The sequence below is a fragment of the Nesterenkonia sp. K-15-9-6 genome (genome assembly GCF_052656005.1).
On sequence record NZ_JBQYEY010000004.1, the window covers coordinates 1 to 227,438 of the forward strand.

At 69.4% G+C, this 227,438-nt stretch carries 200 protein-coding genes, 3 tRNA genes and 1 pseudogene; 139 read left to right on the forward strand and 65 right to left on the reverse strand.

Annotated elements, in window-relative coordinates:
- Positions 1–186: 186 nt before the first annotated feature.
- Complete coding sequence (locus tag SD455_RS03410) at positions 187–1,647, reverse strand: glutamyl-tRNA reductase (protein ID WP_445507248.1); 1,461 nt, start codon at positions 1,645–1,647, stop codon at positions 187–189.
- 91 nt (positions 1,648–1,738) lie between these two features.
- Here SD455_RS03410 and hemE point away from each other — a divergent pair, with 91 nt between their 5' ends.
- The 10 genes from hemE (at position 1,739) to hemL (ending at position 12,965) form a co-directional block, all read left to right on the forward strand.
- Positions 1,739–2,908, forward strand: a complete 1,170-nt coding sequence (hemE, locus tag SD455_RS03415; protein WP_445507360.1) for a uroporphyrinogen decarboxylase — start codon at positions 1,739–1,741, stop codon at positions 2,906–2,908.
- A complete protein-coding gene (locus tag SD455_RS03420; protein ID WP_070158364.1) occupies positions 2,905–4,329 on the forward strand; it encodes an FAD-dependent oxidoreductase in 1,425 nt (474 codons plus the stop codon). The genes hemE and SD455_RS03420 overlap by 4 nt, the downstream gene beginning before the upstream one ends.
- A gap of 130 nt (positions 4,330–4,459) precedes the next feature.
- Complete coding sequence (hemQ, locus tag SD455_RS03425) at positions 4,460–5,203, forward strand: hydrogen peroxide-dependent heme synthase (protein ID WP_070158363.1); 744 nt, start codon at positions 4,460–4,462, stop codon at positions 5,201–5,203.
- Between the two features lies 1 nt (position 5,204).
- On the forward strand, positions 5,205–6,347 hold the full coding sequence (locus tag SD455_RS03430; protein ID WP_070158362.1) for a ferrochelatase: 1,143 nt from the start codon (positions 5,205–5,207) through the stop codon (positions 6,345–6,347).
- Between the two features lie 122 nt (positions 6,348–6,469).
- Positions 6,470–7,480, forward strand: a complete 1,011-nt coding sequence (gene hemC / locus SD455_RS03435) for a hydroxymethylbilane synthase (RefSeq protein WP_445507249.1) — start codon at positions 6,470–6,472, stop codon at positions 7,478–7,480.
- A gap of 98 nt (positions 7,481–7,578) precedes the next feature.
- Complete coding sequence (locus SD455_RS03440) at positions 7,579–8,292, forward strand: ABC transporter ATP-binding protein (RefSeq protein WP_344682343.1); 714 nt, start codon at positions 7,579–7,581, stop codon at positions 8,290–8,292.
- Entirely contained in the window at positions 8,289–9,593 is a 1,305-nt protein-coding gene (locus SD455_RS03445; protein ID WP_445507250.1) for an FtsX-like permease family protein, read from the forward strand. The genes SD455_RS03440 and SD455_RS03445 overlap by 4 nt, the downstream gene beginning before the upstream one ends.
- Before the next feature lie 105 nt (positions 9,594–9,698).
- Positions 9,699–10,442, forward strand: coding sequence for a uroporphyrinogen-III synthase (locus SD455_RS03450; protein WP_070159351.1), 744 nt, complete (start codon positions 9,699–9,701; stop codon positions 10,440–10,442).
- A gap of 183 nt (positions 10,443–10,625) precedes the next feature.
- On the forward strand, positions 10,626–11,609 hold the full coding sequence (hemB, locus tag SD455_RS03455) for a porphobilinogen synthase (RefSeq protein WP_445507251.1): 984 nt from the start codon (positions 10,626–10,628) through the stop codon (positions 11,607–11,609).
- Positions 11,610–11,639: 30 nt separating this feature from the next.
- A complete protein-coding gene (gene hemL, locus SD455_RS03460; RefSeq protein ID WP_442935357.1) occupies positions 11,640–12,965 on the forward strand; it encodes a glutamate-1-semialdehyde 2,1-aminomutase in 1,326 nt (441 codons plus the stop codon).
- Positions 12,966–13,066: 101 nt separating this feature from the next.
- Here the strand turns inward: hemL and betC are convergent, their stop codons facing one another.
- The gene (gene betC / locus SD455_RS03465; RefSeq protein ID WP_445507252.1) at positions 13,067–14,671 is read right to left on the reverse strand and encodes a choline-sulfatase; all 1,605 of its coding nucleotides are present in this window, start codon (positions 14,669–14,671) and stop codon (positions 13,067–13,069) included.
- Positions 14,672–14,769: 98 nt separating this feature from the next.
- Here betC and SD455_RS03470 point away from each other — a divergent pair, with 98 nt between their 5' ends.
- Positions 14,770–15,738: a formylglycine-generating enzyme family protein gene (locus SD455_RS03470; protein WP_445507253.1), complete on the forward strand. Its 969-nt coding sequence runs from the start codon at positions 14,770–14,772 to the stop codon at positions 15,736–15,738.
- Between the two features lie 42 nt (positions 15,739–15,780).
- On the opposite strand, the gene SD455_RS03475 is transcribed toward SD455_RS03470, so the two are convergent.
- The gene (locus tag SD455_RS03475; RefSeq protein WP_070159354.1) at positions 15,781–16,239 is read right to left on the reverse strand and encodes a hypothetical protein; all 459 of its coding nucleotides are present in this window, start codon (positions 16,237–16,239) and stop codon (positions 15,781–15,783) included.
- Between the two features lie 12 nt (positions 16,240–16,251).
- Positions 16,252–16,995, reverse strand: a complete 744-nt coding sequence (locus tag SD455_RS03480) for a 3'-5' exonuclease (RefSeq protein WP_445507254.1) — start codon at positions 16,993–16,995, stop codon at positions 16,252–16,254.
- A gap of 163 nt (positions 16,996–17,158) precedes the next feature.
- On the opposite strand from SD455_RS03480, the gene SD455_RS03485 reads away from it, so the two are divergent.
- The 5 genes from SD455_RS03485 to SD455_RS03505 all read left to right on the forward strand — a co-directional run bounded on the left by SD455_RS03485 (position 17,159) and on the right by SD455_RS03505 (position 27,219).
- Positions 17,159–17,845, forward strand: a complete 687-nt coding sequence (locus tag SD455_RS03485) for a DUF6318 family protein (protein WP_445507255.1) — start codon at positions 17,159–17,161, stop codon at positions 17,843–17,845.
- 422 nt (positions 17,846–18,267) lie between these two features.
- On the forward strand, positions 18,268–18,978 hold the full coding sequence (locus SD455_RS03490) for a hypothetical protein (RefSeq protein WP_445507256.1): 711 nt from the start codon (positions 18,268–18,270) through the stop codon (positions 18,976–18,978).
- A 69-nt stretch (positions 18,979–19,047) separates the two neighbouring features.
- Complete coding sequence (locus tag SD455_RS03495; RefSeq protein ID WP_445507257.1) at positions 19,048–22,527, forward strand: ATP-dependent helicase; 3,480 nt, start codon at positions 19,048–19,050, stop codon at positions 22,525–22,527.
- 29 nt (positions 22,528–22,556) lie between these two features.
- A complete protein-coding gene (locus SD455_RS03500; RefSeq protein ID WP_070159363.1) occupies positions 22,557–26,213 on the forward strand; it encodes an ATP-dependent DNA helicase in 3,657 nt (1,218 codons plus the stop codon).
- Between the two features lie 64 nt (positions 26,214–26,277).
- On the forward strand, positions 26,278–27,219 hold the full coding sequence (locus SD455_RS03505; RefSeq protein ID WP_070159365.1) for an HNH endonuclease: 942 nt from the start codon (positions 26,278–26,280) through the stop codon (positions 27,217–27,219).
- A gap of 20 nt (positions 27,220–27,239) precedes the next feature.
- Here SD455_RS03505 and SD455_RS03510 read toward each other — a convergent pair whose 3' ends face one another.
- Complete coding sequence (locus SD455_RS03510; RefSeq protein ID WP_445507258.1) at positions 27,240–27,926, reverse strand: TenA family protein; 687 nt, start codon at positions 27,924–27,926, stop codon at positions 27,240–27,242.
- A gap of 99 nt (positions 27,927–28,025) precedes the next feature.
- Between SD455_RS03510 and SD455_RS03515 the strand changes: the two genes are divergently transcribed.
- Positions 28,026–28,880 carry an Fpg/Nei family DNA glycosylase gene (locus tag SD455_RS03515; RefSeq protein WP_445507259.1) on the forward strand — a complete coding sequence of 285 codons (855 nt, stop codon included), beginning with the start codon at positions 28,026–28,028 and terminating at the stop codon, positions 28,878–28,880.
- Positions 28,881–28,886: 6 nt separating this feature from the next.
- Here the strand turns inward: SD455_RS03515 and SD455_RS03520 are convergent, their stop codons facing one another.
- Positions 28,887–30,143: an MFS transporter gene (locus SD455_RS03520; protein ID WP_445507260.1), complete on the reverse strand. Its 1,257-nt coding sequence runs from the start codon at positions 30,141–30,143 to the stop codon at positions 28,887–28,889.
- Positions 30,144–30,385: 242 nt separating this feature from the next.
- Positions 30,386–32,224, reverse strand: a complete 1,839-nt coding sequence (locus SD455_RS03525; RefSeq protein WP_445507261.1) for a phosphotransferase — start codon at positions 32,222–32,224, stop codon at positions 30,386–30,388.
- A gap of 105 nt (positions 32,225–32,329) precedes the next feature.
- Here SD455_RS03525 and nudC point away from each other — a divergent pair, with 105 nt between their 5' ends.
- Both nudC and SD455_RS03535 read left to right on the forward strand, forming a co-directional pair.
- The gene (gene nudC, locus SD455_RS03530; protein WP_445507262.1) at positions 32,330–33,469 is read left to right on the forward strand and encodes an NAD(+) diphosphatase; all 1,140 of its coding nucleotides are present in this window, start codon (positions 32,330–32,332) and stop codon (positions 33,467–33,469) included.
- The gene (locus SD455_RS03535; protein WP_445507263.1) at positions 33,466–35,652 is read left to right on the forward strand and encodes an ATP-dependent DNA helicase UvrD2; all 2,187 of its coding nucleotides are present in this window, start codon (positions 33,466–33,468) and stop codon (positions 35,650–35,652) included. Before nudC ends, SD455_RS03535 begins: the two co-directional genes overlap by 4 nt.
- 101 nt (positions 35,653–35,753) lie before the next feature.
- On the opposite strand, the gene SD455_RS03540 is transcribed toward SD455_RS03535, so the two are convergent.
- Positions 35,754–36,326 carry a M48 metallopeptidase family protein gene (locus SD455_RS03540; protein ID WP_445507264.1) on the reverse strand — a complete coding sequence of 191 codons (573 nt, stop codon included), beginning with the start codon at positions 36,324–36,326 and terminating at the stop codon, positions 35,754–35,756.
- A gap of 218 nt (positions 36,327–36,544) precedes the next feature.
- Between SD455_RS03540 and SD455_RS03545 the strand changes: the two genes are divergently transcribed.
- A complete protein-coding gene (locus SD455_RS03545) occupies positions 36,545–37,666 on the forward strand; it encodes a hypothetical protein (protein WP_445507265.1) in 1,122 nt (373 codons plus the stop codon).
- On the opposite strand, the gene SD455_RS03550 is transcribed toward SD455_RS03545, so the two are convergent.
- Positions 37,555–39,153 carry a zinc-dependent metalloprotease gene (locus tag SD455_RS03550; RefSeq protein WP_445507266.1) on the reverse strand — a complete coding sequence of 533 codons (1,599 nt, stop codon included), beginning with the start codon at positions 39,151–39,153 and terminating at the stop codon, positions 37,555–37,557. The two genes, SD455_RS03545 and SD455_RS03550, sit on opposite strands and share 112 nt — an antisense overlap.
- 260 nt (positions 39,154–39,413) lie before the next feature.
- Between SD455_RS03550 and SD455_RS03555 the strand changes: the two genes are divergently transcribed.
- Together SD455_RS03555 and SD455_RS03560 are read left to right on the forward strand one after the other, a co-directional pair.
- The gene (locus tag SD455_RS03555; protein ID WP_445507267.1) at positions 39,414–40,628 is read left to right on the forward strand and encodes a YlbL family protein; all 1,215 of its coding nucleotides are present in this window, start codon (positions 39,414–39,416) and stop codon (positions 40,626–40,628) included.
- 155 nt (positions 40,629–40,783) lie between these two features.
- Entirely contained in the window at positions 40,784–43,897 is a 3,114-nt protein-coding gene (locus tag SD455_RS03560; protein ID WP_445507268.1) for a UPF0182 family membrane protein, read from the forward strand.
- Between the two features lie 291 nt (positions 43,898–44,188).
- Here SD455_RS03560 and SD455_RS03565 read toward each other — a convergent pair whose 3' ends face one another.
- Entirely contained in the window at positions 44,189–44,629 is a 441-nt protein-coding gene (locus SD455_RS03565) for a DUF2231 domain-containing protein (protein WP_445507269.1), read from the reverse strand.
- A gap of 147 nt (positions 44,630–44,776) precedes the next feature.
- Here SD455_RS03565 and SD455_RS03570 point away from each other — a divergent pair.
- Positions 44,777–44,850, forward strand: a tRNA-Met gene (locus tag SD455_RS03570).
- 159 nt (positions 44,851–45,009) lie between these two features.
- Here SD455_RS03570 and SD455_RS03575 read toward each other — a convergent pair.
- The 6 genes from SD455_RS03575 to SD455_RS03600 all read right to left on the reverse strand — a co-directional run bounded on the left by SD455_RS03575 (position 45,010) and on the right by SD455_RS03600 (position 51,157).
- Complete coding sequence (locus tag SD455_RS03575) at positions 45,010–45,567, reverse strand: GNAT family N-acetyltransferase (RefSeq protein WP_445507270.1); 558 nt, start codon at positions 45,565–45,567, stop codon at positions 45,010–45,012.
- Between the two features lie 22 nt (positions 45,568–45,589).
- Positions 45,590–46,888, reverse strand: coding sequence for a variant leucine-rich repeat-containing protein (locus tag SD455_RS03580; protein WP_445507271.1), 1,299 nt, complete (start codon positions 46,886–46,888; stop codon positions 45,590–45,592).
- A gap of 85 nt (positions 46,889–46,973) precedes the next feature.
- Positions 46,974–47,561, reverse strand: coding sequence for a pyridoxal 5'-phosphate synthase glutaminase subunit PdxT (gene pdxT / locus SD455_RS03585; protein ID WP_311023540.1), 588 nt, complete (start codon positions 47,559–47,561; stop codon positions 46,974–46,976).
- A complete protein-coding gene (pdxS, locus tag SD455_RS03590; protein ID WP_445507272.1) occupies positions 47,558–48,472 on the reverse strand; it encodes a pyridoxal 5'-phosphate synthase lyase subunit PdxS in 915 nt (304 codons plus the stop codon). The genes pdxT and pdxS overlap by 4 nt, the downstream gene beginning before the upstream one ends.
- A gap of 172 nt (positions 48,473–48,644) precedes the next feature.
- The gene (locus tag SD455_RS03595; RefSeq protein ID WP_070159131.1) at positions 48,645–49,481 is read right to left on the reverse strand and encodes a PspA/IM30 family protein; all 837 of its coding nucleotides are present in this window, start codon (positions 49,479–49,481) and stop codon (positions 48,645–48,647) included.
- 89 nt (positions 49,482–49,570) lie between these two features.
- Complete coding sequence (locus SD455_RS03600; protein WP_445507273.1) at positions 49,571–51,157, reverse strand: hypothetical protein; 1,587 nt, start codon at positions 51,155–51,157, stop codon at positions 49,571–49,573.
- 1,048 nt (positions 51,158–52,205) lie between these two features.
- On the opposite strand from SD455_RS03600, the gene SD455_RS03605 reads away from it, so the two are divergent.
- Both SD455_RS03605 and SD455_RS03610 read left to right on the forward strand, forming a co-directional pair.
- The gene (locus SD455_RS03605) at positions 52,206–53,387 is read left to right on the forward strand and encodes a S1C family serine protease (protein ID WP_344682633.1); all 1,182 of its coding nucleotides are present in this window, start codon (positions 52,206–52,208) and stop codon (positions 53,385–53,387) included.
- Between the two features lie 7 nt (positions 53,388–53,394).
- Positions 53,395–54,219, forward strand: a complete 825-nt coding sequence (locus SD455_RS03610; protein WP_344682635.1) for a PIG-L deacetylase family protein — start codon at positions 53,395–53,397, stop codon at positions 54,217–54,219.
- Positions 54,220–54,280: 61 nt separating this feature from the next.
- On the opposite strand, the gene rraA is transcribed toward SD455_RS03610, so the two are convergent.
- The 4 genes from rraA to SD455_RS03630 all read right to left on the reverse strand — a co-directional run bounded on the left by rraA (position 54,281) and on the right by SD455_RS03630 (position 58,108).
- Positions 54,281–54,751 carry a ribonuclease E activity regulator RraA gene (gene rraA, locus SD455_RS03615; protein ID WP_070158831.1) on the reverse strand — a complete coding sequence of 157 codons (471 nt, stop codon included), beginning with the start codon at positions 54,749–54,751 and terminating at the stop codon, positions 54,281–54,283.
- A 19-nt stretch (positions 54,752–54,770) separates the two neighbouring features.
- On the reverse strand, positions 54,771–56,438 hold the full coding sequence (locus tag SD455_RS03620) for an RskA family anti-sigma factor (RefSeq protein WP_139827590.1): 1,668 nt from the start codon (positions 56,436–56,438) through the stop codon (positions 54,771–54,773).
- Between the two features lie 102 nt (positions 56,439–56,540).
- Entirely contained in the window at positions 56,541–57,014 is a 474-nt protein-coding gene (locus tag SD455_RS03625; RefSeq protein WP_237089938.1) for a tRNA (cytidine(34)-2'-O)-methyltransferase, read from the reverse strand.
- Positions 57,015–57,058: 44 nt separating this feature from the next.
- On the reverse strand, positions 57,059–58,108 hold the full coding sequence (locus SD455_RS03630; RefSeq protein ID WP_070158828.1) for a J domain-containing protein: 1,050 nt from the start codon (positions 58,106–58,108) through the stop codon (positions 57,059–57,061).
- Positions 58,109–58,236: 128 nt separating this feature from the next.
- On the opposite strand from SD455_RS03630, the gene SD455_RS03635 reads away from it, so the two are divergent.
- Complete coding sequence (locus SD455_RS03635; RefSeq protein ID WP_311023552.1) at positions 58,237–59,460, forward strand: cysteine desulfurase family protein; 1,224 nt, start codon at positions 58,237–58,239, stop codon at positions 59,458–59,460.
- Here SD455_RS03635 and SD455_RS03640 read toward each other — a convergent pair.
- The 9 genes from SD455_RS03640 to SD455_RS03680 all read right to left on the reverse strand — a co-directional run bounded on the left by SD455_RS03640 (position 59,417) and on the right by SD455_RS03680 (position 68,802).
- A complete protein-coding gene (locus SD455_RS03640; protein WP_070159218.1) occupies positions 59,417–59,935 on the reverse strand; it encodes a mycothiol transferase in 519 nt (172 codons plus the stop codon). The two genes, SD455_RS03635 and SD455_RS03640, sit on opposite strands and share 44 nt — an antisense overlap.
- A gap of 33 nt (positions 59,936–59,968) precedes the next feature.
- On the reverse strand, positions 59,969–61,081 hold the full coding sequence (locus SD455_RS03645; RefSeq protein ID WP_445507274.1) for a hypothetical protein: 1,113 nt from the start codon (positions 61,079–61,081) through the stop codon (positions 59,969–59,971).
- Positions 61,078–61,461 carry a chorismate mutase gene (locus tag SD455_RS03650; RefSeq protein WP_445507275.1) on the reverse strand — a complete coding sequence of 128 codons (384 nt, stop codon included), beginning with the start codon at positions 61,459–61,461 and terminating at the stop codon, positions 61,078–61,080. The genes SD455_RS03645 and SD455_RS03650 overlap by 4 nt, the downstream gene beginning before the upstream one ends.
- A gap of 70 nt (positions 61,462–61,531) precedes the next feature.
- Positions 61,532–62,719, reverse strand: a complete 1,188-nt coding sequence (gene mnmA, locus SD455_RS03655; protein ID WP_311023558.1) for a tRNA 2-thiouridine(34) synthase MnmA — start codon at positions 62,717–62,719, stop codon at positions 61,532–61,534.
- A gap of 93 nt (positions 62,720–62,812) precedes the next feature.
- On the reverse strand, positions 62,813–64,120 hold the full coding sequence (locus SD455_RS03660) for a DUF58 domain-containing protein (protein ID WP_070159223.1): 1,308 nt from the start codon (positions 64,118–64,120) through the stop codon (positions 62,813–62,815).
- 55 nt (positions 64,121–64,175) lie between these two features.
- The gene (locus tag SD455_RS03665) at positions 64,176–65,126 is read right to left on the reverse strand and encodes an AAA family ATPase (RefSeq protein ID WP_311024416.1); all 951 of its coding nucleotides are present in this window, start codon (positions 65,124–65,126) and stop codon (positions 64,176–64,178) included.
- Positions 65,127–65,236: 110 nt separating this feature from the next.
- Entirely contained in the window at positions 65,237–66,643 is a 1,407-nt protein-coding gene (locus SD455_RS03670) for a DUF4350 domain-containing protein (RefSeq protein WP_445507276.1), read from the reverse strand.
- On the reverse strand, positions 66,640–67,350 hold the full coding sequence (locus tag SD455_RS03675; protein WP_445507277.1) for a DUF4129 domain-containing protein: 711 nt from the start codon (positions 67,348–67,350) through the stop codon (positions 66,640–66,642). The genes SD455_RS03670 and SD455_RS03675 overlap by 4 nt, the downstream gene beginning before the upstream one ends.
- A gap of 9 nt (positions 67,351–67,359) precedes the next feature.
- Positions 67,360–68,802 carry a hypothetical protein gene (locus SD455_RS03680; RefSeq protein WP_445507278.1) on the reverse strand — a complete coding sequence of 481 codons (1,443 nt, stop codon included), beginning with the start codon at positions 68,800–68,802 and terminating at the stop codon, positions 67,360–67,362.
- Between the two features lie 169 nt (positions 68,803–68,971).
- On the opposite strand from SD455_RS03680, the gene mtrA reads away from it, so the two are divergent.
- From mtrA to secA, 6 genes are all read left to right on the forward strand, one after another.
- A complete protein-coding gene (mtrA, locus tag SD455_RS03685; protein ID WP_070159230.1) occupies positions 68,972–69,661 on the forward strand; it encodes an MtrAB system response regulator MtrA in 690 nt (229 codons plus the stop codon).
- Positions 69,662–69,730: 69 nt separating this feature from the next.
- Complete coding sequence (gene mtrB / locus SD455_RS03690) at positions 69,731–71,494, forward strand: MtrAB system histidine kinase MtrB (RefSeq protein ID WP_311023566.1); 1,764 nt, start codon at positions 69,731–69,733, stop codon at positions 71,492–71,494.
- A 2-nt stretch (positions 71,495–71,496) separates the two neighbouring features.
- Positions 71,497–73,209, forward strand: coding sequence for an LpqB family beta-propeller domain-containing protein (locus SD455_RS03695; protein WP_445507279.1), 1,713 nt, complete (start codon positions 71,497–71,499; stop codon positions 73,207–73,209).
- A gap of 171 nt (positions 73,210–73,380) precedes the next feature.
- On the forward strand, positions 73,381–74,289 hold the full coding sequence (locus tag SD455_RS03700) for a ComF family protein (protein WP_445507280.1): 909 nt from the start codon (positions 73,381–73,383) through the stop codon (positions 74,287–74,289).
- Positions 74,290–74,389: 100 nt separating this feature from the next.
- On the forward strand, positions 74,390–75,115 hold the full coding sequence (gene hpf / locus SD455_RS03705) for a ribosome hibernation-promoting factor, HPF/YfiA family (protein WP_070159321.1): 726 nt from the start codon (positions 74,390–74,392) through the stop codon (positions 75,113–75,115).
- Positions 75,116–75,388: 273 nt separating this feature from the next.
- The gene (gene secA, locus SD455_RS03710; RefSeq protein WP_445507281.1) at positions 75,389–78,061 is read left to right on the forward strand and encodes a preprotein translocase subunit SecA; all 2,673 of its coding nucleotides are present in this window, start codon (positions 75,389–75,391) and stop codon (positions 78,059–78,061) included.
- A gap of 16 nt (positions 78,062–78,077) precedes the next feature.
- Here the strand turns inward: secA and SD455_RS03715 are convergent, their stop codons facing one another.
- Both SD455_RS03715 and SD455_RS03720 read right to left on the reverse strand, forming a co-directional pair.
- On the reverse strand, positions 78,078–78,767 hold the full coding sequence (locus tag SD455_RS03715) for an Rv3235 family protein (RefSeq protein ID WP_445507282.1): 690 nt from the start codon (positions 78,765–78,767) through the stop codon (positions 78,078–78,080).
- A gap of 117 nt (positions 78,768–78,884) precedes the next feature.
- Complete coding sequence (locus SD455_RS03720) at positions 78,885–79,838, reverse strand: LysM peptidoglycan-binding domain-containing protein (protein ID WP_445507283.1); 954 nt, start codon at positions 79,836–79,838, stop codon at positions 78,885–78,887.
- 332 nt (positions 79,839–80,170) lie between these two features.
- Between SD455_RS03720 and SD455_RS03725 the strand changes: the two genes are divergently transcribed.
- The gene (locus SD455_RS03725) at positions 80,171–80,734 is read left to right on the forward strand and encodes a hypothetical protein (RefSeq protein WP_070159243.1); all 564 of its coding nucleotides are present in this window, start codon (positions 80,171–80,173) and stop codon (positions 80,732–80,734) included.
- 1 nt (position 80,735) lies between these two features.
- On the opposite strand, the gene SD455_RS03730 is transcribed toward SD455_RS03725, so the two are convergent.
- Positions 80,736–80,972 carry a helix-turn-helix domain-containing protein gene (locus SD455_RS03730; RefSeq protein ID WP_070159245.1) on the reverse strand — a complete coding sequence of 79 codons (237 nt, stop codon included), beginning with the start codon at positions 80,970–80,972 and terminating at the stop codon, positions 80,736–80,738.
- Positions 80,973–81,217: 245 nt separating this feature from the next.
- On the opposite strand from SD455_RS03730, the gene SD455_RS03735 reads away from it, so the two are divergent.
- From SD455_RS03735 to SD455_RS03750, 4 genes are all read left to right on the forward strand, one after another.
- On the forward strand, positions 81,218–81,988 hold the full coding sequence (locus SD455_RS03735; RefSeq protein WP_445507284.1) for a hypothetical protein: 771 nt from the start codon (positions 81,218–81,220) through the stop codon (positions 81,986–81,988).
- Positions 81,985–83,652, forward strand: a complete 1,668-nt coding sequence (locus tag SD455_RS03740; RefSeq protein ID WP_445507285.1) for an AAA family ATPase — start codon at positions 81,985–81,987, stop codon at positions 83,650–83,652. The genes SD455_RS03735 and SD455_RS03740 overlap by 4 nt, the downstream gene beginning before the upstream one ends.
- A 75-nt stretch (positions 83,653–83,727) precedes the next feature.
- Positions 83,728–88,545, forward strand: coding sequence for an NAD-glutamate dehydrogenase (locus tag SD455_RS03745; protein ID WP_445507286.1), 4,818 nt, complete (start codon positions 83,728–83,730; stop codon positions 88,543–88,545).
- Positions 88,546–88,548: 3 nt separating this feature from the next.
- Positions 88,549–90,081: a sensor histidine kinase gene (locus SD455_RS03750; RefSeq protein WP_070159250.1), complete on the forward strand. Its 1,533-nt coding sequence runs from the start codon at positions 88,549–88,551 to the stop codon at positions 90,079–90,081.
- Positions 90,082–90,220: 139 nt separating this feature from the next.
- Here SD455_RS03750 and SD455_RS03755 read toward each other — a convergent pair whose 3' ends face one another.
- Positions 90,221–90,469: a WhiB family transcriptional regulator gene (locus SD455_RS03755; protein ID WP_070159252.1), complete on the reverse strand. Its 249-nt coding sequence runs from the start codon at positions 90,467–90,469 to the stop codon at positions 90,221–90,223.
- 566 nt (positions 90,470–91,035) lie between these two features.
- Between SD455_RS03755 and SD455_RS03760 the strand changes: the two genes are divergently transcribed.
- Positions 91,036–91,491, forward strand: coding sequence for a hypothetical protein (locus SD455_RS03760; RefSeq protein WP_085437163.1), 456 nt, complete (start codon positions 91,036–91,038; stop codon positions 91,489–91,491).
- A gap of 52 nt (positions 91,492–91,543) precedes the next feature.
- Here the strand turns inward: SD455_RS03760 and SD455_RS03765 are convergent, their stop codons facing one another.
- A complete protein-coding gene (locus SD455_RS03765) occupies positions 91,544–91,951 on the reverse strand; it encodes a DUF1844 domain-containing protein (protein WP_083277377.1) in 408 nt (135 codons plus the stop codon).
- 188 nt (positions 91,952–92,139) lie between these two features.
- Between SD455_RS03765 and infC the strand changes: the two genes are divergently transcribed.
- The 5 genes from infC (at position 92,140) to SD455_RS03790 (ending at position 95,278) form a co-directional block, all read left to right on the forward strand.
- Entirely contained in the window at positions 92,140–92,784 is a 645-nt protein-coding gene (gene infC, locus SD455_RS03770) for a translation initiation factor IF-3 (protein ID WP_237089946.1), read from the forward strand.
- A gap of 353 nt (positions 92,785–93,137) precedes the next feature.
- On the forward strand, positions 93,138–93,332 hold the full coding sequence (gene rpmI, locus SD455_RS03775; RefSeq protein WP_070159257.1) for a 50S ribosomal protein L35: 195 nt from the start codon (positions 93,138–93,140) through the stop codon (positions 93,330–93,332).
- A 116-nt stretch (positions 93,333–93,448) separates the two neighbouring features.
- Positions 93,449–93,832 (forward strand): 50S ribosomal protein L20, encoded by a 384-nt coding sequence (gene rplT, locus SD455_RS03780; protein WP_070159259.1) that lies wholly within the window; start codon positions 93,449–93,451, stop codon positions 93,830–93,832.
- A gap of 142 nt (positions 93,833–93,974) precedes the next feature.
- Positions 93,975–94,961: a TrmH family RNA methyltransferase gene (locus SD455_RS03785; protein WP_445507287.1), complete on the forward strand. Its 987-nt coding sequence runs from the start codon at positions 93,975–93,977 to the stop codon at positions 94,959–94,961.
- On the forward strand, positions 94,958–95,278 hold the full coding sequence (locus tag SD455_RS03790; protein ID WP_070159262.1) for an RNHCP domain-containing protein: 321 nt from the start codon (positions 94,958–94,960) through the stop codon (positions 95,276–95,278). Before SD455_RS03785 ends, SD455_RS03790 begins: the two co-directional genes overlap by 4 nt.
- 131 nt (positions 95,279–95,409) lie before the next feature.
- Here SD455_RS03790 and thpD read toward each other — a convergent pair whose 3' ends face one another.
- On the reverse strand, positions 95,410–96,309 hold the full coding sequence (gene thpD, locus SD455_RS03795; RefSeq protein WP_445507288.1) for an ectoine hydroxylase: 900 nt from the start codon (positions 96,307–96,309) through the stop codon (positions 95,410–95,412).
- A gap of 157 nt (positions 96,310–96,466) precedes the next feature.
- Between thpD and SD455_RS03800 the strand changes: the two genes are divergently transcribed.
- Complete coding sequence (locus tag SD455_RS03800; RefSeq protein WP_445507289.1) at positions 96,467–97,654, forward strand: amidohydrolase; 1,188 nt, start codon at positions 96,467–96,469, stop codon at positions 97,652–97,654.
- 70 nt (positions 97,655–97,724) lie between these two features.
- On the opposite strand, the gene SD455_RS03805 is transcribed toward SD455_RS03800, so the two are convergent.
- Both SD455_RS03805 and SD455_RS03810 read right to left on the reverse strand, forming a co-directional pair.
- Positions 97,725–99,293: a PTS ascorbate transporter subunit IIC gene (locus SD455_RS03805; protein WP_445507290.1), complete on the reverse strand. Its 1,569-nt coding sequence runs from the start codon at positions 99,291–99,293 to the stop codon at positions 97,725–97,727.
- Positions 99,294–99,305: 12 nt separating this feature from the next.
- Positions 99,306–100,097, reverse strand: a complete 792-nt coding sequence (locus SD455_RS03810; RefSeq protein WP_445507291.1) for a PTS sugar transporter subunit IIA — start codon at positions 100,095–100,097, stop codon at positions 99,306–99,308.
- A gap of 57 nt (positions 100,098–100,154) precedes the next feature.
- Here SD455_RS03810 and SD455_RS03815 point away from each other — a divergent pair, with 57 nt between their 5' ends.
- The gene (locus SD455_RS03815; protein ID WP_083277390.1) at positions 100,155–100,472 is read left to right on the forward strand and encodes an acylphosphatase; all 318 of its coding nucleotides are present in this window, start codon (positions 100,155–100,157) and stop codon (positions 100,470–100,472) included.
- A gap of 68 nt (positions 100,473–100,540) precedes the next feature.
- Here the strand turns inward: SD455_RS03815 and SD455_RS03820 are convergent, their stop codons facing one another.
- The gene (locus SD455_RS03820) at positions 100,541–102,676 is read right to left on the reverse strand and encodes an alpha/beta fold hydrolase (protein WP_445507292.1); all 2,136 of its coding nucleotides are present in this window, start codon (positions 102,674–102,676) and stop codon (positions 100,541–100,543) included.
- A gap of 178 nt (positions 102,677–102,854) precedes the next feature.
- Here SD455_RS03820 and SD455_RS03825 point away from each other — a divergent pair, with 178 nt between their 5' ends.
- Together SD455_RS03825 and SD455_RS03830 are read left to right on the forward strand one after the other, a co-directional pair.
- Positions 102,855–103,655 carry a hypothetical protein gene (locus SD455_RS03825; RefSeq protein ID WP_311023595.1) on the forward strand — a complete coding sequence of 267 codons (801 nt, stop codon included), beginning with the start codon at positions 102,855–102,857 and terminating at the stop codon, positions 103,653–103,655.
- A gap of 225 nt (positions 103,656–103,880) precedes the next feature.
- On the forward strand, positions 103,881–104,420 hold the full coding sequence (locus SD455_RS03830; protein WP_201791070.1) for a DNA-3-methyladenine glycosylase I: 540 nt from the start codon (positions 103,881–103,883) through the stop codon (positions 104,418–104,420).
- A gap of 58 nt (positions 104,421–104,478) precedes the next feature.
- On the opposite strand, the gene SD455_RS03835 is transcribed toward SD455_RS03830, so the two are convergent.
- Together SD455_RS03835 and SD455_RS03840 are read right to left on the reverse strand one after the other, a co-directional pair.
- Positions 104,479–105,399, reverse strand: a complete 921-nt coding sequence (locus SD455_RS03835) for a cation diffusion facilitator family transporter (RefSeq protein ID WP_070159272.1) — start codon at positions 105,397–105,399, stop codon at positions 104,479–104,481.
- A 148-nt stretch (positions 105,400–105,547) separates the two neighbouring features.
- Positions 105,548–106,087, reverse strand: coding sequence for a hypothetical protein (locus SD455_RS03840; protein WP_139827596.1), 540 nt, complete (start codon positions 106,085–106,087; stop codon positions 105,548–105,550).
- A gap of 170 nt (positions 106,088–106,257) precedes the next feature.
- Between SD455_RS03840 and SD455_RS03845 the strand changes: the two genes are divergently transcribed.
- The 24 genes from SD455_RS03845 to SD455_RS03960 all read left to right on the forward strand — a co-directional run bounded on the left by SD455_RS03845 (position 106,258) and on the right by SD455_RS03960 (position 137,072).
- Positions 106,258–107,106 (forward strand): superoxide dismutase family protein, encoded by an 849-nt coding sequence (locus SD455_RS03845; protein ID WP_445507293.1) that lies wholly within the window; start codon positions 106,258–106,260, stop codon positions 107,104–107,106.
- 467 nt (positions 107,107–107,573) lie between these two features.
- Positions 107,574–110,525, forward strand: coding sequence for a DUF4040 family protein (locus tag SD455_RS03850; protein WP_311023601.1), 2,952 nt, complete (start codon positions 107,574–107,576; stop codon positions 110,523–110,525).
- The gene (locus SD455_RS03855; protein ID WP_311023603.1) at positions 110,522–111,055 is read left to right on the forward strand and encodes a sodium:proton antiporter; all 534 of its coding nucleotides are present in this window, start codon (positions 110,522–110,524) and stop codon (positions 111,053–111,055) included. Before SD455_RS03850 ends, SD455_RS03855 begins: the two co-directional genes overlap by 4 nt.
- On the forward strand, positions 111,052–112,656 hold the full coding sequence (locus SD455_RS03860) for a monovalent cation/H+ antiporter subunit D family protein (RefSeq protein ID WP_445507294.1): 1,605 nt from the start codon (positions 111,052–111,054) through the stop codon (positions 112,654–112,656). Before SD455_RS03855 ends, SD455_RS03860 begins: the two co-directional genes overlap by 4 nt.
- Positions 112,653–113,093: a Na+/H+ antiporter subunit E gene (locus tag SD455_RS03865; RefSeq protein WP_445507295.1), complete on the forward strand. Its 441-nt coding sequence runs from the start codon at positions 112,653–112,655 to the stop codon at positions 113,091–113,093. The genes SD455_RS03860 and SD455_RS03865 overlap by 4 nt, the downstream gene beginning before the upstream one ends.
- Positions 113,090–113,356 carry a monovalent cation/H+ antiporter complex subunit F gene (locus SD455_RS03870; RefSeq protein WP_445507296.1) on the forward strand — a complete coding sequence of 89 codons (267 nt, stop codon included), beginning with the start codon at positions 113,090–113,092 and terminating at the stop codon, positions 113,354–113,356. The genes SD455_RS03865 and SD455_RS03870 overlap by 4 nt, the downstream gene beginning before the upstream one ends.
- The gene (locus SD455_RS03875) at positions 113,356–113,721 is read left to right on the forward strand and encodes a cation:proton antiporter (protein WP_311023608.1); all 366 of its coding nucleotides are present in this window, start codon (positions 113,356–113,358) and stop codon (positions 113,719–113,721) included. Before SD455_RS03870 ends, SD455_RS03875 begins: the two co-directional genes overlap by 1 nt.
- A gap of 76 nt (positions 113,722–113,797) precedes the next feature.
- Positions 113,798–115,036, forward strand: a complete 1,239-nt coding sequence (locus SD455_RS03880; protein WP_445507297.1) for a YihY/virulence factor BrkB family protein — start codon at positions 113,798–113,800, stop codon at positions 115,034–115,036.
- A 238-nt stretch (positions 115,037–115,274) separates the two neighbouring features.
- On the forward strand, positions 115,275–116,882 hold the full coding sequence (locus tag SD455_RS03885; protein WP_311023611.1) for a peptide ABC transporter substrate-binding protein: 1,608 nt from the start codon (positions 115,275–115,277) through the stop codon (positions 116,880–116,882).
- 208 nt (positions 116,883–117,090) lie between these two features.
- Complete coding sequence (locus SD455_RS03890) at positions 117,091–118,755, forward strand: peptide ABC transporter substrate-binding protein (protein WP_445507298.1); 1,665 nt, start codon at positions 117,091–117,093, stop codon at positions 118,753–118,755.
- 25 nt (positions 118,756–118,780) lie between these two features.
- A complete protein-coding gene (locus SD455_RS03895) occupies positions 118,781–120,367 on the forward strand; it encodes a peptide ABC transporter substrate-binding protein (RefSeq protein ID WP_445507299.1) in 1,587 nt (528 codons plus the stop codon).
- A 111-nt stretch (positions 120,368–120,478) separates the two neighbouring features.
- On the forward strand, positions 120,479–121,405 hold the full coding sequence (locus SD455_RS03900) for an ABC transporter permease (RefSeq protein WP_445507300.1): 927 nt from the start codon (positions 120,479–120,481) through the stop codon (positions 121,403–121,405).
- Positions 121,398–122,333 carry an ABC transporter permease gene (locus SD455_RS03905; RefSeq protein WP_311023617.1) on the forward strand — a complete coding sequence of 312 codons (936 nt, stop codon included), beginning with the start codon at positions 121,398–121,400 and terminating at the stop codon, positions 122,331–122,333. Before SD455_RS03900 ends, SD455_RS03905 begins: the two co-directional genes overlap by 8 nt.
- A gap of 17 nt (positions 122,334–122,350) precedes the next feature.
- On the forward strand, positions 122,351–123,397 hold the full coding sequence (locus SD455_RS03910) for an ABC transporter ATP-binding protein (protein WP_445507301.1): 1,047 nt from the start codon (positions 122,351–122,353) through the stop codon (positions 123,395–123,397).
- Positions 123,384–124,439 carry an ABC transporter ATP-binding protein gene (locus SD455_RS03915; protein ID WP_070159288.1) on the forward strand — a complete coding sequence of 352 codons (1,056 nt, stop codon included), beginning with the start codon at positions 123,384–123,386 and terminating at the stop codon, positions 124,437–124,439. Before SD455_RS03910 ends, SD455_RS03915 begins: the two co-directional genes overlap by 14 nt.
- A gap of 564 nt (positions 124,440–125,003) precedes the next feature.
- Positions 125,004–126,839 (forward strand): ABC transporter substrate-binding protein, encoded by a 1,836-nt coding sequence (locus tag SD455_RS03920; RefSeq protein WP_445507302.1) that lies wholly within the window; start codon positions 125,004–125,006, stop codon positions 126,837–126,839.
- Positions 126,840–126,970: 131 nt separating this feature from the next.
- Positions 126,971–128,494: an ABC transporter permease subunit gene (locus tag SD455_RS03925; protein WP_445507303.1), complete on the forward strand. Its 1,524-nt coding sequence runs from the start codon at positions 126,971–126,973 to the stop codon at positions 128,492–128,494.
- Positions 128,491–129,699, forward strand: a complete 1,209-nt coding sequence (locus SD455_RS03930; RefSeq protein WP_445507304.1) for an ABC transporter permease — start codon at positions 128,491–128,493, stop codon at positions 129,697–129,699. Before SD455_RS03925 ends, SD455_RS03930 begins: the two co-directional genes overlap by 4 nt.
- Positions 129,696–131,369, forward strand: coding sequence for an ABC transporter ATP-binding protein (locus SD455_RS03935; RefSeq protein ID WP_445507305.1), 1,674 nt, complete (start codon positions 129,696–129,698; stop codon positions 131,367–131,369). The genes SD455_RS03930 and SD455_RS03935 overlap by 4 nt, the downstream gene beginning before the upstream one ends.
- A gap of 221 nt (positions 131,370–131,590) precedes the next feature.
- Entirely contained in the window at positions 131,591–133,537 is a 1,947-nt protein-coding gene (gene typA, locus SD455_RS03940) for a translational GTPase TypA (protein ID WP_445507306.1), read from the forward strand.
- Positions 133,534–134,079, forward strand: a complete 546-nt coding sequence (locus SD455_RS03945; RefSeq protein WP_445507307.1) for a hypothetical protein — start codon at positions 133,534–133,536, stop codon at positions 134,077–134,079. The genes typA and SD455_RS03945 overlap by 4 nt, the downstream gene beginning before the upstream one ends.
- A 165-nt stretch (positions 134,080–134,244) precedes the next feature.
- Positions 134,245–134,565 (forward strand): ferredoxin, encoded by a 321-nt coding sequence (fdxA, locus tag SD455_RS03950; RefSeq protein WP_445507308.1) that lies wholly within the window; start codon positions 134,245–134,247, stop codon positions 134,563–134,565.
- Positions 134,566–134,574: 9 nt separating this feature from the next.
- Positions 134,575–135,672: a succinyldiaminopimelate transaminase gene (gene dapC, locus SD455_RS03955; RefSeq protein WP_445507309.1), complete on the forward strand. Its 1,098-nt coding sequence runs from the start codon at positions 134,575–134,577 to the stop codon at positions 135,670–135,672.
- A gap of 116 nt (positions 135,673–135,788) precedes the next feature.
- Positions 135,789–137,072, forward strand: a complete 1,284-nt coding sequence (locus SD455_RS03960; RefSeq protein ID WP_445507310.1) for a citrate synthase — start codon at positions 135,789–135,791, stop codon at positions 137,070–137,072.
- Between the two features lie 222 nt (positions 137,073–137,294).
- On the opposite strand, the gene SD455_RS03965 is transcribed toward SD455_RS03960, so the two are convergent.
- A complete protein-coding gene (locus tag SD455_RS03965; RefSeq protein WP_445507311.1) occupies positions 137,295–138,446 on the reverse strand; it encodes a hypothetical protein in 1,152 nt (383 codons plus the stop codon).
- A gap of 113 nt (positions 138,447–138,559) precedes the next feature.
- Complete coding sequence (dapD, locus tag SD455_RS03970; RefSeq protein WP_445507312.1) at positions 138,560–139,531, reverse strand: 2,3,4,5-tetrahydropyridine-2,6-dicarboxylate N-succinyltransferase; 972 nt, start codon at positions 139,529–139,531, stop codon at positions 138,560–138,562.
- Between the two features lie 30 nt (positions 139,532–139,561).
- On the opposite strand from dapD, the gene dapE reads away from it, so the two are divergent.
- From dapE to SD455_RS04010, 8 genes are all read left to right on the forward strand, one after another.
- On the forward strand, positions 139,562–140,833 hold the full coding sequence (gene dapE, locus SD455_RS03975; protein WP_445507313.1) for a succinyl-diaminopimelate desuccinylase: 1,272 nt from the start codon (positions 139,562–139,564) through the stop codon (positions 140,831–140,833).
- Between the two features lie 251 nt (positions 140,834–141,084).
- A complete protein-coding gene (locus tag SD455_RS03980) occupies positions 141,085–142,092 on the forward strand; it encodes a TAXI family TRAP transporter solute-binding subunit (protein ID WP_445507314.1) in 1,008 nt (335 codons plus the stop codon).
- On the forward strand, positions 142,089–144,191 hold the full coding sequence (locus tag SD455_RS03985; protein ID WP_445507315.1) for a TRAP transporter permease: 2,103 nt from the start codon (positions 142,089–142,091) through the stop codon (positions 144,189–144,191). The genes SD455_RS03980 and SD455_RS03985 overlap by 4 nt, the downstream gene beginning before the upstream one ends.
- Before the next feature lie 43 nt (positions 144,192–144,234).
- Positions 144,235–144,951: an SDR family oxidoreductase gene (locus tag SD455_RS03990; protein ID WP_445507316.1), complete on the forward strand. Its 717-nt coding sequence runs from the start codon at positions 144,235–144,237 to the stop codon at positions 144,949–144,951.
- Positions 144,948–145,409 carry a GNAT family acetyltransferase gene (locus tag SD455_RS03995; protein WP_083277386.1) on the forward strand — a complete coding sequence of 154 codons (462 nt, stop codon included), beginning with the start codon at positions 144,948–144,950 and terminating at the stop codon, positions 145,407–145,409. The genes SD455_RS03990 and SD455_RS03995 overlap by 4 nt, the downstream gene beginning before the upstream one ends.
- 66 nt (positions 145,410–145,475) lie before the next feature.
- Positions 145,476–146,603 (forward strand): FAD-dependent oxidoreductase, encoded by a 1,128-nt coding sequence (locus SD455_RS04000; protein WP_445507317.1) that lies wholly within the window; start codon positions 145,476–145,478, stop codon positions 146,601–146,603.
- Between the two features lie 62 nt (positions 146,604–146,665).
- Positions 146,666–146,887: a hypothetical protein gene (locus tag SD455_RS04005; RefSeq protein WP_170922570.1), complete on the forward strand. Its 222-nt coding sequence runs from the start codon at positions 146,666–146,668 to the stop codon at positions 146,885–146,887.
- 3 nt (positions 146,888–146,890) lie between these two features.
- Complete coding sequence (locus SD455_RS04010; RefSeq protein WP_445507318.1) at positions 146,891–147,334, forward strand: peptidoglycan recognition protein family protein; 444 nt, start codon at positions 146,891–146,893, stop codon at positions 147,332–147,334.
- 127 nt (positions 147,335–147,461) lie between these two features.
- Here SD455_RS04010 and SD455_RS04015 read toward each other — a convergent pair.
- Positions 147,462–147,533 (reverse strand) — tRNA-Asn (locus SD455_RS04015).
- Positions 147,534–147,775: 242 nt separating this feature from the next.
- Here SD455_RS04015 and SD455_RS04020 point away from each other — a divergent pair.
- From SD455_RS04020 to SD455_RS04040, 5 genes are all read left to right on the forward strand, one after another.
- Positions 147,776–148,294 carry an NUDIX hydrolase gene (locus SD455_RS04020; RefSeq protein ID WP_336581890.1) on the forward strand — a complete coding sequence of 173 codons (519 nt, stop codon included), beginning with the start codon at positions 147,776–147,778 and terminating at the stop codon, positions 148,292–148,294.
- Positions 148,291–148,851 (forward strand): LOG family protein, encoded by a 561-nt coding sequence (locus SD455_RS04025; protein WP_445507319.1) that lies wholly within the window; start codon positions 148,291–148,293, stop codon positions 148,849–148,851. Before SD455_RS04020 ends, SD455_RS04025 begins: the two co-directional genes overlap by 4 nt.
- Positions 148,852–148,856: 5 nt before the next feature.
- Complete coding sequence (locus tag SD455_RS04030; protein WP_445507320.1) at positions 148,857–149,357, forward strand: GNAT family N-acetyltransferase; 501 nt, start codon at positions 148,857–148,859, stop codon at positions 149,355–149,357.
- Between the two features lie 129 nt (positions 149,358–149,486).
- Positions 149,487–150,362 carry a formyltetrahydrofolate deformylase gene (purU, locus tag SD455_RS04035; protein WP_445507321.1) on the forward strand — a complete coding sequence of 292 codons (876 nt, stop codon included), beginning with the start codon at positions 149,487–149,489 and terminating at the stop codon, positions 150,360–150,362.
- Positions 150,363–150,481: 119 nt separating this feature from the next.
- Entirely contained in the window at positions 150,482–151,381 is a 900-nt protein-coding gene (locus SD455_RS04040; protein WP_445507322.1) for a siderophore-interacting protein, read from the forward strand.
- A gap of 24 nt (positions 151,382–151,405) precedes the next feature.
- On the opposite strand, the gene SD455_RS04045 is transcribed toward SD455_RS04040, so the two are convergent.
- On the reverse strand, positions 151,406–151,852 hold the full coding sequence (locus tag SD455_RS04045; protein ID WP_085437175.1) for a TM2 domain-containing protein: 447 nt from the start codon (positions 151,850–151,852) through the stop codon (positions 151,406–151,408).
- Positions 151,853–152,020: 168 nt separating this feature from the next.
- Here SD455_RS04045 and SD455_RS04050 point away from each other — a divergent pair, with 168 nt between their 5' ends.
- The 4 genes from SD455_RS04050 (at position 152,021) to SD455_RS04065 (ending at position 155,087) form a co-directional block, all read left to right on the forward strand.
- Entirely contained in the window at positions 152,021–152,887 is an 867-nt protein-coding gene (locus SD455_RS04050) for a phage holin family protein (protein WP_311023648.1), read from the forward strand.
- A 140-nt stretch (positions 152,888–153,027) separates the two neighbouring features.
- Positions 153,028–153,681: a CDP-alcohol phosphatidyltransferase family protein gene (locus tag SD455_RS04055; RefSeq protein ID WP_311023649.1), complete on the forward strand. Its 654-nt coding sequence runs from the start codon at positions 153,028–153,030 to the stop codon at positions 153,679–153,681.
- A gap of 26 nt (positions 153,682–153,707) precedes the next feature.
- On the forward strand, positions 153,708–154,958 hold the full coding sequence (locus SD455_RS04060) for a glycosyltransferase (protein WP_311023650.1): 1,251 nt from the start codon (positions 153,708–153,710) through the stop codon (positions 154,956–154,958).
- A 52-nt stretch (positions 154,959–155,010) separates the two neighbouring features.
- A tRNA-Ile gene (locus tag SD455_RS04065) sits at positions 155,011–155,087 on the forward strand.
- Here the strand turns inward: SD455_RS04065 and SD455_RS04070 are convergent.
- The 4 genes from SD455_RS04070 to SD455_RS04085 are packed head-to-tail and all read right to left on the reverse strand — an operon-like array spanning position 155,044 to position 158,463.
- Positions 155,044–155,916: a methyltransferase domain-containing protein gene (locus SD455_RS04070; protein ID WP_396954331.1), complete on the reverse strand. Its 873-nt coding sequence runs from the start codon at positions 155,914–155,916 to the stop codon at positions 155,044–155,046. The two genes, SD455_RS04065 and SD455_RS04070, sit on opposite strands and share 44 nt — an antisense overlap.
- Positions 155,859–156,968 (reverse strand): glycosyltransferase family 4 protein, encoded by a 1,110-nt coding sequence (locus SD455_RS04075; protein ID WP_445507323.1) that lies wholly within the window; start codon positions 156,966–156,968, stop codon positions 155,859–155,861. The genes SD455_RS04070 and SD455_RS04075 overlap by 58 nt, the downstream gene beginning before the upstream one ends.
- Complete coding sequence (locus SD455_RS04080; RefSeq protein ID WP_311023655.1) at positions 156,965–157,375, reverse strand: 6-pyruvoyl trahydropterin synthase family protein; 411 nt, start codon at positions 157,373–157,375, stop codon at positions 156,965–156,967. Before SD455_RS04080 ends, SD455_RS04075 begins: the two co-directional genes overlap by 4 nt.
- Positions 157,376–157,431: 56 nt before the next feature.
- Entirely contained in the window at positions 157,432–158,463 is a 1,032-nt protein-coding gene (locus SD455_RS04085; RefSeq protein ID WP_311023656.1) for a zinc-dependent alcohol dehydrogenase, read from the reverse strand.
- Positions 158,464–158,559: 96 nt separating this feature from the next.
- On the opposite strand from SD455_RS04085, the gene SD455_RS04090 reads away from it, so the two are divergent.
- Both SD455_RS04090 and SD455_RS04095 read left to right on the forward strand, forming a co-directional pair.
- Positions 158,560–159,372, forward strand: coding sequence for a CDP-alcohol phosphatidyltransferase family protein (locus SD455_RS04090; RefSeq protein WP_139827680.1), 813 nt, complete (start codon positions 158,560–158,562; stop codon positions 159,370–159,372).
- Positions 159,373–159,408: 36 nt separating this feature from the next.
- The gene (locus tag SD455_RS04095) at positions 159,409–160,533 is read left to right on the forward strand and encodes a glycosyltransferase (RefSeq protein WP_445507324.1); all 1,125 of its coding nucleotides are present in this window, start codon (positions 159,409–159,411) and stop codon (positions 160,531–160,533) included.
- A 55-nt stretch (positions 160,534–160,588) separates the two neighbouring features.
- On the opposite strand, the gene SD455_RS04100 is transcribed toward SD455_RS04095, so the two are convergent.
- On the reverse strand, positions 160,589–161,353 hold the full coding sequence (locus SD455_RS04100) for a M23 family metallopeptidase (RefSeq protein ID WP_311023662.1): 765 nt from the start codon (positions 161,351–161,353) through the stop codon (positions 160,589–160,591).
- 508 nt (positions 161,354–161,861) lie between these two features.
- Here SD455_RS04100 and rpsB point away from each other — a divergent pair.
- From rpsB to SD455_RS04130, 6 genes are all read left to right on the forward strand, one after another.
- Positions 161,862–162,716: a 30S ribosomal protein S2 gene (gene rpsB, locus SD455_RS04105; RefSeq protein WP_070161981.1), complete on the forward strand. Its 855-nt coding sequence runs from the start codon at positions 161,862–161,864 to the stop codon at positions 162,714–162,716.
- Positions 162,717–162,858: 142 nt separating this feature from the next.
- Positions 162,859–163,701, forward strand: a complete 843-nt coding sequence (gene tsf / locus SD455_RS04110) for a translation elongation factor Ts (protein WP_070161983.1) — start codon at positions 162,859–162,861, stop codon at positions 163,699–163,701.
- 315 nt (positions 163,702–164,016) lie between these two features.
- On the forward strand, positions 164,017–164,784 hold the full coding sequence (pyrH, locus tag SD455_RS04115; protein ID WP_070161985.1) for a UMP kinase: 768 nt from the start codon (positions 164,017–164,019) through the stop codon (positions 164,782–164,784).
- 126 nt (positions 164,785–164,910) lie between these two features.
- On the forward strand, positions 164,911–165,468 hold the full coding sequence (gene frr, locus SD455_RS04120; RefSeq protein ID WP_311023665.1) for a ribosome recycling factor: 558 nt from the start codon (positions 164,911–164,913) through the stop codon (positions 165,466–165,468).
- A 5-nt stretch (positions 165,469–165,473) separates the two neighbouring features.
- Complete coding sequence (locus SD455_RS04125) at positions 165,474–166,358, forward strand: phosphatidate cytidylyltransferase (protein ID WP_445507325.1); 885 nt, start codon at positions 165,474–165,476, stop codon at positions 166,356–166,358.
- A 4-nt stretch (positions 166,359–166,362) separates the two neighbouring features.
- Positions 166,363–166,923 (forward strand): DivIVA domain-containing protein, encoded by a 561-nt coding sequence (locus SD455_RS04130; protein WP_445507326.1) that lies wholly within the window; start codon positions 166,363–166,365, stop codon positions 166,921–166,923.
- Here the strand turns inward: SD455_RS04130 and SD455_RS04135 are convergent.
- The gene (locus SD455_RS04135) at positions 166,912–167,538 is read right to left on the reverse strand and encodes a TetR/AcrR family transcriptional regulator (RefSeq protein ID WP_070161989.1); all 627 of its coding nucleotides are present in this window, start codon (positions 167,536–167,538) and stop codon (positions 166,912–166,914) included. The genes SD455_RS04130 and SD455_RS04135 overlap by 12 nt on opposite strands.
- 77 nt (positions 167,539–167,615) lie before the next feature.
- On the opposite strand from SD455_RS04135, the gene SD455_RS04140 reads away from it, so the two are divergent.
- Positions 167,616–168,017, forward strand: coding sequence for a VOC family protein (locus SD455_RS04140; protein WP_070161991.1), 402 nt, complete (start codon positions 167,616–167,618; stop codon positions 168,015–168,017).
- Positions 168,018–168,130: 113 nt separating this feature from the next.
- On the opposite strand, the gene SD455_RS04145 is transcribed toward SD455_RS04140, so the two are convergent.
- Both SD455_RS04145 and SD455_RS04150 read right to left on the reverse strand, forming a co-directional pair.
- Complete coding sequence (locus tag SD455_RS04145; protein ID WP_445507327.1) at positions 168,131–169,795, reverse strand: solute symporter family protein; 1,665 nt, start codon at positions 169,793–169,795, stop codon at positions 168,131–168,133.
- The gene (locus SD455_RS04150) at positions 169,792–170,235 is read right to left on the reverse strand and encodes a DUF485 domain-containing protein (protein WP_445507328.1); all 444 of its coding nucleotides are present in this window, start codon (positions 170,233–170,235) and stop codon (positions 169,792–169,794) included. Before SD455_RS04150 ends, SD455_RS04145 begins: the two co-directional genes overlap by 4 nt.
- A 265-nt stretch (positions 170,236–170,500) precedes the next feature.
- Here SD455_RS04150 and SD455_RS04155 point away from each other — a divergent pair, with 265 nt between their 5' ends.
- From SD455_RS04155 to SD455_RS04170, 4 genes are read left to right on the forward strand one after another with little or no spacing between them, the layout of a single operon-like run.
- Positions 170,501–171,367 (forward strand): sensor histidine kinase, encoded by an 867-nt coding sequence (locus tag SD455_RS04155; RefSeq protein WP_396954317.1) that lies wholly within the window; start codon positions 170,501–170,503, stop codon positions 171,365–171,367.
- A complete protein-coding gene (locus SD455_RS04160) occupies positions 171,364–172,197 on the forward strand; it encodes a LytR/AlgR family response regulator transcription factor (protein WP_445507329.1) in 834 nt (277 codons plus the stop codon). Before SD455_RS04155 ends, SD455_RS04160 begins: the two co-directional genes overlap by 4 nt.
- Positions 172,194–172,637 (forward strand): hypothetical protein, encoded by a 444-nt coding sequence (locus SD455_RS04165; protein WP_070161995.1) that lies wholly within the window; start codon positions 172,194–172,196, stop codon positions 172,635–172,637. The genes SD455_RS04160 and SD455_RS04165 overlap by 4 nt, the downstream gene beginning before the upstream one ends.
- Positions 172,634–174,220, forward strand: coding sequence for a sodium/solute symporter (locus SD455_RS04170; protein WP_445507330.1), 1,587 nt, complete (start codon positions 172,634–172,636; stop codon positions 174,218–174,220). Before SD455_RS04165 ends, SD455_RS04170 begins: the two co-directional genes overlap by 4 nt.
- Positions 174,221–174,246: 26 nt before the next feature.
- On the opposite strand, the gene SD455_RS04175 is transcribed toward SD455_RS04170, so the two are convergent.
- From SD455_RS04175 to SD455_RS04185, 3 genes are read right to left on the reverse strand one after another with little or no spacing between them, the layout of a single operon-like run.
- Positions 174,247–174,804, reverse strand: coding sequence for a dihydrofolate reductase family protein (locus SD455_RS04175; protein ID WP_445507331.1), 558 nt, complete (start codon positions 174,802–174,804; stop codon positions 174,247–174,249).
- Positions 174,801–175,166 (reverse strand): hypothetical protein, encoded by a 366-nt coding sequence (locus SD455_RS04180; protein WP_344682244.1) that lies wholly within the window; start codon positions 175,164–175,166, stop codon positions 174,801–174,803. Before SD455_RS04180 ends, SD455_RS04175 begins: the two co-directional genes overlap by 4 nt.
- Positions 175,163–175,771 (reverse strand): dihydrofolate reductase family protein, encoded by a 609-nt coding sequence (locus tag SD455_RS04185; protein ID WP_070158979.1) that lies wholly within the window; start codon positions 175,769–175,771, stop codon positions 175,163–175,165. The genes SD455_RS04180 and SD455_RS04185 overlap by 4 nt, the downstream gene beginning before the upstream one ends.
- Positions 175,772–175,887: 116 nt before the next feature.
- On the opposite strand from SD455_RS04185, the gene SD455_RS04190 reads away from it, so the two are divergent.
- Positions 175,888–176,436, forward strand: coding sequence for a winged helix-turn-helix transcriptional regulator (locus SD455_RS04190; RefSeq protein ID WP_445507332.1), 549 nt, complete (start codon positions 175,888–175,890; stop codon positions 176,434–176,436).
- Positions 176,437–176,440: 4 nt separating this feature from the next.
- Here the strand turns inward: SD455_RS04190 and SD455_RS04195 are convergent, their stop codons facing one another.
- From SD455_RS04195 to SD455_RS04205, 3 genes are all read right to left on the reverse strand, one after another.
- A complete protein-coding gene (locus SD455_RS04195; protein WP_445507333.1) occupies positions 176,441–176,872 on the reverse strand; it encodes a hypothetical protein in 432 nt (143 codons plus the stop codon).
- Positions 176,869–177,063 carry a hypothetical protein gene (locus tag SD455_RS04200; protein WP_445507334.1) on the reverse strand — a complete coding sequence of 65 codons (195 nt, stop codon included), beginning with the start codon at positions 177,061–177,063 and terminating at the stop codon, positions 176,869–176,871. Before SD455_RS04200 ends, SD455_RS04195 begins: the two co-directional genes overlap by 4 nt.
- 183 nt (positions 177,064–177,246) lie before the next feature.
- A complete protein-coding gene (locus SD455_RS04205; RefSeq protein ID WP_445507335.1) occupies positions 177,247–178,233 on the reverse strand; it encodes a Gfo/Idh/MocA family protein in 987 nt (328 codons plus the stop codon).
- Between the two features lie 208 nt (positions 178,234–178,441).
- Between SD455_RS04205 and SD455_RS04210 the strand changes: the two genes are divergently transcribed.
- Positions 178,442–179,716, forward strand: a complete 1,275-nt coding sequence (locus SD455_RS04210) for an MFS transporter (RefSeq protein ID WP_445507336.1) — start codon at positions 178,442–178,444, stop codon at positions 179,714–179,716.
- A gap of 46 nt (positions 179,717–179,762) precedes the next feature.
- Here the strand turns inward: SD455_RS04210 and SD455_RS04215 are convergent, their stop codons facing one another.
- Positions 179,763–180,233: a GNAT family N-acetyltransferase gene (locus SD455_RS04215; RefSeq protein ID WP_070160057.1), complete on the reverse strand. Its 471-nt coding sequence runs from the start codon at positions 180,231–180,233 to the stop codon at positions 179,763–179,765.
- 172 nt (positions 180,234–180,405) lie between these two features.
- Here SD455_RS04215 and dxr point away from each other — a divergent pair, with 172 nt between their 5' ends.
- Together dxr and SD455_RS04225 are read left to right on the forward strand one after the other, a co-directional pair.
- Entirely contained in the window at positions 180,406–181,767 is a 1,362-nt protein-coding gene (gene dxr / locus SD455_RS04220; RefSeq protein WP_445507337.1) for a 1-deoxy-D-xylulose-5-phosphate reductoisomerase, read from the forward strand.
- Entirely contained in the window at positions 181,764–183,293 is a 1,530-nt protein-coding gene (locus SD455_RS04225) for a M50 family metallopeptidase (RefSeq protein WP_445507338.1), read from the forward strand. Before dxr ends, SD455_RS04225 begins: the two co-directional genes overlap by 4 nt.
- 55 nt (positions 183,294–183,348) lie before the next feature.
- On the opposite strand, the gene SD455_RS04230 is transcribed toward SD455_RS04225, so the two are convergent.
- On the reverse strand, positions 183,349–184,548 hold the full coding sequence (locus tag SD455_RS04230; protein WP_311023693.1) for an ROK family transcriptional regulator: 1,200 nt from the start codon (positions 184,546–184,548) through the stop codon (positions 183,349–183,351).
- Positions 184,549–184,754: 206 nt separating this feature from the next.
- Between SD455_RS04230 and SD455_RS04235 the strand changes: the two genes are divergently transcribed.
- The 29 genes and pseudogenes from SD455_RS04235 (at position 184,755) to SD455_RS04375 (ending at position 215,951) form a co-directional block, all read left to right on the forward strand.
- Entirely contained in the window at positions 184,755–185,495 is a 741-nt protein-coding gene (locus SD455_RS04235) for a sugar phosphate isomerase/epimerase family protein (RefSeq protein ID WP_445507339.1), read from the forward strand.
- Between the two features lie 50 nt (positions 185,496–185,545).
- A complete protein-coding gene (locus tag SD455_RS04240; protein ID WP_445507340.1) occupies positions 185,546–186,697 on the forward strand; it encodes a Gfo/Idh/MocA family protein in 1,152 nt (383 codons plus the stop codon).
- Positions 186,698–186,821: 124 nt separating this feature from the next.
- On the forward strand, positions 186,822–188,129 hold the full coding sequence (locus SD455_RS04245; RefSeq protein ID WP_070160090.1) for an ABC transporter substrate-binding protein: 1,308 nt from the start codon (positions 186,822–186,824) through the stop codon (positions 188,127–188,129).
- A gap of 12 nt (positions 188,130–188,141) precedes the next feature.
- Complete coding sequence (locus SD455_RS04250) at positions 188,142–189,209, forward strand: carbohydrate ABC transporter permease (protein WP_311023697.1); 1,068 nt, start codon at positions 188,142–188,144, stop codon at positions 189,207–189,209.
- Positions 189,202–190,041: a carbohydrate ABC transporter permease gene (locus SD455_RS04255; RefSeq protein ID WP_070160069.1), complete on the forward strand. Its 840-nt coding sequence runs from the start codon at positions 189,202–189,204 to the stop codon at positions 190,039–190,041. The genes SD455_RS04250 and SD455_RS04255 overlap by 8 nt, the downstream gene beginning before the upstream one ends.
- Before the next feature lie 74 nt (positions 190,042–190,115).
- Positions 190,116–190,466, forward strand: a pseudogene (locus SD455_RS04260) (Gfo/Idh/MocA family protein); the annotation flags it as partial.
- On the forward strand, positions 190,464–191,246 hold the full coding sequence (locus tag SD455_RS04265) for a Gfo/Idh/MocA family protein (protein ID WP_445507361.1): 783 nt from the start codon (positions 190,464–190,466) through the stop codon (positions 191,244–191,246). The pseudogene SD455_RS04260 and the gene SD455_RS04265, both read left to right, overlap by 3 nt.
- Positions 191,247–191,311: 65 nt before the next feature.
- Positions 191,312–192,331 (forward strand): sugar phosphate isomerase/epimerase family protein, encoded by a 1,020-nt coding sequence (locus tag SD455_RS04270; RefSeq protein ID WP_070160071.1) that lies wholly within the window; start codon positions 191,312–191,314, stop codon positions 192,329–192,331.
- Between the two features lie 193 nt (positions 192,332–192,524).
- Positions 192,525–193,694, forward strand: a complete 1,170-nt coding sequence (ispG, locus tag SD455_RS04275; RefSeq protein WP_070160073.1) for a flavodoxin-dependent (E)-4-hydroxy-3-methylbut-2-enyl-diphosphate synthase — start codon at positions 192,525–192,527, stop codon at positions 193,692–193,694.
- Positions 193,648–194,622, forward strand: a complete 975-nt coding sequence (locus SD455_RS04280; RefSeq protein ID WP_445507341.1) for a GNAT family N-acetyltransferase — start codon at positions 193,648–193,650, stop codon at positions 194,620–194,622. Before ispG ends, SD455_RS04280 begins: the two co-directional genes overlap by 47 nt.
- A gap of 66 nt (positions 194,623–194,688) precedes the next feature.
- The gene (locus SD455_RS04285) at positions 194,689–195,759 is read left to right on the forward strand and encodes a LacI family DNA-binding transcriptional regulator (RefSeq protein WP_311023701.1); all 1,071 of its coding nucleotides are present in this window, start codon (positions 194,689–194,691) and stop codon (positions 195,757–195,759) included.
- 217 nt (positions 195,760–195,976) lie between these two features.
- Positions 195,977–197,308 (forward strand): extracellular solute-binding protein, encoded by a 1,332-nt coding sequence (locus tag SD455_RS04290; RefSeq protein WP_311023702.1) that lies wholly within the window; start codon positions 195,977–195,979, stop codon positions 197,306–197,308.
- Positions 197,305–198,273, forward strand: a complete 969-nt coding sequence (locus tag SD455_RS04295; RefSeq protein ID WP_237090036.1) for a carbohydrate ABC transporter permease — start codon at positions 197,305–197,307, stop codon at positions 198,271–198,273. The genes SD455_RS04290 and SD455_RS04295 overlap by 4 nt, the downstream gene beginning before the upstream one ends.
- On the forward strand, positions 198,270–199,160 hold the full coding sequence (locus SD455_RS04300) for a carbohydrate ABC transporter permease (RefSeq protein WP_070160079.1): 891 nt from the start codon (positions 198,270–198,272) through the stop codon (positions 199,158–199,160). Before SD455_RS04295 ends, SD455_RS04300 begins: the two co-directional genes overlap by 4 nt.
- A 93-nt stretch (positions 199,161–199,253) precedes the next feature.
- Positions 199,254–200,804 carry an arabinosylfuranosidase ArfA gene (arfA, locus tag SD455_RS04305; protein WP_311023704.1) on the forward strand — a complete coding sequence of 517 codons (1,551 nt, stop codon included), beginning with the start codon at positions 199,254–199,256 and terminating at the stop codon, positions 200,802–200,804.
- Positions 200,805–200,984: 180 nt separating this feature from the next.
- Positions 200,985–201,989, forward strand: coding sequence for a hypothetical protein (locus SD455_RS04310; protein ID WP_445507342.1), 1,005 nt, complete (start codon positions 200,985–200,987; stop codon positions 201,987–201,989).
- 84 nt (positions 201,990–202,073) lie between these two features.
- The gene (locus SD455_RS04315; protein WP_445507343.1) at positions 202,074–203,879 is read left to right on the forward strand and encodes a proline--tRNA ligase; all 1,806 of its coding nucleotides are present in this window, start codon (positions 202,074–202,076) and stop codon (positions 203,877–203,879) included.
- 12 nt (positions 203,880–203,891) lie between these two features.
- Positions 203,892–204,695: a TSUP family transporter gene (locus SD455_RS04320; protein ID WP_445507344.1), complete on the forward strand. Its 804-nt coding sequence runs from the start codon at positions 203,892–203,894 to the stop codon at positions 204,693–204,695.
- 258 nt (positions 204,696–204,953) lie between these two features.
- Positions 204,954–206,024, forward strand: coding sequence for a hypothetical protein (locus tag SD455_RS04325; RefSeq protein WP_445507345.1), 1,071 nt, complete (start codon positions 204,954–204,956; stop codon positions 206,022–206,024).
- Positions 206,025–206,204: 180 nt separating this feature from the next.
- Positions 206,205–206,747 (forward strand): ribosome maturation factor RimP, encoded by a 543-nt coding sequence (gene rimP / locus SD455_RS04330; RefSeq protein ID WP_445507346.1) that lies wholly within the window; start codon positions 206,205–206,207, stop codon positions 206,745–206,747.
- A gap of 104 nt (positions 206,748–206,851) precedes the next feature.
- Complete coding sequence (gene nusA, locus SD455_RS04335) at positions 206,852–207,856, forward strand: transcription termination factor NusA (protein ID WP_070160088.1); 1,005 nt, start codon at positions 206,852–206,854, stop codon at positions 207,854–207,856.
- 190 nt (positions 207,857–208,046) lie between these two features.
- Positions 208,047–208,316 (forward strand): YlxR family protein, encoded by a 270-nt coding sequence (locus tag SD455_RS04340; protein ID WP_237090035.1) that lies wholly within the window; start codon positions 208,047–208,049, stop codon positions 208,314–208,316.
- Between the two features lie 202 nt (positions 208,317–208,518).
- The gene (gene infB, locus SD455_RS04345; RefSeq protein WP_311023715.1) at positions 208,519–211,404 is read left to right on the forward strand and encodes a translation initiation factor IF-2; all 2,886 of its coding nucleotides are present in this window, start codon (positions 208,519–208,521) and stop codon (positions 211,402–211,404) included.
- Positions 211,405–211,529: 125 nt separating this feature from the next.
- Positions 211,530–212,018, forward strand: coding sequence for a 30S ribosome-binding factor RbfA (rbfA, locus tag SD455_RS04350; protein WP_445507347.1), 489 nt, complete (start codon positions 211,530–211,532; stop codon positions 212,016–212,018).
- A 15-nt stretch (positions 212,019–212,033) separates the two neighbouring features.
- Complete coding sequence (truB, locus tag SD455_RS04355) at positions 212,034–213,023, forward strand: tRNA pseudouridine(55) synthase TruB (RefSeq protein ID WP_445507348.1); 990 nt, start codon at positions 212,034–212,036, stop codon at positions 213,021–213,023.
- A 67-nt stretch (positions 213,024–213,090) separates the two neighbouring features.
- Entirely contained in the window at positions 213,091–213,474 is a 384-nt protein-coding gene (locus SD455_RS04360) for a hypothetical protein (RefSeq protein ID WP_445507349.1), read from the forward strand.
- 13 nt (positions 213,475–213,487) lie between these two features.
- Complete coding sequence (locus SD455_RS04365) at positions 213,488–213,991, forward strand: hypothetical protein (protein WP_445507350.1); 504 nt, start codon at positions 213,488–213,490, stop codon at positions 213,989–213,991.
- A gap of 64 nt (positions 213,992–214,055) precedes the next feature.
- Entirely contained in the window at positions 214,056–215,048 is a 993-nt protein-coding gene (locus SD455_RS04370; RefSeq protein ID WP_445507351.1) for a bifunctional riboflavin kinase/FAD synthetase, read from the forward strand.
- Positions 215,049–215,198: 150 nt separating this feature from the next.
- Complete coding sequence (locus SD455_RS04375) at positions 215,199–215,951, forward strand: class I SAM-dependent methyltransferase (RefSeq protein ID WP_445507352.1); 753 nt, start codon at positions 215,199–215,201, stop codon at positions 215,949–215,951.
- A 33-nt stretch (positions 215,952–215,984) separates the two neighbouring features.
- Here the strand turns inward: SD455_RS04375 and SD455_RS04380 are convergent, their stop codons facing one another.
- Positions 215,985–216,542: a hypothetical protein gene (locus tag SD455_RS04380; protein WP_445507353.1), complete on the reverse strand. Its 558-nt coding sequence runs from the start codon at positions 216,540–216,542 to the stop codon at positions 215,985–215,987.
- Between the two features lie 96 nt (positions 216,543–216,638).
- Positions 216,639–216,836 carry a hypothetical protein gene (locus SD455_RS04385; protein WP_311023727.1) on the reverse strand — a complete coding sequence of 66 codons (198 nt, stop codon included), beginning with the start codon at positions 216,834–216,836 and terminating at the stop codon, positions 216,639–216,641.
- Between the two features lie 288 nt (positions 216,837–217,124).
- Here SD455_RS04385 and rpsO point away from each other — a divergent pair, with 288 nt between their 5' ends.
- From rpsO to SD455_RS04405, 4 genes are all read left to right on the forward strand, one after another.
- Positions 217,125–217,394 carry a 30S ribosomal protein S15 gene (gene rpsO / locus SD455_RS04390; protein WP_179542370.1) on the forward strand — a complete coding sequence of 90 codons (270 nt, stop codon included), beginning with the start codon at positions 217,125–217,127 and terminating at the stop codon, positions 217,392–217,394.
- A gap of 301 nt (positions 217,395–217,695) precedes the next feature.
- Positions 217,696–219,954 (forward strand): polyribonucleotide nucleotidyltransferase, encoded by a 2,259-nt coding sequence (locus SD455_RS04395; RefSeq protein WP_445507354.1) that lies wholly within the window; start codon positions 217,696–217,698, stop codon positions 219,952–219,954.
- 242 nt (positions 219,955–220,196) lie between these two features.
- Positions 220,197–221,468, forward strand: coding sequence for a glutaminase (locus SD455_RS04400; protein WP_445507355.1), 1,272 nt, complete (start codon positions 220,197–220,199; stop codon positions 221,466–221,468).
- A 160-nt stretch (positions 221,469–221,628) separates the two neighbouring features.
- Positions 221,629–222,735 (forward strand): TM2 domain-containing protein, encoded by a 1,107-nt coding sequence (locus SD455_RS04405; RefSeq protein ID WP_445507356.1) that lies wholly within the window; start codon positions 221,629–221,631, stop codon positions 222,733–222,735.
- Positions 222,736–222,865: 130 nt separating this feature from the next.
- On the opposite strand, the gene SD455_RS04410 is transcribed toward SD455_RS04405, so the two are convergent.
- Together SD455_RS04410 and SD455_RS04415 are read right to left on the reverse strand one after the other, a co-directional pair.
- Positions 222,866–223,813: a restriction endonuclease gene (locus SD455_RS04410; RefSeq protein ID WP_445507362.1), complete on the reverse strand. Its 948-nt coding sequence runs from the start codon at positions 223,811–223,813 to the stop codon at positions 222,866–222,868.
- Positions 223,814–223,866: 53 nt separating this feature from the next.
- Positions 223,867–224,499, reverse strand: coding sequence for an NUDIX domain-containing protein (locus tag SD455_RS04415; RefSeq protein ID WP_445507357.1), 633 nt, complete (start codon positions 224,497–224,499; stop codon positions 223,867–223,869).
- 83 nt (positions 224,500–224,582) lie between these two features.
- Here SD455_RS04415 and SD455_RS04420 point away from each other — a divergent pair, with 83 nt between their 5' ends.
- On the forward strand, positions 224,583–225,800 hold the full coding sequence (locus SD455_RS04420) for an MFS transporter (protein WP_445507358.1): 1,218 nt from the start codon (positions 224,583–224,585) through the stop codon (positions 225,798–225,800).
- A 43-nt stretch (positions 225,801–225,843) separates the two neighbouring features.
- Here the strand turns inward: SD455_RS04420 and SD455_RS04425 are convergent, their stop codons facing one another.
- Complete coding sequence (locus SD455_RS04425; RefSeq protein WP_445507359.1) at positions 225,844–227,349, reverse strand: FAD-dependent oxidoreductase; 1,506 nt, start codon at positions 227,347–227,349, stop codon at positions 225,844–225,846.
- Positions 227,350–227,438: the final 89 nt, after the last annotated feature.

Below are 227,438 nucleotides of genomic sequence, written 5' to 3' on the forward strand. Positions count from 1 at the left end.
GACGGGACGCCGGGCCAGGGTGGCCCCGGTGGCCTGGTCGACGATCACCGAACCGTTGAGCCCGGCGAGGATCAGGTAGTACCCACAACTCCAGACCAACTCACGAGAGGGAGAGGGCGAGCGGACAGGAGGGCGAGCGGACAGGACGGCGAGAAGGCGACAGGGGCGGGCTCCAGGGAGCCGTGGTCAGGACGCCTGGGCCTGGGTCAGCCGCTGCGCGACCTCCAGGCGCTCCACGGCGAACTCGCCGGGGCGGTGATGGGGGCAGAAGCCGCCGTCGGGGACCTTCTGCAGGTGGGCGGCCATCTGGGCCAGCTCCGCCGGGGTGAACTCCTCGGCGCGACGGCGCTTGGCGGGCTGCTCCCGCTCGGGCCGCTCCCGCGGCTCGACCTCCAGCCCGAAGATGTCCTGCAGGGCCTGCACGTAGTCCTCGGTCCGGCCCTCGGCCGCCAGCTCCCGGGCACGGACGGTGGGGGTGTGGAGCAGCTTGCGCACGATCCGCCGCACCGCGAACTCGACCTCCTCGGCCGCGGCGGTGCAGCCATGCTGCTTCCGGACCTTCTCCATCTCCGCGTCCAGGACGGACTGGGTGTGGCGGCGCAGGGCCACGATGGCGTCGTCTGCGCTGCGTTGCTGCCGCTCGGTCAGGTACTCCTGGACGGCGGCGTCCACCACCTCGCGAGCCTGCTCCAGCGAGTCCTCGGTCTCCGCCGGGGCGGCCATCTTCACCGACTCCAGAGTGATGAGCTCGACGCCGGGCAGGTCGGCGACCTCAGGGGTGAAGTCATGGGACAGGGCCAGGTCGATGACGGTGAGGTCCTTCTCCCGGCCCTCGGGTCCCATGCCGGCCAGCGTCCGGATCTCCTGGGCGGTGATCTGCCGGTTCCCGCCGGAGCAGCCGATGATCACATCCGCCGCGGAGAAGGCCTCGGAGAGCTCCTCCATCTTCAGTGCCCGGGCTGCGGCGCCGCGCTCGGCCACGAACTGCTCGGCGCGGCCGGATCCGGAGAACACGGCGATGTCGCGCACGCCGCGCTCCTGCAGCTGGGCCAGGGAGGTCCCGGCGTAGGCGCCGGTGCCGATCAGCACCACGGAGGCGTCGCGGTAGAACGCGGCACCATCGCCGCGCATGTCCCCGGCGATGTCCAGGGACACCGAGACGATGGACCGGCCGCGGGAGCCCAGCGCGGTGCGCGCTCCCACGTCCTTGGCCGTCCGGGTGGCCGTCTCGAACAGGCGGGTGAGGTTCCCGGAGACGGTCCCGGCGTTCTGCGCGTCGGCCAGAGACTTGCGGACCTGGCCGGCGACCTCGCGTTCGCCGATGACGGCCGAGTCCAGCCCGGCGCCGACCTGGAAGAGGTGGCTGACGGCGTCGTCCTCCACCAGCGTGCGGAAGGTGGAGGCGATGGTGTCACGGTCCACGCCGGAGGTCTCGGCGACGGCGTCGATGAGCTCCTCACGACTGGCTTCCAGAGCGGCCGGATCGTCCGAGGAGGCCTCGGCGTAGATCTCCAGACGGTTGCAGGTCGCCAGCGTCACGGCAGGCACATCGACAGAACCGGCCACATCGGCCGCTCCTGAGCTGAGGATGCCGACGGTCTCGAGATCGAGGTCGGCGTGGGTAGCCACGAGGGAGAACAGAGTCACGACAGGCTCAATTCTACAACCCGTCGTAGAAAGAGGCAGAATTGGGGGCATGGCTTCTGAAACATTCTCCGGCATGGCCGCCTCCTCGCCGATGACCGCGCCCGTGCGGACCTCCGCGGTCCGCCGCGCTCAGGCGCAGGCTCAGGCCGGCGACGTCCTGCCCGCCGACCACCCGCTGACCGGCGGCGTCACCGCGGAATCCCCGCTGCTGGTGGAGTATCGCGGCGGACGCGACGCCGCCGGAGACCCCGCGCGGCCTGGCCGCCGCCCCGTGTGGTTCATGCGTCAGGCCGGCCGCTCGCTGCCGGAGTACCGCGCCCTGCGGGAAGGCACCTCCATGCTGGACGCCTGCCTGGACCCGGAGATGGCGGCAGAGATCACACTGCAGCCGGTGCGTCGCCACGACGTCGACGCGGCGATCTTCTTCTCCGACATCGTCATTCCGCTGCGCCTGGCCGGCATCGACGTGGAGATCGTGCCCAACGTGGGCCCGGTGCTGGCCCACCCGGTGCGCACCCGCGCCGATGTGGAGGCCCTCCCGCAGCTTGACGACGACGCCTTCGCGCCCATCACCGAGGCGGTGGCCCGGACCGTGGAGCAGCTGGGCTCCACTCCGCTGATCGGCTTCGCCGGAGCACCGTTCACGCTGGCCGCCTACATGGTGGAGGGGCGGCCCTCCCGGGATCACCTGGGCCCGCGCACCATGATGCACGCCGACCCCGAGACCTGGGACGCCCTGGCCTCCTGGGCCGCCGACGTCTCCGGCCGTTTCATGCGCGCCCAGCTGATGGCCGGGGCCTCCGCCGCGCAGCTCTTCGACTCCTGGGCCGGTTCTCTGGGCCGGGACGACTACGCCGCCCACGTGCAGAAGCACTCCGCCGCCGCGTTCTCCCACGTCGCCGGACTGGGCGCCCCGCTGATCCACTTCGGCACCGGCACCGGCGAGATCCTGGACCTGATGAAGGAGGCCGGGGCGGACGTCGTGGGCATCGACTATCGGGTGAACCTGGCCGAGGCCACGCGCCGCCTGGGTGCGCAGACCCCGCTGCAGGGCAACATCGACCCGGCGCTGCTGACCGCCGACTGGGACGTCCTCGAGGCCCATGTGCGCGACGTCGTCGCCGCCGGCTCGGGTGCGGCCGGGCATGTGCTCAACCTGGGCCACGGAGTGCCGCCGAGCACGGACCCGGAGGTCCTGACCCGCGTGGTCTCGCTGATCCATTCGATCTCTCCGGCGGAGATCGAGCCGACGCGCGCATGAGCCGCTCCGTCGCCGTCGTCGGGGGAGGGATCGCCGGCCTGGTGGTCGCCTGGGATCTGCTCCGCGGCGGCTGGCAGGTGACGCTGTTGGAGGCGGAGCCGCGTCTGGGCGGAGCCATCGGCACCCACCGGCTGGGTGGGATCGAGGTCGACGCCGGCGCGGAGGCCTTCGCCACGCGTTCGCCCGCCGTGCCGCGGCTCGTCGAAGAGCTCGGCCTGGGTGAGCAGGTCATCGCGCCGACGCCGGACGGTGCCTGGCTGCAGCTGCCGGATCTGGCCGCGCCGCTGCCTGCCACGGGGATCCTGGGCATCCCGGCCGACCCGTTGGCCGACGACGTGGTGCGCATCCTCGGGTGTGAGGCCGCGGAACGCGCCTCCGCCGATCTCACGGAGCCCGTGGAGGCATGGCGGCACCGGGAGGACATCACCGTCGGTGAGCTGGTCCTCGACCGGATGGGGCCCGAGGTGCTGGAGCGGCTGGTCACCCCCATCGTCTCCGGGGTCCATTCGGCCCGTCCGGAGGAGCTCGACGTCGGCAACGCGGCGCCCGGGCTGGTCGAGGCGATGCTGCGGGAGGGGTCCCTGGCCCGCGGGGTGGCCGCGGTGCGTGCGCAGGCACCGCCGGGGTCTGCGGTGAATTCGCTGCACGGCGGGATGGCCACGCTCATCCGGGCGCTGGAGCAGCAGCTGCGAGCCGGTGGGGCGGACATCCGCCTGCGGGAGCCTGTCACCGCGCTCGCCGGGCTGCGCGCCGCCCATGATCATGTGGTCCTCGCCGTGGACGCTCCGGCCGCCGCACGCCTGGTGGAGCCTGTTCTGGGCCCGATCGCAGCCGAGGACGCCGACGCCGACGTGCCGGGCGGCTCTGGATCCGGATCCGGATTCGGAGCCGGAACGCCGGAGCCTCGCGGCCGCGGCGTCGCCCTGGTCTCGATGCTCCTGGACGCCCCGGAGCTGGACGGGCGCCCGCGGGGCACCGGCATGCTGGTGGCCCCGGGCGTCGACGGCGTCGGGGCGAAGGCGATGACGCATGTCTCGGCGAAATGGCCGTGGGTGGCGGAGGCGCTGGGCGCCGGCCGGCATCTGGTGCGCCTGTCCTACGGACGGGTGACCGACGCCCCCGGCTCCGGAGCGCTGGGGATGCACTCGAGCGACGCGGAGCTGCTGGCTGCCGCCAGGTCCGACGTCGGCACGCTGTGCGGAATCGGTGGACTCGGGGATCGGGTCGCGGAGGCTGATGTGGTGCGCTGGGAGAAGGCGCTGCCGCAGGCCACGGCCGGGCATGCCCGGCGCATTCGGGGGATGCGCGGCGAGCTGGCCGGCTCCGCGGTGAGCGTGGTGGGCAGCTGGTTCTCTGGGACCGGTCTGGCCCGGGTGGTGCCGGATGCGCGCGCGACCGCCGCTGAGATTCTCGCCACATGAGACTCGCCACATGAGACCGGGTCCGTCTGTCACGGACCACAGATTTTCTACATAATGTAGAAGAACGATCGCGCGCCGTGTCAGGCCCTCCCGATAGGGTTGGGGCGGCGCCGAGAAGCAGGAGGAGAGCATGAGCTACGGCCGCAACGCGCAGAGGACCCCGGAAGAGGTCAACAGCTCGGGCAAGGACTGGTACACCCTGTACACGGTCTTCGCCCGCACGGACAGCTCGGCGGAGGCCGTCCGCGGCCCGCAGGCCGGCACCGAACAGATCGCCCCGCGGGCCCGGGAGTTCGACGACGCCGTCGCCGCCCTGGCCGAGGACGAGGTCGTCCTGCGCGGCGTGTACGACGTCTCCGGGATGCGTGCCGACGCCGATGTGATGACGTGGTTGACCGCCCACTCCGCCGAGGCCCTGCAGGCGGCGCTGCGCCGTCTGCACCGCACCGGGCTGCTGGGCTCCTCCCGCATCGTGTTCTCGGCGATGGGCGTGCACCGCACCGCGGAGTTCGCCCGCAGCCACGTGCCGGCCTTCACCCTCGGCGTGGAGGCCGAGGACTGGCTGGTCGTCTACCCCTTCAACCGGTCCTACGACTGGTACCTCATGGACCCGAAGAAGCGCGGCACCATGCTGCGCGAGCACGGCATGCTGGGCCAAGAGTTCCCCTCCGTGCTGGCCAACACCACCAGCGCCTTCGCCCTGAACGACTGGGAGTGGCTGCTCGGCCTGGAGTCGCCGCACCTGACCGACCTCGTGGACATGATGCGTCGTCTGCGCGAGTCGGAGACCCGATACCACGTCCGGGACGAGACTCCGTTCTACACCGGACGCCGCCTGAAGAGCACTGACGAGATTGCTGAGGTTCTCATCTGACATGACCACCGCACCTGAGAGCATCCCCCAGGCCCCCGCCGAGGGCGAGCGCGCCGTCTACGACGCCGTCCTGCTGGCCAGCTTCGGCGGTCCGGAGGGTCAGGACGACGTCATCCCGTTCCTGCGCAACGTCACCGCCGGCCGCGGGATCCCGGACGAGCGCCTCGAGGAGGTCGCCACCCACTACCGCGCCAACGGCGGCGTGAGCCCGATCAACGAGCAGAACCGCCAGCTCAAGAGCGCGCTGGAGGAGGAGCTCGCTGAGCGCGGGATCGACGTCCCGATGTACTGGGGCAACCGCAACTGGGACCCCTACTTCACCGACACCTTCCGCCAGATGCACGACGCGGGCCACCGTCGCGTGCTGGTGCTGGTGACCTCCGCCTACGCCGGGTACTCCAGCAACGACCAGTACCTGGAGGACTTCGAGCGGACGCTGAAGGACACCGGGCTGGAGGGCGAGCTGACCCTGGTGAAGGTCCGTCAGTTCTTCTATGACAAGGCCTTCACTCATCCCAACGCCGAGTTCCTGGCTGCCGGCGTCAAGGACGTCCGGGCCCAGCTGGAGGCGGGTGGGAAGCCCGAGGGCCGCATCAAGGTCCTCTTCGTGACCCACTCGATCCCCACGGCGGTGGCGGAACGGCAGGGTCCGGCCCGGATCAAGGAGATCTTCGGCACCGACGTCTACACCGCCCAGCACCAGGCCCTGGCCGACCACCTCATGGACTCCGTGGAGGAGGCCGCCGGGCTGGACCACCAGGTGGTGTTCCAGTCCCGGTCCGGCGACCCGCGCACTCCGTGGCTGGAGCCGGACATCAATGACCAGATCGAGGAGGACGCGGAGTCCTACGCCGGTGTGGTGGTGATGCCCTTCGGGTTCATCTCCGACCACATGGAGGTGATCTGGGACCTCGACACCGAGGCCAAGGAGACCGCCGAGGAGCACGGCCTGGCCTTCCACCGGGCGCCGACCACCGGTGTGCACCCGGCGTTCGTCTCCGGTCTGGTGGACATCCTGGGGGAGTACATGCTCGACGCCGAGGGCCGTCCGCTGGCCGCCGGCGAGCAGACCGTGCCCGGTGACTGGAGCGACCTCACCGGCGACGGCGGCTGGGGCACCCCGCTGGAGGAGCCCTCGGCCTGAGAGGATGGTCCCGGCACCACGCCGTGGCCGCTGCCGGAACAGGCAGCACCGATCCGCCGCGGAGGGCCTCCGCTCCACCGGGAGCGGAGGCCCTCGCCGCATGATCCGCAGGAGGACGAGTGATGGAACAGTTCCGCGTCGGCACCCGAGGCAGTCGGCTGGCGATGACCCAGACCACCACGGTGGCCCAGGCGCTGAGCGACTCCTCCGGGCTGGGCCATGAGCTCATCACGGTGCGCACCGACGGGGACATCCTGACCGGTCCGCTGGCCCAGATGGGCGGCACCGGCGTCTTCGCCTCCGCGCTGCGCCAGGCCCTGTTCGACCGCACCTGTGACGTGGCCGTCCATTCGCTGAAGGACCTTCCGGCCAAGGACCTCGACGGGCTGAGCATCGCCGCCGTGCCCGTGCGGGAGGACGTTCGTGACGCGCTCTGCTCCGCCGGGGACGCGCCGCTGAGCGCGCTGCCCGACGGGGCGAAGGTCGGCACCGGCTCCCCGCGCCGTGCCGCCCAGCTGCTGGCAGCCCGCCCCGACCTGCAGATCGTGGACATCCGCGGCAACGTCGGCACCCGGCTGGCGCGGGTGCGGGGCCGGGAGGAGGCCGGGGAGGTCTCCACCCAGGCGCCTGACGCCGCCCGGGGTGACCTGGACGCCGTCGTGCTCGCCGGCGCCGGCCTGCGCCGGCTCGGGTTGGAGCACCACATCTCCGAGCTGCTGGACCCGGGGGTCATGCTGCCGGCCCCCGGCCAGGGGGCGCTCGCCGTGGAGGTCCGCGCCGAGGACGCCGTCGGCCAGGCGCCGTTGGCCATGGCGCTGCAGGCCTACGACGACGCCGCCGCCCGCCTGGAGACCACCGCCGAGCGGGCGCTGCTGGCCCGGCTCAACGCCGGATGCTCCGCACCGATCGGCGGGCTCGCCCGCTTCTCCGAGGACACCGACGGGCCCGCCGTGCTGCAGCTGCGCGCCGTGGTGTGCGCACCCGACGGCTCGGCCGTGCAGCGGGCCCAGGCCGAGCTGCCCCTCGCCGCGGCCGGGGGGTCGGTGCCGCGGGCCGTGGAGCTCGGCACGCAGGTGGCCGAGCAGCTGATCGCCGAGGACACCGGGCTGCTCGCCCATGTGATCGACACCTGAGCCCCTCCGGAGGGCGGAGCGGCTCATCCTGCAGGATGAGCCCAGGTTCCACCTCTGCTCCGATGTGCCGGGGCGGCCCGTCGGCGGATGCTGGAGGCATGATCACTTCCGCTCCGCCTGTGCTGCAGGCCCACTCGCTGTCCAAGACCTATGACTCCGCCCAGGCGCTGGTCGACGCCGGGCTGACCGTCCGCCCTTCGGAGTCGGTGGCCATCATGGGCCCGTCCGGGTCCGGCAAGACCACCCTGATGCATGTGCTCTCCGGCATCCTGCCTGCGGACACCGGCGAGGTGCAGTTCAGCCCCGCGGCGGGACAGGCCCCTCTGAGGATGTCCACCATGGACGCCGAGCAGCGTGCCCGGCTGCGCCGGGAGCACATCGGCTTCGTGTTCCAGGAGGGGCTGCTGCTTCCCGAGCTGACCGCCCTCGAGAACGTCGCCGTCGCGCTCATGGTCTCGGGCACGCCGCGGGCCGCGGCCGAGCAGCGGGCGGCCGGCTGGCTCGCCGCCCTGGGCCTGGCCGGATTCGAGCAGCGCCGCCCCGGGCAGCTCTCAGGCGGACAGGCCCAGCGGGTGGCCATCGCCCGGGCCCAGGTCAACGAGCCGGCCGTGGTGTTCGCCGACGAGCCCACCGGTGCGCTGGACTCCGCGACCTCCGAGTCGGTGCTCGACGCCCTGCTGAGCTCCACCGTCTCGCGGGGAGCCCCGCTGGTCATGGTCACCCATGACGAGTCCGTGGCCGCCCGCTGTTCGCGGCTGATCCGCCTGCAGGACGGCCGCGTGGTCCACGACTCCGCGGAGGTGGCCGCATGAACCGCCTGTTCCTGTCTCGGCTGTTCAGCCAGCGGGAGGTCTGGACGCTGCCGGTGGCGGCCTTCTCGATCACCAGCGGCATCGCCTACATGGTGGTGGGCGGGGCGGCCTGGTTCTTCCGGATCGAGGGGGAGCTGGCCGGCCTCTACATGGTGCTGGCCGCCGTCGCGCTGGTGCTGCTGACGGTGCCCATGGTGCTCCTCATGGCGTCCTCGGCGCGGCTGATGGCCCGCCGTCGGGACGAACGGCTCTCCAGCCTGCGGCTGCTCGGAGCCTCCGGCCGTCAGCTGCGCGGTCTGGCGCTGGCCGAGTCCGCGGTGCTGGCGGTCGCCGGCGTCGTCGGTGGGGCCGTCCTGTACCTGGCGCTGATGCCGCTGGTCGGGCTGCTGCCCTTCGCCGGCGAACGCATGGGGGTGGACGGGCTGTGGATGGGCCCGCTCATGCTGGTGGGCACCGCGGCCGTGCTGGTGCTGGTGGCGGTGGCCAGTGCGGCGGTCGGGATGCGACGCATCGAGATCACGCCTCTGGGCGTGCGCACCCGCACCCTCCCGGCACGCGTCCACTGGGTACGCCTGCTCGTCGCCGGTGCGGGTTTCGTGATAGCCCAGACGCTGGCTCAGGTGTTGGGCGTGGGGTCCATGGCCGTGGTGCTGACCATGGTGCTGGCGGCGATCGCGGTGCCGTTGGTGGCGATCCACCTGCTGGGGCCGTGGGTGCTGAAGATCGTCACCGGCTGGCAGCTCCGCCGGGCGGGGACGGCGGAACGGCTCATCGCCGCGCGCAGCGTGCTGGAGTCGCCGCAGCAGATGTGGCAGCAGGTCGGCGGCGTCGCGATCACCACCTATGTGGGGGTGATCGCCGGCGCCGGGATGGGCCTGGCCTCCCTCGGGGCGAGCGGCTCGGTGGACCCCACGGACCTGATGCTGCTGGGTGATGTCCAGCGCGGCGTGCTGCTGACGCTGGCGGTGTCGTTCGTGATGACAGCCTGCGCGGTGGGCATCAGCCAGACCGCCCAGGTGCTGGACCGGCGGGACCTGTACTCTTCGCTGGCCAAGATGGGCTTCGAACTGCCCCAGCTGGCGGCCATCCGCCGGCTGGCGGTGATGCGCTCGCTGCTGGCGGTGGTGCTCATCGCCGTGCTGGCCGCGGCGACGACGGCGCTGCCGCTGGTGGGTGCTGCGGTGCTGCTGGCTCCGGCCTCAGCCGCCACCGTGGCCGGGGTGCTGGTGCTCGGTGTGCTGGTGGTGCTGCTCGGCGTGCTCGCCAGCCGACCCACGCTTCGTCGGGTCATCGCCGTCTGAGGAGACGGCCTCGGACTGAGCGGGCCGCTGCGGACTGGGCCGTCCTGGACCGATGCCACTAGGCTCGGAGAGGCCCTGTCCGCCGACCACTTCTCAGGAGTCGCTGTGCGCATCGTCCTCACCCGCTGGCCCCATCAGGCCGGGCAGCTGGAGGCCGGGCTGCGCGAGGTCGGGGTCGACGTCGGGTTCCTCCCGGTGACCGAGCAGCGGCTGCCGCAGGACCTTGGGGAGCTGCAGGCCGCCGTCGCCGACCTGGCCGCGGGGCGTGTCGACTGGCTGCTGCTGACATCACGCACCACCGTCTGGGCTCTGCAGCAGGCGGGCTGGGACGGCACTGTGCCGTCGGGGACCAGGATCGGGGTGACCGGGTCTGGCACCGCCCAGGCTCTGCCCCGCGGATCCGAAGACGTGTGGATGCCGCACCGCGAGGCCAGCGCTGCGGGAATCCTCACCTGCCTCCCGGACGCTGAGCCCGGAGAGCGGGTGCTGCTGCCGCAGTCGGCGCAGGCCCGGCCGCAGCTGGTGGAGGGGCTGAGAGCCTCCGGTCGTGACGTCACCCAGGTGACGGCCTATGAGACGGTCAGCAGGGTGACGGACGGGGGTCTCCCGCCGTCGCAGGACCCCGGGGCCCTGGGGCCGGGAGATCTCACCGACGCCGACGTCGTGCTGGTCACCAGTTCGTCCGCGGCCCGGGCGTGGTCGCAGCTGAAGCTCGCCGACGGCGTGAGGCCACGGCTGCTGGCGATCGGGCGGCCGACCGCCGTCACGCTGGCTGAGCTGGGGCTCCCGGCACGCACCTTGGACGGGGTGTCGGCCGGCGCGGTGATGCGCGCGCTGCGGCGAGGGTGAGGGGCGTGCCGTCGTCGGGATGGGGCCCGGGCGCTGTGCGCGAACACTCAGGGCAGCTGACGGCAGCGCTCCGGCCGCTTCACTAGAATGGGCGGGGATGTCGCTGGCAGTGCCGCCGCATGTGCCGGGTGTCCCTCGGACCAGTCCGCCGTGTCCTGTCCACCAGACCCCAGGAGTTCCTGCGTGAGTTTCCCCGCCCGCCGCCCGCGTCGCCTGCGCCGCACCCCTGCACTCCGCCGCCTGGTGGCCGAGACCCGGCTGCACCCGGCCGATCTGATCCTTCCGGTGTTCGTCCGCGAGGGGCTCACCGAGCCCAGCCCGATCAGCTCCATGCCCGGGGTGGTGCAGCACACCGAGGCCACGCTGCTCGAGGCCGCCGATGAGGCGCGTGAGCTGGGCCTGGGCGGGATCATGCTCTTCGGAATCCCCGCCGTCCGTGACGCCTCCGGCACGGCATCCCTGGACCCGGAGGGCATCCTGAACCGCAGCATCCGGGCGGTGAAGGAGCGTGTGGGGGAGGAGCTGCCGGTGATGAGCGACCTCTGCCTGGACGAGTTCACCGACCACGGCCACTGCGGGGTGCTCACCGCCGACGGGGCGGTCGACAATGACGCCACGCTGGAGATCTACGCGCAGATGGGTGTGGCCCAGGCCGAGGCCGGCGCCGACGTCGTCGCGCCCTCCGGCATGATGGACGGCCAGGTGGCGGTGATTCGCCAGGCGTTGGACGACGCCGGCCACCAGGACGTGCCGATCCTCGCCTATTCGGCCAAGTACGCCTCGGCCTTCTACGGTCCCTTCCGGGAGGCGGTGGACTCCCAGCTTTCCGGGGACCGACGCACCTACCAGATGGACGCGCCCAACCGGACAGAGGCGCTGCGCGAGGCGGAGCTGGACATCACCGAGGGTGCGGACATGATCATGGTCAAGCCCGCCACCGCCTACCTGGACATCCTGGCCGACGTCGCCGAGATCAGCGACGTGCCCGTGGCGGCCTATCAGGTCAGCGGTGAGTACGCGATGATCGAGGCAGCCGCCGCCCGGGGGTGGATCGACCGCCGGGCCGTGATCCTGGAGTCCATCACCGCCATCCGCCGCGCCGGCGCCACGAACGTGCTGACCTATCACGCCGCCGAGATCGCCGGCTGGCTGCGCGAGAATTCCTGACCTGTAGACCCTGTGATGCGAGAGGACTCCGTGACGAACCCCCAGACCAACCAGCAGCTCTTCGACTCCGCCCGCGACCTGATGCCCGGCGGGGTGAACTCCCCGGTGCGGGCCTTCGGCTCGGTCGGAGGGACCCCGGCGTTCATGGTCTCCGCCGAGGGGCCCTACCTCACCGACGCCGAGGGCACGCAGTACGTGGACCTCGTCGGCTCCTGGGGGCCGGCGCTGCTGGGGCACAAGCCCCCGCAGGTCATCGAGGCCGTGCACGCCGCCGTCGACGCCGGCCTGGGCTTCGGCACCTCCCATCCCGCCGAGACGCGACTGGCCGAGCTGGTGCGCTCCCGGGTTCAGGATGAGGCCGGGCGCGGCGCGGAGATGATCCGCATGGTCTCCACCGGCACGGAAGCCACGATGACGGCCATCCGCCTGGCCCGAGGCGCCACCGGACGGAACCTGGTGATCAAGTTCGCCGGCTGCTACCACGGGCATTCGGACGGGCTGCTGGCCGCCGCCGGCTCAGGCGTGGCCACCCTGGGGCTGCCCGGCTCGGCCGGGGTGACCGAGGCGCAGGCCTCCGAGACCATCGTGATCGAGTACAACGACCGCGCCGCCCTGGAGCAGGTCTTCGCCGAGCGGGGCGACGACGTCGCCGCCGTCATCACCGAGGCCACCCCGGCGAACATGGGCGTGGTGCCCCCGGGGGAGGGCTTCAACGCCTTCATCCGGGAGATCACCTCCCGGCACGGTGCGCTGATGATCTTCGACGAGGTCATGACCGGCTTCCGCATCACCGAGGCCGGGTACTGGGGCGCCTCCGGCCGGGTGGAGGGCTGGCTCCCGGACCTGTTCACGTTCGGGAAGGTCATCGGCGGGGGGCTTCCCACCGCCGCGGTGGCCGGACGGCGCGAGATCATGGAGCACCTGGCGCCCACCGGGCCCGTCTACCACGCGGGCACGCTCTCCGGAAACCCGGTGGCGATGGCCGCCGGTGTGGCCACCCTCGAGCACGCCACCGCGGAGGTGTACCAGCACATCGACCGGCAGGCCGACGTCGTGGCCTCCGCCTTGGGAGAGGCGCTGGACGCCGCCGGGGTGGACCACTCCATCCAGAAGGTCGGCTCCCTGTTCTCCGTGGCCTTCGGCACCTCGGCCGCCGGAGTGAGCAACTACGCGCAGGCGCAGGCTCAGGAGGCCTTCCGCTACGGGCCGTTCTTCCACGCCATGCTGGAGGCCGGGGTGTACCTGCCGCCCAGCGTGTTCGAGGCCTGGTTCCTCTCCGCCGCCCACGACGACGCCGCCGTCCAGCGGATCCTCGACGCCCTGCCGAAGGCGGCCGAGGCTGCCGCAGCCGCATAGACAGATCGAGTGGCCACGAATCACCGGATCTCCGGGGTGACACGCCGTGTCAGAGCCCCAGATGCCGTGATTCGTGGCCACTCGTTGTTCTGCGGGCTGCGTCAGCCCGCCGACTGGCGGATGGTGCCGTACTTCAGGGCGGACCAGAAGTCCCCGCGCACGTAGCGCTGCTCCGGGTCCGGGTCGAAGTCGAAGCTGCGCGCCTGGCCCTTGCTCAGCGCCTCGGCCACCAGACGACGCCGGCGCTGGCTGGCCCGGACCTGGTCTTCGAGCGTGGCGAGGTCGTAGCGGGTGTCCAGCTCACCGCGCAGGGCGGTGACGACGTCGGCGTAGGCCGGGTCGTCGGCCACATTGCGCAGCTCGTCAGGATCGGCCTGCAGGTCGAACAGCTGATCCGGGTCGCCGGGGCAGGTGATGAACTTGTGCGGCCCACGGACGATGGTCAGCTGCGGGCGCACGGTGCCTTCGGCGAGATACTCGATGACGACGTCCCGGCTGTCCGGGTCGAGCTTTCCGGCGGCCTCCTTCTGGGCGATCTCCAGCATGGAGTCCCCGCGGGTCTCTGCCGCGGGGGCCTGCCCCAGCTGCAGCAGCGTGGGCATCAGGTCCAGCAGAGAGACCGGGGTCCGGTACCGGCCCTTCTGCACCAGGTGCTCCGGTCCGTGGATGATCATCGGGACTCGTGCGGACTGCTCGTAGGGGGACATCTTGTACCAGAGGCCCTTCTCACCGAGCATGTCGCCGTGGTCGGAGGTGACGATGATGACCGTGTTGTCCATCAGCCCCAGCTTCTCCAGCTGCGCCCGGATGCGCCCCACGTGGTCGTCGATGTAGCTGACGGCCGCGTAGTAGGCGTGACGGGCCCGCCGCACCTCGTCGATGCCGGGGTCCCGGAGGTCGAAGCCGCTCATCGCCCGCAGCCGGTGGCTGTGCGGGTCGGAGGCCGGGTCCGGGACCTCCGGATGGGCGGGGTCCGGGATGTCTCCGTCGCCGAACCGGTCCCAGTGCTCCTGGGGCGGCTCGTAGGGGTCATGCGGGTGGATGAAGCTGGACACCATCAGGAACGGCCGAGCCTGCTCTCCGTGGGCTTCGGCCCACTGGCGGGCCCGGACCCGGTCGTTGAGATGGCGCAGCGTGCGGAAGGCCACCTCGTCGTCGAAGTCCTGCTGGACCGAGGCTTCTGAGACCCCGGCGTCGAAGACGGCCTCGGCGTCGTGGTACCACTGCAGCTTCTGGTCGAAGGGCAGGTCCCAGTCCGGGACCATGTCCAGGTCCGCTGGGTAGACGTCGGTGGTGAGCCGCTCCTCGAATCCGTGGTGCTGGTCGGCGCCGATGAAGTGCATCCGGCCCACCAGGGCGGTGTGGTAGCCGGCGTTGCGCAGGTGGTGCGCGAAGGTCGGCTCGGAGGAGGCGAAGTCATCGCCGTTGTCGAAGCAGCCCAGCTCGGAGGGCATGGTGCCGGTCATCATCGAGGCACGGGACGGCGCACACAGCGGAGTGTTGCAGTAGGCCCGGTCAAAGATCGCGCCCTCGGCGGCCAACGCGTCGATGTGCGGCGTCTTGGCTGCCTCGTCGCCGTAGGCGCCCAGGGCCTGGGCGGCCATCTGGTCGGCCTGGATGACCACGATGTTCGGAGGGGAGACGGTAGCTCCGTCAGCAGGGGGAGACACGGTTCCGTCGTGGTGGGAGACGTGCTCTTCAGTCATCCTGCATCCCTCCTTCTGGGTCTGCGCGTGAGTGTGGACGCCCGTGGAGGCACGGGCCGTGGCCAGCGTACATGTTCGCGATGGTTAAGGTGGTGGGGATGGCTTCGACAGATGATGCACCCACCTGCTGCGCCGCCTCCCGTGGGGCGTCCGGTCCTGCTTCTCCCGCGGCTTCTGATGTCTTATCCGACGACGGCGGTGCGGTGGGCTCTGCCGTCCCAGGCCCCGGCAGAGCTGAGCTGAAGGCACTGGCCGCCGCGGCTCCGAGCGAGCTGGCCCTGGTGGGGCTCGACGGCGGGGCCTTCCGGATGGGCAGTGAGGATGCGCTGGCCTACCCGCAGGACGGGGAGGGACCGGTGCGGTCGGTGGAGGTGGAGCCCTTCGCGATCTCGGCGACCACAGTCACGGTGGCGGAGTTCGCGGTGTTTGTGCTGGCCACCGGGCACGTCACCGATGCCGAGCGGTGCGGAGACTCCCTGGTGTTCGCCGGGAAGCTGGCGCCCCAGGCGGCTGAACGGCTGCCTCGGGTGGCGGAGGCTCCCTGGTGGTGTCAGGTGCCGGGGGCGACGTGGTTCGCGCCGGAGGGTCCGGGGTCCTCGGTGCGCGGCCGAGAGGATCACCCGGTGACTCATGTCTCGCAGCGGGATGCGGTGGCCTATGTGGACTGGTTGGGCGCTCGTCTGCCGTCGGAGCAGGAGTGGGAGTTCGCCGCCCGCGGGGGTCTGGATCAGCAGCCCTACCCGTGGGGCGCGATGCGCGACCCAGACGGTGTGCGGCGGATGAACATCTTCCCGGGCACCTTCCCGGATGAGCCGGGCGGCCCGGTGGGGACGGTTCCGGTACGGTCCTTCGAGCCGAACGGCTACGGACTGTTCAACGTGATCGGCAATGTGTGGGAGTGGACGGCGAGCAGGTGGTCTGGGGACTCGGACGAGCCAGTGATGCGGGGTGGGTCGTACATGTGCCACGAGTCCTACTGCCGGCGGTACCGGACCTCGGCCCGCAGCTCCGCGACGGCGGACACGTCCTTGGGGCATGCCGGGTTCCGGGTGGCGTTGAGTCGGTGATCTCGGGGCCGGAGCGGGGTCTGGGGCGTCGGGATGATGAGGTCAGGTGAGTTCGGAGTGTTTCTGGGGGTCGTGGGAGATCACGGACTGCAGCGGTGCGACGGCGAGTGTGGCGATGGCCAGGCAGGCGAGGGCGTAGCCGACGTGGCTGTTGAGGGAGTCGCGCAGATGCGGAAGCACCCACATGAGCACGGCCATGAGGGCGGCCGTAAGGGCCATCATCGGCATCGCGGCGCCGGTGAGGCGCGTGGCGCCGTGGGAGCGCATCCAGTAGTGGATGGACCCGATCACGGCACCACCGAAGAGGACGGTGTTCAGGAGAAACAGGATCCAGTAGCCGGTTGAGCGGTCTTCGGAGAGAACCGGCAGGGACCCGTGGCCGAAGAAGAAGGCGGTTGCGGAGACTGTCAGCAGAAACGCGGCCCAGCCGTCATGGGGCGCCCCGAGCGCGGGCTTCTCCGGGGAGGCGTCCTGAATCTGTGCTGTCTGTGAATCAGCCATGGAACCACCTCATCACATGGGCCAACTCGGGTCTACGACGGCGTCCGGGCGGGTCTTGCGGAAGTACTCCTGCAGGGACGCGGCCTGTTCGGCCTTCCAGCCGATCTGCAGCTGATGAAGGTCCGCTGCGGGGATCTGGATCTGCGGGTATCGAGCGGCCAGGGCGTTGCCGACCTCGACGGCGGCCCAGGCGTCCGGGGCGGCCGAGTGGGCGTCGTCGAGCTCCACCTGATAGTGCGTGGAGAGGTGCCCCAGCGTGCGCTTGCCGCGCCGGAACTGATCGACCTGCTTGTCGATGACCAGCGGGTCGATGACCGGGATGGCGGTGGGGAAACCGACGCCGTGGCGCTGAGCCTCCTGGGCCAGGACGGTGAGGTCATAGGGGGCGTTGAAGATGACTACCGGTGTGCCCGAGGCGAACTCCTGGGAGAGCGCGTAGACGATCTGGGGGATCGCTTCGGCCGCCAGTTGGCCCTCGGCTTGTGCCCGTTCGGTGGTGATGCCGTGGATGGCGGTGGTCTCGGCCGGGATCTCCACACCCGGGTTCACCAGCCACTCCTGCACTCGGACGGAGGAGGCGGGCGCGGTCAGGCCGGGGGAGACTTCGTCGTGAGGTTCGAAGATCACCACGGCGGCAGAGACGATCCGGGCGACCCGGGGGTCACGAGAGGTCGTCTCCAGGTCGAAGCCGACCCGGCGGCCCAGGTGCCAGGAGTCGCCGTTGGCGGGGAGGTCGAAGAGCATCGGGTTGTCCACACCTCCACACTATCTCGGGGGTGTGACACGGCTGGTCGCGGCGTGCCGCGATCCGAGGACGACACTTCTGAGTTCTCCACAGGCCAGGACATGAGGGCCCACGCGATGGCCGGTGTCGCTAGGGTGTGATGGTGGCAGAACTGAACGACTCATGGAGAGTGACGTGAACGGAGCAGGACGAAAGGTCGCGCAGAGGCGAGTGGGGCCGCTGAGCATGGCAGTGGTATGCGGGATGCTGCTGACGGGGTGCGGGCCGTCTGATGAACCTGAGGGGCCGGAATCCACGGCCTCGACGGAAACCGATCAGGTGGATGAGGGCAGCGAGAGCGGCGAGGTGACGGAGGAGGCTGCGGAGGCTGAGCCGGAGCCGGAACCGGAGCCGGTGCCGGCGTCCTCGGAGGGCCCGGCGGAGAACTGGCCCGAGCCTGAGGTTCCCGATGAGGTGTATCAGGAGACCGGGGACGGGGCGATCGCCATGTTGGAGCACTGGGTCGAGACTCGCAACTACTTGCAGCTCACCGGAGATGACGAGCCCATGTGGGAAATCTCATCTGAAGACTGCGAGCACTGTCAGAACGTGACGGAGCGGATGACCGGGGTCTACTCGAGTGGAGACAACTGGTACGAGAGCGAAGGATCGTCCATTGACAGGGCCTTCGCAACCAACGTCGTCGATTCCCGCGCTTACGTCGCATTCGAGTTTTACGAGGGGATCTTTGTCGCTTACAAGGATGGCGACGAGCTGGGTGAAGGTGGCGGCACGACCTTCGAGGTTGCTGAAGCCGCCCTCGACTTCATTGACGGACGCTGGGAGCTCCAGGAAGTTAACGTCGAACCTTCGGACGATTAAAAGTGCATGGCTGGCGGGAGCAGCACTTCAGGAGTCAGATGATCACGCGAAGGCTATTTTCGGGAACGTTGATCTTCATGGTGGCAACCGGCATGCTGTGGGGCGTTGCTCATGCCTCAGCATCGCCACCGGGGGCTGAGGAGTTCTTCGGCGATGCCTCCGAGGACACTTTCGAAATCCGCGGAGTCCGGGACGTGAATCCGGATGACTCTGGAGATGCGGCGCCTGACGGCGACGGAAACGAATCCGGCACCCCGGAAGACACCAATTCGGACGGCGGGCTATCGCCTGTGCGTGATCCGGCAGCGGCTGATGAGCAAACGGAACTAGACGTCAACGCGTACTGTGCGAACGAGGTAGGAGCAGCCCTGGAAGACTGCCGTGAGGTACTGAGCCGCCTGTGTTACAACCAAGGTCAAAATGTGGGGTCTGTCGAGGACGATCAGGGCAATGCGGGCCTCCGGTGTGTGACCACTGGCGGGATCATCGGTGATGACGACGAGGAGGATGACGTCGTCGACCTTCTCGCCCAGTTACCGGGTGCCGTGGAGGAGGAGTTCTCGACTCTGCAGATCGACGGCGGCTCGGTGTCCTTCGAAGAGTCGCTGCTGGGTTTCGGCTATCTCAATCGACACACGCACATGTTCGCGGACGTGGAGGAACAGATCGTCGAGACGGAGCTGCTGGGCTTCGACGTGGAGATCCGCGCGATCCCTGAGAGCTTCCAGTGGGACTACGGCGACGGGAACCAGCGCACCACCTATCAGCCAGGCGAGCCGCTGCCGGAGTACTGGGCGGGTGAACCGGTGGACAAGACGGATGCTGAGACGCCGACCAGCCATGTGTACACCGAGACTGGGGTCTTCGACGTCACTCTGACCACGACGTTCTCCGGCCAGTACCGCGTCGACGGCGGAGAGTGGGTCGTGATCCCGGGGGCCTCGGACGTCGCCTCGTCGCCGGGGGAGGCCGACATCTGGCGCCAGTCCAGCCGCAATGTCTCGGGTCCTTGCCGAAGCCAGGAGGAGTGGGGCTGCAACGGGCCGGTGGAGCTGGAGCCAGGTGATCGGCCCCCGAAGATCTTCGAGGATCAGTATGACGAGCACGGCAACTGGATCGGCGAGCATTCCTGATTCCGGGAATCACCTGGCTCTGCTCCCCCTGAACCAGGCATGTCACACCCCTCTGATTGAATGAGTGGCATGGAGTTCGATGCGTCCCAAGGTCAGGTCCTCGCCGCAGTCGCCGAGCCCGGACACGGCCCCGTCCTGGTTCATGGGGGCCCTGGCAGCGGCAAGTCGACGTTGACCGCTGAACTGGCCCTGCGGCATCTGGAAGCCGGCCTGGACTCGCACCGGCTCCTCGTGCTCTCGCCGACTCGGGCGTCCTCGGCGGCGCTGCGGGACGAGATCGAGACCTCCTGGGCGCGCCGCGACACCACCGGTCGGGGCGGGTCGCTCTCGGAGCAGCCGTCGCGCTCCTTCGCCTCTTACGCCTTCTGGCTCCTCGGCGAGGCGCGACGCCGGGAGATCCTCTCTTTCCGAGCCCGGCAGCCACGCCTGCTCTCCGGTGCTGAGCAGGACAGCATCATCCGCGAGCTGCTCGCGCCGGACCCCACCACGGGACTGGTCGCCGTTCACTGGCCCTCCGCGCTCCGTGAAGCGGCGGGCACCGACGGATTCCGCAAGGAGATCCGTGAACTCTTCGACCGCGCCGCCGAGTACGGGGTCTCCCCGGGCCAGCTGCGGGCGCTCGCAGACGCCTGCGGCCGCCCTGAATGGCGGGCCGCTGCGGACCTCTATGAGAGCTACCGCGAGGACCTCGACGCCGGTTCCAACGCTGACGCATTCGACCCCGCCGGGCTGATCAACGAGGCCTGCAACCTGCTGGAGGAGAATCCGGAGTTCCTCGACGATGAACGGCTCCGGCTGCAACGGGTGGTCGTCGACGACGTCCACGAGGCGACCCCCAGCGTGTTCCGTCTGCTGCGACTCATCGGAGCAGGCCAGGACGTGATCGCCTTCGCCACCCCAGAGACTGCGGTGCAGGGGTTCCGCGGCGCTCGCCCCGACAAGCTGCGCAGCTGGACGATCGCCCCGCAGCGCCTCACCGCTGAAGCGGCAGAACGCAGCGGCATGACGCTCAACCCGGAGACGGACCTGGAGATCGACGGCGTCGTGCGGCGCAGCGTCTCCGGAGCGATGACCCCAGACCCGCACGGCGGACTCCCCGGCGCAGCCCCCTCAGTGATGGTGCTGCGGGGGAATCACCGCATCGCCCCCGAGGTGGGCCGCGCCTACGCGCGAGCAGTCCGTCGCCTCGCTCCCATCGGCCCCCAGGAGCCCCGCCAGCCGTGGCTGAAGCTCCTGGGCGACGGCGCCGACACTGCGCCGCACGCCGCACCCGGCTCCTGCGCCGTGGAGATCGTGCCCCAGGACTACCTGGCCGAGCAGTTCGTCCTCCAGGAGGTCCTGGACCGTCACCACCGGACCGGTGTGCCGTTCGACGAGATCGCGGTCATCGCGCGCAATGGGGCCATGCTGCAGCGCCTCGTGCGCATGTTCCAGGCCCAGGGAGTCCCCGTCCGGCAGTCCATGAGCGATGTGGTCCTCAACCAGGAGCCGGCCGTCCATCCCTTGCTGCGGATCCTCGACGTCGTCGCCGATCCCGAGGCGCAGCCCGTCGAGCTGCCAGAGGCGCTCACCCTGCTGACCAGCCGCTACGGAGAAGCCGACTCCATGACCCTGCGCAGCCTGCGCCAGGTGCTGCGACAGCAGGAACGACGCAGTGCCATCGGCGAGCCGCGCAGCTCGGACGAGCTGCTGTGTGCGGCCATCAACACCCCAGAGGACCCGGTCGTCGCCGCAGTGCAGGCGCAGGAACGTTACCGCCACCTGACTCGGGGCGCCGTGCGCATCGCCGCCATGATCCAGTCCGGGCGAGCGGCCTTCGGTGCTTCCGTCGGGCCCGAAGAGCTGCTGTGGGCGATCTGGGACGCGGCCGGGGTCAGCGCCCACTGGGCTGGTGTCTCCCGCAAGCCGACCGCCGAAGGGAGGGTCGCGGATCAGGACCTGGACGCTGTCATGGCGCTGTTCCAGGCCGCTGAACGCTTCGCGGACCAGAACCCGGGAGCAACGCCTCAGGCGTTCGTGGACCACATGGAGCGCCTCGAGCTGCCCATGGACACTCTGGCGAAGACCTCCGCCGGGGATCAGGCGGTGGAGGTCCTCACCCCGGCCAGTGCGGCCGGCCGCGAATTCGACACGGTCATCCTCACCGGACTCCAGGAGGGGGCCTGGCCCAACCTCAACCCCCGCGGTCAGCTTCTCGGCGGGGGCCAGCTCGTCGACGTCGTCGAAGGCCGCACGGACACCTCTGCACAGTCTCCGCTGGTGAAACGCATGTCCGTGCTGCAGGACGAGTACCGGCTCTTCGCCTCCGCCGTCTCCCGCGCCAAGCGCCGGCTCTTCGCCGTCGCCGTTCACGGGCAGGAGGAGAGCCCTTCGATGCTGCTGGACCTGGTGGTCCCCCCGAATGAGCGCACGGCCCGCGGATCGGCCATCCCACGGCCCATCACCGCCCCGCGGCTCATCGCGGAGCTCCGCCGCCACCTGGAGCACAGCTTCCAGCGCGAGCTCGACGGCGCCACCGCCTCACGGGCGGATGAGCAGGAACGTGAGGCCGCCGCCCGGGCGCTCGCCCGGCTGGCGCACGACGGGCTCACCGGAGCCCACCCGGACCAGTGGTGGGGGCTCCCTGAACTCAGCACCGAGGATCCGCTGCTCGGCCCCGAGGACGTCGTGCGGGTCTCACCCTCCAGCGTGCAGACCGCCGTGGAGTCCCCGCTGCAGTGGTTCACCAGTGCCGCCGGGGGAGTGGAGGCCACCGATTTCAGCCGCATGCTCGGCTCTCTCATCCACGAGATCGCCGAACATCACCCGACCGAGACGGAAGTGGACGTGCTGCTCAAGGAGCTCGAGCAACGGTGGCACAGCCTCGGCCGGGACGAGGGTTGGGAGGCTGAGAGGGACCGCCGTCGGGCCGAGACCATGATCGGCAAGCTCGCCCAGTACTTCCGCGCCGCCCAGCAGGAGGGCCGCGAGGTCGAAGCCCGCGAGCTGCAGGTCGAGGCCACCCTCGAGGTACCCGTGCCCGAGGTCCAGCACACTGACGAGGACGGTGCCGTGACTCCGGAGGCTCGGCCTGACCTGACCCGTACGGTCCAGATCCGCGGGGTGATCGACCGAGTCGAGCGGACCGCCGACGGGAAACTGTTCGTCATCGATCTCAAGACCGGGCGCGGCAAGCCCACCAAGGATGACATCGTCACCCACGCCCAGCTCGGGGCCTACCAGTTGCTGGTCTCCCTGGGAGCGGTGGATCAGGCCCTGACCAGCGCGGCAGGAGAGGACCAGGGCTCCGGCACAGCACGGCCCGAGCGACCTTCCGGCAGCCTGGGTGCGGCACTGCTGCACGTGGGGACCGGGGTCAAGAAGATCGATCTCCAGGGCCAGACGGCATTGGGGGAGGGAGACAGCTGGCCCTTGGAGCAGGTCACCCTGGCGGCTCAGGTGATGTCCGGGGCCCGGTACGACGCCTTCCATGCCTCCCAAGGACGGGGCTGCCGGATCGGCGCCCTCTGCCCGCTCTGCACTGACGCGAAGCAGGTGACCCAGCCATGAATTCGTCCTCTCTCGCCACAGGAGATACCGTGCCCGACGCAGACTCCGCTGCCCGTGTGGCCACCGTCCGCCACAGCGCCCGGGACATCGCCGATGCCCTCCAGCGGGACACCCCGCCGGAGAAGCGTCTCTATCCCACTCCGGAGCAGCAGGACGTCATCGAAGCCGGCCTTGATCCGATGCTCGTGGTCGCCGGCGCCGGCTCGGGGAAGACCGCCACGATGGCGGACCGGGTCGTGTGGCTGGTCGCCAACGGCCTCGTTCGGCCCGATCAGATCCTCGGAGTCACCTTCACCAAGAAGGCCGCCGGTGAGCTCAAGGAGCGTATCACCGGGCGGCTGCGTCAGCTCATCGAAGCGGACCTGATCGCCCCCGAGGACATCGTCCCTCCGGAGCTTGTCGACGACGCCCGGACCCAGTCGATCTCGGAGCTGCTGACCCCGGCGGTGTCCACCTACCACTCCTACGCCAACACCCTGGTAGGAGAGTACGGGCTGCACATCGGCCTGGAGCCGGAGACCCAGCTGATCGGGGAGGCCAAGGCCTGGCAGATGGTGCACCGCATCGCCAGCAGCTACGAGCGGGCCCAGGTGCTCGTGGACGCGGAGCAGTCTGCGGGGAACCTCGCCGGCCAGGTCATGCAGCTCGCCTCGGACTGTGCGGAGCATCTGCGCACCCCCGACGACGTCGAGGCTCACCTGGATGTGGAGCTCGCCCGCTACGACGGGTGGGTCGCCGATGGGGCCTCACCGAAGAAGGAACAGATCGCTCTCGCCCAGTCGCTGCGTGTGCGCCGCGAAATGGCAGAGCTGGTGCGTCGCTTCCAGGAGGCCAAGCGTCACGAGGGCTTCATGGACTTCGGGGACCTGCTGCGCTTCGCCGCGCAGATCGCCATGGACGTGCCCAGCGCGGGAGCCGCCGAGCGCGAGAAGTACAAGGTGGTGCTGCTCGACGAGTTCCAGGACACCTCCTTCGCCCAGCTGGCGCTGTTCTCCCACCTGTACGGCGCCGGGATCGACGGGCGCGGAGAATCCGGCGGCGTGGGGCACGCGGTGACCGCTGTGGGGGATCCGAACCAGTCGATCTACGGCTTCCGCGGCGCCTCAGCCGGGCAGCTCTTCGACTTCCCCCAGGCCTTCCCTGCTGTGGATCCGGCCACTGGGGACCGCCGAGCCGCCGATCTGAAGCAGCTGACCGTCGCCTGGCGCAACGGCCGCACCATCCTTGAGGTCGCCAATCGGATCGTGGAGCCCTTTCGCCCGGACTCGGCCGATTCCCTGGGCAAGCCCTGGCGGCAGCACAATGCGCATCTGCGTGCCCGGCTGAAGCCTCTGAGCTCCCCGGACGGCGCGGGGGACGGCACGGTCCGCGTCGGCTGGTTCAGCTCCGAGGCGGAGGAGTCCCAGGCCATCGCCGCCCAGCTGGCTGACACCCTTGACGTGCTGCCTGGTGCGGACCGTCCCAGCTGCGCGGTGCTCTCCCGGACCCGCGCCCAGCTGGAGACGGTGGCGGAGCACCTGCGGGCCGCCGGCATCGAGTACGAGCTGGTGGGGCTCTCCGGGCTGCTCAGGACCCCGGAGGTGGCCGAAGTGCTGGCCTATCTCCGGGTGGTGGCGGACCCCGGCCGTTCTGATGCGCTGATCCGGATCCTGGCCGGAGCTAGGTACCGTATCGGGCCCAAGGACCTGGTCCAGCTGCAGCGTGCGGCCCGTGACCTGGAAGGTCTGCGTCTGCGAACCGATGCCGACCAGGAGACCGCCGACGGTGCGGATGCGGAGGACCGGTACGAGTCCACTGCACTGGAGATGGACGAGCGCTCGTCCCTGGTGGAAGCCCTGGAGCGTCTCCAGGACGACCCGCAGCAGGCGGAGAGGCTCGGACTGTCGGCTGAGGGCCATCGCCGCCTGGTGCTGGCCAAGAATCAGATCCGGCGTCTGCGTCAGTGGACCGGGCTGGACATCGGTGTGCTGATCCAACGAGTCATCAGCGACACCGGCCTGGACATTGAGGTCGCCGCCCGGCCCTGGGAGGAGCAGCACCATGCGGCTCGGCAGCTGGATGCGCTCATCGATGAGGCCGAGGGCTACGCAGCTACCGAGACCACCCCGGACCTGCGCAGCTTTCTGGACTGGTTGGATGCCGCGGAGGAGCGCGAGCGAGGACTCGAGCAGGCCGACGTCGAGCCCCGGCCCGGGGCGGTGCAGCTGCTGACCGTGCACGCCTCGAAGGGACTCGAATGGGATGTGGTCGTGGTGGCGGGCCTGCGGGAGGAGAAGTTCCCCAGCAAGCAGGCTGATCGCTGGACCGGAAGCAACGGGATGTTGCCGGCCCGTCTCCGCGGTGATCGCCGCAGCATCCCGCAGTGGGAGTCGGACCAGGAGGAGCTGCGGGCCTGGGCTGTGTCCGCCGGGTTCGGCGCCTGGAAGCAGTTCACCGAGGAGAACCCCGTCTACTCCCAGGACGTCCGGGACTTCACCCGGGAGGAGGAGCGACGCCTGGCCTATGTGGCGGTCACCCGGGCGAGGCACCTGCTGATCTGCACGGGGGCCTGCTTCTACGGACCGAGCAAGGGCCAGGAGCCCTCCGAGTTCCTGGAAGAGATCCGCGAGGTCGTCGACGCCGACGGCGGGGCTGGTCAGAACCGGTTGGCGTGGGCCGAGGTCGAGGACCTCACCGCCAACCCGTTGGCCGGGCAGGTGCTTGGGGCGCACTGGCCCTATGATCCGTTGGCTCCGATGCCCATCGCCCGCTACCGGAAGCAGGAAGCGCCTGAAGGTGAGGCCCGGCTGGCGACGATGGAGCTGATCGAAGCCCCAGCGCAGGTACCGGGGCGCCGCCCGGCCCTCACACGTTCGGCCGACCTGGTGCGCACCGCGGCGGCCGAGCTGGAGGCCGACGCCGGGGTTCAGGCCCAGGCCGAGCTGACGCCCTGGGAGCAGGAAGCCCAGTGGATCGTCGACAGGGTGCGCTCCCAGCGGCGGGGGAGCGGCTTACCTTCCTTCCCGTCACACATCAGCGTCTCCGGGGTGGTCGGCCTCGCGCAGAACGCCAAAGGCGTGGCGGAGTTCGCCCGCCGGCCCGTGCCGGTGAAGCCCTCTCAGGCGGCCCGCCGCGGCACGGTGATGCACGAATGGATCGAGGAGTTCTACCAGACCCGCAGTCGGCTCCCGGACATCGAAGAGCCGGGGAGGGGGGATGAAGAGCTCGACGACGCCTTCGACCTCGCCCAGGTCAAGGACCAGTTCACCGACACCGAGTGGGCGCAGCGTCAGCTGTACGCCGCCGAGATCCCCGTGGAGACCTCCATCGATGGTGTGGTAGTGCGCGGCCGGATCGACGCCGTCTTCGGCCGTGACCAGGACGGTCGGGACCTCACCGCTCAGGACCACCACCGCTGGGAGCTGATGCCGAGTGCAGAACGAAACGCTCAGATGCAGCAGTGCCAGTGGCACCTGGTCGACTGGAAGACCGGCATGGTGCCCACAGGGAAGGACCTCACGGAGAAGCAGCTGCAGCTGGCGGTGTACCGGTTGGCCTTCCATCGGCTCTACGGGGTGCCGCTGGACCAGATCGAGGCCTCGTTCTTCTACGTGGAGCACGGGGTCACGGTGCCCGGCACAGACCTGCCCGAGGCGGACGCATTGGAAGCGCACATCCGTGGGGCCCGGAGACATTTCGGGGAGTAAGGCGCTCGTCAGGCAGTCGTAGAAGGACTACCGTTCAGGCACCGGCATCAGACTGGAGAAGCTCATGGGCAGTGAAGACCTCGAACTCGATGCAGCTATTCGCGACTACGCATTCTCCTGGCTCGATCGAAAGACCAGGGGAGGTCACGAAGCACTGACATGGCAGGACATTCTGGCCTTTAGCCAGGAGAATCCGTATGGAGTGGCCTTGGCGCTGCGTCCGCAGGGGATCTTTAAGCCTCGTGTCATGTCGGCTGCGCTGTCCATCAAGACAAAGCCTGAGGAGGCACGGACCGACCGGAAGTTCGTATATGACGATGGAACGCCTATTGACGGCATCGCGCGGTACAAAGAACAAGCCACGAACCAGACTCACAACGGATGGTTACACAAGGCTCATGAGCTCAGGATGCCCCTTGTCTACTTCAGAGGTATTACGCAAGGCCAGTACCGCGCTATCTATCCCACCTATGTGGTCGGGTACGACGCGGCGCAGGGTGACTTCCTCCTGGACGTCTCACAGACGTGGACACCAGGGTCACCTGTCGACATCGGTTTCGCTCCCAATGCCGTGGAGATCGCCACCAGGCACACTAAACGAATGATCATGTCTCGGGACCATCAGGAAGACTTCCGAGCAATCGTGTTGGCGGCCTATGGAACCCGGTGTGCCGTCTGTGAACTCAGGCATGGCTCGCTACTTGACGCCGCCCACGTCATCCCCGACAGCGATGGAGGGCGTGCCGCCGTCAATAACGGGCTGGCCATGTGCAAAATCCACCATGCCGCGTACGACGCCAACATTATGGGGATCTCTCCCGACTACCGGATCCATATCCGACGGGACATTCTTGAAGAAGTCGACGGACCGATGCTCAGGCACGGATTGCAGGGCCATGAAGGGCAGTCTTTGCGGGTTCTCCCCACGCCGCGCAAGTGGCAGCCGCGCCGTGACTATGTGGAGGCGCGATTCGATACATTCAAGGATGCTGCGCCCGTTGGCTAGTGTGAGGTGACTACCGCACTTCACGCCTCGTACGCAGCGTCGAAGAACGCGCGCTCGATGCCCACCACCCGGTGCCAGCGATCTGCCAGGCGCGCGGCCGCATCGTCGTCCTGGTCAGGGACCACGCGATTGAGCTCATCGATCAGGAACTGGGTCCAGGCGCGGAATTCATCTCCACGGTGAAGATCGATCCAACCGCGGTGTGTGGGCGTCGTGGGCAACTCACGGTCCAACTCGCCCCAATCCAGGTATAGCCACTCTGCGATCACCAACACCACCAACAGGTCGGCGTAGTCCCGCGCGTGTGCGACCTCCCACATCTGCGTCACGAACTCCTCCGTGGGGCGGGCCAATGCAGGGTTCTCCACCTCCTGCTGCGGCACCTCCAACTCCGCGAAGGACTGCCGGAAGTACCCGTCTTCGTCAGCTGCCAGCATCCCCAACTGCTGGGAGAAGCGCAGCCGCGCGGCTCGCGAGCCCGTGGTCGCCACACAGGCGCCCAGCATCGCCACGAAGGCGTCGAAGAACTGATAATCCTGCACCAGATAGCGCGCGAGCACCTCATCACTGATCGTTCCCGCGAACAGCTCCTCCACAAACCGGTGATGGACCGCGGCCTCCCAGTCCTCTGCGGAGGCGGCCCGCAGCCGGCCAGCGAAGGACTCGGAGTGGACATCGGCAGTGGTGGTGAACGGGACGCCAGACATGCCCCTATCCTAGGCGGCGAGCTCGGACCGATCCCAGTGATGGCCTGGGCCTTCCACGTGCATTCGTAGCCATCAGCGACCATCACCGATACTGAACCCATGCCCGAAGGCGACAGCATCTACCGCGAGGCCGCGCTCCTGCACGGGGCGCTGGCAGGCAGAACCCTGCTCGCCTCCGAGTTTCGCGTCCCGGCCTTTGCCGCCGTCGACGTCGCTGGTCAGACCATCGAGAGGGTCCATTCCCGAGGGAAGCACCTGCTGATCCACCTGCCTCAGGCCGTACTGCACTCGCACCTGAAGATGGAGGGCACCTGGCATGTCTACGGCCTCCCGGCGGACGGCAGCAGGCCCCACTGGAGGCGCCCCGGCCACACCGCCCGTTGTGTCCTCACCACCGCTGATCACCAGGCGGTCGGTTTCTCCCTGGGGGAGCTCCACGTCTTCAGCCCTGCCGAGGCACAGAAGCACCTGGCGCACCTGGGGCCAGACCCCCTTGGAGACGACTGGGACGCCGGCGAGGCCCGGCGCCGCCTGCTCACCCAGCCGGACCGGGCCATCGGCGTCGCGCTGCTGGACCAACGGAACCTGGCCGGCGTCGGGAACGTCTACCGCAGTGAGATCTGCTTCCTCGCCGGGATCCACCCGGAGACTCCCGTCCGCAGCGTTCCAGACCTGGAGCGTGTTCTGGCCCTCGCACACCGCCTCCTGGGCATCAACAAGCTGCGCCCTCGACGCTGCACCACGGGCACCCCTGGCGGCGGTACCGACCTGTGGGTCTACGGCCGCGAGGGAAAGCCCTGCCTGCGTTGCCGAGGACGCATCGAGCGCGCCACGTCAGGAGAAGCGGCCCAGCGACGCGCCGCCCAGGAGGATCGGGTCATCTACTTCTGCCCCCGATGCCAGCCACCTCCCGGACGCCCGGCTGCTCCGCAGAGCCCGTGGGTCGCGCGCTGAGCAGCCTCAGACCCGCGCGGCCTCCCGGCGGCTGAGCCAGATCACATAGGCGGCGATCAGCACACCCACACCGGCGGCCACCGCCCCCACATAGCTGGGTGCCCGCAGACCCCATCCGGCATCGATCACGGCCGCGCCCAGCACGGCGCCCAGGGCGTTGGCGGCGTTGAACGCGGAGTGGTGCAGCGAGGCCGCCAGCTGGGGTGCCCGCGGCGCGGAGTCGATCAGGAAGGTCTGCATGGCAGGGCTCAGGCAGGAGGCCGAGGCCCCCACCAGGAACAGGAACAGCAGCGCCAGCACCACGACATGCGCGGTGGAGGCGAACAGCACCATGAACACGGCGATCAGCGCCATGGAGATGATCACGGTCCCCAGGACCGACTTGTCGGCGGCCCAGCCGCCCACGAAGTTGCCGACCACCATGCCGACCCCGTAGAGCCCCACCACATAGGGCAGGTAGCGGGGGTCCAGCAGGGCTACGTCGGTCATCACCGGGGAGATGTAGGAGTATAGGGCGAACATGCCGCAGAACCCGATGACGGCCAACAGGATCCCCACCCACAGCTTCTGGGACCGCAGACCCTTCAGCTCGCCCATGATCGAAGCGTGCTTCGACGGCATCTGCCGCGGCGCAAAGACGGCGACGGCCGCCATGGTGATCAGCGCCAGCACGATCACGATGGCGAACATCCAGCGCCACCCGAACTGCTGACCGGCCCACGTCACCACCGGGACACCGATGACGTTGGCGATCGCCAGGCCGCCGAGCACCGCGGCGATCGCCTTCGACCGACGGGTGGGACCCGCCATCTGCGCGGCCATCAGTGCCGCCACTGCGAAGAAGGCGCCATGCGGCAGCCCGGAGATGAACCGGGCGGCCAGCATCGTCTCGTAGTTCGGCGCCACCAGGCTCAGCCCGTGGCCGATCACGAACAGCCCCAGCAGGAACAGCGCATAGCTGCGCCGCTCCCGGGTCGCCCCGGGCAGCGACAGCAGCGGGGCGCCGACCACCACACCCAGGGCGTAAGCACTGATCAGGTGGCCGCCCTGCGGGATGGTGATCCCCAGATCGGCCACGGCCTCCTGCAGCAGGCCCATGATCGCGAACTCGGTGACACCGATCGCGAAGCCGCCCAGAGACAGCGCCACGATCGCGATGGCGATCTGCCGTCGGGAGAACCGCGGGTCCTCCGTCACCAGGGGGATGTCGCTGGTGGCGGGGTGCGCGGAATCGGTCTGCGGAGCATGGTGGGAGGTCGGCACGGAGAATCCCCTCGTCAATCAGGTGTGCACGCCGAGGGCGGCGCGGAAGACAGGACTGCGTTCGTCAGAAGAGAGCACACCGGTGTGCTGAACACGCAGGCGACAACCCGCGGTACGGGACACACATTCCCTCCCGCAAGGAGATAGCTGTCACATAGCTGGCACAGCACCGGCGCCGTCGGGCTGGCCCAAGGGAAGCGAGCCAGCGCGACGGCGCCGGAAGGCCCCCGTCAGGGGGCGGATCAGGAGCCCGGCGGGCGCAGCCCCGGATACGCCGAGTACACCGAGTCTCGCGTGCCGGACGACGACGGCGCCTCACCGGAGCCTGACTGCTCGCCTGATGGGCCGGGAGTCGGCGTCTCGGCCGAAGTGACCTCGGCTGTCTTCGGCTCCGTCGCCGGGGCCTCGCTGTCATGAGCGGTCCCGACGGCGTCTTGGGAATCCGCTCGATCGTCGGCTCCGGTGGCGTCGGCGACGACCGCATGGGAGCCGGTGTCGGCGCTGGGCGCGGAGCGAGCACTGTCCGCGGAACGGGCGCTGTCGGCGGACTTCGCCGGGAAGTAGTTCTTCTGCTTGGACCGCTTCTCGGACTCCTCATCCGGCAGGATGGGCAGTGAACCCGAGGACGGGTGCCGTTCAGCGCCGGGTGAGCCGGCTCCTGCCGGCGGCACCGGGGAGATCGTCCCGGTGGGGACGTCGTCGTCATCCAGGAAGTGCGAATCGTCCACCTGCTGGGGGATCGCACCGGTGGGCTGCTCGTCCGCGGGAGCCCCGGCCATGCCGGGGGAGCCGGCCGAGACCGCGGGAAACTGCCCTGTCGGGGTCTCGTCGTCGAACTCGGACTCGGTCGGCGCCTCGGCCGCAGCATCAGCCCGAGCCTGACCGGCCCCCTGGTCCTGAGCACCGGTCTCGGCTGCGGCCCCGGCGTCCGAGTCCTCGGCGTCCTGGTTCTCAGCACCGTCCTCGTCGGGGGAGCCCTCAGCGGAGGCGTCCTCATCGGCCGAGGCGTCGGTGATCACCGCGGGTTCGTGATCGCCTGCTCCAGAGTCGGCCCACTCGCCGGTGTCGGCCACCGTGGCGGCCGCCCCGGCGCGAGCCACCGGACGCGAGTCCTGCGCCTCCGCGGGCTCCTCACCCTCCATCGGGGTCAGGGCGATCGGCTGCCCGCCGTGGGCCTCGATGTCCTCCTCGAGCTGCCGCAGCAGGTTCAACGCCTCGTCGATCATCTCCCGGTTCTCGGTGGCGTGTCCACGGACCAGCCACTGGGCCAGGGCGAACTCGGCGGTCAGTGCGGCCCGGCGCATCAGGTGCGGATCACTGGGCCCCCGGCGATGCTCCTGGTAGGCGGTCAGCACCGCCTGGGCGAAGTCAGGGTCAGGGGTGGCGGTCAGCCACGCGAAGTCGTCGGCGGGGTCCCCGATGTGCAGGTCGGTCCACCCCGTCACGGCCACCACGCGCTCGCCGTCCACGTGCAGGTTGTCCTCGTGCAGGTCACCGTGGGCCACCGCCGGGGTGAAGTCCCACAGCTCCTTCTCCTCCATGGCGTGCTCCCAGCGGCGCAGCAGGGTGGAGGGGATCTGCCCGGTGGTGGCGGCCTGGTCGAGCTCGTTGAGGCGACGCTGCCGGAACCTCTCGGCCGAATAGCGGGGCAGGTCCGCGTTGTCCACCACGGACTCGTCCAGATCATGGATCGCGGCGATCGTGCGGCCGACGTCGCCGATCACCTCGGCGCCGGAGGAGGTGAGCTCTTCGAGTTCCAGGGTCTGGCCGGGAAGATGGTTGTATACGAAGGTGCGCATCTCGCCGCGGCGCACCGCACCGGCCACCGACGGGACCCGGAAGGGCAGCTCGGCGCGGATGGCGGTGGAGAAGCCGCGCAGCACCTGCAGCTCGGTCTCCAGGCGCATCGCCGCCTCCTGGTGCTGCGGAGACCGGATGCGCCACCGGTTGCCCTCGGCATCGATGACGATCGCCGAGGTGAAGTCGCGGGCGTCGTCGGCGACGGCGGCCACGCCGGTCGGGGAGAGGCCCGGCACGGCGGCGGTGGCCAGCGCCGCCAGTTCCATCGATGTCCATCGCACGGTCACCAGCGTATGGTCTCGGGGTGCTCCGGGACCGCTAGGCCACGCCGTGTTCCTCAATTCCTCAGGCTCGGACCAGTCACCGCCGAGCGCTACGGTAGATCCATGCAGTCTGCACCCGGTGTTCTCGACCTCCCGCTGACCCGTCCCCGCATCGACCGGCGGGACCAGGATCGACAGCGTCACGACTGGCTGGCGGAGGTCTGGACCGCTCCCGGCACCGGTGTGCTCCGGCTCGACGGCGGCCGCGCCCCGGTGCGCGCCGCCCGCTCCGACGGCGGCCCTGACGCCGAAGGCTCCCGGAACGGGACAGAACACGACGTCGCGCACACCTCGCGCCTGCGCCTGGTCTTCGAGGCGCCCGAGGGCCCGCTGCCCGAAGACGCCGTCTACCTGGGAGCGGCACCCCTAGGAGCCGCTTCAGAGGCCACTCATGAGGAACGTCCGCGGCACCTGATCGCCGTGCCCGCCCCCGGGCAGGCCCACGACGGCGACCTGGCGTCCGTCACCGAGTCGTCCTCCGCCCGGCCATCAGGCCACGCAGACAGCGGAGTCATGCGTCAGTCGGGCGATCGGAACGGCGTCTCCGACACCGAGCACCCGGTCCTGCGCTGGGCGGACCTGCGCTCCGTCGGCGCCCACCTGCCCGCGCTGGAGGGCGAACTGCTCACCCAGGCCACCGCCGTGCTGAACTGGCATGCGAACTCCGCGCACTGCCCTCGCTGCGGCGCCGTCACCGAGGTGCGCAGCTCCGGCTGGATGCGGCAGTGCCCGGCCTGCGGAGCCGAACACTTCCCCCGCACCGACCCTGCCGTCATCACCGCCGTCGTGGATCCCCAGGACCGACTGCTGCTCGGCTCTGCCACCCGCTGGGACGCCCGCATGTACTCCACCTTCGCCGGCTTCGTGGAGGCCGGCGAGTCCCTGGAGGACGCGGTGGTGCGCGAGGTCGCCGAGGAGGCCGGCGCCGCCGTCGCACGCGTGGAGTACATCGGCTCCCAGGCCTGGCCGTTCCCACGCTCGCTGATGCTGGGCTACCTGGCCCACACCCGCGACGCCGTGGCCCATGCCGATGAGGATGAGATCCGCGACGTCCGCTGGTTCACCCGGGAGGAGCTCCACCAGCAGGTCGCCGAGGGCCGCATCGGCATCCCGCCGCGGGCCTCGATCTCCCGAGGGCTGATCGAACACTGGTACGGTGGCACGTTGCCCGACGTCGACATCTGGAGCAGAGGAGCGCGATGACCTCGACCCCGTCCGATCCTCAGGCTCCGGACGCGGTCCTCGCCGGGCTCGACGACGAGCAGCGCGAGGCCGCCAGCACGCTGACCGGGCCGCTGTGCATCCTCGCCGGCGCCGGCACCGGCAAGACCCGCGCCATCACCCACCGCATCGCCTACGGAGTGCGCGCCGGCGTCTACGATCCCCACCGGCTGCTGGCCGTGACCTTCACCGCCCGGGCCGCGGCCGAGATGCGCTCACGGCTCAACGCCCTGGGCGCCCCCGGCGTGCAGGCCCGCACCTTCCACGCCGCCGCCCTGCGCCAGCTGCAGTACTTCTGGCCGATGGCCATCGGTGGCACCATGCCGGAGATCCTCGACCATAAGGTCCGCCTGCTCACCGAGGCGGCCCGGAGGCTGCACATCTCCACCGACCGGGCCGCCCTGCGGGACCTGGCCTCCGAGATCGAGTGGGCCAAGGTCTCGACCCTGACCCCGGACTCCTACCTGGAGCTCGCCGCCCACCGCCCCGAACCGGGGGGAGTGGACCATCGCACCTTCGCGAAGCTCTACCAGTCCTATGAGGACGTCAAGCTGGACAAGCACCTCATCGACTTCGAGGACGTGCTGCTGCTGACGGTGGGCATGCTCGAGGACGACGAACGGGTCGCCGCGCAGGTGCGTCAGCAGTACCGGCACTTCGTGGTGGACGAGTACCAGGACGTCTCCCCGCTGCAGCAGCGTCTGCTGGATCTGTGGCTGGGTGGCCGGGAGGAGCTGTGCGTGGTCGGAGACGCAGCCCAGACCATCTACTCCTTCACGGGCGCGACCCCGGACCACCTGCTGCAGTTCACCCGCCGGCATCCGCAGGCGAAGATGGTCCGCCTGGTGCGGGACTACCGCTCCACCCCGCAGGTGGTGCAGCTGGCCAACGTGCTGCTGGCCGACCGCACCCGGGAGCAGGCGAAGATCCGCGCCCAGATGCAGGCCCAGGGTGAGCAGCCGCCCGCGTGGCCGGATCCGCTGCGACTGATCTCTCAGCGCGAGCACGGGCCGGCCCCGTCGCTGACCCAGCATGCCGACGACGACGCCGAGGCCAGCTGGATCGCCGAGCAGATCGTCGCGCTGCGGGACTCCGGGGTGCCGCTGAGCGAGATCGCGATCCTCTACCGCACCAACGGGCAGTCCCAAGCCTTCGAGCAGGCGCTCGCCACCGCCGGCATCTCCTACCAGCTGCGCGGCTCCGAACGCTTCTTCTCCCGACGGGAGGTCCGCGAGGCGCTCGCCGCGCTGCGTACCTCCTCCCTGGTGGAGGAGAGCGGCGACGGCGTGCCCAAGACCGTGCGTGACATCCTCTCCTCCCACGGCTGGCGCCGCGAGGCCCCCGAGGGCACCGGTGCGGTGCGGGAGCGCTGGGAGTCGATGTCCGCGCTGGTGGGCCTGGCCGATCAGCTGCACGCCGAACGGGAGATGCTCGACGAGACGCTCACCATGCGGCAGTTCATCACCGAGCTCGAGGAGCGCTCGGCCGCTCAGCACGCCCCCACCGTGGAGGGCGTCACCCTGGCCTCCCTGCACTCGGCCAAGGGCCTGGAGTGGGACGCGGTCTTCCTCGCCGGACTCAGCGAAGGGCTGATGCCGATCACCTTCGCCAAGACCCAGCGGGAGATCGATGAGGAGCGCCGACTCCTCTACGTGGGCATCACCCGCGCCCGGAAGCACTTGTACATGTCCTCCGCCCAGTCCCGGCACTCCGGGGGCCGGGGCCGACGCAGCCCGTCGAGGTTCCTGCGGCCGCTGCGCCGTGAGCTCGGGCTGGAGGAGCCCACCCGACGGATCGCGCCGTCGTCGGGGACGGTGAACCCGAACTCGCGGGCGAAGAAGAGGACCGCCACCTGCTCCTCCTGCGGGACCGTGCTGACCACCGGCACCGAGGTCAAGCGCCGCCGCTGCGAGGACTGTCCGGCCCGCTACGACGAGGAGCTCTACGAGCGACTGCGCTCCTGGAGGTCCTCGCACGCCAAGGAGCTCGACGTCCCGGCCTTCGTGGTGTTCACCGACGCCACCCTGGAGGTCATCGCCGAGCGGATGCCGCGCACCGACGCCGAGCTGCTGCAGGTCCCCGGGGTGGGGGAGAGGAAGCTGGAGAAGCACGGTGAGGCGCTCAAAGCCGTCCTCAGCGAGGCGGCCCAGGCCCGCCGCGGCTGAGACGCGCTGCTGAGGCGCCGATGAGGCGCGTCGCTGGGGCGCCGATGAGGCCCGTCGCTGGGGCGCCCCGGCATCATCGGGTCTCCGTCAGACTCTGGCCCTCACTGGGGATGGCTCCAGGCGAAGCTGACGCCCTCGAGGAACGCATCGGCCTCCCGGGTGCGGGGATAGCGGGCCACCAGGGCCTGGAACCGCTGCCCGTGCCCCGGTTCGATCAGGTGCGCCAGCTCATGCACCAGCACGGCGTCCTGGACCCACAGCGGCATCTTCTGCAGACGCGACGACAGCCGGATGGTCCCCTCCGTGGAGGTCGTGGAGCCCCAGCGGGTCGTCTGCCGGTCCGACCACACCACCGAGGTCGGCCGGGGGATGCCGTCGAGATGCTCTCGAGAGAGCTCCAGGGCGCGGCGCATCAGCTCCTCGTCGGTCCGTCGGCGCTGTTCCGCACGGCGCCGGAGCTTCTGCTGGAAGGCCCGCGCATGCTCATCCACCTGGGCGCGGCTGAGTCGGGACGGCACCCGCAGCCGCAGCGTGCCGTCCACCTGGTCGGCGGTCACGGTGCGTGTTCTACGAGGGGAGCGGATCACCAGCACCTCATCGCCGTCGACCATGATCCGCTGGGCGTCCTGCGGCCCGGCAGAGCCGCGGCGCCGATCGGTGGAGCTGCGAGGCATCGGTCCTCCTGGTGCTGTGCTGTGCCGTGCTGCCCGGGGCTGTGCTGTGGGAGAGGCGCGGTGGTGGGTGTGGGGCGGTCGCAGGAGAGTCTAGCGGCGGCCGGTGACAGGGGACCTCCCCATGAGGGGAGCCGCGTGGTCACCGCCCATCACCCCAGGTCAGAGCAGCCTGTGGATAACTCTGAGAGTCGGTGCCTGAACTCTGCCAGGATGTCGTCATGGACCTCACCGCTGTGGACGCCGCCGGCGCCGACGACCTGGAGAACGTGGATCTGGAGCTCGGAGCAGCCGGCCCGGTGTACCGGTTGCCGCCCCGGGCGACCGTCACCGGCGTGGGCGAGACCACGCTCCACCTGCGCTCAGGGACAGCCTCGGTGCTCCTGGAGGGAGACGCCGAGGCGCTGCTCGCCGCCGCGCGTCAGCTGGACAGAGGGGTGCCGGTGGATGCCGCTCCGCGCGTGGTGGAGCGGCTGTGGAACCACGGAGTGCTCGAGCGCGAGACGGGAGTATCGGCAGCCGAGGTGCGCCGCACCCGGCTGGCCCAGTCCTGTGTGCTGGTGGACGGGCTGACGTCGTGCGGTGAAGCTCTGGCCGACCTCCTGGTGCGCCACGGCGTGGGGACGGTGGTGCTGCGCGACGCCGCCCCGGCCGATCCGCCGCCGGAGGTCGGCCGACGGCACGCGGGAGGCCCGGACCGTCTGCGGGCGGAGGACCTCGCCGACGCGCTCGCGGAGACCGCCGACGGGGTGACGGTGCTGTCCTGCCCGCCGGACGGCGTGGTGCAGGCCGCGGACGTGCAGGTCCTCATCCGGGAGACCGACGCCGGCGCCCCCGGCTGGCCGAGGCGGGAGGAACTCATCGCCGGGCTGCGGGAGTCACGCCGCGTGCTGCCCGTCCTCACCACAGCTGACGGGATGATGTTGGGCCCGGTCATCTCGGACGGCGGGCCGGCACCCTGCCCAGACTGCCTGCAGCGGCAGGGGAGCAGCCTCGGGATCGGGGGAGCAGACGGAGGAGACGATGGTGCCCCGATGGCGTTCTTCGCCTCCGGTGCGGCGGTCTGGCCGCTGCAGGGCATGGCGGCGCATCTGCTCATCCACCAGCTGGGGGAGCTGCTCGCCGGCCCGCAGCTGCCGGCGCTGACGGACGCTGTGCTGTGGATCGACGGCGGCACCGGGGCGATCAGCGCGCGCCACGTGCCGCCGTCGTCGGACTGCTCGTGCCGGGCTCAGTCCGAACTCTTCGGATCATCCCCGGAGTCATCCGAGCCCCCGGAATCACCCGAGCCGCCTGGACCGCCCGAGCCGCCTGGACCGCCCGAACTGCTGGGGCCGTCGTAACCGCCGTCGAGCAGCTTCTGCAGCTCTTCGTCGATGCGGGCGGACTCGGCGGCGCGCTCCTCCTGGCGGGCCTGGAAGCCCTGCGGGTCGTCCAGGTCCTCCTCGGTGGGCTGCACGTCCGGGTGAGCCCACACCTCGTCCCGGCCGGTCATCCCGGAGGTCTCCCGCAGGTGCGCCCACAGGGCGGCCGCATCGCGCAGGCGGCGCGGACGCAGCTCCAGGCCCACCAGCGCGGCGAAGGTGTGCTCGGCCGGGCCGCCGGTGGCCCGGCGTCGGTTCAGCGTCTCGCGCAGTGCAGGCAGCGACTCCAGGTGCTCGGCGGCCTGCGAGACGACGTCGTCCACCCAGCCCTCCACCAGGGCGAGGGTGGTCTCGATGCGCCGCAGAGCGGCGTCCTGCATCGGGGTCCGTTCCGGGGTGAACAGCCCTTCGCCGAGGACCTCCTGCATCGCCTCCGGGTTGGTCGGGTCGATCTGCGAGGCGGCCTCCTCGATGCGACCCATGTCGATGTGGATCCCGGCGGCGTACTGAGCCACCGCATTGAACAGGTCCTGCTCCAGCCACGGGCACTGGGCAAACAGCCGCATCCTTGCGGCCTCCCGCAGGGCCAGGAACAGCAGGACCTCCTGCTTGTCCACCTGGAGGCCGGCGCTGAACTCCTCCACGTTCTTCGGCAGCAGCGCCATGGTGCGCCCGGCCAGCGGCAGGCCGATGTCCGAGGCCGAATGCACCTCCTTGGCCAGCGCACCCACCGCCTGGCCGAGCTGCATGCCGAAGGCCATGCCGCCCATGGACTGGATCATGCCGCTGATCTGCTCGGCCCCGGCCCCGCCCATCATGGCCTGCATCTCCGGGGGGAACCCCGAGCCCTGCTCGTCGAGTTGGCCCTTGATGGCTCCGGAGAGCGCCTCGGCCACCGACTCGGCCACGGGTTCCGTCAGGCGGCGCCAGGAGTCGAAGGTCTCCTCCACCCACTGAGCCCGGGCCCAGGCCTGACCGATCTGGCCCACCGACTCGAAGCCGGTGGCGCCGTCGAGCCACATGTCAGCCAGGCGCAGGGCCTCGTCCACGGCGCGGCTCTGGGCCGGAGAGACGCTCGGGTCGTCGCCGGCCGCGGCCTGGCGGGCGGCCTGCTTCGCCATGGTCCAGTTGACCGGGCCCTGCCGGTCCTCCTCGGAGGAGCTCTGCATGGCGGAGAACATCGCCTGGACCTGTCCCATGATCTGCTGCATCATCTGGGGATCCATCTGCGGCAGACCCAGCTGCGACGGGTCGAAGCCTTCGGGCAGCTGGGGCCCGCCCTGGCCCGGAGTGCCGGTGAAGCCGATCGACGGGCCCTGCCCTGCAGGGCTGCCCTGCCCGGGCTCTCCGCCGAACATGCGGCGGAACATCTCCTCCATGGGGTCCTGGGGCTGGTCGCCCTCGTTCTCCTCGCGGCCCTCGTCGTCGCGGTCCTCGCCGCGGCGTCCGGAATCGTCGGCATTCATGAGCTGCTCCTGAGTGGTCGATCCGCCTGGGTCTCTGGACCTCCCAGCCTACTGCCGGGCCATGGACGGTGTCTGTGGGCGCGTGGGCCAGTTCGCGCAGGGAGGAAGCGCGCGTCCCGTGCCCGGGGCGGCGCCGGCGAATCACCAGGACGACGCCGATGAGGGCACGCCGCCCAGCGGCCGTCGGCAGCTCCCGCGGCAGCGTCCGTCAGCCCAGTTCGCCGTCCTCCGCGGGTGATGAGACAATGGCCCGGATCACTATGACTGGACGATTCACTGCCTCGGGGCGGCCGGCAGAGCCCCCGCATCTGGGATACGGCACGGGCACGGAGCCGGCTCAGCGGGTGGGTGTGGCCGCATCCATCCCGCCGCCCTGGGACCCTGACGCGCCCCCAGCGGGCCCCACCCACAGCTGGACCGTGCGTCGCACCGTGCAGCTGGCCTGCGGTCTGGGAGCGGTCGTCCTCGGAGCGGCCCTCCTGGGGACCCCCGCCCCGTATCTGACCGAATCTCCCGGACCAGTGTTCGACACCATCGGGGAGCGCGGCGACGAGCCGATGATCAGCATCGATGGGGCGGAGACGCACTCCACCGAGGGGTCGCTGAACATGACCACCGTCTACGTCAACGGAGCCCCCACATCGGTGGTCTATGTGCCGCAGGTCGTCCGCGGTTGGTTCGATCCGACCGTGGACGTGCTCCCGCAGGAGCTGGTCTACCCCTCGGGCACCACCGCCGAGGAGGTCCAGCAGATGAACACCGCTGCGATGACCAGCTCCCAGGACTTGGCGACGGCGGCGGCCCTGAACGCGCTGGGCGTCGACTACGGGCAGCGGCTGCGTGTCATCGACTTCACCCCGCAGGCCGCCGACGTCGGCACCACTGAGGTGCTCGAGGTCGGCGACGAAGTGCTCGCCGCAGGAGGCGACCCGGTCTCCGGCGTCGAGGGACTTCGCGAAGCTGTGAACGACGCCGCAGGTCAGCCGGTAGAATTGACAGTGACCAGGGACGGTGAGGAGTTCGACGTCGAGGTCCCCACCTACCAGGAGGCGGATGGCGACTACTACGTCGGCATCATGCTCCAGGGCGACTTCGACTTCCCGGTGGAGGTCGAGATCACTCTGGAGGACGTCGGGGGCCCCAGCGCGGGGCTGATGTTCTCCCTAGGGATCATCGACCGTCTCACCGAGGAGTCGATGACCGGCGGCGAGGACTGGGCCGGCACCGGGACGGTGGATCCCGACGGCACTGTCGGTCCCATCGGCGGGATCGCGCAGAAGGTGGTCGGAGCGCGGGACGCCGGCGCTGACCATTTCCTGGTCCCGCGGGACAACTGCGCGGAGCTCGAGGGCCGGACGCCCCGGGGCCTGGAGCTCCACGGGGTCGACGACGTCGACCAGGCTCGGCAGATCGTGGAGGCGGTTCGGGATGACGATGACGCCTACCTCGCCTCCCTCGAGGCCTGCGGCAGCTGAGACCTCGGCACCCCGCCGCGCAGCCTGCGGCGGCCCCGACCACGACGACGACACCTGAACAACTCGACCAGACCAGCAGCAGACCAGCACAACAGCACAACGTCCCGGACGGATCGAGCACCGACGACGCCGGCCGGGACGAAGAGAGGGTAGATGTGAGTTTCTCCCAGGGATTCGGTTCGACGAACCCCTTCGGCGGCTCCGGCCTGTTCGGCTCGGGCGGCTCTGACGACGACGGCGGTTCCGGCAGAGGGGGGTCCGGCGGCGGCGGATCGCAGCGTCCGCAGCGCAGCGGTCCGCGGCGTCCGTCCGCGCTGACGCTGACGATCATCATCATCGCGGTGCTGATCGGCGCGTTCGTGATCTCCTCCGGCTTCTACGCCGAGATCATGTGGTACAACCAGGTCGGCTATTCGGAGGTCTTCTGGGTCGAGCGGCTCAGCCGGCTCGGGATCTTCCTGGCCGGGTTCCTGGTGATGGGTGCCCTGGTCTGGCTGAGCCTCTTCCTGGCCTTCCGCAGCCGGCCGCAGACCCTGGATCGACAGATGAACGAGTCGATCCAGCGCTACCAGAACACGCTGACCTCCATGCGTCGCCTGCTGATGATCGGCCTGCCGGTCCTGATGGGCTTCTTCGCCGGGACGGCGGCCTCCGGCGCCTGGGAGGAGGTGCTGCTGTTCTTCAACCAGGAGCCGTTCGGCATGACGGACCCTGAGTTCGGCCTGGACTTCGCGTTCTTCGTGTTCACGATGCCGTTCCTGGGCTTCATCAACGGCTTCCTCATCTCCGCCGTCCTGGTGGCCGGGATCGCCGGGATCATCTGCCACTACCTCTACGGCGGCATCCGGATCGAGCCCAGCGGCCGATTCGTGATCGAGAAGGCCGCCCGCTGGCACATCGCCGTGACCGCGGCGATCTTCGTGCTGCTGCAGGGCGTCAACTGGTGGCTGGACCGCTATGCGACCCTGACCAACCAGGACGGCAACTGGGCCGGCGCCCTCTACACCGACGTCCACGCCGTCATCCCGGCGCAGACCATCTTGGCCGTCGCCGCAGTCCTGGTGGCGGGGATCTTCATCGTCACCGCCGTGACCGGTCGCTGGCGCTTCAGCATCATCGGCACCGCCGTGCTGATCGTCACCGCGATCGTCGGCGGCGCGGTCTACCCCTTCCTGGTGCAGGAGTACCAGGTGCGTCCCTCGGAGCGCACCCTGGAGAGCCCGTACATCGAGCGGAACATGGAGATGACCCGCTTCGCCTACGGGTTCGATGAGATCACTCAGGACGACTACGACGCCGAGACGCGGGCTGCCGAAGGTGCGCTCGCCGAGGACGCGGCCAACACGCAGAACATCCGTCTGCTGGACCCGAACCTGGTCTCGGCCTCCTTCGGCCAGCTCCAGCAGTTCCGTCAGTACTACGCGTTCAACGACACGCTGAGCTTCGACCGCTACGAGGTCGACGGGGAGCGCGAGGACACCGTCATCGCCGCCCGCGAGGTCAACGTGGCCGACGACGCCTCCTGGGTGAACCGGCACCTGATCTTCACCCACGGCTACGGTCTGGTGGCGGCCAACGCCTCCACGGTGACCCCGGAGGGTCGCCCCGACTTCACCCTGCGAGACATCCCGACCCGCGGCCAGCTGGCCAGCGACGAGGACTACGAGCCGCGCATCTACTTCGGCGAGAACACCACCGACTTCTCCATCGTCGGTGCGCCGGAGGGTGCGGACCCCATGGAGCTGGACCGCCCCGCTTCTGGCAACTCGGATGCGGACACGGTCTACACCTTCTCCGGCGAGGGCGGCCCCTCTGTGGGCAACCTGTTCAACCGGCTGGTCTACGCGATCCAGTTCCAGTCCCCGGAGATCCTGCTCTCCGGCGACATGAACGAGGAGTCGCAGATCCTCTACGACCGGCATCCGCGTGAGCGTGTGGAGAAGGTCGCTCCGTTCCTGGAGGTGGACCAGAACATCTACCCGGCCATCGTGGACGGGCGCGTGAAGTGGATCGTGGAGGGCTACACCACCTCGACGAACTTCCCGTACTCCATGCAGCAGCAGCTGGAGTCGGCCACCACCGACGCCCTGACGCAGGGCGGCCAGGTGCTCTCCGGCCAGGTCAACTACATGCGCAACTCGGTGAAGGCCACCGTGGACGCCTATGACGGCTCGGTGACGCTCTACGCCTGGGACGACGAGGACCCGATCCTCAAGGCCTGGGAGAACGTCTTCCCCGAGTCACTGCAGCCGTACTCGGAGATGAGCGCGGAGCTCATGGACCACGTCCGCTACCCGGAGGACATGTTCCGGGTGCAGCGTGAGCTGCTGGGCCGGTACCACGTGACCGACCCGGGTGCGTTCTATGAGAACAACGACGCCTGGTCCGTGCCGGACGACCCGACCCAGGGCGACGGAGCGGTCAAGCAGCCGCCGTACTACATGACCCTGCAGATGCCGGGTCAGGACGAGCCGAAGTTCTCCCTGACCTCCACGTTCATCCCGCAGATCACCGAGGGCGCCCAGCAGCGCAACGTGCTCTACGGCTTCCTGGCCGCCAACGGCGACGCCGGCACCGGCGAGGACGGCGTGAAGGACGAGGACTTCGGCAGCCTGCACCTGCTGGAGCTGCCCCGTGACACCGCCGTGCCGGGCCCGGGTCAGACCCAGGCGAACTTCGACTCGAACTCGGTGGTCTCCCAGGAGCTGAACCTGCTGCGTCAGGGTGCCTCCGAGGTGATCAACGGCAACATGGTCACGCTGCCGGCCGGTGAAGGCATCCTCTACGTGCAGCCGGTGTACGTGCAGTCCACCGGTGCCACCGCCTACCCGCTGCTGCGGAAGGTGCTGGTCTCCTACGGCGAGGAGGTCGGCTTCGCCGACACCCTCGGCGAGGCGCTGGACCAGGTCTTCGGCGGCGACTCCGGTGCCGCCGTGGCCGAGGGTGCCGGGGTCGAGGGTGAGGCCGTGGACGAGGACGTGGAGACCCCGACCGGGGACGACGCCACGACCGAGGACGAGGACCTCGAGGCCCCGACCGAGGATGAGGACGCCACCACCGAGGATGACGAGCCCACGGTGGAGGACGCCCCGACCGGATCCCCGGAGGAGCAGCTGGCCGACGCCCTGGAGCGGGCCAACCAGGCCATGCAGGACTCGCAGGCGGCTCTGGAGGAGGGTGACTTCTCCGCCTACGGTGAGGCGCAGGCCGAGCTCCAGCAGGCCGTGGAGGACGCACTGGCGGCCGAGGAGGCCATCGCCGGCGACTGATCCTCACAGCTCCGGAGGCTCCGGCCTCCGGAGCTGGCCGCGGAACCCCGGAGCGGGGTTCTCCAGCTGGACCGCAGACGGCGGGGCCGGTTCCCTTCACGGGGAGCCGGCCCCGCCGTCGTCTCTGGGCTCAGTGTCGGTGCGGGTTCTCGTGACGTTGAGTTGGTCTGGAGTTATGCGTAGTCGACTCGATCGAATCGAGTACCGACAACTCCAGACCAACTCGACGAGGGCAGCGGGGTCTGGGGCAGCGGGGTCCAGTGCAGCGGGGTCTGGAGCAGCAGCGTCGGGTCAGCTGAGCCCGCCCCAGACGGCCTCGGCTCCGCTGTGGCCGGCCAGGATGGTGAAGGTCACCGCGGCGATTCCGCTGAGGATGGTCAGGGCGCCGAACAGCAGGCGGGGGAGACGCCGGCCGCGCAGGAAGAACCACAGCAGCGAGGACAGCGCCATCGCTGAGGAGGAGAACACGGTGGGCAGCCCCCAGCGGATGTGCTCCTCGGGAGTGCCCACGTACTCGGTGAGGATCGAACCGGACTGGTCCGCGACGACGGCGGAGATCGCCCCCGCCACGGCGAGGATCACCCCCAGCGGTCCGCAGACCGCACGCAGACGGGGCACACAGATCGCGAGGACCAGCAGCAGTGCGGCCAACGGCACCAGCACGACCACGGCATGGACGACGAGCGGGTGAAGCGGCAGATCGAAGATCACGGGAGCCTCCGGCGGCGTCACGAGGGTCACTGTCGGTGGAGGCACCGACGCTACCCGAGGCTGACCTGGGACGTCACGGTTCTGCGGCCCGGGAGACGGAGATCACAGGCCGATCGTTCGTCTCGATTTTGCGTGTGGCTCATGCGCCGGTAAAGTAATACAAGTCAACGCGGGGTGGAGCAGTTCGGTAGCTCGCCGGGCTCATAACCCGGAGGTCGCAAGTTCAAATCTTGCCCCCGCAACGAGAAGCCGAAGGGCCCGATCGGAAGAGATTCCGGTCGGGCTCTTCGCGCATGCCCGAACGATTGACCCCGGGCCGTGGGCCGCGGAGTGCTCGCCCTCGCAACGAGCATCGTCGACAGGGTCCCGTCAGGCTCGCGGGCGAGCCTCGGGGAACCGGCTCACGGCCGCACCGCCGCGTAGAGCAGCATGTCCCGGCGCCTGCCGCCGATCTCCTGATGACTGCACAGCAGGCCCTCCCGCACATAGCCTGCCCGTTCCGCAGTGCGTACGGAGGCGGTGTTCCACGGTTCGATGAACAGCTCGATCCGGTGCAGGCCCTCCAGGCTCCACCCGAATCGGGTGAGGGCGTTGAGGGCGTCCGCCGCCAGGCCTCGGCCTCGGGCAGAGGGGGTGATCGCATATCCGGCGGAGGCCCGGCCCTGGTGCAGGTTCCGCAGCCACAGGCCGCAATGGCCCACCGGGGTGTCGTCGGCATCGGTGATGGTGAAGGCGAAGCCTGTGCCCTCCGCGTGCCGGCCCTGCTGACGCCGGATCCAGGCTGTGAGTTCCTCCCCGGAGCCGTGGGCGGGCAGGGTGCCGATCAGGGGCACGTACGGGTCCTCGGACAGCTCACGGGCCATCTCGACGTCGGCGTCCTGGACCGCGCGCAGCGTCACCGCGCCGTGGTGTGGTGGGTCCTCCGGCCAGGGTGACAGCGGGGGTCGATGCTCAGACATGATCACCCCCGAAGCCGGGGCCTCAGTAGACGCTGTTCCTGGTGGAGGAGAGGTTGATGCCCTCACCGGTCAGCTGATTCCAGCAGGACATCTGCGCGGGGAACGACGCGCAGGCGAAGAATCCGTTCTGCGCGGTCTGGCCGTACTGCAGCACCTGGGGCTCGTCCTCGGGGGAGAGCTGGTCCTCGCAGTCAGGCTCGGGGCCCACGTCCACCTGGATCCGGTACGTGGTGCCGTCTTCGCAGCCGTCCGGGGCGTCGAAGCTGTGCTCCAGCACCCGGCAGCGCAGCGAGTCGCCGATCTCGCACACGACGTTGCCGGTGGGAGAGGAGAACGAGGTCATCTCCGCGGCGTCGCCAGCGGGGAAGGCGTAGTTGAACCAGTCGATCCCCATGTCCGCGACGGCGGCGCTGAGCTCGCCGGAGGAGGCCTCCTCGCCGCCCAGCAGCAGATACACATGAGCCGCATAGGGGTCGTCACAGGCGGTGCGGAGATCCTCCAGCGTCTCCTGGACCAGCCCCTCGTCCTCCTGACTCCACTCGTCCTGCTCCTCGCCGGCCTCGGCCAGCAGCTCGAAGGGCTCCGCATCGGCCCGCGGGTCCTCGCACTCGCTCTCCTCGGGAACCTCCTGGAGCGCGGCGCGCAGCTCGTCGAGGTCAGGGCCCTCCGGTTCAGGCTCCGGCTCGGGCGACGGCTCGGCCTCCTCCGGCTCGGACGCGGTGGGCTCCTGCGCCGGGGTCTGCTCGGCCACAGGTGCGCCTCGATCGCCCAGGATCATCAGCCCCAGCACGACCACCGCACCGATCGCGATCAGCGGCAGCAGCACGGCCAGGAGCACGACGGCGACCCGACGGCGGCGGTGGGGCTGGTCGTCGTCGGCCTCGGCATCTGCGGGCTCCCCCGCGGCGGCATCGGCCCCCGGCCCGGCCGCGCCGACTGCACCGACTGCACCGACTGCACCGACTGCGCCAGCATCCTGCTGGTCCGGCTGCTGCTCCTCCGGGAGGTCGTCTCCGGGAAGCAGGAGGCCCGCGGCCGCCCCGCGCTCCTCGTCCTGAGTCTCGAACTCCGGCTCGGGCTCCGGCTCGGGCTCCGGTTCGGGCTCGGGCCACTGGTCCGGGGGCAGGAACCGCCGCATCAGGACGTCGTTGATCGCCGGATCATCCAGATCGGCCAGGGCCTCCAGCAGCTCCGGATAGGTGTTCGGATTGCCCGCGACGACAGGGCGGAGCTCCGGATGGTTCTCTGCGATCCAGTGCAGCGTGTCCCAGTCCGTGGCCGGGTCGGCGGCCATCCGTGCGACGTCGTCGTGTGCAGTCATGCGTTCCTCGGGGCGCGGCGGGCGGTGATGAAGCAGGTCCAGCGATCGGACACGAGCTTACAAGCCCGAATGGACGAGACGCACCTCACACGGCGCCGACCATGTCCACGAACAGCTGGTGGAGGCGATGATCCGGGGTGAGCTCGGGGTGGAAGCTGGTCGCCAGGACCCGACCCTCGCGGACCGCCACCGGCAGTCCACGGGACTCCGCCAGGACCTCCACACCGTCCCCGACCTCCTCGATCACCGGAGCGCGGATGAAGACCGCCTCCAGCGGCTCGTCCAGCCCGGTGACGTCCAGCTGCTCGGTGAAGGAGTCCAGCTGGCTGCCGTAGCCGTTGCGACGGGCGACGACGTCGAGTCCACCGATCCGGGGGAAGCCGGCCAGGGCGGCAGGGTCGGAGACCTCGCGGGCCATCAGGATCAGCCCCGCGCAGGTCCCGAACAGCGCCAGCCCGTCCTGATGCGCCCGGTGGATGTGCTCCATCATCTGCACGGGGGCGGCCAGCCGCGCGATGGCCGTCGACTCCCCGCCGGGGACGACGAGGCCGTCGAGGCCGTCGAGCTCAGCCGGCCGCCGGACCGTGCGGACCTCTGCGCCGGAGGCGGTCAGAGCACGAACATGCTCGGCCACCGCCCCCTGCAGCGCGAGGACACCGATCTGCGGGCTCACCAGCCGCGCTCGGCCAGACGGTGGGGTGCGGGGACGTCGGCCACGTTCAGGCCCACCATGGCCTCGCCGAGGCCCTTGGACACCTCAGCGATCACCGCGGGGTCGTCGTAGTAGGTGGTGGCCTTGACGATGGCCGCGGCGCGGGCGGCCGGATTCCCGGACTTGAAGATCCCGGAGCCCACGAAGACGCCGTCGGCGCCCATCTGCATCATCATGGCCGCGTCGGCGGGGGTGGCCACGCCGCCGGCGACGAACATGACCACCGGCAGACGACCGTCTCGGGCCACCTGCTTGACCAGGTCGTACGGCGACTGCAGCTCCTTGGCCGCCACGTAGAGCTCGTCCTCGGCCTTCGAGCTGAGCTCGGCGATCTCCGCCGTGATGGTGCGGATGTGCTTCATCGCCTCGGAGACGTCGCCGGTGCCGGCCTCACCCTTGGAGCGGATCATCGAGGCGCCCTCGGTGATGCGGCGCAGGGCCTCACCCAGATTGGTGGCGCCGCAGACGAACGGCACCGAGAACTTGGACTTGTCGATGTGGTGGACATAGTCGGCGGGGGAGAGCACCTCGGACTCGTCGATGTAGTCCACCTTCAGGTGCTCCAGCACCTGGGCCTCCACGAAGTGGCCGATCCGGGCCTTGGCCATCACAGGGATGGAGACGGTCTCGATGATGCCGCTGATCAGGTCCGGATCCGACATGCGAGCCACGCCTCCGGTGGCGCGGATGTCCGCGGGGACCCGCTCCAGAGCCATGACAGCCACAGCGCCGGCCTCCTCGGCGATCTTCGCCTGTTCGGGGGTCACCACATCCATGATGACGCCGCCCTTGAGCATGTGGGCCAGGCCGGTGTTGACCGTGGTCGCGCCCTGCTCGGCGGACACGGGGGACTCAGTGTTCTCAGTGGACACGGATGGACTCCTCATCGATGGATCCAGGTGACGGTTGCCAGACATCCATTGAAGCAGAGATTCCCCTGCCACAGAGACCGGGAGGGCCCCAGACGTCATCTGGGACCCTCCCGGTGTGGAGCTGGCGCGCATCAGCGCCCTGTGGCGGCTCCGAGCCCCGGAGCGGCCCGGCTCACTTCTGCTGCTCGTTGCCCTCCAGGGCGGAGTCGAGCTCGGCGAGGTCGGCCTCGGTGACACCGGTGCCGGACCCTGCTCCCAGGGCGCCCTGCTCGGCTCCGGTGCCCAGGGCGGGCGAGGTGGAGCCCGTCTTCAGCGCGGCCAGCCGCGCATCGATCTCCGCCTGCTCGCCGAGGTCCTCGAGGGACTCGAACTGAGCGTCCAGGCTGGAGGCGGCCAGCTCGTTCTGGCCGCGGACCCGCGCCTCCTCGCGGCGGATCTTCTCCTCGAAGCGCCCCACCTCGGAGGTCGGGTCCATGACGTCGATGGACTTGACCGCATCGTGCACCTGCGACTGGGCATGGGCCGCCCGGGACCGGGCCACCAGCTCGTCGCGCTTGCTGATGAGCTGCTGACGCTTGGTCTTCATCTGCTCGAGGCCCTGCTTGAGCTTGTCCACGATCTCCCGCTGGGACTGGATCGTCGGCTCTGCCGTGCGGGCCGAGGACTCGGCGTCCATCTGTCGCTGGATGGCGACCTTGGCGAGGTTGTCGAACTTCTGCGCGTTGGCGTCGTCGTCGGAGGTGCGGAACTCGTCCGCCTTCCGGGAGGCGGCCAGCGCCTTCTGGCCCCAGGAGCGCGCGGTGTCGAGGTCCTCCCGGTAGTCGTCCTCCATCATCCGGAGGTTGCCGATGGTCTGGGCCACCGCCTCCTCGGCCTCAGCGATGTTGTTGGTGAAGTCCCGGACCATCTGGTCGAGCATCTTCTCGGGGTCCTCGGCACGGTCCAGCATCGCGTTGACGTTCGCGCGGATCAGCTGGGACATCCTGCCGAAGATGGACTGCTTGGACACGGTGATCACCTTTCCTGGAGATTTTCAGATCAGTCTAGTCATCGAGGATCACCCGTCACAGGGGGTGCGGGTGAACAGGTCGTCAGCACTCAGAACCACCGACGGCGCCCGTGGCGCATGCCGTAGCGCAGCATGCGGCGTCCCGCTCGGCCGGATCCGCGACGACGGCCGTAGCCGCCGCCATAGCCATACCCGGTGCCATACCCGCCGCCATACCCGCCGCCGTAGCCGGTGCCGTAGCCGCCGCCCCAGTGGCGTCCGTAGCCGCCGAAGCCTCCTCCGGTGTTCATGAGGTTCTCCTCGGCCCGGTCCTGTTCGGCGATCTGGGCGGCCTGCACCGCCAGCGTCTTCGCCTGGGTGGCGAAGTCCAGCGCGCGTGCGGGCTGCGTGTCGGCGAAGGCCTGAGCTTCGGACAGGCACCGCTCAGCCTCGGCCAGGCGGGTCCGTGCCGTGGTGCCCACCCGGTGGGCGCGGGAACGGAGGTAGTCCTGGGAGGACTGCACCTGGTTGCGGGCGGTCAGCAGCTCGGTCTGCAGCATCTCTCGGGCGCGTCGGTCTTGGGCCTGACGGTCCCGCACCGCGTTGAGCGGCTCATCGAGCTCCCGGTGGGCCAGCTCCAATCCCAGCAGCAGCTCCAGAGGGTCGTAGCGTTCGCCGGAGTCGATGGTCTGCCGCACGCGGGCGACGGCGGCCTCTGCGGCGGCGATCGGCCCGGCCAGCTCGGGCGCCTGCCCGGCATCACGCGTGGCGCGCGCCTGGGCGACGTCCTGTTCGGTCTGCGCCACTCCGACGTCGAGGTTCCGGCGGGCGTCCTGGAGCCGGGAGGAGGTCTGGTCGGCGGAGTCCAGCAGCGCGGCGGCCTCAGCGGCGGACCGCTCTCCGGCGTGGATGGCCACCACGGCGTCGGAGGCGCGGTGCGCCTCGGCGGCCTGCGCGGCCGTCTCGCCGTGGGACTGCGCGTCCTCCAGCAGGCCCTCGGCGCGGTCCAGGTTCTGCTGCAGGCTCTCCAACGGCTCCCCGGTGTAGCGCTTCTGGAGCTGCGGCAGCTCGGCTGCGGCGGCGTGCAGCCGGGTCCGCAGGTCGGCGAGGCGTTCATTGAGCTGCGCGGCGGCCGGGCCGGGGCTGCGTTCCAGGTCGCGGAGCCCCTCGAACTCTTGGCGGTGGGCGTCGAGGGACGCGTCCAGCTGCTCGCAGTGCTCCATGATCTGCCGGACGATCCGGCGCGCCTCGGTCTCGTCCTGCGGCGGCTGCTGGTCCAGCTGCTGCTGGAGCCGGAAGGCATCACGCAGGTGGTCCTTGGACTTCTGGATGTCCTGGCGGAAGACCTCCACGGCCTCGTCCCCGTAGGCGGCCTGGGCGAACAGGATCTCCTGGTCGGAGGAGCGCACGGCCTCGTCCGCAGCGACCAGCATGGAGCCGGCCTGCTGGCGCAGCTGCCCGTAGGGCATGGTGTCCCGAGGGTCCGGCGCGGCGGGCTGCTCGGAGCCCTGGCCCCCGGCCGCCCCCATGGCGCGGGACCCGGGAGCGGAGGAGAGCTGACGGGTCTGCTTCCTGCCGCCGGAGAGGTACATGGCGCCGAGCCCGATGAGCACGAGCACTCCCGCCCCGATGAGCAGGGGGCCGACGATGACGGCTCCCACAGTGACGGGCAGAGACGTCGCGAAGGCTTCGAGCATGGGGTCAGTCTATGAGCACCCCCGAGGTGCGTCCACGGTGGCGAGTACGTTGGCAGAGAACACGGGTCCTCCTGCATGCTTCGCACAGGGTGTGCCCGCTGAGGAGGAGCGATGAGGGTGGAGAGGCGTCACACGGAGCGCAGGAATCGCCCAGGAGGCGTTCAGGAAGTTATCGTCGAAGGTACAGGATGGGCGAGCACAATGCTTCGAGTGCGCCCCCGCGGCACCGCGCGGAGGCCGGAGATCCAGCGCTCGCTCCGGCGGGCGCCTCGTCAGGTGTGAAGGCAGGTTTCTCATGACTACAGATCCTCAGGACCGCGCGGAGTCCGCGGAGCTCGACCAGGAGTCGACGACGCCTGGCACGACGACGCCCGGCACGGGGCCCGAGCGCGGCTCCGACAGCGGGGAGCAGACTCAGCGGATCCCCGCCGCGCCGCCTGAGCCGACCCGGCCCCTCGTCCAGCATGACCGAGCCGAGCACGACCCAGCCGACATTGACCGCGTCGGAAATGACCGAGGCCAGCACGGCCCGCGTGGTGGATTCGTTCCCGAGGCTGGGTCGCCGGGCTCAGCGGCCACCGCCGAGGCGTCGTCGGCTCCCTCCGCCGCGGCGGCGCCGGCCCCCGGGGCCGCGGCCGCCGCGGGATCCGTGCCCGCGCCCGGAACGGCCGCGCCCCGCTCTCCCCAGCAGGGGTCTCCGGCATCTTCGGCGCATGGTTACGCGTCCGGCCCGGCGATGCAGCCCTATCGGCCGGCTGGCCCTGCCCAGCCCGGATTCCCGCCTCCGGCAGCGCCGTCCGCTTCGTCCTCTGCGGGGGCGGCCGCCCACCCGCACCAGGCACAGGTGGCCCCCTACGGCCAGTCCCCGCACGCTGGCCAGTCCCCGCACTCCGGCCAGTCCCCGCACTCCGGCCAGCCCCCGCACTCCGGCCAGCCATGGTACGGCGGCCCCAGCGGCCCCGGTGGCAGTGGCAGCAGCGGTGGTCCAGGAGGCCCTGGCCACCACGGGGCTCCCGCTGAGCCGGAGAAGAGCCGTCGCGGAGTCGGCATGCCGCTGTTCCTGGTGGGCGTGCTGGCGGCCGGCCTGATCGGCGGGGGAGTAGGTGCGGGCGCCGTCGGACTCCTCGGCGGGGACCAGCAGGTCGACGTCGGCGGCTCCGGCATCCAGATCAACAACCCGGAGAGTGCCACGGCGGTGACCGCGGCCGCAGCCAAGGCCTCGCCGTCGGTGGTGACGCTGTCGGTGGCCGGCTCCACTGCGGCCGGCTCCGGCTCGGGCATCATCTTGGACGACGAGGGCCACATCCTCACCAACACTCACGTGGTCACCCTCGGTGGGGCCACTGCCGAGGCGGAGATCCACGTCAAGCTCTATGACGGCTCGGTGCGCACCGCTCAGGTGGTCGGCACGGACCCGCTCTCCGACCTCGCTGTGGTCCAGCTGGAGGACACCGAAGGCATCGAGCCCGCAGAGCTGGGCACCTCCTCCGACCTGAACGTGGGCGACCAGGCGATCGCCATCGGCGCACCACTGGGGCTCGACGGCACCGTGACCGACGGCATCATCTCCACCCTGGACCGGACCATCTCGGTGGCCTCCGCCGCCGTGGAGGAGGAGACCCCGGACGCCCCCGAGCCCGAGGAGGAAGAGGACGGTGAGGGCTTCGAGTTCTACTTCCCCGACCTGGAGACCTCGCCGTCCCAGGGGTCCATCCACCTCAACGTGATCCAGACGGATGCCGCCATCAACCAGGGGAACTCCGGCGGCGCCCTCGTCGACTCCGAAGGACGGGTCATCGGCGTCAACGTGGCCATCGCCTCCACCGGCGGCGGGATCTCCGAGGCGGAGGCCGGCAGCATCGGCGTCGGCTTCTCCATCCCCATCGACTACGCCCAGCGTGTGGCCGAGGACATCATCGCCGACGGCGAGGCCTCCCACGGGCTGCTGGGCGTCACCGTGAACGCCGCGGGCGCCGGCGAGCAGCCGCTGGAGTCCGGCGGCAGCTTCACCACCGGTGCCTACGTGGAGGAGGTGGCTGACGGGTCCCCGGCGGCTGAGGGCGGGCTTCAGGAGGGCGACATCGTCACCCACGTGGACGACCGTCGGATCGACGACAGCCTGACCCTGACCGCCACGGTCCGCGAGTACCGGGCAGGGGAGACCGTCTCCGTGACCTATCTGCGCGACGGCGACGAGCACGAGGCCGAGGTCACCCTCGGCGGGATGTGAGGCTCCGATGACCCGTGACCGGCGCTCCACCCTGCACAGCCCGGACGCCCTGATCGACGTGCTGGGAGCCCGCCGCGTGCTGGCCTTCGGCGCCCACCCCGACGACGTCGACTTCGGCGCGGCCGCCACCGTCGCGGCGCTGGCCGAGCGTGGAGTGGACGTCACCCTCTGTCTGCTCACCGCGGGCGATGCCGGCGGCTTCGAGACCGGGCATGACCGAGTCGAGATGGCGCGTCGTCGCCAGGCCGAGCAGGAGGAGGCGGCCGCCGTCCTCGGGGTCCGCGAGGTGATCCTCCTGGACGAGAAGGACGGCTGGGTGGAGCCGACGGCTGACCTGATCCGCCAGATCGTACGGGTGATGCGGCAGGTGCGGCCCGACGTCGTGATGTCCCCGCACCCGGAGCGGGCCTGGGACAGGATGCAGAAGTCCCACCCGGACCATCTGGCCTGCGGCGAGGCGGTGGTTCGTGCCTGCTATCCGGCGGTGGAGAACCCCTTCGCGTTCCCGGAGCTGGCGGAGCAGGAGGGGTTGGAGGCCTTCAAGATCCGACACCTGATGCTCATGGCCGCCCCGGAGGAGCGGGTCAATCTGCGCGTGGAAGTCAGCGGCTACGAGGACAGGAAGCTGGAGGCGCTGCGCCAGCACTTCAGCCAGCACCCTGATCCCGCACGGATGGAGGAGTTCGTGCTCACCCGTCTGCGGCGGATCCATGCCGCCGCCGGCATCGTCGACACGTCCTCCGAGGGACCGGCAGAGGGACTGGCTGGGGGGCTGGCTGAGGACTTCCACTGGGTCGTGGTCAACGGGCCGGACACCTTCGCCGGCTTCTGAACACTGCCCGGCCCCTCCGGGAGGAGCAGTGCTCGATCGAGGAACAGTGCTCGACCGAGGATCAGGGCTCGACCAGGACGCCGTCCTCGTCGGCGTGCAGCATCGCGCCGGGACGGAACACCACGCCCCCGAACTCGACCGGCACATCCTGCTCGCCGGTGCCCTCCTTCGAGGACTTGCGCGGATTCGATCCCAGCGCCTTGACACCAAGGTCCAGCTGAGCGACGGCGGTCCGGTCGCGGATGGCGCCGTTGATCACGACCCCCGCCCACCCGTGGGCGACTGCCGCCTCGGCGATCATGTCGCCCATGAGGGCGGACTCCAGGGAGCCGCCGCCGTCGACTACCAGCACCGCTCCGTCGCCCGGACTGTTCAGCGTGGTCTTGACCAGGGCGTTGTCGCGGAAGCAGCGGATGGTGCGGACCGGTCCGGCGAAGCGGGTCCGCCCGCCCAGGTCCTGCATCTGCAGGGAGACCGACTGCAGGCTCTCATCGGCGTCATAGAGATCGCAGGTGGTGAACTCAGCGGTCATCGTCGACTCCTCCTGGAGGTCATTCCTCGTCGTCTTCGTCCTCGCCGGCGGACGTGCCGCCCCCGTACTGGGGGCCTTCGGTGATGCGGTCGCGCAGCGGGATCTCCACGATCACTTCGCCGGTGGGCCTCTCTTCCCCGCGGATCTGCTCCGCGGTGACCAACAGCTGCTCATAGCCGCCGATGGCGCGCAGCGTGATGATCTCCTCCTCCAGCTCTTCGGCGCTGTAGCTTCCCAGGGAGCTGGGAGGACGTTCGTCGGAGGGCAGCAGCCAGACCTGGTAGGAGAGCCCATCCAGGTCCGCCACATCCTGGAAGTCCACATAGCCGACGTCCTCGGAGGCTGAGAGCACCGCCTCGGCGGTCCCGCCCTCCGCGAGCTCGAGCCCGTCGAGCACCCGGGCGTCCTCGGCACCGTCGGCGGTGGCGACCACGTCCTGGCCGCCGGTGAACCGCCAGACCAGCACGACGGCCAGCAGCACCACCACCGCGAGTCCGGTGAGCACCATCCAGCGCTTCATGATCGGTTCGCGCTTGGCGGTCTCCTCCGTGTGGGTGGAGAACTCCTCCACCATGCCCATGCCGACTTCCTGATCCCCGAGGTCGAGGAGCACCTCCTCCAGCAGGTGGGCCGGAGGCACCGTCGGGTGGGCGGTGAAGATCTCCGCCAGGGTGCGGCGCGCGGCCAGCACCCTGGTGTCCCACTGCTGGGCGGTGCGTTCGTCAGCATCCAGGACGATCTCGTCCAGCAGGGAGCGTTCCCGGTCGTCGACGGCGTCGAGGGCGTAGACCTCGGCGAGCTCGACCAGCAGGTCCTTGTCCAGGTCTGCGGCGATCTCCCGGGTGAAGTTGCGGTTGACCCCGGTGCCGCGCTCCAGGTCCCGCCGGGTGACGGCGGCCCGGAGGATCGGATCGAACTCCTCGTCGCGGGCGCTGCGCTGGGTGTGCAGCCGGGTCATGCCGTCGCGCAGCCGGGACTTCACCGCGGGGATGGCGGCGCCGACGGTCTCCGCGATCTGTCGGTGGGTCAGCCCGGTGAGGTAGCTCAGCGCCAGCGCTTGGGACTGAGAGTCCGAGAGCACCTCGAAGTCGCCGAGGATCTCCTCGGGGAGCCCGGCCACGCCGCCGCCGTCGGAGATCGCCGCGAGGCTGATCGGGGCCACGGAGCCGTCCCGGAACCTGTCCACCATGATCCGGTGGGCCAGCGGCACCAGCCATTCCAACACCAGCTCGTACTCGCTGGGGCGGTAGTCGGCCTCCGCCTCGGCGTGCTCGTCGGTGAGGGTCTCGGAGGCGGCGGTCTGCAGCCGCAGGTCGCGAGCCCGCACGTCAGCCTGGTCCCACAGGTGGTGATAGACGGCCACCAAGGATGCGTCGGCGCCGGCGGCATCCTCATGCATCAGCAGCGCCAGACCGTAGACGACGTCGGCGGTGGCCTCGTAGAAGGCTGCGAAGGAGGCCTGATCCCCATGGGCGGTGGCGGTCAGCAGTTCGCCCAGCGTCGGGTCCTCGGAGAGCTGCGGCGCCGTCGTCGGCTCGGCGCTCCGGGAAGGCTCCCCGGTGTGTGCGCCGGGATCCTGCCGCGGATCGTGTCCCGGGGCGTCGTCAGGCGCGACGGACACCCCCGACGTCTCCTGGTCCTCGGGGTGAGGCTGGTCGCCGTCACGGCGCGGGGAAGCAGTCTCCATGTTCCGTGAGTCTAGCGACCGGGACCGCCCCCGCCCGGGACCGACGCTCGGAGTCGGCGGGATGTCGGCCGGCGGACCGCTGGACGGAAGTCCGGAGGAGGTTCAGCGGGCGCCGTCGAAGCCGTGCTGACGCCAGGCCTCGTAGACGGCGATGGAGACCGAGTTGGCCAGGTTCAGGGAACGCCGCGAGGGCAGCATGGGGATGCGCACCTTCGCGGTGATGCGGGGGTCGTCCTTGACGTGGTCGTCCAGCCCGGTGGACTCCCGGCCGAAGAGCAGCACGTCGCCGGGTCGGTAGTCGACGGCGGTGTGCCCGGTGTCGCCGTCTCCGGTGAACGCGAAGACCCGCTCGGGGGCCAGCGCCTCCCAGGCCGCCTCCAGGCTCGGATGGACGGTCATCACCGCGAGGTCGTGATAGTCGAGTCCGGCACGGCGCAGCTTCGCATCGGCGAAGTCGAAGCCGAGAGGTTCGGCGAGGTGCAGCTGCATGCCGGTCACCGCCGCCAGGCGGATGAGGTTCCCGGTGTTCCCGGGAATCTCCGGCTGGTCCACGAGCACTCGGATCGGATTCTCCACGGCGACCATCCTACGACGCGTGCGGCGGCCCGGCGCGCCGCCCGCTACGTCTCGTCGGGGGAGGCGAGCTGGTCTCGCAGGACCCCCAGCAGATGGCGGTCCACCACATTGGCCCGCGGTGAGGTGCCGAGCTGGCCCACGATCGCTCGCGCGGCGCGTCCGGCCGCCGACGGGGCCGAAGCGCCGCCGCGGGAGGCCTCCACCACCGGGGACAGCAGGCTGCCGTCGGGGGAGTGGAGCATCACCTGGTGATCCACGGTCAGCACCACCTCGTGACCCCGTTCGTCGAGCAGCCGCTGGGTCAGCGTCTCCCGGAGCCGGCGAGCCTGAGCGCCGACATCCGGAAGGGCCAGACTGCGTCCGGCGGCGCGCAGCACCTGCCCGTCCCATGACGCGGCCGGGGTGGGCACCTCGAGCGCGAAGACCACGGTGAGCCGGTCGCCGCAGACGACCACATGCTCGGCGCGTTCGCCTCCTGAGGAGCGACGGCGCCCCCGACGATCCACCGTCGGAGCGTCGAGGTGGACGTCGTTGAACAGCCGGGCCGCCGGCAGCTCGTCGAGCACGTGGCGCTGCAGGACCTCGATCGTCCGTTCGTGGCGGCGCTGGACCCGGCTGCGCCCGAACAGCCCGTGGGACCGGAACTCGCCGTGGACGCGCTGGCTGGTCAGAGAGAGGGAGAGCGGCCGGGGATCGGAGAGCGCCGGCCGGTACTCCGGAGGCAGATGCGCAGCGCCCGAGGCGGTGCGCTGGGCCCCCCGCTCCGAACTGCCGCGGTTCCGGCCGCTGGGAGCCGCCCAGGTGCCGGAGGGACCGTAGCGGACGGCGTCGACGTCGTCGGTCGACTCCCCGGTGCCGGTGCCGCCGTCGCGGCGGGTCCGGTCATAGGCGGCCCGGGACTCCGCGGAGCGCAGCACCTCCCAGGCCGCCTGGATCCGGTGGAAGTCCTCAGCGGAGCCGCCCCTGTCCGGATGGTTGTCCCGGGCCAGGCGCCGGTAGGCGATCCGGATGGTCTTCAGATCGGACTCCGGAGGCACGCCGAGCACGCCGTAGAGGTCTGCGCCGGGGACTCCGGGGGAGGACTGGTTGCTCATCGCTCCCTCACGATAGCGCCTGATCCTGCCGCCCCGCCCGTCGGCGGCCACGGATCAGCCCACCGCGGACATCGGCGGTGAGAGCCCTGCCAGCCCGGTCGCCGGGGAGCTCGTAGAATCAGGGGACGATGACGAGTCCTTCCCGGTACTTCGACCATGCCGCCACCACACCGGTCCGTGACACCGCAGTGCGCGTGCTCACCGAGATGATGCCCCGGCTGGCCAACCCGGCCTCGCTGCACGGGGCCGGACGCCGTGCCCGCCTGGAGGTCGACGAGGCCCGGGCCCGTCTCGCGACGACGCTCGGCGCCCACCCCAGCGAGGTGATCGTCACCTCCGGCGGCACCGAGGCGGACAACCTCGCGCTGAAGGGCCTCTGGTGGAGCCGCCGAGCGGAGGATCCCCGCCGTCGTCGGGTGCTGCTGCCCGGCATCGAGCACCATGCCGTGCTCGACACCGCCGAGTGGCTCGAGTCCCAGGAGGACGCCGAACTGGTCCTCCTGCCGGTGGGCGCTGACGGTGTGCTGGACCTCGAGGCCTCCTGCGCCCTGCTGGAGGAGCTGATCGCCGAGGAGCCGGAGTCCGTGGCGCTGGCGACCCTCATGTGGGCCAACAACGAGACCGGGGCCCTGCAGCCGGTGGCCCCGTTCGCCCGAGCCTGCGCCGCATACGGCATCCCGCTGCACTCGGACGCCGTCCAGGCCTTCGGCGGCGAGCCCGTCGGAGCGGAGCCGGTGGACTTCGCCGCCAGCGGCGCGGCGACGCTGGCGGTCAGCGCGCACAAGATCGGCGGCCCCGTGGGGATCGGCGCGCTGCTGGTGCGCCGGGACGTCCCCCTGACTCCGGTGCTGCACGGCGGGGGACAGGAACGGGACATCCGCTCCGGGACTCTGGACGCCGCCGGACTGTGCGCCTTCGCCGCCGTCGCCGAGGAGGTCGTCGCCCAGCGGGTGGAGGAGTCGGCCCGGATCGCCGCGCTGCGGGACACGCTGCTGGAGGCCGTGATCGACGTCGAGGGGGTGACCCTGCGCGGTCCGGACCCGCGCACCCACCCGGAGCGCCGCCTGCCGAACAACCTGCACCTGACCGTGGACGGCGCCGAAGGGGACTCGCTGCTGTTCATGCTGGACATGGCCGGCTTCGACACCGCCACCGGGTCTGCCTGCACCGCCGGTGTGCCGCGGCCCTCCCATGTGCTGCTGGCCATGGGGCTCAGCGAGGATCAGGCTCGCGGCGCCCAGCGCCTCACTCTGGGGCACACCACCACCGCCGACGACGTCGAGGCGCTCGCCGCCGCCCTGCCGAGAATCATCGCGCAGGCTCGGGCGGCAGGGATGGCCGCCGGGCGGTGACCACGTCACGGGTGATCTCGGCGTGGCCCAGGTGCTGACAGATCTCCTCGAAGACATGAAGCAGCACACCATGGCAGGTGACGGTCCACTGCTCGTCCCGGCCCGCAGGGAGGGCGGCGGGCGCCGCTGACCAGTCGGTGGCGGCGATGTCGTCGAGGAAGGCCTCCCGGGCCTGTGCGGCGAGCTCCAGTGCCTGGGCGGCCGGCATCTGCGTGGTGAACTCCCCGTCCCGGTCGCGGGGCACCGGCACGCCCAGGTTCACCGACGACGACCAGCGACGCATGACGCCGCAGACATGGACCAGCAGCTGCACCGCCGAGTTCGTCGAGACCTCGGGGCCCGTGTGCTCGCCGAGGTCGCGGCCGGCGTCGGCCTCCTCCAGGGACCCCACCAGCGTGACGAGCTGGTCGAACTTCTGCAGGATGAAGCGCAGGAGGATCTCGTCGCGCAGATCAGTGCTGGTGGGCGTCCTCATGTCATGCCTCCATCTGGTCATGCCGTCATCTGGTCATGCCGTCATCTGGTCGGTGAGCGCCTCGGCGGCGTTCCGGGTGCGGCTGACCAGCCGCAGGGCATCGGTCTCGCTCACCGCGGCGAGCTGGTCCCGGGCCGCGGAGGCCAGGGGCGTCACGGACAGCGCCGCCAATGACGACGACGGCATCCCCAGCGCCTGCCAGGGCTCGCTCAGCCGCCGGGCCAGGACGCTGACCTGCGGCGTCTCCTGCATCGACCGGGGGACGGAGCGCAGCAGTCCGGCATGGAACCGGGTGCCCTCTTCGACGAGCCCGGCAACCCGCTCCCAGTCGCCGGTGGTGAGGGCCGGCACGGGCAGGCCGAAGCCGTCCACCCGGGTGCCGGTGGGGGCTCGGTGGTCCTCCACATGCTCCAGCAGGGGCGCCTCGCCCAGGTCCAGCAGCACCTCGTCAGCCCCGGCGGCGCGCAGCGATTCCACGACCACGCCGATCATGCGACGGGTCTCATCCCGGGGCAGGGCGCGGATGGTCCGGTAGCCGCTGACCGTGGGCACCGAGCCGGTGCGCACCCGCTGGTGGTCAGGCTCGAGGAGCACCACCCGCAGCGCGGCAGGAGCGCAGGACCGGCGCACGTGGGCCAGGTGCTCGGCGGCTCCCGCGGCCAGCGAGTCGGCCAGATCCCGGCGGGCCCCGTGGTCCACCAGCAGCTTCTCCCCGCCCGGCAGCGCCAGCTTGGCGGCCAGGCTGACCGGTCCCAGCAGGTGCAGCACCAGCTCCGCGGGCTGGTCGTCGCCGCCGTCCTCCGCGCGCGCCCCTCGCACGTCGGCGAGAGTGTCGACGTCGGCGCGCAGCAGCTGCACGGCACGCCGATGGTCCGCCCCGGGCCGGTCCACCAGCCGCCAGCCGTAGGAGGTCAGCTCCGCAGGCAGCTCGGCCAGCATCGCGATAGCGCGTCCGCGCAGGGTGGCGTGGTGGCCGCGGGCGGGCAGCTCGGCCAGGGCCGGCAGGTGGCCGGAGAGCTCCTCCTCCAACCGCTGGGAGGAGACCAGGGACTGGTCGCCGGGCATCACGCCGTCGGCCGTGGCGAGCACCGCCTGTGGGCGTGTGTCCTCGGCCTGCTCAGCCTCGGGTCGGGTACGCCCGCTCATCGAACCTCACGGGAGCCGCCGGGGCGGGACGGGTCGGGGGTCGATTTGGAGGCGGAGATCGCCTGATGGTGGCGGATGACCTCCTCGATGATGAAATTGAGGAACTTCTCCGCGAACTCCGGGTCCAGCTGGGCGTCTTCGGCGAGGCGCTTGAGCCGGGCGATCTGGTTTCGCTCGCGGGCCGGATCCGCCGGGGGCAGCTGATGACGGGCCTTGAGCACCCCCACCCGCTGGGTGGCCTTGAACCGTTCGGCCAGCAGATACACGAGCGTGGCGTCGATGTTGTCGATGCTGGCGCGCATCGCCAACAGATCCTCCAGGACCTCCGGGTCCACGTGCTGGGCGGCGTCGCCGGCGCGCTGATCAGGGCTCGAAGTCATGGTTCCAGCTTACGTCGATCCGGCGGCGCCCACGGTCGGGATCTGCCCTCAGACACGCCGGAGAACCGCCTCAGGCGCCGACGGCGGGCTGGTAGTTCTTCGACCGGGCGGTGTCGATCGTCGCCTGGCCCAGCACCCGCGTGCCCTGGTACATCACGGCGGTCTGTCCCGGAGCGACGCCGCGCAGCGGCTCCTCCAGCTCGACCACCAGCCGTTCCACGCTGTTCCCGCCTGCGTCGCTGTCCAGGCCGTCGCTGTCGGGTGAGCCGACGGCGTCGTCGGCCCTCTGGACCCGCGCTCGGGCCGGGACGGGGTCAGCGTGGGCCCGGATCTGCAGATCCACCGGGAACCAGTCACCGGTCTCGGCCTCCGGCACGGCGGGGCCGGCCCAGGAGAGTCGGATGCCGGTGAGCCGGTCGATCTCCAGCAGCTCCTGGGGGCCGGCCACCACCGTGTTGTCCTTCGGCCGGATCTCCAGCACGAACCGGGGCTTGCCGTCGGGGGCGGGGCGGCCGAGCTTCAGCCCGCGCCGCTGACCCACGGTGTAGGCCTGGGAGCCCTCATGTTCGCCGATCTGCTCACCGGCCGGATCGAGGATGGGGCCGTTCTGCAGGTCGATCTGCTCGGCCAGCCAGCCGCGGGTGTCGCCGTCGGGGATGAAGCAGATGTCATGGGAGTCCGGTTTCTTCGCCACGGAGAGGCCACGCTCGGCGGCCTCGGCGCGCACCAGCTCCTTCGACGGGGTGTCGCCGAGCGGGAACAGACAGTGCGCCAGCTGCTGGGTGGTCAGTACGCCCAGCACATAGGACTGGTCCTTGGTCCAGGTGGCGGCCCGGTGCAGCTCCCGGGTACCGTCGGGGCGGTCGACGATCGAGGCGTAGTGGCCGGTGGCCACGGCGTCGAAGCCCAGCGCGATCGCCTTGTCCAGCAGCGCTTCGAACTTGATCTTCTCATTGCAACGCATGCACGGATTGGGGGTCCGACCGGCCGCGTACTCGGCGATGAAGTCGTCCACCACGTCGGTCTTGAAGCGCTCGGAGAAGTCCCAGACGTAGAACGGGATGCCGAGCTTCTCGCAGGCGCGCCACGCGTCGGAGGAGTCCTCGATCGTGCAGCAGCCGCGGGAGCCTGTGCGCAGGGTCCCTGGCATGCGGGAGAGGGCAAGATGGACGCCGACCACCTCGTGGCCGGCGTCGACGGCGCGGGCGGCCGCCACGGCCGAGTCCACGCCTCCGGACATCGCAGCAAGTACCTTCATGACGCCTTCCAGGGTCTCACAGCCGCCCGGTGCGCTCCCAGTCCGGAGGAGCAGGGGCGGTGAGGGTCCGCTGAGGTGGGGCGGACATAAGGCTCACAGCCGACCGGTGGCCTTGAGCCGGATGTAGGTGTCGGCCAGCTGAGGCGGCAGCTCATGCGGAGTCGCGTCCACGACCTCCACCCCCATCGAGACCAGCTGCGCCTTCTTCGCCTCTCGCTCGATGATCTCCCGTTCGGCGGCAGCCGCGCGGTACACCTCGGTGGCGGTGGCCCGTTCCACCGTCCTCCGGTCCAGGTCGGGATCGCGCACTGCGGCCAACAGCACCAGATGCTTGGCCGTCAGGGCCGGCAGCACCGGCAGAAGCCCTTCCTCCAGGGAGCCGGACTCCAACGAGGTCAGCACCACCACCAGGGCGCGCTGGGAGCTGATGGCCTCCACATGCGAGGGCAGCTGGGAGAAGTCCGCCTCCACCAGCTCCGGGTCCATGGTGGCCATCGCGTTGACCATCTGGTGCAGGAAGTCACCCGACGACGACGAGCGGGCGCGCGCCACGATGCCGCGGTCGAAACCGATGAAGTCCACCCGGTCTCCGGCCCCGGCGGCGAGCACCCCGAGCAGCAGGGAGGCCTCCATGCCCGTGTCGAGCCGCGGCTCGTCGTCGATGCGGGCTGCGGACGTGCGGGAGGAGTCGAGACACAGGATGACCCGCCGGTCACGTTCGGGGCGCCACGTGCGCACCACCAGATTGTGCCCGGCGCCGGTGCGCCGACGGGCGGTGGCGCGCCAGTCGATGGAGCGGACGTCGTCACCTCGCACGTAGTCCCGCAGCGAGTCGAACTCGGTGCCGGCCCCGCGGATCTGCACCGCGGTCTGGCCGTCGAGCTCACGCAGCCTCTGCAGCTTCGACGGCAGGTGCTTGCGGGACCGGAACGGAGGCAGCACCCGCTGCAGGTGCCTGGAACGGTGCACCACCTGCCGGCCGGCGAGCCCCAGCGGGCCCAGGGAACGGACCGCCAGCGTGCTGCTCACCAGGTCGCCGCGGCGGCTCGGGCGCAGCGGGACGCTGACCCGCCGCAGTCCGCCCGGCGGGATGTCCACGGGGGTCACCGGTCGCAGCGACCCGGCCGAGGGCTGCCAGCCGTCCTTCACGGAGCCGCGCAGCCGCCGGCGGCCGCTGTGATGGAGCACCGATTCCGCCGTCGTCGTGCGGCTCAGCCGGACCGCCGCGCCGGGGACCCTCTCCACCCGGACCTGCCGCGGGGAGCCGGCCAGCATCATGTCGACGACGACCAGCCCCACCAGCAGCGTCAGGCAGGTCCACCATGCCCAGGCCACGGGGAGCGCGACGACCACGACGCTCAGCGCCAGAGCGACGTACAGCAGGCGGCGGGTCAGCACCATGGAGGGATCCTCACATCAGGTGGTCGGAGGGAGAAGGGCACAGGGCGGCGAGGGCTCAGCGGGGCACCGGCACGGTGGCGAGGATGCCCTGCAGCACATCGTCGACGCGGACTCCGTCCATGGAAGCCTCCGGGCGCAGCGAGACGCGGTGCCGCAGGCAGGGCAGCGCCAGCGCCTTGACATCGTCGGGAGTGACGAAGTCCCGCCCGGAGAGCCAGGCCCACGCCTTCGCGGAGTTCATCAGCGCGGTCGCTCCGCGCGGGGAGACCCCCAGCTGGAAGCTGGGCGCCTGGCGGGTGGCCCGGGCGATGTCCACGATGTAGGCGATCACCTCAGGAGCCAGGGACACGGCCCAGACTTCCCGGCGGGCGGCCCTGACGTCCTCCTCGGAGGCGACCGGACGCACCCCCGCGTCGGCCAGGTCGGAGGGGTTGAAGCCGGCCGCGTGGCGGCGGATGACCTCGATCTCTTCGCCGCGCTGCGGCAGCTCGAGGGTGATCTTCAGCAGGAAGCGGTCCAGCTGCGCCTCCGGCAGCGGGTACGTGCCTTCGTACTCCACTGGGTTCTGCGTGGCGGCCACCAGGAAGGGGTCCGGCAGAGGGCGTCCGATCCCGTCCACCGAGACCTGCCGTTCCTCCATGGCCTCCAGGAGGGAGGCCTGTGTCTTCGGCGGAGTGCGGTTGATCTCGTCGGCCAGCATCAGGTTGGTGAAGACCGGCCCCTCCCGGAAGGTGAAGTCACCGGTGGCCGAGTCGTAGACCAGCGAGCCGGTGACGTCTCCGGGCATCAGGTCCGGGGTGAACTGGACCCGGGCCGTGTTCAGAGACAGCGACGCCGACATCGCCCGGACCAGCAGCGTCTTGGCCACGCCGGGCACTCCTTCGAGCAGCACATGGCCGCGCACCAGAAGCCCGATGAGCACACCGGTGACCGCCCCGTCCTGGCCCACCACGGCCTTGGCGACCTCGTGCCGCACCTGGTGGAAACGGTCGCGGAGCGTATCCATGGCGCCGACCCCGGAGTTGGCCGCTGCGGCCGGGTGCGGGGTGGAGCCCTGGGGAGCAGGGGCCTGGGGAGCGGGGGCCTGTGGCGGAGTCTGGTCGGACTGGTGTGGGATCACGGTGCTTCTTCCCTCGGCGTGGTCGGCGGTGTGGGGTCTTCGTGTGGTGTCGGGCCGTCGTGTGATGCTGCGGCATCCTGCGGGGCGGGCGGCGTCTGCGACGGACGGAGGATCTGACGCGGCCCATGGCCGAGCCGGATCCGGACCTCGTCCTCCAGGGCGGCCAGCCCCTGGGCATATCTCACCATGGCGGTGTTGCCGCTGACGGCAGCGGCGTCCACGGTGCGGGCGATCTCCTGCTCGCTCCGTCCGGTCTGGGCCGCGACGGCGCCGATCACCTGCTGCTCCGGAGTGCCCGGGCCGAGTCGCAGGAGTCGGGCCAGGCGCAGCAGATGCGCGGAGCGCAGCGTCCGTGAGGCCTCCGTGGAGGCGTCCGCCTGCTGGTAGAGCCGGCCTCGCCCTTCGGCGGACTCGGAGGCGGGGACCTCCACGGGCAGCGGCTCCACCACCACCGGGCCGTGGCGGCGTCCGGCCACGAGGATGAGCAGCAGCGCGCAGACGAACAGCCACCAGGTGAGCATGTCCACCCAGTCCGGCATGAAGTCCCAGGGGGAGGCCCATTCGTCGGCGGACAGCGTGTCCACGCCGGACGGGGTGTACCAGATCAGATCGGACTGCTCGCCGAACAGGCCGAGGGCCAGCGCCGCGTTCCCCTCGGAGGTGATGTGGCGGTTGGTGAAGGCATCGGGAGCACCGAAGACCAGGCCGGCGTCGGTGGCCGCGAGCACGCGACCGACGTCGTCCTGCGTGGGGTCGGGCCGCCCCAGGAAGCACCCCGCCTTGACGTCGTACAGCTGGCCCGGGGCGCGTATCGTCTCCGCGCGCTGAGCCGCGGGCACCGTGCAGTCTTCCCCGGCGTCGAGCACCTCGGGCACGTCCGTCGTGGAGGAGTGCGGGATCGCCCGGGCGGGGGCCAACCCGCCGAGCGCCTCCTCGCGGGTGGCGGCCGACGGGGTGATCCACACTCGGGGCCGATCCTGGGAACGGAGATCGCGGGTCAGGGAGCGGCTGGCCTCCCAGCGGTCCTCGTGGACGACGATCGAGGCCTCGGGCATGTCCTCCAGCAGAGCGCGCGCGCTCTCTGCTGTGGAGGCAGGATGGATCTCCACTCCCTGGTCCTGGAGGACCGCGGCGATCGCGGCATAGCCGTCCAGCTCGGTGTTGTTCAGCCCGTAACGTTCCTGGTCCTCCACGGACAGCAGCTGGACCACGACGGAGAACAGCACCCCGATGATGACGAGCAGGAGCCAGAACTGCCAGCGACGCAGGGTCGAGCGCAGCGCGGCGGACAGGTTTCGCACCGTGGGCGGCCGGGTCTGGGACTCACGGGGCGCGGCGTCGTCCGGCGCCGGGAGGACGGGGGAGGACGGGGCTCCGGACCGCTGCGGGATCGGTGCGGTCATCGTGGCGCCACCACCTGAGGCGCTGCCGGGGACTGGGATGTCTGGGGCTCGGCCGCAGCGAGCGTGGCGTCGAGCCCACTCAGGTCCTCACAGTCCTGGGCGGTCAGTGAGCGGCCGCCATAGCGGGAGAGGTTGAACAGCTCGGCGGCGGTTCCGATCCGCGGCCCATGGGAGGGAAAGACAGCGGTGAGCTCACGGGCCGCCTCCGTGGCGGTGCGTCCCATGAGCTCCGTGAGGATCTCTCGCTCCTCGGCAGCCCGGACCACCGCACGGTACAGGTCCCGGAAGCACTCGTCGGTGCGGCCGGCCCGTCGGTGTTCCTCGGCCCGAGCGCGCAGCTCGTCGCTGCTGATGCCCGGTTCGATCGTCAGCGCCTCGTCGGCGCCGCCGGTCCGCTGCAGCCGCGGTCGGACGAGCAGGATGATGAGCACGATCGCCGCGATGAGCAGCACCATGATGATGAGCGGACCATAGGGGATGTCGACGCCGCCGATGGAGCCCATGCGGTCACTGAGCCACGCGAGGAAGTCCTCGATCGCCTGTCGCACCGGCCCGGTGAACTCCCTCTGGTACGTCGGGTCCGCGAGCTCGCGCTCCAGCAGTTCCCGCCCCTCATCGGGGCTGGGCACCAGGGGCGTGGAGGCGCTCAGCGGCGACGGCACCGGACCAGGCAGGTCCGTCGGAGGAGTGATGGCGACCAGGAGCATGGGCGGGATTCACCTCGGCTGCCCGAAGTCCGGGCCCTGCCCGTCACGGCCGGAGTCGTCGGACCCGGGCTGGCCGCGGGGGTCCTGGGGCGGCCTGCCGTAAGGGTCCCCGCCCGAGGGATCCTGCTCGTGCGGGTTCTGTCCGTCGGGGTTCTGTCCATATGGGTTCTGTCCATAAGGGCTCTGTCCATACGGGTTCTGCCGGTAGGGGTTCTGCCCGTAGGGATTCTGGCCAGCAGGCGCCTGGCCGGAGGGGTCCTGGCCATAAGGGTTCTGCCCGTACGGAGACTGGCCATACGGAGACTGGCCATACGGGTTCTGCCCGTACGGGTTCGGACCGGGGCGCGGCTGGCCGAAGGGCCCCTGTCCGTAGCCCGCCCACCCCGGCTGCGGCGCTCCCCACGGGGGCCCCGAGGTCACGGTCGGCTCGCCCAGATGCTCTAATGAGGCAGGGATCACCGTGCCGTCGTCGGAGGCGCCCTCGGCGGCGGCCAGCAGGGTGACGTCCGCGGACTCCTGGTGGATCCTGCAGTTCAGATACATCACCGAGACCAGAGCACCAGCCAGGCCGAGGAAGATCGCGCTGACCGCGGAATCGAAGAAGGAGGCGAGCACGAAGAGCACCGTCGAGGCACCGGTGCCTCCCTCCGGAGAGGTCATCGCCATCTCTCCGCCGATGCCGGCGACGATGCCCATCGGCAGGGAGGCCACCAGGGTCATCACGACCAGGAGCAGATAGATCAGAGCCACCGTGCCGATGTTGATCCACCACCGGCCGCGGTTCAGCCGCCAGGAGCGAGCGATCGCCGCCAGAGGGCCCCGACGTTCCACCAGGACCACCAGGGGGGCGTACATGAGTCCCGCCGTGAGCCAGGCCGCCAGGAGCAGCAGGCCGGGGAACGCCACGATCAGACCGAACCCGATGGTGACGACGGCGGTGATCACCGTCGTGGCGATGACCGCCAGACCGACCACGAAGAGCAGGACGTTCATGACCACGATGTGCAGCAGCAGCCAGCCGATCCTGTCAGCGCGCAGGCGCAGTACCTCCATGAAACCCGTCCGATAGCCGTAGGCGGCGCGGAGGGTCGGGATCACCATCAGTGCGAAGGCCACCGTGAGCACGAGGTACTGGACCACGGAGATCGCCATCATCCCGCTCCAGAACCCCATGCTGGAGAACAGCGAGAACAGCAGCTCCTCGTCCTCGAAGGCCATGGGGTCATACATCAGTCGCATGAATCCGCCCATGGGCATCGTGGCGTACATCACCAGAGAGAGCAGGAAGCTGATCATGCCGGCCGCGAACGGCACGCCGACCACAGCCTTGGGGGAGTGTCTGATCATCGAGAACCCGCCGCCGAGGACCTCGCCGAGGGTCATGCGACGGATCGGGAAGACTGCCCCTGGCCGGGCGGACGTCGGCTCCTCGGTGCTCCACTGTGCGGTCATGGGTCCCCTTGCGATCACATCTGCGGACTAGGCTGAGACTTTCACCCTATAGCCCGGGCCCCTCGGCTGACACCCCTATGACATGCATGGCGGTCGGTCGTGAGGGCCCCGTCATATATCCTGGCGGGACGGACCGTGCGCGGGCTGGACGAGAGGAACAGGAGAGCTGATGAAAGCCAGGATTCTGGTCGTCGACGACGATGAGGCGCTGGCCGAGATGATCGGCATCGTGCTGCGCAACGACGGCTTCGAACCCACCTTCTGCACCACAGGAGATGCCGCCCTCGACGAGTTCCGCAGCACCAAGCCCGACGTCGTGCTGCTGGACCTCATGCTCCCCGGCAAGGACGGCATCGAAGTGTGCCGCGAGATCCGCGACGAGGCCGACACCCCGATCATCATGCTCACCGCGAAGTCGGACACCGCCGACGTCGTGCGGGGCCTTGAGGCCGGTGCCGACGACTACGTGCCCAAGCCCTTCAAGCCGGCCGAGCTCGTGGCACGGGTCCGGGCTCGGCTGCGCCCGGCTGAGACGCAGACTCGGCCCGACAGCGAACAGCTGAGCATCGGCGACCTCACCATCGATGTGGCCGGTCATGAGGTGCGCCGCGGCGAGACGCGGATCTCGCTGACCCCGCTGGAGTTCGACCTGCTCACCGCCTTGGCCAAGAAGCCCTGGCAGGTGTGGAATCGGGAGATGCTCCTCGAGGAGGTATGGGGCTACCGGCACCAGGCCGACACCCGCCTGGTCAACGTGCACGTCCAACGCCTGCGCTCCAAGATCGAGAAGGACCCCGAGCACCCGGAGATCGTCCAGACCGTCCGGGGCGTGGGATACAAGGCCGGCGGACAGGGGTAGGACATCACCGAGGACGAGAGCCGCGCCTCCGCCTCCCGAGCAGTAGCGTCCACGACCGGATCCATCCCGGTGATCCGGCAGGCCCGCACCGAGGCGCCGACGACGGCGGAGACACCGGAGGTCCGGGAGAGGGAGCCCGCTGCCGGGCTGTTCCGCCGTGCCGGTCGACGTCTGGCCCGCATCCCGCGGCTGTGGGGACGCTCGCTGCTGTTCCGCGCCGTGGCCTTCACGGGCCTGCTGACCATGCTCGGCACGGGCCTGGTGGCGGCCTTCCTGGCGCAGCAGGTGACCACGGGTCTGTTCCAGGAGCGCTTCGACCAGGTGGAGCTCGAAGCCGCCAACGGCATGCAGCGGATCCGCAATGAGTTCAGCTCGGCCTCCACCGCCGACCGCAGCGAGGCCGACCGTCTGGTGGAGTCCACCCTCTCGGAGCAGGAGGACACCGGCTCCCAGGTGCGGCGCTACGTGTACCTGCTCCCGTTGGACGACGAGTCCGACACCCGTGCGGTGGCCGGTCGGATCCCCATCGGCGACGAGGTCGCCGCTGAAGAGGTGGTGTCCCAGGAGCTGCGCGACGCCGTGGCCGGCGGCACCGGCCAGTACTGGCAGTCCGTAGGCTTCACCCGGGATGGAGTGGAGGTGCCCGGAGTCATCTTCGGCACTCAGGTCACGCTGCCCTCCGGGGACATCATGGGCCTGTACTTCCTCTACGACTTCTCCACCGTCCAGGACACCTTGGCCTTCCTGACCAGGATCATGCTGCTGGCCGGACTGGCGCTGCTGGTGCTCAACATGGCGGTGGCGGCCTGGGTCACCCGCTCCGTCGTCTCACCGATCTCGCAGGCCGCCGAAGTCTCCGAACGTATCGCTGCGGGCCAGCTCGACCAGCGGTTGGCCGTGCGTGGAGAGGACGAGATCGCCCGGCTGGGCATCTCGTTCAACCGGATGGCCTCGAACCTGCAGGAGCAGATCACCCAGCTGGCGAACCTGTCCAAGATGCAGCAGCGATTCGTCTCCGACGTCTCCCATGAGCTCCGCACACCCCTGACCACGGTGCGCATGGCGGCTGAGGTCCTGCACGAGTCGCGGGAGGACTTCGACCCTGTCAACCAGCGTTCCGCGGAGCTGCTCTATCACCAGGTCGAGCGTTTCCAAGCGATGCTCTCGGACCTGCTGGAGATGTCGCGCTTCGACGCCGGCGCGGCCGAGCTCGCCCTCGCCGATGTGGACCTGCGCAGCCTCGCCGAGGACGCCCTGACTGCGGCCCTGCCGCTGGCAGACCAGTCCCGGACGCAGCTGTCGATCGTGGTCCAGGGGGAGGACTTCGTCGTGGAGGCGGATCCGCGGCGCATCGACAGGATCCTGCGGAACCTGATCAACAACGCCATCGAGCATTCTGAGGCGCGGCCGGTGGACCTGGTGATCGCCTCCTCGCCGACTGCCGTCGGGGTCGCCGTGCGGGACCACGGGATCGGCATGAGCCCGTCGGAGGTGGCGCATGTCTTCGACCGGTTCTGGCGTGCGGACCCTGCGAGGGCCCGCACCACCGGCGGCTCCGGGCTCGGCCTGTCCATCGCCACGGAGGACACCCGACTGCACCAGGGCGCGCTCGACGCGTGGGGCCAGAAGGGGCAGGGCTCCTGCTTCCGGCTGGTCCTGCCCCGGAGGCTGGGGGAGCCGTACCGTGCCTCGCCGCTGGCGCTGCCGCCGGTCTATCGGTCCTCCGACCGCCGAAGCATCGCCACCCCCGTGGACGGCACACCCGTCACCGGGGAGGTCGACCATGACCGGATCGCCGAACAGTCGCTGCTCGAGCCGAAGGAGGGGAGCTGAGGATGAGCCGTCGCCTGGCCGCTCTGATCGCCGCCCTGGCCGGGGCCGCCCTGGTGGCCTCCGGCTGCACGCCCATGGTGCCCACCGACGGGCCGGTGGGCACCTCCGAGCTCGACGTCGGCGGAGACCCCGCCTATTCCATCCAGGCGGCCTCTCCGGTGGAGGGCATGGATCCGGAAGAGATCGTGCTGGGCTTCATCAACGCCGGAGTGGAGCCGACCAACCAGTACGAGGTCGCCCGGGAGTACATGACCGACGAGGCAGGAGCCCGATGGAGCTCGGGCGCACGCACCTTGGTCTACTCGGGGGACCCCAATGTGCTCTCCATGGGTGATGACAGCTACTCGGTGCAGATGGAGGTGGAGTCTGCGGTGGACGAGACCGGGATCCTCACCCAGTTCCCGGAGGGGCAGACCCAGACCGAGGAGTTCGAACTGGAGCAGGTCGACGGCGAGTGGCGCATCGCCGATGCGCCCGAGGGCACGATGGTGACCTCCGGATCGTTCCCCACGGTGTACGAGTCCCATACCCTCTACTTCTATGATCCGCAGCAGCGGTACGCCGTGCCGGACATCCGCTGGTTCCGCAGCAGCCGCACAGGCGTCCCCACAGAGATCGTCAGTGCGCTGCTCGACGGCCCGGCCACGTATCTGGAGCCCGCGGTGACGTCGGCCTTCTCCGACGGCACGGAGCTGCAGAGGCCCACGGTCCCCGTGGAGGACGGCACAGCCGTGGTGGACCTGGACGCCGAGCACCTGCGCGGAGCGACGGCCCAGGAGAGGCTCCTGATGAAGCATCAGCTGGAGATGGTGCTCCTCGACCTGCCCACGGTGCGGGAGGTGGAGATCATCTCCGGCCAGACCGAGTACGAGATGCCGGAGCAGCCCACCGACACGTTGGACATCGAACGGGACCCCAGCGTCAGCAACACCCAGGTCGGAGTCCTCGACGACACCCTGGTCCGCGTGCAGGATCTGCAGACCCTGTCGATCGGCAGCCTGCCGGACATCTCGGAGCTGGAGCCGCAGAAGCCCGCCGTGCCCGCCCAGGCGGAGGAGATCTTCGCCTTCCTGGACGGTGAGGGGGAGCGCCTCTACCATCTGCGGCCGCACCGTGACCCGGACCTCGTGCTCACCGGAGAGAACCTCACCCGGCCCTCCATGGACAACTTCGGATGGACCTGGACGACCTCCCGGGACGATGACGGCTCCCACGTCCACGTGGCCGCCTATGACGAGACGCTCTCCCAGTCGACGCTGGAGGTCAGCGCCGACTGGTTGGAGGCGCTCGACGTCGAGGCTCTGAGAGTCTCGCAGGACGGTGCGCGCGCCGTGGTCGTGGCCGACGACGGCGGCGAGTCCGGGCTCTACCTGGCCGGCGTGGTCCGCGACTCCTCCGGGACGCCGCGCGGGCTGGGAGAGCCCATCGCGCTGCAGACCACCACGCCCCCGGACGATGTGCGGTGGCTCGAGTCGGACGCTCTGGTGGCCTGGGCGAACTCGGAGGACTCGGCGGAGACCGCCGAACGGGTGAACCTCAACGGTTCCAGTCAGGCGATGGGCAGCCCGTTGCTGGGACTGCAGAACATCTCGGCCGGTGAAGGGGTGCGCACGGTCTTCGCCGAGCGGGTGGACGCCCCGTACAACTCCCGCAGCGGAGACAGCTGGGACATCAACGAGCAGGTGGAGGTCCGGGACTACGCCTTCCCCGGATGACGGATCCTGCGCTCCGGCCCCGTGTGCTGCGGCCCCGGTCGGGTGCGCTCGTCGTCTGCCGCGTGGCACGCTCCTCCCCAGCGGCGGTCGGCCCGGCGAGGACACGCCAGACTCTTCACAGTCCATGGCAGGAGGCTCCTGCCGGTGACCGCGGTCGGGGAGGATGCCGGCATGGGTGCCCACCGTTCCTCACGGCCCACGGGCTGGACGTCCTCGCTGCGCCGCGCGGCACGTGAGCTGGCCGGTGTCCTGTCTCCGGTCTGGTGCGCCGGATGCGGCCGGGAGGATACGGTGCTGTGCCGCGACTGTGCTCAGCTGCTGGCCGAGAGGACGAGTTCGCCGTTTCGGGCGGAGGACCAGGCCTTGGCGCTGCCGCTGGTGCCCTCGTCGGCGGCGGAGGACGACGGGATGGGTGTGCTGCCCGTGGTCGCCGCCGCATCGTACGACGGCGTCGTCGCCCGCGCGATCCTGGCGTTCAAGGACCACGAGGTGGTCGGCCTGTCGCGCCTGCTGGCGCCGGCGCTGCGCGCCGCCGTCGAGACTGTGGGCGAACCTCAGAGGGCACGGGACGGCGAGGGCCATCCGGGGTGGGACGCGGGGCTCCAGGGGCGGGTGCAGCAGGCTGGGCCGTTGCTGGTCACACCTCCGCCGACGCCGGCGTCCCTGCTGCGCCGCAGCCACCGGCCTGTCGATCATCTGCTGCGCGCCGTCGGGCTGAGGCCCACCGGCGGACTGGTGACGGTGACGCCCTCCGCGGCGCTGCGCTCGCTGCTGCCAGGCGGCCGCCAGAAGACCCGCGGATCGGTGGCTCGACGACGGGCCCTGCGCGGCACGCTGCGGGTGACGGCCGCCGGACGCCGCAGGCTGCCCGGAGCGAGGGTGCTCCTCGTCGACGACGTGCTCACGACCGGGGCCACCCTGCATGAGCTGCATCGCGTGCTCCGCGAGGTCGGCGCGGATGTCTCCGGGGCCGCGGTGGTGGCCGCCGCGCGTCGGGACAGGAGCGCCGGGGGAGGGCCTGCTCGGAAGCCCTCGGAGAGTTCCGGATTCCCCCGTGACGAATGGAGCGATTCGTCCTAGGGTGGAGTATGGGTATCTTCACGATGGGTCCCATCGCAACGGCGACGGGACGAGTGTCCTGGTCGGCCGCTGTGCTGTCATCGGAAACGAGGAGGACACCATGACCCTTCAGGTCAGCTACACCGGACGGAACATCCAGATCCCCTCCGCCTTCAAGGAGCACGTCGAGGACAAGCTCGACAAGATCGAGCAGCTCGCGGACAAGGGCCATCGCCTGGAAGTGAAAGTCGCCTCCGAGAACTCCCACCGTCGCGCCGACACGGCGCTGACCGTCGAGATGACCGTCATCGGTCGAGGCAAGGTGGTGCGCTCGGAAGCCCAGGCCGAGGACAAGTTCGCAGCGTTCGAGATCGCACTCAACAAGCTGACCGAGCGTCTCCGGCGCGCCAGGGACCGGAAGAAGTCCCGCGCTCACAACGCCTCCCGCAACGGAGCCCCCGACGTCGCCACCGCGATGTCCGGACTCGAACCTGTCCCCACCGACCGGCCCCTCTATCAGCAGGTGCTGGACGCGGCCGCCGCGGACGACCAGCCGCCGGGCGAGGATGATGGGGACAGCGCGCCGATCAAGATCCGGCGCAAGGTGTTTCCTGCCGAGCCGATGAGCGTCGATGCCGCCGTCGACGCGATGGAGCTGGTGGGACACGACTTCTACCTGTACGTCGACGCCGAGACGGGACAGCCCTCGGCGGTGTACCGACGTCGTGGGTGGACCTACGGCGTCATCTCGCTCGATGCCGAGCACTCGACGGACACGCCGATCACGGAGGAGCGGAGCTACCGGCCAGAGAACGGCACCTCCCCTCGGAAGGTGGGGGTGGCCTGAACGGAGGACCCCTCGGCCGACCTTGACGGGCCGGACCGGAGAAGGTCACCGTCGACAGTGACGCAATGATCAGGACGACGGGGTCCGGGCGAGACGCCCGGGCCCCGTCGACCTGCCGGGGCTCGAGAGCCCCGGCGACCGTGCTGGGAGTCTTTAGGCGCAGTCCAGCCTCAGCGCGTAGACTGACACGCGGCTCCGTGCAGGTGGTCCCCGACACATGGGAGCGCCAGTGGATGAGCCGAGCACCGATACACACCTGATGGAGAACCGGCCGTGCCTACTCTGCTCGAACGAATCCTCAAGACCGGGGACAAGAAGATCCTCAAGACGCTGCGCGCCTACGCGGACGCCGTCAACCTCTTGGAGGATGAGTTCAAGGAGCTGTCCGACGCCGAGCTGCGCGCCGAGACGGACCGTTATCGTGAGCGCCACCAGGACGGCGAGTCGCTGAACTCTCTGCTGCCGGAGGCCTTCGCCGCCGTCCGTGAGGCGTCGCAGCGCACCCTGGGGCAGCGCCATTACGACGTCCAGCTCATGGGAGGCGCCGCGCTGCACCTGGGCAACATCGCAGAGATGGGAACCGGTGAGGGCAAGACGCTGGTGGCGACTCTGCCTGCCTATCTGAACGCGCTGACCGGCAAGGGCGTGCATGTCGTCACGGTCAACGACTACCTGGCGAAGTACCAGTCGGACCTGATGGGCCGCGTCTTCCGCTTCCTGGGCATGACCACCGGAACCATCACCAACGATCTCCGGCCGGCTCAGCGGCGTGAGGCCTACGCCGCAGACATCACCTACGGCACGAACAATGAGTTCGGCTTCGACTTCCTGCGTGACAACATGGCTCAGTCCCTGGACGATCTGGTCCAGCGGGAGCATCACTACGCGATCATCGACGAGATCGACTCGATCCTGATCGACGAGGCCCGCACGCCGCTGATCATCTCCGGCGCGGCCTCCGGCGACATCTCCCGGTGGTACACCGACTTCGCGACTCTGGTGAAGAAGCTCCACAAGGACGAGGACTACGAGGTCGACGAGAAGAAGCGCACCGTCGGCGTGCTGGAGCCCGGAATCGACAAGGTCGAGGACTATCTGGGCATCGAGAACCTCTACGAGACCCAGAACACCACCCTCATCCAGTACCTGAACAACGCGATCCGCGCCAAGGAGCTCTACAAGCGGGACACCGACTATGTGGTCGTGAAGAACGAGGTCCACATCGTCGACGAGCACACCGGCCGCATGCTCAAGGGCCGCCGCTACAACGAAGGGCTGCACCAGGCCATCGAGGCCAAGGAGGGTGTGCGGATCAAGGCGGAGAACCAGACCCGCGCCACCGTCACGCTGCAGAACTACTTCCGTGGCTACGAGAAGATCTCCGGCATGACCGGCACCGCGGAGACCGAGGCCGCCGAGTTCATGTCCACCTACGGGCTCGGCGTCGTCCCGATCCCGCCGAACAAGCCGCGACAGCGCGTGGACCACAATGACCTGGTCTACAAGAACGAGGTCGTGAAGTTCGACGCGGTGCTGAAGGACATCATCGAGCGGCACGAGAAGGGCCAGCCTGTCCTGGTCGGCACGGAGTCCGTGGAGAAGTCTGAATACCTCTCCAAGCTCCTGGCGAAGGCCGGCATCCGGCATGAGGTCCTCAACGCGAAGAACCATGAGCGGGAGGCGGCGATCGTGGCCCAGGCGGGTCGCAAGGGTGCGGTCACCGTGGCCACCAACATGGCCGGCCGAGGCACGGACATCATGCTCGGCGGCAATGCCGAGTTCAACGCGGTCCATGCGATGGAGAAGCTGGGCCTGGATCCGGTGGAGGACGCCGAGGAGTACGAGGCCACGTGGGACGAGGTCTTCACCGCGGCCAAGGAGGAGGCGGAGACGGAGGGCGACGAGGTCCGCGAGCTCGGCGGCCTCTACGTGCTGGGCACGGAGCGTCACCAGTCCCGCCGTATCGACAACCAGCTCCGCGGCCGGTCCGGCCGTCAGGGCGACCCCGGCGAGTCCCGGTTCTACATCTCCCTGACCGATGACCTCATGCGCCTGTTCAACCAGGCAGCAGCTCAGCGGATCATGAACTCGAAGGCCATGGACGAGCAGATCCCGGTGGAGCACAAGTTCGTCTCCGGTGCGATCGCCAATGCCCAGCAGCAGCGTGAGGGTCAGAACACCGAGATCCGCAAGAACGTGCTCAAGTACGACGACGTCATGAACCGTCAGCGTGAGGCGATCTACTCCGACCGCCGTCGCATCCTGGAGGGCGACGACGTCCACGAGAAGGTCCAGCACTTCATCGAGGATGCGATCGGTCTGATGATCGACGAGAAGACCACGGCCAACTCTTCGGAGGACTGGGATCTCGAGGGCCTGTGGGAGGAGCTGGAGTCGCTCTACCCGATCTCGCTGACGGTGGAGGACATCGTCGAGGAGGCCGGCGGGATCGATCAGATCACCGTGAAGATGCTCAAGCGGGAGGTCGTCTCTGACGCGAAGATCGCCTACGAGAACAAGGAGGAGGAGCTCGGGGAGGACGCCATGCGCCAGCTCGAGCGTCGTGTCTTGCTCTCGGTGATCGACGAGAAGTGGCAGGAGCATCTCTACGAGATGGACTACCTGAAGTCCGGAATCGGTCTCCGCTCGATGGCTCAGCGCGACCCCCTGGTGGAGTATCAGCGCGAGGGCTATCTGCTGTTCCAGACGATGGCCGACTCGATCCGTGAGGACTCGGTCCGTTACCTGTTCAACGCCGAGGTGACCTCTTCGGCCGCGAAGACCCAGGCGACGAAGCTGCCGGGTGTCAAGGACGGGCGCGTGGCCGCCGCAGGCAAAGAGGTCAGCGTTCCGGGTCTGAAGGAGGAACCGGGCCGGGTGAAGCTGAACTTCACCGCGCCGACGGAGACGGGCGGAAAGCAGACGGAGCCCCGCAGCGCCAGCTGATCAGCCTGCCAGCTGATTAGCCCAGCTCCAGGGCCACGACCCGCCACCGGCCTCGGTGCGCCTCGAGCCGCATCGCGCAGGCCCGGGTCCGGGATTCGCCGGCGAAGACCACCGCGACCTCCCACACGCCTCGGGAGACGCCGCAGCACCGGAGTCGCTTCAGGCTGAGCGGGCCCCGTGCGGCCGCGACTGCGTCGTCAGCGGTGTCGACTCGCCGAGCGTGCGCGAGAAGCTCTGCGCGTTCGCGCACCTTGTCGAAGACCCCTGGGTCCAGCCAGCGCTCCAGCTGCTGGACGGGGCGCTGTCCGGCCAGCGTCTCCATGGTCGCCTGGCAGACCAGGCGCGCGACTGCGGTCACCTGGCGCCGTTCTTCGCGGAGTGTGGCCAGTTCTGTAGGACGTCGGCCGTCCGTGTCCTCGGCGCCGGCCGCAGAGAGCGCGTCGGCGGCCTCTCGTCGGCGGAGCAGACGCTGGACCTGCTCCTCACGCTGCAGTCGGAACGTGTTGAGGCGACGCAGCGGCGTTCCGGGCCATCGGGCCTCAGGATCATCCCTCACCGTGGCGTCGAGTCGCAGCAGGGGTTCTGCCGGCCCGGGCTCTGCGGGACGCTGACGGCGCGCGAGCCTGGATCTCAGGTGAGGGGCGGTGCCGGATGCCTGCTCCGGGACGGTGGTCTCAGGGTGCTGCTCGGACAGGGTCGCAGTCATAGTCAGGTCCTCTCTGGTGATGCGGCTCGGGCGGTCGAAGGCTCCGAGCTCGTGTCGTCTGCGTCATCGATCGGGTTCAGCCCCGCCTCCGGGAGTAGATCTGTTCCCGCGGTCCGCTCAGGCGGGGCCGTCGTCATCCGGCGGCGTGAGCACGGCGCCAGGCAGGAGGCTGTGCGGATCCTCACCGATGATCTCCCGGTTGGCCTCGTGCCACTGCGGCCAGGCCTCGGCGATCTCCCATTCGGTGGCCTGCGGCCCCAGATGGTCGGCGGCGATGCTCCACAAGGTGTCGCCGGCACGGACGGTGACCTCCTGGGCGGCCCGTTCGCGAGTCTCCACACCCTGGTGACGGTCGTTCTCCGGACCAGGGGCGTCCGGGGTGAACAGTGGACTCACGACGTCCTCCTCCTGTGTCGTCTCGTGCTCGGTGGTGTGCGCGTCGGGCCTGTCGTCCGTCAGGTCTCCGCCGGACCCGGGATCTCCTGAGTCGCCTGGAGCGTTCTGGCGGTCTGAGGCTGCCGAGCGCGTCTCATCCAGCGGCGTCTGTCCGTCCGAGCTTCCTCGTGCGTCGTCATGGATCGGTCCGGACTCGGGTCCTCCGGTTTCCTGCGGAGCGGAGGCCACGGGTGTCTGGTCGGTCGGCTGATGATGCAGGTGGGTCGCCACGGCCGCGCCGCCGACGGCGAGCTGGGCGGTCAGAGCCACCACGAGACTGCGTCGCATGAAGCCCGGGGAGAGTCGTTCCAACAGCGCCCGGGCGGGGCCGCCCTCGCCGCGACCCAGCCGGCTGAGGGCCACCAGCAGCGCTGTGGCCAGCACGGCGATCAGTGAGGCCACGCTCAGGAGCAGCCCCACGGCCGCGGCGCCCAGTCCCACGACTCGCTCGACGTCCCGCAGGCCGGCGTCGAGTCGTGGAAGGTTCTCCATCATGATCGTCGGGGCCTGGGGCGTGAGCATGGACGCGAGGGGAACCCCGAGGATGGCCGCACCGCTGATCAGCAGGACCGGGCCGAGCGCCACGGTGAGCAGCGTGAGGACCATGTCCTGCAGGCGGTCGCTCCGTGCGGGCACCTCCAGCCCGGCGTCGCGCCGGATCGTCCGTGTGCGGGTGGGCCGGGTGCGGCGGGCAGAGCTGCGGGTCGGTTCACGCCGTGCAGCCCGCCCCCGTGGATCGGGTCGGTGAAGATCTCGTCGTCGTAGAGGCGTCGCCGTGCTCATGGGCCTTCCTGATCCCTTCTGCTCATCCACATCTCCTCATCGCCGTCTGGAGGACATGACCCAGAGTGTAATCAGATGATGCGATTTGATGTGGTTTGGTGGTCTTGAATGTTACACGGGACAGGCCGATTCGGATAGTGTGGTCCCGCAACGACAAGGGCGGTGGGGCCTGAGGAGGGGATCACATGCGATGGGACGCGCTGTTCGCCGACCTCGAGAGCCAGTGGGCGGGGGAGGCCGCAGCTGAGTTGGGCCGGGACATCGCGGAGTTCACACGTCATGAGACGGCCTCGGTGGACCTCGGAGATCGTCTCCGGGCGGCCCTCGGGGAGACGGTGGCCGTGACATTGCCCGGAGGGCGCGTGGTGGAGCTGAGCTTAGGAGCCGTGGGCGAGGAGTGGATCGCCGGAGCCGAGGGGCATCATGGCGTGGTGATCCCCCGGGTGGCAGTCCAGGCGATCGACGGTCTGCCTCGGCGGGCGGAGCGTGAGCGCAGCTCGGTGCGTCGACGTCTGGGGATGGCTGCGGTGCTTCGACGGCTGGCGCGCGATCGCCTCGTCGTGGAGATCCGAGGCACAGCGGGTGAGGTACTCGTCCACGGGCTGCTGCTCAGCGTGGGTCGGGACCACTGCGAGGTCGCCCTCACCATCGCGGGTGAGGTGCCTCGGCTTCGTGGAGCCCGCGGGCTGCGGACCGTGCCGTTTGCTGCGATGTCGGAGATTCGGGCGGAGGGCCGACCCCCGGTCTGATTCAGGCGGAGGACTCCGAGTCGGCGCGGGTCGTGCGTCGGCGCTGCTGACGCGCCTGGCGCTGGGCCTCGTACTGGCGCTCGATGTACTCATCGAGCTTGGCCTCCTCGACCCGCCACTGACCGCGGCCTCCGACCTGGATGGCCTCGAGGTCTCCGCTGCGCACGAGGCTGCGGGCCTGGTCCATGGAGATGTTCAGAATCTCGGCCACGTCGGGGAGGGTGAGGAAGCGACGCATCGGTCTCCTTCACTCGAACGGCGTCACGGACAGTCGGGACAGGCCTGTCGGCCGCGTCCCGATGAGGTGATTCTCTCACAGACGGTGGGCTTCGATGGGATTCGTCCACAGTTGATGCGGATATCCACAGCTTGTCATGCGCAGCCCGGCGGTGATGGTGGATTCGGTACGCTGAAGGCGAGGCGATGCCATGTCGACGGCATCTCGCATCCACTCGCACGGAACGGATTTCGAGGGGCACATCCATGACCTCAGAGAAACAGCACCCAGACGCCGCGCCGCGCTCCGCGGCAGAGGCTGCGGATCGGCTGAGACGGCCCAGCTGGAAGGACCCGCGGCTCATCGTGGGGGTCCTCCTGGTGGTGGTCTCGATGGCGGGCGTCGTGGCGCTGGTCGGCTCCCAGGATCGCACCGCCCCGGTGTACGCGGCTGACCGCACGATCTCGGTCGGCGAACCGGTCTCGGCTGAGGACCTCCGTGTTGTGGACGTGCGACTGGACGACGTCTCGGGTCAGTACCTGAGCGCTGACCGGGAGCCTCCTGCGGATCTGCAGTTCGTCTCCGTGGTGGAGGAGGGGGAGCTGGTGCCCGCGCGAGCGGTCGACGCGGTCGACCCTCTGGGACGGCAGGCGGTCACGTTGGAGATCGAGGACACTCTCGCCCGTGCGGTCGAGCCGGGTCGGGCGGTGGACCTGTGGGCCACGACCCCCGGCGCGATCGGCGAGGACGCCGGTGCCCGCGTGGACCAGGTGGTCGCCGGGGCCGAGGTCTCCGCGGTGACAGAGTCCAGCTCGACCTTCGGCGCCCAGTCGGCGGTCACGGTGGAGCTGCTGGTGGCCCCCGACGACCTTCCCGAGGTGCTCGCTGCGCGGAGCTCGGCGGCGGCTCTGTCCCTCGTGCCCGCGGGCGCAGCCCCGGCGGCCGCCGACCATGAGGGCGAATCGGCCCCCGACGGCGAGTCCACGGAGGGCGAGGACGCCGATGAGGATGAGGGCGGCGAGGAGGAGGCGCCATGAGGCGCTGCTCGGTCATCACCGCCGGTCACCTTCAGCGGGATCACATCGCCGCCGTCGAGGGACTCCATGGTCCGGTGACTATCGATCGGCGGTGCGCAGACCTCGCAGAGCTGGTGGCCGCCGCACGGACAGGAAAGGCCGATGCGGTTCTGATCATCGGGGAGACCGAGACCATCACGGGAAGCCTGCTGACGGAGTTCACCGAGCCGGGGCTGGTCGTGGTGGCGGTGTCCGACGTCTCCGAGGAACGTGCCCGACTGCGGGCTCTGGGAATCGTGGCGCTGCCTGACACCGTGGACGCGAAGACGCTCACCGACGCGCTGCGGGGACTGCCGGTCCCCGAGCAGTCGGCCGATGAGGATCTCCTGGGCGCTCCAGCGGCGGTGGGGAAGGAGCTCGATGACGTCCCCGTCGACCCGGCGGACGTACAGGCTGCTGCAGTGCACCACTCCGGTGCGGAGTCGGAGGCGCCTCCGGGGCGCACACAGGAGGGTGAGGGCGCTCCTGGAGGGCAGCACCCGCTGGACGCAGAGCTGGCCGAACTGCTCAGCGCGGCCGAGACGACCCGGAGCCGGCGCGAGGCCGCCTCGGCGGAGCCCACACAGGAGGAGCCCACACAGGAGGAGCACACACAGGAGGAGCACACACCGGACGACAGGCCCCTGGCGGCAGCCGGAACCGGTTCCGCACGGGACGACGATGCCGTACGCGCAGCTGGTGCCGCCCGGCGGGGCACCACCGGGCGGGACGACGCCGGACCGCAGAATGCGGACCTGCGGGCAGCCGCCGAGGAGGACGCCGGAGAGGAGGACTCCGGTGCCGCGCTGCGACGTCCGGGGATCACGACCGTCTGGGGAGCTCCGGGCAGTCCGGGCCGCACCACCGTGGCGGTCAATCTGGCCGCAGAGCTGGCTCTGACCGGCGCCCGTGTGCTGCTGATCGATGCTGACACCGTCGCATCCTCGGCCGCCACGCATCTGGGCCTTCTCGAGGAGTCGGCAGGGCTGGCGCAGGCCTGCCGCCAGGCGGACCTCGGGCGGCTCGATGCGGCACGGCTGCGGCGGGCCCTGACCGTGGTGGACATCTGCGGCTACCGGCTCCACCTGCTCACCGGACTCCCGCGCGCCGATCGGTGGCCCGAACTGCGGGGCGGGGCCCTGCGCCAGGTCCTGCAGCGGGCGGCCCGTGACTTCTCCCACGTGGTGGTCGACGTCGCCGCACCCACGGAGCACGACGAGGAGCTGACCTTCGACACCCGCGCCCCGCAGCGGCACGCGGCCACGATCACCGCCGTGGAGGAGGCGGACACGCTGCTGGCGGTCGGAGGGCCGGATCCCGTCTCCTTCCCGCGCCTCGTCAAGGCGCTGGACGACCTGCGGCTCAACCTGCCGCAGGCCCCTGAGCCTCAGGTGCTGATCAACCAGATTCGGCGCGAGGCGGTCGGCCGCGCCCCCGAGGACCAGCTGCGTGAGGCTTGGGACCGGTTCGGGTCCGGCGAGGCGCTGGAGACCTTCCTGCCCTGGGACCGTGCAGCCTGCGATGACGCCCTGCTCACCGGCCGTGTCCTGGCGGAGTCGGCTCCCCAGTCGGCCCTGCGCCACGCGATCGCGGACCTGGCCGGGGCGACCCTTCCGACGCGCCGGAGGCGCCTGCTGAGGCGGTAGGCTGGGTGCGGGCGGTCGGACACCGTGGTCCGGCCCATGACCGGGGCATCGATGACCCAGAAAGAGTGAGTGCACATGACCGGTGAGAAGTCCCTCTGGACTCGTGGTGACGATGATCTGGAGACTCTGGAGAGCGCGTACTTCGCCCACGTCGCTCCGGAGGATCTGTGGTCCGTCAGCTCGGAGCATCAGAGAGAGTGGGTGGCTCGTCATCTGGAGCTCGCCCGCCGCCGCAGGGACTCCTCGCCGCAGGCGGACGTCGTCACCGTGGAGGGCCGCAGCGTCGTGCTGGTCGTCACCGACGACATGCCTCACCTCGTGGACTCGGTGACTGCCGAGATCTCCCGGAACGGGCACGCCATGTCCCTGGTGGTCCACCCCATCTTCCTGGTCAGCCGCACCCCGGAAGGCTCCGACGTCCTGGGTGTGCGCTCCGTCCCGGCTCCGCAGCGCGGCATGTCCTCGGGCGACACCCAGACCCTGCCGGACCTCTCCGTGCTGACCGACGAGGGGCAGCGCACCGACGTCGAGTCCTGGATCGCCGTGGAGCTGGACCGGGTGATCACCGCCGAGCGGGTGGAGGCGCTGGTGGGGGGCCTCTACAGCGTCGTCGACGACGTGAAGTCGAGCCACCGGGACCAGAACCGCATGATCGGCAAGGCCCGCGGGGCAGCGGGGCTGCTGCGCGAGGCCGAAGGCCTTCACGAGTCCCAGGAGTCGGCCGACCTGCTCGACTGGATGGCCGATGGGAACTTCCTGTTCCTCGGCTACCGGGAGTACGAGCTCGATGAGCACGATGACGACTCGGTGCACCTGCAGCCGCTGGAGGAGACCGGGCTGGGCATCCTCTCCCAGGTGCGCGGCAAGGGCACCCTGCACCGGACCACGGAGCTCTCCGAGGCCGGCCGGGCCAGGGCCCGGGAGCGCCGGGCGCTGGTGATCACCAAGGCGAACTCCCGTTCCACGGTGCGTCGCCGCACCTACATGGACTACGTCGCGGTGAAGACCTTCGGCCCGGACGGGTCGGTGCGCGGAGAGCGCCGCTTCGTGGGTCTGTTCAGCCAGCGGGCCTACACGCAGTCGATCCAGAACATCCCGCTGCTGCGCTCGCGGGCCCAGCAGCTCCTGGCACGCTCCGGGTTCAGTCCGGACTCCCATTCCGGCTCGGACCTGATGCAGATCCTGGAGATCTATCCGCGCAACGAGCTGCTGCAGATGGACATCGAGGAGATCGAGGAGACTGCCTGGCAGATCCTGCAGCTGCAGGAGCGCCGGCGGGTGAAGCTCTTCCTCCGCAAGGACCACTACGGGCGGTTCATGACGGCGATCCTGTATCTGCCCAGGGACCGGTACAACACGGCGGTGCGTCAACGGGTGGAGCAGGAGCTGCGGCGCCACATCGACGCGGAGTCCATCGACTTCAACGTCCTGCTGACCGAATCCGTCCTGGCTCGGGTGTTCTTCCGCATGCGCCTCTCGGGCGATGCCGCCGAGCTGGGGATCACCGTCGACGAGCTGCAGAACAGGCTGGCCCGGGCCATCCGCTCCTGGGCCGAGGGCATCACCCAGGAGGCCGAGGAACGGTACTCCGGCCGTCGGGCGGAGGACCTGACCCGCCGGTGGGGCGACGCCTTCCCGGAGGACTACCGGGTGCTCTACGAGGTCTCCGACGCCCTGGCGGACATCACTCAGTTCGAGACGCTGGAGCGGCACCCCGAGGACGGCCCACGCATGCAGTTCTACCCGCCTCGCGGGGACGACTCGGCGCATATGAGGCTGAAGCTCTACCTCTCCGAGCCCAAGACGCTGACGGACACGCTGCCGATCCTCGACGATTTCGGCCTCTCCATCCTGGACGAGCGCTCCTACACGCTGACCTGCGACGACGGCACGACCTTCCACCTGTACGACCTGGGCCTCTGCTACCCGGCGGGAGTGGATCCGCACACGACGATCGAGCTGCTCAAGGAGGCCTACAGCCACGTGCTGGTGGGCACCGCCGAGTCGGACATCTTCTCCCGCCTGGTCCTGCAGCTCGGGCTGTCTATCCAGAAGGTGACGGTTCTGCGCGCCTACGCGAAGTACATGCGTCAGTTGGGGTCCGCGCACTCCTATGCCTTCCTGGCGGAGGCGCTGCTGCAGAATCCGGAGGTCTCGGCCGCGCTGGTGGCCTACTTCGAGGCCCGCTTCGACCCGCAGCTGGACGAAGACCGCGCCGAGCGGATGGAGGAGACCCGTCAGCGGATCCTGGACGCGCTGGAGAATGTGCGCACCCTCGACGCCGACCGGGTGCTCTCCACGTTCCTGAACCTCATCGACTCCACGCAGCGGACCAATGCCTACCAGGGCCGGGACTGGCTGTCCCTGAAGCTGACGCCGGGCACCATCGACTCGGCTCCGCAGCCCCGTCCGGCCCATGAGATCTGGGTGTACTCGCCGCAGGTGGAAGGGGTTCACCTGCGCTTCGACAAGGTCGCCCGTGGCGGTCTGCGCTGGTCGGACCGTCAGGAGGACTTCCGCACGGAGGTCCTCGGTCTGGTGAAGGCACAGATGGTGAAGAACGCGGTGATCGTGCCCTCGGGCGCTAAGGGCGGCTTCTACGCCAAGCAGCTGCCCGACCCGGCGGAGGACCGCGGGGCATGGTTCGAAGCCGGTCGCGAGGCCTACAAGGTCTTCATCCGAGGGTTGCTGGACATCACCGACAACCAGCTGGAGCGCGACGGGCAGATGGAGATCGTGGCACCGGAGAACGTGGTCCGGCACGACGGCGACGATGCCTACCTGGTGGTGGCCGCGGACAAGGGCACGGCCACGTTCTCCGATACGGCCAACGCGGTCTCCGCCGAGTACGGGCACTGGCTGGGCGATGCCTTCGCCTCGGGCGGCTCAGTGGGCTATGACCACAAGGCGATGGGCATCACCGCCCGCGGCGCCTGGGAGTCGGTGAAGTCGCACTTCTCGGAGCTGGGCCACGACACCCAGAGCGAGGATTTCACCGTCATCGGCATCGGTGACATGTCTGGGGACGTGTTCGGCAACGGAATGCTGCTCTCGGAGCACATCCGGCTGGTGGCGGCGTTCAACCACCTGCACATCTTCATCGACCCGGACCCCGACTCCGGCGCATCCTTCCGGGAGCGCCAGCGGCTGTTCACGGCCGGACGGTCCGGCTGGGACGCCTACGACGAGTCGCTGATCTCTGCCGGCGGCGGCGTCTTCTCCCGCACGGCGAAGACGATCACCATCACGGAGCCGATGCGACGGCGGTTCGACCTTCCGGCCGGCGTCGAGGTCATGACGCCGCCGGAGCTGCTCCATGCGCTGCTGCAGGCCCCGGTGGACCTGCTGTACAACGGCGGGATCGGCACGTATGTGAAGGCCTCGCACGAGACCCACGAGGAGGTCGGCGACCGCGCGAACAACGGCATCCGCGTCGACGGTCGGCAGGTGCGGGCCCGCGTGGTGGGCGAGGGCGGCAACCTGGGTCTCACCCAGGCCGGCCGCATCGAGGCGGCCCAGCAGGGGGTGCGGCTCAACACCGACGCCATCGACAACTCCGCCGGCGTGGACTGCTCGGACCACGAGGTCAACATCAAGATCCTGGTGGACCAGCTGATCTCCTCGGGCCACCTGGCGGCCGAGGAGCGGGACGAGCTGCTGCGGGAGATGACCGACGACGTCGCCGAGCTGGTCCTGCAGACCAACCGGGACCAGAACATCCTGCTCATGACCGACCGGCATCGGATGGGCGACTGGTCGCCGAGCTTCCAGCGGCTCATGGGCTGGTTGGAGGACTCTGCCGGACTGGACCGAGAGCTGGAGGTGCTGCCCTCCGACGCTCAGCTCGAGGAGCGGCGGGATGCGTCCCAGCCGCTGACCTCCCCGGAGCTGGCGGTGCTGGTGGCCTATGCGAAGATCCAGCTCAAGGGTGCGCTGGTGGCTTCGGACCTTCCCGACGACGACTGGTTCACCTCCCTGCTGGAGGACTACTTCCCCGAGGAGATCACCTCCCGCTTCGCCTCGGAGCTGCCACGGCATCCGCTGCATCGGGAGATCATCGCCACTGTGCTGGCGAACGACGTGATCAACATGGGTGGGGCGACCTTCGTCTTCCGCGCGATGGAGGAGACCTTCGCCTCGGAGGCTCAGGTGGTGCGGGCCTTCGCCACGGTGCGGGAACTGTTCCGCCTCGATGAGTTCGACGCCGCGATGCGCAGCCTGCCGGTGAGCTTCCCCCGCGAGCGGTGGGCGCTGACCTACCTTGACATGCGGCGCCTGCTGGACCGCGCGGTCCGGTGGTGCGTCAACCACGCCCCCCGGGGCACCACGGTGCAGCAGGATGTCGAGCTGTTCGCCGAGCACCTGCGACCGCTGTACGGCAACCTCTCGGAGCACCTGCGGGGCGGGGACCGGGAACGCGTTCTGCAGCAGAAGGAGGAGGTGCTGGCCACCGGCATGCCGGAGGACCTGGCACGCTGGGTCTCCGAGCTGTTCGAGACATTCTCGCTGCTCGACGTCGCCGACGTGGCCCGGGAGCTCGGCGTCGACTCCGCCGAGGTGGCGGGTGTGTACTACACGGTCTACGACGAGTTCAGCGCCGATTCGCTCCTGGAGCGCATCACGGGGCTGCCGCGGAAGGACAAGTGGCAGGCGCTGGCCCGCGGCGCGCAGCGTGACGAGCTCTACCACGCGATCCGGGATGTCACGACCTCGGTGCTGAAGAGCACCGAACCGGGCACGCCGGATGAGCGCATGGCGGCCTGGCGCCGGGAGAACGAGGCGAAGATCAGTCGGGCAGAGCGGCTGGTGGCGGAGGTGGACCAGCTCAAGACGGACAACATCGCGTCGTTGACGGTGCTGCTGCGGCACCTGCGCGGTCTCATCGGAGCCTGAGCCGTGGCCGTCTTCGAGGATCCGCTCATCGACCACCCGCACCTGCATGACGGGGATGCCGACTGGCTGCATGCGCTGGTCGCGGACTGGCAGATGCTCTCTGACCTGGCGTTCTCCGACCTGGTCCTGTGGTTTCCTCACACCGTGGAGGGATTCGTCTCCGCGGAGGACAGGTCCTTCATCGCGCTGGCCCAGGCGCGCCCCTCCACGACACAGACGGTGGTGCACCGTGACGTCGTCGGGGACAGGATCCGTGCGGACCTCAAACCCATGGTGGAACGGGCCTGGCGCTATCAGGTGGAGACGAACTCCTCGGATGAGGGCCGGCCCGCCCCGGCCCGGATGCGGGTCACCGCGATCCCGCTGATCCGCGGGGGTCGCACCCTGGCGGTGATGACCCTGCACTTCTCGGTCACCGCCCTGCGCACCCCGTCCCGGCTGGAGCTGACCTACCGGCGCTGCGCCGCCGATCTGCTGGTCATGGTGGGCCAGGGGCGGTGGCCGGAGACCCACGTGGAGTTCAGCGCCTACGGCGGAGCCCCGAGGGTGGGGGACGGGCTGCTGCGTCTGGACGTCGAGGGCAAGATCGCCTTCGCCAGCCCCAACGCCGTCTCCGCGCTGTCCCGGCTGGGAGTGGCGGACTCGCTGGAGGGCCGCTCCCTGGCCGGGATCGGGGCGGAGCTCGAACGCTCCACCGGTGGTGTGGTGGATGAGACCCGGCCGCTGCTGCTGACGGGTCGCCGGGCGATGCGTGCTGAGCTCGAGGCCCACGGGGCCGCGGTGACGCTGCGGTCCATCCCGCTGTACAAGGACGGCGAGCGGTTCGCCGCCCTGGTGCTGTGCCGAGACGTCACCGAGCTGCGGCGCCGTGATCGCCAGCTGATGAGCAAGGACGCGACCATCAAGGAGATCCACCACCGGGTGAAGAACAATCTCCAGACGGTCTCGGCGCTGCTGCGGATGCAGTCGCGGCGCATGGACTCGGAGGAGGGCCGGGCCGGGCTGCGTCGGGCGATGCGTCGCGTGGAGACCATCGCGATGGTCCACGACTCCCTGTCGAAGGGGCTGGAGGAGAGCGTCGACGTCGATGAGCTGATGCGCCGGCAGCTGAGGCTCGCCGCGGAGATGGCCCAGTCCGAGCGCAGGGTGGAGACGCACCTGGAGGGGAGCTTCGGCCAGCTGCCGCCGGACATGGTGACTCCGCTGGCGCTGGTCATCACCGAAGTGGTGGCCAATGCCGTGGAGCATGGTTTCGGCCCGGATCCGACCCGGCGCAGCCTGACCGTACGCATGGTGGTGAGTCGCTCAGCGGACGCGGCCGGCCGGGAGCGGCTGGAGCTGGAGATCGTCGACGACGGCGTCGGGCTGCCGGAGACGGACTGGGAGCCGGGCCTGGGCCTGCAGATCGTCAGGACGCTGGTGCGGGGAGAGCTCTCCGGGGTGATCGACTGGGACCACGGTGAGGGACCCGACGGCGAACCGGTCGGCACACGTGCGGTGCTGAAGGCGCCGATCCTGGGCCCGCAGCACCACTGATCCGTCCTGGGCGCTGCGGTGTGCAGCGACAGACGTACGACAGGCGAACGACAGACGAAGGGGCGGGACTGCTCCGAGAGGAGAGTCCCGCCCCGTCGTCCGTGGTGGGCTGCTGCGGCGTCCTGTCCGGACGCGGGCCTCAGGAGGCCCGGCGCGCGCGTGCGGCGCGACGCTTCAGCGCTCGGCGCTCGTCCTCGCTCATGCCGCCCCAGACGCCAGCGTCCTGGCCGGTCTCCAGCGCCCACTGCAGGCAGGTGTCCATCACGGGGCACCGGCGGCACACGCTCTTGGCCTCCTCGATCTGGAGCAGGGCGGGGCCGGTGTTGCCCACGGGGAAGAAGAGCTCGGGGTCCTTGTCCAGGCACGCTGCTCGGCTGCGCCAATCCATGGGAATCACTACTCCTTGCGTCCGGTGGTGGGACGCTGTTGCTCGGGTGGGGTGCTGCGGCAGTTCCTCGACCCGGGGCCCAGGGGTAGGCCTCGGGGAGTCCGTGCCGCCTCCGGAAGGACAGAAGCTTCAGTTGTCGGTGCGGGACCTGACCGTAGGGCGCAGTCGCGCAGGCAGAGTCAGAGGACTGCCAGCCCGGAGAAGTACGTGTTCAAGGCTGACACGTTAACAGGATGCAAACAAGACTTCGCAGGGCAGAAATACGCCCGAAACGCTGTGGCATTGCTCACAGCAGAAAGTGTGATCCGGCGGGCGCAGAGAGGTCGCCTCGGCGGCCTCCCGGGCTGACCTGGGGCGACTTGCGTGTGCCCCGCGTGCGGTCCTCAAGGGGCGTCACAGTCTGGTGGACGGCCCTGGGCCCCCGAGCATCGGCAGGGTTGCCGGAGAGGTCGGACGTCGGGTGCGGCCATGTCGGCGGTCCGGCAGCGCGGGCGGACTGGACGGAATGCCGCCGGAGGGACTCCCCGGCCGGGCGCTCATAGGGCCCGGGTGGTTCAATGGTGGGCATGCCCGAGAAGGACTCTCCCCAGCCGGACTTCAACGCCCCGCAGGGGCCCCGACGCTTCACCCAGGCCAGGCCGCGGCCGTGGCCGGTGTGGCTGATCTTCCTGATCCTGCTGATGCAGGGGCTCGCCGTGGGCTTCAGCTCCGTGGCGCAGTTCGTCGCCTCGGAGCCTGAGCAGCTCGACACTGTCGGCTACATCGCGATGCTGGTGCTCTATCTGCTGCTGGCGGCAGTGCTGATCCTGCTGGGCTTCCGGCTGTTCATGGGGGCGCCCGGTGCCCGCACTCCGGCGATGGTCCTGCAGCTGATGATCGTGGTGCTCTCGTTCAGCTTCTTCGCCTCGGGGGTGTGGCAGGTCGGTGCGCTGTTCCTCGTCCCGGCCGCCGTGGCCCTGGTGCTGGCCTTCGTGGGGCCGACTCAGGCATGGCTCGCCGCCGGAGACGGCGCTCCCTCCTGAGTCGGCCCTCGGGCCGGGTGGGCGCTGCGCTGGGACGGTCAGCGGCGTCGGGTCAGTTGACCGGACCGGTCCACTTCTCGCCGGGGCCCTTGCCTGGTGCGTCCGGCACGAGCGACTCCTCGCGGAAGGCCAGCTGCAGCGAGCGGAGGCCGTCGCGCAGCGGCGCGGCGTGGGTGGAGCCGACCTCCGGGGCGGCCGCCGTGACCAGGCCGGCCAGGGCGGTGATGAGCTTGCGTGCCTCGTCCAGGTCCTTCAGCGCCTCGGCCTCCGGGTCGTCGGCGAGGCCGGTCTTGACGGCGGCCGCACTCATCAGGTGCACGGCCACGGTGTTGATCAGCTCCACGGCCGGGACTTCGGCGATGTCTCGGGCCTGCTGGTCCACGGCCTGCTTGATCCCCTCGACGTCGGGCCCCTCGGAGGAGGGGGTGGCGTCGGGACGGTTGTTCTGGTCACTCTGCATGCTGGTAAGCTTGTCACATGTCTCGGTAGGCGCGCGATGCGCGCCCTGAGCGCCGAAGCGGGCGTCATCTCGCACCCCGCCATCGGGGTTCCACACCGACGACGCCCACTCGCCATCGTCATCAAACAGGAGTTGGACAGATCAGCGAACCACGCATCAACGAACGGATCCGAGTTCCGGAGGTCCGCCTGGTCGGCCCGCAGGGGGAGCAGGTCGGCATCGTCAGGATCGAGGACGCCCAGCGGCTGGCCTCCGAGGCCGGTCTGGACCTGGTCGAGGTCGCGCCCCGCGCGAAGCCTCCCGTCTGCAAGCTGATGGACTTCGGCAAGTGGAAGTACGAGGCCGCTGTCAAGGCTCGTGAATCCCGGAAGAACCAGACCACGACCACGCTCAAAGAGGTCCGGTTCCGTCTCAAGATCGACGACCACGACTATGAGACCAAGGTCAGCCGCGCCCGAGGATTCCTCTCCGCCGGTGACAAGGTCAAGGCCATGATCCAGTTCCGCGGTCGTGAGCAGCAGCGCCCGGAGATGGGTGTCCGACTGCTCCAGCGGTTCGCGGAGGACGTGGGGGACCTGGGCTCGGTCGAGTCCTCCCCGCGTCAGGACGGGCGTCACATGGTGATGGTCGTCGGACCGCTGAAGACCAAGGCAGAGGTCAAGAAGCAGGAGGCCGCCGAAGCAGCGGCCGAGGCCGCAGAGGCGGAGCCCAAGGGCACCCCCTCGAAGCGTGCCCGCAAGAACCAGGAGCGGGTCTCCACGGAGAAGAAGGACGTCAAGCCGCTGTCCAACTCCATGGCTGACTACCTCCCGGACGAGCTGAAGAACCTCTAGATCTCTGCGGTCCGCCGCAGAAGATCATCACAGTGGCCCTCCGTCGGATCTGCGACGGAGGGCCTCTGCATGCCCAACATGCCTTCCGGTGCCGCATGGCGTAGAATGGCTCTTCGGGTTCACGGCAGGATGTGCCTGCGCGTCACGCGTCAACATCCTGTCGTTCCTATGACAAGGGGGCCGAGGCCCGCGACACCCTCGTCCACGGCGTCCTTCGCCGGGACGTCGGAGACGCGACGCCGGTCGGCCCCACCTCTGCGCCGCTGCCCGGCCGAGGCCTCGGATACGTTCCGGGGTCGACGGACGGGCCTCGTAGGCGTTGCAGGTCCGCACGATGTAAGGAGAACGGCACCATGCCGAAGATGAAGACCCACTCCGGGGCCAAGAAGCGATTCAAGCTGACCGGCTCCGGCAAGATCAAGCGCCAGCAGGCCAACCGTCGCCACTACCTGGAGCACAAGTCTTCCCGCCTGACGCGTCGTCTGGCCGGTGACCGCATTGTCACCAAGGCCGACGAGAAGCGCATCAAGCGGATGCTGGGCATCTGAGCGTCCTGCGACCTCGATCCCGATGACCGGGCCTCTGGGCGGCGTGGCATGCCGATGAGCATGCCGCCTCCCGGGCCTATGAACACCAGAAGACTCACTGCACTAGGAGATTTCACGTGGCACGAGTGAAGAGGGCGGTCAACGCCCACAAGAAGCGCCGCAAGGTCCTCGACCGGGCCTCCGGCTACCGCGGTCAGCGTTCCCGCCTCTACCGGAAGGCCAAGGAGCAGCTGCTGCACAGCTACACCTACAACTACCAGCACCGCAAGAAGCGCAAGGGCGACTTCCGCCGCCTGTGGATCCAGCGCATCAACGCTGCGTCCCGCGCCCACGGTCTGACCTACAACCGCTTCATCCAGGGCCTGAAGGCCGCTGAGGTGGAGGTCGACCGTCGCATGCTGGCTGAGCTCGCCGTCTCCGACGCCAAGGCTTTCGAGACCCTGGTGGACGTGGCGCGCAAGGCTCTGCCGCAGGACGTCAACGCCAAGAAGGCCGCCTGAGCCTGATCGGCTGAGACCAGCTGTGGACGGCGCCCGCCCCTGGACACCAGGGGCGGGCGCCGTCGTCATGTCCGCGCAGGGAGCTCTGACGGATCGGCGACGTCGGGGCCGCTGCGGCCACCGGTGAGGAAGAATGAGGACCATGACTGATCCTGCAGTGCTGAACAACCCCCATGCGGACCGCGTGAAGAAGGTGGCCTCGCTGGCGACCCGGGCGGGCCGGCGTCGTCAGCGGCTCTTCCTCGCCGAAGGTCCTCAGCCTGTGCGGGAGGCGCTGACCCTGTGGCTGCGCCGCTGGGAGGGCGTCCCCGACGGCGCGGCGCGTCACCCGGCTTCCGCCGTCAAGGGCCTGCCGGAGCTGGACGCGCTCTTCTTCGACGCCGAGGCGCTGAGCGCCCATCCGGATCTCCAGGCGTTGCTGGACCAGGCCCGGGGTGTTCTCTTCGACCCGCAGGCCGCCCTTCCGCGGCCGGCGCGGTTCTTCCTGCGCGAGGCCACTGCGGAGGTCCTGGCAGCCATGGGAGACGCCGAGACCTCTCAGGGAGTGCTGGCCGTGTGCCGCATCCCGCAGACGGGGGCGAGCGACGGCGGGGCCGATCCGCTGGAGTCCCTGCTCGGCGGGCCCGCGAGCTCAGGAGCGCCGGCTGGGCTGGTCGCAGGCCTGCTCGGAGTCCAGGACCCGGGCAATGCCGGCACCATCATCCGCACCGCCGACGCCGCCGGTGCGGCGGCCGTCGTGCTCACGCCGGGCAGCGTGGATCCCTGGGCGCCGAAGGTGGTCCGCTCCGCTGCGGGCTCGCATTTCCACCTCCCGCTGCTCACCGGGACGGACCCGCAGCGGCTGGTGGCCATCGCCAGGAGCGCGGGGCTGCAGGTGCTGGCCGCCGACGGCGGAGGAGAGGTCCCGCTGCCGGAGATGGAGGATCTCGGATCCCCGACGCTGTGGCTGCTGGGCAATGAGGCCCACGGGCTCAGCTCCGAGCAGCGTGGGCTCGCCGATCGTCGGGTCTCCATCCCGCTCTACGGGCAGGCAGAGTCGCTGAACGTCGCCACCGCGGCCACCGTGTGCCTCTACGCCTCAGCCATGGCGCGCGCTGAGGCCGGAGGTGCCGTGGGGGAGACTCCATGAGCTACGCGCCCGGCGGTCGAGAGGTGGAGAACACCGGATTCGTCTGCGGGCACTGCGGCCGGGAGGTCAGCCGACATTCCGGGGGCAGCTACCGCAACCACTGCCCGTTCTGCCTGCATTCACGGCATGTGGACGTCGTGCCGGGGGACCGGTCTGCCGACTGCGGGGCCGTGATGGCGCCGGTCGGCGTCGACCACTCCGGGAAGAAGGGCTTCATCCTCATCCACCGGTGCACCGCCTGTGGGGTCACGGACCGGAATCGGCTGGCCCCGGATGATGACATGGACGCGGTCATCGCCCTGCAGCGACCCCGCTGAGTGGCGCCTGCGAGTCCATGGGCCTGGCGTCGTGGCGACGTCAGCACAGTGATGGCCCCACCGCGGGCGCGATGGGGCCATCGCCCGTCCCGAGGGCCGGTCAGCGGGTCCCGGGGAGGGGTTCTGAGTGCTCAGCCGATCGGGGTGACGTCGCGGCTTCCGAGGAACTCGGGTCGTGGCGCCGGGGCGGCGAACGGCTCTGCCGGAGCGTTCTCCACCGAGTTGTAGACGATGAACACGTTGGACCGCGGGTACGGGGTGACGTTGCCGTTGGAGGCGTGCATGCAGTTCGAGTCGAACATGATGGCTCCGCCGGCCGGACCCTCCAGCACATCGATGCCGAAACGGTCGGCGAACTCCGTCAGCGTCTCCGGGTCCGGCACACCGGCGCCCTGCATGACCAGAGACTGCTTGAAGTTGTCCTCCGGCGTGGTGCCCACCGCGCTGATGTAGTGCTTGTGGGATCCGGGCATGATCATCAGCGGGCCGTTGAAGGAGTAGTTGTCGGTCAGGGAGATCGAGATGCTCACCGCCCGCGGGGTCGGCATCCCGTCTTCGGCATGCCAGGTCTCGAAGTCCGAGTGCCAGGTGAAGTCCTTGCCCACGAATCCGGGCTTGTAGTTGATCCGGCTCTGGTGGATGTACACCTGGGAGCCCAGGATCTGCTCGGCCCTCCGCACGATCCGCGGATCGTGGGCGATCCTCCGGAACACCTCGTTGCTGCGGTGGATGTCGAAGATCGACCGGACCTCCTGGGACGTGGCCTCGACGACGGTGCGTTCGTCGGACTTGACCTCCGGGTCGTCGGCCAGGCGGGCGAGCTCGTCGCGGAAGAGCGTCAGCTCCTCGTCGCTGATGAGCTTCTCCATGGTCAGGTAGCCCTTCTCGTCGAAGCCGCGCAGTGTGGCGGCGTCCATCGGGCCCTGGTCGGCGGTGCCCTGCACCACCGGGTCCTGGCGGGGGATCACCCGGGGCGCGTCGCCCTGGCGGGTGGGGTACTGGTCCGTCACGTCGTGGACGGTGGTCGTCATGCGAAGACCTCCTTCATCGTGGGACGTTCCGTAGGGGCCGCCTCCTGTCAGAGGGGCGGCCGGTGCGGCGCCTGCCGATGGGGCAGCTCCGGCGCCGCCACCTACGGACCCTAACAGCTCAGTTCTTCGCTGCAACCGTCGATGCTAGAGTTCCCTTATGGTTGCAGAGAGAAACTATGTCATCGACAATGCGCACCTCGTGCCGGTCACCTCCGCGCCGGTCGAGGGTCGGATCGTGGTCACCGAGGGTCGGATCGCCGCGCTCGGTGCTGAGGCTGAGATCCCCGCAGGTCACGAGGTCATCGACGCCGCCGGCCGCTGGGTGCTGCCCGGTCTCGTGGACGCTCACGTCCACCTCGGTGTGCATGAGGAGGGCGAAGGGTGGGCCGGCGCCGACGTCAACGAGACCACCGACCCGGTCACCGCCGCGGCCCGCGCCCTGGACGCCATCAACCCCACCGAGGTCGGCTTCGACGACGCCCTGGCCGGTGGGATCACCAGCGTCAACGTCAATCCCGGATCGGCCAACCCCATCGGAGGCCTCGCCGTGGCCATCAAGACCCACGGCTGGATCGTCGATGAGATGGTGCTGCGGTCGCCGTCCGGGCTCAAGGCCGCCCTCGGGGAGAACCCCAAGCGGGTGTACGGCGAGCAGAAGAAGACGCCCAACACCCGCCTGGGCGTCGCGATGACCATGCGCAAGGCGTTCACCGAGGCCCGGCGGTGGGCGGAGAAGCCCCAGGGCGAGCGCGACGCCGACCTCATCTCAGAGGCTCTGGTGAAGGTCCTGGACCGCGAGATCCCGTGGCGGCAGCACTGCCACCGCGCCGATGACATCGCCACGGCCATCCGGCTGGCCGACGAGTTCGGCTATGAGCTCGTGCTGGACCACGGGACCGAGTCCTACAAGATCGCCGATGTCATCGCCGCCCGCGGCATCCCGGTGCTCTACGGGCCGATGATCGTCTCCCGGAGCAAGGTCGAGGTGCGGGACCGCACGGCGGCGGCCCCGCGCATCCTCTCGGAGGCCGGTGTCAAGGTCTCCCTGATCACCGACCACCCGGTGGTGCCCATCGACTTTCTGATGCACCAGGCGGCGCTGGCTGTCCGCGAAGGGATGGACCCCGCCGAGGCGCTGAAGGCGGTCACCATCAACCCGGCGGAGGTGATCGGCGCCGCCGAGCGCATCGGCTCCCTCGAGGTCGGCAAGGACGCCGATGTGGTCCTCTGGTCCGGCGACCCGCTGGACACCCGGAACCGGGTGCTGCGCACCTGGATCGACGGCCGGGAGGTCTACAGCTACGACGAGCAGACCCGGACGGGCACGGTGCTGGAACGCTGGTGAGCGGCGGGCGGGCCGTCGGGCAGATCGGACGTCACGGGGCACCGGCCGACGTCACCCGCCGCCGTCGTGCTCACGGGCGCGGCGGCGGCGCCGGGGCCCCACGCGGCGGAGCGATCTTCGGCGGTGGCGCGGCAGATGCCCCTGAGTCGGTCGTCGCTGTGTCGGCGTCGGCCGAGGAGTCTGTCTCGCCGTCGAGGGCTGTACCCGGTCGGCTGCGATGCGGGGAGGGGTCCCAGCCGACGTCGACGACCTTCTTCTGGACGAGGATCGCCGAGCCCAGCACCAGCAGGCCCAGGGCGGAGACCACGACCAGCCCGCCCACCGAGCCGATCGAGGCGCCGAAGCCGATGAGGATCCCGAACCAGCCGAAGTCGGTGTCGCCGAAGGTGGTGTTCGCCTCGCCGAAGTCACCGAGCACCAGCAGCAGCCCGGCCGGCAGGAACGTGATCAGCAGCCCGTTGACGAAGCCTCCGGCGGCCGCACCCCGACGTCCGCCGGTCGCATTGCCGTAGACCCCGGCGGCGCCGCCGGTGAAGAAGTGCGGCACCAGCCCGGGGAGGATCAGGGCCAGGCCGAAGGCAGGGTTCAGCCACAGCGAGAGCACAGCCAGCCCGAGCAGCCCACCCGTGAAGCTGGAGAGGAAGCCCACCAGCACCGCGTTCTGCGCGTAGGGGAAGACGATGGGAGCGTCCAGCGCCGGGATCGCGCCCGGCACCAGCTTGGCCGCGATGCCCTGGAACGCCGGCACGATCTCGCCCAGGATGGTGCGCACCCCGAAGAGGATCACCGCCACCGCGATCCCGAACTGCAGCCCCTGCGTGACCGCCTGCATCAGGAAGTTGCCCAGGTTCTCCGCCCCGCCGTCGAAGGCCTCGTACGCGGACTCGCCCTCGCGGGCCACGGAGATCGCGGCGACGACCACATACATCAGCACCATGGACAGTGCCGTGGCCACCATCGAGTCGCGGAGGAAGCGCAGCGACTCCGGCAGCTTCAGCTCCTCGGTGGAGCGGCTGGACCGCCCGCCCACCAGCCGGCCGACCGCTCCGGCGGCTACATAGCCGGCGGTGCCGAAGTGCCCGATGGCGATGGAGTCGTCCCCCGTGATGCGGCGAGTCCAGGGGTGTGCCAAGGCGGGCAGGGAGACCATCAGGATGCCCAGGAGCGCACCGCCGACGATGACGGTGACGGCGCCGGAGTACCCGCCGGTGGCCAGCACGATGGTCAGCAGGGTGGCCATGAACAGGATGTGATGACCGGTCAGGAACACATAGCGCAGCGGGGTGAACCGAGCCAGCACCAGGGAGACGGCGAAGCCGAGGATCATCAACCAGGCCACCTGCGCACCATGGAGCTCCTGAGCGATGCCGACGATCGCCTCATTGGTGGGGACGACGCCGTGAGCACCTGTGGCATCTTGGATCATGACCCCCAGCGGGTCCAGGGAGGCGACCACCAGTGTGGCGCCCGCGCCGATGAGCAGGAAGCCGAGAGTGGCCTTCAGCGCCCCGCCGATGACCTGCCCGGCGGAGCGGCGCAGCGCCACCAGCCCCACGCCGGTGATGATGCCGATGAGGAACGCGGGCACGCTGAGGATCTCGTTGACGAGGAACTGGGCGGCGGTGATCAGAAGATCCATGCGGGGTCCTTATCAGATGTCGTAGAGGTCGCGCAGGGCGGCGTCGAGCTCGCCGGTGCTGGTGAAGTTCTCCACGACACGGACGGGCACGCCGACGTCGCCGAGCGTCTTCGCGATCTCCCCGGAGGTGAGGATCGCCGCCGCCTCGGACGCCCGTCCCCGGGCGGAGATCGTGTCGGTGGCCTCGACGGTCACATGCCGGGACCAGCCCCAGGTGTCCAGCACCTGCTCGAGGGTGTTCTTGAGGAACAGGGAGGTGCCCAGTCCGTTGCCGCACACGGTGAGGATGAGATGCCGGTCCTCGGCCTCTGCGGCCGTGTCCGGGGTGTTGCGGTGGTGCCGTTCTCCAGAGGCCTTTCCGCCGTCGAGCACGTGGAGGACCTCCTGCGCGGATCCTGCCAGGTCGAGCGCCTCCCGCGTCGGAGGCTCGGCCAGTCTGCGGGCCAGCTGCGCCATGGCCCGAGTATGGGCCGAGGAGTCCACGGCGGCCAGGGCCACGACCAGCGAGACCGGGTCGTGGGAGTCATGTCCGAAGGGCACCGGCGTGGCCAGCCGCAGCCAGGCCAGCCCGGTGCGGGCCACGCCGTCGGTGGGGCGGGCGTGGGGGAGGGCGAAGCCGGGGGCCACCACGATGTAGGGGCCCTTCTCCTCGACCGTGGTGATCATGGCCCGGGTGTAGTCGGTGTCGGCGACTCCCTGGGCCTCCAGCAGAGTTCCGGCGGTGCGGACGGCCTCCCGCCAGTCGGCGACCTCGGCGTCGAGGCGGATGCCCTCAGGGCTCAGCAGCTCAGACAGCGATGACATGTGCGGCACATTACCACCGGGGTGGTGGTCCGCGGGACGGCCTGGTTCACTGGTGACATGGCAGACCACCAGACTCCTCGGAGCCGATGCACCACCGGTCGGATGCTGCGCGTGACCGGCCGGGTCCAGGGAGTGTTCTTTCGGGCCTCCGCCCAGGCGGAGGCCGAGGACCTCAGCCTCACCGGCTGGGTGCGCAACACGGAGGACGGCGCGGTCGAGATCGTCGTCGGAGGCCAGGGCCCTGCCGTGGACGCCCTGATCCGCTGGTGCCACCACGGGCCGAAGAACGCTCGCGTGGACCAGGTGGAGGAACGGGCGGCCACCGCTGACGAGCTGGCAGCCCTCCCGGACTCCGGGTTCGAGATCCGCCGCTGAGGGGACGGGGCTCCGCGCCGGCCCGTCAGCCTGCCCCGGGCCGTCAGGCTGATCGGGGCAGTCTCAGGTCAGCTGGAGGCCGCGTGCGGCAGGGCGTCGTCCTCGGGTGCTGACTCCCTGCTCCGCGCCTCGGCGCCCGACGGCGGCGGAGTCAGCCCGAGCTGGACGGGCAGCGCCCGTTCGTCGCCCAGGACGTGGTCGGCCAGGAAGCTGAGCACCACCTCGTACCAGATCTTCGCGTGGTGCGGAGTGAGGATCCAGTGGTTCTCCTGCGGGTAGTAGAGGAACCGGTGGACGGTGCTGCCGTCGGCGTCGGCCGGGAGCCCGGAGCGCTCCAGCAGCTCGTACCACAGCCGCAGGCCCTCCCCGATGGGCACGCGGTAGTCCTTGTCCCCGTGGATCACGAGCATCGGGGTGACGATCTCCTCCACGAAGCGGTGCGGCGAGTGTTTCTCCTCCATGGCGGCGTCGATCTGCCGGCGCCAGAAGAAGGACGCATCCGTGGTGGGTCCAAACTGGTCGAGTGCCCACAGGGAGGCGTGGGTGACGATCGCGGAGAACCGATCGGTGTGCCCGGCCACCCAGTTGGCCATGTATCCGCCGAAGGATCCGCCCATGGCGGCGGTGCGGGTCTCGTCGACGTCCTCTCGGGCCTCGGCGGCGTCGGTGATGCTCATCAGGTCCGTGAAGGGCTTGTCTCCCCAGGAGTTCCAGCCTCGCTGGACGAACTCCTGGCCGTAGCCCGTGGACAGGGCCGGGTCAGGGAGCAGGACGCCGTAGCCCTGGGCGACCATGAGCCAGGGGTTCCACCGCCAGGACCAGGCGTTCCAGGAGCTCAAGGGGCCTCCGTGGATCCACAGCAGCAGCGGGGCGGGAGCCTCGGCGTCGGCGCCCTCCGGGAGGGCCAGCCAGGCGCGCAGTCGCACGCCGTCGGCAGCGGTGGTCTCCACCTCGGTGAGTCGACCGGGAAGCTCCGGACGCGGCACCGGGTTCTTCAGCCGGGTCACGGCGCCGTCGGTGAGAGCCACCCGGACCGCTTCGGGCGGGAAGGCGTAGCTGGCGCGCACGCCATAGACGGCGGATCCGTCAGGGGCGACGACGGCGGTCGAGTAGGTGGCATCGTCGTGGGTCAGCTGGGTGACGCGACCGTCGGCGACGTCCACGCGGAACAGCGGGCCGCGCCCGTCCGCGTCTGCTCCGGCGATGAATCCGGATCCGTCCGGCAGCCAGTCGAAGGGAGCCAGCCAGAGGTCGGCGTGCCCGGTGGGGCTGAGCTCGCCGGTCTCCAGGTCCATCAGGTGCAGGCGGGGCACGGGTGCCCGAGAGGGCACCGGGCGCCGGGTCATGGTCACCACGGCGGTGCGTCCGTCAGGGCTGATGGGTCCTGGGGTGTGATCATGCTCCACGTCGTCGGCGATGATGCGGCGCTCTCCGCTGGCCAGGTCCACCAGGGCCAGGGCGGTGCGACGGTCCGCGCGAGCCTCCGGGACGTGCACAGAGATCAGCGCCCAGGTGCCGTCGGGACTGAGCGTGACCTCCTCACCGTAGAGGGAGCCGAGGCCCTCGGTGACGTGGCGCAGCCGGCGGGGGAGCTCGTCTCCGGTGCGAGGGCGCGAGGCCGTCGGCGTCTGCTCCTCGTCCACGGTGAAGAGTGCGGGCCGTGCCGGGCCCAGGTCGTGGTCCCAGTGGCGGACCGGATAGGAGGTGTGGAGGATCGCGTTGACCGAGGCGTCCTCGCGGGCTGCGTGCAGGGCGGCGTGCTGGTCCTCATCTGCTGCGCCGGTCAGCAGCGGTGCGGTGACGACGACGACGTCGGCGCCGGGAGCGCAGTGCACGCGGCTCACGCCGCCGGGACGCCGGTTGACCAGGGCGGCCTCGCCGCCAGAGGCCGGGAGGCGCCACAGCGCCGTGTCCGAGGAGTCGCCCTCCTCGCTGGGGCGGGCGGAGGTGAACCAGAGGTCTCCGGAGGCCGAGAACGCTGGGCCTGCCTCGCCCCGGGCGCTGCGGGTCAGCCGCCGGGCGTCGCGCTCGCTGAGGGGGTCGATCTCCCAGAGCGCATTGACGTAGCCCGTGCCCTTCTCATCGAGCGTGGTCACCGTGGTGACCAGGCGGCGGCCGTCGGGGCTCATGGTCAGACCCTGAAGCCGGGGGAGGGCTACGTAGCGGTCGAGGTCGTGGAAGTCTTCTTCTGCGGCGTCGGTCATGGGAACTTTGTATCACCGGAACGCCGCCAGAATGTTGTGTGACGCAACCGATGGTGGGTGAGTCGGCGGGCCGGCCGCCCCGCGGCGGCCCTCTGCGCCGGAGGTCGGGCGCAGCTGTGACATCAGGACGGGGAGATCCGGCGACGGCACGAACCGGCCACATCAAGGAGGAGTTGCGATGACGCACCATGCCAACGGCTCACCGGCCCATCCGCTGTGCCTGCGCCGATTCACCGAACGGCCCGCGGCGATGGCCGACTTCCTGGAGCTGCTCGGGATGACGCCGCAGAGGCCCTCCCGGGAGGGCGACGCCGGCATCCTCAGGGCCGCTGCCGGCCGCGTGGCCCTCCATCAGCTGGCCCCGGATCGTCCGGCCGTCACCGGGGCCGTGCACGGAGAGACCCATCTGGTCTTCCTGGCCGAAGACGCGCGTCACACCGCGGCCCGACTCCAGGAGGATGGGCTGCGCAGTCTGTGGTGGGAGCACGCGGAGCGACGCCACGCGGGGGTCACCGGGCCGTCCGGGGAGGGCGTCTGGTTCCACGAGGAGCCTGATCTCTGCACCGCGGGACCGCCGGTGGGCGCGGTGGACGGTCTGACCGTGGTGGCGGTGCGCAGCTCTGAGGACCCGGGTGCGGATGTCGCATTCTTCTCGCATCTGGGCTACGAGCCGATTCCGGGCCAGGAGGCCGAGGGGTGGGTGCCGTTGGCCGTGCCGGAGGCTCCGAGCGGGATGATCGGTCTTCACGCTCCCGGCGGAGACAAGCCGGGACCGGCGGTCGAACCGCCTCCGGGCGGACACAATCCGGCCGGACTCAACGCCCCGGTGCTGCTGGGTTTCCAGACCCCTGAGGAGCTCGACGCACTGGCTGCACGTCTCGAGGCCGCCGGCCACCCCGTCCATCGAGCGGAGGGCCCGGTCTCCGCCTTGGTGGTGCAGGACCCTGACGGGCGCCGTCTGGAGATCCACCCGGCCTGAGGCCAGGGAGATGTCCCCGGTCTGGGCTACTGTGCGGACATGGCACACCAGCGACAGGCAGCACAGCGACAGGCAGCACAGCAGCGCGATCTCAGGCGGTCCGCGGAGGATCATCTCGATGCCGACAGAGTCCCGGGAGAGAGCACCGTGGCGGGGGCTGGCTCAGGGGAGGGCGACGAAGGCCTGGTCATCGGTGAGGACGGGCTGGCCCGCACCGCCTGGGCGATGGGCAGCGAGATGATGCGGCAGTACTACGACACCGAATGGGGCATGCCGGTGCGGGACGAGCGGGGGCTCTTCGAACGGCTGAGTCTGGAGGGATTCCAGTCGGGTCTCTCCTGGGCGACCATCCTCGCCAAACGGGAGAACTTCCGCCGAGCCTTCGCGGATTTCGAGCCGGACGTCGTCGCCGCCTTCGACGAGTCCGACGTCGAGCGTCTGGTGCAGGACGCCGGCATCATCCGGCACCGGGGCAAGATCACCGCGACCATCGGCAACGCCCGCGCCACGGTGGCGCTGCGGGCCGAGGGAGGGCTGCCCGAGGTCATCTGGTCCCACCGGCCCGAGGCCACCCCGGTGCCGCGGAGCATGGCGGAGGTCCCGTCGCGCTCGCCGGAGTCGGAGGCGCTGGCGGCGCGGCTGCGCGCGGCCGGGTTCCGGTTCGTGGGACCGACCACCATGTTCGCGCTCATGGAAGCCGTCGGCATCGTGGACACCCACGTGGTCGGGTCTCATCGCCGGGGGTCCTCGGGCGTCTGGTCCTGAGGCCGAGGCGCCGAGGTCGCGCCCGCTGGACCAGGTGCGGCGGGCGATGCGGGCGAGCTCAGCGGTGTCGGTGCCTCTCCCGGGCGGCCACCGCTGCCGTCTCGATCTGGAAGGTGGAATGCTCCAGGCTCACGGGGAAGTGCTCCGCCACGCAGGTGCGCAGGTGTTCGAGGATCTCCGGGGCGTGGCCGTCGCGGAAGCAGCTGTCATCGACCACCACATGGCCGGTGATCACTGGGAGTCCGGAGGCCACGGTGGACGCGTGGAGGTCGTGGACCTCCCGCACATGCGGCTGGGTGAGCATGTGCTCGCGCACCTCCTCCAGGTCGATGCCGCGAGGTGTGAACTCCAGCAGGATGCGCACCGCCTCCCGCAGCAGCAGCGCGGCTCGCGGCAGGATCAGCGCGGCGATGGCCAGGGCGGCCACTGCGTCGGCCTGGTGCCAGCCGGTCAGTGCGATGACGACGGCGGCCACCATCACCCCCAGCGATCCCAGTCCGTCGGCGGCGACCTCCAGGAAGGCCGCGCGCATGTTCAGGCTGCTGCGGCGTCCCGCGCGGAGCACCAGCAGGGAGATGACATTGCCGACGAGTCCGACAGCGCCGAAGATCAGCAGTTCGAGGGGCGGAATGGTCGGGGCCGCGCTGAGACGAGCCACGCCCTCCACGGCGGCATAGACCCCGATGCCCAGCAGCAGCAGCGCTTGGACGACGGCGGCCAGCACCTCGACGCGTCGCAGGCCCCACGTGCGGGTCGAGGTGGGGGCGCGGCCCATCAGCACGGCGGCGAGCAGGGCCACCAGGAGTCCGATCGAATCGGTGAGCGAATGGACCGCGTCCGTCAGCAGCGCCAAGGAGCCGGTGAGCCAGGCGCCGGCGAACTGGGCGATGACCACGACGCCGGTGATGCCGCACACCACCGCCAGGCTCCCACGGTGGGTGGACGCCTCGGCATGGCTGTGTCCATGGTGGGAGCCCATCGGCGCCGTCCTCCTGTGCCTTCTGCTGGCTGTTCGCTGTGTCGAGCGGGATCCCAGCATAAGGAGAGGCGGACCGAGACGCCCAAGCTGCGACTGCCTCTGAGAGGCATTCCCAGCAGCGGAGCCTCCTTGCCGGTGCATGCGGCCGTCAGCGGCCGACGAACCACCGATTCGAGGAGGGCAGCCACAGCAGCGCCACCATCGCGGCGATGATCACCAGGTCCCAGCGCATGCCCATGGCGAGCACCGACGGGTACGCCCAGCTGCGCAGCAGCGCCTCCAGGACGGAGACCGCCAACAGGATCGTGAGCAGGAATCGGACCCATTCCAGGCGCTCCGGGATCTTCAGCACCAGAGCGACCTGGAGGATCCCCAGTACCAGGGACACCATGATGACCACCAGGCCGACGAGCCCCGGCACCAGGCCCGCGACCTGCGAGATCGTGTGGAGACCCGTCAGGTAGATCAGGAACCCCGGGACCAGGAACACCAGGGTCAAAAGAGTCATGGCCAGCATGCCCACATAGGCGATGCGGGGCACCAGCGGCATGTGGTCCACGCGCAGCACGGCGTGCAGGGCACGGCGGGGGACGAGGTCACCGACGCTGTGCGGCCAGGAGGGCGGCAGACGGTAGGACCGGGGCGGCAGGCCGGGCCGGTCGACAGAGAAGGTGTGCTGTGTGCTCATGACAGCACCATCATATCCGTGGATCCCCGTCATGGCGGGGATCCACGGGGTGTCGCAGTGGTCGAGGACCCTGCGTGCGCCGTGCCCGATCCGGGGCTGATGCGCCGTGAGTGTCATCGTGTGGGGGACCTGCTTGCCAGGAGCAGATGTCGACCCCCTATCCTGTCATCATGAGTGACCGGATGATCCCTGACGTGAAGTACCCCCTCGACGGCGGCCTGCGTGCCGCATCGCCTCGTGTGCTGGTGGGGCTGGCCCTGAGCCTGGGGCTGGCACTCACCGCCTGCGGCGGCGAGGAATCGCCCGGCGCGGACCAGGACGCCGCAGGCCAGGACGCCGCGGATCAGGATCCTGCCGACGCGTCGACCGACGATGGAGAGCAGTCCGGCGAGCATGAGACCTCTGCGGAACCCTTCGCCTCCGCCGATCTGGCCGACGCTGTGGGCAATGAGGTCGGCGAGGTGACGTTCAGCGAGGTCGACGCGGGAGTCCTGGTGGAGGTGCAGGTGCAGGACCTGGAGTCCGGATTCCGCGGCTTCCACATCCACGAGCACGGTGCCTGCGAACCGCAGTCCACGAACGACGACGGCGACATCGGCGATTTCCTCTCCGCGGGTGGTCACCTGCCCGGGGAGGGCGAGGAGGACCACGGTCTGGTCGAGGGCGAAGAGGCGCCGGAGACCGACGACGCCGAGGGAGCCGAGGAGGCCGAGGCGCCGGACGGGGATCCGCAGGACGCTGAGGATGTCCAGGCCGGTGCCGATCACCCGGGACATGCCGGGGACCTGCCGAACCTCCTCGTGGCCCAGGACGGCACCGCCCGGATGAGCGTCGTCACGGACCGGCTGGACCCTGAGCTGCTCCTGGAGGGGGACGGCACGGCGGTCATCATCCACGCCGGTGCCGACAACCATGCCAACATTCCGGAGCGCTACGCCCCGCAGGGGCCGGATGAGGAGACCCGCGGCGCCGGAGATGCCGGTGAGCGGAGCGCCTGCGGCGTCGTCGAGGGATCGTGAGCACGGTCCTCCTGTGACCTCTGCCATAGGCCCCCGCCCATGTCAGAGGGGCAGGCGGGACGGCCTGTGGTCGCCCTCACCCGCGTCATGCCGGGCATGGCCGGCCGACCTCGATGGGTCTCGCAGGCCGGGACGGCCCGTGCGGGGAATTGCTCGGGCTCTGCCGCGCTCGATATAGTCGCCTTCGGTGTGCCGGGAAGACTGGTCGGCGAAGAGCAGATTCTGTGTGCAGAGCGCGTGGTCTGGGACGAGTGGGTGCAGAACCGGTTCGTCACCCGTGCCGGTCCTGCCCACGGACGCTCCCGCACGATGATGACGCCTGGACCGCTGGCGACATGTTCCCCGCACCGACAGGAGGCTCGCACCATGCACCTGCCCCTCTGCACGCCACCCTCCTGCGCACCTCAGGCCCCCTGCGGGTCTGTCGCTGAGCGCAGGCCGGGGCGGATCCGGGCGGTGGGCTGCTGATGACGGTCATGGTGCTGCTGTTCCTCTCGCTGGTCCTCGTGCCGGTCTCCGCGGCCGTGCATCGTGTCCTGGGCCGCGACACCGGGTGGTTCGCCGCTGCCGCTCTCATCGGCCTCGGCGCCGCGGCGCTGCCATGGATCGGTCCGATCGTCGAGGGAGAGGTCCTCGAGGAACACCTGCCGTGGATCCCCACCGTCGACGTCGGGATCTCCCTGCGGCTGGATGGCCTCGGCATGGTCTTCCTGCTGCTGGTGCTGTTCATCGGGGCGCTGGTCATGGCCTACAGTGCCCGGTACTTCTCAGCCCAGAAACGCACCAATGACTACTACATCTGGATGCTGCTGTTCGTCTTTGCGATGAGCGGCATGGTCATGGCTGATGACCTCATCCTGCTGTTCGTCTTCTGGGAGTTCACCACTCTCTGCTCGTTCTTCCTCATCAACCGGTCCGGGGACAAGGCTCCTGCACCGGCGCAGCGGACGCTGCTGATCACCATGGCCGGTGGGCTGGGCCTGCTCACCGCGGTGCTGCTGACCATCGTGGCCACCGGCACCACGCGGATCTCCGAGGCCCTGCAGCATGAGGTCTGGCAGCAGGACGGCGTGTTCACCTCGGTCGTGGCGGTGCTGGTGGTCCTCGCAGCGTTCACCAAATCTGCGCAGTTCCCGTTCCACCTGTGGCTCCCGGACGCCATGGTGGCACCCGCCCCGGTGTCCGCCTACCTGCATGCCGCGGCGATGGTGAAGGCCGGCATCTACCTGCTGCTGCGGTTCTCCCCGGCGTTCGAGGGAGTGGTCATCTGGCAGACCCTGCTCATCGTCTGCGGACTCATCACCGCGCTCATCGGTGCTCTGTTCGCCATGCAGCGGCACGACATCAAAGAGATCATGGCCTACTCCACGGTCAGCCAGCTGGGCTTCCTGGTCACCGTGATCGGCGTCGGGACCCCGACGGCGCTGGCGGCTGCGACGATCCACGTGATCGCCCATGCCCTGTTCAAGTCCTCGCTGTTCATGATGGTGGGCATCATCGAGCATGAGGCGCACTCGCGGGACATCCGCAAGCTCAACGGCCTGCATCGGACGATGCGCGTCTCCGGGGTCATCACGCTGATCGCCTGCCTGTCCATGGCGGGCATCCCGCCGCTGATGGGCTTCGTCTCCAAGGAACACCTGCTGGCCGGCTTCCTCTCCGCCGAGTTCGGCGCCGGTCTCACGTGGCTGATCACCGGGCTGATGGTGCTCGCGGCCGTCGGCACCTTCGCCTACTGTGGTCGCATCGTCCTGGGCTCATTCACCTCCTACACCGGCGCCGGCCGTCAGGACGAGGCGCTGGAGCCCATGCGGCCCGACGCCAGCCACGAGGCTCCGCTGTCGTTCTACCTGCCTGCCCTGCTTCCGGCGGTCGCCGGCCTGATGCTGGGCTTCACGCCGCAGATCTTCGACGGGCTGGTCAGCGCGGCCGCTTCGGCGGCCTCCACGGTGGAGTATGAGGCGCACTTCCTCCTCTGGCACGGGTTCACCGTGGATCTGGCCCTCTCGGCCACAGTCATGGTGGTCGGCGTCGTGCTGGTGCTCTCCAGGACCAGGGTGGACTCACTCATCCCGCGCACCATCCTGCCCTTCACCGGGGTGCAGGTCGTCGAGCGGCTGCGCACCGGCTCCATCGCCTTCGGGCGTCGGGTCGGAGACATCACCCGCACCGATGTGCATGGCCTGCACCTGACCGTGCCCGGCATCCTGCTGGGCGGCATCTTCGTCGCCGGCATCGTGGCCGCCCCGTTCGTGGGAGAGCTGACCCCCGGGCACACGCGGATGACCGACTGGGTGCTGATCGGTCTGCTGGTCGCCTTCCTCATCGGCTCCGTCGTCACCCAGAGCCGCACCGCGGCCGTGGTGCTGGTCGGCGGTGCCGGCTTCGTGGTGGCCGCCTGGTACTTCCTGCTCGGCGCCATCGACGTCGGCATGACGCAGCTGCTGGTGGAGATCCTCACCGTGGTGGTGCTGGTGCTGGTGATGCGCAAGCTCCCCAAGCGCTTCCACGAGGTCTCCCGCACCCGCACCGTGGTCTCGGCCGCCGTCGCCATCGCCTTCGGTGTGATGGCCTTCATCGCAGCCTTCGCTCTGACGGGCCGCCGCGGCCAGTCCCCGGTGGCGGAGTGGTACCTGGAGAACACCTACGAGGAGGCCCAGGCCACCAACATCGTCAACTCGATCCTGGTGGACTTCCGCGCCCTGGACACGTTCGGCGAGCTGACGGTGCTCGGCGTCGCCGGGTTCGCGATCCTGGCACTGCTGAACTCCGCGTTCTCCACCTCGGACAACGCTCCAGCCGCCTCCCGGCTGTGGGTCGGCACCCCGATCTCGAACGCCGAGGACAACACCACGGCGATGCGCATGGTGTTCAACTGGATGGCGCCGTTCATCATCCTGCTCTCGGTGGTGCTGCTGGTCCGCGGCCACTACGAGTCAGGCGGCGGATTCATCGCCGCACTGGTGGCCGGCGGCTTCTTCGCCCTGCGGTACCTGGTGGCGCCGTCGGACTCCGCGGTCAAGCTGCGCTTCGACTACGCGATGGTCATCGTCGGGGGCATCATGACCGGCGCAGCGGTGGGCCTGCTCGGCTTCCTGGAGGGCTCCTACCTGCGGCCGATCATGTGGGACATCCCGCTGCCCTGGGGCGGGGAGTTCACCTTCACCACGGCGCTGATCTTCGACGTCGGCATCTACCTCGCCGTCATCGGTGCGGTCCTGGTGGCGCTGGATCGGCTCGGCCAGGCCCAGCGCTACCCGGCCGAGCTCCTGCGGGCCCACCGCAAGGCCTTCGGCACACCGGAGGGCCAGCCGCACAATTCCGAACATCGCTACGTGGACCCCGGAGATGTGCCCCTCGAGGTGGATCCGACGGCCGGAGAGGATACGACGAGCATGCAGGAGGTGAGCGACCGATGAGCATCGCCATCGCCATCGGGGTCCTGACGGCAGCGGCCGTCTACCTCTTCATGCAGCGCGGCATGGTCAGGATCGTGCTGGGCTTCGTGCTGGCCTCGCATGCGGCGAACCTGCTGCTGTTCTCCGCCGGCAACGTCGCCTACCGCGGTGTGCCCTACATCGGCTCCGGTGAGGTGGGGGAGCAGGCCGACCCGCTGCCCCAGGCCTTCGTGCTGACCGCGATCGTCATCGCCTTCTCCATCACCATGTTCATGGTGACCCTGGCGATCACCACCACCACCGACGACGACACCGAGAACGAGGAGGAGTCGCCGATCATGGTGCTCACCGGCGGCACCGGCGACATCAACGACGCCGGCATGATGCGCCACGACGTCGAGTGCACCGGTGCCGCGGGCGCGGGCACGGGCGGGGCACACGCCAGCCCGCTGAGCCCGGTCCACGACTTCGAGGGCCCGGAGGATCTCCCTGACGTGCTCCCCGGGCACGGCAACGGCGCCCCTGAGCGCGGAGACGGAGGTCCCCGATGAGCGAGACTCTGGCCCCGCTGCTGCCCCTGCTGGTCGGCATCCCGCTGTTCCTGGGCGCCTTGGGGGCGCTGTTCCGGCAGAACAAGCTGGTCCGCCACATCATCAGCCTCGGAACTCTGGCCGCCCTCTTCGCCTTCTCGATCCTCCTGGTCGTGGTCACCCATGACGGCACGGTGATCGCCCACCAGGTGGGGCTGTGGGACTACGGGGTCTCCATCCCCTTCGTGGTCGACGCGCTCTCCGCCCTGGTGCTGATGATCATCTCCATCCTCGGCATCGCCTCGGTGCTGTTCGCGATGGCCACCCACGAGGCTCGCGCCCAGTTCTATCACCCCTTCGTCCTGGTCCTGATGGCCGGCGTCTCCGGGGCGCTGATGACCGGCGACATCTTCAACCTGTTCGTGTTCATCGAGGTCATGCTGCTGCCCTCCTACGGGCTGCTCTCCATGATGGGGGCGAAGCTCGGGGCGCACGGGGCCCGCATCTACGTCTCGGTGAACCTGATGGCCTCCACGCTGCTGCTGGCAGGGGTCGGGCTGGTCTATGCGACCGCCGGCACGGTCAACCTGGCTGAGCTGCACGGTGCGGCCGTGGACGACCCTGCAGTGGCGGTCGGCGGCGGCGTGGTGCTGACCGCGATCGCCATCAAGGCCGCCGTGGTGCCGGTGCACGGCTGGCTGACCCGCACCTACACGTTGACCTCGCCGGCGGTCACCGCGCTGTTCTCCGGCATCCACACCAAGGTCGCCATCTACGCGATCTATCGCATCTACTCGCTCCTCTTCGACGGCGACCAGCGCTTCCTGTGGGTGGCGCTGCTCATCACGAGCCTCACCATGCTCATCGGTGTGCTGGGCGCGATCGGGGAGAAGACGACCCGCTCGATCCTGGTGTTCCACATGATCAGCCAGATCGGCTACATCCTCATCGGCGTGGGGCTGTTCACCATGCTGGGGCTGACCGCGGCGATCTTCTACCTGCTGCACCACATGATCGTGAAGGCCTCGCTGTTCCTCTCCACCGGGGCGATCGAGGAGACCTACGGCACCGGGGAGATCGACAAGCTCGGCGGCATGCTCAAGCGGGAGCCGCTGGTGGCGATCACCTTCATGGTCGCCGCACTGTCCCTGGCGGGCCTGCCGCCGTTCTCCGGGTTCGTCGCGAAGTTCACCATCATCCAGGGGACGCTGGAGCAGTCGCACTACTGGGTGGCGGCCACCGCCGTCGTGGTCTCCGTGTTCACGCTGCTCTCCATGCTGAAGATCTGGACCGGGGTGTTCATGGGCTCCGAGCCGGAGAACCTGGAGAAGCGCGCTCTCATCCACCAGCAGCGCACCCATGGGAGGCGATACCTGCGGGTGGAGGCCCAGGCGGAGACGCCGACGCTGAGCATCGGGCCGCCGACGACCACCACCACGAAGGTCCTGGCCGGTGAGCGTGCGGTGAAGATCCCGCCGAAGCTCATCATCCCGGGGGCCCTGCTGGCCGCGGTCACGCTGTTCTTCGGGCTGGGCGCGGAGCTGCTGATGAGCCTCTCGGCCACGGCGGCGGAGAACCTGTTGAACCCGATCGAGTACGTCAGGGCGGTGAGCGGCGCATGAGCATCCAGAGACTCTCCCGGCAGCCCTGGCCGCTGCGCATTCTGAGCTTCCTGCTCTGGTACGCCAAGGAGTTCCTCCTGGCGAACCTCAAGGTCACCGCAGACGTGCTGCGTCCGCGCCGCAGGATGCGGATGACCCCGGCGATCGTCGCCGTGCCTGCCGCATCCCGCACCGACACCGAGTGGACGCTCATCTCGGCGCTGATCACGCTGACGCCCGGCACGTTGACCATCACCCTGTCCAAGGAGCACGGCATCCTCTACGTGCACGGCATGTTCGTGGACACCCGCGAATCGCTGGTCACCGAGATCCAGGAGATGGAGGACCGTCTGCTGCATGCGACCCGTCGCGACGTCGGCGACCTGACCCGTCCGTTGGAGGCTCCTGTGGTGACCCCGGTGGACGTCGACGAGGACGAGGCAGGTGATCCGCTGTGATCACGGAGATCACTCTGGAGCTGGCCCTCGTCCTGCTCGGCGCGGCCATGCTCGTCGCCGGCGTCCGCGGGTTCCTGGGGCCCCGCACCTCGGACCGCGCGGTCGCCTCGGACCTCATCTTCTTCGCGATGATCGGCTTCATCGCGCTCATCGGCCTGAGGATCGACATCGAGGCCCTGTTCGACATCATCCTCATCGCCACGCTGCTGGGCTTCATGGCCGCCATCTCCATGGCACGACTCGGATCGGGGGGACAGCGCTGATGGATCTGCACATCCTCGACATGAGCGCCCACGTGGTGGGCCTGGTGCTGGTCTTCCTCGGGATCTTCATCATCATGGTCTCGGCGATCAGCCTCTTCAAGCTCCCGGACCTGTACCTGCGGGCCTCGGGCGTGGGCACCTCCGCGGGCCTGGGGGTGGCGACGATCGTGGTCGGCGCACTGCTGGTCGACTTCTCCTGGCTCAACCTCGTCAAGGCCCTCATCGCGGTCATCGCGCAGCTGCTGACCTCAGCGGTGGGGTCCATGGCGATCGCCCGGTCCGGCTACCTCAACAACTCGTTGCCCGCGGCCATCACACACATTGATGAGCTGCGCCTGACGCGGCGAGACGCCACCGCTGACTGACTCCTCGAGCAGATGTACGATCACGAACTCGGCATCACCCGCTGACCTGGGGCGTCTTTGCCGCTAGTGTGGCCCCATGAGCACGGAGTCGCAGCAGGACACCCGGACCTCCGACGACGGCCTGCCCCCGCACCGCGTGCGGCGGACGCAGGAGGAACCCTCCGACGTCGCGGACGAGCAGGCCACCTATGAGGACGGCGCACGGCCCGGCACGGTGGCGGCGGCCGCGGATCAGCCGCATCGTGTCAAGGACCTCCAGCGTCTGGAGTTCGCCGAGTCCGACGACGTCCCGGTCAGGCCTCGCGCCCCGTGGCGGCTGACGGGGTCCACCTGGCGGTACAGCCTGAAACGGACCCTGTCCGAGTTCGGGCGCGACCAGTGCACCGATCTGGCCGCCGGGCTGACCTACTATGCGGTGCTCTCGCTGTTCCCGGCGCTGATCGCCTTCGTCTCGCTGCTCTCGCTGATCGGAGAGGCCCAGCGCACGCAGGACTTCATCCTGGGCACGCTCGACGAGCTCGTGGAGGACGAGTTCATGGAGACGGTGGAGAACATCGTCGGCGTGGTGACCTCGGCGCCCGGGGCGGGGCTGGGTCTGGCGGTCGGCATCCTGGTGGCGATGTGGACGGCGTCGAACTACGTCAATGCCTTCTCCCGCGCCATGAACCGCATCCACCAGGTGGAGGAGGGCCGCTCCATGCTGCAGCTGCGGCCGATCCTGTATTCGGTGACGGTGGGACTGATCGTCCTGGTCGCACTCTCGGCGGTGATGCTGGTGGTCTCGGGGCCGCTGGCGGAGGCGATCGGCAGCACCGTGGGTCTGGGGGAGACGGCCGTAGTGGTCTGGGACTATGCCACCTACCCGGCGCTGCTGCTGGTCGCGGCGGCCTGCATCGGCCTGCTCTACTACGCCACGCCGAACATCCGGCAGCCTGGCCCGCTGTGGATCGCGCCGGGCGCCGTCGTCGCCATCCTGGTGATGGTGCTGGCCACCATGGGCGTCGGCTTCTATATCGGGAACTTCGCGAACTACGAGGCCACCTACGGTGCGCTGACCGGGATCATCATCTTCCTGTTCTGGATCTACATCATGAACGTGGTGCTCCTCCTCGGCGCTGAACTCGACTCTGAGCTGGAGCGGGGCCGGCAGCTGCAGGCCGGCATCGAGGCGGAGCGGACGCTGATGCTCACCCCGCGCGCGGTCAAGGCTGCCGAGAAGGCGGCCGCCAAGCACGAGCGGATGGTGGCCCAGGGCCAGGCTCTGCGGCTCAGCGGTGGCCGGACCGCTGATCCTGACGAGGTCTGGCGACGGTGACCGGATCGTGACCTGCACCACGGCTGATGGTGCAGTCCTGAAACACTTGTGAAAGATTTGCTTGATAGACTCCGATCACCAGGTGACGTACGCAACATCGTGACGCGAAGGCGCGTGGCAGGACGGCGTAGCTCACCGCACCCCTGAGCGGGTCGCCGCACCGACGATCCGCTCGACCGCAGTCGCGGCAGAGTCTGGTCAGGTTCTGCCGCTCGCACCCATGAGGAGAGAATCGCAGATGCGAACACATACGACGTTCAGCCGCGGGGCGGTGGCCGTCTCTGCGGCGGCGGCCCTGACGCTGACTGCATGCGGCGGCAACGGCGGCACCGGCGACGGTGAGGCGGCCGCCGACGGCGGCACCGTGTCGGTCTACAACTGTGAGCCCCAGTTCCTGGTCCCGGGCAACTCGACCGAGGTCTGCGGATCTTGGGTCCTGGAGAACCTGTTCACCGGTCTCACCCAGGTCGACTACGACACCATGGAGGCCGGCCCCGGTGTGGCCGAGAGCTGGGACACTGACGACAACGTCACCTGGACCTTCCACCTCGGGGACGGCTGGACCTTCCACAACGGCGAAGAGATCACCGCCCAGACCTTCGTGGACACCTTCAACTGGGTGGTGGATCCGGACAACGCCCAGCAGAACGAGAACTTCCACAACAAGTTCGTCGGCTATGACGAGGTCGCCGCCGGCGATGCCGAGGAGATGGAAGGCGTCCGTGCCGTGGACGACCACACCCTCGAGCTCGAGCTGACGGAGCCGTTCTCCCCGCTGCCGCTGATGCTCTCCTACACCGGCTTCTACCCGCTGCCGGAGGAGGCCTACGAGGACATCGAGTCCTTCGAGCAGGCGCCGATCGGCAACGGCCGGTACCAGATGGACGGCGCGTGGGTCCACGACGAGGAGATCGCCGTGGAGCGCTTCGAGGACTGGGCCGGCGAGGACCCGGGTCTGCCGCAGCGCATCGAGTGGAAGATCTACGCGGACATCGACACCGCCTACATGGATGTGCAGGCCGGGAACCTGGACATCATGGACACCGTGCCGCCGCATCTGCGCCCCAACATGGAGGCGGACTTCGGCGACAACCAGCACACCTTCGACACCTCCTCCTTCACCTACATGGGCTTCCCGCTCTACCAGGAGGACTTCGAGGATCCGGACGTCCGCCACGCGCTCTCCATGGCGATCGACCGTCAGGAGATCATCGACACCATCCACAATGGGGCGTTCACCCCGGCGTCGAACATCATCCCCCCGATGCTCCCGGAGGCCCGCGAGGACGCCTGCGAGTACTGCGAGTTCGACCCGGAGACCGCCGCGGACCTCTATGAGGAGGCTGGCGGTCCCACGGACATCACGGTGTACTTCAACTCGGGCGCCGGTCACGAGGACTGGGTCGAGGCCATCACCAACCAGTGGCAGCAGCACCTGGGCGTGGAGAGCGTGAGCTTCGAGTCGCTGGACTTCGCCCAGTACCTGGACCTGCACGACAACGAAGAGGTCACCGGCCCGTACCGTCTGGGCTGGGTGCTCTCGTACCCCTCGCCGCAGTACGCGATGGAGCCCATCTACACCACCGGTGTCTCCTCGAACTATGCGCGGTACTCCAACGAGGAGTTCGACGACCTCATCGACCAGGCGAACGGCGCCCTGGAGGAGGACGAGGCGGCCGAGCTCTACCAGCAGGCCGAGGACATCCTGCTGGAGGACATGCCCGTCATCCCGCTGTGGTTCCAGAACTTCGGCGTGGTCCACAGCGAGAACATCGATGGTGACAGCGTCCTGATGGACCCGCGCACCTTCCTGCGCGTCGAGCAGCTCGTCGTCACCGAGGACTGAGCCAGCCACCGCAGCACCCCTGAGGACGCGGCCCGTACCGGCCCAGAAGCCCGTGCGGGCCGCGTCCCATGCCGGGGAGGTGTCCACCCTTCACGCCTCTCCGGCACGACTGCCGCACTGCCGCGGCGTCATCCGCGGCACACCCTGCCCGCCACGCACCGATGACCCCGACCGGGCCGGCCACTAGCCGGACCCAGCGAGGAGCCCCGTGAACAACCCCGAGCCGAACGTTCAGCCGCACCCGACTGCACTGTCCGCCTCCGACCAGCGATCTCAGCCGACGCCGAGTCCAACGCCCGCCCGCGGCCGTCTGTTCGCCGGCGCAGGGCTGAGCACCGCGCTGCTGCTGACCGCCTGTGCCGAGGGAGGCGGCGGCGAAGACGCCTCCGCCGACGGCGGCGAGTTCACTGCCTATACGTGTGAGCCGCAGAGCCTCACGCCCGGCAACACCTCGGAGGTCTGCGGAGCCCGTGTGCTCGAGCAGCTCTTCACCGGTCTCACCGAGATCGACTACGACACCTTCGAGGCCACCGAGGGAGTGGCGGAGTCCTGGGAGTCCGAGGACAACATCACCTGGACCTTCCACCTGCGCGACGACTACGCCTTCCACGACGGTGAGGAGATCGACGCCCACACCTTCGTGGACACCTTCACCTGGACGGCCGACGAGTCCAACGCCCAGGTCAACTCGGAGTTCTACGAGATCATCGCCGGCTATGACGAGCTGCAGGACGACGACGTCGACGAGCTCTCCGGCGTGCGAGCCATTGATGACCACACCCTGGAGATCGAGCTCTCCGACCCCTTCGGTCAGCTTCCTGTTCATCTGGGACTCCTCGGATTCTCGCCGATCCCCTCGGCGGCCTACGAGGACATGGACGCCTTCGAGCAGGCGCCGATCGGCAACGGCCGCTACCGGATGGACGGCGAGTGGGTGCATGACGAGCAGATCGCCGTCACCCGCCACGAGGACTGGCCGGGTGAGGTGCCCGGCAATGCCGAACGCATCGAGTGGAGGATCTACTCCGACGTCGGCACCGCCTATATGGACGTCCAGGCGGGTCAGCTCGACCTGCTGGAGCAGGCTCCGCCGGAGCAGATCCCGAACATGGAGGCCGACTTCGGCGAGAACCAGGGAGCCTTCGAGACCGGGACCTTCACCTATCTGGGCTTCCCGCTGTACCAGGAGGACTTCCAGGACCCGGACGTGCGCCGAGCGCTGTCGATGGCCATCGACCGCGACTCCATCGTGGAGACGATCTTCGACGGCGGCATGCAGCCGGCCCGGTCCATCATCCCTCCCGTGCTGCCCGAGGGTCGCGAGGACGCCTGCGACGCCTGCGAATATGACCCGGAGACAGCCGCAGACCTCTATGAGGCTGCCGGCGGGCCCTCCGAGATGGAGATCTACTACAACTCGGGGGCGGGGCATGACGACTGGGTGGAGGCTGTGACGAATCAGTGGCAGCAGCATCTCGGCATCGAAGACATCACCTTCCGCTCCCTGGACTTCGCCCAGTACCTCGACGATCTCGCGGAGGAGAACGCCTCCGGGCCGTTCCGACTCGGCTGGACGCTGTCCTCGCCGAGCGCTCAGTACGCGATGGAGCCCATCTACTCCACCGGGGCCTCCCGCAACTACGCGGGATACTCCAGCGAGGAGTTCGACTCGCTGATCCAGCAGGCCAATGCGGCCGACGTCGAGGACGCCGAGCCGCTCTACCACGAGGTGGAGGACGTGCTGCTTGAGGATCTGCCGGTGATTCCGCTGTGGTTCAACCAGCAGCACGTGGTCCACACTGACCGCATCACCGACGTCGAGGTCAGCCCGCGAGGGCTGCCGCGCGTCGAGTCCATCACGGTCACCGAGTGACACGCCTGAAGGAGGCGACCACCTGATGAGGACGCATACCGGAGGCTCCCGCCTCGCCGCCGTCGGAGCCGGCGCGGCCCTGCTGCTGACCGCCTGTGGCGACGACGGCGCAGAGACCGCGTCCGCCGAGGACGGCGGAACCTTGAGCATCTACAACTGCGAGCCGCAGAACCTGATGCCGGGGAACAACACCGAGAACTGCGGCTCCCGGGTCCTGGAGCAGCTGTTCACCGGGCTCACCCAGATCGACTACGAGACCTACGAGGCCGTGCCTGCGGTCGCCGAGAGCTGGGAGACCGAGGACCAGACCACCTGGACCTTCCACCTGCGGGACGACTTCACCTTCCACAACGGGGACCCCGTCACCGCGCAGACCTTCGTGGACACCTTCAACTGGGTGGTGGATCCGGACAACGCCCAGGCCGGCGCGACGTTCCATGACAAGTTCGTCGGCTATGACGATGTCGTCGAAGGGGAGGCTCAGGAGATGGAGGGGGTGCGCGCCGTCGACGAGCACACGCTCGAACTGGAGCTGAGCGAGCCGTTCGGCCAGCTGCCTGTCGTGCTGACCTACACGTCGTTCTTCCCCATGCCCGAGGTCGCCTTCGACAATATGGAGGCGTTCCAGAGCTCCCCGATCGGCAACGGCCGCTACCAGATGGACGGCGAGTGGGTCCACGACGTCGAGATCGCCATGGAACGCTACGAGGAGTGGCCGGGGGAGGACCCGGGTGCCCCGCAGCGCATCGAGTGGATGATCTACAACGACGTCGACACCGCCTACACCGATGTGCTCGCCGGGAACCTGGACATCCTCGGTGAGGTTCCCCCGCACCGGATCGCCGGCGTCGAGGACGACTTCGGGGGCAACTGGTCCCAGCACGAGTCCTCACGCTTCGTGTACATGGGCTTCCCGCTGTACCAGGAGGAGTTCGAGGACCCGGACCTTCGTCACGCGATGTCCCTGGCGATCGACCGCGAGGAGATCATCGAGAACATCTTCGACGGCTCCCAGACCCCGGCCCGGTCCATCCTGCCGCCGGTGCTGCCGCAGGGGCGCGACGACGCCTGCGAGCACTGTCACTTCGATCCCGAGGCGGCGGCAGACCTGTACGAGGACGCGGGAGGGCCGTCCGAGCTGACGCTCTACACCGATTCCGGCACCGGACATGATGAGTACGTCGAGGCCATCGGCAATCAGTGGCGGCAGAACCTGGGCATCGAGGAGATCCGCTACGAGTCGCTGGACTTCGCCCAGTACCTGGACCTGCACGAGTCCGAGGGCGTCACGGGCCCGTACCGGCTGGGCTGGCTGCTGGCCTATCCCAGCCCGCAGTACGCGATGGAGCCGCTGTACTCCGCCGGGGCGCCGTCGAACTATTCGGGGTACGCCTCCGAGGAGTTCGATGAGCTCATCGACCAGGCCAACGCGGCCGACGTCGAGGAGGCCGACACGATCTATCAGGAGGCCGAGGACGTGCTTCTGGAGGATCTGCCGGTCATTCCCCTCTGGTTCCAGGACTACTTCATCGTGCACAGCGACCGTGTGACTGATGTGGACATGGATCTGCGCAGCTTCGTGCGTGTCGAGGATGTGACGGTGACCGACTGAGAGACCACCTGACCTTCGCGGCCGAGCCCGGCGTCACGGACCCTTCGCGGTCTGAGACGTCGGGCCTCCGCCTGACAAGCCCTCTGTAAGCGCACCCACCCTAGGACACCAATGACCCGCTACATCATTCGGCGTCTGCTCCAGTTCATCCCGGTACTCCTCATCGCGACCCTGCTGGTCTACGCGATGGTGTTCCTCATGCCGGGAGACCCGATCCGCGCCCTGGCCGGCGACCGGCCCATGAGCGACGCGGTCCGGGAGACGCTTCGTGAGCAGTACAACCTCAACGACCCCTTCCTCGTCCAGTACGGCAAGTACATCTGGGGAGTCTTCACCGCCGCCGACTTCGGCACCACGTTCACCGGGCGTCCCGTGCTGGAGATCATCCAGCAGCGCCTGCCGGTGACGCTGCAGCTGGCCGCCGTCGCCCTGATCATCCAGGCCGTGATCGGCATCATCGCCGGCGCGTTGGCCGCCATCTACCGTGACCGGTTCATCGACCGCCTCGTCCAGGTCTCCACGGTCGTGGTCGTGGCGCTGCCGGTCATAGCCATCGGCTTCCTGCTGCAGCTGGTCTTCGGCCTGAACCTCGGCTGGTTCCCGATCGCTGGGGCCCGCGAGGGGCTGGTCAGCTTCGTCCTGCCTGGGCTCACCATGGCCGCGGTCTCCACTGCGATGGTGGCGCGGCTGCTGCGCGGCGAGCTCATGGACGCCCTGCATTCGGACTATGTGCGCACCGCCACGGCCAAGGGCATGAAGCGGGGCCGCGTCGTGGGACGTCATGCGATGCGCAACTCGCTCATCCCGGTGGTGACGTTCCTCGGCGCCGACCTGGCCACCATGATGGGTGGTTCCATCGTGGTCGAATCGATCTTCAACCTGCCGGGCCTGGGCAATCAGGTGTTCCAGTCCATCCAGGCGCAGGAGGGGACCGTCGTCGTCGGCATCGTGACGCTGTTCGTGATGTTCTTCGTCGTCGTGAACCTCGTCGTCGACCTCCTGTACGGCTTGCTCGACCCTAGGATCCGCTATGAGTGACACTGCACTGCACACCCAGGACCCCTCCCGCGACCCCCACCAGCCCAGCCAGGCTGAGGTGCAGGACGCGAAGCACACCGAAGAGGCCAGCCTCTGGGCCGATGCCTGGCGCACGCTGCGGAAGAACCCCTGGTTCATCGTGGCCGCGGCGCTGCTGGTGGTGCTGCTGACCATGGCGATCTTCCCCCAGCTCTTCACGAACACGGATCCGCGGGAATGCCTGCTGAGCCGCAGCCGTCAGAGCCCGTCGGCCGCGCACTGGTTCGGCACCGACGTCCAGGGCTGCGACTACTACACCCGCGTGGTCTATGGCGCCCGGAACTCCATCGCGATCGGCTTCATCACCACCATCGGCGTGTTCGTCGTCGCGGTGGTCATGGGTCTGCTCGCCGGCTACTTCGGCCGCATGGTGGACACCGTGCTCGCCCGCACGGCGGACATGGTCTTCGCCGTGCCCTACATCCTGGGCGCCCTGGTCTTCCTGAACTCCATCGAGGACCGCGGCGTGACGGAAGTGGCCGGGATCCTGATCTTCTTCACCTGGCCGACCATGATGCGTCTGATGCGAGGCTCGGTGCTCTCGGTGGTCAACAGCGAGTACGTGGTGGCCGCCCGGGCTCTCGGTGCCGGGCATCTGACCATCATGCGTCGGCACATCCTGCCGAACTCGCTGGGTCCTGTCATCGGCTACGCGACGGTGTTCGTCGGGATCATCGTCGGCGCGGAGGCGACGCTGACCTATCTGGGCGTCGGGCTTCAGCTGCCCTCCATCTCCTGGGGCCTGCAGCTGCAGAACGCCCAGCCGTACCTGCAGTCGCATCCGCACCTGATCCTGTTCCCGCTGATCTTCGTGGGGCTGACCGTCTTCGGCTTCATGACGCTCGGTGATGCGGTGCGGGACGCGATCGATCCCAAGGCCAAGAAGTGAGGCAGGAGAGCATGAGCATGGATCAGACACAGCCTGCCACCGGGCAGGCCAAGAACGGCCACGGCCCCCTGCTGGAGGTCAAGGACCTGCAGGTCGAGTTCCGCACCAAAGCGGGAGTCGCCCAGGCCATCAACGGCCTGAACTTCACCCTCAACGCCGGAGAGACCCTGGCGATCCTGGGGGAGTCGGGCTCCGGGAAGTCCGTGACCGCCCAGACGATCATGGGGATCCTGGACATGCCCCCAGGGCACATCGCCGGCGGAGAGATCCGCTACCGCGGCGAGGACCTGCTGACGATGCCGGCCGAGAAGCGGCGGACGCTGCGCGGCGCCAGCATCTCGATGATCTTCCAGGACGCGCTGTCCTCGCTGAACCCGGTGCTGCCGGTCGGCTGGCAGATCGCGGAGATGTTCCGCGTGCACCGGGGGATGAAGCGCAAGGAGGCCCGTCAGAAGTCCATCGAGATGATGCGCCGAGTCGGGATCCCGGCCGCGGAGGAGCGCGTGGGGGACTTCCCCCACCAGTTCTCCGGCGGGATGCGGCAGCGCATCATGATCGCCATGGCCATCGCGCTGGACCCGGACGTGCTGATCGCGGACGAACCCACCACCGCCCTGGACGTGACGGTCCAGGCGCAGGTGATGCGGCTGCTCAAGGAGCTGCAGGTGGAGTACAACATGGGGCTGATCCTCATCACCCATGACCTCGGCGTGGTGGCGGATGTAGCCGACAAGATCGCGGTCATGTATGCCGGCCGCGTCATGGAGACCGCCGACGTCTATGAGATCTACCGGCAGCCGGCCCACCCGTACACGCGCGGCCTGCTGCAGTCGATCCCCCGGGTGGACGGCCAGGAGGACCGTCTGAAGGCCATCCCCGGGCTCCCGCCCATGCTGACCGACATGCCGCCCGGCTGTCCGTTCAACCCCCGCTGCGAGTTCGCCACGGACCGGTGCCGCACCGAGCGGCCCGAGCTGCGTCAGGTGGCCTCGGGCCATACCTCGGCCTGCCACTACGCGGAGAAGATCCACACCCTCGAGGAGGCCCAGAATGAGCCTGTATGACCACAGCCCGGCTGGCCGCCCGGCCGATCCGTTCGCGGACGCAGAGGTGGTCCTGGACGTCGACGGCCTCGTCAAGCACTTCCCCCTGACGCAGGGGATCATCTTCCAGCGGAAGATCGGGGCGGTCAAAGCCGTCGACGGTGTGAGCTTCCAGCTGCGCAAGGGCGAGACCTTGGGCATCGTGGGAGAGTCCGGCTGCGGCAAGTCCACGTTGGCCAAACTCCTGATGCGCCTGGAGGAGCCGGATGAGGGCTCAATCCGCTTCGGCGGAGAGGACTTCCTCGCGGTGAAGGGGGAGGAGCTGCGGAAGCTGCGCCGCAAGATCCAGGTGATCTTCCAGGACCCCTACACCTCGCTGAATCCGCGCATGTCGGTCGGCGACATCATCGGGGAGCCCTTCCGGCTGCACCCCGATGCGAAACCGGCGCAGGGGATCCGGCCTCGGGTGAAGGAGCTGCTGGACCTCGTGGGCCTGAACCCGGACCACATCAACCGCTACCCGCACCAGTTCTCTGGGGGTCAGCGGCAGCGCATCGGCATCGCCCGCGGCCTGGCCCTGAACCCGGAGGTGATCATCTGCGATGAGCCGGTCTCCGCACTGGACGTGTCCGTCCAGGCTCAGGTGATGAACCTGCTGGAGGACCTGCAGTCCGAACTGGGGCTCTCGTACATCTTCATCGCCCATGACCTCTCGGTGGTCCGCCACATCTCCGACCGCGTGGGTGTGATGTATCTGGGCAAGCTGGCGGAGATCGGGACGGAGCAGGAGATCTACCAGGCCCCGGCGCATCCCTACACCCAGGCGCTGCTCTCGGCGGTGCCGGTGCCGGATCCGACACTGCGTGGTCAGCGGGAGCAGATCGTCCTGAAGGGCGATCCGCCGAACCCGGCGAACCCGCCCTCGGGGTGCCGGTTCCGCACCCGGTGCTGGATGGCCACAGACCTGTGTGAGACGCAGGTGCCGGAGCTCATCACCCGGCCGGGCATCACTCAGCAGGCGGCCTGTCACTACGCCAAGGCCAACGAGGATGTGACGGCGTGAGCGCCCTCTCCGGGTGGCATCGGCGTCAGGGTCGGCCTGAAGCTGCCGACCGGTTCGTAACATCCTGACATGTTCAGTCACAGCAGCGGGGCCCCGGAAAACTCTCCGGGGCCCCGCTGCTGTGACGGCGATGTTTCGTCTGCTGATGGGACAAATGTGATGGTGAACACGGGCTGTGCAGGTCCTGGTCATGACCTGGATGCGCAGATCCGCGGAACGACGGGGAATTCTGAAAGATGTCTTGCACGTCAGCTTGGCAGCGGGGTGTTTCGCACATGTTGACGGGGTGGAGTTGACAGTGACGCCCCGCGTCCTATCAGGCCTGTTAGTCCGAAATGTGACTGCAGTAACAATTCGGTCACGTGCCCTGGGGAGGTGCTGGCGAGTGCTGTGGCGCCCGTATTCTGGTGCACACCTTGATCCGGTGTCAGATGCGTCACATCCAGGGTCGCTTCGGGCAGGAACCCCACGGAGCGGCCCCCATCATGTCGGCGTCCCGCCGCGCAGATGGACACACGACGTCTCGACCCCGGTGAACACTCGCATCAGCAGTGAGGAGAAGCTGTGAAGATCAGGAAGCTTTCAGCCGCCGTGGCGATGACCGCCGCCGGCGCGCTCGTGCTCTCGGGGTGCACTCCGGGCGCAGACGAGAACGGAAACGGCAATGGGGAGGACGAGGTCACCAACGGTGCCGACGCCGACCCGGGCGAGGCAGAAGGTCAGCAGTACACGGTCGACCCGACCGACGGATCCAAGGCCGAGCTGCCGGACGACTGGGCGACAGCCGACGATGAGATCCGCGTCTCCATGGGGCCCGACGAGTTCATGAGCTACAACGGCCTCACGCCCGCGACGTACAACGTCTACAACTCGACCATCGTGGCCAGGCTCATCGACAGCTTCTGGTACTACGGCACTGACCTCAGCATCAACCGCAATGAGGACTTCGGGACCTTCGATGTGGTCAATGAGGATCCGTTCACTGTCGAGTACACGATCAACGACGACGTCACCTGGTCCGACGGCACCCCCGTCACCGCCGCCGACTACATCTTCGACTGGGCCACCAACGCCTACGCCGGAGAGGCAGGCTTCGACCCTGTCTCCACCACGCTGGCCGACTACGTCACCCAGGTGCCGGAGGGCGACTGGGACGGCAAGACCTTCACCCTTGAGTTCGATGAGGTCTACGCCGACTGGGAGCTGCTCGTCAGCACGGCGCTGCCGGCCCACATCGTGGCGGACCAGATCGGAGTCTCCCTCGAGGAGCTCATCGAAGCGGTCCGCGACGAAGACATGGACGTGCTTGAGGAGGCCGCCGAGTTCTGGAACGAGGGATGGAACGAAGACCCGGGCACCCTTCCGGATGAGGAGCTCATCCCCTCGAGCGGACCGTTCAAGCTGGCCGACTGGAGCGCCGGTGAGTACGTGACCCTTGAGGCCAACGAGGACTACTGGGGCACCCCGCCTGGCGTCGAACGCCTCGTCTACCAGTTCGTGGACAACGCGCAGCACGTGCAGGCCCTCGAGAACGGTGACCTCCATGTCGCCCGCCCGGCCGAGACGGTCGACACACGCCAGGAGCTGGAGCGCCTCGCTGAGGCTGGCACTCACGTCCTGCACTCCGGAGACGTCGCCACCTGGGAGCACCTGGACTTCCAGTACGGCGAGGGCAGCGCCTTTGGAGAGAACCCGGAGCTGGCCGAGGCCTTCGCACTCTGCATCCCGCGCGAGCAGATCGTGGAGAACCTCATCAAGCCGGTCAACGAGGACGCCGAGGTGCTCAATGCCCGCGAGGTGCTCGCCTTCGAGGACGACTATGACGACTACGTCGCCGACACCTACGACGGCCAGTACGACGAGGTCGACCTGGACCGCGCACAGCAGATCATGGACGAGCACGGAGCCGAGGACGTCCAGATCCGCATCGGTCACAACGCTCAGGAGCGTCGTCACGACACCGTCGAACTGATCCAGGCCTCCTGCGGCGAGGTCGGGTTCGACGTCGTCGATGAGGGCGATGTCGACATCGTGATCGCCGAAGGCGACTGGGACGTGGCCCTCTTCGCCTGGGCCGGTTCCGGCCAGGTCGCTTCGGGCAGGAACATCTACTCCTTCGACGTCGACTCTGACGAGCCGTTCCCTCAGAACTGGAACAACTTCCAGAGCGAAGAGGTCAACGAGGCGTGGGACCGCGTCGCGGCCACGACGGAGTGGGACGAGGAGCGTTGGGAAGCGCTGAAGGATGTCGAGCGGGGCCTGTGGGAAGGCCTGCACGGCATGCCGCTCTACGTGCACCCGGGTCTTTCCGGATCCGACGCCACGATCCAGAACGTGCGCCACACGGCCGCTCAGACCCAGCTGGTGTGGAACGCGGAGCAGTGGCAGCGGTCGGAGTGATCTGATCACCTGACCTGCAAGGCACTGCAACGGGATCCCATCCCCGATCGTCGGTGGGGTCTGGCAGATCACCCTCTGCTGGACCCCACCGGCGTATTCTGCAGCTCGTCCCGGAAGGCAACCCCTCAACCGTGCTGACATACATCCTCAAGCGCCTGGCGAGCACCGTGCTCGTGCTCTTCGGCGCCTCCTTCGTCTGCTTCGTCCTGGTGATCAACTCGGGAGACCCCCTCTACGATCTTCGGGAGTCCACGCAGGACAACGTCGAGTACCTCATTCAGGAGCGCATCGAACGTATGGGGCTCGACCAACCGTGGTACGTCCGATACTGGGACTGGCTCTCCGGCGTCCTCGGCTGCTTCCGCGGTGCCTGTGACTTCGGCGTCACGAGCCAGGGACAGGACGTGACCGTGCTGATCCTCCAGGCGGCCGAATCCTCCCTCCGGCTGATCCTCATCGCCACGATCGCCGCCATGATCCTGGGCATCCTGATCGGAATCATCTCCGCGATCCGCCAGTACTCGCTCTTCGACTACCTCACCAGCTTCCTGGTGTTTCTCTTCTTCTCGCTCCCGGTGTTCTGGGCAGCTGTCCTCGGCAAGGAATGGCTGGCCATCCGCTACAACAACTGGATGGCGGATCCGCACTTCACCTGGCCCACGACCTTGGCCCTCGCCGCTGCCCTGGCAGTCGCCGTCCCGATGATCATCGGAGGACCGCCGATCCGGCGCGTGGTCACCGCAGGGATCATGTTTGCGTTCACCTGCCTGGTCCTGCCGTGGATGGACGCCGTGAGCTTCATGCATCGGCCGCGGCTCGGCCCGGTCCTGATCATCGGCCTGGGGCTGATGCTGGCCGTCGGACTCACGGCCCTTATCGCCGGCCTCCGGAACCGCCGGGTGCTGTACTCGGCCCTCGCCGTCGTCGGAGTCGGAGCGGTCGCCTACTACGTCACTTGGGGCATCCTTCAGGAGCCTCCGGGAGGGTGGCTGTTCCTGTTGGCGATGCTGGCGCTCACGGTCGTGACTTGTGTTCTGCTGGGCCGTCTCCTGGGCGGGTACGCCAAGGGCCAGGCTGTCGCGGTCTCGGTACTGACGGGAGTGCTCATGTCTGCGCTCATCGTCCTGGACCACTTCATGTACAACTGGCCTGCCCTGCTCAGTGCGAAGCCTCGCCCGGTGCGCACCATCGGATCCAGCACGCCCAATCTCGATGCAGGATTCTGGGTGACGTCGCTGGATCAGCTGACACAGCTCTGGATCCCGTCGATGCTGATGATGTTGGTGTCTCTGGCCACCTATACGCGCTATACGCGCAGCTCCATGCTGGAGGTCGCCCGTCAGGACTACATCCGTACGGCGCGGGCCAAGGGCGTGAACGAGAGGACGGTGATCCTCAAACACGCGTTCCGGAACTCGATGATCCCGCTGGCCACGATCGTTGCCTTCGACTTCGCGGGGGTCATCAGCGGCGCAATCATCGTGGAACGGGTCTTCGGCTGGCAGGCCATGGGCACCTTGTTCATCGAGGGACTCGGGCGGGTGGACCCTGCCCCAGTCATGGCCGTCATCATCTTCACTGGATTTGTCGCCGTGATGTTCAACCTGCTGGCTGACATCATGTACGGCCTCCTCGACCCAAGGATCCGCGTATGAACACGAGAGAGACCAACTCCCCGGGGGACGAGGAGCCTCGTCCCGACCACCAGGCCGCCGATCACGATGCTCGCATGGGCGAGCAGATGGTGGACCTCACCGAGGTCGAGGACGCCAAGCTGGCTCGCAAGGAGCACTCCTACTCCCAAGGGCAGCTCGTCCGCCGTCGCTTCTTCTCCCACAGGCCGGCCGTGATCTCACTGGTCGTCCTAGGGGCGACGGCGATCCTCGCCTTCAGTTCCATCGGCTTCGCGGGGATCCCCGGCTGGTGGGACAAGCACTACATGTCCACCGGCAGCATCATTGACGGTGGACGCCCGATGATTCTCCAGGACGGCAACATCCTCGGAGAGCACCCGTTCGGGCAGGAGAACGTCGGACGTGATTACTTCGCCATGGTCATGCGTGGCACGCAGCAGTCCCTCACCATCGCCTTCGTGGTGGCGATCGTCTCCAGCCTCATCGGAATCCTGGTGGGCGCACTGGCGGGATACTTTCGAGGTCGCCTGGAGGCGGTGCTCATGCGGATCACGGACTTCGTGATCGTCGTGCCGCTGGTGGTCATCGCCGCCATCCTCGGCCAGGTGGTCAGCGGTCTGCCGGGCGGAGTCGTCCCGCTGGCCGTCGTGTTGGGCACCGTGACGTGGACAGGCATGGCCCGGCTGGTGCGGGCCGAGGTCCTCACGCTGCGGGAGAAGGAGTTCGTGGCCGCGGCCATCGCCATGGGAGGCTCACCAGCCAGGATCATCCTCAAGCACATGCTGCCGAACAGCATCGGCGTCATCATCGTCAATGCGACGTTCTCCATCGCGGCGGCGATCCTTCTGGAGACGTCGCTGTCCTATCTCGGCATGGGTGTGCAGCGTCCAGACGTCTCACTGGGCCTGCTGATCCAGCAGTACGAAAGTGCGTTCACCGTGCGCCCGTGGCTCTTCTGGTTCCCCGGAATCTTCATCATCGTCATCGCGATGTGCGTCAACTTCATCGGAGACGGCCTCAGGGACGCGTTCGACCCGCGTCAGCAACGCGTGGGAGACCGTCGCCCGACACTGCTCTCCGCCCTCGGACTCACCGGGATGCAGCGTGCTCTCCGGGCTCGCACGGAAGGCGCACGTCAGGCGGCCGGCGGCCCGGGCAGTGAGCGGGTTCCTGCCGGAGCCCAGGATCCGCGGGGCAACCCCATGCAGTGGAGGAGGAAGAAGTGAGCGAGCCCATCCTGAGCTATCAGGACATCAGAGTCAGCTTCGCCACGGAGTTCGGCACGGTCGACGCCGTCAAGGGTGTGAGCTTCGACGTCATGCCCGGTGAGGTGGTCGCCGTCGTCGGGGAGTCCGGATCGGGGAAATCCGTCACGTCATCCACGGCGATGGGCCTGCTCGCGGAGAACGCCTCCGTCCAAGGCACGGTGCTGCTCGATGGCAAGGACATCACCAGCATGTCGGCCTCCCAGCTGCGTGAAGTCCGTGGCAATGACATCTCCATGGTCTTCCAAGAACCCATGACGGCGCTCAACCCCGTGCTGCGGGTCTCGGACCAGCTGGTTGAGGCGCTCCAGGTCCATGGGAAAGCCTTTGGCAAGGACGCCCTGAACCGTGCGATCGAACTGCTGGAGCACGTCGGGATCGAGAACGCGCAGCGGCGGGTGAAGCAGTACCCACATCAGTTCTCCGGTGGCCAGCGGCAGCGCATCGTGATCGCCATGGCGATCGCCTGCGGACCGAAGGTCATCATCGCGGATGAGCCGACTACCGCGCTCGACGTCACCGTGCAGGCGGAGATCCTGGACCTGCTTCGACGGCTGAAGGACGAGTTGAACACCGGCATTGTGCTCATCACTCACAACATGGGGGTGGTGGCCGATATGGCTGACCGCGTCGTGGTCATGTTCCACGGGGAAGTGGTGGAGCATGGCACGGCCGAGGAGATCCTCATGCGGCCCCAACACCCGTATACGCAGCGGCTGCTCGACGCCATGCCGCACCTCGGCGAGCACGCCGTGGACGTCAGCGAGACCCCCGCGGAACCCGGTGCGACGGAGCCTGAATACGCGCTGCAGGGCAAGGACCTCGCCTTGGCGTATAAGTTCCGGGGGAAGTCGACTCGAGTGGTCGAGGGAGTGAGCTTCGGGGTCCAGCCTGGTGAGATTCTCGGTCTCGTCGGTGAGTCGGGCTCCGGCAAGTCCACCGTGGCCAAAGCGGTGCTGGGGCTGCTGGATGTGGAGGAGGGCGAGCTGCTGGTCCGCGGCCAAGACCTGCCCCGCCTGCCGCGGAAGCAACGCAAAGCATTGCGCCGCGAGATCGGCGTCGTCTTCCAAGACCCTGCGGCGTCCTTGGATCCACGGTTCCCGATCGGCGACATCATCACGGAGCCGATGGTGATCCATCAAGTGGGCACACCCCAGGAACGCACCCGGCGGGCTGAGGAGCTTCTGGAGGCGGTCAAGCTTCCGACCAGCGTGATCAACCGCTACCCGCATGAGCTCTCCGGAGGTCAGCGTCAACGCATCAGCATCGCCCGGGCGATGGCGCTGAGCCCGTCGATCCTGATCGCCGACGAGCCCACCTCCGCCCTCGACGTCTCCGTGCAGGCACGGGTGCTCGAGATGTTCGCCGAGCTGCAGGAGCAGTTCTCCTTCGCCTGCCTGTTCGTGACGCATGACCTCGCGGTGGTGGACCAGCTGGCCGACCAGATCCTCGTCATGCAGAACGGACGAGTCGTGGAACAGGGGACCAAGGACCAGATCCTGCGGGCGCCCCGGGAGGACTACACCCGGCGTCTCTTGGCCGCCGCGCCCGTCCCGGACCCGGTGACCCAGGCCGAACGTCGCGCCGCACGGCTCCGTCTGCTCGCCGACCAGGGGAAGCTGCCCGGCTGACCTGCGACCGTGCCGGTCCATGGACCGGCGGCCCGGTGGGACAGGGTGCGACCACCGGGCCGCCTCCGCGTTCCTGACGCTGCGGTGTCGTCGGGGCGGCGATCGACGCCGCACCGGCGGTTTGCACCGGGGCAGTACACTGGATCGGGTGCCTGCGCCGCTCAGCGGCGGTGCGGCGCCCGATCCACACCTCTTTCTACTCCGGAAGGCGCTGCCCCGACATGACCACTGCTGCCGTACGCGCACAAGCAGGCACTGACGAGCGTCAGGACCTGCGCAACGTCGCGATCGTCGCCCACGTCGACCACGGCAAGACCACCCTGGTCGACGCCATGCTGCGTCAGACCAAGGCCGTCGGTGGCCATGGCGACCTCGAGGACCGAGTCATGGACTCCGGGGACCTCGAGAAGGAGAAGGGCATCACGATCCTGGCCAAGAACACCACCGTGTTCTACTCCGGTCCCGCCGCGGCAGAGCACGCCGGCGCCGACCAGGTCACCATCAACGTCATCGACACCCCCGGCCACGCCGACTTCGGCGGTGAGGTCGAGCGCGGGCTGTCCATGGTCGACGGCGTCGTGCTGCTCGTCGACGCCTCCGAGGGCCCGCTGCCGCAGACCCGCTTCGTGCTGCGCAAGGCGCTCAACGCCCAGCTGCCCGTCATCCTGGTGGTCAACAAGACAGACCGACCGGACGCGCGCATCGAGGGCGTCGTCTCCGACACCATGGATCTGCTGCTGGGGCTGGCCTCCGACGTCGCCGAGGAGAACCCCGACCTGGACCTGGACTCCGTGCTGGACGTCCCCGTCGTCTACGCCTCCGGCAAGGCCGGCCGGGCTGCCACCGAGCAGCCCGCCGACGGAGGTCTCCCGGAGAACGAGGACCTGGAGCCGCTGTTCTCCACCATCCTGGAGCACGTCCCCGCTCCGCGCTACGACGCCGACGAGGTCCTCCAGGCACACGTCACCAACCTCGACGCTTCGCCGTTCCTGGGCCGTCTGGCGCTGCTGCGCATCTTCAACGGCACTCTGCGGAAGAACCAGCAGGTCGCCTGGGCGCGCAAGGACGGTTCGGTCAAGACCGTCAAGATCACTGAGCTGCTGGCCACCAAGGGGCTGGAGCGGGTCTCCGCCGAGTCCGCCGGGCCCGGCGAGATCGTCGCGGTCGCCGGCATCGAGGACATCATGATCGGCGAGACCCTCACCGACCTCGAGTCTCCGAAGCCGCTGCCGAACATCATCGTGGACGATCCGGCGATCTCCATGACCGTCGGCATCAACACCTCCCCGATGGCCGGCCGGGTCAAGGGCGCGAAGGTCACCGCCCGTCAGGTCAAGGACCGCCTCGACAAGGAGCTCATCGGCAACGTCTCCATCAAGGTGCTCCCCACGGAGCGCCCGGACACCTGGGAGGTCCAGGGCCGCGGCGAGCTGGCTCTGGCCATCCTGGTGGAGCAGATGCGCCGCGAGGGCTTCGAGCTCACCGTGGGCAAGCCGCAGGTCGTCACTCGGGAGATCGACGGAGTCCTCCAAGAGCCGATGGAGAACATGACCATCGACGCCCCCGAGGAGTACATGGGCGCGATCACCCAGCTCATGGCCGCCCGCAAGGGCACCATGACCACGATGACGAACAACGGCACCGGCTGGATCCGCATGGAGGTCATGGTCCCGGCCCGCGGGCTCATCGGCTTCCGCACCAAGTTCCTCACCGAGACCCGCGGCGCGGGCATCGCCTCCTCCTACGCGGCCGGCTATGAGCCCTGGAAGGGCGAGATCGAGTACCGGATCTCCGGCTCCTTGGTGGCGGATCGTGCCGGATCGGCCACCCCGTTCGCCATGATCAACCTCCAGGAGCGCGGCACCTTCTTCGTGGAGCCACAGTCCGAGGTCTATGAGGGCCAGGTGGTGGGGGAGAACTCCCGCAACGAGGACATGGAGGTCAACATCACCAAGGAGAAGAAGCTGACCAACATGCGTGCCGCCAGCGCTGACAGCTTCGAGGGCCTGACCCCGCCGGTCAAGCTCACCCTGGAGGAGTCCCTCGAGTTCGCCAACGACGATGAGTGCGTGGAGGTCACCCCGGAGGCCATCCGCATCCGCAAGGTCACCCTCAACGCCTCGGACCGGCTGAAGGAATCCCGGAAGAAGAAGAGCGCGGCCCAGTGACCACCCCTCCCCAGCAGCACGGAGCCCCGCACGGCGCGACCCCGGAACCCGTCGCCCCGGGGCGACGGGTCGCGCGCGACCGCCCGCGGAACCGCCCCGTGCTGATGGGGATCTGCTTCTCCGCAGGGGCCGTCGTCGGGGTGCTGGGCACCGCGGTGCACGGCAACCTGTGGATGCTGGGCGAGACCCACAGCGGGTTCGTGGTCCCCTGGGGGGCGGCGGTGGCGCTCCTGCTGTGCCTGCTCGCCCAGCTCTGGGCCGGTCTGCGGGCCGACTCGCTGCTGGAGCCGACCGTCATGGGCATCACGACCTTCACCGTGGCCACCGTCGCCTACCTCTGGCCGGGTCCTGATCAGCTCATGGTGCCCTACAGCGCCGAGGCGATGGAGCTGCTGCCCGGGCCGACGATCGCCTCGCTGATCTGGTGGCTGGGCAGCGCGGGCATCACTCTGGTGTCCATGGTGCTGGTGAAGTGGATCCTCGCCCGTGACGCCGCCGTCGCCCGCTCTCGCCCGAAGCCGGGCGAGGGCTTCCTCATGTGACGTACGGACCGACGCCCGCTGGGACATCCGTCGCCCTGGATCGCTAGACTGGAGTCCACCGGCACGCCACGTGCCGCGTGCACCTGAGTTCCGTCGCCGGTCGCCTCGCCCACCGATCGGCATTCCCGGGTCACCGTCCGGTGGCCAGGAGAAACAGAGGAGTCCATGACTTACATCATCGCCCTTCCCTGTGTGGACCTGAAGGACAAGGCCTGCATCGAGGAATGCCCGGTGGACTGCATCTACGAGGGCGAACGTTCGCTCTACATCCACCCCGACGAGTGCGTGGACTGCGGCGCCTGCGAACCGGTCTGCCCCGTGGAGGCCATCTACTACGAGGACGACGTTCCGGAGGAGTGGTCCGAGTACTACCGGGCCAATGTCGAGTTCTTCGACGACGTCGGTTCCCCGGGCGGTGCCGCGAAGGTCGGCATGATCGAGAAGGACCACGAGGTCATTTCTGCCCTGCCCCCGCAGGAGCACTGACGGCCGACCATGCTCACGCTCCCTGACTACCCGTGGGACGCCATGGCTCCGTATCTGGAGCAGGCGGCAGCCCACCCCGACGGCGCGGTCAACCTGTCCATCGGCACCCCGGTGGATCCCACTCCTGAGGTGATCCGCGAGGCGCTGGCCTCCGCCGCGGACGCGCCGGGCTATCCGACCACCCACGGGCGGCGTGAGCTGCGCGAGGCGGTGGCCTCCTGGTTCGCCCGGCGCCGCGGCGTCGAGGGTCTGGACCCTGAGGCGGTGCTGCCCACGATCGGCTCCAAGGAGCTCGTCGCCTGGCTGCCGACCCTGCTGGGTCTGGGGGAGGGCGACGTCGTGCTGCGGCCGAAGGTCGCCTACCCCACCTACGACATCGGGGCCCAGATCGCCGGTGCGACCCCGCTGGCGGTCGAGGACCCCGCCGAGGTGGACGAGGAGACCCTGTCACGGGTGAGGCTGATCTGGCTGAACTCGCCGTCGAATCCCACCGGTGCGGTCACGGGCGTCGACAGCATGGCCGCGGTGGTCCGACTGGCCCGGCGCCTCGGCGCCGTCGTCGCCTCCGACGAATGCTACGCCGAGCTGCCCTGGGAGGTCGACGACGTCCCCTCCGTGCTGGACCCCCGGGTCAGCGGAGGTGACCACGCGGGCCTGCTGGCGGTCTATTCGGCCTCCAAGCAGTCGAATCTCGCCGGGTACCGGGCGGCGTTCGTCGCCGGCTGCCCGGAGCTGATCTCCGGACTGATCAACACCCGCAAGCATGCGGGGATGATCATGCCGGCACCCGTGCAGGAGGCGCTGCGGGTGGCCCTGAGCGACGACGCCCACGTCGACGCCCAGCGGGAGATCTACCGGAGGCGACGTGAGCAGCTGCTGCCCGCCCTGCAGTCCGCCGGACTGCAGGTGCGGCACTCCGACGCGGGGCTCTACCTGTGGTGCACCGACGGCGTCTCCGACTCCTGGACCCTGGTGGAGCAGATGGCCGCCCGAGGCATCGTGGTCGGTCCCGGAGTGTTCTACGGGGAGCACGGTGACGGGTTCATCCGGGTGGCGCTGACGGCCCCTGACGAGCGGATCGCCGCCGCCTCCGCACGGCTGAGATGACCCTGTGCCGGGCGCGTCCCGGCACCCGAGCTGAAACGTGACACAAGTGGCGACGCGACGTGACGACCAGGTAGGTTGTCAGAGTCGCGTACGAGTGTTTCTGATGAGGAGACCGCATGACTGAGCAGACAGCAGCCCGCCTGAGCTTTCAGGACCAGGAGCTCGAGCTACCCGTCGAGAACGCCGTGGAAGGCAACGACGGGCTCGACATCGCTCCGCTGCTGAAGACCACCGGGGCGGTCACCTACGACCCCGGCTTCATGAACACCGCGAACGCGAAGTCGGCGGTCACCTATATCGATGGTGCCGAGGGGATCCTGCGGTACCGCGGCTATCCCATCGAGCAGCTCGCCCAGCACTCGAACTTCCTCGAGGTCAGCTACCTGCTCATCTACGGCGAGCTGCCCACTCCGGAGCAGCTGGACGCCTTCGACAACGTCACCCGTCGCCACACTCTGCTGCACGAGGAGCTCAAGGGCTTCTTCGGCGGGTTCCCGCGTGACGCGCACCCGATGCCGGTGCTGTCCTCGGCCGTGTCCGCGTTGTCGACCTTCTACCAGGACTCGCTCGACCCCTTCGACGACGAGCACGTCGAGCGCTCCACCTACCGGCTGCTGGCGAAGGTCCCCACCATCGCCGCCTACGCGTACAAGAAGTCCATCGGCCAGCCGATGCTCTACCCGGACAACAATCTGGACCTGGTGGAGAACTTCCTGCGCGGCTGCTTCGGCGTGCCCGCCGAGCAGTACGAGCTGGACCCGGAGATCGTCAAGGCGCTGGACACTCTGCTGATCCTGCACGCGGACCACGAGCAGAACTGCTCCACCTCCACAGTGCGTCTGGTGGGCTCCTCGCAGGCGAACATGTTCGCCTCCATCTCCGCTGGCATCAACGCCCTGTTCGGCCCGGCCCACGGCGGCGCCAACGAGGCCGTGCTGAAGATGCTGCGTCAGATCCAGGCCGGCGACGTCAGTCCCGAGGCCTTCATGGAGAAGGTCAAGAACAAGGAGGACGGCGTCCGCCTCATGGGCTTCGGCCACCGGGTGTACAAGAATTACGACCCGCGTGCCCGCGTGGTGAAGGGCATCGCCGACTCCATGCTGGCCAAGCTCGGCGGAGATGACGAGCTCTTCGACATCGCTCAGCGGCTCGAGCAGAAGGCGCTGGAGGACGACTACTTCATCGAACGCAAGCTCTACCCGAACGTCGACTTCTACACCGGCCTCATCTACAAGGCCATGGGCTTCCCGGAGAAGATGTTCACCGTGCTCTTCGCCCTCGGACGCCTGCCGGGCTGGATCGCCCAGTGGCGCGAGATGATGAGGGACCCCTCCACCAAGATCGGCCGCCCGCGGCAGCTCTACGTCGGTGAGCCGGAGCGCAGCTACCCGGGCGTGTGACCCGCGGCTGACGCCCAGACAGCACAGGACCCCGCAGCCGGACGACGGCGGCGGGGTCCTGTGCTGTCGAGGGTCGCGCTGGTCGCCGCAGAGCGGGTGAGGGCCTGCCGCAGCAGGTGCACGAGGGGTCATTCTCCGGCAGATCGAACCCCAGATGAAGCGCGTGAGCCCCGTCGGATGTACGGGGGAGTGACTCCTCGATCTGTGTGGCGCGGGAGTCGGTCAGAAGCCGATGACGACGGCGTCGTCGGAGATCTCCTCCACCCGGGACCAGCGCCCGGTGTCGCGGCTCCATTCGTAGGCCCCCGCATGGACGGTCTGGGTGCCGTAGAGGTCTGCGGTGGCCACCGCCCAGTGCGCCAGGGTCCACAGCCGCCCGGTGGTGTCGTCCTCGTCCGTGGCCTCGTCACCGTCCGTGTCCTCGTCACCGTCAGGCATGCTCACCGTGACGACGGTGCCCGCCTCCGGGCCGCGCCCGTGCGCGTGGTCGCCGAGGGCGGTGCTGCGGTCGATCAGGACCGGTCCGAACTCCTCGCGTCCGTCCTCAACGGCCTCGTCGTCCTCGGCGTCGTCCTCTGCGTCTCCGCCGTCGGCGTCATCCGAGTCGTCCTCCCCGTCCTCGTCCTCGGCCACGAGCGCCTCCAGGGCCTCCTGGACGTCCTCAGGCACCTCCAGGGCAGCGCCCAGGACTCCGGCCACCTCGTGGGCGAGCCCGTTCGGGTCCGCATCGGGGGCGTCCTTGCGGGTCAGCCGGCAGGTCATGCCCACCGGCTGCGCGCCGGTCAGCGGGGCCGCGAAGGCTCTGCCGCGCTCGGCGTGCTGGGAGTAGAAGCTCGGGTCCATAGGGCGCTCCAGGACCTCGGCGGCCTCGGAGACGCTGAGCTCCGGCGTCCACGGGTCGTCCTCGTCGTCCCGGGCAGCCTCCAGGGCGTCGTAGAAGCCCTCCACAGAGCTCGCCGCCTCGACTGGGCCGTCGTCGTCCGACCAGCTCGGGGACCCGCTGCGGAACAGCTCGCGAGCGTCGTACTCCTCGGTGGCCTCGAGCACCTGCAGGTCAGACTCCTGCAGGGAGATCGTCAGAGCGTCGGCTGCGGCCTCCCGCGGGAGCCCGCGGTCCACCGCCAGCGCCGCCACGAGGGCGGCGTTCGCGGACTGATGCGGGGTGAGCACGTGGCGCTCGTCGCCCACCTGCACCTCACAGCGGGCGTCCAGCAGGTACTCCTGCTCGTCGATATGGCGCCAGGTGGCCCAGACGATCCCCGCCAGAGCCAGAGCGAGCACGGTCAGCACCGCCAGGGCGCGACGACGGCGCCGTCGTCGGACCATCTCACGGGTCGCCACGACCGGGCGCTCGGCATGGCGTCTGCTCGTCATCTCTGATCCACCATCAGGTGCTCGTCCGTCTCCACCGCAGTGTCGGGGAACCGATCATCGGAGTCGCGCCGGACGCCCGAAGGACGGGCGGTCCGGCGCCACGACGAGACGGCTCAGTTGGCGTGGAGGGCCTCGTTGAGCTCCACCTTCTGGCCCTTGCGCGGCACGGCCTCCAGCCGGCCGGACACGGAGTTGCGACGGAACAGGAGGTTCGGCACGCCGGAGAGGGAGGAGCCCTTGACGACCTCCACCACATTGCCGTGGTCGTCCAGCACGGAGACCTTGGTGCCGGCGGTGACGTACAGTCCGGCCTCCACCACGGCGTCGTCACCGATGGAGATGCCGACGCCGGCGTTGGCGCCCAGCAGCACCCGCTCGCCCAGGGTGACGCGCTCCGTGCCGCCGCCGGAGAGGGTGCCCATGATCGAGGCGCCGCCGCCCACGTCGGTGCCGTCGCCCACCACGACGCCGGCGGAGATGCGGCCCTCGATCATGGAGACCCCCAGGGTGCCGGCGTTGAAGTTCACGAAACCTTCGTGCATGACCGTGGTGCCCTCGGCCAGGTGCGCGCCGAGACGGACTCGGTCGGCGTCGCCGATGCGCACGCCGACCGGCGTCACGTAGTCGACCAGGCGCGGGAACTTGTCGATGCTGTGCACGGTGACGTGGCCCCGGGAACGCAGCTTCAGACGGGTGGCCTCGAATCCGTCCACTGCGCACGGTCCGAAGTTGGTCCAGACCACGTTGGTCAGATGGCCGAAGATGCCCTCCAGATTGAGGGTGTTCGGCCGTGCCAGACGGTGTGAGAGCAGGTGCAGACGCAGCCACACGTCGGAGGTGCCGGCGGCCGGGGCATCGAGGTCGGCCTCCACTGAGACCACCTCGGTGCGCACTCCGCGGTCGGTGTCCTCGCCGACGGCGCCCTCCAGGGAGGCCAGCAGCGCGGAGTCGTCGTTCTGCGCCAGAGGGGCCAGCACAGGCGAGGGGAACCAGGTGTCGAGCACCGTACCGTCGGCGGTCACGGTGGCCAGGCCGTGGCCGGAGGCGATGCGGGAGGCGGATGCAGCAGTGTCGGTCGAAGTCATGCGGCCCATCTTACGGATTACAGTGGGGTCATGCCCGTCGATGAGACCTCCGCTGACAGAACCTCAGACAGCGCCTCCGGCTCCGCGGCCGGCGGCGCTCCCGCCCCCTCTGCTCCGCTGACGCTGGACCTCACCGCGGAGATCACCGAGCTGACCGCCCAGCTGATCGCCTGCGAGTCCGTCTCCGGTGGGGAGACCCGCCTGGCCGACGCCGTGGAGTCCGCCCTGCTGGAGCTCGGCGGACTGCGGGTGCATCGGGACGGCGACACCCTGGTGGCCCGCACCGACACCGGCGCGGACCAGCGGGTGGTGCTGGCCGGGCACCTGGACACGGTGCCGCTGCCCCGCGACCCGGAGACCAGGGGCGCCCCGGGCTTCCGGGGGACGGTCCCCCCTCAGTGGGTGGCGGCCGATGACGCGGAGGTGTCCGCCGATGACGGCGGACGTTCCGACGACGACATCCTCTACGGCCGCGGCGCCACCGACATGAAGGGAGGGGTGGCCGTCCAGCTGGCGCTCGCCGCCGACGTCGCGGCTCGGCTGCGGACGATGACGGCTGCGCAGAGCCTGGAACGCGACGTCACCTGGGTCTTCTATGACCACGAGGAGGTCGAGGCTGCCAAGTCCGGACTCGGTCGGGTGCTGCGGAACTCTCCCGAGCTGCTGGAGGCCGACTTCGCGGTGCTCCTGGAGCCGACGCACGGGGCGGTGGAGGGCGGCTGCAACGGCACGTGTCGGCTGCGGGTCACCGTGCCCGGGGTCGCGGCGCACTCCGGCCGCGCGTGGATGGGCCGCAATGCGATCCACGGCGCCGCGCCGGTGCTGGCCGCGTTGGAGTCCTACGAGCCGCGCACGGTCGACGTCGACGGCCTGGCGTATCGGGAGGGTCTCAACGCGGTGTCGATCACCGGCGGCATCGCCGGCAACGTCATCCCGGACGCCTGCACGGTGGAGATCAACTACCGCTTCGCTCCGGACAAGACCGAGGCCCAGGCACATGACCATGTCCGTGAGGTGCTGGGGGCTGCGGGCGTCGACGAGGAGCTGATCGAGGTCACCGACTCCTCGCCGGGAGCACGCCCGGGTCTGGACCATCCCGCCGCGGAGGCCTTCCTCGCCGCCGTCGACGGGGCGCCGAAGCCGAAGTACGGATGGACGGACGTGGCGCGGTTCTCCGCGTTGGGCGTGCCGGCGGTGAACTTCGGCCCGGGCGACCCCCTGCTCGCCCATACCGATGACGAACACGTCACTGCCGGAGCCCTGCGGGCCTGCCTGGCGGCCATGCGCCGCTGGCTGCTCTGACCGCACCGACTGCTCCCGCTGCTCTACCCGCGCCGGCTGCTCCGGCGCATGGTGCTGGACCGACACCATCGGCCCGCTTGACCTGGCCGGGCATCGACGGCGGTCCCGCCGATGTGGTGGAGGTAACGATTCCGTAACCAGGGCCTCCCATCCTCCTGCAGAGCGCTGTGTCCGCATAGCCTTACTGGACGAGGTCAGAAGGGGGACCCCCGTTCTGACCTGCTCGCACACGTGAATGAGGAGGACACCCCATGAGGATCCGACGCACCGCCGCCGCTGTCACAGCGGCCGCAGCCATGGTCGCCCTGTCCGCCTGCGGCGACGACGCCGAGGGAAACGGTGAGGACGTGGAGGTCGGCGGCGAGGAGGACTTCGTCACCGATCTCACCTTCGGCACCGGGGGCACCGCAGGGACCTACTATCCGCTGGGCGGTGAGCTCTCGGACATCTTCGAGGCCAACACCAGCGCTGACTCGGTGAACTATGTCGAGTCAGGCGGCTCGGGCGAGAACCTGGGTCAGATGTACCAGGAGGAATGGCAGCTCGGCCTGACCCAGAACGACACCGCCAACGACGGCGTCAACGGGCAGCTCGACGACCTCGACGGGGTCGAGCTGGACAACATCGGCTGGATCGCCAACCTCTACCCGGAAGCCGCCCACATCGTGGTGCGGGCGGACTCCGGCTTCGATTCGGTCGATGACCTGGAAGGCGCCACCATCGCCGTCGGCGACGCCGGCTCCGGCACGCGCGCGATCTCCGACGCCATCCTCGCGGCCCACGGGCTGGAGGAGGGGGACTACACCCCGGAGGTCACCGACTTCGGGGCCTCCACCGAGATGCTGGCCGACAACCAGATCGACGCCTCGATCTTCGTCGTCGGCACCCCGGTGGCCGGGCTGACGCAGCTGGCCGCCTCCACGGATGTGGACCTGCTGGGCCTCGACGACGCGATCGCCGACGAGATCTCCGGCGACTCCGGTGCGGAGCCGTATGACATCTCCGCCGAGGCCTACGACTTCCTCGACGAGGACGTCGCGACCGTCTCGGTGTTCGCCGCGCTGGCCGCCTCCACGACGCAGGTCAGTGAGGACCTGGGCTACGAGATCACCGAGGCGATCTTCGAGCACGCGGACGAGATCACCCTGGACGTCGGGGAGTCGATCGACATGGAGGAGGCTCTGCTGGGCATCGGCGACGTGCCGCTGCACCCCGGTGCTGAGCGGTACTACGACGAGCAGGGCATCGACCTGCCGTGAGCGACGCACCTGATCGGGGTCCCCTCCCGGCAGGTGGGCAGGTCGATCCTGCCGCCGAGGCGAAGGCCGAGAAGGTCCTCCGCGAGCACGACACCTCCAGCCGGTTCCGCACGGATCTGGGCTGGTGGGGTTGGCTCGTGGGGGCCATCTCGGTCGTCTTCACCCTCTACCACCTGTACGCGGCGCTGGAGCGACCGTTCAACAACTGGATGCACGGCTCCCTCCATCTCGCGGGGGCGACGTCGCTGATCTTCCTGCTGTACCCGGCGAGCAGACGCCTGCTGGACCGCCCCGCCACGGGGGTGCGCTGGAAGGATGCGCTGTCCGGTCGGGGGCGCGGGGTGCCCTGGTACGACGCGCTGCTGGCCGCGGCCGGCGTGTACTGCAACCTGTACATCTTCGTCGCATACGAGCGCCTGACCGGCAACGCCGTGCAGATCCTGGGCTACTCGGACCTGGACCACGTCGTCGCCGTCGCCGGCATCCTCTTGGTGCTGGAGGCCACGCGGCGCTGCGTGGGGCTGCCGATCGTCATCATCGCCACGCTGGCGATGGTCTACGCGATCTTCGGCAACCACAGCCCGCTGTTCCCCCATCGGGGCATCTCGGTGGAGAACTTCGCCACCAGCACGTTCCTGTCCACCGGTCAGGGGGTCTTCGGCACGCCGATCCAGGTGTCCTCGAACTTCATCTTCCTGTTCCTCTTCTTCGCCGTGGTGCTGCTGCGCACCAACATCGGTCAGTTCTTCAACGACCTGGCCTTCCGTGCGGCCGGCCGATTCACCGGCGGGCCGGCCAAGGCGGCCATCGCGGCCTCGGGGCTGCAGGGGATGGTCTCCGGCTCCTCGGTGGCCAACACCGTGGCGTCGGGCTCCTTCACGATCCCGATCATGAAGAAGGCCGGGTTCAAGCCCCATGTCGCGGCCGCCACGGAGGCCACCGCCTCCACCGGTGGACAGATGATGCCGCCGATCATGGGCGCCGCAGCGTTCATCATGGCGCAGAACGTGCCGGACGTGGAGTACAACGACCTGATCGTCATCGCCGTGATCCCGGCCCTGCTGTACTTCCTGGGCGCGTTCCTCTCCATCCACTTCGAGGCGAAGCGCAACCACATCAAGGGACTGCCGATCGACGAGCTGCCCTCGCTGCGGTCGCTGATCACCCGGGCGGACCTGCTGCTGCCGCTGGCGGTCATCATCGGCACGCTGCTCTCGGGGATGTCGCCGATGCGAGCGGCGCTGCTGGGCATCGCCACCGCCTTCGTGCTGAGCTTCCTGCGCTCCTCCACACGGCTGGGCCCGCGGGGCATGGTGGAGCTGCTGGTGGCCGGTGCACGGACGGCCCTGCCGGTGATCGCGGCCTGTGCGACAGCCGGCATCGTGGCGGGCACGGTGACCGCGACCGGCCTGGGAGGTCAGCTGGGGCGGGGTCTGGTGGACATCGCCGGAGGCAGCTTCCTGCTGGTCCTGGTGATGGTGATGGTGGCGTGCATCGTGCTCGGCATGGGGCTCCCCACCACGGCGAACTACGTGGTCACCGCGACGGTGGCCGCACCCATCCTCTACAACAATTTCGACGTCCCGCTGATCGCCGCGCACCTGTTCGTGTTCTTCTTCGGCATTCTCGCCGATATCACGCCACCAGTGTGTCTGGCCGCCTATGCGGGTGCGGGCATCGCCAATGCCAATCCGATGGCGGCGGGCGTCTCGGCACTGCGAATAGCCATCGCGGGATTCCTCATCCCCTATGTGTTCATCCTCCAGCCGGCGTTGCTGCTGGAGGGCTCCTGGCAGGAGTTGGTGATCGCCCTGAGCACGGTGATCGTCGGCATGGTCGGGGTCTCCTCGGGGCTGGCGGGGCACCTGGTGATGCGCGGCACGCTGCCCGAACGGTTCCTGCTGGTCGGGGGCGGGCTGGCGCTGATCTATCCGGATCTGCTGGTCTCCATGCCCGGACTGGCGGCCATGGGCCTGGCGGTGATCATGCAGATCGTGCGTCGGGGGGCGTCGCGCGGGCCCGGGGCGGCCTCCGCGTCGAGCCCCGGCGTCTCCGACGACACGGACTCGGTCGACGACGACGCGACCGCCCGCGCCTGACGCGACCTGACCGCTGGTCAGGCCCGCTCGATAGGGTGGGGGCATGAGTGAATCTTCCGCAGCAGCCACAGATCGCCCCCTGGCTCTGGTGACCGGCGCGACGCGCGGCATCGGTCGTGCCGTGGCCGAGGAACTCGGCCGCACCCACCATGTGCTCGTCGGTGGGACGAGCCCTGAACGTGTCGCCGCCGTCGTCGCCGCGCTGCCGAGCGCCTCTGGCTTCGCGGCGGATCTGACCGACTCCGCCGCGGTGGCCGCCGCCGTCGAGGCGGCCGGGCTCGAGCGCCTCGACGTGCTGGTCCACTCCGCCGGCGTCGCCGACTCCGGAGAGGTCGGCACGGCAACGTCGGAGCTGTGGCGGCACGTGTTCGAGGTCAACGTGTTCGCCGTGGCGGAGCTCACCCGTCTGACTCTGCCGGCCCTGCGGGTGGCCCGCGGCCAGGTCATCGCCATCAACTCCGGCGCGGGCTATTCGTCCCGGGCCGGGGGAGGGATCTACTCCGGCAGCAAGTTCGCCCTGCGGGCGCTGACCGACGCGCTGCGTGACGAAGAGCGCGGCACGGTGCGCGTGACCTCGATCCATCCGGGCCGGGTGGACACGGACATGCAACGTGACCTGCAGACCCAGATGGGCAACACGGACTATGACGGCAGCATCTACATCGCCCCGCAGTCCGTGGCGGACACCGTTCGACTGGCGGTGGACATGCCGGAGGCCTCGATGGTGGAGGAGCTCTCCATCCGGCCGGTGCACCGGTGACCGGTCAGCCGGCGGGAGCGGCTCCCGGAGACGTCGTCGAGCTCCCGACCGACGCCGTGCCGGACGCGGTTGCGCTGTGGCATGAGGCGGGTCTGACCCGACCGTGGAACGACCCGGAGGGGGACTGCCGTCGCGCCCTCGAGGGCAAAGAGTCCACAGTGCTGTGCTTGCCGACGTCGAGGGCCTCTGACGAGGCGAGCGGAGGTCGGCTGCGCGGCACCGTCATGGTCGGCCACGACGGGCACAGGGGATGGATCTATTATCTGGCCGTCCGTGATGATCTGCGGGGTCAGGGCTTGGGTGAGCGTCTGGTCAGAGCCGCCGAGGACTGGCTCCGTGCCCGGGGCATCCCGAAGCTGATGCTGATGGTGCGCCGGGAGAACCAGGCGGTGCATGCCTTCTATGATCGTCTGGACTATACCGAGCAGGACGTGGTCACCCTGGGCCGGTTCCTGTGACCGGCCGGAGGCACACCGGTCTCACCGGGGTGTGTCTGCCGGCTACGGTGAAGGGAGCTGGGACGTATGGGGGAGTCGAGCCGTCACGTGGTGATCGGGGCGGGTCTGGCCGGGGCCTCGGCGGCGTGGCGCCTGGCGCAGGCCGGGCACGAGCTCGCCGTCCTGGAGCGGGACGTGCCCGCCGGGCCTCTGGGCAGCTCCCACGGATCGGCGCGCATCTTTCGCTACGCCTATCCGGACCGGTTCTACGCCGATCTGGTGGTGCAGGCGGCCGCGGGCTGGCAGGAGCTGGAGCGCGAGGCGGAGGAGCCGCTGCTGACCCTGACCGGGGCGGTGGACCACGGGGAGGCGCGCAGGCCCGCTGAGCTGGCACAGGTGCTCGCCGGGGCCGGAGTCGACCACGAGCTGCTCGGCGCCGCCGAGGCCGCTGACCGGTGGCCCATGTTCGCCTTCGACTCGGAGGTGCTGTGGCACCCCGGGGCAGGGGTGCTCGACGCCGAACGTACGGTGGCCGCCATGCTGCGGATGGCCCAGCGGGCCGGTGCGCGGCTGCAGACCGGCTGGGAGGTCAGCCGGGTGGAGGAGACCGCCTCCGGGGTCCGGCTGACCTCCTCGGACGGGCGCCGTTGGGATGCCGAGCATCTGGTCGTCTGCGCGGGCGGCTGGCTTCCGCGGCTTCTGGGGGAGCTGCCGCTGCCCGCCGGCTTCCTCCCGGCGAACCGCCGGCTGACGGTCCGGCAGGAGCAGGCCTTCCACTACCCCTACCGCGGGGGAGCGGCGGAGGCCTCCGCCCGGCCCACGTTCATCCACGGGGACCGTGACATCACCGTCTATGGGCTGCCCGGCGGGCGCGACGCCGACCATAGGGGCCAGAAGGTCGCCGAGTTCAACGGCGGCAAGGTCATTGGGTCTGCCGCGGATCAGGACGGCAGGATCGACGACGCCGGACGGGCCCGGGTGACCAGGTTCGTGGCCGACAGGCTGCCCGGGGTGGAACCGACCCCGTATGCGGAGACCACCTGTCTGTTCACCACCACCGCCGACGAGGACTTCCTCATCGACCGGCATGAGCGGGTCACCGTGGTCTCGCCCTGTTCAGGTCATGGGGCGAAGTTCGCCCCGCTGCTCGGAGAGTTGGTCCTGGCCGCGGCGACCGGCGACGGGGACGTGCCGGCGACGTTCCGCGCCCGATGATCCGTTGTGACCCGCCTCCTGACCCCTTGATCCCTGCGCAACGCTCCAGTAGCTTGCACCCCATGGATCTCACACGGCGAACTCTGTTCCTCGTCAGCGGTGCCGGAGCGGCGGCCGTCGGGCTCAGCGTCGGGGCTGCCCCCGCCCGTGCGTCCGATGCGAGCTCCTCGACGGATCCGGGTCAGGGCGCTGAGGGGCTGATCCGGCCCACCGCGTATGACGAGGACGGGCGGCGCCGCAATCCGGCGAACGCCCTGGGGTGCCCCTTGGGCCGAGGGGACTGAGCCATGGAGCCGGTGTGGAAGCATACGGAGAACTACTCGGCGGGACGCGAGGGCACGTCGGTGGACCGCATCGTCATCCATTACATCGTCGGCACATTGGCCGCGGCGGATGCGACGTTCGCCGACCCGGGCTCGGGGGTCAGCGCTCACTACGGCATCGGTGAAGGCGCTCTGCACCAGTACGTCAGCGAGATCAACACCGCCTGGCATGCGGGGGACCTGGCGATGAATCGGCGCAGCATCGGCATCGAGCATTCTGCGGACCCGGAGCGGGCGCCGAGCGAGGACACCTACGAGATCTCCATCGAGCTGTGCACCCGGATATGCCGCGAGCGCGGTCTGGACCCGCAGACTCAGATCATCCCTCACGGGGATGTGGTGGCGACCGCCTGCCCGGGGACGGTGTCCGTCCGATGGATCCGCGATGGGGTGGCTGCTCGGCTCTGACCGGCGATGCGAGGAGTCCCGGCGGCGATAGGCGCCGACGATGACGAGAGCAGAGGGCGACGGTGTCAGCGAGCGGCAATGGCAGAGGGCCCCGACTCGTGGCGAGTCGAGGCCCTCATGCGATGAGCTCCCCCAGCTGGATTCGAACCAGCAACCCCTCGATTAACAGTCGAGTGCTCTGCCGTTGAGCTATGGAGGATTGCGACTGAAAGAGTGTAGCAGTCGAATCTCGGCCGAGGGAAATCGGACGGGCCGAGGAGGCGCACATCACAACACGCCGGGCGGGGGTGCTGGGGTTCGCCGAGCCTCTGCCGAGGGTCGAGACCCGCGGAATCACGCGGCGGCGGCGGACTGCCACCGTGCCGCTGATCACGTTCTACGACGGGTCTGTGGGCGGCAGGAGGCCTGACCTCGCCATGATCCGTGGTTACCATGGACGCCGTGCTGACCACTGAACATCCCCAGGACGCCTCCCCGCCGAGGCATGCGGCCCTCTCGGACGTGGCGCTGACGGCGCCCGTTCCGGGGCGGGCAGAGTCCGCCGACGCCATCCATGTGAGTGCGGTGGTCATCCGCAACTCGGACGGCGAAGTGCTCACGGTGCGCAAGAGCGGCACCGACCGGTTCATGCTGCCCGGCGGCAAGCCGGAGCCCGGCGAGACCCCCGTGCAGACCGCGGTGCGTGAATGTGCTGAGGAGCTCAGCGTGGAGCTCTGGCCGGAGGATCTGCGCGAACTGGGGACCTTCCACGCCGCAGCGGCCAATGAGCCCGGTCGGCTGGTCACCGGAGAGATCTTCCTCCACGACGCCGCACCTGCCGCCGTCGACGCCGCCCCGGCGTCCGAGATCGCCGAGCTGCGCTGGCTCTCCCCGGCTGCTGAGCCGATGCCGGAAGACCTGGCCCCCCTGCTGGCCGAGGAAGTCCTCCCGGCGCTGAAGGGCGAGGAGACCAGGGCGTGAGATCCCTGACCGTCTTCACCGGGTCCAGCCACGGGCATGACCCGGCCCACGCCCGTGCGGTGCGCCGTCTCGGTGCTCTGCTGGGGCGCCGCGGCATCACGGTGGTCTACGGCGGGGGGAACGTCGGGCTCATGGGCGTCCTCGCCGACGCCGCCCTGGGGGCCGGGGGAGAGGTCCACGGCGTGATGCCGCAGGGGCTGGTGGACCGTGAGATCGCCCACCCCGGGTTGACGCGTCTGGACGTCGTCGCCGACATGCACGAGCGCAAGCGCCGCATGGCCGAGCTGGGCGACGGCTTCCTGGCCATGCCGGGCGGCGCCGGCACCTTGGAGGAGCTCTTCGAGGTGTGGACCTGGCAGCATCTGGGCCTCCACCGCAAGCCGGTCGCGCTCTTCGACGTCGGAGGCTTCTGGCAGCCGCTGCTCGCCATGGTGGACCACATGGTCGAGGCCGGATTCCTCACCCCTCCCCGGCGGGAGGCGCTGATCGTCGACGATCAGGTCCCAGAACTTGTGGACAGGCTGGCCGCCTCCGCGACCGATCTGACGGAGGTCTGAGTCCCATGGCCGACCCGGAGGTGGAGATCCTCGCCGGAGAGGTCCCCGAGGCCGCCCAGCTGGAGAACCTCTACGGGTCCGTCGGATGGACCGCCTACACCGGGGACCCCGCCCGGCTGCATCGAGCGGTGGCGGGCTCCTTCGCGGTGGCCACCGCCTGGGCCTTCGATTCGGCTCCTCGAGCCGACGGAGCCGACAGAGCCGACGGAGCCGACGGAGGACGCCGCCTGGTCGGCCTGGCCCGGATCCTCAGCGACGGTGAGACGATCGCCTATCTGCAGGACGTGCTGGTGCGGCCGGAGCTGCACCGTCGCGGCATCGCGCGACGACTGGTCGAGGAGGTGCTGGCGCCGGTGCGTCAGGTGAGGCAGAAGGTCCTGCTCACCGATTCCGAGCCCGGGCAGCGGGCCTTCTACGAGGCCTTGGGGTTCACCGAGGTCCGGGACGTCTCGCCGACAGGGCTGCGGGCGTTCGTGTCACTGGAGCCGACACCGCCGGAAGCCTGAGGTCGTGGCCCTCGGCGTGACTGCTATCCTCTCCCACGACCCCCGACGCCGGTCGGGCCGCTCCTCATCGGGGCGTCGCCGCCGTCGTCGTCCTCGGACCGCCCCGCCGCCTTCACCTCAGGAGTGACCATGACCTCCGTCGACGCGTCGCCGACCGACATCGCCCGGCTCATCATCAGCTGCCCGGACCAGCCGGGGATCGTCGCCGCCGTCTCGGATGTGATCACCGATCTCGGCGGCAACATCATCTCGCTGGACCAGTACAGCACCGGTGTCGCGGGTGGGCGCTTCTTCCAGCGCACGGTCTTCCACCTGCCCGGACTCGCCGCCGCCCGGCCGAGCATCGAGGAGGCGGTCCAGACGCGTCTGGCGGCGCGCTTCGACATGGAGTGGAGTCTCACCGACGCCGGCACGCCCAAGCGCGTGGCGATCTTCGCCTCCAAGGCGGACCACTGCCTGCTGGATCTGCTGTGGCGGCACCGCCGGGGGGAGATCCCGATGGACATCGCCATGGTGATCTCCAACCACCCGGACCTCGCCGACGACGTCCGGCCCTTCGGCATTCCCTACATCCACGTGCCGGTGGACAAGGGTGACAAGGCAGCGGCCGAGGCCCGGCATCTGGAGCTGCTGAAGGGGAATGTGGACCTCATCGTGCTGGCCCGCTTCATGCAGATCATCTCCGAGGACTTCCTCCGCGAGGTGGGCGCCCCGGTCATCAACATCCATCACAGCTTCCTGCCCGCCTTCATCGGGGCCGGACCGTACCGAAAGGCGAAGGAGCGCGGGGTCAAGCTGATCGGCGCCACTGCGCACTACGTGACCAAGGACCTGGACGAGGGGCCCATCATCGAGCAGGACGTCATCCGGGTCTCCCATGAGGACGACGTCGCGCAGCTGACCCGCTTCGGCGCTGACGTGGAGCGTGCAGTGCTGTCCCGGGCGGTGCAGTGGCACTGCGAGGACCGCGTCATCCGCAACGGCCAGACGACCATCGTCTTCTGAGCGACGGCCCGACGGGCATGGATTCCATTACGGATGAGTGACGTTATCGGGGCCAGGCAGGTGAGGCATGCCTTTCCTGTAGACTCCGCGGTGCAGAACCCGTGGAAAGGACCTGCCGTATGTCTCCTCAGACCCCACCGTCCGCACCGGATCAGCCGGCGCCTGATCAGCCGGCGCCTGTGCGACCCGACGCCGGCGGTGCCCGGAAGCCCCGGGTCCAGCATGTGCTGACGGTCCAGCAGGTGCGGCGGCTGTCTCCGCACCTGGTGCGTGTGGTGCTCGGCGGCGAGGGGTTCGCAGCCCTCGAGTTCAAGGACGCCACGGACCAGTACATCAAGATGCTCTTCGCTGATCCGGCGCTGGGGCTCGATCGGCCCTATGACCTCGATGCCCTGCGGGAGCGTCTGCCGATGGAGCAGATGCCGGTGACCCGCACCTACACGGTCCGTCACATCGATCACGACGCCGGCCAGCTGTGGGTGGACATGGTCACCCACGGCGAGGAGGGCCTCGCCGGCGGCTGGGCCCAGCAGGTCCGCCGGGGGGAGCTGATCAGCTTCTTCGGGCCCGGGGGCGCCTACGCACCGCGCGAGGAGGCCGACTGGCACCTGCTGGCCGGGGATGAGTCCGCCCTGCCGGCCATCGCGGCGGCGGTCGAAGCCTTGGAGGCCGACGCCCGCGGCGTCGTCGTGCTCGAAGTGCCCTCCGTCGAAGACCAGGTGTCGCTGGCTGCGCCGGACGGGGTGGAGGTGCGCTGGCTGCATCGCGGCGGCGAGTTCACGCCGGAGAGCACCCGGCTGGTCGAGGCGGTGGCGAGCCTGGAGATCCCTGCCGGGGACGTGCAGGTCTTCGTCCACGGAGAGCGTGAGCAGATGAAGCGGATGAGACGGCTGCTCGTCGAGGAGCGGGGACTGCCCCGCCGGGGGATGTCGCTCTCGGCCTACTGGGCCTTCGGGCGCGTGGAGGACCAGTTCCAGGCGGAGAAGCGGACCCCGGTGGGTCAGATCGACCCGGCCTGACCGGGGTCGGCGTACGAAGGATGCTCAGCCACTGACCGCTGAGCTGGTGCCGATGACCAGGGCGGCGATGAGCAGGCCCACCAGGAACAGCACCGTCACGGCGGCGCAGGGACCGGCCCAACGGCGGAAGCCGTCCAGCCGCACGTCCTGACGGTCGGACATCGTGCCGCTGAGCAGCAGGAACAGATCGATGATCGTCCAAGCGCCCACCACGCCCATGAAGATGAAACCGAGGTTGACCGCGCCCGTGGCGAAGCCGACCATCGCGGTGCCGAACATCAGGGTCTTGAGAACCCCGGTGGGGAGTCGGCCCAGGTAGTAGCGCTGGGCGCCCATCGGTCCGAGGAACAGCGCCAACGCCCATGCGACGAGGAACTTCTTCTCGGACGTGGGCTGCGCTTCGAAGGCGGCGCGATCCTCCGCTGTGAAGGTGTTCGCGTAGAGCTCGTCCAGGTCCAGCTGCTCGGGCATGCCTCCATGGTAGTGCCCGCCGCCCAGCGCTCGGCGCACGGGATGGTGGCGGCGGAGCCCTGTCCCGGTCACCAGGGGCGTTGGTGGTAGTTTGGTCACGGAAGGCTGCGCAGCCCGCTGTGCCAGTCCCACAGGTCCGACCAGTCATTTCAGGATGGAGGCGCTGTCTTGGCTCAGCAAGGAGCAGGGCACACCCGCACCGCTGCCCCCCGCCCATCGCTCGTCGACCTGATCAAGGTCGTCCTGCGCCTGGGGCCGAAGCAGATCAATGACGAGATCCAGCTGGCCATCGGCCAGATGAAGACCAAGGGCATCGCGGCAGGCATCGCCGCCGCCCTGATGGTCGTCGGCCTGGTCTTTCTGACCTTCCTGGTGGTCGCCCTGATCGTCGCCGCCGTGGCGGCCTTCGGACTGATCTTCGAGCTCTGGGCGGCCGCCCTGATCGTCGCCGGGATCTTCCTGCTGATCGCGGCGGTCTTCGTGCTCATCGGCCTGCTGCGCCTGAAGAAAGCCATGCCGCTGATGCCCGAGGACGCGATCCGAGGGCTCCGACTGGACCTGGGGGTGGCCAAGGAGGGCAGCAGCTTCGACCCGCGCACGCTGGACCGGCAGGATGCCGAGCGTCGCCGGAAGAAGGAGGAGGCCAAGCGGGAGGCCCAGGAGCGCAAGAAGCAGCAGGCCAAGACTCCCGGCGAGGGCAGCCCGAAGAAGCCGAGCTACCGGGAGCTGCTGCGGCGCACCGCTCAGCGACGGGAGCACCTGGGGTCCCTGCATGATGAGATCCGTGAGCGCAGCGACAAGGAGTCGCTCAAGTCCGAGGCCCAGGGCGGCGTGGCCGGCCTGAAGGAGAAGCTGCGCGGCGCCGGCCGCTCCGCGGGCGACGCCGATGCCGGTGACGCCCCACAGGGCTCGGGCGCCGACCACGAGGGACCGTCGGCAGGAGACTTCGTCGCGGCCCGGTGGAAGCCGTTGGCGGTGCTGGGCGCCTCCGCGGCTGCCGGCGCGGTGTTCCTGCGTGAACTGACCAAGCGCTGAGCACGGGACTCGGCTGAGACGGACCTGGCAGACTCGAGCTCGCGTGACACGGTCGCGCTGCCTCTGACCACAACTTCACACGACCCGTCCCCGTCGGCGATCGTCGACGGGGTTCCCCGCCGAGACCAGCAGAGGACCCTGTGAGATTCATCGGTGCCGGAACCCGGGAGGGTTTCGAGTACACCCTGCATGAGACATTCTGGACCGTTCCGAATGTCGTCACGGTCGTGCGCTTTCTGCTGCTTCCGGTCTTCGTGTGGCTGGTCGCCACCGGCTCCTATCTCGGGGCGTTCTGGGTGTTGGCGGTGCTGAGTTCCACCGACTGGGTGGACGGGTACATCGCGCGGCGCTTCGACCAGCTCAGCACAGTGGGGCAGTGGCTGGACCCGCTGGCGGACCGGCTCTCGCTGGTGATCGTCACCATCACGCTGGTGGTGTTCTCGGTGGCGCCGCTGTGGGTGGTGCTCGCTGTGGTGATCCCTGATCTGGTGCTGTTCGTCCACGCGGCCGTGCGCTTCGCCGGCTCCCCGCAGCTGACCGTCTCGGTGCTGGGCAAGATCCGCACCGCCTGTCTGCTGGTGGGTGCGCCGCTGATCCTCCTGGGCCGCACACCGCAGCTGGAGGGCACTGTGCTGGTCATCACGGCGGAGCTGGTGCTCGCGGCGGGATGTCTGATGCACATCCTGGCGTCCATCGATTATCTTGTGAAGGCGCACCGCAAAGCGCGCCAGCTCCGAAGCCGGGGCATCAGGCCCCGCGATCGTGCCCAGTGGGCGCGGGAGTCGGGCGGGTGACTATCCCAGGAGGACACGAGCGGCTCATGCCCAGGACCCAGGACACGCTGCGCATCCTCATCGCGGCGGACACCTACCCGCCGGACGTCAACGGGGCGGCCGTGTTCTGTCATCGGCTGGCTCGGCATATGACCCGCATGGGTCACGAGGTCCATATCGCAGCGGCCCGGAACGACTCCGGACCGGACTTGGTCCAGCACACCGAGGATGCGACGGTCCACCGGTTCCGGTCCTTCAAGGCTCCCACGCACGAGTACTACCGGCTGTGCCTGCCCTGGCTCGTGGAACCCGCCATGGACCGGCTGATGGAGGAGGTCCAGCCCGACGTCGTCCACGTCCAGTGCCATTACATGATCGGCAAGGCCGCGATCGAGGCCGCTGAGCGGCGGAGGATCCGCACGATCGCGACGAACCACTTCATGCCGGAGAACCTGGACCCGTTCCTGCCGTTCCCCGACTGGTTCTGCCGCATCGTGGCCGAGAACTCCTGGCGGGACATGGGCCGGCTGATGGGCAAGGCTTCGGTGGTGACCACCCCGACGCCTCTGGCCGCGCAGACCATGCGGGAGCGTGCCGGCTTCGACCACGTGCTGCCGCTGTCCAACGGCATCGACGTGGACCACTATCAGCTGCGGCCGGGCGAGGAGATCGCACCTGGGCAGCGGCCCACCGTGCTGTTCGTGGGTCGGCTGGCCGTGGAGAAGAACGTCGATGTGCTCATCGACGCGGTCGCCGCCACCGATCCTGCCCTCGACATCGGACTGGAGATCGTCGGCGACGGCGAGCAGCGTGATGTGCTCGCGGAGAAGATCCTGGCGCTGGGCCTGCAGGACCGGGTGCGCATGCGCGGCCACGTCGACGAGGACCAGCTGCGCCTGGCGTACCTGGAGGCCGACGTCTTCTGCCAGCCGGGCACCGCCGAGCTGCAGTCGCTGGTCTCCTTGGAGGCGATGTCGGCCGGCCGCCCGGTGGTCTTGGCCGACGCCCTGGCGTTGCCGCATCTGGTGGAGCCTGGCGTCAACGGGCACCTGTTCGCCCCGGGGGACGCCGCAGACCTGGCGGCGAAGCTGGAGGACATCGTGACCCGCAGCCCGGAGCAGCGGCAGGCGATGGGTCGTCGCAGCCGGGAGATCGCCTCGCGACACAGCATCGCCAAGACCATGGAGGCCTTCGAACAGCTCTATCGCGGTGCCGACTGGGTGGACCCCGGGCAGTACGGCAAGGCTCAGGGGTGGCGTCCGGCGGCTCGCCGCCCGCGCCGCCGGCGCACCCGATAGGATGTCCTCGGTTCCCCCTCGGCGTCCAGGCGCCGGGACGGGTGACCGATCCGGGGCGTTAGCTCAGCTGGTCAGAGCAGAAGACTCATAATCTTTTGGTCGCGGGTTCAAGCCCCGCACGCCCCACCAGCACATCCTGGTGGCCGATCTCCAGGTGGAGCCGGCCGGCCGCCAGCTGCCCCAGCCGGTCGTCGCGCCAGCGCCGCGCCCGCTCGGCGCCGTCGGCAGGGGCGGTTCCCTCAGCGTCCAGCTGCTCCGCGGCGACGGCGGCCCGGTCCTCCACCAGCTGCCGCAGGAGAACGGCGTCGTCGGGGCCGAGCCGCCAGGGGGTCTCCCAGGTGCGCACCGGAGTCCCCTGGCCGCGGGCGGCCTCCGTCAGGACGGCGACGGCGTCGGGCCCGCAGCGGCCGCCGCGTCGTTGGTGGCGGTTGAAGGCTTCGGTGACCAGTCCGTCCTCGGGGTGCCCGGGGTCCGCCGTCATCCGGCCGGTCACGGTGAGGGCGACGAGCAGGGGAGCGCCGCGCCGGATGCAGGTGTGCACCAGCTCCTGGACCTGGGAGGGGGTGAGCAGGTCCAGCAGTGCGGAGGCGATCGTCAGGGTGTGCCCGGCGGCGCCGTCCAGCGCGGCGTCGAGGTCGGCGACGTCGGCTTCACGCGTCTCCACCGGACCCGTCGCACCCCGCGCAGCAAGACGTTCGGCGGTGTCGGCGAGCAGGTCTGGGTCATGGTCCAGCAGGAGCCAGCCCGGATCGCCGGACAGCAGGGGCAGCAGCCACCGGCCGCCGGCCCCTGTGCCGCAGCCGACGTCGACCACCGTGGTGGGACGCAGCTCGGCCAGCAGGGCGGCCACCTCTGGGCGTGTGGGCTCCCGGGCGGCGGCGTCGGCGGCTTCGCGGAGGCTCAGCCATTCGGCAGAGATCCGATCAGCCGATGCCAGTGGTTCGCGGTCTTCTCCCATGTGGGCAGACTATCGGCTCGGGTGCGGGCAGCCTCGGCCCACCGGCCGCGCAGGCTGGGATCCTCCATCCAACGGCGCAGACGCAGGGCCCACTGCTCGGGCCGGGCGGGGTCCGCGACATCGCCGGCGGCGCCGAGCGCCTCCACTGCGCCGGTACCGGCGGAGACGATCCCGGGCACGCCGTGGGCGCAGGCCTCGACCACCACCATCCCGTAGGTCTCGGCCCAGGAGGGCAGCAGCACCAGGTCGGTGTCCTCCCACAGGGCCTTCATCTGCCCTGGAGTGAGGGCACCGTGGTGGATCACCCGGCCGGGCAGGCGGCGTCGCAGCACCGTCAGCACGTGGGAGCCGTGGTCCGTCTCGCCGCCGGGGCCCGCCACCTGGAGGACCCAGGGCTGGTCGAGCAGGCTCCCGAGGGCCTCGGCGAGCAGGAGATGGTTCTTCCGCGGCGTCAGGGAGGCCGCCACGGTGAGCCGCCACGGCCCGTCGTCCCCGGAAGCCCGGGTGGTGCGCCCCGGCGGCGCATCGGCAGGGTCCGCCCCGGGGACTACGACGTCGACGTCGTCCCGTCCGTGACGTCGGTGCAGGTCTTCGGCGGCCCACTGACTGGTGGTCACCACCCGGTCGGCGGAGGTCACCGCTCGCTGCTCGGCCGCCGACTGATCGGAAGGCGCCGGCCCCGGGACCTGGGCGGGTTCCGTTCCGGGGCGTTCGTGCTCGGCCTCCAGCGGCAGGTGGATCAGCAGGATGTCGGCGACGGGGCGCGCCTGACCGTCCGGGTCCGGGCTGAACAGCTCCGGTGCGGCTGAGCCGATGAGACCGTCCACCACCACGGCCGCGGCGGGGTGCTGAGTCCGTCGGGCGGTGAGGGTGGTTCTCAGCGCCGCGCGGCTGTCCTCGTCCGGGGAGGGCCAGGCGCCGGGGATGCGCAGAACCTCGGTGGGCAGGCCGAGGCGGTCCAGGCCGGCGATGACCCGTGCGTTGTACAGGGAGCCTCCGCTGGGGCCGGGCAGATCCGGCTCGACCCAGATCAGTCGGTCCGGAGGAGTCACAGCTCGATCCGCACGGAGGCGCTGGCCCGCGGGTTCTCCTCGGCCTCGACCTCGATGGCGGTCAGCCCGTGGTCGGCCGGCAGCACCTGGGCCAGCTGCTGGGCCAGGTAGGCGATGATCACCTCGGTGGTGCTGAGCTTGTTCTCGAAGGCGGGGTGTTCGTCCAGGTTCTGGTGCCGCAGGGGATCCAGGACGCCGGAGAGCAGCTCGGCGGCGGCTCCGATGTCCATGACCACCCCGTGCGGATCCAGCCCGGGGCGTTCGAAGGTCGTCCGGATGTGCAGGGTCGCTCCGTGCAGGTTCTGGGCGGGCCCGAAGAACGGGTCCGCCAGGCTGTGGGCGATCATCAGGTGGTCGTCCACGGTGAGCCGGAAACGGGTCATCGACGGCGTGCTCGTAGTGCTCATGGGTGCTCCTGTCGTGTCGGCGTCTGGCGGCGGGTGGGCGCGGGAGGCGCTGGCTCTCATCGGTGGTCCACCACGTGGCAGATGGTCCCTGCCCAGGCTGGGTCGCCGTAGGCCAGGGCATCCATGACCTGTGGGAGGTCCTCCAGGGGAGAGCGTCCCGTGATCAGGGCGTCGAAGCGATCGTCAAGCAGGGACAGCCCCAGGCGCAGGCGTGCGCGGCGGTCCCGACGCAGCCGGCGCGGCTGAGCCACCTCGCCCACCTGGGAGGCGATGATCCGCAGCCGGCGGGCGTGGAAGTCGCCTCCCAGCGGAATCTGCGGACGCTCGTCGCCGTACCAGGACTGCTCGATGATCAGCGCGTCGTCGCCGGCCACACGCAGCGCCTCGGCAAGGCCCGCGGCGGTGGCGGAGGAGTGCAGGACGACGTCGCTGTCCGGTGCGGCCGCCCCGGGAGCGACGGCGTGCAGTCCCAGGGCGTCGATGAGCTGCCGCCGGTCCTCGTCGACGTCGACGACCTCGAGCCGTTCCAGGGGGATCCTGTGCGCCAGCAGGGCGGTGCTCAGGCCAATCATGCCGCCACCGATCACCGTGACCCGGTCGCCCAGACTGATGCCGGCCTCCCAGAGGGCGTTCAGGGCGGTCTCCGCGGCTCCGGCCAGCAGGGCCCGCTCCGCGGAGCAGCCGTCCGGCAGTGGGTGGCAGTCCTGGGCGGGGACGACCACGTGGTCCCGGTGGCCGGCCAGGGTGAACACCGTCCGTCCGCGGAGAGCCGCAGCGTCGGGTCCTTCTCCGTCACGGACGATGCCGACGTTCAGGTACCCGTGGCTGACCGGATGGGGCAGCTCGCCCAGCTGATGCGGAGCGCACATGATCCCGGCCACATCGTCGGGGACCATGCCCCGGTGGACCAGGCTCTCCGTGCCGCGCGAGATCCCGGACAGGAGAGTCTCCACCAGGACCTCGCCGGGGCCCGGTGTGGGCACGGGGGCGCTGACGACCTCACCCCGCCCGGGGGCGGTCGTCCAGTACTGGCGGCTGCGCAGGGCGCCGGACGGCGAGGTGCCGGGGCTCTGGTGCAGTTCCTCCATGGTCGTATCCTGCCACGTCAGCGGGGGCGGAGGACATGGCCGCCGCGGGGCGAGCCCCTGAGATGTGCGGAGGCGGCCGGGCCTATGATCGCTGGCATGGATCATCGCCGTCGGCCTGTGCTCGGCACCCTCGCCGTCCTGCTGGCAGCGGCGCTGCTGCTGCTCGCCCTCCTGGGGCTCGGCGATCACCTGGCGGCGGCTCTCACGGCCGGATTCTCCCGCGGGCCCGACGGCGGCCCCGTGGCCCATGAGGGATTCGGCGGCCTCGCCGTGGGGGCGGGGCTGCTGGCCTTCGCCGGGTGCCAGCTGCACGCGGTCCGTGGGGCCGGGGGATTCCGTGCCGCCGATGCGGTCACCCTGCTGCGTTCGGGGCTGTTGGGCATCTTCGCCGCCGGGGTGGTCGCAGCGTCCGGTGACCTCCCGGTGCCCACCGGCGTCGGTCTCCCGCTTCCGCTGATCCTGCTGGCCGGGGTGATCCTCCTCATGGACGGGCTCGACGGCGCGGTGGCCCGGGCCGGGGCGGGAGGAACGTCGGCCGGAGCCCGGTACGACGAGACCACTGATGCTGTGGTGCTGATGGTGCTCGCGCTGGCCGCCGCGCTCGCCGTCGGATGGTGGGCCGCACTTCTGGGTCTGCTGCGGCCCGGCTTCGCCCTGGGCGCTCGGATCCGACCGGCCTGGCGTCGCCCGTTGCCGGACTCCCGACGACGGAAGGTGCTGGGCATGGCACCGGGGATCCTGGTGCTGGCCGCACTGGCGCCGTGGCACCTGACTCCGTGGCACCTGGGGGAGGTTGAGTTCCCGCTGGAGCTGCTGCTGCGGGCCCTTCCGGTGGCGTTGGGCCTGGCCCTGGTGACGTTCTCCTTCGGTGTGGACATCCGCACACTGGAACGCCCCGCCGAGGAATGACGGTGCAGGAGGGGAGGACCGCGTCGGGTTGGCACAATGGCACCTGTGCTGCGACTCTTCTTCGACGCCCGATACACCCGCACCCGGGTCCACGACGGGATCTCCCGCTTCTCCGCCTCTCTGGTCGAGGCGGTCGCCGACCGGGCGGACGTCACCATGCTCATCAGCGATCCCGCGCAGCTGCGCCTGCTGCCCGCGGGGGTGCCCTGGCTGCGGATCAGCGCCCCCACCTCGGCGGCCGAGCCGTGGGTCGCCCGGCAGATCAACCCGCACCGTCCCGACGTCGTCTTCTCCCCGATGCAGACCATGGGCGGCTGGGGTCGGCGCTATCCGCTGATCCTCACGCTGCACGACCTCATCTACTACGAGCACCGCACGCCTCCCCGGGACCTGCCCGCTCCCATCCGCATGGGCTGGAGGCTGTACCACCTCAGTCCGTGGCCGCAGCGGCTCGCGCTGGACCAAGCGGACGCCGTCGCCACCGTCTCCGAGACGACGCGCGGGCTCATGCGCGCCCACCGGCTCACTCGCCGGCTGATAGAGGTCATTCCGAACGCGCCGCAACCGGTCCAGCGGCCGCGCGACCCGCACGTCGCACCGGTCCGGCAGCTGGTCTACATGGGATCCTTCATGGACTACAAGAACGTCGAGGGGGTGATCCGCGGGCTGCGTGGCCTGCCGGACCACACCCTGCACCTGTGCAGCCCGATCGACGACCGTCGCCGGGCGGAGCTGGTGGACCTCGCGCCGCGGGAGGACCAGCTGATCTTCCACGACGGGATCTCTGAGTCTGGGTACCGGCAGCTGCTCCGGGAGTCCGCGGCCCTGGTGACGCTGTCCCGCGCGGAGGGCTACGGCCTGCCCGTCATCGAGGCGATGGCTCAGGGGACGCCCACGGTGGTCTCGGATCTGCCGATCTTCCGGGAGATCGTCGGGCAGGCGGGCGCAGGACATGGGGCGCAGTGTGTGGACCCGGATCACCCGGAGGCCTTCGCCGCCGCCGTCCGCCGGCTGCACGAGCCCGGGGTCTTCGCTGCCGCTTCCCGGGCGGCCCGCGCCAGGAGCCTCGACTTCAGCTGGGAGGACTCGGCTGATCGGCTCGTGCGCCTGGCCGACGGCCTCGCGCAGCGGTGGCGACGACGGAGCGATCCCTGGGACTGAGCCGCCGGGCGCCGTGCCGAGACGGAGCGGAGACGGCGCTGAGACGGAGCGGCCCTCAACCCGCCTCCAGCGGCAGGAGCACGGAAGGCTCCAGGTCGCCCAGGAGCATCAGCGGGTTGATGTACTCCCCCTGGAGCCGCACGCCCCAGTGCAGGCATCGACGGTCGCAGTGGTGGCCTCCGTCGGCGTAGGTTCCCAGCTCCGCGACGACGTCGCCGGCCGCCACGGTGTCGCCCGCGGCGAGCTCCGACGGGGCCGGCTCGAAGGAGCTCACCAGACCGCCGCCGTGGTCCAGGGTCAGCACCTCCCGGTCGACCACCACACCGGTGAATCTCACCACGCCGTCGGCGGGGGCTCGGACGTCGCCTGATGCGGCCGCCAGGTCCACGCCTCGGTGTCCGGCCGCCCAGGGAGAGGGCGGCGCGGCGAAGGGACGGATCACCTCCAGGGCTCCGCTGAGGGGAGGGCGCCAGGCCCCTGGGGTGGACGGCCCCGCCCCACCGGGGCCCTCCGAGATCCGTGACACGGGTGCGACGGGCTCCGTCGGGGCGGCTGTGGCCGAGGGCGCCGGACCGCCGGCGCCGATCAGGGCGAAGGCCAGCAGCACCACGATCAGCACGGCTCCCGCACGCGGCGGCGTGGTCAGCGGCGAGACGAGTTCGACCGGTTGGCATGCGGCCGCCGGGCCGCTCGGCATGCTCCGGGAGACTGTGGCGCCGGTGGGAGGGAGAGGCGCACGGACCTCCGCAGTGCCGGCCGGCAGGCGGTTCGAGAGGTCTGCTGAGGGGATGCCGGAGCGGCGAGTGGGGTGCTGATCCATGGCGCCATGCTGGCCCGCTCGCCGGTCTCTCGGAACGGCCGCGGCCACCCTTGTGGAGGGGCCGGCGTGTCACCGCGGTCACCCGTCGCGCTGTGGAGGACTGCGCGCCGGGGGATGCGATCCGTCTGTAGTACACTGATCCCCAGCAGTTGACGCTGACGTTCTATCGCCCTGCCCACTTCTGGGACTTTCCCGTCAAGGAATCCGGGAGGGACGAGCGCCCGCAGACGCTGACTACGCGCAGAGCCTGCCTCCTTCGCGTCGCCTGGGGCGTCGCAGGGAGGGTGATCCGCTCGGTCCGCATCGGATGGCCCCTCCAGGGCCGACCCGTCATGGGTCCGGTGCGGTCGGATCCACGATCCTCGCATCCCTGCTCTGCCAGGAGCCCCGGAGAACGGGGTGGCACGACCCGACCAACCGAAAAGAACCAGCCGGTGCTGCACGCACCTGTTCCGATCCTGATGATCGGTCTACCGCGTGTTCGAAGCCCGGCATCGAAAGGAACACCATGCCTGTCGTCACCATGCGCCAGCTCCTGGACTCCGGTGTGCACTTCGGCCACCAGACCCGCCGCTGGAACCCGAAGATGAAGCGCTACATCTTCACCGAGCGCAACGGCATCTACATCATCGACCTGCAGCAGTCGCTGTCCTACATCGACCGCGCGTTCGACTTCATCAAGCAGACCGTCGCCCACGGCGGCTCCATCCTGTTCGTCGGCACCAAGAAGCAGGCGCAGGAGGCCATCGCCGAGCAGGCGACCCGCGTCGGCCAGCCCTACGTGAACCACCGCTGGCTGGGCGGCATGCTCACCAACTTCGCCACGGTCTCCAAGCGCGTCCAGCGCATGAAGGAGCTCGAGGAGATCGACTTCGACGACGTCGCCGGCTCCGGCCACACCAAGAAGGAGCTGCTGCTGCTCAGCCGCGAGCTGGACAAGCTGCAGGCCAACCTGGGCGGCATCCGCAACCTCACCAAGACGCCGTCGGCGGTGTGGGTCGTGGACACCAAGAAGGAGCACCTGGCCGTGGACGAGGCCCGCAAGCTGGGCATCCCGGTCATCGCCATCCTGGACACCAACTGCGACCCGGACGAGGTCGACTACCCGATCCCGGGCAACGACGACGCCATCCGCTCCGTCGACCTGCTCACCCGTGTGGTCGCCGACGCTGTCGCCGAGGGCCTCATCGCCCGCGAGGAGAAGCGCGGCGGGGGCTCCGGCGCCGCCGCCGAGCCGATGGCCGAGTGGGAGCGCGAGCTGCTTGAGCAGCACGCCGCCGAGAAGGCCGGCCAGACCGAGGGCGAGGCCGCCGAGGCCCCGGCCGAGGCTGCCGCCGAGGCACCCGCCGAGAACGCCGAGTAAGACTCTCGTCGCGTCAGCTCCTCACGCTCGTCACCTGGGCTTCGCCGTCCAGGTGGCGGGCGTGAGGGCTGTGCAGAGTGCACTTTCATCGATCTGATCCGATTCATCGATCCCCATCGAACCCCAACGGAGGACGGGACTTATGGCGAACTACACCGCCGCTGACATCAAGGCACTGCGCGAGCGCACCGGCGCCGGCATGATGGACGTCAAGAAGGCACTGGACGAGGCCGACGGCAACTTCGACAAGGCCATCGAGGCCATCCGCATCAAGGGCCTCAAGGGCGCCGCCAAGCGCGAGGGCCGCTCGGCCGCCGAGGGCCTGGTGCTGGCGAAGGTCGTCGACGGCACCACCGGCTACCTGCTCGAGGTCAACGCCGAGACCGACTTCGTCGCCAAGTCCGACAAGTTCGTGGGCCTGGCCGAGAAGGTCCTCGAGGTGGCCGTGGCCAACGGCCTCGGCGACGTCGAAGCCCTCCTGGAGGCTGACGTCGACGGCAAGAAGGTCTCCGACTTCGTGACCGAGGAGGGCGCAGCCGTGCTCGGCGAGAAGATCGTCGTCCGCCGTCTGGCCAAGGTCGAGGGCGCCTACGTGGACGCCTACCTGCACAAGACCTCCAAGGACCTGCCCGCCCAGGTCGGCGTGCTCTTCGCGGTGGACTCCGACTCCGAGGCGGCCCAGACCGCCGCGCACGACGTGGCCGTCCACGCCGCCGCCATCGTGCCGCAGTTCCTCACCCGTGACGAGGTCCCGGCTGAGACCGTGGAGAACGAGCGTCGCATCGCCGAGGAGACCGCCCGCGCCGAGAACAAGCCGGAGCAGGCCCTGCCGAAGATCATCGAGGGTCGCACCAACGCGTACTTCAAGGAGCACGTCCTGGTCGACCAGCCGTTCGCCAAGGACCCGAAGCAGTCCGTCGCCCAGGTCCTTGAGGCCGCCGGCGCCGGCGCGACCGCTTTCGCCCGCTTCCGGGTCGGCAACTGACGCCTCGCACTCCACGCACCCCGACCCCGTCGTCGGGTGCTCGTCTCGGACCGTGCTCATGCCTACAATGAGGCAGAGCACATGATCTGAGACGTCAGGGGGTGGCCACGCACACGCGGTGGTCACCCCCTTTCCATGCCCGGAACCCGACCACATCCGTACGACGCCGACCCCTCGTCCCTGCCGTCTTCTCGCCCACACCGTCTCCTCGCCCACACCGTCTTCTCGCCGCCCGCCGCCGATCCTGTCTGCAGCACCGAGCATCGCTGGAGCGGCCCAGCGGACGGGCTGAGCCCCGAAAGGACTCTGACGCCGATGACCACACAGCCTGCCGTCCCCGTCTCCGCCCAGTCCACCGACCTCGAGCTCCCCGAGGGGGTCGAGCGTCGTCGCGTGCTCCTGAAGCTCTCCGGGGAGGTCTTCGGCGGCGGCAGCGTCGGCGTCGACCCGGCCACCGTGCGAGGGATCGCCGAGCAGATCGCCGCAGTCGGCGGCAAGGTGGAGGTCTCCGTCGTCGTCGGCGGGGGCAACTTCTTCCGTGGCGCCGAGCTCTCCAAGGCGGGGATGGACCGGGCGCGCGCCGATTACATGGGCATGCTCGGCACCGTGATGAACTGCCTGGCCCTGCAGGACTTCCTCGAGCAGGCCGGACAGCCGACCCGCGTCCAGACCGCCATCACCATGGGGCAGGTCGCCGAGTCCTACATCCCGCTCCGGGCGATCCGCCACATGGAGAAGGGGCGTGTGGTGGTCTTCGGTGCGGGAGCCGGGATGCCGTACTTCTCCACGGACACCGTCTGCGCCCAGCGTGCCCTGGAGGTCGGCGCGGACATGGTGCTCATGGCGAAGTCCGGAGTAGACGGCGTCTACACCTCGGACCCGAAGACCAACGACGACGCCGAGAAGCTGGACCACCTGACCTACACGGATGCGCTGCGGCGCAACATCCGAGTCATGGACCAGACGGCGATGACCATGTGCAACGACAACGAGCTGCCCATGCGGGTGTTCGGCATGGAGGGCGACGGCAACGTCACCCGCGCGCTGCTGGGCGACGAGATCGGCACCCTGGTGACCACCTGAGCGAGGCGGACGGCCCCGGTGCAGGTCAGCACGGCCCCGCCGGATGCCGACCCCCGGTGTGGGCCCGCCTCAGCGGGTCCGCACCACGTAGACTGAGACGGAAGTTCCCACCTCAAGGAGACCGACGTGATTGACGAGACCCTGGTTGAAGCCGAAGAGCTCATGGAGCGGGCCGTGGAGGCCACCAGTGAAGACTTCGCCACGGTGCGCACCGGCCGCGCCAACCCCGCGCTGTATTCGAAGGTGATGGTCGACTACTACGGCGCCGCGACGCCGCTGCAGCAGCTGGCCTCCTTCACGGTCCCGGATGCGCGGACCATCCTCATCACCCCCTACGACGTCTCCGCGATGCGAGAGATCGAGAAGGCCCTCTCGGACTCCGAGATCGGGGCGAACCCGTCCAACGACGGCAAGCAGATCCGCATCACCATGCCGGAGCTCACCGAGGAGCGCCGCAAGGAGTACGTGAAGCTCATCAAGGCCAAGAGCGAGGACCACAAGGTCTCGGTCCGCAACGCACGCCGCAAGGCCAAGGACACCATGGACAAGGCCGTCAAGGACGGCGAGGTGGGCGAGGACGAGCGCGACCGGGGCCTCAAGGAGCTCGAGGCGGCCACGAAGAAGCACGTGGAGCGCATCGATGAGATGGCCAAGCGCAAGGAAGCCGAGCTCCTCGAGGTCTGAGGCCCATGACAGGACCCGAGCGCACCGACGAGCCGTCTGAGGCGTCGAAGCCGGTGCGCACGCCGCGGGCAGGACGGGACCTGCCCGCGGCGATCATCACCGGCGCCGCCCTGCTGATCCCGTCGGTGCTGGGGATCATCTTCTTCCCGCTGCTGCTGACCGTGGTGGCCGTCGTGCTGCTGTCCATGGGGGTCTGGGAAGTGGCTCGGGCCCTGGAGACGCAGGGGCTGCGGCTGCCCAAGGTGCCGCTGTTCCTGGGCGCGGCGGCCATGCCGCTGTCTGCCTTCTTCGGCGGTGTGGAGGCGCTCACCCTGGCGCTGATGGTGACCTGCACGGCCATCGCGGTGGCCGCCGCGATGCTGCGTGTGGAGGATCCCGGACGCTCGATCATGTCCTCGATGTTCGTGGCCTGCTGGGTGCCGTACCTCATCTCCTTCGCGGTGCTGCTGCTCAGCCAGCCTGAAGGCCAGTGGCGGCTCGCCGTCGTCGTGCTGCTGGTGGTCTCCAATGACACCTTCGGCTATATCGTCGGTGTCCTGTTCGGCAAGCACCCGATGGCGCCGAAGATCAGCCCGAAGAAGTCCTGGGAAGGCTTCGCCGGCTCGATGGGCGGCTCCATCGCCGTCGGAGTGCTGGCCTCGTGGCTGATCTTCGACGAACCCCTGCACGTCGGGGCCCTGCTGGCCGCCGCCGTCGTCGTCGCCGCCACGGCAGGGGACTTCTCCGAGTCGATGGTCAAACGGGAGCTGGGGCTCAAGGACATGTCCCAGGTGCTTCCCGGACACGGGGGAGTGATGGACCGGCTGGACTCCCTGGTGTTCGCGATGCCCACCGCCTATTTCGTGATCGTGGCGCTCACCCGGGATTCCGGGGGAGTTCCATTAGGCTGAGAACATGGCGCACACAGAGAACGCACTGTTCACCCTGCTCGACCCCGAGGAGCAGGGCTACAACCGCGACGAGGTCGACGAGTTCATGGCCCGAGCTCGTGTGGCCTACGACTCCGGCACCGGTATGGCGCTCTCGGAGATCCGGGAGGCCAGCTTCTCCATGGGCTCCGGCGGCTATGACGCCGCGGAGGTCGACGGCGCCCTGGACCGTCTGGAGGACGCCTTCGCCGCCGCCGAGCGGGACCGGTACATCGAGCAGCACGGCGAGGACGCCTGGTATGAGCTGCTGGCGGAGCGGGCCGCGCCCCTGCGCGTACGGTTGGAGCGTCCCGAGGGGAAGCGGTTCCGGGAGCCTGCGCACTCCTCGGCGCTGGGCTACCGCAAGGAGCAGGTGGACGAGCTCTGCCGTGAGCTCGAGCAGTACCTCGACGGGGAGAACCCGATGAGTGTTGACGAGGTCCGCACCATCATCTTCGCCGGCGCGCATGGATCCAACGGCTACGACGAGGCCCAGGTGGACGCCTTCCTGGATCGCATGACCGAGATCATGGCCTCAGTGGGCTGAGCGCGGGCCCTGCCCGGACATGGCGGTACCGCCTGCGTCCGTCACGGCGTCGAGGAGCCGGTCGAGCAGCTCGTGCGCTGCTCTTCTGCGCGCGTCTCGTTCCTCGCCACCTTCGGCGATCCACAGGGCGGCATCGTTCATCGCTCCGGAGAGCTGCGCCGTGGCCGCCTCCTGGAGCTGACCCGAGTAGCCCAGCTGCCCCAGTCCTTCCTTGAGGTGTGCGGCGGCGTTCTCCGCGTCCATCCGGCGCCAGCGGGCCCATCCGAGCACCGAGGGGGCGTCGAGGAGCAGGATTCGCGCACGGGGCGCCTCGGTGATGGCGTCCAGGAATGCGTGGCAGCCGCGCCGCAGCTGCTGCTCGGGGTCGGCACCGCTCGCTTCCGCGGCGCTGCGGACCTCGGCCCCGACCTGGATCTGCAGCTCTTCCGCGACGGCGGCGAAGAGCTCCTGCTTGGTGCGGTGCCGGTGATAGACGGCTCCCCGTGAGGCGCCCACGCTCCGAGCGACGTCGTCCACCGACACGCCGGCGAAACCGTGCTCTGCGAGGAGGGACCTCGCATGGTCGAGGATCGCGCGGGCGGTCTTGGCCGCATCCGCTGCGGAGGAGCGGGGCATGAACCCTCCCTTTACATTCGTTGTGTATGTATTCTGCGAGATGTCACATTCACAGTGTATGTATAGGAGGCCCAGCAATGGCCGTCACCAGTGTCTACCCCGTCCTCATGGTCGTCGATGTCCCGTCCGCCGCGGACTTCTTCCGAGAGGTGCTGGACTTTGAGACCGTGTTCGACGCCGGCTGGTACATCAGCCAGCGGCGAGGTCCCCACGAGCTGGCGCTGCTGGCACGTGATCATCCCACGGTCCCGGCAGGGCGCCGATCCAGCGTGGCGGGTGTGCTTCTCAATGTCGAGGTCGATGACGTCGATGCGGTGCACCGAGCCGTGACCGCGCGGTCCGACGTGCGCCTCCTGGCCCCGCTGAGAGATGAGGACTTCGGCCAACGGCACTTCATCCTCGACGGCCCGGAGGGACTCATGGTCGACGTGATCCAGCCCATCGCGCCCACTGCGGAGTTCAGTGCTGCGTACCGGTGAAGGCCGAGGCCGGTCGCATCCGCCGACGACGGCGGCCCCGCCGTGGTGCTGGAGCCGCCGTCGTGTGTGGTGCCGGAGCCGAGTGCGCAGGGCTCCGACGCAGCAGGTGTCCTTCAGTGCTCGGAGGCCTTCTCCGCGCCCACGCCGGTGAGTGAGCGGATGTCCATCTCGGCCTGCTTGGCGGGGTCTTCGAGGACTGTGGAGGTCTTCGACCCGATCCAGCCGAGCAGGAACGCCAGCGGGATGGACACCAGGCCCGGGTTGGTCAGCGGGTAGAGCGCCAGGTCGACCTCCGGGAAGAAGGACGTCTCGGCGCCCCAGACCACCGGGGAGAAGGCGATCAGCAGGATCGAGGATCCCAGACCCCCGTACATGGACCACAGGGCGCCGCGGGTGGTGAAGCCCTTCCAGAACAGGGAGTACAGGATGGTCGGCAGGTTCGCGGAGGCAGCCACCGCGAAGGCCAGCGCCACCAGGAACGCCACATTCTGGCCCTGGGCGCCGATGCCGCCCAGGATCGCGAGGATGCCCACGACCACCACGGTCATCCGGGCGGCGCGGACCTCGCCCTTGTTGTCGATCTTGCCCTTCTTGATCACCTGCCCATAGATGTCGTGGGCGAAGGACGCGGAGGCGGTGATCGTCAGGCCTGCGACCACGGCCAGAATGGTGGCGAAGGCGACCGCGGCGATGATCCCGAGAAGCAGCGTGCCCCCGAGCTCGTAGGCCAGCAGCGGGGCGGCCGAGTTCTGTCCGCCGGGTGCGGCGAGGATGTCCTCCTGGTCGAGCATGGCGGCCGCCCCATAACCCAGCACCAGGGTGAACAGGTAGAAGGCGCCGATCAGCCAGATCGCCCAGACCACGGACTTCCGGGCGTCCTTGGCCGTGGGGACCGTATAGAAGCGGATGAGCACATGCGGCAGGCCGGCGGTGCCGAGGACCAGGGCGATGCCCAGGGACAGGAAGTCCATCTTGGTCAGGAAGTCCAGCCCGTACTGCAGCCCCGGTTCGAGCAGGGCCTCCTGGCCGGTGCGGTCCACGGCGTCGCCCAGCAGGTCGGAGAAGTTGAAGCCGTAGAGCGCCAGCACCCAGACGGTCATGATCGCGGAACCGGCGATCAGCAGGGCGGCCTTGATGATCTGCACCCAGGTGGTGCCCTTCATGCCGCCGATGAACACGTAGACGATCATCAGCGCGCCGACCACGGCGATGATCAGCGACTGCCCGGCATGGGAGTCGATGCCCAGCAGCAGGGAGACCAGCGCGCCGGCGCCGGCCATCTGGGCCAGCAGGTAGAACAGGCACACCGCCAGGGTGGAGGCCGCGGCGGCGATGCGCACCGGCTGCTGCCGCAGGCGGAAGCTGAGCACGTCGGCCATGGTGAACTTGCCGGTGTTGCGCAGCAGCTCGGCCACCAGCAGCAGGGCCACCAGCCAGGCCACCAGGAAGCCGATGGAGTAGAGGAACCCGTCATAGCCGTAGACGGCGATCGCCCCGACGATGCCCAGGAAGGAGGCCGCCGAGAGGTAGTCCCCGGCGATCGCGGTGCCGTTCTGGGTCCCGGAGAACGAGCGTCCGCCGGCGTAGTAGTCGGCGGCGGTGTTGTTGTTCTTCGAGGCGCGCAGCACGAAGAACAGTGTCACGCCGACGAAGAGCAGGAAGATCCCGATGTTCGCCCAGGGGCTGCCGACCTCGGTGGAGAGGACCTCCTCCTCGCCGGAGGCGCTGAGTCTCGGCAGGGCTGCCAGGGGTGTCGATGATGTGAGAGCGGTGGTCATCGGCTCGCTCCTCCTGCGGGGGTCGCCTCGGTCGGCGCGGTGGTCTCGGTCGCCTCGGTCGGCGCGGTGGTCTCTGCGGACTCCGGTGTCTCGTCGGGAAGCCCGACGCCGGCGGCCTCAAGCTCATGGCGGATGGCGCTGGACTTCGGATCCAGGGCCTTGGTGGAGAACGAGACATAGGCCGCGGTGATCAGGAAGGTGGTCAGGAACTGCGCCAGTCCGAGCACGATGCCGAGGTTGATGTTGCCCAGCACCGGGATGGCCATGATCTGCGGGGCGAAGGCGGCCAGCAGCACGTAGGCGAGGTACCAGACGAGGAAGATCACCGCCATCGGGAACACGAAGCTCCGATGTGTCCTCTTCAGCTCCTGGAACTCAGGCCGGCTCTGCACCTCCTGATAGTCGACGGTCGCCGCGCGGGTCGCGGTCGATGAGCTCATCGCTCCTCCTCGTGGTCTCGGCTGCGCCGGCCGCTTCGTCAGCGGTCGGCGGGGCGGGGCTGCAGGGGCGGCCCCATCGGACGGTGACAGGGGTCTCCCCGACCGTGCACGCTGACCACAGTGCCGCAGTGATCCAGGTCACGTGAAGCGGATCACGGGGCGTCTGCGACGAGCGGCGTCATCCGTGCGACGAGCGGTCATGTCCTCGTCGGCGGTCACCGCAGCTCAGCAGGAGGGGACGGAGGGCTGGCCTACGATGGTCCCCATGTTCGACGTCAGCCCTGCGATGGTCGCCCTGATGGGCCTGGTCGGTGTCCTCACCGCCTGCGTGCTGCTGCTGGCCACACGGCGCACCAGCCCGTCTGAAGGACCCGCCGCAGCCGCGGAGGGCGCCCAGGGCGCCGACGCCGACGGTCAGGGCGGCGCCGCGGGTGCCGAGGCGGAGGGACCGGACTACCGGCGCTTGGCCGAGTCGCGCCGTCGACAGCTGGTGGAGGCTGAGCTGCGCACGCTGCGGGCCCAGATCTCTCCGCATTTCATCTACAACAGTCTCAACGCGATCGCGGCGTTCATCCCCACGGACCCTGTCCGCGCCCGGGAGCTGGTCCTGGACTTCGCAGACTTCACGCGATACAGCCTGCGGGCCGAGGGGGACTTCTCCACGCTGGAGGAGGAGCTGGACGCCGTCGAACGCTACGTGCTGCTGGAGCAGGCACGCTTCGAGGACCGGGTGCAGGTGGAGCTGCAGGTCGCTCCTGAGGTCCTGGGAGTGCAGATCCCCTTCCTGGCGGTCCAGCCCTTGGTGGAGAACGCGGTGCGACACGGTCTCGACTCCGAGGACGGACAGGTGACGGTGCGGCTGAAGGCTGCCGACGACGGGACCCACGCGCTCATCTCCGTGGAGGACGACGGCGTCGGGGCAGACCCGGAGCATATGGCATGCGTGCTGGCCGGTCGGGCCGAGGGCTCGCACATCGGGCTGCGCAATGTGGACCTGCGGCTGCGCCAGGCCTACGGCGGCGGCCAGGGTCTGGTGATCGACACCGCCGTGGGAGCAGGCATGATGGTGTCCATGCGCATCCCCAAGTTCCAGCCGCAGCAGGCCCCGGACGCGGAGGTGGGAGCCCCATGAGTGCCGTGCCGTCAGGAGCGTCCCGTCCTGAAGCGTCCCGGTCGGGATCGGCTCCGCAGGAGCGGGCGCTGCGGGTCCTCGTGGTCGATGACGAGCCGCCGGCGGTCGCACAGATGCAGTGGCTGCTGGAGGCCGACCCGCAGGTGGGGGAGATCCACACCGCATCGAATGCTGCTCAGGCGAAGCACCAGCTGGACACCCGCCGGATCGACGTCGTGCTGCTGGACATCCACATGCCGGGCCCCTCCGGTCTGGCCCTGGCCCGTGAGCTGCCCGGCGACGATGCCGCACCGCAGATCATCTTCGTCACCGCGGACGCCGCACCGGCGGTGGAGGCCTTCGAACTCGCGGCTCGGGACTACCTCCTCAAACCGGTGCGCGCCGCTCGACTCGCTGAGGCGCTGCGCCGTGCGTCCGATGCCTTGCGGCCGGCCGCCGAACCCGCGCCGGACAGTGCGCCCCAGCGGGTCTCGGTGCTGCAGGGTGACACCACGGTGCTGCTGGACATCGCCTCCATCCGCTGGGTCCAGGCACAGGGGGACTACGCCCGTCTGCACACGGCCGAGAGCTCCTATCTGCTGCGGATCGCCTTGAGCGACCTGGAGGAGCAGTGGGCCGAGCACGGTTTCGTGAGGGTGCACCGTTCCTCGGCGGTCAACCTCCACCATGTCCGTCGGGTGCTCCACCGTCAGGGCCGGATGTCGGTGCAGCTGCGGGATCCTGCCGGCACGGAGCAGGAGATCGCGGTGAGCCGCCGGCTGATGCACCATGTCCGGGAGCGCCTGGAGGTCCACAGGGTCCGCGGCGCCGGTCGAGGCGGTCAGGGATGACCCACCCGGCTCATCCTGACCCGTCCGGGGCAGAGCACCTGGACGCCCAGCGGGCGGCCCGGGTGCGTGTGCGAGGGCCAGCGACGGCTCCGGAGGAGGAGGAGGTCCTGCTCGCCCCACGGCGCGGGCATGTCCGGAGGCGAGCGACCCCCGGACAGGTCAGGGAGCTGATCCGGCACCAGCTGCGACTGGGCGTGCTGCTGGGCCTGGGCTTCTTCCTGCTGGTGGTGGTGCTCTACCTGCTGCTCTCCACCGTGGCGGGGCTCGCGGACGTCACGGTGCTGGGGGTGCCGCTGCCGTGGGTGGTGCCGGCCGTCTGCTTCTATCCGCTGCTGATTCTCGGCGGCTGGCTGCACGTGCGCGCCAGCGATGCCGCCGAGCGTCGCCTGCTGACCACGATCGGCGCGGCAGAGGCGCAGGGGGTGGAGCGGCGGCCATGAGCTCCCCGTCTGCGGTGCTTCTCGCGGTCGCCCTGGTCTGCGTGTTCTCGGTGGCGATCAGCGTCGGTGGTCTGCGGTCGCGCACCACCAGTGACTTCTATGTGGCCTCCCGGCGGGTGCCGCCGTGGATGAACGCCTCGGCCATCGCCGGGGACTACCTCTCCGCGGCCAGCTTCCTGGGGGTGGCCGGGCTGATCGTCGCCTACGGGGCACAGGGACTGTGGTTCCCGGTGGGCTACACGGCAGGCTTCTTCACGCTGCTGCTGTTCGTGGCCGCCCCGTTGCGACGTTCCGGGGCCTATACGCTGCCGGACTTCGCCACCTTGCGGTTCCGCTCCGCGCAGCTGCGGCGCCTGACCGCGCTGATCGTCATCATGACCGGCTGGCTCTACGTCGTGCCGCAGCTCCACGGCGCGTCCCTGACCCTGAGCACGACGGCGGGGATGCCCGGGTGGGTCGGCCCGCTGGTGGTGGTGCTGGTGGTGCTGCCCACGGTGCTGGCCGGCGGGATGCGGTCGGTCACGGTCGCGCAGGCGGTGCAGTACTGGATGAAGCTGTGCGCCCTGCTGATCCCGTGCGTGTTCATCCTGATCCGTCTGCAGCGCGACGCATCGACCGGAGGTTCTCCGCGGACCGACGCGCTGCCCCCGCTCGGCGACGTCTGGGAGACCGGGCTGCTGCCGCAGGCCCTCGACGGCGGCGCCGGCCTGTACCAGACCGCATCGCTGGCGCTGGCGCTGATGATGGGCACCGTCGGGCTGCCTCACGTGCTGGTGCGGTTCTCCACGAACCCGGACGGGGCCGCGGCCCGGCGCACGACGCTGCTGCTGCTCAGCCTGCTCTCGATGTTCTATCTGCTGCCGGTGATCCTGGGGGTGCTGGCCCGGCTGGTGCTGCCGGTGGCCGAAGGAGGCTTGGGGCCCGCGGCGGACGACGGCGGCGCCGTGACCCCGGCGCCGTCCGGCGGCACCGCCGCGGACGTCGGCGGAGGAGTCGCCGATGCGGCGCTGCTGCGTCTGCCCGCTGCCGTCTTCGAGGGCGCGGCCGGCGATGTGCTGGTCGCGGTGGTCGCGGGTGGGGCCTTCGCCGCGTTCCTGTCCACGTGCTCCGGTCTGGTGGTCTCGATCGCCGGAGTCGTGTCCCAGGAGTTCTTCTCCGGCACCGTCCGCGGGTTCCGGCTCGGGGCCGTGGCGGCGGTGGGCCTGCCGCTGCTGGTCGGCGCCGTGACCAGCCAGGTGGCGCTCGCCGGTGCGGTGGCGATGGTGTTCACGTTCACCGCCTCCGCGTTGGGTCCGCTGATCCTGCTGGGGATCTGGTGGCGCGGGCTCACCGAAGCCGGTGCGATCGCGGGCATGGTCTCCGGGGCGGTGGTGTCGTCGCTGTCCCTGGTCATCGGGCTGGGGCTGGGGGAGCACACGGCTGGGGCGCAGGTTTTCCTGTATCCGGCACTGTGGTGCATCCCGCTGTCCTTCCTCCTCACCGTGGCGGTGAGCCGATTCGGTCGGCAGTCGCCGCCGCACAGTGCCGAGGCCGTGCTGGCCCGCCTTCATCTGCCCGAGGCCGCCCAGGCCCTCTCGCGGTGAGGCGCCGAGAGCTCCACCGGGGTCCGTCAGCTGTCGCTGCGGTCTCGAGGTTCCCCGTCCCGACGCACTCGGAAGAGCCGGGTGCGGGGACTCTCGTCCACCACGTCCAGGTCGATCTGGCCGGTCGAGCCCTGAAGAAGGGGTGTCCCCTGGCCCAGCATCACCGGCACGGTGGTCACCATCACCAGGTCCACGGCTCCGGCCTCGAGGCACTGACGGGCGACGTCGGCGCCCAGGATGGAGACGATGCCGTCCGGGGCGGCGGCGCGGCACGTGCTCAGGGCGACGTCGAGGTCGGTGGTGACGGTGATCCCCGGTGGCGGCGTGGCCGGCGGCCGGTGGGTGAGCAGCACCTGCGGGCCCGACCAGGATCCCTCGAATGCGCCCTCCTTCTCTGCGTCCCCGGCATGCGGGTCGTCCCCGTCGTAGGTGGTGCGCCCCACCAGCAGGGCCTGGATCTGCGGCATCAGCCGGTTCAGGATCGGGTCGGGGCCCATGTGGGGGAGGAGCCAGGACATGTCCCCGTCGGCACCGGCGATCCGCCCGTCCACCGTCGCAGTGGCTGCGTAGAGGAACTGCGTCATCGCTGGTCCGTCATCAGGGGGCGCACCTCGGTGGACCCATACTCCAGATGCGGCATCTTCTCGGCGATGGCGTGGGCCTCGGCGTCGTCGGCGGCGGCCACGGCATGGACGGCGAAGACGATGCTGCGGCCTTCAGTGGCCTCGGCGTCGGTGGTCTCGGAGACCTCGTCAGTCCCGGCGCCGAAGCGCACCGTCTGCTCCTGGAGTGCGTAGGCGGCCACCAGCTGGCCCGCTTCGCGCAGTTCGGTGTCCAGGGCCTCCCAGGCGCTCATCTCGTCGTCGAGCTCGGTGGTGCCCTCCTGGGGCCCGGTGCCGGGGACGAAGCGGTGAATCAGCAGGTGTGTGGCGGTGTGGCGCGTCATGGTGTCCTCTCGAGAGTGCGGGGGCGGTAGGTGAGCAACGTGTTGCCTGAACGGAAGACGGTGGTGGGGCCGGCGTCGAGCAGCACCCGGTGCCGCAGGGCGTCCGTGAGCCGGCGGCCGTCGCCGAGCAGCACGGGGTGGACGAGGAGCCGCAGTTCGTCGATGAGGCCCTGCTCCAGCAGTGCGCAGGTCAGGGTCGGGCTGCCGAGGACGGCGACGTCCCCGCCGGTCTCGTCGCGGAGCGTGCCGACGACGCCGGCCAGGTCGTCTCCGTCCACCACACGGGTTCCGTCCCAGTCCTGCGGCGGGGCGTCGCGGCCGGTCACGACGGTCTTCTGCACGGTGTTCATGAAGGTCCAGACCTCCGGCATGGCAGCGGCCGCCGAGGGGGTGGTCCAGAACTCGGCGAAGTGGTCGAAGGTGCGGCGTCCCAGCAGCAGGGCGCCGATCTCGCGGGACTGCCGGATGTTCCAGGTGAAGAACTCCTCGTCGGTCAGGTTCCAGTCCAGCTCGCCGTCCGGGCCTTCGACGTATCCGTCCAGAGACATGAACAGGAAGGCGAAGATCTTCCGCGTGGAGGAGGTCGTCTCGGACGGGGACTGCATGGTGCCTCCAGATGTGTGGGACAACTGCTTGCGTGGTGCATGCGGTGAGTCACATCCCAGCATAACCGGGTGTAGAATGCAAGCAGTCCTGTCCCTGAGGAATGAGGGCGCCGTCCATGTCAGCTGATCCCGCCCATGACCACCGCTCCGGCTGCCCCATCAACCTCACGCTGGAGGCGTTGGGGGACACCTGGTCGCTGATCATCATCCGAGACATCATCTTCGGAGACCGCAGGCACTACCGCCGCCTGTTGGAGGAGTCCGAGGAGGGCATCGCCTCGAACATCCTCGGCGATCGCCTCAAGCGGCTGCTGGCAGCGGGGGTCCTCACTCGCGAGCCCGACCCGTCTCATCGGCAGCGCCGCATCTACAGCCTCACCGAAGCCGGCATCCAGCTGCTTCCTGTGCTGGTGCAGCTCGGCGCCTGGGGGCGACGTCATCGACCGGCCACGGAGGAGCTCAGCGTCCGGGCGCAGCTGCTCGAGGAGGGCGGCCCTCAGCTGTGGGAGGAGTTCATGGATGAGCTGCGCCGCCACCACCTCGGGCAGGAGCAGGCCGGTCCCGGCCCGGAGGGGCCTTCGGTGCTGGAGCGCCTGGATGAGGCGTATCACGCCGCCCGGCGGGCCGCCGCGGAGTCGGCAGGCGGCGGTGCTGCCCGGACCTGAACTCTCATGCGGCGTCGAGTGCCCGGGCGCGCAGGGCGGTGAGCTTGGAGGCCACGGCCTCGGGCTCCGGGACTGAGACCACATATTCGGCGGCGAGTCGTCGCACCGTGTCTCCTCCGATGCTTCCCTGGCGGGCCGCTTTGCGATACAGCGGGTGGATGCGGATGACCACCGAGGTGCTCCCGCCCGTGTAGCCGATGCGCCCGGGGCCGTACCAGCGTGGACCGACCTCCATGGTTCCTCCCGTCGGGCCGGGGCGCACCGATTCGATGGCCTGCCAGGGGATCTCGGTGCGCACGACGCGCCACGTGCGCACTGCGACGCCGTCCTCCACCGTTGCGCGCACCGTGATGGTGGAGGCGCTGACCATCCACCACAGCCCGGCCCCCAGCAGAGCGCAGCTCACCAGCAGCGTCGGCAGGGTCCAGGAGCTCACCGGCTCCGCCCCCCCGGTGCCAGCTCCGCGACGCCGAGGACGGCCAGCGGCAGGAATGTGATGATCGCGATGACCGACAGGGTGAAGGTGTAGGCGGCGTGCTCCGGGCGCGAGACCGTCTCCAGCGAGCTCTCACAGATGCGCAGCCGTGCGGGCGGCTCGGGGTGCGAAGCCGGGGAGGGCCTGGTCATCGAGCGGTCAACGGGCACAGTGATCATCCCCTCGTCTGTGCTGTGGGGCCTCGCTGAGCCGACTCTCGTCAGCGACCGTCCGTTCCGCCCCGTGAGGGCCAGTTCATCAGGGGTCGCGGCGCGGTGTCATCATCCTGCGGGCTGAGATCGGTGATCCTCGTCCGGGTGGGGAGATCCCGAAGGTCAGGACTCGGAGGGGTAGCGCAGGCCGATCTGGGCACGGATCTCGTCCAGGGTGCCCATGATGCCCACCGAGTCGTCCACCGTGAGGACATCGCCGTCGAGAGTGGCCTGCTGGACGTACCGTTCGGCGGCACGGGCCTGCAGATGCATCCCCCGGCCCACCACGTCGGACTCATAGCGCTCCACCACGGTGCCGTCCGGCGCGGAGACGGTGAAGTTCGCCGCGGTGTACCAGACCCGATCGACGTCGATGCGGCCCCCCGAGCCCACGACGTGCGCCGTGTTCGGACCGACTCCGCGGGAGGAGGACAACGACGTCGAGAGTGCCCCGCCGCTGTGCCGTAGGATCGTGGCGACCTCGGTGTCGGCGCCGGTCTCTCCGAGGCGCGCCTGGGCCGTCACCGAGGTGGGGGCGCCCAACAGATCCCAGGCGAAGGAGATCGGGTAGACCCCCAGATCCAACAGGGCCCCTCCACCCAGGGCGAGGTCATTGATCCGATGGCTCGGCTCGGTGGGCAGTCGCTGGGTGTGGTCGGCGAACAGGGCGCGGATCTCACCGATTGCGCCCCCGTTGACCAGCTCACGGATCCTGGCCATATGGGGGAGGTGTCGAGTCCACATGGCCTCCATGACCAGCAGGCCGCGCTCGCGGGCCAGGTCGCGCAGCTGCTCGGCCTCGGCCCGGTTCAGGGCGAAGGGCTTCTCCACCAGGGCGTGCTTGCCGTGCTCGAGCGCCAGACGGGCGTGCTCGGCGTGGAAGGGGTGGGGCGTGGCCACGTAGACGATGTCCACGCCTGGGTCCTCGACGAGCTCCTGGTAGGAGCCGTGGGCGCGGGGGACACCATGGTGACGGGCGAAGATGTCAGCCGAGGCTCGGCTCCGGGAGGCGACTGCCGCCACCTCCATCTCCACGGCATGCAGGTCGTCGGCGAAGGAGCGGGCGATCCCGCCGGTGGCCATGATTCCCCAGCGCAGTGATGACGTCATGATGGGCGAGTCTACCCGAGGAATGCGCTTGCCAGTGATGCGCGTCACCTGTGTGGCATGATGATCACGCCGCCGCGATCCTGCCGCGATCCTGCCGCGGTCCTGCCGCAGGCGTGCAGCATGCACGTGGAGAAGTGCAGAGGTCAGTGCAGAGGTCAGTGCAGAGGTCGAGGAACACGCACGGTGAGTCGAGGGGGGGGGATCGCGCATGGGGGAGCGGGAGACGCGTCCAGCCCCGGCCGAGCCCCTGCGACGCCGGCCGTTCCTGCGCTTCTTCTCTGCCGATGCCATCACCGCGGCAGGGCTGAGCATCAGCGTGGTGGCCGTGGACGTGTTGGTGGTCCAGGTGCTGGAGGCCACCGAGCAGCAGGTGGGGCTGATCCGCGCCGTGCAGTTCCTGCCGTATCTGCTCCTGGGACTGCTGGCCGGCGCCCTGGTGGACCGGTGGCCGCGGCGTCCGGTGCTGGTCGTCTCTCACGCTGCCGCAGGTCTCGCTCTGCTCACCGTCCCGATGCTCTGGTGGCTGGGGCACCTCACGCTGCCGACGACGGCGGCCGTCCTGTTCCTCGTCGGCGCCTGCGGAGTCATGAGCGTGGCGGCCGAGCAGTCTGCGGTGCCGGACCTGGTGGGCCGTGAGCAGCTGGTGCTCGCCAACGCCCGGCTGGGCCAGGCCCGCACGGTCGCCCAGACCTCGGGGCCGGCCGCCGCCGGTGTGCTCGTGGCCTGGGTCGGCGCGCCGATGACCCTGCTGCTCACAGCGGGAGGCCGGCTCGTCTCCGCGGGGCTGCTGGCCACGGTGGCGATGGGGCCCGCGCCGGCCCGTGACCGTGGCCGGAGCGGTCTCGACGGCGGCCTGACCCGTTCCATGGGTCAGGGTCTGGCCTTCGTGTACCGGCATCGGACGTTGGCGCCCCTGGCGCTGTCCACCCACGTCTGGTTCCTGGCCAACAGTGCAGCGATGACGGTGTTCGCGCTCTACGCGCTGCGACACCTGGGGATCTCTCCGGCCCTCTACGGCGTCGTCCTGGCCTGCGCGGGAGTGGGCGGACTCGCCGGAGCGCTGACGGCCCCGTGGATCGCCCGCAGTCTGGGGGAGGGGAGCACGGTGCTGCTCGGGCGAACTCTGATGCCCCTGGCCTGGACGACGGTGATCCTGGTCCCGGACGCCTCAGCGGGCTCCGTGCTGGCTCTGGCCGGGGCGAAGACGCTCTATGGGTTGGCCATGGGCGTGGAGGATCCTGCCGAGGCCGGGTTCCAGCAGTCGGTGACGCCGCGGGGCATGCTGGGGCGGATGAACTCCACCATGCGGACGGCCAACCGGGGCTGTGGGGCCGCCGGTGCGGTCCTGGGAGGTGCAGCGGCAGGGGCGCTGGGCCTGCAGGAGACCCTCTGGATCACCGTGGCGGTGTTCGTGGTGGCCGCGCTGATCATCGTGTTCTCACCGTTGCGCGGGGCCCGAGCCGCCCGTCATGCTCCGCTGTGAACCCCAGCAGCGAACTGCGGTGGTCAGGAGACCGCGTGCGCCGGGATCAGCTGAGCTGGAGGATCTTCTCCTGCACGACCGCGGCCCGCACGTTGGAGAAGTTCGACTCCTCGCCGACTTCCACGAAGCCCAGCGCCTGCAGGATCTTCAGGGTTCCCACGTTGTCCACGACTACGCGGGCACGCACGGGGCGCTCCGGGAAGTCGTGGAGGAACTTGGAGACGGCCTCGGTGGTGATGCCGCGGCCCCAGAACTGCTTGTCCGTCCAGAACATGATCTCGCGGGATCCGTCGTCCTCGAAGGCGGCGATGGAGCCGATCGGCTGGCCCTCGAAGTCGATGGTGCGCACGATCGTGTCCGGGGAGTTCAGCAGCTCGCCCCAGTGGTGGTCGAAGACGCCGCGGTCAGTCGGGTTCGTGGAGGCGAAGCCGGCCATGTGGGCGGCGTCGGCGTCCTGCTGGAACAGGAAGAACTGATCCAGGTCGCTCGGCTGTACTTCCCGCAGCGTGATCATCATGTGGCTCCTCGTCGTCGGCAGCACGGCCGAAGGTGGGGACAGGTGCAGTGCGTCCAGGGTACCGGCACAAGCTCCACGGACGTGCATCAGGTCTCCTCGCCGGGGCATCAGGCGTCATCAGGGACGGGCCCCCGATTCCCGGATATCCAGGCGGGACCGTGATAATAGGGCCATGTCCTCCCACCCCGCCTCCGATCCTGCCGGGCCGCAGCGTCCGGATCCCGCGCCGAGAATCCGACCCGGCGACGACGGCGCGTCCCGTGTGGTCCTGCTGGGCTCCACCGGCTCCATCGGCACCCAGGCGCTCGAGGTCATCGCCGCCAATCCCGGGCGCTTCGACGTCGTCGGGCTGTCTGCGGGCACCAACACTCGGCTGCTGGCCGACCAGGTGCGCGCCACCGGGGCCCGGGCGGCAGGCATCGCCGTCGACGGCGGCACGGCGGCGAATCCGGACCAGCCTCCCCTGGCCCAGGCGCTGCGGGACGCAGGTGTGACCCACGAGGTCGAGATCCTCACCGGGGAAGAGGCCGCCGTGGTGTCTGCGGGGGAGCTGGGCGCCGACGTCGTGCTCAACGGCATGACCGGCTCCATCGGTCTGCGGCCCACGCTGGCGGCGCTCGCCTCCGGGGCGACGCTGGCCCTGGCGAACAAGGAGTCCCTGGTGGTCGGTGGGGCGCTGGTGGCCTCCGCCCAGCGGCGTCCCGGCCAAGTGGTGCCGGTGGACTCCGAGCACTCCGCCCTGGCCCAGGCGCTCAGCTCCGGACGGCACGAGCGTGGCCTCTGTGCCCCGGTGGTCACCGGACGCAGCGAGGTGAGTCGGCTGATCGTCACTGCCTCGGGCGGTCCGTTCCGCGGGTGCAGCCCCACTCAGCTGGCCGAAGTGACCCCCGCCCAGGCGCTCCGTCACCCGAACTTCGCCATGGGGCGGGTGGTCACCACCAACTCGGCCACCATGGTCAACAAGGCGCTCGAGGTGGTCGAGGCCCATCTGCTCTTCGACGTCCCCCTGGAGGACGTCACCGCCGTGGTGCATCCGCAGCAGGTCATCCACTCGCTGGTGGAATTCCAGGACGGCTCCACTCTGGCGCAGGCCGGGCCGCCGCGCATGTATGTGCCCATCGCTCTGGGGCTCTCCTGGCCGGAGCGGCTGCCGCAGGTGGACACCGCCATCGACTGGACCCAGACGATGCGCTGGGACTTCGAGCCCCTCGACGACGACGCCTTCCCCGCCGTGCGTCTGGCCAAGCAGGCCTGTGCGGCCTCCGCCACCCACATGGCCGTGTACAACGCCGCCAACGAACAGGCGGTGGACGCCTTCCACGACGGTGCGCTGGGCTTCACGGAGATCCTGCCGACAGTGGAGAAGGTGCTTGCGGCGCATACGGCGAGCACCGGGACACCGACCTTGGACGAGGTGCTGGAGGTGGAACGTGAGGCACGGGCCCACGCCGATGAGCTCATCGCCGCCGCCGCGGTGACGGTGCCCACGCACCGGGCGCCCCGCGCCGTCGAGGTGGGGGAGGGCCAGGCATGACGGTTCTGCTCATGACGCTGGGCATCCTGGTCGTCGCCGTGGGGATCATCCTGTCGATCGCCCTGCATGAGATCGGGCACCTGGTGCCTGCCAAGCTGTTCAAGGTCCGCGTCACCCAGTACATGGTCGGTTTCGGGCCCACCCTGTGGTCGAAGCGCCGGGGTGAGACGGAATATGGCGTCAAGGCGGTGCCGTTGGGTGGTTACGTGGCGATGATCGGCATGTATCCGCCGCCGGAGCAGGACGCTGGAACGGACGCTCAGGGCTCGGATGCTCAGGGTTCGGATGCTCACGACGATGGCCCCACCGATCCGTATCTTCGGGAGATCGGTGCGCAGTACGCGGCACCTGAGCCCCCCGGCACGCAGGATCACCCGGGCGCGCAGGACGGACCGGGCGCGGTGCCAGGCTCCGCCGACGCCGGGAACGCCCCGGTGCGGACGGTGAGCTCCCAGTCCACCGGGCTGTTCCAGCAGATGTCGGCCGAGGCCCGAGAAGTGGCCGCCGAGGAGCTGCAGCCCGGCGACGAGGACCGCATGTTCCATCGTCTGCCGGTGTGGAAGCGCATCATCATCATGCTCGGCGGACCGGCGATGAACGGGCTGATCGCGCTGGTGCTCACCGCCGGGATGATCACCGTCCACGGCACCGCTGAGCCGAACACCCAGGTCCGCGAGGTCTACGAGTGCGTGGTCTCGGCCGAGGCCGCCGACGCCGGGCAGACCGCCTGCACCGACGACGACCCCGCCGGTCCCGCCTATGAGGCCGGCCTGCGGCCCGGTGACGAGATCGTCGCCTACGGAGGACAAGAGGTCGAGGACTGGGAGGAGCTGACCGGGCTGATCCGGGACTCGGCCGGTGCCTCGACTCCCGTGGAGTACGTGCGCGACGGCGAGCGGCACAGCACCGCCCTGACCCCGATTCTCACGGAGCGTCCCGTGCTGGACGGGCTGGGGCGCGTCGAACGCGACGGCGACGGGGCGCTGGTCACCGAGCCGGTGGGCTTCATCGGCATGGGGGCCGAGCAGGAGCTGGTCCGCCAGCCCGCCTGGGAGGCCGGCCCGATGGTGTGGACGCAGTCCAAGGCTGTGCTCGAAGTGGTGGCCAACCTGCCGGTGCGGCTCTATGACGTGGCCGTGTCCACCTTCACCGAGGCCGAGCGTGACCCGGACGGGCCGCTGAGCGTGGTCGGCGTCGGCCGGATCGCCGGGGAGCTCTCTGTGCAGGACGAGATCCCGCTGGAGTCCCGCTTCGCCTCCCTGATCTCGCTGATCGCCGGCGTCAACGTGGCGCTGATGGTGTTCAATCTGATCCCGCTGCTGCCGCTGGACGGCGGGCATGTGGCCGGTGCCCTGTATGAGGCGTTCCGGCGGCGTCTCGCGCGCCTGTTCGGGCGTCCGGATCCTGGACCGTTCGACATCTCGCGGCTGCTGCCGCTGACCTATGTGGTGGCCGGGATGCTGTTGGTGATGGGGCTGCTGCTCATCTATGCCGACATCGTCAACCCCATACGCCTCTTCGGCTGACCCAGCGACTGACCCGGACGGGACTGGCCCGGCTCCGCGGAGGCGCGGCGACGGCTCAGGCGGAGGAGGCGTCGGCCAGCGCGTCGATGCCGGCGGGGGAGAGCGCGTGGTGCAGCGCCAGCAGGCTGGCGCCGAGCAAGCCGGCGTCGCGCGTCTGGGCGGCGGTGTGGATGTCCAGGCGTTGGGTGGCCAGCGGCATGGCTCGCTGGTAGACGACTTCGCGCACCCCTGCCAGCAGGTGCTCACCGGCGCCCGCCATGCGACCTCCGACGGCGATGACCTCCGGGTTCAGGAAGCTGATGCTGGCGGCCAGCACCTCGCCGAGGTCGCGGCCCGCCTGACGCACCGCGCGGATGGCGTCCAGGTCGCCGGCGTCCACGAGCCGCACGACGTCCCGGCCGCCGGAGATGTCCCGGTGGCCGGCGCGGCGCAGCTGCTCGGCCAGTCGTGAGCCGGAGGCGACCGCTTCCAGGCAGCCTTCGTTGCCGCAGTGGCAGAAGACGCCGTCGCCGGAGCGGACCCGCACATGCCCGATGTCGCCGGCGATGCCCTGGGCGCCGCGCTGCAGGCGGCCCCCGGAGATGATCCCGGCGCCGATCCCGGTGGCGACTTTGACGAACAGGAAGTGTTCCACCGGGCGGGAGAGTCGACTGTGCTCGCCGAGCGCCATGATGTTGACGTCGTTGTCCACCAGCACCGGGACGCGGACGTGCTGGTGGAACCAGCCGGGCACGTCGAAGCCGTCCCAACCGGGCATGATCGGGGGGCGGGAGGGGCGCCCGGAGTCGAAGTGCACCGGACCGGGCAGGCCGATGCCGACGGCCATGATGTCCTGGCGGTCCCGTCCGAGCCCGGCGAGCAGCTCGTCGGCGAGCTCCATGACCCGGGCCAGCACCGGTTCCGGGCCGGCGGCGATGTCCAGAGATTCCTCATGGGCGCTCAGCTGGGCATTGAGCAGGTTTACCACCGCCAGACGCACATGGCTGGCGCCGAGGTCCACGGCCAGCGCCAGACGAGCGTCCGGCAGCAGGGCGACTCTCCGCGGGGGACGGCCTCCGGTGGAGACGCCGTCGGCGGCCGGGCCGATCAGCCCGAGCTCCGTCAGGGCGGAGAGCCGGTCGTTGACGGTGGAGCGGGCCATCCCTGTGAGCGCGGCCAGCTCGGTGCGGCTCTTGGGCACGCCGTCACGCAGGAGCTGGAAGACGTCGGAGGCTCCTGTTCCGCCGAGGGCGTTGATGCTTCTGGCCACGTGCATGGGACCAGTCAAGCACACTTCCATCGAATTCTGCGGCGCCTCTGAAGATCCGAGTCACAGTTCTGTTGACGATCGACAGAAGTGCGTCTACTGTGTGCAGAGAACGCAGAGTGACCCGCCTCACAGCTCGGAGAGATCGCTCTCATCAGCATTCGACCAGCGTCGCCCGCATCATCCGTCCACCCTCCCGAAGGAGCACCATCATCGTGAACTCTCTGTCCATCCAGCTCTACACGGTGCGAGACCACCTGACCGCCGACGCCGGGGAGACTCTGGAGCGTCTGGCCGGCATCGGGTTCACCCAGGTGGAGCCCTTCGGTCTCGTGGACTTCGCCGATCAGCTTGCCGAGCCCATGGCCCGGTTGGGGCTCTCGGCGCCCACCGCCCACGTCAAGCTCGCGGGGGCAGACCTGGATGCGGTCTTCTCCGCCGCCCGTCGGCTCGGCGTCGGCACCGTCGTCGATCCGCTGATCGACCCCGCCCGCTGGAGCAGCCGAGACGGTGTCGAGGGGGTGGCGCGCGAGCTGCGCGAGGCCTCGGCCCGCGCCGCCGACCAGGGCCTGCGCGTGGGGTATCACAACCACGCCTTCGAGCTGGAGAACCGAATCGCCGGCGTCCCCGCCCTCGAGGTCTTCGCGGAGGCGGCAGGGGATGCCGTCGACCTCGAGGTGGACACCTACTGGGCCGAGGTCGGCGGAGAGTCCGCTCCGGACCTGCTCCGCCGTCTGGGGGAGCGCGTCGTGGCCATCCATGTGAAGGACGGGCCGAAGACGAAGGAGAACACCGACCAGGTGGCCGTCGGCTCCGGCAGCATGCCCATCGCCGAGATCCTCGCTGCCGCCCCGCAGGCCCTGCCGGTGGTCGAGCTGGACGACTTCGCCGGGGAGATCTTCGACGCCGTCGTCGCCAGCCACGCCCACCTGGCGGGCGCCCCGCAGGGCGCCTGACCCACCGGAGCAGGATGAACCACCCCATGAGAAGACACCAGGAGACCCCCATGGCTTTCAGCACGACCACTGCTGCCTCCCCGGCGGCCGAGCAGACCTCCCCGGCAGGAGGCCGCGTGGGCGTCGGCGTCGTCGGCGCCGGTGTGATCAGCAACGAGTACCTGAAGAACCTGACCGCCTTCGCCGATCTGGAGGTGCGGTTCATCGCTGATATCGACACGCAGCGGGCCGCCGAGCAGGCTGAGGCCTGGGGCGTGCCGCACTCCGGCAGCTATGAGGAGCTGTTGGCGCGTGACGACATCGAGATCGTGGTGAATCTGACCATCCCGGCGGTGCACGTGGAGGTGGCCCTTCAGGCTGTGGCCGCGGGCAAGCACGTCTGGGGGGAGAAGCCCTATGCGCTGGACCGGGAGTCCGGACGCCGGCTGAAGGAGGCCGCGGAGCAGGCCGGGGTGCGGGTCGCCGTCGCGCCGGACACGTTCCTGGGGGCGGGTCTGCAGACCGCGCTGCGGAGCGTGCGCGACGGCTCCATCGGCACACCGCTGACCGCGCTGACCCTCTTCCAGGTGCCCGGTCCCGAGTCCTGGCACCCCAGCCCGGAGTTCCTCTTCGCCCGCGGGGCCGGCCCGCTGTTCGACATCGGCCCCTACTACCTCACCACTCTGGTCCAGGTGTTCGGGCCCATCCGGCGGGTCGCCGCCACCGGGTCCCAAGCCCGTGCCACCCGGGTCATCGGCTCCGGCCCGAAGGCCGGCACGGAGTTCCCGGTGGAGGTCCCCACCCACGTGAGCGCCCTGATCGAGTTCGAGTCCGGGGCCAGCGCCCAGTCGGTCTTCAGTTTCGACTCGAAGCTGCCCCGGGCGGGCTTCGTGGAGATCGCCGGCAGCGAAGGGACCGCGGTGTTCCCCGACCCCAACATGTTCGACGGCGAGACCACGCTGCACACCGGCGGTGAGGAGCCTCAGGTGATCCCGGCCGAAGGTTCCTTCCATACCCGCGGCACCGGGGTGGTGGAGCTGGCCCAGTCCATCCGCGCCGGTCGCCGGGAACGCGTCCCCGGCGACCTGGCCTTCCACGTGCTGGACGCGATGGTCTCCATCGCCGAATCCGTGGAGTCCGGTCAGTTCGTGGAGGTCACCAGCACCGTGGAGTCCTCCGCCCCTCTCGACGCCGACTGGGACCCCACCCAGCCGTCTCTCTGAGCTCTCCCGGGCCCCTGAAGCAAGGGCCCTCACCATCGCTCGTCACCACTCTCATCTCTGATGAAAGGACCCTGTCATGGCACTCACCGGTCGTTCCGCGCTCCGGCGCCGGACTCTCCGCCGTATGACCACCCTGCCGCTGGCTGTGCTCGCTGTCGGCTCCCTGGCCGCCTGCGGCTCCAGCCCCGCTGAGGAGGTGGACACGGAGAACCTCTCCGGCAGCATCACCTACTGGGCCTCCAACCAGGGCGAGTCGGTGACCCAGGACGAAGAGGTCCTCTCCGAGACCATCGAACGGTTCACCGACGAGACGGGCGTGGAGGTGGAGCTGGAGGTCATTCCGTGGAACGACCTGCAGAACCGCATCCTGACCGCCGTGTCCTCCGGCGACGCCCCGGATGTGCTCAACATCGGCAACACCTGGGCCACCTCGCTGCAGGCCACCGGGGCGTTCCTCGAGTGGGAGGGTGAGGCGCTGGAGGCGATCGGCGGTGAGGAGCGCTTCATCCCGTCCAGCTGGGCCACCGGCGGCGCCGAGGGCCAGGCGCCCACCTCCGTGCCGCTGTACGCGCTGAGCTACTCGCTGTACTACAACACGGAGATCTTCGAGGAGAACGGCATCGACGGGCCTCCGGCGACCTGGGAGGAGTTCGTCGAGGTCGCCCAGGAGCTGACTCAGGACACCAATGACGACGGCAGCATCGATCAGTGGGGCTTCACCATGGCCGGGGCCAGCATCTCCAACAACTCGCATGCCGCCTTCATCAGGGGCCTGCAGCACGGCGGTGAGCTCTACGATGACGACGGCGAGCCGGACTTCACCAATGACGCCGTGGTCGCCGGGGTCAACGAGTGGATTCAGCTGATGGGCGCAGACGGCGTGGTCTCGCCCTCGGATGCGGAGCTGGTCAACGGCGCCGAGTCCGTGGAGCAGGTCGCCAGCGGACAGGCCGCGATGGTCTTCGACCAAGCGCCCGGCAACGTGTTCGACAACCGCGGCTTCGAGGACTACCAGGCGGCCCCGATGCCGATGCTCGACGCCGACGCCACCGGCCTGGAGGCCACTCAGTCTCACGTGGCGGGCATCAACATGAGTGTCTTTGAGAACTCCGACAACATCGATGCCGCCGTCGCGTTCGTCGCCCACATGACCAGCGACGAGGAGCAGACCTACCTGAACCAGGAGTTCACCGGGCTGCCGGTGGTCAACGACCTCTATGAGGACGAGGCGTTCCAGTCCGACGAGATCCAGCTCAAGCAGCAGATCCTGCAGGACCACGCCCAGCCGATGCCGCTCTATCCGTCCGAGAGCCAGATGGAGACGGTGGTCGGCACGGCGATGCGGGACCTGCTCGCCGACGTCGCCCAGGGCCGCGAGGTGACCGAGGACGACGTGCGCGACGCTCTGACCACCGCCGAATCGCAGATGTGACGGAGGCTGAGCATGCCGGTCGAACCGAAGTTGAAGGACCCGCCGGAGCCTGACCAGGGCGTCGCCGGGGCAGGGCGGGAGGCATCGACGACGCGCCCCTCGCCCGGTGAGAGGAACCAGCGTCGTGCCCAGGCCGCCGTCGCCAGTCAGGTGGTGCAGACTGCCGGTGCCAGCCGCCGGTCGCGGCTGTTCCCGTACGGACTGATCGCCCCGGCCAGCGTCATGGAGATGCTGATCCACATCATCCCGATGGTGCTGGGCGTCTACATCGCCTTCCTGGGGCTGAACCAGTTCACCATCGGCAACTGGCTGCAGGCGCCGTTCGTCGGCCTGGAGAATTTCGTCACCGGTCTGGACCCGGAGGGTCCGATCGGCAGCCAGTTCTACGCCGCGCTGCTGCGCACGGTCGTCTACACGGTGATCAGCGTCGGCGCGGCCTGGGCCCTGGGGATGTTCGCCGCCGTGCTGCTGACCTCCAAGGTCAAGGGTCGAGGCTTCCTGCGCACCCTGTTCCTGACCCCCTATGCGCTGCCGCAGTACGTCGGGGCCATCGCCTGGGCGTTCATGTTCAACCAGCGCGACGGCGTCATCAACCGGATCCTGGTCCATGACCTGGGGATCCTGGACTCCGGACCGTTCTGGCTGTTGGGCGGCAACGCGTTCTGGGTGACCGTCATCGTCACCGTCTGGCAGTTCTGGCCCTTCGCGTTCCTGATGCTGCTGGCCGCTCTGCAGAACATCCCGGACGAGGTCTATGAGGCCGCCGCCATGGACGGGGCGAGCCTGTGGAAGCAGTTCACCTCCATCACCCTGCCGATGATCCGGCAGGCCAATGTGGTCATGCTGCTGATCCTCTCGCTGTGGATCTTCAACCAGTTCAACATCCCCTATGTGCTGTTCGGTCCGGCCTCACCGCCGGAGGCGACCCTGATCTCGCCGCTGATCTACGAGCAGTCGTTCAACTACTGGAACTTCGGCGTCGGCGGTGCGATGAGCGTGCTGCTGCTGGTGGCCCTGGTGATCGCCTCGGCGTTCTACATCAAGCTGGTCATGCCGAAGGGGAAGGCACTCCATGATTGAGACCCGGGGATTCAAGATCCTGCGTGCCGTGGGGCTGACCTTCCTCACCGCCATCGTCGTGCTGCCGCTCTATGTGGTCGTGGTGACCAGCGTGAAGCCGCTGGAGGATGTGCGAGGGATGTTCAGCTGGTGGCCCACCACCGTCACCCTGCAGCCTTACCTGGACATCTGGTCGACCGTTCCGCTGGCACACTACTTCGTCAACAGCCTGATCGTGGTGGTGACCGCGACGATCTGCTCCGTGGTGCTGGCGGTCCTGGCCGCCTACGCGCTGTCCCGATTCCCGTTCAAGGGGGCGCGCACCTTCTCCATGATGGTGCTCTCCACCCAGATGTTCCCGGGCATCCTGTTCCTGCTGCCGCTGTTCCTGATCTTCACGCAGATCCAGCGCACCGTGGGGATCCAGCTCAACGGCACACATCTGGGGCTGATCCTGACCTATATGACGTTCTCGCTGCCGTTCGCGATCTGGATGCTCAGCGGGTTCTTCGCCTCCATCCCGAAGGATCTGGAGGAAGCGGCCATGATCGACGGCACCGGACGCATGGGGGCGCTCATCCGAGTGGTGCTTCCGGTCGCACGGCCCGGGATCATCGCCGTCTCGGTGTACTGCTTCATCACCGCCTGGGGCGAGGTGCTCTTCGCCTCGGTGATGACCAACGCGGACACCCGCACCCTGGCGATCGGGCTGCGGGCCTACGCCTCTCAGACCGACGTGTTCTGGAACCAGCTGATGGCCGCCTCCGTGGTGGTCTCCCTGCCCGTGCTGCTCGGCTTCATGCTGGTCCAGCGGCACTTGGTCACCGGACTCTCGGCCGGGGCGGTGAAGTGAGGTCCGTCCCCGACGACGGCATCCCGGGCTGAGCAGCCCGGACGACAGACAGACACAGACGTGGTCCACAGAAGGAAGAGACATCCATGCAGAACCTGAAAGTCGGCATCATCGGGGGCGGGTTCATGGCCCGTACCCACACCGCCGCCGCCCGCGCGGCCGGCGCCGAGGTCGTGGGACTGACCTCTTCGTCGCCGGAGCGCAGCGCGGCGGCGGCCGCGCCGCTGGGGGTGGAGCCCGTCGCCGGTGTGGAGGAGCTGATCTCCCGCAGCGACGTCGTCCACGTGTGCTCGCCGAACGCCCGCCACGCCGAGCATGTCCGGGCTGCCCTCCAGGCGGGACGGCACGTGGTCTGCGAGAAGCCGTTGGCCGTCGATGCCGAGGAGGCCGCCGCCCTGGCCTCGCTGGCCGAAGAAGCCGGTGTGGTCGCCTCGGTGCCGTTCGTCTACCGGTTCCACCCGATGGCCCGGCAGGCCCGGGAGGAGACGGCGTCGGGTCGGGTCGGTCGACTGCTGACCGTCCGGGGGGCCTATCTTCAGGACTGGCTGCTGGACGCCGGCGAGTCGAACTGGCGGGTGGACCCGCAGGTCTCGGGGCGCTCGCGGGCCTTCGGGGACATCGGGTCCCACCTCGTGGATCTCCTGGAGTTCGTCTCCGGAGAGCGGATCGTCCGGCTCAGCGCGGCCACCGCGATCGCCCACCCCCGCCGGGGCGGCGTCGAGGTGGTTACCGAGGACGCCGCCGCCCTGACCGTGGAGCTCTCAGGAGGGGCCCTGGGGAGCCTGATGGTCTCCCAGGTCAACGCCGGGCGGAAGAACCAGCTCACCCTGGAGCTCGCCGGCGCTGACGGCAGCGTGTTCTTCGACCAGGAGCACCCCGACGAGCTGTGGCTGGGCCGCACCGACGGCTCGATGACGATCTCTCGCGACCCGGCGACGATGGGTCAGGACGCCTCGCGGCTCTCCGTGGTGCCCTCGGGCCACCCGATGGGCTACCTGGACGCCTTCACAGCCTTCGCGAGGGACACCTACGCCCGCATCGGCGGGGAACATCTCCCGGGGCTGCCGACCTTCGCCGACGGTGCCCGGGCCAACCGGATCATCGACGCTGTGCTGGCCTCCGCGGAGTCGGGCGCCTGGGTGGACGTCGCACCGGTCGGCGAACCGGTCAGCGAGGCGGTCAGCGAGCAGGTCACTGCCCTGTGATCACAGCGACCTCCGCCGGAGCGACCGCATCGAATCCCCGATCCCTGGATCTGAGAAGGAGAGACATGACCACAGAACACGCCTCCCATCCCGTCACCCTGTTCACCGGACAGTGGGCCGACATGCCGTTCGAGGAGCTGGCGGCCCGCGCCGCCGAATGGGGCTATGACGGCCTGGAGATCGCCGCCAGCGGCGACCACTTGGACCTGAAACGCGCCGACGAGGACGACGACTACGTGGCCTCGCGCCTGGAGGTCCTGGAGCGTCACGGGCTCAAGGTTTGGGCGATCTCCCACCATCTGGGCGGCCAGGCCGTCTGCGACGACCCCATCGACTTCCGTCACCAGGCGATCCTGCGTGACTATGTCTGGGGCGACGGCGACCCTGAAGGTGTGCGTCAGCGCGCCGCGGAGGACATGAAGCGTTCGGCGCGGGTGGCCCGCAAGCTCGGTGCGGACGTCGTCGTCGGGTTCACCGGCTCGAAGATCTGGCAGTACGTGGCGATGTTCCCACCCGTGCCGGCCGAGGTGATCGACGCCGGCTACCAGGACTTCGCCGACCGCTGGAACCCGATCATGGACGTCTTCGATGAGCAGGGGGTGAAGTTTGCTCTGGAGGTGCACCCCTCCGAGATCGCCTATGATCACTGGACCACCGTCCGAGCGCTGGAGGCGATCGGCCACCGGGAGGCGTTCGGCCTGAACTGGGACCCCTCCCACATGTTCTGGCAGGGGATCGACGCCGTCGGGTTCATCACCGACTTCGCTGACCGCATCTACCACGTCGACTGCAAGGACACCCGCCTGCGTCCGCCCAACGGCCGCAACGGCATCCTGGGCTCCCATCTGCCGTGGGGTGACCCGCGCCGCCGCTGGGACTTCGTCTCCACCGGCCACGGGGACGTCCCCTGGGAGGACGCCTTCCGCGCGCTGGAGCACATCGGCTACTCCGGACCGATCTCCATCGAGTGGGAGGACGCCGGCATGGACCGCCTCCACGGTGCCGCCGAGGCGGTGGGGCGGATCCGCTCGCTGCTGTGGAAGCGTCCTGAGGCCTCTTTCGACGCCGCCTTCTCGAACCAGTAGGCGAACGGGCAGGGCAGCCGTGCCGGTCAGCGTGCAGGGGCGGTCAGCGTGAAGGGGCGGTCGGGCTCGACCCGAACACGGTGAGCCTGGCCACCCCTGCGGCCAGGAATGGGAGCTCGTCAGCTCGGCGGCGTACCATGGGAGCAGCCGGGACAACCTCCCCGCGAGCACAGTCAACACCCCAGGAGAGTCCGTGACCGCCATCAACCTCGGCATGCCGTCCGCCCCTCCGCCCGTCCTGGCTCCGCGCCGGAAGACGCGGAACTTCCAGGTCGGCAGCGTCGGCGTCGGCAGTGATCATCAGATCTCCGTGCAGTCGATGACCACCACCAAGACGCACGACATCAACGCCACCCTGCAGCAGATCGCCGAGCTGACCGCCTCGGGCTGCGACATCGTGCGTGTGGCCTGCCCCACGGACAAGGACGCCGAGGCGCTGCCGATCATCGCGATGAAGTCGCAGATCCCGGTGATCGCGGACATCCATTTCCAGCCCAAGTACGTGTTCGCCGCGATCGAGGCCGGCTGCGGTGCGGTCCGCGTGAACCCCGGCAACATCCGGAAGTTCGACGACAAGGTCGGCGAGATCGCCAAGGCGGCCAAGGACCACGGCACCTCGTTGCGCATCGGCGTCAACGCCGGGTCCCTGGACAAGCGGCTCATGGACAAGTACGGAAAGGCCACCCCTGAAGCGCTGGTGGAGTCGGCGGTCTGGGAGGCCTCGCTGTTCGAGGAGCATGACTTCCACGACTTCAAGATCTCCGTGAAGCACCACGACCCGGTGATCATGGTCCAGGCCTACGAGATGCTCGCCGAGCGTGGCGACTGGCCGCTGCATCTGGGCGTGACGGAGGCCGGGCCGGCCTTCCAGGGCACCATCAAGTCGGCGACGGCCTTCGGCGCCCTGCTGGCCAAGGGCATCGGTGACACCATCCGTGTCTCGCTGTCCGCTCCGCCGGCCGAGGAGGTCAAGGTGGGCAGCCAGATCCTGGAGTCGCTGAACCTGAGGCCCCGGAAGCTGGAGATCGTCTCCTGCCCGTCCTGCGGACGCGCGCAGGTGGACGTCTACACGTTGGCGGACGAGGTCACCGCAGGGTTGGAGGGCATGGAGGTCCCGCTGCGCGTGGCCGTCATGGGCTGCGTGGTCAACGGGCCGGGGGAGGCGCGCGACGCCGACCTCGGTGTGGCCTCCGGCAACGGCAAGGGACAGATCTTCGTCAAGGGTGAGGTCATCAAGACCGTGCCGGAGGACCAGATCGTCGAGACGCTGATCGCAGAGGCCAACCGCCTCGCTGAAGAGATGGATCTGGACACCGATGGAGATGCTCAGGCAACGGGTGCCCCTGTGGTCTCCGTCAGCTAACACCCTCGCCGGCCGGATCCACCGGGCCACCGGCGGGGTCGTCCGTGTGCTCGACGCCGGGGACACCCCGGCGTTGCGCCGACTCATGGCGGCGGATCCCGTCTCCAACGTCTCGGTGATCACCACGCTCGCCGCCCGCGGCGGCGCCGGGCCGGGGAAGGGGCGCAACGGTGCGGTCTTCCTGGGCATCGACGCGCCCCCGGAGACGACGCGGCCGCCCGGACAGGAGGGTCCGGCCGTCGGGGGCACCGTCACCCGGAAGGAGCTCGCGGCCGCCTGCTGGGTGGGGTCCAACATCAATCCGGTCGGCGCCGACCTCGCCCAGGCGGAGCTGTTCGGCCTGGCGGTGGGGGCCATGCGGCGCCGGGTCTCATCCATCTATGGCCCCGCCGAGGCCGTGCTGGAGCTCTATGACGCCGTCGGGTGGCTCAGTCCTCGCGACGTCCGTGCCGACCAGCCGCTGCTGACGATCACCCAGTCCTCGACGGTGGAGCCCCTGCCCGGGGTGCGGACCGCCACCGTGGAGGACTATCCCCAGGTGGAGCCCGCCTGTGCGGCCATGTTCACCGAGGAACTGGGCTTCTCTCCCTATGCTCAGGGCTCGGCCCCGTACCGCGAGCGGATCCGCGCCCTGATCCTGGCAGGGCATTCGCAGGTGTTCACGGATCCTGCCACCGGAGAGGTCATTTTCAAGGCTGAGTACGGGGCGGTCACCGACGACGTCGTGCAGATCCAGGGGGTCTGGGTGCGGCCGGACCACCGGGGGCGCGGCCTGGCGGCCACCGGCATGGCCGCCGTCGTCTCCCATGCCCTCACCCTGGCGCCGACGGTGAGCCTGTACGTCAACAGCTACAACACCGCGGCGCTTCGAGCGTATCTGCGCGTCGGGTTCCGCCAGGTGGGCACTTTCGCCACGGTCCTGTTCTGACAGGCCGGTCTCCTCAACACGGCCCGGGTCGATCCGCGCCCGGGTGGTGATGCGTAGGCTGGAGCCATGCCTCACCCTCGAACGCGCGCCACCATGAAGGACGTCGCCCAGCTCGCCGGAGTCTCCCCGAAGACCGTCTCCAACGTGCTCACTGGCGCGGTGGCCGTCCGGGAGGGGACCCGGGAGCGGGTGCAGGCGGCCATGGATGAGCTGGACTTCGTCCCGAACCTGAGCGCCCGCGGGCTGCGCAACGGGCGCACCGGCATCATCGGGGTGGCGCTTCCGGATCTCGCCACGGCCTTCTCCGCCGACCTCGCCCACACGATCGTGGAGCAGGCCCATGAGCGGGGTCTGGCCGTGCAGTTCGAGGAGACCGCGGCAGAGCCCGAGCGGGAGCATGACCTGGTCTCCCGGGCGCGCACCCACCTGATCGACGGGCTCATCCTCAACCCGGTCCGTCTGGAGGATTCGGTGATCGAACGGGTGGACCATCTGCCGCCCGTGGTGCTCATCGGCGAGGTGGAGCAGCATCGCGCTGATCGGGTGTACGTGGACAGCCGCGTTGCCTCCCGGGAGATCACCGAGCATGTGCTGTCCCGCGGGGCGCGTCGCATCGCTGCGCTGGGCGGCGCGGTGCGCGGGCAGGACGGCAAGGCCACCGCCGGTCTGCGCCTGCTGGGATACCTGGACGCTCTGCGCGATGCCGGCCTGGAGGCGGACCCCCAGCTGCAGGTGGACGTGGAGCAGTGGACCATCGGCGGGGCCGCGGCAGCTGTGGAGGAGCTGCTGGCCCGGCAGGTGCCCTTCGACGCCGTCGTCGCCTTCACCGACACGTTGGCCTTCGGTGCGCTGCACGCCTTGCACCGGGCGGGGCTCCGTGTGCCCGAGGACGTGCTGGTCACCGGCTTCGACGACGTGGAGCATGCGGCGTTCACCCTGCCGCCGCTGACCACCGTGGCCTTCACCCGGACCGACTACGTCAGTGCCGCCCTGGACCTGCTCTCAGCGCGGTTCGAGGAACGGGTGGGGCGGCGCGACGATGGCCCCTCTCAGGCGGTGGTGATCCCGCACCGGCTGGTGCTCCGCGAGTCCACCCAGGGCACCCCCGCGGGGTATGTCCCGACGGGCTCGCCTTGACGGGCGTCAGGTCTCCAGTAGCATGGTGCCCATCGTGATGTGCGCCACAGGGAGATTCTCTGAGGCGTAGTTCCATCGATGGAATTCCTGTCTTCGATCACGCTCGGCCGAGCGTGGAAGGAAAGGGGCTGGGTTCTCCGAGGCAAAATTACATCGATGTAAAGATGATGGGGGCGCACCTGCGGACCCCATGGTCCCGACCAAGGAATGAGCATCTATGAGACGACCCATCCTCAGCAGGAGGCAGCTCCTCGGCGGCGCGCTCGCCGGCGCAGGAGCTGCCGCGCTGGCCGGATGCGCGCCCAACGTCGGGCCCGCTGACCGGACCACCCTGCAGTTCTGGCATCTGCTCAGCGGCGGCGACGGCATCACCATGGCCGAGCTGCTGGACGGCATCAATGACTCCCAGGACGACTTCTTCGTCCGCCCCACCGTGCTGGCCTGGGGCACCCCGTACTACACGAAGCTGGCCATGGCCGGCGCGGGCGGCCGGGCCCCGGAGGTCGCCATCATGCACTCCACGCGGGTGCCCGGCTATGTGCCGGGCGGCCTCCTGGACCCGTGGGACGAGGGACAGCTCGCCGAGCTCGGCGTCGACGAGTCCACCTTCACGGGCCCCATGTGGGAGAACAGCCTCGTGGGCGGCGAGCTCTACAGCGTGCCGCTCGATGCCCATCCGTTCCTGATGATGTTCAACCGCGACATCTGCCAGGAGGCAGGCGTCCTCGAAGGCGACGGACGCCTGAGCGTCCCGCAGTCCCCGGACGAGTTCATCTCCCTGTGTGAGGAGATCGGAGGAGTGACCGGCGGCAACGCGCTGTCCTACGGATTCCTGGGTGACGCTCCGCAGATCTGGCGACTCTTCTACACCTTCTACGCCCAGCACGGGGTCACCATGGAGTTCCCCGACGGAGGCGAAGCCGTCATCGACGATGACGCCTTCCTCAGCTCCCTGGAGTACATGAGCCGTTTGGTCGACGGGGCCATCGCCTCCAGCCGCGGCAACTACGACTCCGCCGTCGCGGAGTTCTCCTCCGGCAGCACCGGGCTGTTCTTCAGCGGCGTCTGGGAGCTGCCCACGATGCAGAACGCCGGCATCCCGGTGGACATGGACATGATTCCGCCGATCTTCGGCGAGCCCATCACCTACGCGGACTCGCATTCCTTCGTGCTGCCGCACCAGCTCAGCCCGGACCCTCAGGCTCGCGAGCATACCTACGAGTTCGTCGCCCAGCTGCTCAAAGACTCCGTGAACTGGGCGACCGCCGGCCATATCGCCGCCTATCTGCCCGTGGTGGACAGCCCGGAGTATCAGGAGCTGCTGCCGCAGGCCAACTACGCGGACGCCGCCGACCACATCGTCTACGACCCCACCGCCTGGTTCACCGGATCCGGGTCGAACTTCGTCAACGAGCTGGGGCAGATGTTCCAGCGCGCGATGACCGCCGGAGACGGCTTCGAGGACGCCCTGGACCAGTTCCGTTCCTACGTGAACTCGATCCTGTCCAATCCCAACCCCGTGGACCCGGAGGGGGCTGAGCAGGTATGAGCGACATCCGAATGACCACCACCGAGAAGACCGACCGCCTCGACGAGAAGGCACCGCCCGGCACCGGCATCGCCCAGGTCGGCGAACGGGCCGCACGCCGGAAGGAGCGCCTGGTGGCCTGGGCCTTTCTGGCCCCCTTCATGATCGCGTTCCTGATGTTCGTCGTCTGGCCGATGCTCCACGGCGCCTGGCTGAGCTTCACCGACCAGTCGCTGGCCGGTTCGGGCGGGAACTTCGTGGGCCTGGACAACTACGCCGAGGCCTTCGCCGACTCCACGATGTGGGGCGCGATCCGCAACACCGTGTGGTTCACGATCATCTCCACTGTGCCCCTGGTGCTTTTCGCGATGGTCATGGCCCTGCTGGTCAACACCGGCCTGCCGGGGCAGTGGCTGTGGCGACTCTCCTTCTTCATGCCGTTCCTGCTGGCCTCCACCGTGATCTCACAGATCTGGGCGTGGATCTTCAACCCGGAGATCGGCGCGGCCAACGCGGTGCTCTCCGCCGTCGGACTGGAGCCGCTGGCCTGGCTGCAGACCCCGCACCTGGACCTGATCTCCATCACCATCGCCACCGTGTGGTGGACGGTCGGCTTCAACTTCCTGCTCTACCTGGCCGCACTGCAGAACATCCCGGAGAGCCAGTACGAGGCCGCGGCGGTGGACGGCGCCGGCCGCTGGCGCCAGCTGTGGTCGATCACGATTCCGCAGCTGCTGCCCGTGACCGGGGTGATCTTCATCCTGCAGATCCTGGCCTCGCTGAAGCTCTTCGACCAGGCCTACCAGATGCTCGGCGGGATCTCCTCGGACACCTCGCGGCCCATCGTGCAGTACATCTTCGAGGCCGGCTTCGTCGGCTACCGCTTCGGCTATGCCGCGTCCATCTCGTACGTGTTCTTCGCCCTGATCGTCGTGGTCGGCGTGATCCAGATGGGCATCCTCAACCGCAGGAAGGGGCAGCGATGACCACCACGGCAGCACTCCCGCAGATCGGGAGCGTCAAGCGCAGCTACAAGCCGGGGGAGGGGCCCTTCACACCGGCCCGCATCCTGGCCTTCATCGCCCTGACCGTGATGGCTCTGGTCTGGCTCCTGCCCTTCGTGTGGGCCGTGGCCACCTCGTTGAAGACCGAGACCGACGCCGCCTCCGGTCGGCTGACGCTCATCGGCTCGGAGGGCATCTCCTTCGCGGCCTTCGACACGGTCCTCTCCGAGGGCAACGTCTACATCTGGGCGTGGAACAGCTTCTGGACCTCGGCGGTGATCACCTTCCTCACCGTGGCGATCTCCGCGCTGGCCGCCTACGCGTTCTCCCGGATGCAGTTCCGCGGCCGGGCCACCGTGTTCTTCGCCGTCATCGCGTCGATCATCGTGCCGCCGCAGGTGCTGATCATCCCGCTGTACTACCAGATGTTGGCGTTCAACATGGTCGACACCTACTGGGGTCTGATCCTGCCGCAGGTGGTCATGGCGCCGATCGTGTTCATCCTGAAGAAGTTCTTCGACGCAGTGCCCATCGAGCTGGAGGACGCCGCCCGGGTGGACGGCGCCGGACGGCTGCGGGTCTTCTGGTCGGTGGTGCTGCCGCTGTCCAAGCCGATCCTCGGAGCGGTGTCGATCTTCGTCTTCATCCAAGCGTGGAACAACTTCCTGTGGCCGTTCATCATCATCAACGACACGCTGCTGATGACGCTGCCGGTCGGACTGCAGACCGTGATCAGCGCCTACGGCGTCGCCTATGCCCAGGTGATGGCCCAGGCCGTGCTGGCCGCGCTGCCGCTGATCGTGGTGTTCCTCTTCTTCCAGCGCCAGATCGTCCAGGGTGTGGCCACCACCGGCTTCGGCGGGAAGTGACCTCCCCACCCCGGCGGCGCCGTCGTACGGCGGTGCCGCCGGGGCGCCCAGCTCTCTCCAGACATCCCCTCACCCTTTAAGAACAGGAGACTCATGTCCAAGGCCCATCTGACCGTCGACCGCGCCTTCACCGTCGCGGATGTCCCCCACCGGCTCTTCGGATCCTTTGTGGAGCACATGGGTCGGTGCGTGTACACCGGCATCTACGAACCCGGCCACCCGCAGGCCGACCAGCGCGGCTTCCGCCAGGACGTCATGGCCCTGGTCAAGGAGCTGGGCCCCACCGTGGTCCGCTACCCCGGCGGGAACTTCGTCTCCGGCTACCTGTGGGAGGACGGCGTCGGCCCGGTGGAGGATCGACCGGTGCGCATCGACGGCGCCTGGCACACCATCGAGACCAACGCCTTCGGCCTGCACGAGTTCGTCGACTGGGCCCGGGAGGCCGGTGTCGAGGTCATGGAGGCGGTCAACCTCGGCACCCGCGGGGTGGAGGAGGCCCGCGCCCTGGTGGAGTACGCCAACCACCCCGGCGGCACCTACTGGTCGGACCTGCGCCGGAAGAACGGCGCGGCCACCGGCACCACGCAGGACCCCTTCGACATCAAGCTGTGGTGCCTGGGCAACGAGCTCGACGGTCCGTGGCAGATCGGCCACAAGACGGCCGACGAGTACGGCCGGCTGGCCCAGGAGACCGCCAAGGCCATGAAGCTGGTGGATCCCACGCTGGAGCTGGTCGCCGTCGGCTCCTCGAACCGGGGGATGCCCACCTTCGGGTCCTGGGAGCACACGGTGCTCTCCCACGCCTACGAGGAGGTCGACTACATCTCCATGCACGCCTACTACCAGGAGCACGACGGCGACGCCGCGTCCTTCCTGGCCGAGGCCGTGGACATGGACGCCTTCATCGACGGCGTGGTCTCCACCATCGACGCCGTCAAGGCCGCCGGCAAGCACAGCAAGCAGGTCGACATCTCCTTCGACGAGTGGAACGTCTGGTACCAGCGGGGCCTGGACACCGAGGACCAGCCGCACAACGTAGCGAAGGACTGGCAGCAGCACCCGCGGCTGATCGAGGACTCCTACAACGTCACCGACGCCGTGGTGGTCGGCACCCTGATGCACTCGCTGCTGCGCCACGGTGACCGGGTGCGCATCGCCAACCAGGCGCAGCTGGTCAACGTGATCGCCCCGATCCTGGCCGAGCAGGACGGCCCGGCCTGGCGGCAGTCGATCTTCTGGCCCTTCGCCCGGATCGCCGCGATGGCTCGTGGACAGATCCTGCGCCTGGCGGTGGACGCCGACCAGGTCTCCACGGCGAGGTTCGGTGACGTCGACGTCGTCGACGCCGCCGCCACCTGGGACGAGACCACCGGCAAGCTCTCGCTGTTCGTGGCCAACCGCTCGCTGGAGGAGACCAACGACCTCACGCTGGACCTGCACGGGCTGGATGCCACGGCGGTGGTCTCAGCCGAGGTGCTGAGCATCCCGGAGGGCCGTGACCGCAAGGCCGCCAATGTGCTGAACGACCAGAACGCCGTCGGGCTGACCCCCCTGCGTGAGGTGGGACTGGAGGACGGCGCGCTGCGGGCGACGCTGCCGCCGCTGTCCTGGGCGGTGGTGCAGCTGGACGTCGCCACCGCCTGAGGGAGCGGGCGACGACGGGCCGCGTGTGAGCTTCGGCTGACACGCGGCCCGTCCGCGCGTCGGGTCAGGTGGCGCCCAGCGGCGGGGCCCATACTGGACACGGAGTCCTGCGAGCGAGGGCCGATCGGGCCCCGCCGCGTTCTGCCGAGCCGTCCGCCGTCCCTGCGAGGAGCCTTCGAGATGTCCCAGTCAGCCCCCGGCCGCCGCCGTCGTGTCGTCCCGGTCCTGGCCGTGGGTGTGGCGCTGGCGCTGACCGGGTGCGCTGACGACGTCGCCGTCCGGGACTCCGGCGGCGGGGGAGGGGCCATCGGGGACCCGGGTGGTGCCCAGCAGCTGAGCGCGCCGGAGCCCGAGGGCAGTCAGCTCTCCCATGAGGAGATGCGGGAGGCGCTCGAGAGCGAGTTCACCGGGGCGAGCATCACGGACACCGATGACGTGTTGCCGGGTCTGCGTGACCTGGAGACGGAGCTGCAGCGGCTCCGGGTGAACCCTCAGGAGTGCAAGCAGTATGTGGTGGAGTCTGCCAGCCCGCTGCCCGACGGTGCGCTGATGGCCCATGCGATCCAGCAGGACGACGGCGAGTCAGGCGACTCCGACGGCGACTCCGACGGTGACTCTGACGGCGACACGGACGGCGACTCTGACAGCGACGGGGCAGACGGCGCGCGGGAGGCCACCGTGTACTCCTTCACGGACTGGCGCTCTGCCGACGCCTACCTGGCGGGCGAGGAGGACGGCCTGCAGCTGTGCGAGTCCTACACCGTCACCCGTGACGTCGGCGGCGACGAGTCCCCCTCCACGGAGGTGGCGCTGGAGCTCCTCTCGGTGGGCACCGCCGCAGACGCCGGGTTGGGACTGACCCAGGAGATGACGGTCGGAGACGAGAGCACCCACCTGGTCGCAGTCGCGCTGCGCCAGGGTTCGCAGATCGTCCTCGTGGCCGAAGCCCCGAATGAGGAACCGGAGGACGACGACGTCGAGGATCTGGTGGAAGACCTTCAGGAGCAGGCGGCCGCGGTGCTCTCGGAGCTGACCGGCGACGACCTGTCGCTGGAGGAGGATGAGGAGGACACCGACGGCGACGACGAGGGCGACGGCGACGACGGCGAGGGTGGGGAGGACTCCGACGGCGAGGACTCGGATGAGGGTGCCGACGCCGATGCTGACGAGGACTCCGCTGACTAGGACTCCTGACGGTCAGGACTGACGGTGGGCCCTAGTAGACTTCCCTCTCGGCAGCAGTCCCGACGATCTGGAATTGAGTTCACCGTGCCCCTGAGACTGTCGAATCTGTTCCTCCGCACTCTGCGTGACAACCCCGCGGACGCCGAGGTGGCCAGCCACCGGCTGCTGGTGCGCGCCGGCTACATCCGCCGTGCCGCGCCCGGGGTCTACTCGTGGCTGCCGCTGGGGATCATGGTGCTGCGCAAGCTGGAGGCCATCGTCCGGGAGGAGATGGACCGGATCGGGGCCCAGGAGATCCACCTGCCCGCACTGCTGCCCAAGGAGCCCTATGAGGCCACCGGTCGCTGGGAGGACTACGGGGACAACATCTTTCGGCTGCAGGACCGCAAGGACGCGGACTACCTGCTGGCCCCCACCCATGAGGAGATCTTCACCCTGCTGGTGAAGGACCTCTACACCTCCTACAAGGACCTGCCGGTCTCGCTGTACCAGATCCAGACCAAGTACCGGGATGAGGCCCGCCCTCGGGCCGGGCTGCTGCGCGGCCGCGAGTTCATCATGAAGGACTCCTACTCCTTCTGCCTCGAGGAGGAGGACCAGCGAGCGGCCTATGACGCGCACCGGGCCGCCTACCTGCGGATCTTCGAGCGCCTGGGGCTGGACGTGGTCCCGGTGGACGCCGTCTCCGGGGCCATGGGCGGCTCCGCCAGCGAGGAGTTCCTCTTCCCCTGTGAGATCGGCGAAGACACCTTCGTGGAGTCCGACGGCGGCTACCGCGCCAACGTGGAGGCCGTCACCACGGTGCCCCCGCAGGAGATCTCCGTCGACGGCCTGCCCCCGGCCGAGGTGCACCACACGCCGGGCACCGACACGATCGAGACGCTGGTGGCTGCGGCGAACGCCGACCACCCGCGCCCCGACCGGCCGTGGACGGCGGCGGACACGCTGAAGAACGTGGTCATCGCCGTCGTCATGCCCGACGGGGAGAGGCGCGTGGCGGTGATCGCCGTGCCCGGTGACCGCGATGTGGACCTCAAGCGCGTGGAGGCCACCGTCGGCGAGCATCTCGGTGCGGCCGGTGAGGTCACCGTGGAAGCGGCCACGGCGGAGGACCTGGAGGCCCACCCCCTGCTGGTCCGCGGGTACATCGGGCCCGGCCTGGAGCTGGAGAAGCAGGTGCTCGGCGAGGAGGCCGCCAGCGGCATCCCGTACCTGGTGGACCCGCGCGTGGTGCCGGGCACCAGATGGATCACCGGAGCGAACCACCGGGACCAGCACGTCTTCGGTCTCGTCGCCGGGCGGGACTTCACCTGGGACGGCGTCATCGAGTCTGTGGTGGTCCAGGAGGGTGACCCCGCTCCGGACGGTTCCGGGCCGCTGCGCACCCGCCGCGGCATCGAGCTGGGGCACATCTTCCACCTGGGGAAGCGCTACGCCGAGGCTCTGGGGCTGCAGGTCTTGGACGTCAACGGCAAGCTCTCCACGGTCACCATGGGCTCCTACGGCTTCGGCGTCACCCGTGTGCTGGCCGCGATCGCCGAGGCCAACAACGACGAGCGGGGCCTGGTGTGGCCCGGCTCCGTGGCTCCGGCCGACGTTCATGTGGTGGCCACCGGCAAGGATCCGGCCATCGCTGAGGCCGCCGAGACCCTGGTGGCCTCGCTGGAGGCCCAGGGCGTGTCCGTGATGTTCGACGACCGACCCAAGGTCTCGCCGGGTGTGAAGTTCTCCGACGCCGAGCTGGTCGGTGTGCCCACCATCGTGGTGGTCGGCCGCGGCCTGGCCGAGGGGATGATCGAGCTGAAGGACCGCCGCTCCGGACAGGCCGAGCAGGTGCCGGTCGACGACGCCGTCACGGCCGTCGTCGAGCGTGTCTCCTCGATGCGCTGACGGCCGGCGCACGTGGAGGTCGTTCTCGGTTCATTCGCCGAGATCTCGCCGCTGACGATCCTGCTGCTGGTGGTGGTGGGCTTCGCCGCCGGGTGGGTGGACGCCGTCGTCGGCGGCGGTGGGCTGCTGCAGCTGCCCGTGCTGCTCACGGTGCCGGGCATCACCCCGGTGCAGGCGCTGGCCACCAACAAGCTGGGGTCGATCTTCGGCACCACCACCTCGGCGATCACTTACATCCGCTGCGTGAAACCCAGCCTGACCACGGCCGGGCCGACGGCGCTCGCGGCCCTGTGCGCGAGCTTCGGCGGGGCGATGGTGGCCGCGTGGCTTCCGGAGGCGGTGATCCTGCCGCTGATCGTGCTGGCGCTGTTGGCCGTGGGCATCTTCACGGCGGCCAAGCCGAACGTGGGCCAGCTGGAGAAGCTGCGCCATGTGGGGCTCGGGCACGTCTCCCGGGCGGTGCTGATCGGCCTGCTGGTGGGCTTCTATGACGGTGTGCTGGGCCCGGGGACGGGCACGTTCCTGATCATCGGGTTGGTCACCGTGCTCGGGTACAGCTTCCTCAACGCCTCGGCGCACGCCAAGATCGTCAACGCGGCCACGAACCTCGGCGCGCTGCTGTACTTCGGACCCGCCGGCCACGCGCTGATCGCGATCGGACTGCTGCTGGGCGTGGCGAACATGCTCGGCGGATACACCGGCGCGCGGATGGCGATCGCCAAGGGGTCGCGGTTCGTGCGTGTGGTGTTCCTGATCGTGGTCTTCGCGCTGGTAGCGAACCTGAGCTGGGACCTCATCGTCACCTGGTTCGGCTGAGGCGCCCCGGCCCCACGGCGGTCCCGTCTCGCCCCCACAAGATGTCGTATCCCCTCGAATCTTCGCGGGGCATCTGAATCTTGTCGGGGAAGTTCGTGTCGGTCGGCCGGTCCTCCGTGTCCCGATGGTCCTGCGCTCCATCCTCCGTCCCGGTCTGCGTCCACCACAGGACGGCAGGCCGTCCCGATGTTCTCCACAGATGCCGGTCGGGGATCGCGCGGAGGGTTCCCCGTCCCGGAGAGTCATGGCATGGACATCATGACGACGACCCCTGCGGATCCGATGCGGCTCATCCGTTCACGACTCCATGTGGACGGAAGCCATACGACGAGCTCCCTGAGCCAGGCTGTCCGTCGAGGCGAGATGCTGCGGCTGCGGCGGAGCGTGTACGTCCCCGCATCTCAGTGGTTCCAGGCGTACCCCTGGGATCGTCACCTGATGGCCGCCGCGGCCCATGCGCTCTGGCGCCCCGACAGCGTGTTCTGCCGAGAGACCGCATTGGCGCTGCACGGCCTCCCACTGCTCCGCACTCCCCGGGTCGTCCACGTCCGGACGGCGCGACGGCAGCAAGTGGGGCGGCGAAGCCCCGCGCCGCTGACCGGTGCCGCGTCGGACGCCGTCGTCCGCCAGATGCTGTCGCGGGAACGCGGTCCCGAGGGGCGGCGGCTCACGGCCCATGATCTGAACGGCGTCAGTACACGACGCGTCTTGACCCCAGAACCGTCCCTGGATGTCGAGGTGCTCGGTGGCCCTCCAGGGCTCGGCCAGGTGCTCCGCGTGGAGCTGCTGGAGGCCGCAGTGATGGACACGCTTCCGCGACTCAGGTTCGATGAGGCCGTCGTCGTGCTCGATGCGCTCCGAGCTGGCCGCCATCGACGTCTCACCGAGCTCTCCCAGGACAGTCTCGGACAGTGGGAGCATCTCCCCACGTCACGGATGGCCACGCAGCGGTGGACCCTTGCGTGGGAGGTGTCTGATCCGGCGGCGGAGTCACCGGGGGAGTCGCTGTCCCGTGCACGAATGGTCGAGGCAGGCCTGCTCCTGCCGGAGTTGCAGAAGGTGTTCGACCTGCCGGACGGCAGCCGCGCGCGCGTCGACTTCTGGTGGCCCGAGCTCGGACTCGTGGGCGAGTTCGACGGGAAGATGAAGTACACCAGGGCGAGGGAGCTCAGCGGCGTCGATGTGGCGCAGGCGGTGTTCGAGGAGAAGGTGCGGGAGGACCAACTGCGGGCACTCGGCCTGGGAGTGGTCCGCTGGTGCTGGCCGGAGGCGTCCCATCCGACATCGCTCGGAAGGTTGCTGCGGGAGGTCGGAGTACCAGAAGGCTGAGACTCTCTGATGTCTGTCTGCCCCCACCTGATGGGAACGCCCCTGTCATCTAGCAGAGGCGGAGGAATCATGGAGGGGCGAGATCATGCCCCTGGCGCAGCCGGGGGAGCGTGGCAGAAGGCGCCGTCCTGGGCCGATACAATCGAGGCGCACCAGCACCCGATGTCGGAGGTAGACACCATGGCCGCCCCTCGCCGACCCCGTGAGGGGGAGAAGGCCCGCGACCCCCGCGCCGCGGAGCTGCTCCCCGTGATCGAGCCGATCGTCGCTGCGCAGGGCCTGCTCCTGGAGGAAGTGGAGCTGGTCGACGGGGCCATCGCCACGGTACGGGTGGTCGTCGACTACGCCACCGGGACCGAGCAGGTCGACCTGGACTCCGTGGCCGCCGTCTCCGAGGCGATCTCCGCGGCGCTGGACGAGGCGGAGGCGCTGGAGGACCTCACCTCCTACGAGCTGGAGGTCTCCACGCCCGGGGCTACCCGTCCGCTGACCGAGCCGCGGCATTTCGCCCGCAACATCGGCCGGCTGCTGGAGCTGGAGCGGGAGGGACAGCCGGACATGCTGGCCCGTCTTCAGGAGGTCACCGACGACGGCGTGGTGGTCGCCGAGCAGCGGCCGGCGCCGAAGAAGGGGATGCCGGTGAAGTACAGCGAGCCGGTGGAGCTTCCCTTCGATGCCATCAGCCGCGCCCGGGTGCAGGTAGAGTTTTCCCACACGGAGTGACCATACCGAGCGATGAGCCGACCGAACCCCCGGTCGGATGACCAGCGACGGAGCACAGAACGATCGGACCGGGCCAGAGATGTCCGGGCGAACTGGAGGAACAAGTGGATATCGATATGAGCGCCCTGCGCATGCTCGTCAAAGAGCGTGACATTCCCCTCGAGAAGCTGATACCGGCCATCGAGCAGGCACTCGTGCTGGCATACCACAAGTCTCCGGGCGCCCTGAAGCACGCCCGGGCCGAGATCGATCAGTCCACCGGTCATGTGACCGTCTGGGCCAAGGAGTTCGACGAGGACGGCACTGTCCTGGGCGAGTTCGACGACACCCCCAAGAACTTCGGCCGCATCGCCGCCTCCACAGCCCGCCAGGTCATCATGCAGCGCATCCGGGACGCCGAGGACGATCAGGTCCTCGGCGAGTTCAAGGGCCGCGAGGGCGAGCTGATCTCCGGCATCGTCCAGCAGGGGCGGAACCCCCATATGGTGCAGGTGGACCTGGGCTCGGTCGAGGCGGTGCTGCCCCCGCAGGAGCACGTGCCCGGCGAGGTCTACTCGCACGGTTCGCGTCTTCGTGCCTTCGTGGTCGACGTCCACCGGGGGCTCAAAGGGCCCTCGATCACGCTGTCCCGCTCGCACCCGGGCCTGGTGAAGAAGCTCTTCGAGCATGAGGTGCCGGAGATCGCCGACGGCACAGTGGAGATCACGGCGATCGCTCGGGAAGCCGGCCACCGCACCAAGATCGCAGTGCGCAGCACGCAGCCCGGCATCAACGCCAAGGGCGCCTGCATCGGGTCGATGGGCTCGCGGGTCCGGGCGGTGACCACGGAGCTCAACGAGGAGAAGATCGACATCATCGATCACAGCGACGACCCGGCGGAGTTCATCGCCCACGCGCTGTCGCCGTCGAAGGTCACTTCCGTGACGATCCTGGACGAGAACGCCCGCTCCGCCCGCGTGATCGTCCCGGACTCTCAGCTGTCGCTGGCCATCGGCAAGGAGGGGCAGAACGCCCGCCTGGCCGCGAAGCTGACCGGCTGGCGGATCGACATCGCCTCCGACGCCGCCCCCAACACGCCGGCGGCCCCTGCTGCGCCGGACGCCCCCTGACCCATCACGACTGAGGAGTCGCCGCGTCCCCTGACCCACCGGTGGACCGCCGCCATGACGGTGACCGGCGCCGCCCGTGGGGGACGTGTCGCAGGATGATTCTCCAGTGACCACCTTGAGGGGGTAGACTGTCATGGTCCCTGTCCGCACCTGCGTCGGCTGTCGCCGACGGGTTGAGCAGGGAGACGTCGTGAGACTCGCGCTGGCGCCCGAGGCCGCGGAGCCCGATGTCGACCGGTCGCCCGGTCGGCGCCGTGAGGCTTCACAGCCTGGACGCGTGGTGGTCGACGCCGCAGGTCGGATGCCCGGCCGCGGGGCGTGGATCCATCCGGAGCAGGAATGCTTCGACACAGCAGTGCGGCGGAAGGCCTTCTCGAGGGCGTTCCGCCGACCTGTCAGCGTCGAGTCCCTCAGCTTCGACGACGTCGAGGCCGCCGCGCGGTCGAGACGCCGAAGCTGACGATGTCCCAGCACACACCAGATGAAAGCGGGTTGGAAAGAGATGGACACCCGATGAGCACCGACGGATGAGTGCCCAGTGAAGACATCCCTGAGTGACTCCGTCATGAATCTCAGAACGTTCGACGGCTCCGTCCGGTGAACCGCTGACATCAGCCCCGCTGATCTCGGCGGGGCACTGTGCGGGCCAGACAAGGAGTAATGTGGCCAAGGCCCGCGTACACGAGCTCGCCAAGGAGCTCGGCATCACGTCCAAAGATGCTCTTGCCAAGTTGCAGGAGATGGGCGAATTTGTGAAGTCCCCGTCATCCACGGTGGAACCCCCGGTGGCCAAGAAGCTCCGTGCGGCGTTCCCCGGCGCGAAGAAGGACGGCGCCAAGAAGGAGTCCTCCAAGGGCTCCGGCGCTCCCGCGTCGAAGGACGGGTCCCCGGCAGGCGCCTCATCGAAGCCTGCCCCGAAGCCCGGCGCAGGTTCTGCGCCGACCCCCAGCTCGGTCAAGCCCGGTGCGGTCAGGCCCGGTCCCAAGCCGGGGCAGAAGCCTGCTCCCGGCCCGGCCGAGCAGAAGCCCGCCGCCCAGGAGCCGCAGGCCCAGGAGCCTCAGGCTCAGGCGCCGAAGGCTCCTCGCGAAGACGGCGGCCCCTCGGCGCCCGCCCAGGGCACCGACGCCCCCCAGAAGGGCGCGCCCAAGCCCGGCGCCAAGCCGGGTGCCGGCGCTCCGAAGCCCGGCGGCTCCCGTCAGGGTCCGCGTCCGGGCAACAACCCGTTCGCCCCGCAGCAGGGTATGGGCGGCAGCGAGCGTCCGGCTCCGCGTCCGGGCGGATCCGGAGGCCCTCGCCCCGGTCCTCGTCCGGGCCCGCGCCCGGGCAACAACCCGTTCGCCCCGCAGCAGGGCATGCGCTCCGAGCGTGGCGGCGGCCCCCGTCCCGGCGGTGGCCGCGGCCGGCAGGGTGCCCCCTCGCAGGGCGGCCCGCGTCCCGGCGGTCCGCGTCCGGGCCCGGCCCAGGGCGGCGGAGCTCGTCCGAAGCCGTCCATGATGCCCGGCCAGACCCCTGCTCCGGCAGGAGGTCGTGGCGGGCCCGGCGGCGGTCCCGGCCGTCCTGGTGCTCCCGCCGGCGGTCCGCCGCGGGGTCGTGGTGGACGTGGACGCGGCGGCACGGCGGGCGCCTTCGGGCGCGGCGGTCCGTCCCGTTCGAAGTCCCGGAAGTCGAAGCGCGCCAAGCGCCAGGAGATGGAGCAGCGCCAGACCCGTGAGATCGGCGGCGTCCGCGTCCCCAAGGGCGACGGCACCACGATCCTGCGGCTGCGTCGCGGCTCCTCCCTGGCCGACTTCGCCGAGAAGATCAACGCCGAGCCGGCAGCACTGGTCACGGTGCTGATGAAGCTCGGCGAGATGGCCACCGCCAACCAGTCCCTGGACGAGGAGACCTTCCAGCTGCTCGGTGAGGAGCTGGGCTACAAGGTCCAGATCGTCTCGCCCGAGGACGAGGACCGTGAGCTGCTCGAGTCCTTCGACATCGACCTGGCGGCCGAGGCCGAGGCCGAGGACGAGGACGACCTGGAGGCCCGCCCCGCGGTGGTCACCGTCATGGGTCACGTCGACCACGGTAAGACCCGTCTGCTGGACGCCGTCCGGAACTCCAACGTCACCGAGGGTGAGGCCGGAGGCATCACCCAGCACATCGGCGCCTACCAGGTCCACGTGGAGCACGACGGCCAGGAGCGCGGCCTGACCTTCATCGACACCCCCGGTCACGAGGCGTTCACCGCCATGCGTGCCCGTGGTGCGAAGGTCACCGACATCGCGGTGCTGGTGGTCGCCGCCGACGACGGCGTCATGCCGCAGACGGTGGAGGCCCTGAACCACGCCAAGGCGGCCGATGTGCCGGTCGTGGTGGCGGTCAACAAGATGGACAAGGAGGGCGCCGCCCCGGACAAGATCCGTGGTCAGCTCACCGAGTACGAGCTGATTCCGGAGGAGTACGGCGGCGACACGATGTTCGTCGACATCTCCGCGATCCAGGGCACGAACATCGACCAGCTGCTCGAGGCGGTCCTGCTGACCGCCGACGCGGCGCTGGAGCTGACCGCCAACCCGTCCAAGGAGGCCCGCGGCGTCGCCATCGAGGCCAACCTGGACAAGGGCCGCGGTCCGGTGGCCACCGTCCTGGTGCAGTCCGGCACCCTGAAGGTCGGCGACAACATGGTCGCCGGCACCGCCTTCGGCCGTGTGCGTGCGATGTTCGACGAGAACGGCAACGCGGTCGAGGAGGCCGTGCCGTCCCGTCCGGTGCAGGTGCTGGGTCTGTCCTCGGTGCCGCGCGCCGGTGACAGCTTCCTGGTCACTCCGGACGACCGCACGGCCCGTCAGATCGCGGAGAAGCGTGAGGCCGCCGAGCGCAACGCGATGCTGGCCAAGCGTCGCAAGCGCGTGAGCCTGGAGAACTTCGACCAGGTCGTGGCCGAGGGCAAGATCGACACGCTGAACCTGATCCTCAAGGGCGATGTCTCCGGTGCCGTCGAGGCGCTGGAGGACGCGCTGCTGGGCATCGACGTCGGCGACGAGGTGCAGCTGCGGGTCATCCACCGCGGCGTGGGTGCGATCACGCAGAACGACGTCAACCTGGCCACTGTGGACAACGCGGTGATCGTCGGGTTCAACGTCCGTCCTGCGGAGCGCGTCCAGGACCTGGCTGACCAGGAGGGCGTGGACATGCGCTTCTACTCGGTCATCTACGCCGCCATCGATGACATCGAGGCCGCGCTGAAGGGCATGCTGAAGCCGGAGTACGAGGAGGTGCAGCTGGGCAGCGCGGAGATTCGCGAGGTCTTCCGCTCCTCCAAGTTCGGCAACATCGCCGGCTCGATCGTCCGGTCCGGCGTCATCCGCCGCAACGCCAAGGCACGTCTGGTGCGCGATGGCAATGTGGTGGCGGACAACCTGGCCATCGAGTCGCTGCGCCGCTACAAGGACGACGCCACCGAGGTCCGCGACGGCTTCGAGTGTGGTATCGGCCTGGGGTCGTTCAACGACATCAACGCAGGTGATGTCATCGAGACCTGGGAGATGCGGGAGATTCCGCGCTCCTGAGCGTCCTGTGACGCCTGACACCTCCGGGGATCGCATCCACGCGATGCGGTCCCCGGAGGTGTCCCTGTCTGGTCTGGGACTGTCCTAGGCTGGGTTTCATCTTTCGACTTTTCGAGGAGGCCATCATGGCTGATCCAGCACGCGCGGCACGGCTCGCGCAGCGCATCAAGGTGATCGTCGCCGAGGCGCTGCGCCGTCGGGTCAAGGACGAGCGCGCCGAGCTGATCACGGTCACCGACGCACGCGTCACCAATGACCTGCAGCATGCCACCGTCTACTACACCGTCATGGGCGACGACGACGCCCGCCGGAGTGCCGAGGAGGTGCTCGCCGCGCACCAGGGTGTGCTGCGGCACGAGGTCGGCCGGCAGCTGACCATCCGCCTGACCCCGACTCTGGAGTTCGTCGCCGACGAGATCCCGGAGTCCGCCGCGCATCTGGAGGACCTGCTGCGCAAGGCCAAGGAGCAGGACGAGAAGGTCGCCGCTCTGCGGGAGCAGGCCGCTCCGGCCGGAGGGGAGGACCCGTACCGTTCGCTCGCCGATGGTGAGTCCGCAGGGTCCGGCGCCGAGGGCGCCGCGTCCGAGGGGACCGACTCCGCTGACGGACGCTGAGGGGCTGCCGCACCTATGGGCAAGAAGCAGCGCGCCGAGGAGATCGCCGTCGGCTCCGGCCTGGTGCTGGTGGACAAGCCGGCCGGCTGGACCAGCCATGACGTGGTCGGGCGGATCCGTCGGCTGGCGGGCACCCGCAAGGTCGGGCACGCCGGCACCCTCGACCCGATGGCCACGGGGGTGCTCGTGGTCGGGATCAATCGAGCCACCCGGCTGCTGACCCATATCGTGGGGGTCTCCAAGACCTATACGGCGACCATCCGGCTGGGCCAGTCCACCACCACCGACGACGCCGACGGCGAGGTGGTGGCCACGCGGTTCGCCAATGCGGTCTCCCGGGAGCGGCTGGACGCGGAGGTGGCGGCCCTGACCGGGGAGATCCAGCAGGTGCCCTCCACCGTCTCGGCGATCAAGGTCGACGGTCGCCGCGCCTATGACCGGGCGCGCCGGGGCGAGGACGTGCAGCTGGCGGCCCGCCCGGTGACCGTGCACCGGTTCGACGTGCTGGAAGTGCGCCGTCTCGAGGGCGGCCGGATGGTCGACGTCGACGTGGAGGTGGACGTCTCCTCGGGCACCTACGTGCGGGCGCTGGCCCGTGATCTGGGGGAGGCCCTGGAGGTGGGCGGCCATCTGACCGCGCTGCGTCGCACGGCGGTGGGGCCGTACCGCATCGAGAACGCGCTGAGTCTGGAACAGCTGGCCGAGGACTTCGGCTACGTGGACCTTGCAGAGGCGGCGGCCCGGATCTTCTCCCGACGTGAGCTCACCCAGGAGGAGGCGGAGAACCTGGGCCACGGACGCAGGATCACCGCCTCCGGCACCGGGGCTGCGGGGGAGCCGGATCGCCTCACCGCGGCGTTCGGGCCCGACGGAGAGCTGATCGCTCTGCTCAAAGATGTCCCGGCGAAGAAGGGGGCCTCTGCCTCGGGCGATGCGGCCCGCGCCGCGGCTGCGGAGCAGGTCAGCTTCCAGGCGAAGCCGGAGCTGGTGTTCGCCCCGCAGTAGGGCGTAGATTTCTACAGGTTGTAGAGGTGGAGAGAATCGTCCAGGACCGTCCGGCAGGAGGAGCAGCATGACCCTGATGTTCATCATCGGCACGGTCGTGTGTGCCGCCTCCACACTGATCTGCTGGGTCATGACGGCGCTGCGCCGCCACCCGGCGGACACCTCGATCATCAGCCTCGCCGCCGTGGAGCTGTTCCTGGTGGTCTACGGCATCTACGCCGCCGTGCGTCAGCTGGGCTTCGATGCGTCCATCGCGGGGGAGGCCTGGGAGTTCTGGGGCTACGTGTTCACCGCCCTGCTGCTGCCGGCGGGAGTGTTCGTCTGGGCCATGATCGACAAGACCCGCTGGTCGAACCTGGTGATGAGCTTCGTCGGCCTGGTGGTGTTCGTGATGGTCTATCGCATGGAAGTCATCTGGTGGGGGAGCGCGACGGCCCCCTGCGCCTGCTGAAGAGAAGAGAGTGATGGTCCACAAGCATCTGAGCTCTGAGGACGGCCGCGACTCGGCCCCCGGCGTCGAGCGGCGGTCATCACCCACACCCCGCAACCGGGGGGTGGGCATGCTCATCATCACCGCCTATGGGATCTTCGCGGTCTCTGCCACCGCGCGGGCGCTGTATCAGATCCTCGCGCATTTCGAGGACGCCCCGGTGGCGTATCTGCTGAGCGCCTTCGCCGCCCTGGTCTACGTGTTCGCCACCCTCGCCCTGGCCCGCACGTCGGTACTGGCGTGGCGGGCCGCGCTGGTGGCGGTGCTGATCGAGATGGTCGGGGTGCTGGGCGTCGGGGCCTGGACGTATCTGGATCAGGAGCTGTTCGACGAGGCCACGGTGTGGTCGCACTTCGGGCAGGGCTATGGCTTCGTGCCCCTGGTGCTGCCGTTCATCGGCCTGTACTGGCTGTGGCGCCATCGTCCGGGGCGGGACGCGCCGGGGGCGCCGCCGTCGTCGGGAATGGGCGCCGGCTGACGAGTGCTCCATAATGGGGAGCGGCAATGACGCCGACGCACCACTTGCAGAACTGAGGAGACACGTGCACTATTGGAACGGCCTGGATGAGGTTCCCGCGGACCTCGGTCCGACGGCGGTCACCATCGGCAACTTCGACGGCGTCCACTTGGGGCATCAGGAGGTCCTCACTCAGCTGGCCGCCGCGGCCGCCGAGCATGAGGCCTCCGCCGTCGCCGTGTCCTTCGACCCGCACCCGGCGCAGGTGCACCGGCCGCACCAGTGCCCGGAGATGATCACCGGGGTGCAGGAGAAGATCTATCGGCTGGCCACCACCGGCATCGACGCGATGCTGATGATCCGTTACTCGCTCGACCTGGCCGCCCTGACTCCCGCCGAGTTCGTGAAGCAGTACTTCGTGGACGCGCTGAACGTCCGAGTGGTGGTGGTCGGCCATGATGTGCGCTTCGGACGCGGAAACACCGGCTCCTTCGAGACGATGGTGGAGCTGGGGGAGCAGTACGGGTTCGCCGTGGTCGGCGTCGAGGACTTCGGCCGGGACCGCCGGTGCTCCTCCACCTGGGTGCGGGAGGCGCTGGCCGCCGGTGACGTCGCCTCCGCCCGCGAGGTGCTGGGCCGGCCCCATGCGGTGCTCGGCGAGGTGGTCCACGGGGCCGCTCGGGGGCGGGAGCTGGGATTCCCCACCGCCAACCTGGGGCAGGACTCGGAGGGCATGATCCCCGCCGACGGCGTCTACGCCGGGTGGCTGACCGATGGGCACGGCAGGCGCTGGCCCGCAGCGATCTCGGTGGGCTCGAATCCCACTTTCGACGGCGTGCAGCGCGTGGTGGAGTCCTTCGTGATCGGCAGGCCCAAGGAGAAGGTGGAGGACTTCGACCTCTACGGCCAGCAGGTGCGGGTCGAATTCATCGACCGCCTGCGCGGCATGGTCGCCTTCGAGGGGATCCCACAGCTGATCAGCCAGATGGAGGAGGACGTGGCGCGCGCGAAGCTCACGCTGGGCACCGATGACCCGGAGCACCTGGATGCGCGGCCGGTCCCGGCGGTGGAGGGCTGAGCCCTGCCGCCCTCTCCTGAGCTGGGCCGTCCCGCCGCGGACCCTCCGCACCGTGCCGTCCCGAATCGGCCGAAGCTGAGACCGGGGGAGCAGGTCATCATCGCCGATCCCGATCGACGCCGCCTGCTGGGCGGGGCGTACGGCGAGCAGATGGGTCTCGCGGCGGCGCGTGAGTATGACGAGCTGCGGCCGCGGTACCCGCAGCAGGCCGTGGAGGCGATCCTCGGGTCGGTCTCGAGGGCCGCCGGCTCGCTGCGGGTGGCCGACGTCGGGGCGGGCACCGGCATCCTGACGCGCCAGCTGCTGGCGGCGGGCGAGGATCGTGTGGTGCGCGTGCACGCGGTGGAGCCCAGTGGCCCGATGACCCAGGTGCTGCAGGAGACCGTTGGCGACGAGGAGCTGCGGCGCAGGCTGCAGGTGCACCTCACCTCGGCGGAGGACACCGGGCTGGAGGAGGGCGCGGTCGACGTCGTGGTCGCCGCCCAGGCCTGGCACTGGTTCGAGACCGGGTTCGTGCAGCGGGAGGCGCATCGGATCCTGGCCGAGCGTGGAGTGCTGGCGATCGTCTCCAACCACCTGGACACCTCCGACCCGTGGGTGCACCGGCTGACCCGCATCATGCGCGCCGGGGACGTGCACCGTCCCGGCTGGAGCCCTCCGCTGGACCCGCGGCTGTTCGCGCCGCCGCGCACCGAGGAGTTCACCTGGTCGCGGCGGCTGACCGCCGACGACGTCCGCCGCCTGGCCGCCACGATGAGCTCCTGGCTCCGGGCCGGTCCGAAGGAGCGTGCCCGGCGTCGGGAGAACCTGGACTGGTACCTGGACGAGCACACCGGGCTGGCCGGCGACGACGTCGTCGAGCTGCCGTACCTCACCGTGCTGCACACCGCGCAGCGCCGGTGAGGTCCGGCAGGGGCGGGCGCTGTCAGGGCTCGCTCACGAGGCGTAGTGCACGCGCCAGGGATAGGTGTCGGGGTCCATCGGAGGATCCGTGGGCGGAGGCTCGAACGAGCGGACACGAGTCTGCACCTCGTACGCGGTGCCAGTGATCACGTCGCTGGCGACCACACGCCAGCCGCTGGTGATGTCGGTCCAGCTCGACTGGGAGGTGCGCCCTCCGGAGCTGGGAAGGAAGCACACCCGAGCCTCCACTCGATTCTCGCTGCCGAGAGTGTGGCGGACATTGATGTCGCGGCACCGGCTGCTGGTGGTGAGATTGCGTGATGTCACGATGACTCCACTGCGAGCGTGGCTCCGACTTCTCGTCACCGCGTTCGCGTAGCAGCCGGTGGAGGCTTGGACCTCCTGCGTTCCGGACGAGCTGAGGGCCAAGGGATTCTCGGCGTTGACCTCGTCCCATCCGGAGCCGGCGGATGAGTGGGATGCGGTGCCGTCCTCCGGAGGTCCGGCGTTGTCGGCATGCGCCGCGGCGGCCGGAGCCAGCAGGAGTGCAGCGACCGCGCCCAGGGAGAGGGTCTTGGTCATGGTTCGCATGGGGGTTCCTTTCATGGGCCGCGGCCCGGAGCGGGCCTGTTTCTTGGGGACACCATCAGCATCCTTGAACGTCCTCACACATTGATCACATGCTGTTCACGCCTGTCGTTCTCCGGAGGGGGCGTTCGGCTCCGATGGGCTCAGCAGGCCCCAGTCGATGTCTTCGACGTCGCCCACCCGGTCGTAGTCGGGTTGCTGGGCATCGTCGGTGGCGGCCGATGCCAGTGCGGCTCCGGAGAACAGGGCGGCGCCGGTGAGTGCGCCCGTGATGAGCAGTCTGCGGTGATGCCTCATGGGAGTCCTTTCGTCAGGGGTCCGTTCTTGGCTGCAGGCAGGGGCGCTGCCGCTGAGAGCACCACTGTCACGGACCCTCCTCACATCTGGATCACATCCTGCTGTCATGCTGGGTGCGGGGTTCGCGCCTGCACCGTTGAGGGCTCCATTCGCTCCGATCCGGGCATGTGCGGTAAAGTGGAGCGTTGCTGTGCTGCAGTCCGCGGTGGCCAGCACCGGATGCCTGTGGGGCGGATGCTCCCCAGGTTCCGGCACCTGATCGCGGTACAACCATCAAGGAGCAATCCCATGGCTTTGGATCCCGCTGTCAAGCAGGAGATCATCAAGGAGTACGCGACCCACGAGGGCGACACCGGTTCGCCTGAGGTCCAGGTCGCCGTGCTGACCCGTCGGATCAGCGACCTCACGGAGCACCTGAAGTCGCACAAGCAGGACCACCACACTCGTCGTGGCCTGATGATCCTGGTGGGTCGCCGTCGCCGCCTCCTCAAGTACCTGCAGAACACTGACATCGAGCGGTACCGTGCGCTGATCAAGCGCCTCGGCATCCGCCGCTGAGTGTCTGAAGGCACCAGAGCAGGCGTGCAGACGCTGATACCAAGCTGACGGAACAGGTGGCTCCACACGCGGTCGAATGACCGTGGGAGTCACCTGTTCTGTATGCGAGACTATGAGAGACAGGCACGCCGGTGCCGAGCTGGACCCCATGTGCTCCGGTCCTCGGTAGTGGCCTCCGGGAGCCGCGCGTGATGCGCAGGCAGCCCGTGGGCTTCGATCGATGGCCGTCATATGGCCTGATCCACCTCCTCCCACCGGCGGCCGTGCCTGTCTGTTCGACAACAGAGAGGAGACACCTGCCATGCAGGGTCCCGAGGTTCACTATGCCGAGGCCGTGATCGACAACGGTCGATTCGGCACCCGCACCATCGAGTTCGAGACCGGACGGCTGGCCAAGCAGGCCGCCGGGTCGGTCCTGGTCACCCTCGACGAGGAGACCACCATCCTGTCCGCCACCACGGTGGGCAGGTCCCCGCGCGAAGGCTTCGACTTCTTCCCCCTGACGGTGGACGTCGAGGAGCGCATGTACGCCGCCGGGCGCATCCCCGGCTCGTTCTTCCGCCGTGAGGGTCGCCCCACCACGGACGCGATCCTGGCCTGCCGCCTGATCGACCGTCCGCTGCGCCCGGCCTTCAAGAAGGGCATCCGCAACGAGGTCCAGGTCGTGGAGACCATCCTGTCCATCAACCCGGACGACCTCTACGACGTCGTGGCCATCAACGCCGCCTCCGCCTCCACCCAGCTCTCCGGTCTGCCGTTCTCCGGCCCGATCGGCGGCGTGCGTGTGGCGCTGATCCACGACTCCGAGGGCCCCCAGTGGGTGGCGTTCCCGAAGCACTCGCAGCTGGAGAACGCCGTGTTCGACATGGTCGTGGCCGGCCGAGTGGTCGGTGACGACATCGCCGTGATGATGGTCGAGGCCGAGGCCAGCGACAACTCCTGGAAGCTCATCAAGGAGCAGGGCAAGACCGCCCCCACCGAGGAGATCGTCGCCGAGGGTCTCGAGGCCGCCAAGCCGTTCATCAAGGTCCTGTGCGAGGCCCAGGCCGACCTGGCCTCCCGCGCGACCAAGGAGCCGGTCGAGGTGCCGTTCTTCCTGGACTACGAGGACGACGTCCTCGAGGCCGTGAAGGCCGCCGCCGAGGAGAAGCTCACCAGCATCTACCAGATCGCGGACAAGCAGGCCCGCGAGACCGCCGACGCCGAGCTGAAGGCCGAGCTGGTCGAGAAGCTGGCCGGCGAGGGCCAGCAGTTCGAGGGCCGCGGCGGCGAGGTCGGCAAGGCCTTCGGCGCGGTGACCAAGCAGGTCATCCGCCAGCGCATCCTGCGCGACCAGGTCCGCATCGACGGCCGCGGGCTGACGGACATCCGCCAGCTGACCGCCGAGGTCGAGGTGCTGCCGCGGGTGCACGGCTCGGCGATCTTTGAGCGCGGCGAGACCCAGATCATGGGTGTCACCACGCTGAACATGCTGAAGATGGAGCAGTCCATCGACAGCCTGTCGCCGGAGACCAAGAAGCGCTACATGCACAACTACAACTTCCCGCCCTACTCCACCGGTGAGACCGGTCGTGTGGGCTCCCCGAAGCGCCGCGAGATCGGCCACGGTGCGCTCGCCGAGCGCGCGCTGGTCCCGGTCCTGCCGTCGCGCGAGGAGTTCCCCTACGCGATCCGTCAGGTCTCCGAGGCGCTGGGCTCCAACGGCTCCACCTCGATGGGCTCGGTCTGCGCCTCGACGCTGTCGCTGCTCAACGCCGGTGTGCCGCTGAAGGCCCCGGTGGCCGGCATCGCCATGGGCCTGGTCTCCGACGAGGTCGACGGTGAGACCCGCTACGCGGCGCTGACCGACATCCTGGGTGTGGAGGACGCCTTCGGCGACATGGACTTCAAGGTCGCCGGCACCGAGGAGTTCGTCACCGCCATCCAGCTGGACACCAAGCTCGACGGCATCCCCGCCTCCGTGCTGGGTGCCGCCCTGAAGCAGGCCCGTGAGGCTCGCCTGCACATCCTGAGCGTCATCAACGCCGCGATCGACTCCCCGGACGAGATGTCCGAGTTCGCCCCGCGCATCATCTCGGTGATGGTCCCGGTGGACAAGATCGGTGAGGTCATCGGCCCGAAGGGCAAGATGATCAACCAGATCCAGGAGGACACCGGCACCGACATCTCCATCGAGGACGACGGCACCGTGCTGATCGGCGCCACCAACGGGGAGGCCGCTGAGGCCGCGCGCAGCGCGATCAACGCGATCGCCAACCCGCAGGTCCCGGAGGTGGGCGAGCGTTACCTGGGCACGGTCGTGAAGATCACCACCTTCGGTGCGTTCATCTCGCTGACCCCGGGCAAGGACGGCCTGCTGCACATCTCCGAGCTGCGCAAGCTCAACGACGGCAAGCGCGTCGACGACGTCGAGGACGTCGTGGGCGTGGGACAGAAGCTGCAGGTCGAGATCACCAAGATCGACGACCGCGGCAAGCTGTCCCTGGCTCCGGTCGTGGACGAGGACTCCGACGGCGAGGACAAGCAGTCGGTCAACCAGGTCCTGGTCGACGCCGAGTGATGTTGCTGCGCTGACACCGGTGCTGACATCAGCGCCAGACTGACCTCGTCAGCCGAGTATGACGGCCGGTGGCCGTTCCCCTGTGCGGGAGCGACCACCGGCCGTCGTCGTGTCTGGGCGGGGTATGGTGAGGCTGCTGGCCCCATATGACGGAGCTTCGGCCGTCGGCTCGGCGTGGCGCCGGAGAGACGCCGTCGCTCGCGGCCACCAGAATCGTGGCGGAGCCCGATGAGAGGACACCGATGCGTTCACCGATACTCGACTATCTGGACACCTTGATCGCCGAGACCCAGCACGTCGTGGAAGGGCAGCCGGCGGACTACATCCCCGAGCTGGCCGCTGCGGACCCGGAGAAGGTCGCCGTCGCCCTGTGCACCGTCAACGGCACGGTCTATGCCAGCGGGGATACGGATCATCACTTCAGCATCCAGTCGATGTCCAAGCCCTTCGCCTATGCCCTGGCGATCGAGGACCATGGGCTCGCCGGGATCCGGGATCTCATCGGCGTGGAGCCCAGCGGGGAGGCGTTCAACGAACTCTCGCTGGACCCGGAGACGGGCCGGCCGCGGAACCCCATGATCAATGCGGGGGCGATCGCCACCCACGCGCTGATCAGCTCGGAGGAGACCTCTGGGCTGGACCGGATCCTGGAGTTCTTCAGTCGGCTCACCGGGCGAGACGTGGGCCTCGACGACGCCGTGGCCGCCTCTGAGCTGGCCACCGCGGACCGCAACCTCGGTCTGGCCTACCTGCTGCATGCCTCCGGGCAGCTGGACGGCGACCCTCAGGTGTCCGTCGAAGGGTATGTGCAGCAGTGCGCGGCCTCGGTCACGGTGGCGGATCTGGCGCTCATGGCGTCGACGCTGGCCAACGGCGGTGTCCAGCCGCACAGCGGGGAGAGGCTGCTGTGCCGGGAGAGCACCCGCCACCTGCTCAGCGTGATGGCCACCTGCGGGATGTACGACGCCGCCGGAGACTGGCTCACCACAGTGGGGATCCCGGCCAAGTCCGGTGTGGCCGGCGGGATCATCGGTGTGCTGCCGGGACAGATCGGAGTGGCGGTGTTCTCCCCGCGGCTGGACCGGCACGGCAACAGCGTCCGCGGTGTCGCGATGATGGAGCGGCTCTCCGAGGACCTGGGCCTGCACCTGATGGAGGCGAGCCGTCCCGCCCGCTCGGCCCTGCGGGAAACCCTGCGCGTCACGGTGGAGGATCAGCCGGCCACTGTCTATGTGCTGCAGGGCGACCTGGTGCTCAGCAGCATCGAGGCGCTGGTCCACGAGCTCATCGAGTCTCCGCCCTCCACCGATCTGGTCGTCTTCGACATGGCGCGGGTCGACGAGGTCCTGCCCGTGGCGCGGCGGACCTCCTCCGAGATGGCGGCGAAGCTGCTCGATGAGGGGCACCGGATCATCATCGTGGACCCCGAGTCCACGGTCGCCGACTTCACGGACAGCCGGGGTCGGGGGATCGAACGGTGGAGCCCGGAGCGGCTGGAGTCAGCGCTGGGGTGAGCTCCGAGTGGGAGGTGGGAGGGCGGCCGGGGCGGCGTGTGTCGGAGGGCTGCCGTAAGGTTGCCTTCACCAGTCGGACCGGGGCAGGGGGTCCCGACGCCGGCCGGTCGCCTCGGGCAGCAGCGCGGGGTGATCATTCGCATTCGTGAGGAGAACGACCATGCACCCCTACCCTGAGAGTGCCGTCCAGGCACCTCCCCAGAAATCATTCGTGGTGACCTGGTTGCTGTCCTGGCTGTTGGGCGGCCTGGGAGCTGACCGCTTCTATCTCGGCAAGATCGGCACAGGTGTGCTGAAGCTGGTGACACTGGGTGGCTTCGGCCTCTGGTACCTGATCGACCTGATCATGGTCCTCGCCGGGGCAGCCCGCGACTCCGCAGGGAGGCCGCTCGAGGGAAGCCGCAGCTCCCGGACTGTGGCCTGGGTCGTCACGGCCGCCGGTGTCATCCTCGGCGGAGTGATGGGCATCGTGCTGGGGGCTGTGGCCGCCACTGGGGTGCAGGAGGCCGCCCGGATCGATGACGACGCCGTCATCCAGGAAGACGACGACGCTGAGGTGGTCGAGGCGGCCGAGGAAGAGCCTGCCGAGGACGCCGAGGAAGGTGCGGCCGACGATGAGGCGGCGGACGCTGCCCGTGAGGACGAAGAAGCTGAGGAGGCGGAGGAGACCGAGGATCCTGAGGAGGCCCAGGAGGACGAGGCGTCGACTGGCGACGCGTCCTGGCTGGCCGACCAGTTCGGCGAGTTCGAGATGATCGAGGAGTCGGGGTCGGGCGACGCGGTGATCAGCCTGCCCGAGGACGGCACCGGCGGCATCGTGACTGCTGAGCACAGCGGCAGCAGCAACTTTGCACTGACCGTTCTGGACGCGCAGAACCAGTCCACCGCTGAGCTGCTGGTCAATACGATCGGCCAGTACTCCGGTTCCACCGCATGGGGCGTCATGTCCTTGGGTGACGGCGTGAGCATCCAGGTCAGCGCAGATGGTCCGTGGAGCATCACTGTCGAGCCGTTCAGCGCGGCCGAGCCGATGCCGGGCTCTGGCTCCGGCGACGGCGTGTACCTCTACGACGGCGGTGCTGCCACACTGCACGTCACTCACAACGGGCAGAGCAACTTCGTCGTGACGGAGGAGACCGACGACCTGTTCAACCTCGGGCTGCTGATCAACGAGATCGGCCCCTACGAGGGGTCGGTGGCCATCCAGGAGGGGCCGTCGCTGATCGTGGTCCAAGCGGACGGCGAGTGGACGTTGTCCACCGACTGACCTGAAGTTCGGTACACGCAGAATGCACGGAGCTGCTGATCGTGAAGGTCAGCAGGGTCGGTGGTTGTTCACCTGCTGGATGGACGACCACCGATTCACACTCCGCACCTTAGGCCGCTCTGAAATCGCGCTAGTCGAAGTAGTCAGCATCGACCTGAAGGACAGTGTGCGTCTTCTTCGGCTGAACGCCCACTCGGTGCTTGAGCATCAGCGAAGTGAATCGTGAGCCATCAATGAGGATGATTCTGCTCTGAACTGCTTCGGCGTACTGCCAGGCCTCGTCGGTGAACTCGCTCGTGGTGAGGAATACGCCGCGGGTGGCGCTTCGGCCCTGCAGAGCGCCGACGAACGCTTGAATCTCCTTGCGTCCGACCTTATTGCCGGTCGCATAGCGCTTGGCCTGGACGTAGATCTGGTCGATTCCGAGAGCATCTTGGTCGATGACTCCGTCGACACCGCCGTCTCCGGGACCACCGATCCGTCGCCCTCGCTTCTCGGCGCCGCCGTACCCCATCGAGAGCAGGAGATCGACCACTGCCTTCTCGAAGAAGTCGGGATGACCCTCCTGCAAGCGCTCAAGAAGCTCTGCTTCCAGATTCTCGTCGATCCTTTGGATCGAGTCTTCGATGACCTCTTCGGGGTCGGCAACGATCTCTCCGTTCCCGACAGCGGAGTCCTTCAGCGGCGCGGGGTCTTGTGCTTCGGCGCCGTGGGTGCCTTTCGTCGTGTGGGGCCAGTACGGTTTGAACACCTCGCGTGCCAGCGAGTAGTCGAAGCCACCTTCGTACAGTTTCATGGCCCTGCGGCCAGCATCGTTGATGCGGTAGTTGCCCCGGCTCGGGCGATCCACCCAGGAGGCCTTTGCCAAATTGGCCAGAGTCCAACCCATGCGCTGTTCGAAGCGAGTCATTCCGGACGCCAGCCGCTCCTGCAAGGCCTCATCGCTCAAGTCCATTTCCTGGGCAACCCGGCGGATCAGCTCGCGACGCTGAAGTTCTCCGGCCCTCTCCAAGATATGGAGCGTTGCGAGGATGAATTCCGGCCACGTTGGAACCAAAGTGGTGCCCGAGGCTTCCACGGTGCTCAAGATCAAGCTCCTTGCATACGCACGACGTCCAGCTGGCGTCCAGTCTACGGCGCGATGCCGCGCGGCTGGTCCTCCCAGGGTGCGCGGGCGTCGCGGAGCTGACCGCCGCCGGTGCGCACTGCGTGCAGGGCCAGGAGCCCGACGACGGCGGAGGGGTTGTGGATCTGCCCGGAGAGCACTGCGTCCACTGCCTCGGCCAAGGGGACCCAGGTGGGGATGATCTCGGCCTCTTCGCCGTCTCGGGTGTGGCGGTCCGCGTCGGGGACCTCCGTGAGGCCCTGGGCCAGGTAGACCCGGATGCCTTCGCTGGAGGCGCCCGGGCTGGAGTAGAAGTCCACCAGAGTGTGCCAGGTCTCGGCTCGAAGGTCCGCCTCTTCGGCGAGCTCCCGTTGGGCGGTTTCCAGCATGGGCTCCCCGTCGACGTCGAGCAGCCCGGCGGGCACCTCCCACAGGTGCATGCGCACCGGGTGGCGGTACTGGCGGATCAGCAGCACCCGGTCCTGGTCGTCCACCGGGAGTACAGCCACCGCGCCCAGGTGCTTCAGGTAGGACCGGTGCAGTGTCTGCTGCTCGGCCCCGAAACGGAACGAGTCCTCTACGAGGGTGAACAGACGGGCGTCGTGGTGGGTCACGGAGGAGTCGACCGGGTGCTGGGTGGGGGAGTCATGGACACTCATGGGCTCACCCTATCCCTGGGTCGACGGTGGTCGGGGGCGTTCTGCTTGTATGTTGTGCAGTGGCGAGCAGAGAGGCGGAGCAGATGTCACAGGCTCATCGCGGCGCAGCGGGGACACCCTTCTGGGTGGTGGCTCTGCTGCTGTTCAGCGCGGGCTGGGCGGCCAATCACTTCGCCTCGATGCTGCCTGTGCTGCGGGTGGAGGGAACGCTGTCCGCGGTGGCGGTGAACTCCGCCTTCGGCGTCTACGCGGTGGGCCTGCTGCCTGGGCTGCTGGGCGGCGGTGGACTGGCCGACCGGATCGGGCCGCGGCGCGTGGTGCTGGCCGGAAGCCTCACCGCCGCGCTGGGCAATGTGGTGATGATCTTCGGTCATACCGAGCCGTTCATCCTCACCGGCCGGTTGATCGTCGGTGTCGGGGTGGGCCTGGCAGTCAGTGCGGGCACCGCCTGGGCGGCGAGCCTGCGCGGCACCACCGGCGCGGCGTTGGCTGGGCTGATCCTGACTTCGGGCTTCGCCGCCGGCCCGGTGATCACCGGGGCGCTGGCCGCGGTGCTGCCGACGGCGGCCCGGCTGAGCGTGCCGTATGCGACGACGGCGGCGCTGAGTCTGCTGGCGGTGGCCGCGGCGTTGCGGTCAGGCAGGTACGCCACACCGCCTGCCCCGGACGCCGCCTCAGACGCGGACCCGATGTCGGACCGGGGCGAGGCCCCGAAGACCACGGCAGGTCCCCAGCGAGGCGCGGCCCGGGCCCTCTCGGCCGCGCTGCCGATGGCGCTGTGGGTGTTCTCCTGCGCGACGGTGGCGTTCGTCGTGCTTCCCTCCCGCCTTCCAGCCTCCGAGGAGCTGCGCATGCTCCTGCCCGGAGCCGCGGCCGCGCTGGCGTTCAGCGCAGGACTGGGAATGCAGGTGCTGGCCCGACGCCGGCGGTGGGGACCGGGCGCGGGAGCGGCCGGTGCGCTCCTGGCGGCAACCGGGTTCGCCCTGGTCGCCGGGGGAGGGCACGCCCCGCCGGTGTGGCTGTTCCTCCTCACCGTCCCTGTCCTGGGCGCGGCCTATGGGCTGTGCCTGCGGGAGGGGCTCGTCGACGTGGACACCCTGGCGCCGCCGTCGTCGCGGGGCCTGGTCATCGGGGTGTACTACACGTTCACTTACTTGGGCTTCGGCCTGCCGGTGCTGTTGGAGTCCCTGGACCCGGCCCTGGGCCCTTCGGTGCCGCTGCTCTGGCTCGCCGGGGCCGCCGGCGTCGTCGCGGTGCTGCGGGTGGTGCAGATCCGGTTCACAAACCACCTCACCCGGTAGCCGGACGACTCGGTGGGGCGTGGTCATGCCTCGCAGGGCCTGGTCATTCCTCGCGAGGGCGGGCGAGGTCGTGTAGGGCGGGGCCTTCGAGTCGTGTGCCGTCGGGGGCGAAGCGGGATCCGTGCAACGGGCAGTCCCACGAGAGCTCGGCATCGTTCCAGCGCAGGATCCCGCCCATATGCGGGCAGATGGCGGAGACCGCACAGGTGGTGCCCTCCACTGTGGAGACCCCCAGCGGCCGGCCGTGGCGCTGTCCCACCACGCCCTGGCCCTCCTCGGGGGCCTCATGGGGCAGGGAGGTCAGTTCCGCCGAGGCCCAGCCGGCAGCCATGCGTGCTCCGACGATCACGTTGTCCTTGACCCCGGTGGCGACGTCGGCCGCGCTGGTGGCGTGCCCGCTCAGCGTCTCAGCCCAGCGCGGCGTGTGGCCGTGGATCTCGGCGGTGATGGCCAGCGCGGCGGCCACCGCATTGGTCATGCCCCATTTGTCGAACCCGGTGGCGGAGAGGACCCGTTCCTCACTGTGAGGAAGGGCCCCGACCAGGGGAATCTGGTGGACGCTGCGGTACTCCTGGGCGGACCAGGTGTGGGTGCGCTGTGCGCCGGGGTAGTGCTGCTGGACCCAGGCGTCCAGATCCGCGACGGCGGCAGCGTGCGAGTCCGCGCGACCCGCACGGTGGTCGTTGCCACCGACCAGGAGCAGCTCCTCGCCGTCGTCGGTGGGTACGCTGCGCAGGGTGCGGTCGGGGGAGTCGATGGTCAGGTGCATGCCCTGCGGCAGGGAGAGGCCGGTGGGCAGGCGGTAGGTGGAGGCGTAGGAGCGATGGGCGGAGACGGTGGCGAAGTGCCCTCCCCGGTCCAGCACCGGCACGCCGGTGGCGAGCACCAGGTGGTAGGTGCCGACTTCTCCGGCGCTGGTGTCCAGGGCCAGGTATTTCTCCTGGCGGGGCCCGAGACCGGTGACGCGGACGCCTTCCACGAGGAGCCCGTCGCGATCCAGCAGCTCCTCGGCCAGGAGTCGTAGCACAGGCATGGGGTCGATCTGCGCCTGGTCGCGCATCCTGATGGCTCCGGCGACGTCGAACGGCAGGTCAGGGGGCTCGGCCCAGTCGACGTCGAGACCGGCGGCCTGGGCCGCGGCCAGCTCCGCGTGGAGTGTGGCCATGCCGTCCTGGGTGGTGGCCAGGGTGTAGGCGTCCCGCAGCTGATAGGGGACTCGGTGTTCGTCCAGGTGGCGCAGCAGCCAGGCCTGGCCCTCCTGGTTGGCCTCCACGTAGGCGCGCAGGACGTCGTCCGACTGATGCTTACGGATGCGGGAGAGCACGCTGCCCTGCAGCAGGGACACCTTGCCGGTGGTGTGGCCGGTGGCCAGCGACCCCACGCTGCGCGCCTCCAGCACGGCGACATCCTTGCCGGCGCGGGCCAGCAGCACCGCCGTGGTCAGCCCGGTCAGCCCCGCCCCGGCGACGACGACGTCGTGCCACTGGTGCGGGCCTTCGGACCCCGAGGTGCGGATGGTGGGGGAGGTGTCGAGCCAGTAGGAGCGCATGGGGTCCTCCGCCTAGGGCATGTCTGACAATTATGTAGCGCCCGTCCTGCGAGACTGAGTAGATGTCGAGGTTCCAGGTGCTCTCCGAT

What these genes read in the sequence shown, in the direction of transcription:
- SD455_RS04095 (WP_445507324.1), top strand. Translation starts at nt 159,409, where the DNA reads ATGGCACCTGTGCTGCGACTCTTCTTCGACGCCCGATACACCCGCACC.
- SD455_RS04130 (WP_445507326.1), top strand. Translation starts at nt 166,363, where the DNA reads ATGGCGCACACAGAGAACGCACTGTTCACCCTGCTCGACCCCGAGGAG.
- betC (WP_445507252.1), bottom strand. Translation starts at nt 14,671, where the DNA reads ATGACTGAAGAGCACGTCTCCCACCACGACGGAACCGTGTCTCCCCCT.
- SD455_RS03600 (WP_445507273.1), bottom strand. Translation starts at nt 51,157, where the DNA reads ATGCTCGAAGCCTTCGCGACGTCTCTGCCCGTCACTGTGGGAGCCGTC.
- SD455_RS03805 (WP_445507290.1), bottom strand. Translation starts at nt 99,293, where the DNA reads ATGGATCTTCTGATCACCGCCGCCCAGTTCCTCGTCAACGAGATCCTC.
- SD455_RS04090 (WP_139827680.1), top strand. Translation starts at nt 158,560, where the DNA reads ATGGATCATCGCCGTCGGCCTGTGCTCGGCACCCTCGCCGTCCTGCTG.
- SD455_RS03990 (WP_445507316.1), top strand. Translation starts at nt 144,235, where the DNA reads ATGAGTGAATCTTCCGCAGCAGCCACAGATCGCCCCCTGGCTCTGGTG.
- SD455_RS03680 (WP_445507278.1), bottom strand. Translation starts at nt 68,802, where the DNA reads ATGACCGCACAGTGGAGCACCGAGGAGCCGACGTCCGCCCGGCCAGGG.
- SD455_RS03430 (WP_070158362.1), top strand. Translation starts at nt 5,205, where the DNA reads ATGACCACCGCACCTGAGAGCATCCCCCAGGCCCCCGCCGAGGGCGAG.
- SD455_RS03800 (WP_445507289.1), top strand. Translation starts at nt 96,467, where the DNA reads ATGGTTGCAGAGAGAAACTATGTCATCGACAATGCGCACCTCGTGCCG.
- SD455_RS03645 (WP_445507274.1), bottom strand. Translation starts at nt 61,081, where the DNA reads ATGAGCGGGCGTACCCGACCCGAGGCTGAGCAGGCCGAGGACACACGC.
- SD455_RS04185 (WP_070158979.1), bottom strand. Translation starts at nt 175,771, where the DNA reads ATGCAGTCCCCGTCCGAGACGACCTCCTCCACGCGGAAGATCTTCGCC.
- tsf (WP_070161983.1), top strand. Translation starts at nt 162,859, where the DNA reads ATGGCGAACTACACCGCCGCTGACATCAAGGCACTGCGCGAGCGCACC.
- SD455_RS04425 (WP_445507359.1), bottom strand. Translation starts at nt 227,349, where the DNA reads ATGCGCTCCTACTGGCTCGACACCTCCCCCACCATCCGCACCTCGGGG.
- SD455_RS04085 (WP_311023656.1), bottom strand. Translation starts at nt 158,463, where the DNA reads ATGGAGGAACTGCACCAGAGCCCCGGCACCTCGCCGTCCGGCGCCCTG.
- SD455_RS03845 (WP_445507293.1), top strand. Translation starts at nt 106,258, where the DNA reads ATGAGTGACCGGATGATCCCTGACGTGAAGTACCCCCTCGACGGCGGC.
- SD455_RS04215 (WP_070160057.1), bottom strand. Translation starts at nt 180,233, where the DNA reads ATGATGATCACGCTGCGGGAAGTACAGCCGAGCGACCTGGATCAGTTC.
- SD455_RS03620 (WP_139827590.1), bottom strand. Translation starts at nt 56,438, where the DNA reads ATGGAGACTGCTTCCCCGCGCCGTGACGGCGACCAGCCTCACCCCGAG.
- SD455_RS04300 (WP_070160079.1), top strand. Translation starts at nt 198,270, where the DNA reads ATGACCACCACGGCAGCACTCCCGCAGATCGGGAGCGTCAAGCGCAGC.
- SD455_RS03475 (WP_070159354.1), bottom strand. Translation starts at nt 16,239, where the DNA reads ATGGCTGATTCACAGACAGCACAGATTCAGGACGCCTCCCCGGAGAAG.
- SD455_RS03850 (WP_311023601.1), top strand. Translation starts at nt 107,574, where the DNA reads ATGACGGTCATGGTGCTGCTGTTCCTCTCGCTGGTCCTCGTGCCGGTC.
- SD455_RS03820 (WP_445507292.1), bottom strand. Translation starts at nt 102,676, where the DNA reads ATGACCGACGCCGCAGAAGAAGACTTCCACGACCTCGACCGCTACGTA.
- SD455_RS04325 (WP_445507345.1), top strand. Translation starts at nt 204,954, where the DNA reads ATGACGACGACCCCTGCGGATCCGATGCGGCTCATCCGTTCACGACTC.
- SD455_RS03915 (WP_070159288.1), top strand. Translation starts at nt 123,384, where the DNA reads ATGAGCCTGTATGACCACAGCCCGGCTGGCCGCCCGGCCGATCCGTTC.
- SD455_RS04040 (WP_445507322.1), top strand. Translation starts at nt 150,482, where the DNA reads ATGTCTCCTCAGACCCCACCGTCCGCACCGGATCAGCCGGCGCCTGAT.
- SD455_RS04145 (WP_445507327.1), bottom strand. Translation starts at nt 169,795, where the DNA reads ATGACCACCGCTCTCACATCATCGACACCCCTGGCAGCCCTGCCGAGA.
- SD455_RS03725 (WP_070159243.1), top strand. Translation starts at nt 80,171, where the DNA reads ATGCGATGGGACGCGCTGTTCGCCGACCTCGAGAGCCAGTGGGCGGGG.
- SD455_RS04225 (WP_445507338.1), top strand. Translation starts at nt 181,764, where the DNA reads ATGACGGTTCTGCTCATGACGCTGGGCATCCTGGTCGTCGCCGTGGGG.
- SD455_RS04310 (WP_445507342.1), top strand. Translation starts at nt 200,985, where the DNA reads ATGTCCCAGTCAGCCCCCGGCCGCCGCCGTCGTGTCGTCCCGGTCCTG.
- SD455_RS03630 (WP_070158828.1), bottom strand. Translation starts at nt 58,108, where the DNA reads ATGAGCAACCAGTCCTCCCCCGGAGTCCCCGGCGCAGACCTCTACGGC.
- SD455_RS03580 (WP_445507271.1), bottom strand. Translation starts at nt 46,888, where the DNA reads ATGACTGCACACGACGACGTCGCACGGATGGCCGCCGACCCGGCCACG.
- SD455_RS03900 (WP_445507300.1), top strand. Translation starts at nt 120,479, where the DNA reads ATGACCCGCTACATCATTCGGCGTCTGCTCCAGTTCATCCCGGTACTC.
- SD455_RS03670 (WP_445507276.1), bottom strand. Translation starts at nt 66,643, where the DNA reads ATGACCGCACCGATCCCGCAGCGGTCCGGAGCCCCGTCCTCCCCCGTC.
- SD455_RS03575 (WP_445507270.1), bottom strand. Translation starts at nt 45,567, where the DNA reads ATGTCTGAGCATCGACCCCCGCTGTCACCCTGGCCGGAGGACCCACCA.
- SD455_RS04205 (WP_445507335.1), bottom strand. Translation starts at nt 178,233, where the DNA reads ATGACGTCATCACTGCGCTGGGGAATCATGGCCACCGGCGGGATCGCC.
- SD455_RS03760 (WP_085437163.1), top strand. Translation starts at nt 91,036, where the DNA reads ATGCCCGAGAAGGACTCTCCCCAGCCGGACTTCAACGCCCCGCAGGGG.
- SD455_RS04280 (WP_445507341.1), top strand. Translation starts at nt 193,648, where the DNA reads ATGGAGATGCTCAGGCAACGGGTGCCCCTGTGGTCTCCGTCAGCTAAC.
- SD455_RS03715 (WP_445507282.1), bottom strand. Translation starts at nt 78,767, where the DNA reads ATGACTGCGACCCTGTCCGAGCAGCACCCTGAGACCACCGTCCCGGAG.
- SD455_RS03675 (WP_445507277.1), bottom strand. Translation starts at nt 67,350, where the DNA reads ATGCTCCTGGTCGCCATCACTCCTCCGACGGACCTGCCTGGTCCGGTG.
- SD455_RS04080 (WP_311023655.1), bottom strand. Translation starts at nt 157,375, where the DNA reads ATGAGCACTACGAGCACGCCGTCGATGACCCGTTTCCGGCTCACCGTG.
- SD455_RS03840 (WP_139827596.1), bottom strand. Translation starts at nt 106,087, where the DNA reads ATGAGCACACAGCACACCTTCTCTGTCGACCGGCCCGGCCTGCCGCCC.
- SD455_RS04230 (WP_311023693.1), bottom strand. Translation starts at nt 184,548, where the DNA reads ATGCACGTGGCCAGAAGCATCAACGCCCTCGGCGGAACAGGAGCCTCC.
- SD455_RS03880 (WP_445507297.1), top strand. Translation starts at nt 113,798, where the DNA reads ATGAGCACGGAGTCGCAGCAGGACACCCGGACCTCCGACGACGGCCTG.
- SD455_RS03610 (WP_344682635.1), top strand. Translation starts at nt 53,395, where the DNA reads ATGACCCGTGACCGGCGCTCCACCCTGCACAGCCCGGACGCCCTGATC.
- SD455_RS03980 (WP_445507314.1), top strand. Translation starts at nt 141,085, where the DNA reads ATGAGGATCCGACGCACCGCCGCCGCTGTCACAGCGGCCGCAGCCATG.
- dapC (WP_445507309.1), top strand. Translation starts at nt 134,575, where the DNA reads ATGCTCACGCTCCCTGACTACCCGTGGGACGCCATGGCTCCGTATCTG.
- SD455_RS03510 (WP_445507258.1), bottom strand. Translation starts at nt 27,926, where the DNA reads ATGTCTGGCGTCCCGTTCACCACCACTGCCGATGTCCACTCCGAGTCC.
- thpD (WP_445507288.1), bottom strand. Translation starts at nt 96,309, where the DNA reads ATGACGACCACCGTCCACGACGTGACGGACCAGTACCCCACCCGCCAG.
- SD455_RS03875 (WP_311023608.1), top strand. Translation starts at nt 113,356, where the DNA reads ATGGATCTGCACATCCTCGACATGAGCGCCCACGTGGTGGGCCTGGTG.
- SD455_RS03895 (WP_445507299.1), top strand. Translation starts at nt 118,781, where the DNA reads ATGAGGACGCATACCGGAGGCTCCCGCCTCGCCGCCGTCGGAGCCGGC.
- hemE (WP_445507360.1), top strand. Translation starts at nt 1,739, where the DNA reads ATGACCGCGCCCGTGCGGACCTCCGCGGTCCGCCGCGCTCAGGCGCAG.
- hemC (WP_445507249.1), top strand. Translation starts at nt 6,470, where the DNA reads ATGGAACAGTTCCGCGTCGGCACCCGAGGCAGTCGGCTGGCGATGACC.
- mtrA (WP_070159230.1), top strand. Translation starts at nt 68,972, where the DNA reads ATGAAAGCCAGGATTCTGGTCGTCGACGACGATGAGGCGCTGGCCGAG.
- SD455_RS03830 (WP_201791070.1), top strand. Translation starts at nt 103,881, where the DNA reads ATGGGCAGCGAGATGATGCGGCAGTACTACGACACCGAATGGGGCATG.
- SD455_RS04395 (WP_445507354.1), top strand. Translation starts at nt 217,696, where the DNA reads ATGCAGGGTCCCGAGGTTCACTATGCCGAGGCCGTGATCGACAACGGT.
- SD455_RS04010 (WP_445507318.1), top strand. Translation starts at nt 146,891, where the DNA reads ATGGAGCCGGTGTGGAAGCATACGGAGAACTACTCGGCGGGACGCGAG.
- SD455_RS03555 (WP_445507267.1), top strand. Translation starts at nt 39,414, where the DNA reads ATGACTGGACGATTCACTGCCTCGGGGCGGCCGGCAGAGCCCCCGCAT.
- SD455_RS04250 (WP_311023697.1), top strand. Translation starts at nt 188,142, where the DNA reads ATGCCGGTCGAACCGAAGTTGAAGGACCCGCCGGAGCCTGACCAGGGC.
- SD455_RS03665 (WP_311024416.1), bottom strand. Translation starts at nt 65,126, where the DNA reads ATGGATACGCTCCGCGACCGTTTCCACCAGGTGCGGCACGAGGTCGCC.
- SD455_RS04135 (WP_070161989.1), bottom strand. Translation starts at nt 167,538, where the DNA reads ATGCCCCGCTCCTCCGCAGCGGATGCGGCCAAGACCGCCCGCGCGATC.
- SD455_RS04030 (WP_445507320.1), top strand. Translation starts at nt 148,857, where the DNA reads ATGGCCGACCCGGAGGTGGAGATCCTCGCCGGAGAGGTCCCCGAGGCC.
- SD455_RS04190 (WP_445507332.1), top strand. Translation starts at nt 175,888, where the DNA reads ATGTCAGCTGATCCCGCCCATGACCACCGCTCCGGCTGCCCCATCAAC.
- SD455_RS03470 (WP_445507253.1), top strand. Translation starts at nt 14,770, where the DNA reads ATGGCTTCGACAGATGATGCACCCACCTGCTGCGCCGCCTCCCGTGGG.
- SD455_RS04140 (WP_070161991.1), top strand. Translation starts at nt 167,616, where the DNA reads ATGGCCGTCACCAGTGTCTACCCCGTCCTCATGGTCGTCGATGTCCCG.
- rpmI (WP_070159257.1), top strand. Translation starts at nt 93,138, where the DNA reads ATGCCGAAGATGAAGACCCACTCCGGGGCCAAGAAGCGATTCAAGCTG.
- SD455_RS03440 (WP_344682343.1), top strand. Translation starts at nt 7,579, where the DNA reads ATGATCACTTCCGCTCCGCCTGTGCTGCAGGCCCACTCGCTGTCCAAG.
- SD455_RS04170 (WP_445507330.1), top strand. Translation starts at nt 172,634, where the DNA reads ATGAGCTCCCCGTCTGCGGTGCTTCTCGCGGTCGCCCTGGTCTGCGTG.
- hemQ (WP_070158363.1), top strand. Translation starts at nt 4,460, where the DNA reads ATGAGCTACGGCCGCAACGCGCAGAGGACCCCGGAAGAGGTCAACAGC.
- arfA (WP_311023704.1), top strand. Translation starts at nt 199,254, where the DNA reads ATGTCCAAGGCCCATCTGACCGTCGACCGCGCCTTCACCGTCGCGGAT.
- SD455_RS03960 (WP_445507310.1), top strand. Translation starts at nt 135,789, where the DNA reads ATGACTGAGCAGACAGCAGCCCGCCTGAGCTTTCAGGACCAGGAGCTC.
- rpsB (WP_070161981.1), top strand. Translation starts at nt 161,862, where the DNA reads ATGCCTGTCGTCACCATGCGCCAGCTCCTGGACTCCGGTGTGCACTTC.
- SD455_RS04385 (WP_311023727.1), bottom strand. Translation starts at nt 216,836, where the DNA reads ATGAGGCATCACCGCAGACTGCTCATCACGGGCGCACTCACCGGCGCC.
- SD455_RS03905 (WP_311023617.1), top strand. Translation starts at nt 121,398, where the DNA reads ATGAGTGACACTGCACTGCACACCCAGGACCCCTCCCGCGACCCCCAC.
- SD455_RS04375 (WP_445507352.1), top strand. Translation starts at nt 215,199, where the DNA reads ATGGGTCTCGCGGCGGCGCGTGAGTATGACGAGCTGCGGCCGCGGTAC.
- SD455_RS04290 (WP_311023702.1), top strand. Translation starts at nt 195,977, where the DNA reads ATGAGACGACCCATCCTCAGCAGGAGGCAGCTCCTCGGCGGCGCGCTC.
- SD455_RS03635 (WP_311023552.1), top strand. Translation starts at nt 58,237, where the DNA reads ATGACGAGTCCTTCCCGGTACTTCGACCATGCCGCCACCACACCGGTC.
- rbfA (WP_445507347.1), top strand. Translation starts at nt 211,530, where the DNA reads ATGGCTGATCCAGCACGCGCGGCACGGCTCGCGCAGCGCATCAAGGTG.
- SD455_RS03420 (WP_070158364.1), top strand. Translation starts at nt 2,905, where the DNA reads ATGAGCCGCTCCGTCGCCGTCGTCGGGGGAGGGATCGCCGGCCTGGTG.
- SD455_RS03930 (WP_445507304.1), top strand. Translation starts at nt 128,491, where the DNA reads ATGAACACGAGAGAGACCAACTCCCCGGGGGACGAGGAGCCTCGTCCC.
- SD455_RS03810 (WP_445507291.1), bottom strand. Translation starts at nt 100,097, where the DNA reads ATGTCATCGCTGTCTGAGCTGCTGAGCCCTGAGGGCATCCGCCTCGAC.
- rimP (WP_445507346.1), top strand. Translation starts at nt 206,205, where the DNA reads ATGGCCGCCCCTCGCCGACCCCGTGAGGGGGAGAAGGCCCGCGACCCC.
- SD455_RS03545 (WP_445507265.1), top strand. Translation starts at nt 36,545, where the DNA reads ATGGACCTCACCGCTGTGGACGCCGCCGGCGCCGACGACCTGGAGAAC.
- mnmA (WP_311023558.1), bottom strand. Translation starts at nt 62,719, where the DNA reads ATGAAGGTACTTGCTGCGATGTCCGGAGGCGTGGACTCGGCCGTGGCG.
- SD455_RS03735 (WP_445507284.1), top strand. Translation starts at nt 81,218, where the DNA reads ATGACCTCAGAGAAACAGCACCCAGACGCCGCGCCGCGCTCCGCGGCA.
- SD455_RS04175 (WP_445507331.1), bottom strand. Translation starts at nt 174,804, where the DNA reads ATGACGCAGTTCCTCTACGCAGCCACTGCGACGGTGGACGGGCGGATC.
- SD455_RS03700 (WP_445507280.1), top strand. Translation starts at nt 73,381, where the DNA reads ATGGGTGCCCACCGTTCCTCACGGCCCACGGGCTGGACGTCCTCGCTG.
- SD455_RS04125 (WP_445507325.1), top strand. Translation starts at nt 165,474, where the DNA reads ATGACAGGACCCGAGCGCACCGACGAGCCGTCTGAGGCGTCGAAGCCG.
- dapD (WP_445507312.1), bottom strand. Translation starts at nt 139,531, where the DNA reads ATGACTTCGACCGACACTGCTGCATCCGCCTCCCGCATCGCCTCCGGC.
- truB (WP_445507348.1), top strand. Translation starts at nt 212,034, where the DNA reads ATGGGCAAGAAGCAGCGCGCCGAGGAGATCGCCGTCGGCTCCGGCCTG.
- SD455_RS03535 (WP_445507263.1), top strand. Translation starts at nt 33,466, where the DNA reads ATGACCTCGACCCCGTCCGATCCTCAGGCTCCGGACGCGGTCCTCGCC.
- SD455_RS04400 (WP_445507355.1), top strand. Translation starts at nt 220,197, where the DNA reads ATGCGTTCACCGATACTCGACTATCTGGACACCTTGATCGCCGAGACC.
- SD455_RS04165 (WP_070161995.1), top strand. Translation starts at nt 172,194, where the DNA reads ATGACCCACCCGGCTCATCCTGACCCGTCCGGGGCAGAGCACCTGGAC.
- SD455_RS04420 (WP_445507358.1), top strand. Translation starts at nt 224,583, where the DNA reads ATGTCACAGGCTCATCGCGGCGCAGCGGGGACACCCTTCTGGGTGGTG.
- SD455_RS04240 (WP_445507340.1), top strand. Translation starts at nt 185,546, where the DNA reads ATGGCTTTCAGCACGACCACTGCTGCCTCCCCGGCGGCCGAGCAGACC.
- SD455_RS04380 (WP_445507353.1), bottom strand. Translation starts at nt 216,542, where the DNA reads ATGCGAACCATGACCAAGACCCTCTCCCTGGGCGCGGTCGCTGCACTC.
- SD455_RS03445 (WP_445507250.1), top strand. Translation starts at nt 8,289, where the DNA reads ATGAACCGCCTGTTCCTGTCTCGGCTGTTCAGCCAGCGGGAGGTCTGG.
- SD455_RS03835 (WP_070159272.1), bottom strand. Translation starts at nt 105,399, where the DNA reads ATGGGCTCCCACCATGGACACAGCCATGCCGAGGCGTCCACCCACCGT.
- SD455_RS04000 (WP_445507317.1), top strand. Translation starts at nt 145,476, where the DNA reads ATGGGGGAGTCGAGCCGTCACGTGGTGATCGGGGCGGGTCTGGCCGGG.
- SD455_RS03745 (WP_445507286.1), top strand. Translation starts at nt 83,728, where the DNA reads ATGACCGGTGAGAAGTCCCTCTGGACTCGTGGTGACGATGATCTGGAG.
- SD455_RS03540 (WP_445507264.1), bottom strand. Translation starts at nt 36,326, where the DNA reads ATGCCTCGCAGCTCCACCGATCGGCGCCGCGGCTCTGCCGGGCCGCAG.
- SD455_RS04255 (WP_070160069.1), top strand. Translation starts at nt 189,202, where the DNA reads ATGATTGAGACCCGGGGATTCAAGATCCTGCGTGCCGTGGGGCTGACC.
- SD455_RS03815 (WP_083277390.1), top strand. Translation starts at nt 100,155, where the DNA reads ATGGCAGACCACCAGACTCCTCGGAGCCGATGCACCACCGGTCGGATG.
- typA (WP_445507306.1), top strand. Translation starts at nt 131,591, where the DNA reads ATGACCACTGCTGCCGTACGCGCACAAGCAGGCACTGACGAGCGTCAG.
- SD455_RS04005 (WP_170922570.1), top strand. Translation starts at nt 146,666, where the DNA reads ATGGATCTCACACGGCGAACTCTGTTCCTCGTCAGCGGTGCCGGAGCG.
- SD455_RS04270 (WP_070160071.1), top strand. Translation starts at nt 191,312, where the DNA reads ATGACCACAGAACACGCCTCCCATCCCGTCACCCTGTTCACCGGACAG.
- rraA (WP_070158831.1), bottom strand. Translation starts at nt 54,751, where the DNA reads ATGACCGCTGAGTTCACCACCTGCGATCTCTATGACGCCGATGAGAGC.
- SD455_RS03605 (WP_344682633.1), top strand. Translation starts at nt 52,206, where the DNA reads ATGCCGCTGTTCCTGGTGGGCGTGCTGGCGGCCGGCCTGATCGGCGGG.
- SD455_RS03740 (WP_445507285.1), top strand. Translation starts at nt 81,985, where the DNA reads ATGAGGCGCTGCTCGGTCATCACCGCCGGTCACCTTCAGCGGGATCAC.
- SD455_RS03855 (WP_311023603.1), top strand. Translation starts at nt 110,522, where the DNA reads ATGAGCATCGCCATCGCCATCGGGGTCCTGACGGCAGCGGCCGTCTAC.
- SD455_RS03755 (WP_070159252.1), bottom strand. Translation starts at nt 90,469, where the DNA reads ATGGATTGGCGCAGCCGAGCAGCGTGCCTGGACAAGGACCCCGAGCTC.
- SD455_RS03860 (WP_445507294.1), top strand. Translation starts at nt 111,052, where the DNA reads ATGAGCGAGACTCTGGCCCCGCTGCTGCCCCTGCTGGTCGGCATCCCG.
- SD455_RS03650 (WP_445507275.1), bottom strand. Translation starts at nt 61,461, where the DNA reads ATGACTTCGAGCCCTGATCAGCGCGCCGGCGACGCCGCCCAGCACGTG.
- SD455_RS04155 (WP_396954317.1), top strand. Translation starts at nt 170,501, where the DNA reads ATGTTCGACGTCAGCCCTGCGATGGTCGCCCTGATGGGCCTGGTCGGT.
- SD455_RS03505 (WP_070159365.1), top strand. Translation starts at nt 26,278, where the DNA reads ATGGGCAGTGAAGACCTCGAACTCGATGCAGCTATTCGCGACTACGCA.
- pyrH (WP_070161985.1), top strand. Translation starts at nt 164,017, where the DNA reads ATGACCACACAGCCTGCCGTCCCCGTCTCCGCCCAGTCCACCGACCTC.
- SD455_RS04045 (WP_085437175.1), bottom strand. Translation starts at nt 151,852, where the DNA reads ATGCCCGAGCAGCTGGACCTGGACGAGCTCTACGCGAACACCTTCACA.
- rpsO (WP_179542370.1), top strand. Translation starts at nt 217,125, where the DNA reads ATGGCTTTGGATCCCGCTGTCAAGCAGGAGATCATCAAGGAGTACGCG.
- SD455_RS03785 (WP_445507287.1), top strand. Translation starts at nt 93,975, where the DNA reads ATGACTGATCCTGCAGTGCTGAACAACCCCCATGCGGACCGCGTGAAG.
- SD455_RS04405 (WP_445507356.1), top strand. Translation starts at nt 221,629, where the DNA reads ATGCACCCCTACCCTGAGAGTGCCGTCCAGGCACCTCCCCAGAAATCA.
- SD455_RS03865 (WP_445507295.1), top strand. Translation starts at nt 112,653, where the DNA reads ATGAGCATCCAGAGACTCTCCCGGCAGCCCTGGCCGCTGCGCATTCTG.
- SD455_RS03790 (WP_070159262.1), top strand. Translation starts at nt 94,958, where the DNA reads ATGAGCTACGCGCCCGGCGGTCGAGAGGTGGAGAACACCGGATTCGTC.
- hpf (WP_070159321.1), top strand. Translation starts at nt 74,390, where the DNA reads ATGACCCTTCAGGTCAGCTACACCGGACGGAACATCCAGATCCCCTCC.
- SD455_RS03730 (WP_070159245.1), bottom strand. Translation starts at nt 80,972, where the DNA reads ATGCGTCGCTTCCTCACCCTCCCCGACGTGGCCGAGATTCTGAACATC.
- SD455_RS04100 (WP_311023662.1), bottom strand. Translation starts at nt 161,353, where the DNA reads ATGGATCAGCACCCCACTCGCCGCTCCGGCATCCCCTCAGCAGACCTC.
- SD455_RS04285 (WP_311023701.1), top strand. Translation starts at nt 194,689, where the DNA reads ATGCCTCACCCTCGAACGCGCGCCACCATGAAGGACGTCGCCCAGCTC.
- SD455_RS04210 (WP_445507336.1), top strand. Translation starts at nt 178,442, where the DNA reads ATGGGGGAGCGGGAGACGCGTCCAGCCCCGGCCGAGCCCCTGCGACGC.
- SD455_RS03965 (WP_445507311.1), bottom strand. Translation starts at nt 138,446, where the DNA reads ATGACGAGCAGACGCCATGCCGAGCGCCCGGTCGTGGCGACCCGTGAG.
- SD455_RS04365 (WP_445507350.1), top strand. Translation starts at nt 213,488, where the DNA reads ATGGTCCACAAGCATCTGAGCTCTGAGGACGGCCGCGACTCGGCCCCC.
- SD455_RS04245 (WP_070160090.1), top strand. Translation starts at nt 186,822, where the DNA reads ATGACCACCCTGCCGCTGGCTGTGCTCGCTGTCGGCTCCCTGGCCGCC.
- SD455_RS03660 (WP_070159223.1), bottom strand. Translation starts at nt 64,120, where the DNA reads ATGGTGCTGACCCGCCGCCTGCTGTACGTCGCTCTGGCGCTGAGCGTC.
- SD455_RS03910 (WP_445507301.1), top strand. Translation starts at nt 122,351, where the DNA reads ATGGATCAGACACAGCCTGCCACCGGGCAGGCCAAGAACGGCCACGGC.
- SD455_RS03640 (WP_070159218.1), bottom strand. Translation starts at nt 59,935, where the DNA reads ATGAGGACGCCCACCAGCACTGATCTGCGCGACGAGATCCTCCTGCGC.
- SD455_RS03515 (WP_445507259.1), top strand. Translation starts at nt 28,026, where the DNA reads ATGCCCGAAGGCGACAGCATCTACCGCGAGGCCGCGCTCCTGCACGGG.
- SD455_RS04160 (WP_445507329.1), top strand. Translation starts at nt 171,364, where the DNA reads ATGAGTGCCGTGCCGTCAGGAGCGTCCCGTCCTGAAGCGTCCCGGTCG.
- SD455_RS04070 (WP_396954331.1), bottom strand. Translation starts at nt 155,916, where the DNA reads ATGGGAGAAGACCGCGAACCACTGGCATCGGCTGATCGGATCTCTGCC.
- SD455_RS04060 (WP_311023650.1), top strand. Translation starts at nt 153,708, where the DNA reads ATGCCCAGGACCCAGGACACGCTGCGCATCCTCATCGCGGCGGACACC.
- SD455_RS03695 (WP_445507279.1), top strand. Translation starts at nt 71,497, where the DNA reads ATGAGCCGTCGCCTGGCCGCTCTGATCGCCGCCCTGGCCGGGGCCGCC.
- SD455_RS04200 (WP_445507334.1), bottom strand. Translation starts at nt 177,063, where the DNA reads ATGACCAGGCCCTCCCCGGCTTCGCACCCCGAGCCGCCCGCACGGCTG.
- SD455_RS03550 (WP_445507266.1), bottom strand. Translation starts at nt 39,153, where the DNA reads ATGAATGCCGACGATTCCGGACGCCGCGGCGAGGACCGCGACGACGAG.
- SD455_RS04415 (WP_445507357.1), bottom strand. Translation starts at nt 224,499, where the DNA reads ATGAGTGTCCATGACTCCCCCACCCAGCACCCGGTCGACTCCTCCGTG.
- SD455_RS04180 (WP_344682244.1), bottom strand. Translation starts at nt 175,166, where the DNA reads ATGACGCGCCACACCGCCACACACCTGCTGATTCACCGCTTCGTCCCC.
- SD455_RS03885 (WP_311023611.1), top strand. Translation starts at nt 115,275, where the DNA reads ATGCGAACACATACGACGTTCAGCCGCGGGGCGGTGGCCGTCTCTGCG.
- dapE (WP_445507313.1), top strand. Translation starts at nt 139,562, where the DNA reads ATGCCCGTCGATGAGACCTCCGCTGACAGAACCTCAGACAGCGCCTCC.
- SD455_RS03765 (WP_083277377.1), bottom strand. Translation starts at nt 91,951, where the DNA reads ATGCAGAGTGACCAGAACAACCGTCCCGACGCCACCCCCTCCTCCGAG.
- SD455_RS03825 (WP_311023595.1), top strand. Translation starts at nt 102,855, where the DNA reads ATGACGCACCATGCCAACGGCTCACCGGCCCATCCGCTGTGCCTGCGC.
- SD455_RS03495 (WP_445507257.1), top strand. Translation starts at nt 19,048, where the DNA reads ATGGAGTTCGATGCGTCCCAAGGTCAGGTCCTCGCCGCAGTCGCCGAG.
- nudC (WP_445507262.1), top strand. Translation starts at nt 32,330, where the DNA reads ATGCAGTCTGCACCCGGTGTTCTCGACCTCCCGCTGACCCGTCCCCGC.
- SD455_RS04295 (WP_237090036.1), top strand. Translation starts at nt 197,305, where the DNA reads ATGAGCGACATCCGAATGACCACCACCGAGAAGACCGACCGCCTCGAC.
- dxr (WP_445507337.1), top strand. Translation starts at nt 180,406, where the DNA reads ATGTCCTCCCACCCCGCCTCCGATCCTGCCGGGCCGCAGCGTCCGGAT.
- purU (WP_445507321.1), top strand. Translation starts at nt 149,487, where the DNA reads ATGACCTCCGTCGACGCGTCGCCGACCGACATCGCCCGGCTCATCATC.
- fdxA (WP_445507308.1), top strand. Translation starts at nt 134,245, where the DNA reads ATGACTTACATCATCGCCCTTCCCTGTGTGGACCTGAAGGACAAGGCC.
- SD455_RS04360 (WP_445507349.1), top strand. Translation starts at nt 213,091, where the DNA reads ATGACCCTGATGTTCATCATCGGCACGGTCGTGTGTGCCGCCTCCACA.
- SD455_RS04150 (WP_445507328.1), bottom strand. Translation starts at nt 170,235, where the DNA reads ATGAGCTCATCGACCGCGACCCGCGCGGCGACCGTCGACTATCAGGAG.